General features: G+C 35.2%; 240 protein-coding genes, 1 tRNA gene, 4 pseudogenes and 3 riboswitches (1 of these 248 running past the window's edge). Of the genes and pseudogenes, 198 read left to right on the forward strand and 47 right to left on the reverse strand.

Annotation, left to right across the window (positions count from 1 at the left end):
- The first annotated feature begins 209 nt into the window (after positions 1–209).
- The 5 genes from VZL98_00495 (at position 210) to VZL98_00515 (ending at position 4,295) form a co-directional block, all read left to right on the forward strand.
- The gene (locus VZL98_00495; protein WVH63465.1) at positions 210–533 is read left to right on the forward strand and encodes a hypothetical protein; all 324 of its coding nucleotides are present in this window, start codon (positions 210–212) and stop codon (positions 531–533) included.
- A gap of 69 nt (positions 534–602) precedes the next feature.
- Positions 603–1,304: an SDR family oxidoreductase gene (locus VZL98_00500; GenBank protein WVH63466.1), complete on the forward strand. Its 702-nt coding sequence runs from the start codon at positions 603–605 to the stop codon at positions 1,302–1,304.
- A 138-nt stretch (positions 1,305–1,442) separates the two neighbouring features.
- A complete protein-coding gene (locus tag VZL98_00505) occupies positions 1,443–1,814 on the forward strand; it encodes a nuclear transport factor 2 family protein (protein ID WVH63467.1) in 372 nt (123 codons plus the stop codon).
- Between the two features lie 196 nt (positions 1,815–2,010).
- Positions 2,011–3,210: a GNAT family N-acetyltransferase gene (locus VZL98_00510; protein ID WVH63468.1), complete on the forward strand. Its 1,200-nt coding sequence runs from the start codon at positions 2,011–2,013 to the stop codon at positions 3,208–3,210.
- A 323-nt stretch (positions 3,211–3,533) separates the two neighbouring features.
- Entirely contained in the window at positions 3,534–4,295 is a 762-nt protein-coding gene (locus tag VZL98_00515; protein WVH63469.1) for an HAD family hydrolase, read from the forward strand.
- An 87-nt stretch (positions 4,296–4,382) separates the two neighbouring features.
- Here the strand turns inward: VZL98_00515 and VZL98_00520 are convergent, their stop codons facing one another.
- The 3 genes from VZL98_00520 to VZL98_00530 form a co-directional block, all read right to left on the reverse strand.
- Positions 4,383–4,910 carry an AAA family ATPase gene (locus tag VZL98_00520; GenBank protein WVH63470.1) on the reverse strand — a complete coding sequence of 176 codons (528 nt, stop codon included), beginning with the start codon at positions 4,908–4,910 and terminating at the stop codon, positions 4,383–4,385.
- Positions 4,911–5,266: 356 nt separating this feature from the next.
- Positions 5,267–5,500, reverse strand: a complete 234-nt coding sequence (locus tag VZL98_00525) for a hypothetical protein (protein WVH63471.1) — start codon at positions 5,498–5,500, stop codon at positions 5,267–5,269.
- The gene (locus VZL98_00530) at positions 5,466–5,792 is read right to left on the reverse strand and encodes a hypothetical protein (GenBank protein WVH63472.1); all 327 of its coding nucleotides are present in this window, start codon (positions 5,790–5,792) and stop codon (positions 5,466–5,468) included. Before VZL98_00530 ends, VZL98_00525 begins: the two co-directional genes overlap by 35 nt.
- A gap of 395 nt (positions 5,793–6,187) precedes the next feature.
- Between VZL98_00530 and VZL98_00535 the strand changes: the two genes are divergently transcribed.
- The 8 genes from VZL98_00535 (at position 6,188) to VZL98_00570 (ending at position 14,017) form a co-directional block, all read left to right on the forward strand.
- A complete protein-coding gene (locus VZL98_00535) occupies positions 6,188–6,427 on the forward strand; it encodes a DUF5808 domain-containing protein (GenBank protein ID WVH63473.1) in 240 nt (79 codons plus the stop codon).
- A gap of 5 nt (positions 6,428–6,432) precedes the next feature.
- Complete coding sequence (locus VZL98_00540; GenBank protein ID WVH63474.1) at positions 6,433–6,759, forward strand: hypothetical protein; 327 nt, start codon at positions 6,433–6,435, stop codon at positions 6,757–6,759.
- A gap of 183 nt (positions 6,760–6,942) precedes the next feature.
- Entirely contained in the window at positions 6,943–7,884 is a 942-nt protein-coding gene (locus VZL98_00545; protein WVH63475.1) for an AraC family transcriptional regulator, read from the forward strand.
- Positions 7,871–9,613, forward strand: a complete 1,743-nt coding sequence (locus VZL98_00550) for an ABC transporter ATP-binding protein (protein ID WVH63476.1) — start codon at positions 7,871–7,873, stop codon at positions 9,611–9,613. The genes VZL98_00545 and VZL98_00550 overlap by 14 nt, the downstream gene beginning before the upstream one ends.
- Positions 9,606–11,327 (forward strand): ABC transporter ATP-binding protein, encoded by a 1,722-nt coding sequence (locus VZL98_00555; GenBank protein WVH63477.1) that lies wholly within the window; start codon positions 9,606–9,608, stop codon positions 11,325–11,327. Before VZL98_00550 ends, VZL98_00555 begins: the two co-directional genes overlap by 8 nt.
- Before the next feature lie 24 nt (positions 11,328–11,351).
- Positions 11,352–11,939, forward strand: coding sequence for an MptD family putative ECF transporter S component (locus tag VZL98_00560; protein ID WVH63478.1), 588 nt, complete (start codon positions 11,352–11,354; stop codon positions 11,937–11,939).
- A gap of 36 nt (positions 11,940–11,975) precedes the next feature.
- Complete coding sequence (locus tag VZL98_00565) at positions 11,976–12,641, forward strand: energy-coupling factor transporter transmembrane component T (GenBank protein ID WVH63479.1); 666 nt, start codon at positions 11,976–11,978, stop codon at positions 12,639–12,641.
- On the forward strand, positions 12,638–14,017 hold the full coding sequence (locus tag VZL98_00570) for an ABC transporter ATP-binding protein (GenBank protein ID WVH63480.1): 1,380 nt from the start codon (positions 12,638–12,640) through the stop codon (positions 14,015–14,017). The genes VZL98_00565 and VZL98_00570 overlap by 4 nt, the downstream gene beginning before the upstream one ends.
- A gap of 808 nt (positions 14,018–14,825) precedes the next feature.
- Here VZL98_00570 and VZL98_00575 read toward each other — a convergent pair.
- Positions 14,826–15,410 carry a flavodoxin family protein gene (locus VZL98_00575; GenBank protein ID WVH63481.1) on the reverse strand — a complete coding sequence of 195 codons (585 nt, stop codon included), beginning with the start codon at positions 15,408–15,410 and terminating at the stop codon, positions 14,826–14,828.
- A gap of 339 nt (positions 15,411–15,749) precedes the next feature.
- Complete coding sequence (locus tag VZL98_00580) at positions 15,750–16,166, reverse strand: DNA starvation/stationary phase protection protein (GenBank protein ID WVH63482.1); 417 nt, start codon at positions 16,164–16,166, stop codon at positions 15,750–15,752.
- Positions 16,167–16,427: 261 nt separating this feature from the next.
- Here VZL98_00580 and pflA point away from each other — a divergent pair, with 261 nt between their 5' ends.
- Entirely contained in the window at positions 16,428–17,876 is a 1,449-nt protein-coding gene (pflA, locus tag VZL98_00585) for a pyruvate formate-lyase-activating protein (GenBank protein WVH63483.1), read from the forward strand.
- Positions 17,877–17,958: 82 nt separating this feature from the next.
- Positions 17,959–18,819, forward strand: a complete 861-nt coding sequence (locus VZL98_00590; protein WVH63484.1) for a type II CAAX endopeptidase family protein — start codon at positions 17,959–17,961, stop codon at positions 18,817–18,819.
- Positions 18,820–18,963: 144 nt separating this feature from the next.
- Here VZL98_00590 and VZL98_00595 read toward each other — a convergent pair whose 3' ends face one another.
- Positions 18,964–20,400, reverse strand: a complete 1,437-nt coding sequence (locus tag VZL98_00595; GenBank protein ID WVH63485.1) for an amidase family protein — start codon at positions 20,398–20,400, stop codon at positions 18,964–18,966.
- A gap of 170 nt (positions 20,401–20,570) precedes the next feature.
- Here VZL98_00595 and VZL98_00600 point away from each other — a divergent pair, with 170 nt between their 5' ends.
- Together VZL98_00600 and VZL98_00605 are read left to right on the forward strand one after the other, a co-directional pair.
- A complete protein-coding gene (locus VZL98_00600) occupies positions 20,571–20,912 on the forward strand; it encodes a hypothetical protein (GenBank protein WVH63486.1) in 342 nt (113 codons plus the stop codon).
- A 34-nt stretch (positions 20,913–20,946) separates the two neighbouring features.
- Positions 20,947–21,360, forward strand: a complete 414-nt coding sequence (locus tag VZL98_00605; GenBank protein WVH64522.1) for an EamA family transporter — start codon at positions 20,947–20,949, stop codon at positions 21,358–21,360.
- 103 nt (positions 21,361–21,463) lie between these two features.
- Here VZL98_00605 and VZL98_00610 read toward each other — a convergent pair whose 3' ends face one another.
- On the reverse strand, positions 21,464–22,183 hold the full coding sequence (locus VZL98_00610) for an MgtC/SapB family protein (GenBank protein ID WVH63487.1): 720 nt from the start codon (positions 22,181–22,183) through the stop codon (positions 21,464–21,466).
- 223 nt (positions 22,184–22,406) lie between these two features.
- On the opposite strand from VZL98_00610, the gene VZL98_00615 reads away from it, so the two are divergent.
- A complete protein-coding gene (locus VZL98_00615; protein ID WVH63488.1) occupies positions 22,407–22,769 on the forward strand; it encodes a metalloregulator ArsR/SmtB family transcription factor in 363 nt (120 codons plus the stop codon).
- A 2-nt stretch (positions 22,770–22,771) separates the two neighbouring features.
- Complete coding sequence (locus VZL98_00620) at positions 22,772–25,093, forward strand: heavy metal translocating P-type ATPase (GenBank protein WVH63489.1); 2,322 nt, start codon at positions 22,772–22,774, stop codon at positions 25,091–25,093.
- A gap of 43 nt (positions 25,094–25,136) precedes the next feature.
- Here VZL98_00620 and VZL98_00625 read toward each other — a convergent pair whose 3' ends face one another.
- The 4 genes from VZL98_00625 to tyrS all read right to left on the reverse strand — a co-directional run bounded on the left by VZL98_00625 (position 25,137) and on the right by tyrS (position 29,853).
- Positions 25,137–25,568, reverse strand: a complete 432-nt coding sequence (locus VZL98_00625; GenBank protein ID WVH63490.1) for a DUF3887 domain-containing protein — start codon at positions 25,566–25,568, stop codon at positions 25,137–25,139.
- The gene (locus VZL98_00630) at positions 25,558–26,130 is read right to left on the reverse strand and encodes a YhfC family glutamic-type intramembrane protease (protein ID WVH63491.1); all 573 of its coding nucleotides are present in this window, start codon (positions 26,128–26,130) and stop codon (positions 25,558–25,560) included. The genes VZL98_00625 and VZL98_00630 overlap by 11 nt, the downstream gene beginning before the upstream one ends.
- 227 nt (positions 26,131–26,357) lie before the next feature.
- Positions 26,358–27,755, reverse strand: a complete 1,398-nt coding sequence (locus VZL98_00635) for an MATE family efflux transporter (protein ID WVH63492.1) — start codon at positions 27,753–27,755, stop codon at positions 26,358–26,360.
- An 862-nt stretch (positions 27,756–28,617) separates the two neighbouring features.
- Entirely contained in the window at positions 28,618–29,853 is a 1,236-nt protein-coding gene (tyrS, locus tag VZL98_00640; GenBank protein ID WVH63493.1) for a tyrosine--tRNA ligase, read from the reverse strand.
- Positions 29,854–30,232: 379 nt separating this feature from the next.
- Here tyrS and VZL98_00645 point away from each other — a divergent pair, with 379 nt between their 5' ends.
- The 9 genes and pseudogenes from VZL98_00645 to VZL98_00685 all read left to right on the forward strand — a co-directional run bounded on the left by VZL98_00645 (position 30,233) and on the right by VZL98_00685 (position 39,537).
- Complete coding sequence (locus VZL98_00645; protein ID WVH63494.1) at positions 30,233–31,459, forward strand: IS256 family transposase; 1,227 nt, start codon at positions 30,233–30,235, stop codon at positions 31,457–31,459.
- Positions 31,460–31,820: 361 nt separating this feature from the next.
- The gene (locus tag VZL98_00650; protein WVH63495.1) at positions 31,821–33,143 is read left to right on the forward strand and encodes a sugar ABC transporter substrate-binding protein; all 1,323 of its coding nucleotides are present in this window, start codon (positions 31,821–31,823) and stop codon (positions 33,141–33,143) included.
- A gap of 49 nt (positions 33,144–33,192) precedes the next feature.
- Entirely contained in the window at positions 33,193–33,567 is a 375-nt protein-coding gene (locus VZL98_00655; protein ID WVH63496.1) for a phospholipid carrier-dependent glycosyltransferase, read from the forward strand.
- 38 nt (positions 33,568–33,605) lie between these two features.
- A complete protein-coding gene (locus VZL98_00660) occupies positions 33,606–35,639 on the forward strand; it encodes an ABC transporter permease subunit (GenBank protein WVH63497.1) in 2,034 nt (677 codons plus the stop codon).
- Between the two features lies 1 nt (position 35,640).
- A complete protein-coding gene (locus VZL98_00665) occupies positions 35,641–36,528 on the forward strand; it encodes an ABC transporter permease subunit (GenBank protein ID WVH63498.1) in 888 nt (295 codons plus the stop codon).
- Between the two features lie 46 nt (positions 36,529–36,574).
- A complete protein-coding gene (ugpC, locus tag VZL98_00670) occupies positions 36,575–37,660 on the forward strand; it encodes a sn-glycerol-3-phosphate ABC transporter ATP-binding protein UgpC (protein WVH63499.1) in 1,086 nt (361 codons plus the stop codon).
- Positions 37,661–37,983: 323 nt separating this feature from the next.
- Positions 37,984–38,481, forward strand: coding sequence for a hypothetical protein (locus VZL98_00675; protein WVH63500.1), 498 nt, complete (start codon positions 37,984–37,986; stop codon positions 38,479–38,481).
- A 72-nt stretch (positions 38,482–38,553) separates the two neighbouring features.
- Positions 38,554–39,036 carry a hypothetical protein gene (locus VZL98_00680; GenBank protein WVH63501.1) on the forward strand — a complete coding sequence of 161 codons (483 nt, stop codon included), beginning with the start codon at positions 38,554–38,556 and terminating at the stop codon, positions 39,034–39,036.
- A 12-nt stretch (positions 39,037–39,048) separates the two neighbouring features.
- A pseudogene (locus VZL98_00685) lies at positions 39,049–39,537 on the forward strand (ATP-binding cassette domain-containing protein).
- Between the two features lie 540 nt (positions 39,538–40,077).
- Here VZL98_00685 and VZL98_00690 read toward each other — a convergent pair.
- A complete protein-coding gene (locus VZL98_00690; protein ID WVH63502.1) occupies positions 40,078–40,518 on the reverse strand; it encodes a hypothetical protein in 441 nt (146 codons plus the stop codon).
- A 1,834-nt stretch (positions 40,519–42,352) separates the two neighbouring features.
- Here VZL98_00690 and VZL98_00695 point away from each other — a divergent pair.
- The 4 genes and pseudogenes from VZL98_00695 to VZL98_00710 all read left to right on the forward strand — a co-directional run bounded on the left by VZL98_00695 (position 42,353) and on the right by VZL98_00710 (position 46,967).
- Positions 42,353–42,643 carry a metalloregulator ArsR/SmtB family transcription factor gene (locus VZL98_00695; GenBank protein WVH63503.1) on the forward strand — a complete coding sequence of 97 codons (291 nt, stop codon included), beginning with the start codon at positions 42,353–42,355 and terminating at the stop codon, positions 42,641–42,643.
- A 506-nt stretch (positions 42,644–43,149) separates the two neighbouring features.
- Positions 43,150–44,064 carry a glutaminase A gene (gene glsA / locus VZL98_00700; protein WVH63504.1) on the forward strand — a complete coding sequence of 305 codons (915 nt, stop codon included), beginning with the start codon at positions 43,150–43,152 and terminating at the stop codon, positions 44,062–44,064.
- A 5-nt stretch (positions 44,065–44,069) separates the two neighbouring features.
- Positions 44,070–45,476, forward strand: coding sequence for an alanine/glycine:cation symporter family protein (locus VZL98_00705; protein WVH63505.1), 1,407 nt, complete (start codon positions 44,070–44,072; stop codon positions 45,474–45,476).
- A gap of 167 nt (positions 45,477–45,643) precedes the next feature.
- Positions 45,644–46,967: pseudogene (locus VZL98_00710) on the forward strand (IS1182 family transposase).
- 386 nt (positions 46,968–47,353) lie between these two features.
- Here VZL98_00710 and VZL98_00715 read toward each other — a convergent pair.
- Together VZL98_00715 and VZL98_00720 are read right to left on the reverse strand one after the other, a co-directional pair.
- Positions 47,354–50,002: a hypothetical protein gene (locus tag VZL98_00715; GenBank protein WVH63506.1), complete on the reverse strand. Its 2,649-nt coding sequence runs from the start codon at positions 50,000–50,002 to the stop codon at positions 47,354–47,356.
- A gap of 22 nt (positions 50,003–50,024) precedes the next feature.
- Positions 50,025–50,621, reverse strand: coding sequence for a hypothetical protein (locus VZL98_00720; GenBank protein WVH63507.1), 597 nt, complete (start codon positions 50,619–50,621; stop codon positions 50,025–50,027).
- Between the two features lie 280 nt (positions 50,622–50,901).
- Here VZL98_00720 and rpsD point away from each other — a divergent pair, with 280 nt between their 5' ends.
- The gene (gene rpsD, locus VZL98_00725) at positions 50,902–51,498 is read left to right on the forward strand and encodes a 30S ribosomal protein S4 (GenBank protein ID WVH63508.1); all 597 of its coding nucleotides are present in this window, start codon (positions 50,902–50,904) and stop codon (positions 51,496–51,498) included.
- Between the two features lie 153 nt (positions 51,499–51,651).
- Here the strand turns inward: rpsD and pepF are convergent, their stop codons facing one another.
- On the reverse strand, positions 51,652–53,463 hold the full coding sequence (gene pepF / locus VZL98_00730) for an oligoendopeptidase F (protein ID WVH63509.1): 1,812 nt from the start codon (positions 53,461–53,463) through the stop codon (positions 51,652–51,654).
- Positions 53,464–53,681: 218 nt separating this feature from the next.
- Between pepF and VZL98_00735 the strand changes: the two genes are divergently transcribed.
- From VZL98_00735 to VZL98_00825, 19 genes are all read left to right on the forward strand, one after another.
- Positions 53,682–54,917, forward strand: coding sequence for an aminopeptidase (locus VZL98_00735; GenBank protein WVH63510.1), 1,236 nt, complete (start codon positions 53,682–53,684; stop codon positions 54,915–54,917).
- Between the two features lie 259 nt (positions 54,918–55,176).
- Complete coding sequence (locus VZL98_00740) at positions 55,177–56,232, forward strand: cell wall-binding repeat-containing protein (GenBank protein WVH63511.1); 1,056 nt, start codon at positions 55,177–55,179, stop codon at positions 56,230–56,232.
- 337 nt (positions 56,233–56,569) lie between these two features.
- Entirely contained in the window at positions 56,570–56,791 is a 222-nt protein-coding gene (locus VZL98_00745; protein WVH63512.1) for a hypothetical protein, read from the forward strand.
- 622 nt (positions 56,792–57,413) lie between these two features.
- Positions 57,414–60,668: an ABC transporter permease gene (locus VZL98_00750; protein WVH63513.1), complete on the forward strand. Its 3,255-nt coding sequence runs from the start codon at positions 57,414–57,416 to the stop codon at positions 60,666–60,668.
- A gap of 11 nt (positions 60,669–60,679) precedes the next feature.
- Positions 60,680–61,360, forward strand: a complete 681-nt coding sequence (locus VZL98_00755) for an ABC transporter ATP-binding protein (GenBank protein WVH63514.1) — start codon at positions 60,680–60,682, stop codon at positions 61,358–61,360.
- A 529-nt stretch (positions 61,361–61,889) separates the two neighbouring features.
- On the forward strand, positions 61,890–62,201 hold the full coding sequence (locus VZL98_00760; GenBank protein ID WVH63515.1) for a hypothetical protein: 312 nt from the start codon (positions 61,890–61,892) through the stop codon (positions 62,199–62,201).
- Between the two features lie 241 nt (positions 62,202–62,442).
- Positions 62,443–63,417 (forward strand): substrate-binding domain-containing protein, encoded by a 975-nt coding sequence (locus VZL98_00765; protein ID WVH63516.1) that lies wholly within the window; start codon positions 62,443–62,445, stop codon positions 63,415–63,417.
- A gap of 3 nt (positions 63,418–63,420) precedes the next feature.
- Complete coding sequence (gene pstC, locus VZL98_00770) at positions 63,421–64,323, forward strand: phosphate ABC transporter permease subunit PstC (protein ID WVH63517.1); 903 nt, start codon at positions 63,421–63,423, stop codon at positions 64,321–64,323.
- Positions 64,320–65,147 (forward strand): phosphate ABC transporter permease PstA, encoded by an 828-nt coding sequence (gene pstA / locus VZL98_00775; GenBank protein ID WVH63518.1) that lies wholly within the window; start codon positions 64,320–64,322, stop codon positions 65,145–65,147. The genes pstC and pstA overlap by 4 nt, the downstream gene beginning before the upstream one ends.
- Positions 65,140–65,889 (forward strand): phosphate ABC transporter ATP-binding protein PstB, encoded by a 750-nt coding sequence (gene pstB, locus VZL98_00780; protein WVH63519.1) that lies wholly within the window; start codon positions 65,140–65,142, stop codon positions 65,887–65,889. The genes pstA and pstB overlap by 8 nt, the downstream gene beginning before the upstream one ends.
- 10 nt (positions 65,890–65,899) lie before the next feature.
- Entirely contained in the window at positions 65,900–66,538 is a 639-nt protein-coding gene (gene phoU / locus VZL98_00785; protein WVH63520.1) for a phosphate signaling complex protein PhoU, read from the forward strand.
- Positions 66,539–66,556: 18 nt separating this feature from the next.
- Entirely contained in the window at positions 66,557–67,231 is a 675-nt protein-coding gene (locus VZL98_00790) for a response regulator transcription factor (protein WVH63521.1), read from the forward strand.
- A 4-nt stretch (positions 67,232–67,235) separates the two neighbouring features.
- Positions 67,236–68,453 (forward strand): HAMP domain-containing sensor histidine kinase, encoded by a 1,218-nt coding sequence (locus tag VZL98_00795; protein ID WVH63522.1) that lies wholly within the window; start codon positions 67,236–67,238, stop codon positions 68,451–68,453.
- 69 nt (positions 68,454–68,522) lie between these two features.
- Positions 68,523–69,470, forward strand: coding sequence for a linear amide C-N hydrolase (locus VZL98_00800; protein WVH63523.1), 948 nt, complete (start codon positions 68,523–68,525; stop codon positions 69,468–69,470).
- Positions 69,471–69,499: 29 nt separating this feature from the next.
- Positions 69,500–70,165 (forward strand): response regulator transcription factor, encoded by a 666-nt coding sequence (locus tag VZL98_00805; protein ID WVH63524.1) that lies wholly within the window; start codon positions 69,500–69,502, stop codon positions 70,163–70,165.
- Positions 70,162–71,157 (forward strand): sensor histidine kinase, encoded by a 996-nt coding sequence (locus tag VZL98_00810; protein WVH63525.1) that lies wholly within the window; start codon positions 70,162–70,164, stop codon positions 71,155–71,157. The genes VZL98_00805 and VZL98_00810 overlap by 4 nt, the downstream gene beginning before the upstream one ends.
- 118 nt (positions 71,158–71,275) lie before the next feature.
- Positions 71,276–72,037 carry an ABC transporter ATP-binding protein gene (locus tag VZL98_00815; protein ID WVH63526.1) on the forward strand — a complete coding sequence of 254 codons (762 nt, stop codon included), beginning with the start codon at positions 71,276–71,278 and terminating at the stop codon, positions 72,035–72,037.
- Positions 72,030–73,949, forward strand: a complete 1,920-nt coding sequence (locus VZL98_00820) for an ABC transporter permease (GenBank protein ID WVH63527.1) — start codon at positions 72,030–72,032, stop codon at positions 73,947–73,949. The genes VZL98_00815 and VZL98_00820 overlap by 8 nt, the downstream gene beginning before the upstream one ends.
- Positions 73,950–74,874: 925 nt before the next feature.
- A complete protein-coding gene (locus VZL98_00825; protein WVH63528.1) occupies positions 74,875–75,354 on the forward strand; it encodes a histidine phosphatase family protein in 480 nt (159 codons plus the stop codon).
- A gap of 6 nt (positions 75,355–75,360) precedes the next feature.
- On the opposite strand, the gene VZL98_00830 is transcribed toward VZL98_00825, so the two are convergent.
- Together VZL98_00830 and VZL98_00835 are read right to left on the reverse strand one after the other, a co-directional pair.
- On the reverse strand, positions 75,361–75,684 hold the full coding sequence (locus VZL98_00830; protein ID WVH63529.1) for an AzlD domain-containing protein: 324 nt from the start codon (positions 75,682–75,684) through the stop codon (positions 75,361–75,363).
- Positions 75,685–75,687: 3 nt separating this feature from the next.
- On the reverse strand, positions 75,688–76,371 hold the full coding sequence (locus VZL98_00835; GenBank protein ID WVH63530.1) for an AzlC family ABC transporter permease: 684 nt from the start codon (positions 76,369–76,371) through the stop codon (positions 75,688–75,690).
- Positions 76,372–76,683: 312 nt separating this feature from the next.
- Here VZL98_00835 and VZL98_00840 point away from each other — a divergent pair, with 312 nt between their 5' ends.
- From VZL98_00840 to VZL98_00925, 18 genes are all read left to right on the forward strand, one after another.
- The gene (locus VZL98_00840) at positions 76,684–78,072 is read left to right on the forward strand and encodes a sirohydrochlorin cobaltochelatase (GenBank protein ID WVH63531.1); all 1,389 of its coding nucleotides are present in this window, start codon (positions 76,684–76,686) and stop codon (positions 78,070–78,072) included.
- Positions 78,073–79,356 carry a cobyrinate a,c-diamide synthase gene (locus VZL98_00845; protein WVH63532.1) on the forward strand — a complete coding sequence of 428 codons (1,284 nt, stop codon included), beginning with the start codon at positions 78,073–78,075 and terminating at the stop codon, positions 79,354–79,356.
- Positions 79,357–79,365: 9 nt separating this feature from the next.
- The gene (locus VZL98_00850) at positions 79,366–79,992 is read left to right on the forward strand and encodes a precorrin-8X methylmutase (GenBank protein ID WVH63533.1); all 627 of its coding nucleotides are present in this window, start codon (positions 79,366–79,368) and stop codon (positions 79,990–79,992) included.
- Entirely contained in the window at positions 79,989–81,056 is a 1,068-nt protein-coding gene (cbiD, locus tag VZL98_00855; protein WVH63534.1) for a cobalt-precorrin-5B (C(1))-methyltransferase CbiD, read from the forward strand. Before VZL98_00850 ends, cbiD begins: the two co-directional genes overlap by 4 nt.
- Positions 81,053–81,643, forward strand: a complete 591-nt coding sequence (cbiE, locus tag VZL98_00860) for a precorrin-6y C5,15-methyltransferase (decarboxylating) subunit CbiE (GenBank protein WVH63535.1) — start codon at positions 81,053–81,055, stop codon at positions 81,641–81,643. The genes cbiD and cbiE overlap by 4 nt, the downstream gene beginning before the upstream one ends.
- A complete protein-coding gene (gene cbiT, locus VZL98_00865) occupies positions 81,630–82,175 on the forward strand; it encodes a precorrin-6Y C5,15-methyltransferase (decarboxylating) subunit CbiT (protein WVH63536.1) in 546 nt (181 codons plus the stop codon). The genes cbiE and cbiT overlap by 14 nt, the downstream gene beginning before the upstream one ends.
- Positions 82,172–82,927, forward strand: a complete 756-nt coding sequence (gene cobM, locus VZL98_00870) for a precorrin-4 C(11)-methyltransferase (protein ID WVH63537.1) — start codon at positions 82,172–82,174, stop codon at positions 82,925–82,927. Before cbiT ends, cobM begins: the two co-directional genes overlap by 4 nt.
- The gene (locus tag VZL98_00875; GenBank protein WVH63538.1) at positions 82,924–83,910 is read left to right on the forward strand and encodes a cobalt-precorrin 5A hydrolase; all 987 of its coding nucleotides are present in this window, start codon (positions 82,924–82,926) and stop codon (positions 83,908–83,910) included. The genes cobM and VZL98_00875 overlap by 4 nt, the downstream gene beginning before the upstream one ends.
- A gap of 111 nt (positions 83,911–84,021) precedes the next feature.
- Complete coding sequence (gene cobJ, locus VZL98_00880) at positions 84,022–84,768, forward strand: precorrin-3B C(17)-methyltransferase (protein ID WVH63539.1); 747 nt, start codon at positions 84,022–84,024, stop codon at positions 84,766–84,768.
- Positions 84,765–85,502 (forward strand): precorrin-6A reductase, encoded by a 738-nt coding sequence (gene cobK / locus VZL98_00885; GenBank protein ID WVH63540.1) that lies wholly within the window; start codon positions 84,765–84,767, stop codon positions 85,500–85,502. Before cobJ ends, cobK begins: the two co-directional genes overlap by 4 nt.
- 17 nt (positions 85,503–85,519) lie before the next feature.
- Positions 85,520–86,476, forward strand: coding sequence for a CorA family divalent cation transporter (locus VZL98_00890; GenBank protein WVH63541.1), 957 nt, complete (start codon positions 85,520–85,522; stop codon positions 86,474–86,476).
- A gap of 9 nt (positions 86,477–86,485) precedes the next feature.
- Positions 86,486–87,352: an alpha/beta hydrolase gene (locus VZL98_00895; GenBank protein WVH63542.1), complete on the forward strand. Its 867-nt coding sequence runs from the start codon at positions 86,486–86,488 to the stop codon at positions 87,350–87,352.
- Between the two features lie 16 nt (positions 87,353–87,368).
- Positions 87,369–87,722 carry a DUF6054 family protein gene (locus tag VZL98_00900; protein WVH63543.1) on the forward strand — a complete coding sequence of 118 codons (354 nt, stop codon included), beginning with the start codon at positions 87,369–87,371 and terminating at the stop codon, positions 87,720–87,722.
- A 62-nt stretch (positions 87,723–87,784) separates the two neighbouring features.
- Positions 87,785–88,258, forward strand: coding sequence for a GNAT family N-acetyltransferase (locus VZL98_00905; GenBank protein WVH63544.1), 474 nt, complete (start codon positions 87,785–87,787; stop codon positions 88,256–88,258).
- Between the two features lie 14 nt (positions 88,259–88,272).
- Complete coding sequence (locus tag VZL98_00910; protein ID WVH63545.1) at positions 88,273–88,698, forward strand: arsenate reductase ArsC; 426 nt, start codon at positions 88,273–88,275, stop codon at positions 88,696–88,698.
- A 215-nt stretch (positions 88,699–88,913) separates the two neighbouring features.
- Positions 88,914–89,013, forward strand: a riboswitch (TPP riboswitch).
- A 160-nt stretch (positions 89,014–89,173) separates the two neighbouring features.
- The gene (gene thiC, locus VZL98_00915) at positions 89,174–90,469 is read left to right on the forward strand and encodes a phosphomethylpyrimidine synthase ThiC (GenBank protein ID WVH63546.1); all 1,296 of its coding nucleotides are present in this window, start codon (positions 89,174–89,176) and stop codon (positions 90,467–90,469) included.
- A gap of 897 nt (positions 90,470–91,366) precedes the next feature.
- Positions 91,367–92,134: a cell wall-binding repeat-containing protein gene (locus tag VZL98_00920; GenBank protein ID WVH63547.1), complete on the forward strand. Its 768-nt coding sequence runs from the start codon at positions 91,367–91,369 to the stop codon at positions 92,132–92,134.
- On the forward strand, positions 92,124–92,711 hold the full coding sequence (locus VZL98_00925; GenBank protein ID WVH63548.1) for a M23 family metallopeptidase: 588 nt from the start codon (positions 92,124–92,126) through the stop codon (positions 92,709–92,711). The genes VZL98_00920 and VZL98_00925 overlap by 11 nt, the downstream gene beginning before the upstream one ends.
- A 41-nt stretch (positions 92,712–92,752) precedes the next feature.
- Here the strand turns inward: VZL98_00925 and VZL98_00930 are convergent, their stop codons facing one another.
- Both VZL98_00930 and VZL98_00935 read right to left on the reverse strand, forming a co-directional pair.
- The gene (locus VZL98_00930; GenBank protein WVH63549.1) at positions 92,753–92,926 is read right to left on the reverse strand and encodes a hypothetical protein; all 174 of its coding nucleotides are present in this window, start codon (positions 92,924–92,926) and stop codon (positions 92,753–92,755) included.
- Positions 92,927–93,086: 160 nt separating this feature from the next.
- Complete coding sequence (locus VZL98_00935) at positions 93,087–93,458, reverse strand: metal-dependent transcriptional regulator (GenBank protein ID WVH63550.1); 372 nt, start codon at positions 93,456–93,458, stop codon at positions 93,087–93,089.
- A gap of 295 nt (positions 93,459–93,753) precedes the next feature.
- Between VZL98_00935 and VZL98_00940 the strand changes: the two genes are divergently transcribed.
- From VZL98_00940 to VZL98_00955, 4 genes are all read left to right on the forward strand, one after another.
- Entirely contained in the window at positions 93,754–93,966 is a 213-nt protein-coding gene (locus tag VZL98_00940) for a FeoA family protein (GenBank protein ID WVH63551.1), read from the forward strand.
- 15 nt (positions 93,967–93,981) lie between these two features.
- Complete coding sequence (locus VZL98_00945) at positions 93,982–94,203, forward strand: ferrous iron transport protein A (protein ID WVH63552.1); 222 nt, start codon at positions 93,982–93,984, stop codon at positions 94,201–94,203.
- A gap of 44 nt (positions 94,204–94,247) precedes the next feature.
- Entirely contained in the window at positions 94,248–96,656 is a 2,409-nt protein-coding gene (locus VZL98_00950; GenBank protein WVH63553.1) for a ferrous iron transporter B, read from the forward strand.
- Between the two features lie 82 nt (positions 96,657–96,738).
- On the forward strand, positions 96,739–96,921 hold the full coding sequence (locus tag VZL98_00955; protein ID WVH63554.1) for a FeoB-associated Cys-rich membrane protein: 183 nt from the start codon (positions 96,739–96,741) through the stop codon (positions 96,919–96,921).
- Between the two features lie 468 nt (positions 96,922–97,389).
- On the opposite strand, the gene VZL98_00960 is transcribed toward VZL98_00955, so the two are convergent.
- Positions 97,390–98,784, reverse strand: coding sequence for an aldehyde dehydrogenase family protein (locus tag VZL98_00960; protein ID WVH63555.1), 1,395 nt, complete (start codon positions 98,782–98,784; stop codon positions 97,390–97,392).
- 244 nt (positions 98,785–99,028) lie between these two features.
- On the opposite strand from VZL98_00960, the gene VZL98_00965 reads away from it, so the two are divergent.
- Positions 99,029–99,622 carry a superoxide dismutase gene (locus VZL98_00965; protein WVH63556.1) on the forward strand — a complete coding sequence of 198 codons (594 nt, stop codon included), beginning with the start codon at positions 99,029–99,031 and terminating at the stop codon, positions 99,620–99,622.
- A 174-nt stretch (positions 99,623–99,796) separates the two neighbouring features.
- Here the strand turns inward: VZL98_00965 and VZL98_00970 are convergent, their stop codons facing one another.
- Entirely contained in the window at positions 99,797–101,839 is a 2,043-nt protein-coding gene (locus VZL98_00970) for a cell wall-binding repeat-containing protein (GenBank protein ID WVH63557.1), read from the reverse strand.
- Positions 101,840–102,256: 417 nt separating this feature from the next.
- Between VZL98_00970 and VZL98_00975 the strand changes: the two genes are divergently transcribed.
- The 8 genes from VZL98_00975 (at position 102,257) to VZL98_01010 (ending at position 107,980) form a co-directional block, all read left to right on the forward strand.
- Positions 102,257–102,841, forward strand: a complete 585-nt coding sequence (locus VZL98_00975) for a hypothetical protein (GenBank protein WVH63558.1) — start codon at positions 102,257–102,259, stop codon at positions 102,839–102,841.
- A gap of 48 nt (positions 102,842–102,889) precedes the next feature.
- A riboswitch (TPP riboswitch) is annotated at positions 102,890–102,986 on the forward strand.
- Between the two features lie 39 nt (positions 102,987–103,025).
- Positions 103,026–103,859, forward strand: coding sequence for a bifunctional hydroxymethylpyrimidine kinase/phosphomethylpyrimidine kinase (gene thiD / locus VZL98_00980; GenBank protein ID WVH63559.1), 834 nt, complete (start codon positions 103,026–103,028; stop codon positions 103,857–103,859).
- 305 nt (positions 103,860–104,164) lie between these two features.
- Entirely contained in the window at positions 104,165–105,211 is a 1,047-nt protein-coding gene (locus tag VZL98_00985; GenBank protein ID WVH63560.1) for a hypothetical protein, read from the forward strand.
- Positions 105,212–105,505: 294 nt separating this feature from the next.
- Positions 105,506–105,787: a hypothetical protein gene (locus tag VZL98_00990; GenBank protein WVH63561.1), complete on the forward strand. Its 282-nt coding sequence runs from the start codon at positions 105,506–105,508 to the stop codon at positions 105,785–105,787.
- A 38-nt stretch (positions 105,788–105,825) separates the two neighbouring features.
- The gene (locus VZL98_00995) at positions 105,826–106,014 is read left to right on the forward strand and encodes a GNAT family N-acetyltransferase (GenBank protein ID WVH63562.1); all 189 of its coding nucleotides are present in this window, start codon (positions 105,826–105,828) and stop codon (positions 106,012–106,014) included.
- 16 nt (positions 106,015–106,030) lie between these two features.
- On the forward strand, positions 106,031–106,981 hold the full coding sequence (locus tag VZL98_01000) for a GIY-YIG nuclease family protein (protein WVH63563.1): 951 nt from the start codon (positions 106,031–106,033) through the stop codon (positions 106,979–106,981).
- Positions 106,982–106,994: 13 nt separating this feature from the next.
- Positions 106,995–107,660, forward strand: coding sequence for an NAD(P)H-dependent oxidoreductase (locus tag VZL98_01005; protein WVH63564.1), 666 nt, complete (start codon positions 106,995–106,997; stop codon positions 107,658–107,660).
- Positions 107,661–107,692: 32 nt separating this feature from the next.
- Positions 107,693–107,980, forward strand: coding sequence for a DUF6442 family protein (locus tag VZL98_01010; GenBank protein WVH63565.1), 288 nt, complete (start codon positions 107,693–107,695; stop codon positions 107,978–107,980).
- Between the two features lie 62 nt (positions 107,981–108,042).
- Here the strand turns inward: VZL98_01010 and VZL98_01015 are convergent, their stop codons facing one another.
- Entirely contained in the window at positions 108,043–108,201 is a 159-nt protein-coding gene (locus tag VZL98_01015) for a DUF1328 domain-containing protein (protein ID WVH63566.1), read from the reverse strand.
- Between the two features lie 234 nt (positions 108,202–108,435).
- On the opposite strand from VZL98_01015, the gene pepT reads away from it, so the two are divergent.
- The 6 genes from pepT (at position 108,436) to VZL98_01045 (ending at position 115,375) form a co-directional block, all read left to right on the forward strand.
- Entirely contained in the window at positions 108,436–109,638 is a 1,203-nt protein-coding gene (pepT, locus tag VZL98_01020) for a peptidase T (protein WVH63567.1), read from the forward strand.
- A gap of 39 nt (positions 109,639–109,677) precedes the next feature.
- Positions 109,678–110,568 carry an exopolyphosphatase gene (locus VZL98_01025; protein WVH63568.1) on the forward strand — a complete coding sequence of 297 codons (891 nt, stop codon included), beginning with the start codon at positions 109,678–109,680 and terminating at the stop codon, positions 110,566–110,568.
- A gap of 129 nt (positions 110,569–110,697) precedes the next feature.
- Positions 110,698–110,865: a hypothetical protein gene (locus tag VZL98_01030; GenBank protein WVH63569.1), complete on the forward strand. Its 168-nt coding sequence runs from the start codon at positions 110,698–110,700 to the stop codon at positions 110,863–110,865.
- Positions 110,866–112,031: 1,166 nt separating this feature from the next.
- Positions 112,032–112,583, forward strand: coding sequence for a LemA family protein (locus tag VZL98_01035; protein WVH63570.1), 552 nt, complete (start codon positions 112,032–112,034; stop codon positions 112,581–112,583).
- A 12-nt stretch (positions 112,584–112,595) separates the two neighbouring features.
- On the forward strand, positions 112,596–114,416 hold the full coding sequence (locus VZL98_01040; protein ID WVH63571.1) for a DUF2207 domain-containing protein: 1,821 nt from the start codon (positions 112,596–112,598) through the stop codon (positions 114,414–114,416).
- Between the two features lie 17 nt (positions 114,417–114,433).
- On the forward strand, positions 114,434–115,375 hold the full coding sequence (locus tag VZL98_01045) for a polysaccharide deacetylase family protein (GenBank protein WVH63572.1): 942 nt from the start codon (positions 114,434–114,436) through the stop codon (positions 115,373–115,375).
- Positions 115,376–115,793: 418 nt separating this feature from the next.
- Here VZL98_01045 and VZL98_01050 read toward each other — a convergent pair.
- Positions 115,794–117,018, reverse strand: a pseudogene (locus VZL98_01050) (IS256 family transposase).
- Positions 117,019–117,441: 423 nt separating this feature from the next.
- On the opposite strand from VZL98_01050, the gene VZL98_01055 reads away from it, so the two are divergent.
- From VZL98_01055 to VZL98_01075, 5 genes are all read left to right on the forward strand, one after another.
- Complete coding sequence (locus tag VZL98_01055; GenBank protein WVH63573.1) at positions 117,442–117,714, forward strand: hypothetical protein; 273 nt, start codon at positions 117,442–117,444, stop codon at positions 117,712–117,714.
- 150 nt (positions 117,715–117,864) lie between these two features.
- Entirely contained in the window at positions 117,865–118,845 is a 981-nt protein-coding gene (gene citC / locus VZL98_01060; protein ID WVH63574.1) for a [citrate (pro-3S)-lyase] ligase, read from the forward strand.
- 2 nt (positions 118,846–118,847) lie between these two features.
- Positions 118,848–120,095, forward strand: coding sequence for a citrate lyase holo-[acyl-carrier protein] synthase (gene citX, locus VZL98_01065; GenBank protein ID WVH63575.1), 1,248 nt, complete (start codon positions 118,848–118,850; stop codon positions 120,093–120,095).
- A 202-nt stretch (positions 120,096–120,297) separates the two neighbouring features.
- Positions 120,298–122,541 (forward strand): formate C-acetyltransferase, encoded by a 2,244-nt coding sequence (pflB, locus tag VZL98_01070; GenBank protein WVH63576.1) that lies wholly within the window; start codon positions 120,298–120,300, stop codon positions 122,539–122,541.
- A 326-nt stretch (positions 122,542–122,867) separates the two neighbouring features.
- Complete coding sequence (locus VZL98_01075; GenBank protein ID WVH63577.1) at positions 122,868–123,920, forward strand: acyl-CoA thioester hydrolase/BAAT C-terminal domain-containing protein; 1,053 nt, start codon at positions 122,868–122,870, stop codon at positions 123,918–123,920.
- A 636-nt stretch (positions 123,921–124,556) separates the two neighbouring features.
- Here the strand turns inward: VZL98_01075 and VZL98_01080 are convergent.
- Positions 124,557–125,408: a 2-oxoacid:ferredoxin oxidoreductase subunit beta gene (locus VZL98_01080; GenBank protein WVH63578.1), complete on the reverse strand. Its 852-nt coding sequence runs from the start codon at positions 125,406–125,408 to the stop codon at positions 124,557–124,559.
- Positions 125,409–127,076 (reverse strand): 2-oxoacid:acceptor oxidoreductase subunit alpha, encoded by a 1,668-nt coding sequence (locus tag VZL98_01085; protein WVH63579.1) that lies wholly within the window; start codon positions 127,074–127,076, stop codon positions 125,409–125,411.
- Positions 127,077–127,196: 120 nt separating this feature from the next.
- Here VZL98_01085 and VZL98_01090 point away from each other — a divergent pair, with 120 nt between their 5' ends.
- The 4 genes from VZL98_01090 to VZL98_01105 all read left to right on the forward strand — a co-directional run bounded on the left by VZL98_01090 (position 127,197) and on the right by VZL98_01105 (position 130,897).
- The gene (locus VZL98_01090) at positions 127,197–128,237 is read left to right on the forward strand and encodes an IS6 family transposase (protein WVH63580.1); all 1,041 of its coding nucleotides are present in this window, start codon (positions 127,197–127,199) and stop codon (positions 128,235–128,237) included.
- A 357-nt stretch (positions 128,238–128,594) separates the two neighbouring features.
- Positions 128,595–130,052: a bifunctional UDP-sugar hydrolase/5'-nucleotidase gene (locus tag VZL98_01095; GenBank protein ID WVH63581.1), complete on the forward strand. Its 1,458-nt coding sequence runs from the start codon at positions 128,595–128,597 to the stop codon at positions 130,050–130,052.
- Positions 130,053–130,256: 204 nt separating this feature from the next.
- Positions 130,257–130,463 (forward strand): helix-turn-helix transcriptional regulator, encoded by a 207-nt coding sequence (locus VZL98_01100; GenBank protein ID WVH63582.1) that lies wholly within the window; start codon positions 130,257–130,259, stop codon positions 130,461–130,463.
- Positions 130,463–130,897 (forward strand): hypothetical protein, encoded by a 435-nt coding sequence (locus VZL98_01105; GenBank protein ID WVH63583.1) that lies wholly within the window; start codon positions 130,463–130,465, stop codon positions 130,895–130,897. The genes VZL98_01100 and VZL98_01105 overlap by 1 nt, the downstream gene beginning before the upstream one ends.
- 533 nt (positions 130,898–131,430) lie before the next feature.
- Here VZL98_01105 and VZL98_01110 read toward each other — a convergent pair.
- A complete protein-coding gene (locus VZL98_01110; GenBank protein WVH63584.1) occupies positions 131,431–132,972 on the reverse strand; it encodes a ClC family H(+)/Cl(-) exchange transporter in 1,542 nt (513 codons plus the stop codon).
- A 469-nt stretch (positions 132,973–133,441) separates the two neighbouring features.
- On the opposite strand from VZL98_01110, the gene VZL98_01115 reads away from it, so the two are divergent.
- The 6 genes from VZL98_01115 (at position 133,442) to VZL98_01140 (ending at position 137,886) form a co-directional block, all read left to right on the forward strand.
- A complete protein-coding gene (locus VZL98_01115) occupies positions 133,442–133,906 on the forward strand; it encodes a methyltransferase domain-containing protein (GenBank protein WVH63585.1) in 465 nt (154 codons plus the stop codon).
- Positions 133,878–134,255, forward strand: a complete 378-nt coding sequence (locus tag VZL98_01120) for a hypothetical protein (GenBank protein ID WVH63586.1) — start codon at positions 133,878–133,880, stop codon at positions 134,253–134,255. The genes VZL98_01115 and VZL98_01120 overlap by 29 nt, the downstream gene beginning before the upstream one ends.
- Positions 134,256–134,567: 312 nt before the next feature.
- On the forward strand, positions 134,568–135,512 hold the full coding sequence (arsS, locus tag VZL98_01125) for an arsenosugar biosynthesis radical SAM (seleno)protein ArsS (protein ID WVH63587.1): 945 nt from the start codon (positions 134,568–134,570) through the stop codon (positions 135,510–135,512).
- A 9-nt stretch (positions 135,513–135,521) separates the two neighbouring features.
- On the forward strand, positions 135,522–136,181 hold the full coding sequence (locus VZL98_01130; GenBank protein WVH63588.1) for a DNA alkylation repair protein: 660 nt from the start codon (positions 135,522–135,524) through the stop codon (positions 136,179–136,181).
- 113 nt (positions 136,182–136,294) lie between these two features.
- Positions 136,295–137,278, forward strand: coding sequence for a DUF4846 domain-containing protein (locus tag VZL98_01135; protein WVH63589.1), 984 nt, complete (start codon positions 136,295–136,297; stop codon positions 137,276–137,278).
- Between the two features lie 98 nt (positions 137,279–137,376).
- Positions 137,377–137,886, forward strand: a complete 510-nt coding sequence (locus VZL98_01140; GenBank protein WVH63590.1) for a nitroreductase family protein — start codon at positions 137,377–137,379, stop codon at positions 137,884–137,886.
- A 200-nt stretch (positions 137,887–138,086) separates the two neighbouring features.
- On the opposite strand, the gene VZL98_01145 is transcribed toward VZL98_01140, so the two are convergent.
- Entirely contained in the window at positions 138,087–139,460 is a 1,374-nt protein-coding gene (locus tag VZL98_01145; protein WVH63591.1) for a YjiH family protein, read from the reverse strand.
- Positions 139,461–140,476: 1,016 nt separating this feature from the next.
- Positions 140,477–141,487, reverse strand: coding sequence for a YeiH family protein (locus VZL98_01150; protein ID WVH64523.1), 1,011 nt, complete (start codon positions 141,485–141,487; stop codon positions 140,477–140,479).
- Positions 141,488–141,638: 151 nt separating this feature from the next.
- Here VZL98_01150 and VZL98_01155 point away from each other — a divergent pair, with 151 nt between their 5' ends.
- The 4 genes from VZL98_01155 to VZL98_01170 all read left to right on the forward strand — a co-directional run bounded on the left by VZL98_01155 (position 141,639) and on the right by VZL98_01170 (position 144,090).
- The gene (locus VZL98_01155) at positions 141,639–141,956 is read left to right on the forward strand and encodes a PadR family transcriptional regulator (protein ID WVH63592.1); all 318 of its coding nucleotides are present in this window, start codon (positions 141,639–141,641) and stop codon (positions 141,954–141,956) included.
- Positions 141,949–142,542, forward strand: coding sequence for a DUF1700 domain-containing protein (locus VZL98_01160; protein WVH63593.1), 594 nt, complete (start codon positions 141,949–141,951; stop codon positions 142,540–142,542). Before VZL98_01155 ends, VZL98_01160 begins: the two co-directional genes overlap by 8 nt.
- Positions 142,526–143,368 carry a DUF4097 family beta strand repeat-containing protein gene (locus VZL98_01165; protein WVH63594.1) on the forward strand — a complete coding sequence of 281 codons (843 nt, stop codon included), beginning with the start codon at positions 142,526–142,528 and terminating at the stop codon, positions 143,366–143,368. Before VZL98_01160 ends, VZL98_01165 begins: the two co-directional genes overlap by 17 nt.
- A gap of 131 nt (positions 143,369–143,499) precedes the next feature.
- Positions 143,500–144,090 (forward strand): hypothetical protein, encoded by a 591-nt coding sequence (locus VZL98_01170; protein WVH63595.1) that lies wholly within the window; start codon positions 143,500–143,502, stop codon positions 144,088–144,090.
- Positions 144,091–144,479: 389 nt separating this feature from the next.
- Here the strand turns inward: VZL98_01170 and VZL98_01175 are convergent, their stop codons facing one another.
- The 4 genes from VZL98_01175 to VZL98_01190 all read right to left on the reverse strand — a co-directional run bounded on the left by VZL98_01175 (position 144,480) and on the right by VZL98_01190 (position 147,526).
- Complete coding sequence (locus VZL98_01175) at positions 144,480–144,911, reverse strand: hypothetical protein (protein ID WVH63596.1); 432 nt, start codon at positions 144,909–144,911, stop codon at positions 144,480–144,482.
- 91 nt (positions 144,912–145,002) lie between these two features.
- Positions 145,003–145,272, reverse strand: coding sequence for a hypothetical protein (locus VZL98_01180; protein ID WVH63597.1), 270 nt, complete (start codon positions 145,270–145,272; stop codon positions 145,003–145,005).
- Between the two features lie 18 nt (positions 145,273–145,290).
- On the reverse strand, positions 145,291–147,294 hold the full coding sequence (gene feoB / locus VZL98_01185; protein ID WVH63598.1) for a ferrous iron transport protein B: 2,004 nt from the start codon (positions 147,292–147,294) through the stop codon (positions 145,291–145,293).
- Position 147,295: 1 nt separating this feature from the next.
- The gene (locus VZL98_01190) at positions 147,296–147,526 is read right to left on the reverse strand and encodes a FeoA family protein (protein WVH63599.1); all 231 of its coding nucleotides are present in this window, start codon (positions 147,524–147,526) and stop codon (positions 147,296–147,298) included.
- 159 nt (positions 147,527–147,685) lie between these two features.
- Here VZL98_01190 and VZL98_01195 point away from each other — a divergent pair, with 159 nt between their 5' ends.
- The 14 genes from VZL98_01195 (at position 147,686) to VZL98_01260 (ending at position 159,881) form a co-directional block, all read left to right on the forward strand.
- A complete protein-coding gene (locus tag VZL98_01195) occupies positions 147,686–148,360 on the forward strand; it encodes an SH3 domain-containing protein (protein WVH63600.1) in 675 nt (224 codons plus the stop codon).
- Positions 148,361–148,380: 20 nt separating this feature from the next.
- Positions 148,381–149,010: a GntR family transcriptional regulator gene (locus tag VZL98_01200; protein WVH63601.1), complete on the forward strand. Its 630-nt coding sequence runs from the start codon at positions 148,381–148,383 to the stop codon at positions 149,008–149,010.
- 237 nt (positions 149,011–149,247) lie between these two features.
- Entirely contained in the window at positions 149,248–149,619 is a 372-nt protein-coding gene (locus VZL98_01205) for a GrdX family protein (protein WVH63602.1), read from the forward strand.
- Positions 149,620–149,638: 19 nt separating this feature from the next.
- The gene (locus VZL98_01210) at positions 149,639–150,928 is read left to right on the forward strand and encodes a glycine/sarcosine/betaine reductase component B subunit (protein WVH63603.1); all 1,290 of its coding nucleotides are present in this window, start codon (positions 149,639–149,641) and stop codon (positions 150,926–150,928) included.
- A gap of 14 nt (positions 150,929–150,942) precedes the next feature.
- Entirely contained in the window at positions 150,943–152,241 is a 1,299-nt protein-coding gene (locus VZL98_01215; protein WVH63604.1) for a glycine/betaine/sarcosine/D-proline family reductase selenoprotein B, read from the forward strand.
- 67 nt (positions 152,242–152,308) lie between these two features.
- Entirely contained in the window at positions 152,309–153,652 is a 1,344-nt protein-coding gene (locus VZL98_01220) for a sodium-dependent transporter (protein ID WVH63605.1), read from the forward strand.
- Positions 153,653–153,802: 150 nt separating this feature from the next.
- The gene (locus tag VZL98_01225) at positions 153,803–154,771 is read left to right on the forward strand and encodes a hypothetical protein (protein ID WVH63606.1); all 969 of its coding nucleotides are present in this window, start codon (positions 153,803–153,805) and stop codon (positions 154,769–154,771) included.
- 434 nt (positions 154,772–155,205) lie between these two features.
- Positions 155,206–155,760 carry a hypothetical protein gene (locus VZL98_01230; protein ID WVH63607.1) on the forward strand — a complete coding sequence of 185 codons (555 nt, stop codon included), beginning with the start codon at positions 155,206–155,208 and terminating at the stop codon, positions 155,758–155,760.
- A complete protein-coding gene (locus VZL98_01235; protein WVH63608.1) occupies positions 155,745–156,677 on the forward strand; it encodes a hypothetical protein in 933 nt (310 codons plus the stop codon). Before VZL98_01230 ends, VZL98_01235 begins: the two co-directional genes overlap by 16 nt.
- A gap of 150 nt (positions 156,678–156,827) precedes the next feature.
- Positions 156,828–157,154 (forward strand): PadR family transcriptional regulator, encoded by a 327-nt coding sequence (locus VZL98_01240; GenBank protein WVH63609.1) that lies wholly within the window; start codon positions 156,828–156,830, stop codon positions 157,152–157,154.
- Positions 157,141–157,794: a DUF2812 domain-containing protein gene (locus tag VZL98_01245; protein WVH63610.1), complete on the forward strand. Its 654-nt coding sequence runs from the start codon at positions 157,141–157,143 to the stop codon at positions 157,792–157,794. The genes VZL98_01240 and VZL98_01245 overlap by 14 nt, the downstream gene beginning before the upstream one ends.
- A gap of 81 nt (positions 157,795–157,875) precedes the next feature.
- Positions 157,876–158,577: a DNA alkylation repair protein gene (locus VZL98_01250; protein ID WVH63611.1), complete on the forward strand. Its 702-nt coding sequence runs from the start codon at positions 157,876–157,878 to the stop codon at positions 158,575–158,577.
- 152 nt (positions 158,578–158,729) lie between these two features.
- The gene (locus tag VZL98_01255; protein WVH63612.1) at positions 158,730–159,077 is read left to right on the forward strand and encodes a ferritin-like domain-containing protein; all 348 of its coding nucleotides are present in this window, start codon (positions 158,730–158,732) and stop codon (positions 159,075–159,077) included.
- Positions 159,078–159,089: 12 nt separating this feature from the next.
- Positions 159,090–159,881 (forward strand): family 1 encapsulin nanocompartment shell protein, encoded by a 792-nt coding sequence (locus VZL98_01260; GenBank protein WVH63613.1) that lies wholly within the window; start codon positions 159,090–159,092, stop codon positions 159,879–159,881.
- 218 nt (positions 159,882–160,099) lie between these two features.
- On the opposite strand, the gene VZL98_01265 is transcribed toward VZL98_01260, so the two are convergent.
- Positions 160,100–160,957: a MurR/RpiR family transcriptional regulator gene (locus VZL98_01265; protein WVH63614.1), complete on the reverse strand. Its 858-nt coding sequence runs from the start codon at positions 160,955–160,957 to the stop codon at positions 160,100–160,102.
- Positions 160,958–161,209: 252 nt separating this feature from the next.
- On the opposite strand from VZL98_01265, the gene VZL98_01270 reads away from it, so the two are divergent.
- Genes VZL98_01270 through VZL98_01285 form a run of 4 tightly spaced genes read left to right on the forward strand, consistent with a single transcriptional unit; the run spans position 161,210 to position 164,955 of the window.
- Positions 161,210–162,685: a gluconokinase gene (locus tag VZL98_01270; GenBank protein WVH63615.1), complete on the forward strand. Its 1,476-nt coding sequence runs from the start codon at positions 161,210–161,212 to the stop codon at positions 162,683–162,685.
- Between the two features lie 16 nt (positions 162,686–162,701).
- The gene (locus VZL98_01275) at positions 162,702–164,042 is read left to right on the forward strand and encodes a gluconate:H+ symporter (GenBank protein ID WVH63616.1); all 1,341 of its coding nucleotides are present in this window, start codon (positions 162,702–162,704) and stop codon (positions 164,040–164,042) included.
- A gap of 18 nt (positions 164,043–164,060) precedes the next feature.
- On the forward strand, positions 164,061–164,594 hold the full coding sequence (locus tag VZL98_01280; protein ID WVH63617.1) for a prephenate dehydrogenase/arogenate dehydrogenase family protein: 534 nt from the start codon (positions 164,061–164,063) through the stop codon (positions 164,592–164,594).
- Positions 164,575–164,955 carry a hypothetical protein gene (locus tag VZL98_01285; GenBank protein WVH63618.1) on the forward strand — a complete coding sequence of 127 codons (381 nt, stop codon included), beginning with the start codon at positions 164,575–164,577 and terminating at the stop codon, positions 164,953–164,955. The genes VZL98_01280 and VZL98_01285 overlap by 20 nt, the downstream gene beginning before the upstream one ends.
- Positions 164,956–165,279: 324 nt before the next feature.
- Here VZL98_01285 and VZL98_01290 read toward each other — a convergent pair whose 3' ends face one another.
- Together VZL98_01290 and VZL98_01295 are read right to left on the reverse strand one after the other, a co-directional pair.
- The gene (locus tag VZL98_01290) at positions 165,280–165,873 is read right to left on the reverse strand and encodes a DUF3841 domain-containing protein (GenBank protein WVH63619.1); all 594 of its coding nucleotides are present in this window, start codon (positions 165,871–165,873) and stop codon (positions 165,280–165,282) included.
- A 23-nt stretch (positions 165,874–165,896) separates the two neighbouring features.
- Entirely contained in the window at positions 165,897–166,223 is a 327-nt protein-coding gene (locus VZL98_01295; protein ID WVH63620.1) for a 4a-hydroxytetrahydrobiopterin dehydratase, read from the reverse strand.
- Between the two features lie 326 nt (positions 166,224–166,549).
- Positions 166,550–166,728, forward strand: a riboswitch (cobalamin riboswitch).
- Positions 166,729–166,779: 51 nt separating this feature from the next.
- Here VZL98_01295 and VZL98_01300 point away from each other — a divergent pair.
- From VZL98_01300 to VZL98_01340, 9 genes are all read left to right on the forward strand, one after another.
- A complete protein-coding gene (locus tag VZL98_01300) occupies positions 166,780–167,802 on the forward strand; it encodes an iron ABC transporter permease (protein ID WVH63621.1) in 1,023 nt (340 codons plus the stop codon).
- Positions 167,802–168,551, forward strand: a complete 750-nt coding sequence (locus VZL98_01305; GenBank protein WVH63622.1) for an ABC transporter ATP-binding protein — start codon at positions 167,802–167,804, stop codon at positions 168,549–168,551. The genes VZL98_01300 and VZL98_01305 overlap by 1 nt, the downstream gene beginning before the upstream one ends.
- Before the next feature lie 9 nt (positions 168,552–168,560).
- Entirely contained in the window at positions 168,561–169,763 is a 1,203-nt protein-coding gene (locus tag VZL98_01310; protein ID WVH63623.1) for an ABC transporter substrate-binding protein, read from the forward strand.
- A 428-nt stretch (positions 169,764–170,191) separates the two neighbouring features.
- On the forward strand, positions 170,192–170,758 hold the full coding sequence (locus VZL98_01315; protein WVH63624.1) for an ABC transporter permease: 567 nt from the start codon (positions 170,192–170,194) through the stop codon (positions 170,756–170,758).
- Positions 170,751–171,428, forward strand: a complete 678-nt coding sequence (locus VZL98_01320; GenBank protein WVH63625.1) for an ATP-binding cassette domain-containing protein — start codon at positions 170,751–170,753, stop codon at positions 171,426–171,428. The genes VZL98_01315 and VZL98_01320 overlap by 8 nt, the downstream gene beginning before the upstream one ends.
- A 67-nt stretch (positions 171,429–171,495) precedes the next feature.
- Complete coding sequence (locus tag VZL98_01325; GenBank protein ID WVH63626.1) at positions 171,496–172,224, forward strand: DUF364 domain-containing protein; 729 nt, start codon at positions 171,496–171,498, stop codon at positions 172,222–172,224.
- A 2-nt stretch (positions 172,225–172,226) separates the two neighbouring features.
- On the forward strand, positions 172,227–172,631 hold the full coding sequence (locus tag VZL98_01330) for a DUF5301 domain-containing protein (GenBank protein ID WVH63627.1): 405 nt from the start codon (positions 172,227–172,229) through the stop codon (positions 172,629–172,631).
- Positions 172,632–172,804: 173 nt separating this feature from the next.
- Complete coding sequence (locus VZL98_01335) at positions 172,805–174,235, forward strand: aminoacyl-histidine dipeptidase (protein WVH63628.1); 1,431 nt, start codon at positions 172,805–172,807, stop codon at positions 174,233–174,235.
- A 152-nt stretch (positions 174,236–174,387) separates the two neighbouring features.
- Positions 174,388–175,098 carry a LytTR family DNA-binding domain-containing protein gene (locus VZL98_01340; GenBank protein ID WVH63629.1) on the forward strand — a complete coding sequence of 237 codons (711 nt, stop codon included), beginning with the start codon at positions 174,388–174,390 and terminating at the stop codon, positions 175,096–175,098.
- A gap of 334 nt (positions 175,099–175,432) precedes the next feature.
- Here the strand turns inward: VZL98_01340 and VZL98_01345 are convergent, their stop codons facing one another.
- A complete protein-coding gene (locus VZL98_01345; protein ID WVH63630.1) occupies positions 175,433–176,650 on the reverse strand; it encodes an IS256 family transposase in 1,218 nt (405 codons plus the stop codon).
- A gap of 297 nt (positions 176,651–176,947) precedes the next feature.
- On the opposite strand from VZL98_01345, the gene VZL98_01350 reads away from it, so the two are divergent.
- From VZL98_01350 to VZL98_01360, 3 genes are all read left to right on the forward strand, one after another.
- The gene (locus tag VZL98_01350) at positions 176,948–177,949 is read left to right on the forward strand and encodes a GHKL domain-containing protein (GenBank protein ID WVH63631.1); all 1,002 of its coding nucleotides are present in this window, start codon (positions 176,948–176,950) and stop codon (positions 177,947–177,949) included.
- A 115-nt stretch (positions 177,950–178,064) separates the two neighbouring features.
- Positions 178,065–178,238: a hypothetical protein gene (locus VZL98_01355; GenBank protein WVH63632.1), complete on the forward strand. Its 174-nt coding sequence runs from the start codon at positions 178,065–178,067 to the stop codon at positions 178,236–178,238.
- A 1,177-nt stretch (positions 178,239–179,415) separates the two neighbouring features.
- The gene (locus VZL98_01360; protein ID WVH63633.1) at positions 179,416–179,763 is read left to right on the forward strand and encodes a hypothetical protein; all 348 of its coding nucleotides are present in this window, start codon (positions 179,416–179,418) and stop codon (positions 179,761–179,763) included.
- Positions 179,764–180,008: 245 nt separating this feature from the next.
- On the opposite strand, the gene VZL98_01365 is transcribed toward VZL98_01360, so the two are convergent.
- Positions 180,009–180,641, reverse strand: coding sequence for a transposase (locus tag VZL98_01365; protein ID WVH64524.1), 633 nt, complete (start codon positions 180,639–180,641; stop codon positions 180,009–180,011).
- A gap of 91 nt (positions 180,642–180,732) precedes the next feature.
- Between VZL98_01365 and VZL98_01370 the strand changes: the two genes are divergently transcribed.
- The gene (locus VZL98_01370) at positions 180,733–182,256 is read left to right on the forward strand and encodes an IS1182 family transposase (protein ID WVH63634.1); all 1,524 of its coding nucleotides are present in this window, start codon (positions 180,733–180,735) and stop codon (positions 182,254–182,256) included.
- Positions 182,257–182,373: 117 nt separating this feature from the next.
- Here VZL98_01370 and VZL98_01375 read toward each other — a convergent pair.
- Positions 182,374–182,994: pseudogene (locus VZL98_01375) on the reverse strand (transposase).
- Positions 182,995–183,172: 178 nt separating this feature from the next.
- Between VZL98_01375 and VZL98_01380 the strand changes: the two are divergent.
- The 4 genes from VZL98_01380 (at position 183,173) to VZL98_01395 (ending at position 186,278) form a co-directional block, all read left to right on the forward strand.
- The gene (locus VZL98_01380; GenBank protein WVH64525.1) at positions 183,173–184,150 is read left to right on the forward strand and encodes an ABC transporter permease; all 978 of its coding nucleotides are present in this window, start codon (positions 183,173–183,175) and stop codon (positions 184,148–184,150) included.
- Between the two features lie 3 nt (positions 184,151–184,153).
- Positions 184,154–184,558, forward strand: coding sequence for an ATP-binding cassette domain-containing protein (locus tag VZL98_01385; GenBank protein WVH63635.1), 405 nt, complete (start codon positions 184,154–184,156; stop codon positions 184,556–184,558).
- A 15-nt stretch (positions 184,559–184,573) separates the two neighbouring features.
- Positions 184,574–185,017, forward strand: a complete 444-nt coding sequence (locus tag VZL98_01390; GenBank protein WVH63636.1) for an AAA family ATPase — start codon at positions 184,574–184,576, stop codon at positions 185,015–185,017.
- Positions 185,018–185,321: 304 nt separating this feature from the next.
- Positions 185,322–186,278 (forward strand): helix-turn-helix transcriptional regulator, encoded by a 957-nt coding sequence (locus tag VZL98_01395; protein WVH63637.1) that lies wholly within the window; start codon positions 185,322–185,324, stop codon positions 186,276–186,278.
- A 121-nt stretch (positions 186,279–186,399) separates the two neighbouring features.
- Here the strand turns inward: VZL98_01395 and VZL98_01400 are convergent, their stop codons facing one another.
- On the reverse strand, positions 186,400–187,389 hold the full coding sequence (locus VZL98_01400; protein ID WVH63638.1) for a lipoate--protein ligase: 990 nt from the start codon (positions 187,387–187,389) through the stop codon (positions 186,400–186,402).
- Between the two features lie 166 nt (positions 187,390–187,555).
- On the opposite strand from VZL98_01400, the gene VZL98_01405 reads away from it, so the two are divergent.
- Together VZL98_01405 and VZL98_01410 are read left to right on the forward strand one after the other, a co-directional pair.
- Positions 187,556–188,095, forward strand: coding sequence for a biotin transporter BioY (locus VZL98_01405; GenBank protein ID WVH63639.1), 540 nt, complete (start codon positions 187,556–187,558; stop codon positions 188,093–188,095).
- A gap of 93 nt (positions 188,096–188,188) precedes the next feature.
- Positions 188,189–188,989 (forward strand): ATP-binding cassette domain-containing protein, encoded by an 801-nt coding sequence (locus VZL98_01410; GenBank protein ID WVH63640.1) that lies wholly within the window; start codon positions 188,189–188,191, stop codon positions 188,987–188,989.
- Positions 188,990–189,022: 33 nt separating this feature from the next.
- Here VZL98_01410 and VZL98_01415 read toward each other — a convergent pair whose 3' ends face one another.
- Entirely contained in the window at positions 189,023–190,396 is a 1,374-nt protein-coding gene (locus tag VZL98_01415; GenBank protein ID WVH63641.1) for a PLP-dependent aminotransferase family protein, read from the reverse strand.
- Between the two features lie 125 nt (positions 190,397–190,521).
- On the opposite strand from VZL98_01415, the gene pdxS reads away from it, so the two are divergent.
- The 5 genes from pdxS to VZL98_01440 all read left to right on the forward strand — a co-directional run bounded on the left by pdxS (position 190,522) and on the right by VZL98_01440 (position 195,252).
- On the forward strand, positions 190,522–191,370 hold the full coding sequence (pdxS, locus tag VZL98_01420) for a pyridoxal 5'-phosphate synthase lyase subunit PdxS (GenBank protein ID WVH63642.1): 849 nt from the start codon (positions 190,522–190,524) through the stop codon (positions 191,368–191,370).
- 156 nt (positions 191,371–191,526) lie between these two features.
- Positions 191,527–192,012 (forward strand): C-GCAxxG-C-C family protein, encoded by a 486-nt coding sequence (locus tag VZL98_01425; protein WVH63643.1) that lies wholly within the window; start codon positions 191,527–191,529, stop codon positions 192,010–192,012.
- Positions 192,005–192,934 (forward strand): TDT family transporter, encoded by a 930-nt coding sequence (locus VZL98_01430; GenBank protein ID WVH63644.1) that lies wholly within the window; start codon positions 192,005–192,007, stop codon positions 192,932–192,934. The genes VZL98_01425 and VZL98_01430 overlap by 8 nt, the downstream gene beginning before the upstream one ends.
- A 537-nt stretch (positions 192,935–193,471) precedes the next feature.
- On the forward strand, positions 193,472–193,915 hold the full coding sequence (locus VZL98_01435; GenBank protein ID WVH63645.1) for a hypothetical protein: 444 nt from the start codon (positions 193,472–193,474) through the stop codon (positions 193,913–193,915).
- 62 nt (positions 193,916–193,977) lie between these two features.
- Complete coding sequence (locus VZL98_01440) at positions 193,978–195,252, forward strand: peptidoglycan binding domain-containing protein (protein WVH63646.1); 1,275 nt, start codon at positions 193,978–193,980, stop codon at positions 195,250–195,252.
- Between the two features lie 199 nt (positions 195,253–195,451).
- Here the strand turns inward: VZL98_01440 and VZL98_01445 are convergent, their stop codons facing one another.
- The 3 genes from VZL98_01445 to VZL98_01455 are packed head-to-tail and all read right to left on the reverse strand — an operon-like array spanning position 195,452 to position 196,920.
- Positions 195,452–196,132 (reverse strand): LrgB family protein, encoded by a 681-nt coding sequence (locus VZL98_01445; GenBank protein ID WVH63647.1) that lies wholly within the window; start codon positions 196,130–196,132, stop codon positions 195,452–195,454.
- A complete protein-coding gene (locus tag VZL98_01450; GenBank protein WVH63648.1) occupies positions 196,122–196,475 on the reverse strand; it encodes a CidA/LrgA family protein in 354 nt (117 codons plus the stop codon). The genes VZL98_01445 and VZL98_01450 overlap by 11 nt, the downstream gene beginning before the upstream one ends.
- 1 nt (position 196,476) lies before the next feature.
- Positions 196,477–196,920 (reverse strand): GatB/YqeY domain-containing protein, encoded by a 444-nt coding sequence (locus tag VZL98_01455; GenBank protein ID WVH63649.1) that lies wholly within the window; start codon positions 196,918–196,920, stop codon positions 196,477–196,479.
- Positions 196,921–197,200: 280 nt separating this feature from the next.
- Between VZL98_01455 and VZL98_01460 the strand changes: the two genes are divergently transcribed.
- The 3 genes from VZL98_01460 to VZL98_01470 all read left to right on the forward strand — a co-directional run bounded on the left by VZL98_01460 (position 197,201) and on the right by VZL98_01470 (position 198,130).
- Positions 197,201–197,413 carry a helix-turn-helix transcriptional regulator gene (locus tag VZL98_01460; protein ID WVH63650.1) on the forward strand — a complete coding sequence of 71 codons (213 nt, stop codon included), beginning with the start codon at positions 197,201–197,203 and terminating at the stop codon, positions 197,411–197,413.
- Entirely contained in the window at positions 197,400–197,840 is a 441-nt protein-coding gene (locus VZL98_01465; GenBank protein ID WVH63651.1) for a hypothetical protein, read from the forward strand. Before VZL98_01460 ends, VZL98_01465 begins: the two co-directional genes overlap by 14 nt.
- A 214-nt stretch (positions 197,841–198,054) precedes the next feature.
- Positions 198,055–198,130, forward strand: a tRNA-Ala gene (locus VZL98_01470).
- 122 nt (positions 198,131–198,252) lie between these two features.
- Here the strand turns inward: VZL98_01470 and VZL98_01475 are convergent.
- The 4 genes from VZL98_01475 to VZL98_01490 are packed head-to-tail and all read right to left on the reverse strand — an operon-like array spanning position 198,253 to position 200,581.
- Complete coding sequence (locus tag VZL98_01475; protein ID WVH63652.1) at positions 198,253–199,407, reverse strand: site-specific integrase; 1,155 nt, start codon at positions 199,405–199,407, stop codon at positions 198,253–198,255.
- A gap of 44 nt (positions 199,408–199,451) precedes the next feature.
- Entirely contained in the window at positions 199,452–199,751 is a 300-nt protein-coding gene (locus tag VZL98_01480; GenBank protein ID WVH63653.1) for a hypothetical protein, read from the reverse strand.
- A gap of 37 nt (positions 199,752–199,788) precedes the next feature.
- Positions 199,789–200,256 carry an ImmA/IrrE family metallo-endopeptidase gene (locus tag VZL98_01485; protein ID WVH63654.1) on the reverse strand — a complete coding sequence of 156 codons (468 nt, stop codon included), beginning with the start codon at positions 200,254–200,256 and terminating at the stop codon, positions 199,789–199,791.
- Between the two features lie 4 nt (positions 200,257–200,260).
- On the reverse strand, positions 200,261–200,581 hold the full coding sequence (locus VZL98_01490) for a helix-turn-helix transcriptional regulator (protein ID WVH63655.1): 321 nt from the start codon (positions 200,579–200,581) through the stop codon (positions 200,261–200,263).
- Between the two features lie 162 nt (positions 200,582–200,743).
- Here VZL98_01490 and VZL98_01495 point away from each other — a divergent pair, with 162 nt between their 5' ends.
- From VZL98_01495 to VZL98_01715, 45 genes are all read left to right on the forward strand, one after another.
- Positions 200,744–200,956 (forward strand): DUF739 family protein, encoded by a 213-nt coding sequence (locus tag VZL98_01495; protein ID WVH63656.1) that lies wholly within the window; start codon positions 200,744–200,746, stop codon positions 200,954–200,956.
- A gap of 57 nt (positions 200,957–201,013) precedes the next feature.
- Entirely contained in the window at positions 201,014–201,193 is a 180-nt protein-coding gene (locus VZL98_01500) for a helix-turn-helix domain-containing protein (protein WVH63657.1), read from the forward strand.
- A gap of 184 nt (positions 201,194–201,377) precedes the next feature.
- Complete coding sequence (locus tag VZL98_01505; GenBank protein WVH63658.1) at positions 201,378–201,515, forward strand: hypothetical protein; 138 nt, start codon at positions 201,378–201,380, stop codon at positions 201,513–201,515.
- A 13-nt stretch (positions 201,516–201,528) separates the two neighbouring features.
- Entirely contained in the window at positions 201,529–201,756 is a 228-nt protein-coding gene (locus VZL98_01510) for a hypothetical protein (protein WVH63659.1), read from the forward strand.
- The gene (locus tag VZL98_01515) at positions 201,753–202,205 is read left to right on the forward strand and encodes a hypothetical protein (GenBank protein ID WVH63660.1); all 453 of its coding nucleotides are present in this window, start codon (positions 201,753–201,755) and stop codon (positions 202,203–202,205) included. The genes VZL98_01510 and VZL98_01515 overlap by 4 nt, the downstream gene beginning before the upstream one ends.
- Positions 202,192–202,425: a hypothetical protein gene (locus VZL98_01520; protein WVH63661.1), complete on the forward strand. Its 234-nt coding sequence runs from the start codon at positions 202,192–202,194 to the stop codon at positions 202,423–202,425. Before VZL98_01515 ends, VZL98_01520 begins: the two co-directional genes overlap by 14 nt.
- A 135-nt stretch (positions 202,426–202,560) precedes the next feature.
- Positions 202,561–203,118 carry an MBL fold metallo-hydrolase gene (locus VZL98_01525; GenBank protein ID WVH63662.1) on the forward strand — a complete coding sequence of 186 codons (558 nt, stop codon included), beginning with the start codon at positions 202,561–202,563 and terminating at the stop codon, positions 203,116–203,118.
- 58 nt (positions 203,119–203,176) lie between these two features.
- Positions 203,177–203,941 carry a DUF1351 domain-containing protein gene (locus VZL98_01530; protein ID WVH63663.1) on the forward strand — a complete coding sequence of 255 codons (765 nt, stop codon included), beginning with the start codon at positions 203,177–203,179 and terminating at the stop codon, positions 203,939–203,941.
- A 35-nt stretch (positions 203,942–203,976) separates the two neighbouring features.
- Positions 203,977–204,597: a hypothetical protein gene (locus tag VZL98_01535; GenBank protein WVH63664.1), complete on the forward strand. Its 621-nt coding sequence runs from the start codon at positions 203,977–203,979 to the stop codon at positions 204,595–204,597.
- Positions 204,598–204,651: 54 nt separating this feature from the next.
- Positions 204,652–206,361, forward strand: a complete 1,710-nt coding sequence (locus VZL98_01540) for a hypothetical protein (GenBank protein WVH63665.1) — start codon at positions 204,652–204,654, stop codon at positions 206,359–206,361.
- A gap of 36 nt (positions 206,362–206,397) precedes the next feature.
- Positions 206,398–208,203, forward strand: coding sequence for a phage/plasmid primase, P4 family (locus VZL98_01545; protein WVH63666.1), 1,806 nt, complete (start codon positions 206,398–206,400; stop codon positions 208,201–208,203).
- 318 nt (positions 208,204–208,521) lie between these two features.
- Positions 208,522–208,734: a DUF3310 domain-containing protein gene (locus VZL98_01550; GenBank protein ID WVH64526.1), complete on the forward strand. Its 213-nt coding sequence runs from the start codon at positions 208,522–208,524 to the stop codon at positions 208,732–208,734.
- Positions 208,731–208,880 carry a hypothetical protein gene (locus tag VZL98_01555; GenBank protein WVH63667.1) on the forward strand — a complete coding sequence of 50 codons (150 nt, stop codon included), beginning with the start codon at positions 208,731–208,733 and terminating at the stop codon, positions 208,878–208,880. The genes VZL98_01550 and VZL98_01555 overlap by 4 nt, the downstream gene beginning before the upstream one ends.
- A 2-nt stretch (positions 208,881–208,882) precedes the next feature.
- Entirely contained in the window at positions 208,883–209,143 is a 261-nt protein-coding gene (locus VZL98_01560) for a zinc ribbon domain-containing protein (GenBank protein ID WVH63668.1), read from the forward strand.
- 2 nt (positions 209,144–209,145) lie between these two features.
- Complete coding sequence (locus tag VZL98_01565) at positions 209,146–209,388, forward strand: hypothetical protein (GenBank protein ID WVH63669.1); 243 nt, start codon at positions 209,146–209,148, stop codon at positions 209,386–209,388.
- Positions 209,389–209,408: 20 nt separating this feature from the next.
- Positions 209,409–209,582, forward strand: coding sequence for a hypothetical protein (locus tag VZL98_01570; protein ID WVH63670.1), 174 nt, complete (start codon positions 209,409–209,411; stop codon positions 209,580–209,582).
- A gap of 5 nt (positions 209,583–209,587) precedes the next feature.
- On the forward strand, positions 209,588–209,734 hold the full coding sequence (locus tag VZL98_01575) for a hypothetical protein (protein ID WVH63671.1): 147 nt from the start codon (positions 209,588–209,590) through the stop codon (positions 209,732–209,734).
- 34 nt (positions 209,735–209,768) lie between these two features.
- Positions 209,769–210,347 (forward strand): hypothetical protein, encoded by a 579-nt coding sequence (locus tag VZL98_01580; protein WVH63672.1) that lies wholly within the window; start codon positions 209,769–209,771, stop codon positions 210,345–210,347.
- A gap of 189 nt (positions 210,348–210,536) precedes the next feature.
- On the forward strand, positions 210,537–211,022 hold the full coding sequence (locus tag VZL98_01585) for an NAD(P)-dependent oxidoreductase (protein ID WVH63673.1): 486 nt from the start codon (positions 210,537–210,539) through the stop codon (positions 211,020–211,022).
- 16 nt (positions 211,023–211,038) lie between these two features.
- Positions 211,039–211,395 carry a hypothetical protein gene (locus tag VZL98_01590; protein WVH63674.1) on the forward strand — a complete coding sequence of 119 codons (357 nt, stop codon included), beginning with the start codon at positions 211,039–211,041 and terminating at the stop codon, positions 211,393–211,395.
- A 117-nt stretch (positions 211,396–211,512) separates the two neighbouring features.
- The gene (locus VZL98_01595) at positions 211,513–211,767 is read left to right on the forward strand and encodes a hypothetical protein (GenBank protein ID WVH63675.1); all 255 of its coding nucleotides are present in this window, start codon (positions 211,513–211,515) and stop codon (positions 211,765–211,767) included.
- Positions 211,742–211,975, forward strand: a complete 234-nt coding sequence (locus tag VZL98_01600; GenBank protein WVH63676.1) for a hypothetical protein — start codon at positions 211,742–211,744, stop codon at positions 211,973–211,975. The genes VZL98_01595 and VZL98_01600 overlap by 26 nt, the downstream gene beginning before the upstream one ends.
- Positions 211,976–212,032: 57 nt before the next feature.
- Positions 212,033–212,575 (forward strand): hypothetical protein, encoded by a 543-nt coding sequence (locus VZL98_01605; GenBank protein WVH63677.1) that lies wholly within the window; start codon positions 212,033–212,035, stop codon positions 212,573–212,575.
- A 20-nt stretch (positions 212,576–212,595) separates the two neighbouring features.
- A complete protein-coding gene (locus VZL98_01610; protein ID WVH63678.1) occupies positions 212,596–212,907 on the forward strand; it encodes a MazG-like family protein in 312 nt (103 codons plus the stop codon).
- An 8-nt stretch (positions 212,908–212,915) separates the two neighbouring features.
- Positions 212,916–213,077: a hypothetical protein gene (locus VZL98_01615; GenBank protein ID WVH63679.1), complete on the forward strand. Its 162-nt coding sequence runs from the start codon at positions 212,916–212,918 to the stop codon at positions 213,075–213,077.
- A 3-nt stretch (positions 213,078–213,080) separates the two neighbouring features.
- Entirely contained in the window at positions 213,081–213,524 is a 444-nt protein-coding gene (locus VZL98_01620) for a hypothetical protein (protein WVH63680.1), read from the forward strand.
- Positions 213,525–213,908: 384 nt separating this feature from the next.
- Positions 213,909–214,136, forward strand: a complete 228-nt coding sequence (locus VZL98_01625; GenBank protein ID WVH63681.1) for a hypothetical protein — start codon at positions 213,909–213,911, stop codon at positions 214,134–214,136.
- 3 nt (positions 214,137–214,139) lie between these two features.
- The gene (locus tag VZL98_01630) at positions 214,140–214,829 is read left to right on the forward strand and encodes an HNH endonuclease (GenBank protein ID WVH63682.1); all 690 of its coding nucleotides are present in this window, start codon (positions 214,140–214,142) and stop codon (positions 214,827–214,829) included.
- Positions 214,830–214,913: 84 nt separating this feature from the next.
- A complete protein-coding gene (locus tag VZL98_01635; GenBank protein WVH63683.1) occupies positions 214,914–215,273 on the forward strand; it encodes a P27 family phage terminase small subunit in 360 nt (119 codons plus the stop codon).
- A complete protein-coding gene (locus VZL98_01640) occupies positions 215,263–216,978 on the forward strand; it encodes a terminase large subunit (GenBank protein ID WVH63684.1) in 1,716 nt (571 codons plus the stop codon). The genes VZL98_01635 and VZL98_01640 overlap by 11 nt, the downstream gene beginning before the upstream one ends.
- A gap of 41 nt (positions 216,979–217,019) precedes the next feature.
- Positions 217,020–218,219, forward strand: coding sequence for a phage portal protein (locus VZL98_01645; GenBank protein ID WVH63685.1), 1,200 nt, complete (start codon positions 217,020–217,022; stop codon positions 218,217–218,219).
- Positions 218,206–218,796 (forward strand): HK97 family phage prohead protease, encoded by a 591-nt coding sequence (locus tag VZL98_01650; protein ID WVH63686.1) that lies wholly within the window; start codon positions 218,206–218,208, stop codon positions 218,794–218,796. The genes VZL98_01645 and VZL98_01650 overlap by 14 nt, the downstream gene beginning before the upstream one ends.
- Entirely contained in the window at positions 218,774–220,075 is a 1,302-nt protein-coding gene (locus tag VZL98_01655) for a phage major capsid protein (protein WVH63687.1), read from the forward strand. Before VZL98_01650 ends, VZL98_01655 begins: the two co-directional genes overlap by 23 nt.
- A gap of 9 nt (positions 220,076–220,084) precedes the next feature.
- Entirely contained in the window at positions 220,085–220,276 is a 192-nt protein-coding gene (locus tag VZL98_01660) for a hypothetical protein (GenBank protein ID WVH63688.1), read from the forward strand.
- 4 nt (positions 220,277–220,280) lie between these two features.
- Complete coding sequence (locus VZL98_01665; protein ID WVH63689.1) at positions 220,281–220,550, forward strand: phage head-tail connector protein; 270 nt, start codon at positions 220,281–220,283, stop codon at positions 220,548–220,550.
- Complete coding sequence (locus VZL98_01670; protein WVH63690.1) at positions 220,537–220,857, forward strand: phage head closure protein; 321 nt, start codon at positions 220,537–220,539, stop codon at positions 220,855–220,857. The genes VZL98_01665 and VZL98_01670 overlap by 14 nt, the downstream gene beginning before the upstream one ends.
- Positions 220,850–221,203 carry an HK97 gp10 family phage protein gene (locus VZL98_01675; protein ID WVH63691.1) on the forward strand — a complete coding sequence of 118 codons (354 nt, stop codon included), beginning with the start codon at positions 220,850–220,852 and terminating at the stop codon, positions 221,201–221,203. Before VZL98_01670 ends, VZL98_01675 begins: the two co-directional genes overlap by 8 nt.
- Complete coding sequence (locus VZL98_01680; protein WVH63692.1) at positions 221,203–221,496, forward strand: hypothetical protein; 294 nt, start codon at positions 221,203–221,205, stop codon at positions 221,494–221,496. The genes VZL98_01675 and VZL98_01680 overlap by 1 nt, the downstream gene beginning before the upstream one ends.
- A 37-nt stretch (positions 221,497–221,533) precedes the next feature.
- Complete coding sequence (locus VZL98_01685) at positions 221,534–222,094, forward strand: major tail protein (protein WVH63693.1); 561 nt, start codon at positions 221,534–221,536, stop codon at positions 222,092–222,094.
- A gap of 20 nt (positions 222,095–222,114) precedes the next feature.
- Positions 222,115–222,555, forward strand: coding sequence for a hypothetical protein (locus VZL98_01690; protein WVH63694.1), 441 nt, complete (start codon positions 222,115–222,117; stop codon positions 222,553–222,555).
- Positions 222,556–222,563: 8 nt separating this feature from the next.
- Complete coding sequence (locus VZL98_01695; protein ID WVH63695.1) at positions 222,564–222,734, forward strand: hypothetical protein; 171 nt, start codon at positions 222,564–222,566, stop codon at positions 222,732–222,734.
- 48 nt (positions 222,735–222,782) lie between these two features.
- Positions 222,783–227,564, forward strand: coding sequence for a phage tail tape measure protein (locus VZL98_01700; protein WVH63696.1), 4,782 nt, complete (start codon positions 222,783–222,785; stop codon positions 227,562–227,564).
- Positions 227,564–228,307 carry a distal tail protein Dit gene (locus VZL98_01705; GenBank protein ID WVH63697.1) on the forward strand — a complete coding sequence of 248 codons (744 nt, stop codon included), beginning with the start codon at positions 227,564–227,566 and terminating at the stop codon, positions 228,305–228,307. Before VZL98_01700 ends, VZL98_01705 begins: the two co-directional genes overlap by 1 nt.
- On the forward strand, positions 228,304–230,319 hold the full coding sequence (locus VZL98_01710) for a phage tail spike protein (GenBank protein ID WVH63698.1): 2,016 nt from the start codon (positions 228,304–228,306) through the stop codon (positions 230,317–230,319). Before VZL98_01705 ends, VZL98_01710 begins: the two co-directional genes overlap by 4 nt.
- 144 nt (positions 230,320–230,463) lie before the next feature.
- A protein-coding gene (locus VZL98_01715; protein ID WVH63699.1) for a hypothetical protein crosses the window boundary here: on the forward strand, positions 230,464–230,686 show its 5' portion. The gene runs 161 nt beyond the window's last position; 223 of the gene's 384 nt are visible here — the first part of the coding sequence; its start codon is at positions 230,464–230,466; the stop codon falls past the right edge of the window.

The raw sequence follows: 230,686 nt of genomic DNA on the forward strand, positions 1-230,686 counted from the left end.
ATACATTTAAGAGAAAAAACTTAGAACTCGCTTTTTAAATACTTTAGGACCTGATTTCTTGAAGGGTTAATTATTCCTGACTACAAGAATATAAAGAAATCTTTAGAAAATCAATTTTGGCTATAATAAATGATATAATTGTTAAAAGATTTGAATCTACGCATAAAATAGATTTTTTGACTTTAATATATTAAGAAAAGGAAGAAAAAATGAGAGAATTTAAGAAAATAGTTCCATATCTGGTTGTAAATTTCATAGCTTTCTACTTGCTTCCAAATTTGATAAGTGATACAGGTTCAGGTATGTTTATACTTCTTGTAATCATTCCTCTGACCTGTGTATTAACGGGTATTGTTCTTGGTATGAAAAACACGTTTAAATGGTATTATCCTGTTTTAGTAGGGTTATTATTTATTCCGTCGATTTATATTTACTACAATGAGTCGGCTTTGGTTTATGCCCCTGCGTATGGGATACTGGCATTAATAGGATCTCTACTGGGAAAGATGGTCTTTAGACTAAAAGGAAGATAATTTAGAGAATAATGGCGAAATAGAAACTATTATTTTAAAAGCATGTAAGAGGACTATAGGAGAAGGATTATGTTTAAGGATAAAGTAGTTGTTATCACCGGGGGTGCGAAGGGGATTGGGAATGCGGCTGCAAGTGCATTCGCCTCTGAAGGCGCACATGTCTGTATAATAGATAAATTAGAGAATGAGTACTTTGTCGGAGATATAAAAGATAAAGTGGTTTTGGAGAAATTTGCAAAAAAAGTAATAGATGATTTTGGGCGTGTCGATTTTTTGATAAATAATGCACTACCACCCATGCATGGTATCGATGATTGTTCCTATGAACAGTTTACTGAAGCTTTACAGGTAGGTCTTACTGCACCTTTCTATCTGACAAAACTCTTTTTGCCGTATTTTACTGAAGAGGCAGTAATAATCAATATATCGTCCACCCGGGACAGTATGAGCCAACCTCAGACAGAAAGTTATTCTGCAGCTAAAGGAGGTATCTCTGCACTTACCCATGCTCTTGCCGTATCGCTTGCCGGTAGAGTAAGGGTCAATTCTATTTCGCCAGGATGGATAGACACAACGGACTCTGAATTTACAGGGGCGGATGCAGTTCAGCATCCCGCTCAAAGAGTTGGTAAACCGGACGATATTGTAAATATGATAAAATATCTATGTTCTGAAAAAGCAGGTTTTATAACCGGAGAAAATATAAGGATTGATGGCGGAATGACTCGTCAAATGATTTATCATGGCGATTACGGATGGACTAAGGAATAAACACAAATGGGGATAGTATTACGAGTAATTATAAATATCGATTGTAGATATCCGTAATAGTATCCCTTATTATTTAGATTTTTAATAAGACATTATAGGACAGAGTTACTATAAGAATTAACGAATGAGGTGATAAAAATGGATATCTATAAATACTGGGAAGATTGTGTCAATCAAGATGAGAATGCGCTAATTGGGTACTTTCATCAAGATGCATATATTAATTGGCATAACACAAATGAAAGTTTCACACTCAAGGAGTTTATAACTGCTAATTGTGAATACCCCGGCAAATGGAATGGCGAAGTAAAACGAATTGAGAGAATTGAGGACTTAGTAATTACGGTCACTAAAGTCTATTCTATGGAGACCGATGAATCACTACATGTAATATCGTTTATTAAATTAGAAGAGGGCAAAATCAAATCCATAGACGAGTATTGGGGAGAGGATGGCAATCCGCCTGAGTGGAGGCAAAAGAAGAATATTGGACATCCAATCGTCGAGTGATTTTACTAATATTAAAAGGATGATTGAATTGCCTAAACCAGTGATGAAAAATTTAATAGATGCATATTTTATTTGAAAAACTTGGTTTTAAGGACAAAAATCCGGGAATTTTGTTTGTGTTAGCTATTTTTAATAAGTGATAATGATAAAACCGGTAAGATTAAATGTGGAATCGACTGAATATAAAGGAGAAATAATGAGAATAGAGTTAGAAAATATAGTAATAAGAAAAGCAAGTATATCAGATGCACCGATTCTAAATAGTTGGTGGAATGATGGCAAGGTTATGGAACATGCAGGATTTCCATACGGTCTTGGAGAGTCTCTTCAGCAAACTATTGAGAATGTTGTGAGCGCACAAGGAAAACAGAGGAAGCTATGCATCATTGAAATAGACGGTGTCCCCGTAGGTGAAATAAGCTATACCATAAAAAATAATACTGCTTATCCGGGCTTTAAGATATGCAATGACGCATATCAAAATAGAGGCTACGGGACTAAAATTATACTCATGCTCTTCGAGTTTTTATTTAATGATAGAGAACTAAATACTCCGGAGCCTATAGAAAAAATAAAATGGGATACCATGCTTTCAAATACAAGAGCTATTCATGTATATGAATATAAGATTGGTGCTAAAAAGTCCGGTATAGAGTATAAGGCATGGAAAGATCAGCTCGGTGAATTTAGGGATGCCATATATTTTGAAATCAGTAGAGATGAATTTTTAAGACTGCATACAGATAAAACCAATAATGGCAATATTATGGACGCTAAAGGTTTTGATAAGTGGGCATCGAGCTATGACGAATCTGTTAGTAAAAGCGAAGATGAGAACAGATATCCATTTGCTGCTTATACGGAAGTAATGGAGGAAGTCAATAGACAATTGACTGAACTTTTAGGATCTGAAATCTTGGATATGGGCATAGGTACAGGTAAAAATACTTCCAAACTTTATAAAAAAGGCTACAGTATCACCGGTGTTGATTTTTCTTCAGAGATGTTGAAATTGGCGAAAGAAAAAATGCCTGACATAAAAACGATTAAGCATGACTTTAAAGATGAACTTCCAAAAGAAATAACTTCAAATAAGTATGATTCCATACTATTCACTTATTCTATTCATCATCTAAATGATGATGAGAAGTCCTGTCTATTAAATAATTTATATCCACTGCTGAAAAAAGAAGGTAAAATCATAATAGGCGATGTAATGACCCAAACAGAATCTGAAATGACAATGGCACAGGAAAGAGATAATGAGATATGGGATTTTGATGAGCATTATATAATTGTAGAGAAACTGGTTTCAAGTCATCCTGAATTTAGAATCTGTTTTTATCCAAAGTCGTATTGTTCAGGTGTTCTTGTATTAAATAAGATTATAAAATGACGAAAAATCTTAATATAGCTATAAGGGAATATAGAGATGTAGAGGATATTTCAGACGGTGGAATTCCAATTTACATGAGCAAGGGGAAATAGGACTTTTAAACTTCTTAATCCAGCTTGTATTTATAATTTTTAGTATAGTAAAACTAAGATAGCATTAAAAAAGAGATTTTATAGAGACGGCGTTAAAAGTGTTTCGTAGTCTTAGGGATGCTTATTTTCAAAAGCATTAGACTTCAGAAGATTTTAGGGAAATGAGTAAATTATTATATAAAGCTTTAACGTGTAAGTACAGTGTTCTAAATATGATAAATGGAAGTGATTATGATAGTTAAACTAATAGTTACGGATCTCGATGATACATTACTAAGGAAAGATAAATCTATTTCTGTCTATACGAAAAGTATTATCAACCAAGTAAGGGGAGCAGGAGTTAAATTTGCTTTTTCTACAGCAAGAGGAGAAAGTGTTAAAAACATTATACAGCAAGGCTTTTTTGATGCATACAGCTTACTGAATGGAGCTATTGGATTTGCAGAAGGACAGTGTATTTTTAAAAAATTGATTGAACCTGAGGTATATATTCCTTTTCTAAGAAACTTACATGATAATAGTATTCTAGTAGGTGCTGAAGTTGATGGATGCCACTACACAAATTTCAAGGCAAAGACGAAGTGGAATAATATTGGTAAGAATGTAATTACGACATTTGATGATTCAATTGACGGATCTGCGGGGAAATTATATGCAATTGCAAATCAAAAAACTGATTTAGACACTATTCGTGAACTGCTACCAAGAGGTCTTTATATTAAAGTCAGTAGAGATGGATTGGTGATGATTATGAACGAGGATGCAACGAAATCCAAAAGTTTAGAGAATTTAGCTCGGTACTATCGTATTTCGATGGATGAAATTATAGCCTTCGGGGACGATATCAATGATATAGACATGCTTAAAACCGCAGGAACGGGAGTAGCTATGGGCAATGCAGTTCCTGAGGTAAAAATGATAGCAGATGAGATCTGTGGAAGCAGTGAAGATAATGGACTTGCTAAATGGATAGCAAATAATTTACTGAGATGAGTTAGCTTAGGTGAAAGTATAAAAGTTTTTCTGTTCTCAATTGGAAGTAATTGATACTTAAATAGCATATAATATAACCCGTATCAATTAAAATAAATGTTTAAGATATTGCTCGGGATTGTTTAAAAAGCTTGTATATAGGCTATAACACTCGGTATCTTCATACTTAATCTCACTAATCCCTGATTGTGACAACTCGTAAATTGTAGAATTAAGATACGACAAAATAATTGGAGAATGAGTAGATATGATAAATTGTGAGTTATGTTCAACCAGATAGTTTATTTCGATAAGGAGTGCAAGTTGGGATTGTGGTGACAATGCACTTTCAGGTTCGTCCAAAAGATATAAACCATTCCCGCAAAATCTGTTTTTGACTAGTGAAAGAAATTTTTCGCCGTGCGACTGCTCATGCATCGGACGATGTCCATAATTGTTTCCCACACCGATTTCTTCAATATATGTTGCGGCATTAAAAAAACTTTCGGCTTTAAAATAAAAGCTGTCCTTGGGATAATTTGATTTAGAAACAATAATATGATCTGCTAGAGCTGCATTCCTTTTGCGAGTCGAAAATGTGAAATTTTTGCTTCCTCCTTCAAGATTAAGACCCATTTGTGCTGCAATGCTATCCAAGAGTGTTGACTTGCTTGAACCATTCTCTCCGACAAAAAATGTTACATCCTTGGTGAATTCGATACTACCGCCTTTAATAATCTCCTTAAGTGCAGGGATTTTTTTGAACTATGAGTATTCTTTATTTTCCATGAAGTTAATTCTTTTTATGTATATCATATTATAGGGACTCCTTTTAAAAACTTAAATTATATATTAACTTGGAAACTGTGAATAATATGGCCGCATAAAATGCGGCCATTGCAACTGATTTAGGTTTGAATATTATTTATATGATGGCAGCTTTAAAAAACTCTGCTCATCACTTGTAGTTTACAATTTTAATCCATTTAAACTTATCTATTTCTTATCTCTTCCAATTTATCATAGCTTACAACACCATCTTCAATTGTAAGCAGGATGTCGCCATTTGTCGGATCAAGTACATTTACTTTTAAGCCTGAGCCGTAATTGTCATTTATTTCCGTACCTTGCTCTGCGAGTTTATCAACCATCATGGACCAAACTCTTCTTAAAATCGGATTTTTAGCTGATTTATTTACATCTTTTAAATACTTTTCTGCTTCCACCAATCGGCTTTAAGTTTAGTGTGTTTTCGCCCTCGTCTATGGTCACCTCAGCAAAATCTTTGATTTGACTTTCAATATCACTTTTTATAGTTTCAAGTGGAAGTTCAGGCTTTTCAACCTTTTCTTCGGTCACGGTCTCTTCTTCTTTAAAATCTTCACCTTCGTCTTTCGCTTTGTCCTCTGATTCAACTGCTTTTGGTTCTTCAACTTTTGTTTCTTTTGACTTATCTTTTTTGCCGAAACAACCGGTTAGAAGAAGGCCTATAGCCATTATAATTAAGATTTTTCTCATAAATACCTCCGTTAATATATAAAATTCTAATCAAACATACTTTTTTAAAGAGCTATAATAATTATACTATGTATTCTCTTTCTATAAAAGTTTTTGGAAATTACAGTATCGTAATGTAGGATTCTAAATTTAATAAAGGTAATACTTTTCGAGTTTTTTTATAAAGACTATTCAGAATCAATCACCTTTTACTGTGTTTAAGGAGGGAGTGGTCGCCGGCGAGGGGCTTTATATACCACACTTAAAAAGCGTGTACAAGATGGATGAAGGTGTTAATTGCAATAGGTTTTTATGGTGTTTATAAAGAATTATTATATTATTAACTTTGCTATCTATGTATTATATAATATTACTTAGACCACATAAGTACCAATAATAGTGAGGAGTGGACAGCTATGAAAAGAAAATATACGAATGAAGAAGTAAGGCGCTGGATGGAAGAAAGAAATAGTAGATTTTTCTATATCAATGGCGAAGACACCAATATTTTTGTAAGGAAGTATTATGGTATCGGGTGGACACTGAACCTAGGCAATCCATGGGTTTTATTCATGATTATCGTATTAATTATTCTTTCAACAATGGGTGCTCTGACATCCTTTATTGGATCTGCTTTCTCAAAGATTAAGGGGTGATATAAATGAAATATAGCGTGCTGTTTAGAATTGAAAAAATAGAGTTATTGGAAAAGCTTCGTACAAAGATTAAAAACTTGAGAAACTATATGGAAGAGGAAAAACACGAGTTTGAAATAGAAATAGTCTTCTCGGGAAATGTAGTAGAATACTTTAAAGGTGACTATTCCGAATTTTTAGATCCAAAGCTGGATATCATACTTTGCAATAATGCACTAAAAAATGCAAATATGGAACCTATATCAGATCAGAATATCAGGACAGTCAGAGCCGGTATAGGAGAAATCATAGTTAAGAAGGCAGAAGGATGGATTGAATTTACAATAGAATAATATTATAAACTCTACAGGGATAAAATTATGATGCTTGTAGAGTTTTTTTATTGGATTGACTGTGCTTACTTAAAATGAAAATGTCCGAAAGGGCAAGAGTTGTCTTTTTGGTCATGGACAGAATCTATAAATTGATATACTATATTGATAACGATTATCAATGAAGGGGGGTGATTTAAATACATGGAAAGGATGGTTAACAAGAAGAGCATCATAAAGCTCGGGGAAAAAGGAGATTATCAGATTTTCGGTGATATAAGCCAGAGGAATATGAAAAATTACATATCTCTTTTATACCCGGGCATCTACGTGGTTCTTGCTGACTATGTAGATGTTTCAAGTTATGAAGGAGTTAATACCGAAGAGGTTGATTATTTCGGAATTTCTTATTGTCTAAATGGGCGGTATGAATGGAGGTACAAGAATAAGAGGGCTTATTATTTTAAAAACACGCTTATGATTAATACCGTTGAGAATGATAATGAGGGAGTTGTTTTTCCAATGAAGACCTTAAAGTCTATTACTTATTTTATTGAAGTAGGTGCATTGCCTCGCGAAACAGTAGGTTTTTTGAAGATGATGAATTTGGATATTGATCAAATATATAGTCAGTTTAAGGACAGGGAAATGACAATGATTAGAGATCATTCTAAAGTTAACCAGATATATGCCCGATTTGAAGAGGATTTTTATAATAAAGACCTCCATCAGATAAAGGTTTTGGAGATTTTGAGATTTTTACAGGACGATAATCCGGTGAATGAGACGAGCAATTATTTAACATCAATGCAGGTCGAAAGAATCAATGAGATTGAGTCTTATATGCGAAGAAACCTTGATAAAAAGCTGATCATTAATGATTTGTCTAAAAAATTCGAGATGTCTCCTACGGCTTTAAAGGTTTTGTTTAAAGAAGTTTATGGGCAGCCGATTCATTCGTATTTAATTGATAGAAAAATGGAAGAAGGTGAAAGATTATTAAGAGAAACAAAAATGTCTGTAGCAGAAATTGCTGCGAGAACGGGTTATACAACACCGGGGAAGTTTTCTACCATGTTCAAAAAGAGTTATGGGCACACACCGGCGGAGTATAGAAAATACAGGAGGAAAGATGAATACTTATAAAAGATTATTTAGGTATACGCCGGAAGTAATGCACTACCTTTGGATGGCTATTATTTTTTCGATTATAGCGGCGATACTTAGCATTTTACCCTATTATTATTTTTGGAACTATTTAAACGAGTTGGTAATAAAAGGCAGTGGTGCAAATACATTTAGATTTGCGATTATTATAGTGGGAATCCTTTTGGCTTATTTGCTGGTTTATTTGCTGGCACTATGGATGAGTCACTTGCTAGGTTTTCGCATGGAATCAAATATGCGAAAAGTAGGTACAAAGCATATGTTAAATGCTTCTTGGAGTTTTTTCGATACTCATTCTTCGGGATATATTAGAAAACTCATAGACGACAATGCGGGAAGAACCCATATGTTAATAGCTCACCTCATTCCGGATATTACAGTTGCCATCATAGTGCCTCTATTTATGCTGGCGATACTTGCGATTGTGGACTGGAAATTAGCTATATTATTTATTGCTGTTGTTGGGGTTGGACTAGTGCAATACAAGGGAATGATGGGCGATCAAGCCTTCATGAAACAATATACTGCCGCACTCGAAAGAATGAACTCTGAAACAGTTGAGTATGTCAGAGGAATGCAGGTTCTCAAGATTTTTAATGTAACCGTCAGATCGCTCAAATCTCTATACGATAGCATAAAGCTGTACGCTGATATGTCCTATAATTACACTAAATCGTGTAGGCGTTCATATGTCTCATTCCAAGTCGTATTCAATTTATTTATTGCTTTTACAGTACCTCTTGGAATCATTTTAATAAATAGAGGAGTAGATATACTCTTAATAGCAATTGAATGTATATTTTTTGCACTCATAGCAGGAAATATTTTTACTTCTTTTATGAAGATAATGTATACGGCAATGTACGATTACCATGCACAAGACACTGTGGACAAGTTGGAAACTCTGTTTAGCAAGATGGATGAAAAGAAACTTGAGTATGGAATAATTGAGGAAATGAGTGATTTTGATATTGAGTTTAAAAATGTGTCTTTTAGATACGATGAGGACTATGTCATAAAAAATCTGAATCTAAAACTTGAAGCAGGTAAGACCTATGCATTAGTAGGTGCGTCCGGGGGCGGAAAGAGTACTATAGCTAAGTTGTTGAGCGGTTTTTATAAGATAGAAGAGGGAGAAATCCTGATAGGAGGACATAAACTGTCTGAATATACGGAAGGATCTCTTTCTAGAAATATAGCTAATGTGTTCCAAAATGCCAAATTATTTAAAATGAGCATTTATGATAATGTAAAGTTAGTCAATACTAATGCAAAGCATGAAGAAATAATGAGAGCACTTTCAAATGCAGGCTGTGATGAGATACTCGACAAGTTTGAAAAAAGAGAACATACCATGATAGGTGCCGACGGCGTGTGTTTGTCAGGTGGCGAGACTCAGAGGATTGCTATTGCAAGGGCGATATTAAAGGATTCTCCGCTTGTCATACTTGACGAAGCTTCCGCTGCTGCTGATCCTGAAAATGAATATGAAATTCAGTGTGCCTTTACGAATCTAATGAGAGGCAAGACTGTTATTATGATAGCTCATAGGCTAACTTCCATAAGAGGAGTAGATGAAATACTTGTAGTGGATAATGGTAATATCATCGAAAGAGGAAGTCATAATGAGCTTATGAGCAGGAAAACCAAGTATAGGGAATTACAGGAACTATTTGCGAAGTCAAATGATTGGAGGATTCATGATTAAAAGAATACAAAATATATTTAGTTTAAGTGAATCCGGAGCTACCGGAGTACTCAAGGCGGCGGCTGCTTCAATTGTGAAGTATTTTGCCTATATGCTTCCAATAATTATACTGATGTACTTCCTGGATTCTGCACTTAGTGGAAATATCGGAAATCCACTAATTTATACTGCTGTGATAATAGTATGCGGAATTATTATGTACATAGTCATACATATTGACTATGATGCACTGTATACTGCTACTTACAAGGAAGCAAAAGCTCTTCGTATAGAGATTGCGGATGTTTTAAAAGAGCTGCCGCTCTCCTACTTTTCAAGACATAATCTATCAGACCTTGCTCAGACGATAATGCAAGATGTAGCAGATATAGAACATGCTATGAGTCATGCAATACCACAAGCTATTGGATTTGTATTTTATTTTATAGCGGTTTCTATTCTTATGCTGATGGGTAATGTAAAGATGGGCTTGGCGATTATCATTCCTTTCTTATTCAGCTTGGTCTTATTAGTTGTTTCGAAAAAAGGTCAGATTCGAGAGACAACTGTTTATTATCAGAAACTAAGAGATAATTCTGAAAAGTTTCAAGAAGCAATTGAGATGCAGCAGGAAATCCGTTCTTATTCAATAAAGGATGAAGTACTGAAAGACATTGAGGAGTCAATAGATGAAAGTGAAAAGATACACATAAGGGCTGAAATCTTTCAAGCGATTCCTGTAAACTTATCATCTGCACTGATTAAATTTACTTTTGGTTCTGCCATATTCTTTGGGACACTACTGTTTCTAAATGGAGAAATATCAGTGGTTTATTTGCTGGGTTACCTGTTGGCGGCCGGTAAAATCATGGCTGCAATGGATGGACTGCATATGAATCTTGCCGAGATATTGTACATTGACGCTAGGATTAAGAGAATTAAGGAAATAAGAAGTGTAGTGATTCAGGAAGGAGAACCTCATGATTTAAAGAGTTTTGATATTGAGTTTAAGGACGTGGATTTTTCATATAGGGATAATAAAAAGGTAGTAGATGGTGTAAGTTTTACCTGTAAGCAAGGGGAAGTAACAGCTCTTGTAGGTCCCTCAGGTTGTGGAAAGACTTCAATACTAAGGCTGGCTTCAAGACTCTATGACTATGACGATGGTCAGATTTTAATAGATGGAGTGGATATTAAAAAAATTGGCACCGAATCCTTATTTTCAAATGTATCGATTGTGTTTCAAGATGTAGTATTATTTAATGAATCCATACTTGAAAATATTCGGATCGGAAATCCGAGGGCTACAGATGAAGAGGTTGTGTATGCGGCAAGACTTGCAAATTGTGAAGATTTTATTGAAAAACTGCCTGATTCTTACCAAACCTTAATAGGAGAAAACGGGAACAAATTGTCCGGCGGAGAGAGACAGAGGATATCAATTGCTAGAGCATTTCTTAAAGATGCACCCATTATACTTCTGGACGAAATCTCAGCATCTCTCGATGTTGTAAATGAAATGAAAATCCAAGAGAGTTTAAATAAACTTATAGAGGACAAAACGGTAATAGTCGTATCGCATAGGCTGAAATCCATTGAAAATGCAGATAAGATAATAGTTATGAACGATGGTAGCATTGAAGCAATTGGTAAACATAATGACTTGTTGGGAGAATCGGAAACATATCGTAGAATGATCGAAAAATCGGAATTAACGGAAAATTATCAATATTAGATTTAAGAAATTCTAGGAGGATTAATGAAAAAAGATAAATTTACAGTAAGAGATTTAGTTAATGCAGGACTGTTTTCAGTACTTGTGCTGGCAGCTGTTTGGGTTTCCGGAATGATAGGTTTTTTACCTATTACGATGCCCATCGTGCCTTTTGTATGTACCTTTGTAGCAGGACCTGTGTTTATGTTATATAGTACCAGAATTAAAAGATTTGGAATGCTGTTAATCATGGGAATTATTTTTGGGGCTGCTTTTTCAGCTTCAGGACATGGTATTTACGTGTTCCCGGGGATTGTAATCGTAACCCTTATTGGAGAATATATTTTGAAAATGGGAGACTACAACAGTATCAAACATGCAAGATGGGCTTATACGGTATTTGCACTATTTGCAGGGGCAAACCTGCTTCCACTTTATATTTCTAGAGAAAGTTACTATAAAGCATTGGTTGAAAGCGGTTATGGAGTGGAGTACGCTGATAAACTCATGACCTACTTACCAACCTGGTCCTTCGTGCCTGTAGTCCTTTTTGGCTGCTTAGGAGCTTATCTAGGAGCCGGCTTAGGGATTAAAATACTGAACAAACATTTTAAAAGTGCGGGGATGGTGTAATACATGTTATTTCTGGATTTCAGAACAAAATTTTACATGACGATAATGATTAGTACGATTTCCATATCCGGGGGGATTTCCAGAAGCCACCCCGGTATTTCCGTTTTTCTATACCTGGTTCCTATTTTATTATTACTAGAAGAAAAGAAATGGAAAGCCTCATGCTACGGGCTGGTTTTCATAGGATTTGGCATTATGCTCAACTATTTTTTCTTTGACAGTACTATTGGCTTTATAAATACTCTTATTCTTATGATTACAGGTATAATACTCAGGATGTTACCTGGGTACTTGATGGCTTATTATACCTACTCTTCTACATCTATGTCGGACTTGGTCGAATCCCTAAGGAGGATTAGACTACCTGATGAACTCATCATTCCGATTTCAGTTATGTTTAGATTTTTTGGTTCTATCAGTGAGGACTATAATTCTGTATCTATTGCCATGAGAATGCATGATTTGACGCTCAAAAAGCATATTCTAAGCCCGTTAAAATACATGGAGCTAAAGCTGGTACCACTATTGATGGTAAGCATAAAAACAGCTGATGATGTAGCTGTATCGGCAATGACTAGAGGACTTGTAGTAGGAGGAGAGAGAAGCTCTCTTTCTAAAACGGAAATTAGGACCATTGATTGGATATTAATCCTCATTATGAGCTGTATATTTGTGATATTTATTAAGGGAAGTATATTATGATAAAAATAGTTGACCTATCTTTAAAATATGAAGACAAGATAATACTGGAAAATGGAAATATAGAATTTGAAAGAGGAAAGATTCATTTAATAACGGGCAATTCCGGTAGTGGCAAGAGCTCATTAATTAAACTGATTAACGGATTGATCCCTGAAGTTGTAAGTGGAACCGTCACAGGGGATATCTGCTATAATGGAAAATCCATTCTGAATTCCTCAATAACAGACAGAAGCAGGTATATCTCGACTGTATTTCAAAATCCTAAGACTCAGTTTTTTACGACCAATACCCTTGATGAATTGGCATTTGCTATGGAGAACAGGAATACACCTCCTGAAGAAATCATTAAGACCATAGATCATTATACGAATCTTTTACATACCGAGGATTTAATGGATACTGAGATTAGTAAATTATCAGGTGGTCAAAAACAAATGCTTGCTGTTACAGCCGTGGTATGTCTAAATCAGGAGATTTATCTTTTTGATGAACCTTCATCATCACTTGACATAGAGTCGATAGAGAGAATCCGTGAAGTATGTCTATTTTTAAAATCTCAAGGGAAAATCGTAATAATTGCAGAACATAGACTGTATTATTTAAAGGAAATTGCAGATCAAATAATTATACTCAATAATGGTAAGTGCAGTGTTCATAAGTCGGAGGAACTCACCGATGACTTCGTTACAAAAAATAATTTAAGGACCTTAACTAAATTAGGGAAAAAGGATCTTCAAAGCCTAAACTATAGAAGAAAAAATTTGCTGGAGCATGATATAAATGAAGGAGACTCACTAAAGTGCATCGATTACTGTTGCAGGTACAATAATTGCCAAATCTTTGGTATGAGCATAACCTTCCCAAAGGGCATCCACTTTATTATCGGTGAAAACGGCATAGGCAAAACGAGCTTTTATAAAAACTTTTGCGGCGTTCTAAAATGTAGGAATCAAAAGACGATTTATAAAGGAGACAAGATAAAAAAAGAAGGTAAATCCATAAGTCTAGTAATGCAAGATGTGAATTACCAGCTTTTCACAGAAACGGTGTGGGATGAGATATCCATAGTGTCGGATGATGATGAATTAAAAGAAAAAATACTAAGAACGGTAGGACTGCTAGATAAAAAGGACAAACACCCTCAAACATTATCTGGAGGGGAAAAACAAAGACTGTCCTTTGCTCTTTGCATCGCATCGACCAAGGACATAATCCTAATGGATGAACCAACCTCGGGGCTGTGCAAAAAGTCGATGGGTAGGATTATCTCTCTACTAAAAGAAATGGAAAGAGCCGGAAAAACAATCATAATAATAACGCATGATTACGAATTTATCATGGAGTGCGGTGGCAGCGTAATCGAGTTCTATAAATAAAACGACTAGGTAAAAATGGAACTGAGTGCAGCTGCCCCTAGCCCCATTTTCGTATCCATTTTACCTTTGTATTATAAAAGCTATTGTTCCTATAATATATGAACATACAAACACGGGGATAGTTGTGAGTTTGGAAGTAGTTTGTAGCGAGTTTTAAATACAGCAGTAGAATTCTTCGAATTCCTCTTTTTGTATCTCTCCCTCAGTCAGCAGAGCTGACAGCTCCCTCGTCAGATGGAGCCGAAAAAAGAATTCCTAAGAATAACGTATTCGCAATGAAATCGACCGCTTTAGAAATAAAGTGTGGCAATCACATAGCCTCCATCTTTTGGCAGTCGAATTCTAGCCAATCACTTCGTTCTTGGGAATTCTTTGCATGAAACCTACCAGAATTTCGAAATGCATCTCAATTGGTTAGGTTTTTAAGGGAGGTGGGTTTGCGAAGCAAACTCGGAGGAGAGAAAACCTAGCCTGCACTTACTTTAGCTTAAAGGTAGAGGAGCTGCCTCTAGCTCCATTTTTGCCCACATGACTACTATTTTATACTCGAGGCTTACCAATGTCTTGAGACAATCACTTACCTATGTCTTGACACAAGGGACTTGCCTATGTCCTGAGACCAGACACGGAGTTTAAAATACAGCAGTAGAATTCTTCGAATTCCTCTTTGTGTATCTCTCACTCAGTCAGCGTAGCTGACAGCTCCCTCGTCAGATGGAGCCGAAACAGAATTCGACTGCCAAAAGATTGTGCCGGTAAAAAAATAGCGACATATCTTCGTCGCTACTTTATAAATCTAACTTCTAAATCAAACATGTATCATATACTTCTTCCCGTCATTGACCTTTGTTCCGAGCTCTGCTATTTCTTCAAGTACATCAGGTCTTTCCATTACTGGTCTGGTATCAGTCTCTGAGACATAGTAATTAATTAGGTATTCTGCTCCTATAGATCCAAAATAGGTTCTTAGCGGTTTATAGGTTGCAAAAAAATCATCGTGTCCGTACTTACCGCCATTACAAGCTAAGAAAACTCCAATCTTTTTATTTGTACCATCGGTTTCTTTTCTCCTATGGGTTCTCTCCCAAAAAGGCTGACCCCTGTCTATGAAAGTCTTCATATCTCCCGAAACCATGTAAAAATAAAGAGGAGAAGCGAGTACTATAACTTTAGAATCGTCTATCTTTTCATATAATTCGGTCATTTCATCCTTTATTACGCATTTGCCGGTTTTATAACAGCCTTCACAGCCTGTACAATGTTTGATACTAAAACTTTTTAAGTATATTTTTTCAACTTCATAGCCTATCTTCATCAAACCTTCAGCAAAAGACTCCGCCATATGCCAAGTGTTCTTTTTTCGATAACCACCAACCACAACCAGTGCTTTCATAACATAACCCCCTTTGGCTATATATACCCATTTTTATATAAGATACTATAGACTTGACATATAACAAACATAATTAATTCGGTAAAGTCCGAGTTTAATGTTCAGTTTAGAAATAATGAGGGTAGAAAGAAAATAGAGAAAGGTGATATGTAAAAGTAAAATCTTTAAAGTTTATAATGAGTACTGGTTTACTTCTCAACTATTGATGTAAACATGCGTGATGCCGGATTGTTTAAAACTGGGTTTCCCGGTGTAATAAACATTGGATATATCAATTGAGACATGCTAAATCCAAAATAAGGTATAAAAAATTAGGAGCTGATATCAGCTCCTAATTGATTATTTTAGCATTGTTTTCAAGAACCAGATATGCTTATTGTACTCAGTTACATGATCTTCCATCATATTGGATAGTACAAAACAGTCTGTATCCTCTATTATATCAAGAGCATTGTCTCTCATATGCTCAAGGGTTTCGATAGTGATTTCAATGGTTTCTTTTCCGTTGTAGTCCTTGCTTTCAAGTTCATCTATGTCTGAAATCTCCAGGTATTCTGCCAGTCTGGCTTTTGGATAAACACCGTTCATCTTTTGATATTCGGCTACTTCATCAAATTTTTCAAATGCTGAGTCATAAAGCCCTTCTAAATATTCGTGTATGGCTTTAAAGTTAATTCCTGTGACATTCCAGTGCAAGTTGTGAAGTTTGATATTTACAACTGCTAAATTTGCTAAATATAAATCTACTTTTTTCAATTGATACCTCCATAGTTTTTTTAATTTATTACAAAGTATATATACCCACTTAGTGAAGTAAGTAACATCTAACTTGATATAATATAATATTATCACATCTTGATTTCATGGTAATTAGGTGCATTGAACTGAGAGTTTAATACAGCCATTATGTGATTTAACTCACTGTATTTATGTCAAAAAAATTGTAGAATTAATATGATAGGGAAAATAGATAAATGGATAATGAGAGTATGAATTTCTACTAGAAAAGAGGAAATTATGATAAAAGGAAGACTTCATTCAATTCAAACAATGGGATTACTGGATGGACCTGGTGTTAGGACTGTGTTTTTCTTGCAGGGATGTCCGTTAAGATGCATATACTGTCACAATCCTGATAGTCAAAGGATCGGTTGTGGTGAAGAGATAACGGTGGAGGATGTATTAAATACGGTTAAAAAGTATAGACCTTATTACGGCAATGAGGGAGGGGTGACTTTTTCGGGTGGTGAACCGCTTAATCAACCTGAATTTTTACTCGAAGCACTTAAGACCTTGAAGAGGGAAGGCTTCAATACTTGTATTGATACTTCGGGTTTTGGACCTCCGGAATACTTTGAGGAAATTTTAAAATACTCAGATACAGTTCTACTGGATATAAAGAGTTTTTCCAATACCGGATACCTTGAGATTGCAGGTGTTGGAAATGGAATATTTAATAAATTCATAAAGACGGTTAAAAATTCTTCGGTTAGTGTTATAATTAGACATGTCATGGTTCCCGGTTATACCGACAACAAGAGTTCCATGGACAAATTAATCAATTATATTTCTCCCATCATTAAACAAGTAGAAAGAGTTGAAATACTACCTTTCCACAAAATGGGAGAAGAAAAATATACTGAGCTTGGTCTTAACTATACATTGACTGATGTTCCTGAAATGGATAAAACAAGGGCATTGGGTTTCGAATACTATGTAAATAGAGTATCAGGCAAGTTCAAGAGGATGGAAAAGATGAAAAAAGAAGTCTTTGACCAAGTTTTAGTAGACAAATGGATGAGTGAGAGTCATCTGTTTAAGAATTTAACCAAAGATGAGAGAACAAATATATCCAAACTTATAGAGTTCAGAAGGATGAACAGAGGAGAGCTTATTTTTAAGAGTTTTGATAGAGCCGACAGATTGTTTATGGTGTGTAATGGTAAGATTAAAATCTATGAGAATACTCTCGACGGCAAGGAACAAATTATGTACATCTACTCTGAACGAGAGTTTATAGGGGGACTAAACCTTTTAAGGGATACTGATTATATCTACAATGGCGAGTGTATCGAGCCAGGTGTTATCGGAGTTATTAGAAAAGAAGTTTTCGATACATTTTTGAAGGATAATCCTGAGGTATTGCTTAGAATTCTGAAGATGTCCTTTGAAAGGATAAGACTTGCTGAAGATATGATTAGAAGACTTACAACTACCAGTACGGATGTAAAGGTTGCCGCTTTACTATTAAAGATGATTCCTGAATTTGGACATCCAAGCGGCAGTTCGATTATACTCCATCTGAGTATGACAAGGGAGGAACTTGGTTCTCTAGTAGGACTTACCAGAGAGACTATTACGAGAAAACTCGGTGAACTAAAAGACCAGGGAATAATTGAACTGGAATCCAATAAGACTATTATTATACACGATGCTAATAAATTAAGAGAGATTTCGGAAGCATAAAAGTGAGCTGATTAGTGATAAGTATAGACTAATCAGCTCTTTTCTTGTAGAATAAGTGGTGTTATTTTTTAGGAGGGAATATTTGGAAAAGACAAAATACAACAAACTGTTTGGTGGTTTAATACTACATCTATTGATTTTTACGCTGGTACCAATGATATTTTTGGGGAAAATAAAGAATACAAGCACCATATTGATAATAACGGCTATTGTAGCATTTATTCCAACTTATATAATAATGGGACATCGTGAATTTATGAATCAACTGACTCAAAAAAGAGAAAGAGTGAATCCGCTATTTATTATATGTCTCGCTCTTGCACCTATGGCCACCAATATAATTGGAGGTCTAGTAGAGGAGGGGATAAAAAAAGGACTGACACTTTTTGGACTATCATTCTTTAAAACAACTGCAGAAATGGCTAATGAAATTATGACGATGCCATCCCTGTCAATTATATTGTACACTTGTCTACTAGCTCCGTTATTTGAAGAATTGGTGTACAGAAATTACCTTTCAAGGTCAATTGAAAAACCTAGACCATGGCTTGGTATTTGTATATCGGGACTTCTGTTTGCTCTTATGCATACCAATTTCGATCAGAGTATAAGTTTGGTGCCTACAGGTATATACTTCGGTTATCTGGCACTAAGATATTCCACATGGGTTGCCATAGCAGCTCATGTGCTGAATAATAGTATATTTTTTGTATCGGCATTTTTGGATGGAAGACCTTATGGCGAGCAGTTCGGACAAATACTGTTTTTTATCGGTATTGCATCTTCAATACTCGTCGGTATTTCAGCTTTTAAATACTTTAAGAAAAATAGAAATATGGGAACAGGTGAAAAGGCGGAATATTTAAAAAATCCGTTCTTCTGGGCATTTATCATCATATGTATAATCATGATGTTCTTAAATGAATACGCAGCCAGAATATAAAAAATGGTGGTGTGTCAGAGTAAAAGTTCTGATACACCACCATTTTATTTTGTTTACTTTTCAATGAAAGTCTTATACTTTTCAGGGATAAGTCTTTTTTGTGTTGCTTTTTCGAATGCATAAGCTGTATTTGCCAGTTTTTCATCATTTCCTTCTATAGCGAAGAAAGTAGCTCCCATAGGCTCTTCGGTCTCTGTTTGACCTTAGTGGCACTGTCATAAGAGGATAACCTGCTATACAAGGCAGTACGACTCCTGTACTGTCAGTAAAGGCAATAATGTCCAGATTATTGTCTTTCATCAATTTGTTTAGTTTCTCTTTTGTTTCTGCTACTGTTTTCTTTACTTTTTCAGCATCTTCACCTTTATTTTCAGCTGCATCTTCGATTAAATCTTGACCGTACTTAGCATTTCTTTTTAAATCTTTTTTGTTAAATTCAACGAGCTCAGAAAGATTTTTAACAGGTAGATTGTATTTTTTTGCGAAATTTTCAAAATCCGGTTTAAAATCTTGCTGCAATATAAACTCATTATCAATCTCTTCTATCTCAAGTTCTACAGGTACTGCACCGGCTTTTTTGAGAGCTTCTATCAGTTTTTCGCTATTATCGCCTTTCATAACGCCTATTCTCATATTAGAGAGGTCTTTTAAATCAGTATTTAAATTTATTTTTTTACTCTCATCTTGAATAGAAGCATTAAATAGTGCTACGGCGTCTTTTACTGTTTTGGTCATAGGACCTACAGTGTCCATTGTTGAAGATAGAGGAACTACTCCCTCAGTACTTATTAAATCTTTACTCGGTTTAAATCCTACAATGGAATTAATACTTGCCGGAGAAATGATTGAACCGGTAGTCTCTGTACCCAATGCAACAGTACTTAAGTTTGCAGCTACTGCAACGGCGCTTCCGGAGCTTGATCCTGAAGGTGTAAGCATTAAAGGATCAAATGGATTATGAGTTTGTCCGAGTTTTGAACTATAACCGCTTGGCATTTTTGTATCTACGAAATTTGCAAGTTCAGACAAATTTGCTTTTCCCAGGATTATAGCTTTATTTTTTATCAGACTTTCAATTACCGGTGCATTTTCAGACGGCTGAAAATCTTTTAATGCGATTGTTCCTGCACTGGTTTTCATATCTTTTGTATTGATATTGTCCTTAACGAGTACAGGTATACCATACATTGGATTTATACTTTCCGTTTTTTCCGAATCCAACTTTTTAGCTTCACTGATTGCATTGGGGTTGATTTCCATAACTGAATTTAAACCTTTTTTAGCTTTATCATAGGATCTTATACGATCCATGTAAAATGCAGTTAACTCAGTATAGGTAAGTTCACCTTTCTTGATAGACTCCTGTATTTCTTCTATTGACTTTTCCATTATAAGTTTTTCTTTTTTTCTAATCTCTTCAATCGGCAAGTTCTGCAAATGAGCATCGATTGTTTTAATTACATCATTATCGTACATAATGACTTCTTCTGTTGCTGTTTGCACTTGAGATTTTAGAAAGAACTTAGCTGCAAAGAAAGCTACTGCTAATACTATGACAGCTATAATTATTTTATTTTTCATTTTATTTCTCCTTCCTTCTAATAACGATTTTCAATTGTGTATTAGAATAGAAATAGTATAACATCTAATATTTCATTTTACTAGAAAAAATAGCATTACAAATTTGTAAGATTGATAATACACAAGACTAATGATATCATCAAATTAATCAAAGTATGAGGTATAGTGAAATGAAAGAAATTTATTTAGGATATCAGTGTAATTCGCATGAAAAATGGAAAAAAATAATGGAATACGAACTCGGTATTTCAAAAAAATTTGAAATACATTCTTGGATTGACGAGGTGGATTGTATAGAAACTGCTCTAAAATATGGTGAGAAACTAAGTTATGAATGGGAAAATGGTATCGTAATCTCCGGAGATATTACAGAAGATTTTATTAGGGTGATTTTAGACGAAAGTAGTCACAATCAGAATAACGAATACCGAGGATTTACCAATTTCTTTTCCATATTTTTGGATACGGGTTTCTCATCGGAGCATTATGGAACTGAAATTAATAAGTTTTAATTAATTTAGTCATTAAAAAGTGAGGAAAGTTAATATGTGGTTAATCTTGGCTTTATTATCAGCGGTGTTTGCGGCTGCAACATCGATACTGGCAAAAATAGGAATTAAGGGTGTTAATTCTAATTTAGCGACGACAATCAGAACTTCAGTGGTTCTGATAATGGCTTGGAGCATTGTATTTATTACGAAGTCTCAGCATGGAATTGTAAACATAGATAGGAAGAGCTGGCTTTTTCTTACATTGTCCGGACTTGCGACAGGAGCATCTTGGCTATGCTATTTCAAGGCTATTCAAATAGGGGATGTATCCAAGGTGGTTCCAATCGATAAACTAAGCGTTGTCATAACACTGTTTTTTGCCTTTATTGTTTTACATGAAGAGTTTACACCTAAGTCCATAATCGGAACTATACTGATTGGAGCAGGAACGCTTTTGATGGTACTCTAGAGGATTGTAAAGTTTAGTCATCCAAATAAAATAACCTTATGAATAGATTCGATTCATAAGGTTATTTTGAACTGTAAATTATCTATTGGAAATAAAAATGATACTATCTTTTTACATTTTTATAAAGATCATCTTCTTCTGTACTGACCAGTATTTTACCTTGGTAACTTAATTCAATTACTGTCTCAACTTTTTTGATATTCTCTTTAAGTAAGTCGAGATTAGCATCATCACTCAGATTTATCTTATATAATACTTCTGTTAATGGCTTATTTGGGTCTTCGGCATTTTTATCTACCCTTACTTTTCTCACAATTGCTCCGGAGTCAATAAGGGCTTGAGAGAGGGGGATGGTTGCATCGGGACTGTTTATTAATTTGGCCGTGATGGTAATGGATTTGAAATCATTAAATAATAGTTCAATTTTTGATAATAAGAATAGTGTAACAAGAACTATTACCACGGAAAGTACACTGGCGTAGTAAAATCCTGCTCCAACAGCAAGACCAATTCCAGCGTTTGCCCAAAGCGTTGCTGCAGTAGACAAGCCTTTAATCGAAGAGCCCGTTCTGATGATTGTACCTGCACCTAAGAAACCGATACCACTGACGACTTGAGCAGCAAGTCTTGTAGGATCAGTCCCTCCGTTTTTTTCGTGGATGTCTATGCCCACTATCATAATCAGAGTTGATACAAGACTGACAAGTATATGGGTTTTAAGACCTGCCGGACGGTTATGGTATTCTCTTTCTATCCCTATAAGACCTCCCAAAACAGTTGTGAGTATAAGTCTGATTAGAATCTCATTATTGCTAATATACATAAAGCACCTCCATATACATAGCCGATAATAAAATAAACGGCAAAAATTTACTTAAATATATAGTTATGATAATAGGATAAAGTAAACGATATACTATGTCAAGGTATATCGTGCAGTTTTGAAGCATTAAAATAAAACTGCGGAAAATATTTACAAGTGGATAAAAAAATGTTACAATACATATGAACGAATGGTCATATGAACATATAAGGAGATGATATAGATGAATATAAATAAGAGTGATGTTTGCGATATTACCATACTTCATGAAGAAGTTATAGAAAAGGTTAGCAGAAATATGCCCAAAGACAGTTATTTGGCGGATTTAGCAGACTTTTATAAAGTATTTGGTGACTATACCAGAACCAGAATACTCTTTGCATTATCAAATGCTGAAATGTGTGTTTGTGATATAGCAGTGCTTTTGGATATGTCACAATCGGCAATTTCTCATCAGCTGAGGGTGTTAAAATCTTCAAGACTTGTAAAAAACAGAAGAGATGGGAAGGCTGTGTATTATTCTCTGGATGACGAACATATTAAAAGAATCCTTGAAATGGGTCTTGAACATGTTATGGAGGAGTAATTATGGGAAGTGCAAATTCATATAGACTGAGAATAGAAAATTTAGGTTGTGCTCATTGTGCGATGAAGATGGAGCAAGTGATTCGAGAGATAGACGGGGTCGAAGAGGCAAATCTTAATTTTGCAACAAAAACTCTCTTTCTTAAGATGGATGAAACTGGACACACGAATTCACTCGATTTAATCAATGAAAAGATTTCGGAGATTGAACCGGGAGCTTTTATTCAAACCAAGAATGAAACTGTAGAATACAAGCTGAAAGTAGAAAATCTTGGGTGTTCTCATTGTGCAATGAAAATGGAAAGTGCAATCAGGAAAATAGAGAGCGTTGAAGAAGCCAATATAAACTTCGCAACCAGAACGCTTTTCCTTAAGATGATTGAAAGGGATTATAAAAGAGAGATAGAATCCATAAATAAAATTGTGTCGGAAATAGAGCCGGGAGCATATCTAAACCTCAATGAGACCAAGAAGAATGAAAGTAGGGAAGAATCAAAAGATAAGTATGAACTGGCTAAGCTCTTAATACCCATAGCATTATTTTTTATTTCATTTATAGTTAAGAATGAACCTATAAATCAGGTGCTTCTATTAATTGCCTACATAGGTTCAGGATATAGAGTTGTTGGAACTGCTATCAGAAATATTTTTAGGGGAGAGTTATTTGATGAAAACTTCTTGATGACAGTAGCAAGCATTGGTGCGATTCTAATTGGTGAGTTCAGCGAAGGTGTTGCAGTTATGATTTTCTATTCGGTAGGAGAATTTATGCAAGATCTTGCCGTTGATAAATCCAGAAAATCAATCTCAGATCTTATGGACTTAAGACCTGACTTTGCAAATGTTATGGTTGATGGTCAAATGGTTGAAATGGATCCTTCAGATATAAAAATCGGTGATTATATAATTGTAAAACCGGGAGAGAAGGTGGCGATAGACACCAAGGTGCTCGAAGGACATTCCATGATTGACACCTCTGCGTTGACCGGAGAGTCTTTGCCAAGAGAAGTGGGACCTAATGATGAAGTTCTATCGGGTTCTGTTAATTTAAGTTCCACCATGAAACTCGTGGTAACCAAAGCGTATGAGGACTCGGCTGTAGCAAAAATACTCGATCTCGTTGAAAATTCAGGAGCTAAAAAGGCCGTAACAGAGAAACTTATAACACGCTTTGCAAAATACTATACACCGGTTGTAGTCATTATTGCCTTGGCACTGGCTACAATTCCACCACTGATTACAGGTGATGATTTTTCAAAATGGATTTATAGAGCACTGGTATTTCTTGTCGCATCCTGTCCATGTGCATTGGTAGTATCAATACCATTAGGCTTCTTTGCCGGAATAGGAAGAGCCGGAAAAGAGGGTATATTGATTAAAGGTGGAAACTTTCTCGAAGCTATCAGCAAGGTAAACAGATTTGTTTTTGACAAGACAGGTACATTGACATATGGTAAATTCAAGGTAAGCGCGATAAATCCTGCAAAGGGGATTGAAAGTGAAGAACTGCTAAAAATGGCATATATTGCCGAGTCAATGTCTGATCATCCGATAGCCGAATCTATAAAGAGGGAATACGGCAGAGATGAATTAGTCCTCAGCAGTATTACCGACATTCCGGGTCATGGAGTAGTCGCAAATTATGATAACATGGAAATACTTGCAGGAAATGCAAAACTTATGAAGATGTACAATATCGACTATATAGATGCAAATGGTGGCGGGACTACAGTTTATGTGGCTGTGAATTCCATGTTTTATGGAAGTATATTGATTTCGGATGAGGTTAAATCGGAAGCTAAAGACGCCATAAGAAAACTCAAGAATCTGGGAGTAGGAAATATTACCATGCTTACAGGTGATAATGCTGCTACAGCAAAAAACGTAGCTGATAATCTTGGGATAGACGATGTAAATGCCGAGCTGCTTCCACAGGATAAGGTTTCTGCATTAGAAAGCATCATAGAAGAGAAACACTCCGGAACTGTCGCCTTTGTAGGTGACGGTATCAATGATGCACCTGCACTTATGCTGGCAGATGTCGGGATATCCATGGGGAAGGTCGGATCTGATGCGGCAATTGAAGCGGCCGATATAGTTATTATGAAGGATAATCTATTGAGTTTGGCAACCCTCTTAAAGCTTTCAAAAAACACCATGCAGATTATCTATCAGAATATTATATTTGCACTAGGTTTTAAACTCATTGTTTTAATTCTGGGGGCAACAGGTAGAGCATCCATGTGGTTTGCTGTCTTTGCAGATACCGGTGTGGCTATAATAGCAATACTGAATTCGATCAGGATTTTAAAAAAGAGAATATAGTAAATGCCCTCTTCTCAACTCGAGAGAGGGCATTTTAATCTATTTAAAAAAAACCGGAGATTTTATAGTCATTATCTATTACAACCGTAAAAACCCTATCGGCTTTAGTGTATTTTGCATGGACCAATACCTGAGCATATTTATTTCCATCTTTATCTTTAATTTCAGAGAACTTATGCTTTACCAGTTCTTCGAATTCTCCGGACGGATTTAGGACTTTAGTCTCTACTTCCTTGAGAACCTCCTCGCTTAAGGCTTCTGTAAGTTTATCAGTAGATATTTTTCTAAAATCGTCGTACTCGGTTTTAATCATATGCAGTACTCCTCTTTCAGCTAGTTCAATAGACTTTTCTTCCTCAAATACAAAGTCAGAACTCTTCGTAGAATCTCCTTCGACTTTTCCGGGTTTCTTACCGGAACAAGCCGTGATAAGTAATAATACGAGCAGTAAGTACAAAATAGCTTTAGTTTTCATTTTTCATGCCTCCAAATTTTTTATATGTTCTTATTGTATACAGTATTAATAGTATTGCTTCGATGCCGAGTATGGTTTCTGCGATTAATATACTGGATATAAACGGAATGAAATCTACGATACCATGTACAATGATGGCTATTAATAAATACTTGTATTTCTTGTTTAATAAAAAGCCCTCCCACACGATTACGGAAAGTCCAATATGTATAAATGTAGCAAATAAGCGTTCAAGATATGCTATTGGGCTTATTAATCCCGTACCTAGATATGGGTAGAACAGGTATATAATTTCCATTAACGAATGACCCAGACCGAATATAATAGCATATGAAATTAAGCTTTGTTTTGATAAAAAGCACTTTCTAAATAGGAACCTACCAGTCTCTTCAAAGATGCCGGCTGTAATCGCTAAAAGACCTATCACAAGGAGTGGATAAAAGCTGATATAAACATTATAATTACTCGATTGCTGGATGAGTTTTAGAACCGGTAGTCGGATGAGGATTTGGCTTACAAGAAAACTGAGCATTCCCAAAATAAATGATTTTAGTATATTCATTACATTACCTCATTATTAATTATAGACTATTTATTTACTATTATACCCCTAATTGACCATTCAATGCATAGAAAATGCTGAGATAATTAGAATTTACCAGAGTAATCGAATCAAGTATTGGCATCCGGATACTTCAAATTTTATCTTTACATTTGCATATAAAAAAACTCCCTTCAAAAAAGAGGAAGTTTTTAAAGTTAATGCATAAATCATGTCAATGATGGATTTTAAGTTGACTCGGTACTAAGTTCATTTGTATCGAATTGCGGCTTGGTCAAGATTCCGGATTGCAGTACAAAAAATGTAGTAATTAAGGAAGAGAGACCATCCGCAACTGCCATTGACATCCAAATGCCTGTTAGTCCAAAGAACATCGGTAGGATTACAATAGCAGGAAGCAGTAATAATAGTTGTCTTGACATGGTAAGAATAAAGCCTATTTTAGGTTTACCTATGGCTTGAAAATAATTGGACGCTATTATCTGATAACCTACAATAGGGATGAAGATGTTGAAAATCCTAAGTCCGGGAATTACCATATCCTTAATCTTTGCATAGTCGTCTGGTCGACTGATGAATATCTTTACAAGCACATGCGGTAGTGTCATTGTTATAATCCAGTTTAAACTCATGTATAAGACTGCAACGATTATTCCGATTTTTAGTGCTTTTTGCACCCGAGTCATTTTTCCGGCACCGAAGTTAAAGCCGATGATGGGCTGAAGTCCTTGATTTAAACCGAAAACCGGCATAAAGGCTAGAGTTGAAATACTATAGATAACACTCATGCTCGAAGTTGCAAGGTCTCCACCGAATTTTTGTAGTTGATTATTAAATATAATATTGATACCGCTGGCGACCAATTGCATTGAAAAAGGTGTTATTCCTAGCGAAACAATCTCTTTAATCAACTGAAAATCAGGTTTCAGCGTTTCAAGCTTTAGTTTAAGCAGGGATTTTTTGCCAAGAAAATAATTTATAACCCAAACTGCCGACAAGAACTGTCCAATTATAGTTGCAAGAGCTGCTCCTTTTGCACCCATATTTAATGGGAATATAAAGATATAGTCCAGTACGATATTGGTTATTGCACCTATGAACATGGTAATCATAGCCATTCTTGGATTACCTTCACCACGTATAAAATTGTTAATTCCAAATCCGAGCATTTGGAAAGTCGTTCCATAGAGGATTATTCTTCCATAATCTTTGGCATATGGAAGTATGGTATCTGAAGCACCAAAGAAACGCAATAAGCTTTCCAAGTATATACTGAAGATTATGGTCAGTACTATCCCGGAGAAGAGCAGCATTGTAACAGCATTTCCCAGAATTTTTTCAGCTACATCTTTTCTACCCTGGCCAAATCTTATAGATGCCAGTGAGTTTCCGCCAATTCCAATTAACATTCCGAAACCCATTATTATCATCAAGATTGGAAAGTTTAAAAATACACCACCTATGGCAAGTTGGCTGACTCCTGCACCTAAGAATATCCTGTCGACTACATTATAAAGAGCATTGATCATCATACCTACAATTGCAGGTACAGAAAAGTTAATTAATAACTTGGGGATAGGTTTCTCCCCGAGCATTTGAGATCTGGATTTGTTTATATCCGTCATTTTATCACCCAATTTAATATTTATATTACCTCACTATTATTGATACCCTAATTATACTTTATATATCATATAAACACATTAAATAGAAAAATGGCATGGTTTGTAGTAGGTTTAAAACATAGCAGTAGAATTCTTCGAATTCCTCTTTTTATATCTCTCACCCGATGAGTTGAGTAGTTGTCGGTTGTGAGGGGATAGTCTTTGAGAGCCTCCCTCTGACGAGGGAGGTGGGTTTGCGAAGCAAACTCGGAGGGAGAGAAAAACCCAAGCCTACCGTTACCTCGTTTTATTTTCATATCAATCATTCTTCGTGTATCTCTCCCTCAGTCAGCGGAGCTGACAGCTCACCGGAGGAGTTGGATGGTTGTGTGGGATAGGTCGTGAGTCCAAAATATAAAAGTTGAATTTTTCAAATTCTTCTTTGTATGTCTCTCCCTCAGTCAACCAAGTTGACAGCTCCCTCGTCAGAAGGAGCCATTAAAGGAATGAAGTGATTGTCTAGAATTATACTGCCAAAAGCATCTTCAATCATAGAATGGTTAGCAAGAATCCGATTGCAAAAATGAAGTGTGGAGATCACATAGCCTCCCTCTGACGAGGGAGGTGGGTCGCCTAAGCGACTCGGAGGGAGAGAAAACCTAGGCAGCAATTACATTAGTCACATGAAAGTACGTCCGATTGAAAATGTACATTATTAAATTGGTATTGGAAATAACCTAGAATTCGACTGCCAAAAGATGGAGCCGATAAAAAAGCGACATCATTACGTCGCTACCTTACTGCAAAAATCTATTCTCGATAAAGGTTGTCTATAGAAAAACAGCTGCAAGTAAACTTGCAGCTGTCATAGTTTTGGATGATTCTATTTAGGAACGACTCTATGGTAAATCTTCTTACCTCTTTTAATAATCAGTTCATCACCTACAAAATGATCAACTTTTATTACTTCGCCGAAGTTTTCGAGTTTTTCACCATTGAGTTCTATTCCACCCTGTTGAATAAGTCTTCTGGCTTCACCATTAGACTTTGTCAAACCAAGTTGAGTTAGTAAATCGAGTATGCCTATTCCATCTTCAAATACGGAAGATTCTATCTCGGTAGTGGTCATATCTGCACTGGATACTCCTGATTCAAACAGTGCTTTTGAAGTTGCAAGTGCAGTGTCTGCATGCTCCTTACCATGGATAATCTTAGTAACTTCATATGCTAAAATCTCTTTCGCCTCATTTATTTTCTCGCCTTCTAAAGCGCCGAGTCTCTTACATTCTTCAGTTGGTAAGAAGGTAAGCATCATAAGGAATTTTTCAACATCTCTGTCATCTACATTTCTAATGTACTGGAATAATTCGTATGGAGGTGTTTTGTTTTCATCTAGCCAAACAGCACCCTTCATTGACTTACCCATTTTTTGTCCATCAGCTGTAGTAAGAAGTTTAAAGGTCATAGCATAAACTTTGTCATTTTCAAGTTTTCTAACCAAATCATATCCGCCAAGGATATTTGACCATTGGTCAGAACCGCCCATTTGAAGTTTACATCCGTATTTTCTGTATAGAATTAAGTAATCGTATGACTGCATGAGCATGTAGCTAAATTCGAAAAATGTTAGACCGTCTTTCAATCTATTCTTGTAGGATTCAAGGGTCAGCATATGATTGACATTGAAATGAGTTCCAATTTCACGCATAAAGGGTAGGAACTTGAGGTCTAATAACCAGTCAGCATTATTGACCATTATAGCTTTACCATCAGAGAAATCCAAAAATCTTTGGAACTGATTGTAGAAACACTGTGCATTGTGGTCTATGGTTTCTTTAGTCATAATAGATCTCATGTCAGTTCGGCCTGATGGGTCGCCAATTAGAGTGGTCCCTCCACCTAATAATGCTATAGGCCTATGTCCATGCTGCTGCATCCTCATCATTACCATGATTTGAATAAAGTGACCTATTGTCAAAGAGTCTGCAGTTGCATCAAATCCTATATAAAAAGTTACTTGTTCTTTATCAAAAAGTTCTCTTAGTTCATCTTCAAAAGTGGCTTGTTCAAAATATCCGCGTTCTTTCAACTCGTCTATTATATTTTTTCTTTTTTCCATAATGCCCTCCTATTTTTTAAAAATAAAAAAGCCTACATGATTGAAAGGACGACAATTGTCGTGGTACCACCTTTCTTCGCGTACGCCTCTTGCAGGTAAGTCACTGCTGACTTGAAGCTCAAGTATTGTAATTCCCCTTTCAGGTACTGTATACCGTCAATGCTTCTTTTAAATTGCTTATAGTTTACTAAAAATAAATTCTGTTGTCAAGTACTGTTTTGTAAAAGTTTAATTAATTTATGATAATATACTTCAATTTAGCACCTAGACTAGATAAAGTCTATATAATGGTGTAAATTAGTTTTACAAAAAAATATGAACCATCCCCAACCTTTTGGTATAATAGTTTCACCACAAAACTAACCAGGAGGTAAAAGAGATGGTCTGGCTATATTTTACACTAGATTCAGAAATAATTAAAGGTTTATTTTCAGCTTCAGCTAAAGAAAATGCTATTGCAAAACTCTTAGAATCAATTTTAAACCAAGTTTTAGAGGCTCAAGTTACTGAGGCAATCGGAGCTAAGCCTTATGAACGTACTGAAGAACGTACATGTTACAGGAACGGTTCTAGAGTTAGACAAATTAAAACTCGTGTAGGAACGTTAGAATTGCTAGTACCAAGAGTTAGGGGTGGTGAGTTTTCTCCTGATTTATTCAATCGATATCAACGAAATGAACAAGCTTTTGTACTGGCTATGATGGAGATGGTAATCCAGGGTGTCTCCACAAGAAAAGTAACAAAAATCACCGAAGAATTATGTGGAACATCATTTTCAAAATCAACAATATCAAACCTCTGTTCAAACTTGGATCCTTTAGTTGATGAGTTTCGAAACAGACCATTAGAGTCACAATATCCTTTTATCGTAGTTGATGCTATGTATTTAAAATCAAGAGATGCAGGAAAAGTTAGAAGCAAAGCTCTAATGATTGCAATAGGAGTTCGCTCTGACGGTATCCGTGAAATTCTTGGTTTTATGTGTGGTGATAGTGAGACTGAACTAGGATGGAGAAACTTCTTTTCATCATTAAAGGATAGAGGATTATCAAATGTTGATATAGTTGTTAGTGATTCACATAAAGGCTTAAAATCTGCAATCCTTAAAGAGTTTCAAGGCAGCTCATGGCAGAGGTGTCAAACACATTTTAGTAGAAACATACTTGATGTATGTCCTACTAGACTACAGCCTGAGATAAAAAATCGATTAAGAGAGCTTTATGATGCGCCAACTACAGAAGTTGCCAGAACAGTATTAAATGATATCCTTGATGAATACTCAAATACTGCACCAAAGGCTATGGAATTACTAGATGCTGGTTTTGACGACATAACCCAAGTATTAAATATTCCAATAAAGTATCGAAAAAGATTAAGGACATCAAATATCATTGAACGTCTAAATCAAGAGATTCGTCGTAGAGAACGAGTAATACGAATATTCCCAAACGATGAATCCATGAACCGTTTAATTGGGGCAATATTAATTGATTTAGATGAGAAATGGAGTAGCGGGAGAATATGGTTGGATATGCATGAATACCATGAATCCAAACAAGATCAAGCCGAGCTTCAACAAGTTGAACCTACAAAGGTAGTTGCATAAGTCTGAGTTTAAGCTAATGCACCGCCAGCCTTGCACCAAGAACTTAAAAAACGGTAAGTGTTAACCACCGAAGGCGATAAACTCACAACAAAATGGTGTAATTATCCTTCGTTTTTTTAGTGTACCATTTTTTAAGTACTTGCCACAAGGCCAAGCCCTTCGGGTGGCTGATGTAATACCTCAGGCTCCAAATCTACAACAAATCAAAAAAATGAAACTGCTAATCAAAAGGTAAGATAAAACAATTTACACACTAATTTGGACTTGACTCCTAGACTATATATAAGTTTAAAATGTTCATATTTGGATATATATATTTTAATAGTTTAACTATTACTATAAAATTATATAGGGGGTAACAATGAAGAGAAAATCATTTATAGCATTGTTCATGGCGCTCATAATGGTACTGGCTGCATGTACACCTGGAGCTCCAAAGGACGATTCAAAAGGAGAAGGAAAAGGTTTGGCTGAAGGCATTAAAGCCGAAATAAGCGTACAAACCGAGGCTGATTGGAAGGGTTACTATGAAAAGGTAGTTGAAAGAGTTAAGGAAAAGAACCCGGATGCTGTTATTAATCTTATCGAGGTAGGATCATTTGACCATCTTGACACAATTGATAAAACAGATGCATCAAATAAAGACGTAGCGGATGTATTTGCCCTTCCTGCCGACAGGATTTATGGTCTTGTTCAAAATGATATATTGGCAGGAATTGACTCTAAGAAAATCGCTGAAGCAATTGGCGGTTGGGATGATTTTGACAGTGGAATAGGTGGAAACTTCAAGATAAAAGATGAGTACTTTGCTTTTCCGTATAATATTGAGACACTTATTCTATTTATAAACAAGGCAAATGCCGAAGCAGCAGGCGTAGATATTTCTAAACCTATGGAAGTTAATGATCTTGGCTACGATCAAGCACTTCTTCCACTATTTGATGCATGGTTCGGAGTTGCAGCAACAAACTCTTCCAAGATTGATCTTCTAGGAAAAGATGGAGATAAATTAAACAGTGATATGACCATTGAATGGAGCGAATTACCTGCTGAAAAGCAAGAGACTATCAAAGCATTATACGATTACTGGAAAGCTAACAATGATGCAAATTCCGCTCTATTTGATAAAGATGCAGGTTGGGGTTATATCGACACTACATTTACAAGCGGCGGTAAAGGTATAGTTAGACTTGGGGGACCTTGGGAAACAGGATCAATCAACGGATTTACAAATGATGGAAAGGATCTTGAAGTACAACCTATAAATAATCTGACCTTAGCAGGAAAACCGCTTGTTCACTGGCAAAGTGGATGGGGCCTAGGAATTAACTCCAGAATAGAAGAAGATAAAGATAAACTTGCATTAGCAGAAGCAGTAATAGCGGAGATTGTCAATCCTGAACATGCTGTAGATTTATTTAAAGCAACAGGAAAGATTTTAGAGAATGTTAAAGTTGATGTTTATAAATCATCGGATTTAAATGACTCTGACAAAGCTGTAATTTCAGCAGTTATTGAATCATATGCTAAAGCACCTGCAAGACCGCTGTTTACAGAGTGGGGCAGTGTTTGGGATACATGGAAAAACGCAGTTCTTTCTTGGAACTCAGTAAAACCTGCAGATGCAGAAGCAGCATATAAAGAAATCAAAGCATCCTTCGATGCTATGATGCAAAACTTCTAAATATAAGAGGGCGGAGACGCCCTCTTTATGAACCCGGAAAGAGGTAAAAATGAAGAAATCTGAAAAGAAACTGATAGCCATTTTGGTACAAACTGCAATTCTGGTTGTTTTTGCATCTGTGGAGTCACTGATGATGGCTCGAAGACTTTTAGAACCCTTGCCGGGAGTTTCTGAACTCGATCGTGGAGTATCTTATATATTGCTTCGCTTTATGACCATTATCAGTGGAGCATTAATCGTAAGTGTATATTCATATATTACTACCAAAAAACTGAAAGTTGATAAGATGTATAAATTAGTCAGTTCTGTAATTGTTATAATCAGCCTTTTAGGGATTATCTTTAGTGGATTTATAACGACGAAGACCATTATTTACTATATTATTATATATTTGGGATTGATTTATATCATAATTAGAGACTAATTGAGACTGAGGAAATAAAGTACCCGGGAGGTGATACTTTGTCCAGAAATGAATTTTTATATGATGATATAGGTAGAGAGTACGAGAGACTCAATCAATACCTAATAGAATTGATAAAATTGGAAAAGGCGGGTGACAAAAACAAGGTAGACGAATTTATAAAAAACCGTCAAAATCACCCATATATAGTTAAATTAACCGAATATAAGAAGAGTGAATCAGAGTTTTTAGCCGGACTGAAAAATGAGGATAAAAAGACCTCTGGTTCTAAACTGGAAGCTTTAAAAATAAAAGAAAATATTGCAGCAAAAAAAAGAGATTTTTATAAACCGATTAGCGATTATGAATATGATTTCAAATACGAGTACCTTGTCAACGATAAGATGGCCGAAGGACTCAATCACATTACCGAAAGGTATGAAGAGATTGAATCGGAAATAGCGCAGACGAAGGATGCATTAACAAAAGTCTCTGAAGCTGATGAAAAGAAGGCAGAAGAGGAGATTAAGGCTTATACAATAGAGATAGAGAAAGATGTCAATGCACAATCTGAAGATATCAAGCAAAAAAAAGATCAGAAAAGAATCTCTCAAAAAGCCTATAAAAATGAATTAAAGATAATAAAAAGAAAAGCCAAAGACTTGGTAGAAAATAAGAAGTTCGAATCGGATAAATATCGTCTAAGTGAAAGGCTCAAGAGCCTTGAATATAGTCTTAAGAATGACATCAAAAACCTGGAAAAGGTTTTAAATGATAATATTTCAGCGATTAGAAGGACTGTGCCGATTGAAAAAGAGGAGACTTCGTCTCTTAAATATTTTTTAGCAATACCAATTCCCGGCTTGGGACAATTATTTAACAAACAATACTATAAGGCTATATTTTATTTTGTATTGGGAATATTATCTTTTTTCGTGACAATTCCATACGCACTTGGATATGGTAACTATCAAGGGAAAGGATTAATTGGACTTGCAACGCTGGCAGAGGGAGCAGCTAGAACACATAAATCACTCATCTACATGATAGAAGGGATAATAGCTATAGCTCTAATAATATTTTCATTACTCGTCTTCTATCTTGCATTTAGAGATGCTTATAAGGTTCATAAAAAGGAAATACTTGGAATCAGATCCAATTCTTGGTTTGAGTCTAAGAACTTCTTACAAAGAGGCGGATTCCCGATAATTGTAAATGTCCCTGCATTAATTTTAATAGTTTTCATTATAATGGTGCCGATTGCTACAGCAATACTATTATCATTTACCGGAATGGATCCGAAGCATCAGTCTAAATTTCCATGGGTTGGTTTGGAAAACTATTTGACAATCGCAACCGGAAAGGGATTAACCGGCTCCATATTCTGGAAGATACTACTATGGACTGTTATCTGGACCATAGGTGCATCATCACTGGCAATTTTTATTGGATTTGTGCTAGCTATAATTGCCAACAACGAAAGAATCAAGGGTAAGGGATTATTCAGATCAATATTTATACTACCATGGGCAGTTCCTGCATTTATCACTATAATGTTCTTCAGTATTATGGTGTCGCAAAACGGTCTGATTACAGAACTTATTAAGAGCGTGACCGGATTAAATATAGTAATTAAAAACAGTACAGTTGCAACTCGGGTATTTTTGATACTGCTTCAAGGATGGCTCGGAAGCTCATATATATTCCTTTTGACGACGGGAGTACTTCAAGCTATACCACATGATCTATATGAAGCTGCTGAGATAGATGGAGCTACCGGATTACAGCAGACGACAAAAATTACAATACCGCTCGTACTGTTCCAAATAGCTCCCTTACTTGTAACTCAATACACATTTAACTTTAATAACTTCTCAATAATCTATCTATTCAACGAAGGCGGTCCTTTTAACCCGAGTGAATACGGAAACTTGGCAGGTTCTTCCGATATACTGATATCTTATATCTACAAGCTGACTATGGAGAATCAATACCAGGCAATGGGAGCTGTTATTACGATACTGATATCACTTGGACTTATGGTTATTGCCTTCCTAGGATTTAGGAATAGTGCAGCACTAAAGGAGGACTAATATGAAAGCTAAAAAGAAAGACTTGTATCTCTCCGATAAGCCGCCTCTATCTACTGTTGGGAAGATAAACTTAGCCTTAAGTTATTTGATTTTAATAATTTGGAGCATAGTTATCATATGGCCATTATCACAGATGGTAATTGCGGCATTTAACGGTAAACAGGGAAGAAATATTGTTATGGGTTCTGATTATGAGTTCTCATTTAAACACTTCGAGTATCTATTTACGGAAACCAATTACCTCAACTGGACAAAAAATACCATTTTGATCTCACTAAGTACGGCAATATTGACGCTGATAATAGTATCATTTACAGGATATGTTTATTCCAGGTTTAGATTCAAAGGAAAAAAAGCTTCTCTAATTGCAATACTATTGATACAGACAATACCGGCATTTGCAGGGATTACAGCTTATTTTACTCTTCACTCAATCATTTCATCTGTATTTCCTTTCTTTACAAGACAGATGATATTGGTGCTGATATACTCAGCTGGAGGTATTGCTGCCAATACATTTATTCTAAAAGGATACTTGGATTCGATTTCAACCGAACTTGATGATGCGGCAAAGATAGATGGGTGTTCAAATCTACAAATATATAGACTGATACTCATGCCAATTGCACGTCCGATGCTGGCAATAATAGGTCTTTGGTCATTTATCGGTCCTTTCATGGACTTGCTTTTACCAAAAGTACTATTGACCAATGTAGAATCATATACGCTGACTGCAGGCTTATTTACGCTTATTAACGATGTCAGTAAAATGAATCAACCTGCTTATGCTGCAGGAGGTCTACTGACTGCAATACCTATAGTTATCATGTTTGTTGCACTTAGAAAACAGTTGGTATCAGGCCTTGCATCCGGATCTGTAAAGGGTTAGAAATCAAAATAGATTGGAGCATGTATATGTCGAAAAGGAGGAGTATATGAAAGTAACTCTTAATAATATAGGGAAAAAATATGAAGGTAGAGAAAACTTTACCATTAGAAATATAAATCTTGTCATAGAAGATAAAGAGTTTTGTACGATACTTGGACCTTCCGGTTGTGGTAAATCCACACTGCTAAGAATGATAGCAGGACTTAACTCTATAACTGAAGGAGAACTGTTATTTGATGATAAAGTAATGAATAATATCGAGCCTAAGGACAGAGATATTGCAATGGTATTTCAGTCCTACGCACTCTATCCTCATATGACGGTCTACGACAATATGGCTTTTTCACTAAAGATGAAAAAAGAAAGTAAGGACATAATTCATAAAAGAGTACAGGAAGCAGCCGAAATACTACAAATCACTGACTATCTCTACTCTAGACCGTCGGATATATCCGGAGGACAAAGGCAGAGGGTTGCACTTGGTAGAGCAATGGTTAGAAAACCTAAAGTATTTTTAATGGATGAACCGCTATCGAACTTAGATGCAAAACTAAGAGAACATATGAGAGTCGAACTTGTAAGACTCCATAAAAGCCTTGAAACTACATCTATTTACGTAACCCATGACCAAACAGAAGCCATGACAATGGCGGATAAGATAATACTACTTGATAAAGGGAAGATACAACAAGTTGGTACACCGGAAGAATTTTACAATCATCCGGAAAATGAATTCGTAGCTTCATTTATAGGATCACCAACCATGAACTTTATAAAGGGCAGCATCAAAGGCGGAGACTTCGTCTCAGACTCTGAGCTAATCCATATCGTACCGACCGAAGCTGATAAAAAAGAACTTCAGAAATTCGAAGGGAAACCTGTAAAAGTCGGAATAAGAGGCGAGAGGTTTTTAAGTGAAAAACATGAAGTCAACGGATTCTCTGCAGTAATAGATGTAGTTGAAATGCTCGGTAAAGAGAAACTACTATATACTAAACTGGATGATGGACAAGAAATAGTGGTCTCAATGCCTGGATACTTTGAGTATCCTATTGGAGAAGTTCACAACTTTGGATTTGACACTGAGGCATTACATTTCTTTGATGCTGAAACAGGTGAGAGAATAAATTAATAGATGATGATTCATGGATATGAGTAAAATCATTAAACGAAATAATCATAATAAGTGGTTGTATTGAGAAGATGTGAATCTTTAAATACAACCACTTATTATGGCTTAGATTTCTATATGATCTATAATGGGAAATGTACATATTTTAAATCTATGGTGGACGGCTTTTCAAAAGTGAGTACAGATTTGCTAAAGAACTTAGGCTTTTTTAGACTAAAACTTATAATATTGTTTGATTTTCGATTTTATAACAATTTCTCATTGAATAAGAATTGAAATTGAGATAGTATAGTAAATAACATGATAAAAGAGGGTGTGAAGTATTGGAAAGAAAAAGTAAATTTGGAACGGTTTTAGGGGCTACTATATTTATTACTCTTGGAGCAGCATCCACCGGATTATTTGGTTGGTTTATGGCTCAAACTTTTAATGCACTTGGAAAAAGAAATGGATCGGAATTCTATTTTAATCTACTTATGATGACCATCTTATTAATAGCTCAAGGAGTATTTCCCATTTTTGAAAAGCATTTTGTGTTCAAGCACATAGGAGAAAAAATCTCAGAGTTTAAAGACCTAGCCTTTAAAAAAGAGATACATAATAAAAGAGGGGAAGGATTTGATATATCAAATTTTTCTACTAAAATCGACCAAATCTATCAGGACAATCTATACAGTAAATGGCTTATTTTTAATAGAGTAATGCTTTTTATCTTTTCATCTATTGCCATCATAGCACTAAATCCTCTCATGTACTTGGTGGCAATTGGAGTTTCTTTCATACCTTTAAGCGTACCGAATCTCTTTACCAAGAAAGTTTAAGCTGCAGCCGGTGACTATGCAAGCGGAGGACAAAGATATTTAAACTTTGTCGGGGATATACTAAAAGGCAGAATGGAAATATTAAAGTACGGAGCATTTGAACAGTTTAAAGAAAAACACAGAGCTGAAAACGAACTTTACGAGTCTAAGAGATACAAGACCAGACTTACTACTTTCAAAGCAACTATAATAACCAATGTATCGGCTGTAACCATGATTTTAGGTGTAATCCTGGTAGGGGGATTCCAAATCATTCAAGGGAAAACAGAAGTCGGTACCGTAATTGGTGTTACGAATCTTATGAATACTATAGTAATGCCGATTGCTGAAGTTGCAGGGTATAGAAATATGGTAAATAGTACAAAACCGGTCATAGATGAGTACATTAAGTACAAAGAGATGGAGTTTGCAAGTGGAGAAGCGGTTTCGATTCCCCAATTGGGAAATACAATGGTGGTAGAGAATCTCTCCTACACTTATCCGGATTCAGAACATAAACTTTTTAACGGTTTCAGCCATGTATTTGAAAGTGGAAAGAAGTACTTGATAAGATGAGAAAGCGGATCCGGTAAAACTACACTTGCAAAGCTTCTGTCAGGAGAATTAACTCCACTGGAGGGAGATGTCCTAATTGGGGACAAATCACTTAGCAGCTTGAGTTTAGAAGCACTAGGAAGACTCGTAACCTATGTTGAGCAACAATCATATGTATTTTCAGACTCAATATGGAATAATATTGATTTTTACAGGAATACTCCCAAAGAGAAGATTCAAGATATAATTACTAAAATGAAACTGAATAAACTGGAAACCGGTAAGGTAATCGATGATGAATCAGGTGTATCGGGAGGTCAAAAAGCCAGGATTTCACTTGGAAGGGCTCTTGTGGAACTCCCTGAGATTCTAATCGTAGACGAGCCTACAGCAGGACTCGACCCTGATACTGCTGCTGAAATCATAGATTATATTAGCTCAATCAAGTCAACGGTAATTATGATTTCCCATGATGAAACAGCATTTTCAAGCGAGGCTTTTGATGAGGTTATAGCTATATAAAAAAGCAAATAAAACAAAGAAGGTAGAGTCAGAAGAACCTAAATTCTGCACACTACCTTCTTTTTTACTCAAACGCCACAAACGGGGTCAGGCTTGACTTAATTGACTTTTACGTATTAATATTCACTCAATACTACAAAACAATCACTTTTAGTGTTTTAAATATACAATATACCGAATGTTTATTATTTCAGAATTTTAATTGCTTATACTTTTTATTAAATTATTGATATCATTAACTCGTCCATTGTTCTCATTTATCTCGCCTTATAAAAATTACATGAAAGTTCCTAGAATTATTTCAACGTGTTTTTATGATGTCTACAATGATTTAGTTACTTTTAACTCAGATAAATAATTATTTCATAATTTTTAATGATGGGGATGCAAATCAAAAGTCTTGATGGCTTAAGCCATTTAGCTGACCCCAATTATTAGATACATTAACAAAAAAAGACCTATCATTTCCATAGATCTTTTAGGATTTAAGGAGCTGTTTTGCAACAGCTCCATTTATTTGCGTGCTTAAAATATCTTATTTTATATACTCAAAAAAGTAGTATTCGGGTACGGATTTATTGGTGAGTATAACCAAGTGTTTTGATCTTTCGTTATCTTTTTAATCCTAATATCTTCCGCCGGTGAGAATCTGGAATTATCCGGAATTTCTAATTTTTCGTAAACCTTAGCGATGACTTCTTGAGATTCATCGTCGATATTATCTCTAAAACCAAGTGTATCCAGTGATTTAAGTTCAGCGTCCTTGGCAACTTTATATATGGTATATCTGTAACTTTCGTCGCCTTCTTCTATTACCTGTTTTTTTACTTCTCCCATCTGGGGAAGGGTTAACTCCCAATATTCTGCTAAGTGGTTAATCTTTTCAGGTGCATCGCTCACCATTTTAAACGATCCTATTCTAAGGATAAAAATAGCGGCAGCTAATACAACAAATAGAATAAATGCTTTTAAGTATTTCATATCAGACCCCTTTCTTAAAAGTCAAATCTTTTTGTAGTCATCATGTTCTCACATCCATATTGATTAATGTGTAATTGAGTTTTTAATGATTGAATAAGTTCTTATGCTCAGTATATCATTATAAATTAAATAATCATGGATTTAATAATTAGTTTATAATTAGCGTGGTAATTGATTATTGTGATTCATAATTAAGGTGAATTAGAATATAGAAAAGGGCAAAAAAATAAGAAGTCATTTTCAATTCTTTAATTACGAAAATGACTTCTTACCACATTCTTGAAAACTTACACTGGAATTCTGTTTTTGGTTCTATCACTCTTTGAATCATCCTTCCTTTTAGCTTCACATATACTACTTCGCATCTTTTTAATTCTAAAACTTTTTAAATCTTAAAACTTTTTAAATCTTAAAACTTTTTAAATCTTAAAACTTTTTAAATCTTAAAACTTTTTAAATCTTAAAACTTTTTAAATCTTAAAACTTTTTAAATCTTAAAACTTTTTAAATCTTAAAACTCTTTAAATCTTAAAACTCTTAAATCTTAAAACTTTTTAAATCTTGAAACTTTTTAGATTCCAAAACTTTGAATCTCTTAATCTTCGATGCTTTTTTGTGAATGCTATTGTCCATTTCATTTGATATTCAGATACTGTACTACTTAGTCGACTAATGCTTTGAGATTTCAGATATACTTTTGCATTTTTGATATCTCTTGACTATCGGTCTATATCTTCATTATCATGGACTTTTGACAATTTTACTTGTCAGTTTTTCAAGTTACATCTTTTTAAAGCTTTTGCTTCTTAAAATTTACTTTGAAAATTATCTTATAATTTGTAGCGGTTCGAGACCTAAATATTATAAGATGTTGATTTTATCATCCTCTACTATCCTATATCTGTATATCGTTTCGGGAATCATAGATTAATATAAAATCCTTAGTGTAATGTTTTCAAGATGCTACAAAAGAAAATACTTCTCCTAAGAAAACTATTATCTTTTGGTAATTTATATATACCCAGCAAAAAAAGTCTTAAACATATAAAAGGAAAAAAATTAAAAAAATATAAAAAAAACTACAAAAAAATAAGAAGTCGACCATTATTTTACTAATATGTCAACTTCTTATCGCATATTTGATATACTACAATCATGTGATTTTGTTTCTATCACTCTACAATCATCCTTTCTTTTTAACCATCCAAGGTTAGAAAAGTATTCGTTGAGAAAATATTTATGGTTTTTTGTTTTAAATATTATCCGAGTTCAAATTTACAATGATTAACCAATCATTATAAATTTTGGAATTGTTTCGCTCTTCCGGTATAGAAAACTATACAAAAAGTTTTTACTTTCAAAATCCAAAACGATCTTCGTTTCGGGTCCTTACTAGTAATTAGATAAAACACATTTCTAAATAATCTTTTTAGGATATTAGAATTTTATAATACGATTAGAATCGTTTCCAATCATATTATCTTACATGATGTAGTAATATCAAATTGCTACGATTTTATATTAAAATCGGTATATATATTATACCCCGATTTAACTATTTAAAACATTAAAGTTTATTTATATTGTTTCATTTTATAAGCAAAAATATTATAAGCGATTTCTTTTAATTGATTATGGCTTGTTTGTTTGACATCTTCAGATTTTCATATTATTATATTACTAAGGCAATTTAAGCTGGAACTCGAGAATATAAAAGATAGAAGATTATTAATTATGTAGGATATTTATATAATTATCCAAAATTGAAATCAGAAATTCGATTATATTTCATTCGTTGCTTATGCAGAATTGATAATTTTTTATGGAGGTATATATGGAAGTTAATAAAGACGAACTAGAATTGTTGAAAAAACAAGCTGAGTGGCTAAAAGCGTTATCACATCCTATCAGACTTTGTATAGTAAGAGGACTAATTGGAAAAGGTTCTTGCAATGTCAACTATATTAAAGATTGCCTGGAATTGCCACAATCTACCGTGTCTCAACATCTTCAAGTGCTTAGACATTCCGGAATTGTTGAGGGGGACAAGGCGGGAACAATAGTCAATTATAAAATAGCTGATAAAAGAGTAATCAAGCTTATTGAGCTATTGGAAGAACTTTAATCATCATATTTAATGATGAAAAAGTAGTACTTATAATAATATCAACGGCAGTATTTCATATAAATGGAATACTGCCGTTAATATTTTTTAAAAGCAATTTTTTTAAAATGTTTAATCAAATGTCACAGATCTTATTACTTAGATGAAATGGAAAGTAAATATAATTTTTGAAAAGTAGCAATATCAAAAAACTTTAGCTGAGTATTAATTATGTATAAAAAGTATAATCTAGAGATAAAAATTACAATATTTGTATAAAATCACTTTAGAATTGATGCTCTTTAATTGCTTATTCTATATTTTTGAGTCATATAGCTTTATAGTTTTCAATAAAATTTTGAACTAAAAGTTATTTTGCTTCAAGTCCATTTCGCTAATATGCTAGATTGATTATCAAATGTACTATTTAGCAGGTAAAAACGTTAAAGGTTGAAATTTTAGCATTATTAATGTATCATTATATAAGATAAGGCCGACAGTGAAAACGTTTAACAAGGAGGTGAAAAATGATTAAATGGGAAATGGATGCCATTAAAGCAGCGCTAGATGAAATATATAAGCAAACCTTATCTTTAGACAACAGGGGAGATGTAGCAAATTATATTCCATTTTTAGGAGAGGTAGATCCTAAGCTTTTCTGTGCTTGTATATCGGCGGATTTGGGCAATAACTGCATTGGAGATATGGATGCCAAATTTTCAATTCAGTCTGTTTCAAAAGTCATAAGTTTGGCTATGGCACTGGAGATGTACGGAGCTGATATGGTATTTGAGCACACCGGGATGGAAAATTCACAGCATGCTTTTAACGATATTAAAAGCATTGACCAAATCCCGTCAAATCCGTTTGTAAATGCTGGAGCAATAACTATTACGGGTCTATTATACGATAGGTATGGTGAGAATACCGCAAAGGAAGTCATAAGATTTATGTCCAATTTATCAGAGCGAAATGATATCTACATCGACGAAGAGGTCTTTAATTCTGAAATGGAAACATGTTCTATGAATCGTACTCTGGTTTATTACCTCAAGCATCTTGGTCTTATCAAAGGAAATCCCGAAAAAGTGCTTGAGGAGTATATTAAATCATGTTCGATAACCACGGGATGCGAGACGGTTGCCTGTATTGCAAGGATTCTATCTAAGGGTGGTGGAGGACTAAAAAAGAGCACTGCTACAAGCGTAGTGACTCAGATGGCGATTTGCGGAATGTATAGCAAATCCGGAGAATTTCTAATGAAGGTGGGAATACCGGCCAAATCAGGTGTAAGCGGTGTTATCATGGCGGTAGTCCCCGGTGGACTTGGAGTGGCAGTTTATTCACCAAGGCTGGATGAATTTGGAAATTCGTACAGAGGTTCAAAATTTTTAGAATTGCTGTCCGAGAAATTGGAACTGAATATTTTTAAGAGGGGGTAGGGAGTGTGAAATTAATAGCTGATTTAACGTCAAAAACCAATGATATATTATATACATATATATTGGTAGCTCTATTAGTAGGAGTTGGTATTTACTATACTTATAGGATAAAATTCGGTCAAATGACCAAACTGGGACATATGATTGGCCTTTTAAGAGAGGTAAATCAAAAACCTGACGGTACTAGAGGGATATCGTCTTTTGAGGCTTTTTGTATATCTGCGGCTTCAAGGATAGGTACCGGAAATATAGCCGGTGTTGCCGCTGCTATTGCTGCAGGAGGACCTGGAGCTATATTCTGGATGTGGGTAATTGCAATCATTGGGGGAGCAACATCTTTTATCGAGAGTACTCTGGCACAGGTTTATAAAGTCAAGGATCCGGACGGTACTTTTAGAGGCGGTCCTGCCTACTATATAGAACAAGTTCTTGGAAAGAGATGGCTTGGACTTGTATTTTCTGTAATTATTTCTATAACTTTTGGGTTTATGTTCAATGCTATCCAAGCTAACACTATAAGCTCTGCCGTTAGTAATTCTATAAAGATTAATACGACAATTATAGGAGCTGGAATTGTAATTCTAACCGGAATAGTAATATTCGGTGGAGTTAGAAGAATAGCCGATATATCATCTAAAATCGTTCCAATAATGGCTACGATTTACATGGCAGTTGCTTTATTCGTAGTATTTAAGAATATTGCAGAAGTTCCTAGAATGTTTGCACTAATCATTCAAAATGCATTTGGAATGAAAGCAGTTGTTGGTGGAGGTATAGGTGCTGCAATAATGAACGGAGTAAGAAGAGGACTATTCTCTAACGAAGCAGGTATGGGTTCTGTTCCTAATGCTGCTGCAACAGCAGATACTTCTCATCCGGCAAAACAAGGTTTTGTTCAGTCATTGGGAGTTTACCTAGATACATTATTGGTTTGTTCTGCAACTGCTTTTATAGTACTTCTAGCAGGCGAGGCAGTATATACTAATCCTGAACTTAAGGGAGTTATGATTACTCAAACTGCTCTGTCTCAACATGTTGGATCTTGGGCAGTAGGATTCCTTGCAATCTGTATACTACTATTCTCATTCTCATCTATAATAGGTAATTACTACTATGGAGAGTCCAATATTGAATTCATTGGTGGCGGAAAAACTATGCTTACAGCGTATAGATGCTTGGTTTTAGTCATGGTATTTTTAGGAAGTATAGGTGATTTCAGTATTGTATGGGATACCGGTGATATTTGGATGGGTGTAATGGCCATTATCAACCTCGTTGTAATCGTCTTGATTGGTAATGTTGCTGTAGAAACCTATTTTGATTATGTTAAGCAACTTAAAGAAGGAAAAGATCCTGTATTCGATCCTAAGAAAATAAAGAGCATCAAGACTAAACTCGATTATTGGGAATAAAATGATAAGACAAAAGCAGTAGTTTTTAAACTACTGCTTTTGCCAGACTGTTGACAAAGCATAGCTAAAAAAAATTTCTAGCTGTGCTTTTTTTGTTCTAAAAATGCCATATTATGTGTAGTTTAAGCCGTTTTGGGTATATATAACACTAAGAGAGAGGTGTTAATATGCTATTTAAAAATTCTAAAAACAAAGTTGATCAAGTTCAAATGATTTCAATAGATCAAATGGTTCCCGAAGATCATATACTTAGAAAAATAGATAAATACATTAAATTTGATTTCATATATGAATTAGTTGAAGATTTGTACTGTCTTGATAACGGACGACCTAGTATAGATCCTGTTGTTTTGCTTAAGATTACCTTAATCCAATACCTTTTCAACATAAAAAGCATGAGACAAACAATTAAAGATATTGAAGTAAATCTTGCTTACAGATGGTTTTTAGGTTTTGATTTTTACGATAAAATACCTCATTTCACAACTTTTAGTCAAAACTACAGAAGAAGATTTAAAGATACAAACATATTTGAAGATATTTTTCAAAACATACTACTACAAGCCATTGAAGAAGGCTTAGTTGATACAAATATCCAATTTGTTGACTCAACACATGTTAAAGCACATGCCAATAAGTATAAGGTTGTTAAAGTAAAAGTGAAAAAAGAGGTAAAATACTATCAAAAAAAGTTAGAAAAAGAAATAAACGAAGATAGAAAAAAAACATGATAAAAAGCCATTTGATCCTAAAGATAAAGATGAAGAACTAAAAGAAGTAACAAAAAGCACAACAGATCCTGAAGCAGGACTATTCCATAAAGGTGAACATAAAGAAGTATTTGCATATAGCGTACAGACATCATGTGATAAAAATGGATGGATATTAGGTTTTAAATCATATCCTGGAAACTTACACGATGGAACAACATTTAAAGATTTCTTTGATGAAAAGTTAAAACGATTGAACCCTAAAAAACTAGTTATGGATGCAGGCTATAAATTCCCGGCAATAGCGAAAGAACTGTTAGATGGTGGCGTATTTCCAGTATTTCCATACACCAGGCAAAAAACAAAAGCAAAACTAGAAAACCCATTCTACAAAAGAGATTTTGTGTATGACGAATACTACAACTGTTACCTTTGTCCAGCAAATGAAGTATTAGAATACTCAACCACAAATAGAGAAGGATATAGGCAGTACAAGAGCAACCCAAAGATCTGTGTAAACTGTGGGTACCTAGGAAGGTGTACAAGTAGTAAAAAACACCAAAAGATAATAACTAGACATATCTGGCAAGATTATCTTGATATCTCAGAAGAATACCGGTATACATATAAAGGGAAAGCAGAATATAAAAAGAGAAAAGAAACAATAGAAAGGCAATTTGGGAGTGCAAAGGAATATCATGGATTTAGATATACCAATATGGTAGGTATAAAGAAAATGGATATGAAAGCAGCACTTACTTTTGCGACCCGTATCAAGTAAGTCTTGTAGAAAATAACCGTTTTGTTCTAGAACATAGGTTAATAGATTTCATGGAACACCAGAAAATAGAAATTACTTGCCTTAAATGCGGTGGGATAATTTCGATTCACGACAGGGAATGTAGCGATTGTCAAGAAAAACAAAGTAAGTAAATTACAGTTTGTCGCTCCTGTACAAGTTCGTTTCCTGATGTCAAACAAGTGCTATAATTAGAAAAGGCTGATATAATCAGCGTTAGCCAGTATTAAACACTTGAAATTAGCATTTTGTCTTTGACTCTTCTTTAGTATTTTGTGATGTACTGAAACTTAAAAGCCTATAAATCACGGATTTAGTGATTTATAGGCTTTTTTATTTATGCTTTGATTTGTTTTTCTGAGTTTTTACTATTCTGCCTCGGTATTTGTTATGGTTTTGCTCGCTTCTCTTTGCATTTTTGCATGAACCAGAATTTGTGAGAACCAGCTTAAAATTATTATGGCAGTAGATGTCACAAGTATATCAATAGGATGAAGGTATGGGACCAGTTTTATGTTGTCAGGAACGGTATCTTTAACGGTGTATAGGAATAATAGTACACCACCTCCAAGACCAATCAATAGTCCAATTATAACTGATATAAAATTCTGCTTAAAAATCTCAGAAGCATAGGTTTCTGTATTTTCATAATCATTTAGAGCTTTTGAAATCTCATTTATCCTATTTCTAACATCTATTTCAGTAGTGAATCTAAAGGTTACATATAAAAGTAATGCCGTAGATATAATATACACATAGGAAATATATGTTAAAGGTTTAATTATAGATTCAGTTACAGCCCTTTTTGATCGTGCACTCTGAATGGATTGAACATAGTCGTATTTAGCAGACTCATTTACAAAATTGTCTATTGCATATGCACTATTGTCTTTCAACACAACTACTTTTGAGTTCATAGTCGGGCTCTCACCGGTGATTTCCTTATAGTATTCCGGAGTCATATAGACATAGTTTCCTACATAGTTTTCAAATATTTTCGAAATCACAATCTCATGCTTAGTAGACTCATCCAGAGTTATAGACAATCTGTCTCCAACTTTTAAGTTTTCCATATCGGCAAGTTTTTTCGATATGACTGCTGCATTTGGATGCAAATGAACTATGGCATTATTGTCTGCTTCCCTTAGTCTCATTATATTCTCAAGACCTTCGGCGCTCTCAGGAATTATCAATTTGAAGTCCACACTGGGTTTACCTTCTGTTATTGTTTTGGCGTTCAATGTAGAAGAATTTTCAACGAATCTCGCATATTTAATATCTTTCAAGAAGAAATCATAATCACTCGTAGATTCGGCATCAACACCAGGTAACATTGAAACTTCAGCATCGTATTTGATTATCATATCGTACTGTCTTTTTGGAATATCTTCTATTGACCTTTTCAGACTCATTCCAAGTAGAAGTAGTGCAGTAAATGCTGCAATTCCTGTGATTATCAATATCTGTTTTAAAGGATGAGCATATATATTCTTGAGTACTGCTTTTTTAATTGTGGATTGTTTCTTCCAATAATTAACCCTATTTTCCAGCCAGATCTTCTTATCCATAAAGCCTGAATCTTCCTTGTATACTAAAGGCTTGGATCTATATACATCGTAGAAAGGAAGTCCTATCGCAAATAGATAACCGATTATTATAACCAGAATTTGTATCGGGAATATATTGAAAGTTGCTGACTTAAAAGTAAAACTCTCCCCGTACAATCTAAAGATATTTTGAGCAACTGCAAACGAACCAACTAACAAACCGGTAATGATACTTAGTATTGCAATAACCGAAAAAGTTTTAATGTATCTAACAAATACTTCTTGTTTATGAGGTTCATGGCTTAAAAACTTAAAAGCATGTTCTTTTTTGACCAGCGCATTAGTAAATATATTTACGCATACAAGTACGATAAAGAAGAAAAGTATAGGGAAAACAAAAGTTATCATATCAACCCTCTTAGTAATGTTGAAATATGATTTCATACCAGTGTTTTCTCCTGAGTTTGTAACCTCATAAGTAGGTACGATTTCTCCGCTTAACTCTTCTTTTGAACGTGCAATGATTCCTTCCTTTTGCTTGATTAAATCTTTGGTAGTCTTTGCCTTGGTGCTGTAATCATCGGCACTTTTATTGTAATTATCAGTACTGCTACTTAGTTTGCTTTCAAGATCTTTTACTTCTTTTTCCATCTTTGTCTTGTCGGTATCCATAAATTTCTTGGCATCTTCATAGTCTTTTTTAACTTTTTCGAGCTCTTTCGTTGAATCATCAAGCTCGGTCTTTAATGAATTCATGGACTCTTCATAAGAATTCAGCTTGCTATTTGCAGCATTATATTCACCATCTAATCTATTTAACTCATCTATATCCGGTTGTAATGCAGAATATTGCGATTCAATATTAGCCTGCTCGTCATTAAGCTCGCTTAGTCTTGAGTTTAAAAAAGTCTTCTGGGATTCAAGCCTTGAAATTGAACCTTCAACATCACGAATCTTATTTTGAATCTCAGCCTTTTTATAAGAAAATATAGAAAGCTGAATCTTTAAACTCGCCAATGACCTCTTATAGCTATTTATCTCACGCGTATTTTCATTTATACTCGCATATACATTGTTCTTCTCGTAGTCTACATTTGATTTCAAACCGTCTAAATACGACCTTTGTCCTTCTACATAGGTTCTTTTAGAGGACAGACTCGATAGTAAGTCTGCAGTGACGGTGCTTTGACTGTCATAGTTTTCTTTTGCTTCGTCATAAGACTTTTGAACGGCATCCATCTTTTCTTGCAGCTTTTTAATATTGGATTCACCATGTTCCAAGTCTCTTTTTGATTTTTCTAATAATTTGTCGAAATCGTCTTTTTTCTTCTCATAATTCTTCTTTTCGGAATCGAGAGCCTTTCTTAACCTATCCAACTTGGACTCAGTATCGTTAAGTTCCTTATTCAAGTTCGCAATATCCGTTTCAGAAGTCTTTATTCTTTCAGCGGCCATTTCCTTAATCTTCACAGACTTTATTTCGGGCATATCCTTAAAAGCTTCCACGAAGTAAGAAAGTATTATTATCTACAATAGCCCTGTATTCAGAAGTGAAAGGAGAAAACTTCTTGGTAGAATTCAGATGAATTCTTGCAAAATTAGGATAAAGTATATCGAAATCTTCCGGCATTATAAGAGCATAACCATCGAGTTGACTTCCTGTAAGACTGGAAACACCCTTCTCAGACTTCAGGATATACTCAGGAGAACTAATAAGACCGACAATCTTAAACTTGTCGCGTTTTAGTTTAAGAGAAGGATTATTGCCCTTCTGAACCAAAGTTATCTCATCGCCTATCTTATAGGGGAAGTTCTCAATCGAATTATCTACTGCTATCTCTCCGGAATCCTTAGGATAAGAACCGTCGACAAGCTCATACTTAACCCAACTTTCAGGTATGGATTCAACACTTATTAAATTTTTAGTTTCGTCAATATTGACATCCATTTGATAACCGACATTTATGCTGGCAAGATCTTCAATTGAATTGATTATCTTCATCTCATTTTCATCTATACCATGACTTGAAATTATTTTTATATCCTCTAAATCATATTTATTTAGATAATAATCTGCAGTCTTTCTCATCAAACTCCCGGAAGTGCTCATTCCGTAAAAAAGAGAAACACCCAAGACGAGAAAAATAAAAATAAGAAAATAATCGGTTAAATGTTTTTTTTTATTAAAAGGATTCATTATATCACCCGACTTTTCGTTCTTTTACTCATATTATACACTATATCAATGGCTTATTGAAGAAAATACCTATTGATAATTATTATCATTGCATGTATAATATAATAGCGGCTGAAGAATAATATAGGGAAGAGAACGAAAACTAATTCCCAAATAATAAAGGAGGATTAATTTGGCAAGACCAAGAGGACCAAGATTTAAACAGTCCAGAAGATTCGGAGTAAATATCTTCGGACATCCAAAAGAACTAAAAAGAGGCGCTGTTGAACATAGAAGAGTAACCGAGTACGGAAAGCAGTTATTGGAGAAACAGAAACTGAAAGCATACTATGGACTCAGCGAGAAACAAATGAGAAAGTATATGATAGAGGCAGTTAAAGAATCCAGAAAAGGTAAAGGACTAATAGGTGAATTAGCTGTTGCCAGAGCAGAAAAAAGATTGGATAATATAGTCTATAGATCAGGATTTGCCAACTCGTTAAGACAAGCTAGACAATTCGTAGTTCATGGACATATCACATTAAACGGAAACAAGGTAGATATACCCTCACATCTAGTGAGACCAAATGATACTATAGGACTTACTCCTAGAGGAGAAAAACTGGAAATCATTAAGGAGAACTTAGAAAGCACTGTTGTAAGCGTTCCATACATCGAAAGAGATAATGATAAAAAGTCAGCTACTCTAATCAGAGAACCGGAAAGAAACGAAATTCCTATAGAACTGACAGATTCACTAGTCGTTGAGTTTTACTCAAAATCAATCTAAAAACATATACAATAAAAGAAATCTAATAAAAAAACCGAGAAATATACATTTCTCGGTCAGACTGAAGACAAACCCTGATTTTTAATCAGGGTTTGTCTTCAGTCTGAGGAATTCCAAGAATTCCTTTTTTAAATCAAAGCTTTTAAATCTCAACTACTTATCACTCAAATCCATTTCCTCTGTCAGTTTTACCAGCTCATCTATGACTTCACCAATATAGGCAATGGTATCTTTGAGCGGTTTATCAGTGCTGATATCCACACCTGCCATTAGAGCGAGTTCTTTAGGTATTTTGGTGCCACCTGCTTTTAGAGTACTTATCCAGTCATTAACGGCTACTTCACCTTCTTTTAATATCCTCTTGGCGACTTGAGTACCGATTGTTAAACCTGCAGAATAAGTATAAGGGTATAGACCCATGTAATAATGAGGCTGTCTCATCCAGGTCAGCTCGCTTCCCGGAAGGATTTCTATATCTTCTCCCCAGAACTCTATAAGCTTTTCTCTGAAGATTTCAGACAATTTATCTGCATCGACACTTCCGCCGGCATCTACGAGTTTATATACTTCTCTTTGATACGCAGCTTCCATAAAGTGAGTTACAAAATTATGATAGTAAGTTCTCGCTATAATTTGAGAAAGTACCCATCTTCTATCTCTTGTGTTCTCAGCTTTTTCAAGAAGATAAGTCTCCATGATTATCTCATTGGCTGTTGATGGAGCTTCTATAAAGTAAAGTGAAGGTCTGGAATCAAGGATGTTTTGATTTCTATGAGCCATATAGAAGTGACCTGCATGTCCTAGTTCGTGAGCAAGTACCATTACTTCCGCCATTAGCGAAGTCCATGATATCAAGATATAAGAATGTGAACCATATGGACTTGAACAGAATGCGCCTGTTGATTTACCGTGGTTATTAGCAAAATCTATCCATCTTTCAGAAAAAGCTCTTGTAAGCATTTCTCTATATTCCGCACCAAGTACTGAAAGACCGTCAAGTACGTATTCCTTAGCCTTGTCAATATCGACAGCAGGTTCATAACCCGGATCCAAATTAAGTTTTAAATCGGCATAAGTCATCTTCTCAAGACCATGAACTTTTTGAAGAAGTTTAGCATACTTTCTCATATGAGGAGCAAGTTCTTTCATTATGGTATCTATTTGTCTATCATACAATTCTCTATCTACCTTTTGATCGAATAACAGATAGTCGAAAACTGATTCGTAACCTCTCAATCTGGATAGAACTTTCTCTTGTTGAACTTGAGCAGCATAACATGCAGCTGTAGTATGCTTATATTTTTCAAGAACTGAATAGAAATTCTCAAAAGCCGCTCTTCTTACATCTGTGCTTGGTTCAGATTCCATAACACCTTCAAAGATATTATAACTAAGAGGATAATCTACTCCATTGACATTGAAAGTACCGAAGTCCATATCTACCAATTTTGCTTGATTGTAAACAGAATATGGTGTACGAAAAGTGTTTTGCAAAGAACTTAGAGCTTCTTCAGTTTTAGGGTCTAAAAGATATTTCTTGTTTCTCAGTACATCATCAATATATCCTTTTAAATCAGCCCTTTGGTCTATAACACGATTTAAAATTTCTTCAGTTTGATTTGCAATCTCTGTTTCAACAAAACTAATTTTCGCATCTAAGCCTACCAGGATATTATAGGTCTTAGCCATTCTCCTCATAGAAGTCGTATTTCCCATATCAACGCTAGTGTTTAAATTAGCATAAGAACCAAGCAGTATCCTCTCTTGAAGTATTCTCATGTAAGCATCAAGACAATCAGCTATTCGCTCAGAGGTTTCTAAATTTCCCTTATAAGCAATTACAAAAGCATCGACATCGTCAGATAGTGCGACTAGCCTATTATCAAGATCTTCATCACCGCTAGCTAAATCTCTAAGATTCCATTTTAAATCTTCGGAGATTTCTTCTCTCTTTTTAATTTCCAATTTATTGCTCCTTTCAAATCTCAATCGTTCTAATTGAGTATAATCTCATTTAATTGCCCATATATAAATATACCACAAAAGTAAATCTTAAAACAGAAAATATTGGTTGATTGACTTTCCTTAGTCAAACTACCACTTTTTAAGAATATCGGATATAATAAAAAGGTAGAAAAAATTGACTAAAAAAACTAAAAATAAATTAAATGGAGGACGAAAAAATGAAGACATTTAATCAAAAATTAGAAGACTATGCAAAACTTATTGTTGAAATCGGTATCAATGTTCAAAAAGACAAACCCATTGCTTTGTCAGCACCGGTAGAAGTAGCTGACTTTGGAAGAATGCTTGTAAAAAAAGCATATGAAGCAGGCGCATCGGATGTTTCTGTTACATGGTATGACGATTTTGTAACTCGCCAGAGATTTGAAAATGCACCACTTAGAGAATTTGAAACCTTCCCGGAGTACTTGGTAGACAAGGTCAGATATGACGGTGAAAGAGGAGCAGGTAGAATTGCAGTCGTAGCAGAAGATCCGGACTTATTGAACGGAATAGATGCGAACAAACTTGAAACAAATAACAGAGTCAGATCAACAGCACTTAAAGATGTTATGAAATACAGCATGAATGATATCAACTCATGGTGCGTTGTAGCCATACCTTCAGTAGGTTGGGCTAAAAAAGTATTCCCGGAAATGGAAGATGAAGCTGCTGTAGATGCACTTTGGGATGCAATTTTTAAGGCTACCAGAATAGACCAGGAAGACCCAGTAGCTGCTTGGAAAGAACATCTTGAAGACTTGGAATTTAGAGCTAATACACTAAATGAACATGAATTTGATAAACTTATCTATAAATCATCCAATGGCACTGACCTAACCGTAGGTCTACCAAATGGACATATATGGGTTAGCGGTGCTTCTGTAAACTCTCATGGAGATAAATTCGTAGCAAATATGCCTACAGAGGAAGTATTTACTGCACCCGATGCAAGAAGAGTTGACGGAATCCTTAAATCAACGAAGCCTTTAGCATACTCCGGAAACATAATAGATAAATTTACACTTGAATTTAAAGACGGAGAGGTAGTGAACTACTCAGCTGAAGTAGGAGAGAGATATCTTGGAGATCTATTAAAAGTCGACGAAAACTCCAAGAGACTTGGAGAAGTTGCCCTGGTTCCATATGATTCACCAATCTCAAACTCAAACATTCTTTTCTACAACACATTATTCGATGAAAATGCATCGTGCCACTTTGCCTTTGGTAAAGCGTACCCTACCTGTGTTGAAGGTGGAACTGAAATGAGTCCTGAAGAACTCGATAAAGCAGGCATCAACGAATCCATAATGCACGAAGACTTTATGGTCGGCTCAAAAGACTTATCTATAATCGGCGTAAAAGCAGACGGAACAGAAGTGGAAATCTTTAGAGACGGAAACTGGGCATTTTAGAAATTGATACCAAATTGTAAATATAATGTAACAATATTGTAATCGTAATGTTACTGTTATGTAACTACAATTAACATAAAATATGATATCTTATAGTAGAAAGAGTAAGGTCAAACTATTAATCTTACTCTTTTTATATTGAAATTAAATAGTCGATAGATGGTATTTTGATAATTAATATATATAAAAAATAAACAAATACCAATTATCGCACAAAAGAAAGGGGAAAAAAATTAAAAAAAGAGTACTTAGTTTATTGTTGGCAGGAATCCTTGTTTTTTCCAATGTACAAGTCCTAGCAAGCGAAGTCGAAAAAGAAGAAACACCTGTTACAACAGCAGAAACCGAAAATGAAGTAGTAGCTGAGGAAGACGAGAAAGAAGAAGTAAAGCCTACTAAAGAAAAAGACGAGGAATCTAAACCACATAAGTATTTGATAAGCAGGATAGCCGGAAGCGATAGATACTGCACTGCTCAAAAAGCAACAGAAGCAATTATGTCTTCAGACATCGCAGTTCTTGCAAGTGGAGAAAATGAGTCAGATGCATTATTTGGAGGTCCTCTAGCAGCTCAAGTATCAGGACCTATTCTACTTACCTCAAAAGACAAGCTTCCTGAAGGAATCGATAAAACCCTGAAAAAATTAGGAACAAAGTTCATTTATATAATAGGTGGGAAAGCAGCTGTCTCTGAAGAAGTTGAAGCAGAACTTAAAGAACTTGGATATGGAATATCTAGAATAGCAGGAAAAGACAGAGTTGAAACAGCTCATTTAATCAATCTTAAAACAGCCGAACTAAGAGGAGTTAAAGTTATTGGGGATCTTCCGTCCATATTGGTTAGTGGAAATGAGTTTGCTGATGCACTTTCCTCTGCCCCATTTGCACAATTGGCAATACAAAACACGTCATACAGTAGGTTTATACCGTATTCAGGTTACACCAAATCAGATGATTTAGTAATCGGAGGTTTTTCTTCAGTACCAAGTGGAGAAGAAAAAGAAAGAATTGCAGGAGAAGACAGATACGAAACTGCATTAAAAATTGCAGAAGCACATAAAAAACTACTAAAAGAAAAGAAAAACCTAGATGTTAGAAGAGTTGTAATAGTAGATGGAACAAACTATCCTGATGCACTTGCAGCAGGTCCTGTCGAATCAAGCTTGTACGCACCCATACTTTTAACATCTCCTAATAAACTTCATGAAGGAGTTGCAAAATTCATCATAGACAATGAAATTGAAAGTGTAACAATCTTTGGTGGAAGAAATTCAGTTTCAGAAGATGTAGAATCTGAATTAAGACATTTAAGATAATATTTATAGAAAACCTGATTTCAGAAATTTTAGCTGAAATCAGGTTTTATTTTGACAATCAAAGAACGAAAGAGTAAGTGACTACTCTCTGGGGATGAAAGAACAATTACTTTTTACTATGTCCATACAATCGAGCCTCAATTTTTAGTTTTGGATGAACTTTTTATGCACTTGAATCAAGCACCACAATTAATGCCAGAAAGATTTTGTTGAACTTTTATAAAACGCTAAGAACATACTGTTATCGTCACATAATCTATCAGAAGTAGATTAAATGACATCGCATATAGTATTTATAAAAGATGGAAAACTAATTGAATAGATATCAAAGTATCAAGTGGATGTATATTATATAAGTCTAGATAATCCGCTAGATACGCTAAACAAGCTACATGACTACCATCTTTCTATAAAATCTGATGAAATAGTTGCGACAACAAAAAATATCAAACTAAGCGAAATTCCGGAAAAGATAAACGAGATAGACAAGATTAAGAATATTCGCAAAGAAGTAAAAAGAGCAGAAAAAAGATATGAGGAGATTTATTATAAGAATTAATCGATATATTAAATAAAGAAATCATATTTTCTCAAAAGTCTAAGTTATACAGAAAAATGATAGTTAATCAGAATGCCAGGCAGCAATATGCAGGGCATTCATTTAAAGAAATTATTAAATTATAAACTAATTATTAAGTCGGGCGTATAGTATTTTATTTGGGATATGATATATAAAAACCGGGAAAACGTTTTACGAATAAGATAAGTACAAATTCTAAATTTATTGATGAAGTTGATAATATAAGAGCCATCAAAATACATACAATACCGGTTTTACATTTGATTAACATATATACTTCACACACAATATATCACGACATTTTATCGTGGAAGATTAAATTTTTAGGAATAATATTTTAATCATTTGAAAAACTATTACACCAGGATTAGTAGTAACCTTACTAAGAATTGCAAAATGGAGAAGTAAGCGGAGGATTTTATTTAACTTAAACATTAAACCATTCCGATGGTCAATAGTCATTGATATTTTGTTTGGCATTTAGTAATTTAGTGTAATCTATAAAGATATCCATATTGCAGATGTATAATACGGAAGATTGAAAAGGGTTTAACTAAAAAGTTATTCGGGAATAAGGCATCGATAGCTGAAGGGAGTAAGTATGAAAAATCCAATTAGAAAGAGTATGCTTCGATCACCATTAAAGACATTACTAAAACTTGGGATTATAACTCTAACTTTATATTTTTTTATATCCAGTGCTGTTAAATTATTTGTTGCAAATAGAGAAATTGAAAGAATAGGAAATTATTATACCAGTATAGGTCAATTGGAACCTCTAGATACTTCATATGATAATGAACTGTATAATGTAATACCTGAAGTCAGAAATCTAATTAAGGAAAGTGAATATTTTGATATAGAGAATATCGAGTTGCCAATACAAGGAGTTAGTTCATCCTTATATAATCGAGATTTTTATACTATCGATACCTATCCGGAAGAATATAGAGAGCTCCTTTTTTATCCTGAAGATAATATCAATCTTGGAGATATGATTTTTATTGGAAAACTGGAAAATCTGAACAAGTTGAAAAATGCCTTTGATGGAAGTGAAGGGCTGGATATTGCTACTACAATAGAAAAAGTAATCTCCGGTTATCCGGAATATGGAGTTGAAGGTGACGAGAAATCTATACTTGCCATTTCTTCATCTCTTTACAATAATCGTCCCCTTACATATATCACTTCCGAAGTAATAGAAGAGATGAAAAAATTGGATAAAAACTCGTATTATTTACTAAGAGGATATCATAATTATTTAGGGAAAAATAAAGATAAAGAAACGAATATAAAAATCGTTTTAAAGCCATTATATGAAGGAGGACCGCTCTACTATCCAATTGATAATTTGGAAGATTTTAATCTAAACAACAAACAATGGGATAAGCTTAGAGATGATATTGAAATAATTGAACAAAACAGACATACTTTCAAAGTAAGACCTGTAAAAGACATGTCTAAATTACCAAATATGCAAGAAACAACCAGGTCATACTTTTTAACTGAAGGACGATTTATAGATATAGAAGATAATAAAAGTGAAAATAAAGTTTGCGTTATACAAATGGATTTGGCCAATCAAAGAAATCTTAAAATAGGGGACAAAATATCTGTAAAACATAGATATATGGATTCAAACAATAATTATATATTCACAGAAGAAAATGTGAACACCTGGAGAGAGAAAAAAATAAGTGATGAAATAGAATATGAAATTGTAGGAATCATCACACACTTGGATACTGACATTATGGAACATGGGAAAGATGATATATATGTACCTGAAAGTACCGCTCTGATTGATTTAAATGAACATAATATAAATCCCTATGTCAGATTATACAGTTTTGTATTGAAATCTTCAAAAGATGAGGCTAAATTCATAGACGAAAGCGCAGAAGAAATTAGAAAATTAGGGTATGAACTGAAGTTTGTGGACAGTAATGCCAGGGAGTTTTGGAATAATGCTGAAGCAATGAGAACAAGGTCTTTAAACAGTACAATGGTTTTTGGACTGCTTTTACTTATTGCTATGCTATTTACGCTATACATTCACTTCCAGGATTTTAAGCGGATATACGCAATAGAAAGAACTTTGGGAATACCGAAAAGCGTAGCAAGAAAACATATTGTAACTCCTATACTGATTTTAGTATCAGTTATTACCATAAGTTTAATAATAATTAGCAGATATGAATCAGTAAAACAGGTGGAAAAACAAATATTAGATTTAGCGACCAATCTAAGAACAGAAACCACAATACAAGTATCACCTATAATCCTAATATCAATCTTTATCGGAATCATGATTGTTTTCTTAGGGTTCTTGTTACTATTCACCAAAAGACTAGAAAGTAAATCCATAATTGAATTAATACAGTTAAGTCAAATTCAAAAAAGTGAAAAAGTGACTGTGAGAGATTCTAAAAAAGAACCAGAAGATGAAATAGATATAAAAGGTGAAATTGACTCCTTAAAAATAAATCAATTGCCAAAATTAAATGATTCTTATTATGAATCCGTTATAGGAAATAAAGTCGGAGTTCTTAATAAGTTTACCGGAAGACAAATTATTAGATCTAAATTACAAACAAGCCTATTAATACTACTGTCAATTATCTTTGTATTTAGCATACTTTGGCTTAATCAACTTATGACGATGAATAAGCTGCAAATAGAAAATGCATATAAAAGTATGGAAATTGAAGCTGATATTTACAAAGCATCTAATGTTATGATGAGCGATAATTTTACCGGAGAAATATCAGAAAAAATACTTGAAGAATTACAATCTACAAATCTAATAAAAGAAATTAAAAAATTTGGAGCAGTAAAATATCATAAAATGGATATCTACAGAGATGGTGAACAGATAATAAACGAGATAGATATGTCAGACAGAAATGAAAATTATTCAGTATTCTATTCAAGTGAATTAATAGATAGTAATGGAATTGTTAATTTAGAAAATCTTAAATTAAATGAAAATGTTAATCCGGAGATTTTCACTACAAGTTGGAATAGTATATCTCAAGAAGGAGATATTCATTTACTGGAAAATCAAAACGGAGAAACAGAGATTCCCATACTTGCTTCCAATTTAGCAATTGAAAAATACGGGCTAAAACTTGGTGATGAAATTAGTTTTAATATTGAGAAGAAATATAGAAATATAAATCGGGTCAAAGGGAGAGTAGTAGGACAATTTGAAAGGGAAAAACTCGAAGTGCGTAAAGACGGTACCGTGTCCGGAACTAATCGAGGAGAGTTTTTTATAATCCCAATTGAGGTAATGAAATATATTGAAAAGAATAGGTTGTACTATGAAAAAGCTAATATCATATTTGATAAGGAAAAAAACAGGGAGCTATACACTCTTTCAAATGAGATTAAAGAAATTGTTAAAAACCATAGAGACAATCGCACCTCACTCCAGATAAAAATCTGGGATGAAGAACTGCAAAAAGTAGTGGGACCACTGGAGAAAAACCTGTCACTATTAGAAATAGTCTACCCTATAACTCTGGCAATATCATTACTGACAGCAGGATTTATCGCCTATATCATAACACTTAGAAAAGCAAAAGAAATGGCAATACTAAGAGTGCTTGGAGTGTCAAATAGAGAAGTAAAGAGCGTTTCAATAAAAGAAAGCCTGATACTGACCGTAATAGGAGTATCTACCGGAGTAATCCTAATGCTCATATTAAGAAACAGTGAATACCCTGTGGGTGTAGTAGGCTATCTTCTTGCAGCAGGAGTGTATTTAATAGGAACGATACTTGGACTATGGTTAGCACTTATGAGTAGAGATAAAAAGAAACCGCTTGAACTGCTTCAAGTGAAAGAATAGGAGGAAAAGTCATGTCAAAACTGGAATTGCAAAATATCTACTACAGATATAAAGGAAGTAATAAAGATGTATTAAAAGATGTAACGGCAACATTTGATAAAGGGAAGCTCCATGCAATAGTCGGACCGTCTGGAAGTGGAAAGACAACGCTGCTCTCCATAATGGCAGGACTGGATGAACCCACGAGAGGATCCATCTTTATAGATGGGAAAGACCTTAAAGAAATGGATGCAGATGAATACAGGAGAGACTGTATATCGATGATATTTCAGGCATATCAACTATTTCCACTACTGACCTCTCTTGAAAATGTATGCTTCCCAATGGAGTATAAGGGAGTTGATCCTAAGACAGCAGCCGAAACAGGAAGAGAAGTACTAAACGCCCTGGGAATAAAAGGAGATAAGCAGGGTAGATACCCTGCCAACCTCTCCGGAGGAGAACAGCAAAGGGTGGCCATAGCCAGAACCCTAGCAACAGGAGCCAAAATAATACTTGCAGATGAACCGACCGGAAACCTGGACGATGACAATACGGAAAGAATCCTTGATATATTAAAACAGCTTGCTCACGAACAAAACTTCTGCATAATAGTTGTAACTCATGATACAGAGCTTGCTGAGTCATGCGATACAATATGGAAGATAACGGAAGGGGAGATGACGGAGATGGTTAGGGAGAGTGTTAAATAGGTTAAATAAAAAGATGATACTATAGATAGAGTTAAATTGTTGTAATTTTCGTCTTTTTTTAGTAATTACTCCCATCAGGAAGAGCTTTAAGTGTGAGGATTTTAATGATATTTATTTTTGTAGGTATATTAGCATTCCTTAAAAGTGGGAGCTATCAAACTCCAAATATTTGCTAAGCTTATTCACTCAGAGAAGCTTGAGTATACCATGGTTAAGAAAATGATCGATTTTTTGATGTAGCTTGGAGTATTTGAAAGACTCTAAATATCATGGTAAAACAAATTCAGCTAATAGAAAAAGGTTCTCGTTAGAAAATCCAAGATAAGATTTATTTTTGATTTTCTCCCTTAATTTATACCGTTTTGCTTACGGGAAAAGTTGTGTTTACAATATTAAGAAACCGGTCTATAGGTGATTATCTTTTTAAAACCGGTCTGTTAAACTAATTATGGCCTTCTGCATTCTGATTAATAGATTCTAAAATGAAAAGTACCTATTTTCGATATTAAGGGGTTTAAGAGATGCTTTTATGAAAGAAAGATTTAATGCATTTGGATATACAGATTCTTTAGAGGGCACTTTTTTTGGGTTATATTATTTTAAAAATACTGTTTCAGAAAAGAGACTGTTCCAATTAAGGGAAATTTTTGAACCTGAAGTTGAGTTGGTATATTCGAGAGTGGGGCAGTATGGTAATAGTGATGATCTGGTTGCCGATGTATATGTCGAATATGAATCAGGGATGTACTTTGTAGATATAATTGAAAATGAAACTTGGAAACAAGTTTGTAGAGAGAAAAAAAGTATTATTAATAAGATATATGATTCTATAGTTGATTGAGGTTTAATTAAATAAATTTTAGCTCGGGTAATTTTATCCGGGCTTTTTTATATTCCTGTGGTAGGCTTTGTGTATCAGATTATATACAACAGGAAAACGCTAAACATCCCACTTTAGCTTGATGAAATTTCTTCTAATTTCGTCGACTTTACATAGATTTAACATAGAACAACGGATTCATTTAACATTGCAAGACTAAGATGTATTTGTAAAACAAAATTATAAAAAGGTGGTAAATTTGATGAAAAAACTGTTTGGAATTATTGCACTAACACTTTGTATGTCGATGATTTTTGTTGGATGTAATACATCTGATAATAAATCTGAGGAGCCTACAAAGCAAGAAGAAAAATCAGAGGTAAAAGAAGATAAAGTAGAAGATAAGAAGACCGAAGATAAAGAAGAGGACAAGAAAGAAGACAAGAAAGATGCTGACAAGGCTGATAGTAAAGAAATCATCGTTGTTTCAAGAGAGGCCGGATCAGGTACAAGAGGAGCGTTTGTAGAGCTTACAGGTGTTGAGGAAGATAAGCAAGACAATACTTATGCTGAAGCTGTTATTCAAAACGGAACCGATGCAGTTATGACTACTGTATCAAATGATGCAAATGCTATTGGATATATTTCTCTAGGTTCATTAAATGAGACGGTAAAAGCACTAAAAGTTGATGGAGTGGAAGCATCTGTTGAAGATATTAAGAACGGTTCATATAAGATTTCAAGACCTTTCAATATCTGTTATATCGATGGTGAACTAAATGAAGCCGCTCAGAATTTTGTGGAGTTTATATTTAGTGAAGAAGGACAAAAAATCGTTGAAGAAAAAGGTTATATCACTGTAAAGGACGATGCTAAACCTTTTGAGAAGAAAGAAGGACTAAAAGCACAACTTACTATCGGTGGATCTACATCAGTTACTCCGGTAATGGAAGCTCTTGCTGAGGCTTATGCTCATCTTAATCCTGATGTTGAAATCAATATTGAGTCTACCGGATCTACTGCAGGGGTAACAGGAGCAATTGACGGTACTGTTGATATCGGAATGGCTTCAAGAGAGCTTAAGGAAGAAGAACTTGCTAAGCTTAAAGGCGAAGCAATTGCACTTGATGGTATTGCAGTAATTGTAAGTAATGATAATCCTGTAACTGACATCAGCACAGAATCTATTAAAGATGTATTTACAGGAAAAGTACTTGATTGGAAGGATGTAAAATAAAAAATGATGGAAATGAATTCAGTAGCGTCTAACAAAAATAAAAATAAGCATAAACGCTATCTGGAGACTTCCGCTGAAGTATTATTTTTCATACTGACTCTAGCTTCTATTTTAGCAGTAGCTTTAATTTGTGGTTTTATTTTTGTGAATGGAATACCGGCTATTTATAAAATAGGTGTAAAAGAGTTTTTATTCGGTACAGAATGGATGCCAACCGCGACTCCCCCGAGGTTTGGCATCTTTCCAATGATCCTGGGTAGTATCTATGTTACTGCCGGAGCTATTGTGATTGGTGTACCGATAGGAGTATTGACGGCTATATATATGGCGGGATTCTCAAGTAAGCGCTATTATAAAACATTAAAGACGGCTCTAAATCTAATGGCAGGGATACCTTCTATAGTTTACGGTTTTTTTGCGCTAATGGTTATAGTTCCGTTTTTTAAAAAATTATTCGGTGGCTCAGGTTTCAGTATGCTGACGGCTATGGTAGTTCTTGTAATTATGATACTTCCTACGATTATAGGATTGTCTGAAGCTGCAATTCGAGCAGTTCCCAAATCGTATTACGAAGGAGCACTTGCAATGGGTGTTACTCATGAGTATGCTATGGGTCTGGTAGTAGTACCGGCTGCAAAATCAGGGATTCTATCTGCGGTCATACTTGGAGTAGGTAGAGCTATAGGTGAGACGATGGCAGTGGTTATGATTGCCGGAAATCAACCTAATATTCCGACAAGTCTTTTTAAAGGTGCGAGGACAATGACCTCCAATATTATTATGGAGATGGCATATGCAGCTGGATTACACAGAGAAGCACTACTTGGTACCGGAGCAATACTATTTATCTTTATATTGATAATAAATATATTATTTAATGCTGTTAATAGGAGGGCTTTGAAATGAAAACTAAAAGTAAGATTTTTAAAACTTTCGTATATACAGCTGCTGCATTAACTTTTGCAATCCTTATTTTTATTATAGCTGATTTGTTTATTAAGGGGATTCCTTATATAAAGCCTGAAATGTTTGCACTTAAGTACAGTTCTTCAAATCTGTCTATGATGCCTGCAATTATAAATACGATGATAATGGTTGTTCTTGCAATACTAATGGCAGGACCGGTAGGGATTATTACTGCAATATATTTAAACGAATACGCAAGTAGTACTAATATCCTTATCAAACCCGTTAAGTTGACATCTCAAACACTTGCAGGGATACCTTCGATAGTTTATGGACTTTTCGGTTCGCTTTTCTTTGTAACTTTTTTAGGCTGGAAGTATTCGCTTTTAGCAGGTGCTTGTACTCTGGCAATTATGATTCTACCAATTTTCATAACCAGTACTGAGGAAGCTCTTTTGTCCGTATCAAAAGATTTACGAGAAGCGAGCTTCGGTCTTGGTGCTATGAATCTTAGAACTATTTTTAGAATTGTACTTCCTTATGCTATGCCTGGAATTCTAGCAGGGATAGTCTTATCTGTAGGTAGGATTGTCGGAGAGACGGCTGCTCTTATTTTTACAGCAGGTTCATCTCCTAGAATCCCTAGAAATCTTTTTAGTTCAGGAAGAACACTATCTACACATATGTATATATTATCAGGTGAAGGTATGCATAAGAATGAAGCTTATGCGACTGGTGTAATATTGATTTTAGTCGTACTCGTTATGAACTTTATTTCTTCAAGGATGGCTGCGAGTATTGGAAAGGGCGGTATTGATGAGTAAAATCGAAATTAAAAACTTTAATTCATATTATGGCGACTTTCATGCTATAAACAATGTGGATATGACGATAAACAAAAATGAAGTAACTGCTTTTATAGGACCGTCCGGATGTGGTAAATCTACACTTCTAAGGTCCATAAACAGGATGAATGATCTGGTTGAAAGCTTTAGAAGAGATGGGAATATACTTCTGGATGGCAAGGATATTTGGAGCGAGACGGATGTATTTGATTTAAGAAAAAGAGTAGGAATGGTGTTTCAAAAACCAAATCCGTTCCCAATGTCAATTTACGACAATATAGCTTTTGGACCTAGAACTCACGGTGTAAAGGACAAGAAGACACTGGACCAAATAGTTGAAACCAGTTTAAAGAATGCGGCAATTTGGGATGAGGTTAAAGATGAACTTAAGAAATCCGCGTTATCATTATCGGGAGGACAGCAGCAGAGAATCTGTATTGCCAGAGCTCTTGCGGTAGATCCTGAAGTTCTACTATTGGACGAACCTACTTCTGCTCTTGATCCAATTTCCACTTCAAAGATTGAAGATTTGCTTGACGAACTAAAAAAGGAGTATACAATAGTAATTGTAACGCACAATATGCAGCAAGCTGCAAGGGTATCTGACAAGACCGGATTTTTCCTCCTTGGGAATTTGGTGGAGTTTGCGCCTACCGATACTATTTTTTCAGCTCCTAAGGATGAGAGAACAGAAAACTATATAACAGGAAGATTTGGTTAAGAGGTGCGATATGAGAGTTATCTATGAAAAACAATTAAACAAGTTAAAAATTGAACTCAATGAGATGGGAAGATATATAACTCAGTCGATAGAAGATTCAATGAAAGCACTTAAAACTAGAGATATGGAGCTTGCTAAAACGGTAAAAGAAAATGAGTCTGAAATTATAGAACTTGAAAGACAAATTGAGACTAGATGTGTTAAACTAATAATGAAGCAGCAACCGGTAGCAGGTGATTTAAGGTTTATCTCACAGGCTATGAAAATGATTAACTATATGGGCAGGATAGGAAGACAATCTGCTGATATCGCTGAGATTATCATATTGATGGTAAATGGGAAAGATATACCTACTTTAACAAATTTGGACCGTATGAGCGAGATTACTGTAAAAAATGTATTGGACGCAGTATGTTCGTATACTAACTCCGATGCGGATCTTGTTAAGAGCGTTATTATAAATGAAGACAAAATAGATAAGTGTTTTGACATGGTTAAAACCGAAATAATAGAAAAGTTAAGAAGCGGAGAGGATAATTCTGCTATATTAATAGATTTATTGATGATTTCAAAATATCTGGAGAGAATAGGAGATCATGCAGAGAGGATCGCTATCGGATTAAGCTATTCGATTGCAATTGAAGAATAAATAATAGGATGTGCTGACATGGATAAAATCTTTATAGTTGAGGATGATCAAAATATAAAGCAGCTGATAATTTATGCGCTCAATTCTAGCGGGTTTGAAGCACATGGATTTGAAAATGCTGAAGACTTATATAATAGACTGGAAACAGAACTACCGGTCTTATTTGTATTGGATATAATGCTCGACGGAGACGATGGATATCAAATACTCGAGAAGTTAAGGTCTAATCCCAATACCGAGAAAATCCCGGCAATTATGTTGACAGCTAAAGCTGCAGAATACGATAAAGTTCGGGGCTTAGATATGGGGGCTGATGATTATATTACAAAACCATTCGGTGTAATGGAACTAATATCTAGAATTAAAGCGGTCCTAAGAAGAACTCAAGATGATGATATAAAAGAGATCGTCGAATATAAAGATATAGAAATTGATTTAAAGAAGAGAACTGTAGAAGTTTCCGGAGAACCGACAGAGCTTACCTATAAAGAGTTTGAGCTCTTACACTTTTTAATAATAAATGCTGAGATTGTTCTTAGCAGAGACAAGATAATGAGCGCGGTATGGGGATTCGACTATCAAGGCGAGAGCAGAACAGTAGATGTTCATATAAGGACTTTAAGGCAAAAACTTAAAGAAGCCGGAAATTATATAGTAACCGTTAGAAATGTGGGTTATAAAATAGGAGAGTAGTGTTATGGATAAGAAACTATCCAGAAGTGTTTATATTCTCATCATCTTTGCACTGTTTTTGAGTACGTCGATTACTGCATTTATCACGAAAAGTGCTTATGATATGAATATCGATGAGTTGACCAAACACATAGCAACCATGGATATAAAAGATGAAGATTTATCCATATCGGGATTTAGAATTGAAAAAATTGAAAAAGACGGCTATCTATCTAAAATAAAGGATATAAATGGCCGTAGTTTTTTTGTGTACAGAGATAATGCCAAGCTGATAAGACTGACGATTTATGGATTGATACCTATTTTGTTAATCTCTATAATGTTGCTTTTCTTGATGAGATATTATAACGAGAAGAGACTATTAAGAGCCCTTAAACCTGTAGAGAGGATGGCAGGAGTCATCACCGATATACTGTCAGGTAAAAGCAGTGAGGGTGACCCTGAAGCTGTTTTTAACGAGATTAGACCTCTTTTAAAAGTTGAGGGAGTCAATAAAAACGAACTGGAAAGATCCATAGAGAATCTAATCGAAGCAGAACAAAGGCGCAGGGAGTTTACTGCAAATGTCACGCATGAATTAAAAACTCCACTTACAAGCATAAACGGATATGCTGAAATGATTTCCAGTGGTATCGCAAATGATGAGGATATAGTAAAGTTTTCCAATATTATTTTAGAGGAAGGGAACAGGCTTTTAAGATTGATAGATGAGATATTGACCTTGTCAAAATACGACAATGACAGCAGGGATAAACTGAACTATGAACAGTTTGACTTATTTGGACTGGCTAGCGATATAGTCGGAGATATGAGTGCTTATGCACTCAGCGAAGAAATAAACCTAAATATCAAAGGTGAAAAGCTCGTAGTAAGTGCTGATGTCAATATGATGGAAGAGATGATATCAAATCTTATAAGTAATTCCATAAAATATAATTATCCCGGGGGTAATGTCTATATAGAAGTTGAAGACGCCGAAGATGAGGCTAAGATTATTGTTAGGGACGACGGTATAGGGATTTCTCCTGAAGATCAAGAGAGGATTTTTGAAAGGTTCTACATGGTTAATAAATCCGGAAGTAGAAAACTGGGTACAGGATTAGGACTGTCATTAGTTAAACATATAGTAAAAAAACATAATGGAAGTATAGATTTAAAAAGCCAGATAGGAAAAGGCTCAACATTTACAATAATGCTACCAAAGCACCCTGATGTCATTTGATAATCTCGGTGCTTTTATCTATAATAGAAGTATGATATGTCCTAAATGATTAAATTAAGGAGAATTATGATGTGTACTTCAATTATTTATAGATACGAAGAGGGTATGATACTGGGAAGAAATATGGATTATGAACATCCTGTAGATTTTAATGTGCTCTACCTGCCTGCGGGATATCACTACGCAGATGACCTATATGGAAATCCGCTAAAAAGCAAGTATAAGATGATGGGGATTTGTTTCCATAATCATAATCCGCTTAAAGACGGAGTAAATGAACATGGACTAGTAGGATGCACAAATGCTTTTGCAATTTTCAACCCCTATCACAATGAAGTTGCCCCTGATAAATTAAATGTTTCAGCTCTGGATTATATGAATTATGCTTTGGGTAATTTTAAAACGGTGAAAGAAGTAGTGGATGATTTGGAGAATATTCACATTAGCACCAAAAATTCATGTGGTGAAAATGTAATCTGTCCGGCTTTCCATTATATGTTCGTAGACAAATCGGGAGACTCAATACTCATAGAACCGGCGGATAAAGAACTGGTAGCTATTAAAAACCCGTATGATGTTATGACGAACTCACCTCATTTTCATAGACATGAAAAGAGGTTAAAAGCTCTATTAGATCCAAACAATCCTGAGGATTTCAATGCTGCAAAGAATCTACCCGGCGGATACGACCCGACGAGCAGATTTATAAAAGCTTTTTACTTGAATGCAACCCATCTTGAAGCCAATAATAGCAGAGAAGCCCTAGAAAACACTTACTCAATTCTTGAGACACTCAAGATGCCAAGGGGATTCGTAAAACTAAAAGGAGCAAAGGACCATACATACACCAGATATGTATGTGCATATGATGTCGTCAACAAATTATTAACAGCACGAAATCATACTAATACAGCTGTCTTTTCACTATCTTTTGAAGATATAAAAACTCCTGATGAAAGAGTAAGCATTGAGTTTGATAAAAGACTGAGTACCTTTAAGTTTACAGATATTTGTTAGGTGGCGGAGATATAATAAGGTGGAGGAAGATGTATAGGATTTTAATAGTTGAAGACGATCAATTGATCAGTAGAGAAATTGAAAAACAATTAATGACATGGGACTTCGAAGCTCGAAGAGTGGAAGACTTTGATTTTGTTTTTCGTGAATTTGAAGATTTTGAACCACATCTTGTGTTAATGGATATAAAGCTACCAGTATTAAATGGTTACTTGTGGTGTGAAAAAATTAGAAAGGTATCCAATGTACCGATTATCTTTATATCCAGTGCGGGCGATAATATGAACCTTATAATGGCAATAAATTCCGGCGGCGATGATTTTATTAATAAACCTTTTGAAATGGAAGTACTTATTTCTAAGATTAAAGCACTCTTAAGAAGAAGCTATGATTATGTGACTGAGAAATCCTATGAATTCGGACCGCTCGTACATTATCCTGAAAAGATGATTATAAGGGTAGGGGAAAATGAAGAAGAACTCAGTAAAAATGAAAATAATATACTACAGCTACTATTGGAAAAAAGAGGTAAGGTAGTAACTAGAGAAGAATTAATGATAAAGCTTTGGGATACTGAAAGTTTTATTGACGATAATACGCTTACTGTTAATGTAAATAGATTAAGAAATAAACTAAAAGAGAATGGTATGGAGGATATTATCAAGACTAAAAAAGGAGTGGGGTATTATATTTGAAAGAATTTATACTAAGTCAAAGACACCTGCTTTTATTCAGCATATTTAATACTACTTTGTTTGGGGTTATATCCTATCTATACAATATAGACGTTAAGGGACCATTAGTTTATAGTGCCTTTTTGTACTATACTGCATTAATGTTGTTTTTAATCTATAGATATATAGTGTACGATGCAAAAAAGAAATTACTTATGATTCATTTAAGTAATGGAACCGGTGTAGATGAAAATGAATTCAGCTATCGCAAAGATGGTATAGAAAGACTTCAAAGCAGTTTATATAAAGCTGAGGTAAAGAGAAATACAGAAATATTAGCTGAAAGTTTGGAGAAAAAAACCGAGAGGGACTATTATCTCAACCTTTGGACCCATCAAGTTAAAACTCCGCTTACAGCAATGAATCTAATTGTCCATGGAAATTTAAAGAATAGTGAGAAGGATTTAAAAAGAGAACTTAAAAAGACTGAAAACTATATAGATAATATAATCAACTACATGAAAATAGAGGAGGACTCCGTTGACTTTGTATTTAGAGAGCACTCTTTAAAGGAGATTGTAAATGGGGCAATTGTAAATAACTCTATACTATTTATTTATAAAAATTTGTCAGCTCAAGTAGATATTAAAGATATAGAAGTCTTGACTGATAAAAAGTGGTTGGTGTTCGCGCTGGAACAGATTCTAACCAATTCAGTCAAGTATACTGAAACCGGAGGTGTTAGGATTTATAATGAAAGCAATAATCCATACATCCTTCATGTAATAGATACAGGCAGAGGTATACCTGCTGAAGAACTACCTAAAATCACCGATATGGGTTATACCGGCACGATTGGAAGAAATGATCCTAATGCAACGGGAATCGGGCTTTATATAACAGACAGGATTCTAGGAAAACTAGGGTATGCATACAAGATAAAGTCCGAGGTAGGAGTCGGTACTGAGTTTATTATAAATCTTAAAAGGGAAAAACTGGTCACTGATCATTAGGAAAAGTATAAAACTCTAAACTTACACGGATGTAAGTTTAGAGTTTTATTTTGTAAGACAAAACAATGGTAGCTATATTGTTTCTTCAATATAATTAAATCAAAAGGAGATGAAAGAAATGTTAGAAGTTAAAAACTTAAGAAAAGTATATAAATCAAGATTTGGTTTAAATGTAGTTGAAGCAATAAAGAATGTAAGTTTCAAAGTAGATAAGGGAGAATATGTTGTTATTATGGGGGAGTCAGGATCCGGAAAGACCACTCTTTTAAACATACTGGCGACTATTGATACTCCCACATCCGGATCTGTCGTATTAGATGGAATTGACATGAATAAAGGAAGTGAAGCTGAAAGGGCACTTTTTAGAAGGACAAATTTAGGTTTTGTTTTCCAAGATTTCAACCTACTGGAATCCATGAATAATATGGACAATATATTTTTACCTCTCGTACTTTCAGAGTACAAAGTAAGTGAAATGAGAAAAAGACTTGGAGAGTTAACTCAAAAACTAGGAATTTCAGAAATAATAACCAAGTATCCGTACGAGGTATCCGGAGGTCAAAAACAGAGGGTAGCTGTTGCAAGAGCGGTTATTACAAATCCCAAAATATTACTTGCCGATGAACCCACAGGAGCTCTGGATTCAAGGTCTTCACAGCAACTGCTCGAACTGTTTGAAAATTTAAATGAAGAAGGTCAGACAATTATTATGGTAACCCACTCAGCTCATGCTGCCAGTAGAGCAAAGAGAATTCTCTTTATAAAAGACGGGATAATTTCCCATGAGCTTTACAAGGGAAATTTAAGCTCAGAAGAGTTTTATAAACAGATTATAAATACCCAGGGTATGCTCTTATCGGGAGGCGAGAGAATTGCTTAAAAAACTTCATTTTAAACTGGCAATCGATGGGATTACAAAAAACAAAAGGCTCTATATACCTTATATCGGCGCTTCTTCACTAATGGTTTTTGTATTTTTTACAATGGCATTACTGATGACAAATGAAACAATAGCAGCTTTTCCGGGTGGAACCATGATACCAATTATCCTTGCTTTCGGCATGATAGTTATAGGGGTCTTTTCTTTAATATTTCTAAGTTACACGAATAAGTTCATAATTAAAAACAGAATGCAGGAATATGGACTGCTTAGTATACTTGGACTGTCTAAAAGCGATTTAAACAAGATTAATATAATCTCTACATTCCTGCTTTATATAATTAATACGATTATCGGGTTGATATCAGGACTTGCACTTGGGAAACTAATGGTGCTCATAATCGGCAAGGTAATCGGAGCAGAAGGCGTACTTCCGTTTATGATAAATAAATACGCTTTTGTATTTACAGTCTTGGCTTTTGCAGCAATTTACACCTTTATTTTAATAGGGTCGATACTAAATATGCGAAATCTAAATCCTATAAACTACATGAGTGAATCTAGTGGAGGGGAAAAAGAGCCCAAGTCAAAAATAATTCTCGCAATTTTCGGCACACTTACGTTAATTGCAGGGTATATAATTGCAGGAAGTGTAAGCTCACCGCAGCGGGCGGTTGTAATGTTCTTTATAGCTGTAATTCTCGTGATTTTAGGAACATTTAGCTTGTTTACATTCTTATCTGTAGTCGTGTTAAAATCGCTGCAAAAAAACAGTAGTTTTTATTATACTAAGAAAAAATTTATTTATATATCTTCGATGATTTATAGGATTAAACAAAATGCTCTAAGTCTTGCAAGCATCTGCATAATATGCACCATGGTATTGGTTACATTATCTTATACTGTTACTCTTTTTGTAGGGAAAAACGAATTTAGAGATTTCACTAGTCCATCAGATGTAAACATAAGTATCTATGCTGGAGTAAATGCAGATAAAGAAAACATGTTTGGAAAAGTTCACGACGTAATACCTGAGGCTGAAAAACGCGGAATTAAATTAAATAAATTAGGATCTGAAGTTGTAATAGATGAAAACACAGTGAACAATGCAGGGGAGGATGTAAAACCTAATTCGAGAATTTATTACTCAACTCCAGCTTATAATCGGATTTTCAAAATCGATGAAGTATTAAAAGATGATGAAGTGTTAATAAAGTCAAATACATTCACCGGTAGTACTATTGAAATTGATGGAAGAGATTATTCTGTTAAAACTGTTGAAAAACTCGAGAGTGATTTTCTTTATAACGATAGTAGTAAGGATTTAATGGTAATTGTACTCAACAGTCTGGAGCATATAGACTTTAAAAACTACGGTAATGATAGTATTTACCAAAGAGTTTTTTTCGATTATCTAGAAAAACCGGCAGATGAAACTGAGTTTATTAATGCGCTAGAAAGAGATATACTAACTGATGCAAATGTTATAAGCAGAGAACAAGCCATAGAATCTACAGATGGCATCTTTAACGGTATCTTCGTACTGGGATTTCTACTTGGAACAGTATTTATAGTTTCTGCAACAATGATAATCTACTACAAACAGGTTTCAGAGGGAATGGAAGATGCCAAGAGGTATAATATTCTCAGAAATGTCGGAATGTCTAAAGCTGAAATAAAATCCACGATAAATGAGCAGACCAACACTGTATTTTTCTTGCCCTTGGTCGTTTCAATCATCCATCTTGTGTTCGCTACCAAGATGATTAAACTCTTATTAAGAGTATTCGCATTTTCAAACAATGTAATGTTTATAAAAACAGTGGTGTCTGTAGTGTTGGCAGTGGTATTTTTATACACGGTCATCTACAAATTGACTGCTATGAGTTATTATAGGATAGTTAGTAACTAAAGGGGCTCAAAGTTTTAAATTTCTCTTCCGTTCCAGGTTTTAAGAAAAAGCCGTTTATTATTCTTCCGGAGATTTCAATATCGCTTCGCTTAAAAGAATGAAATCTAGACCCTACAGAACAATAAACGGATTTTTCTACTAAAACCTTCCAAAGTCAGATAAATTTAAAATCTTTTCGCCTGGTTTACTGAAGGTAGCGACGAAGAGATGTCGCTTTTTTTAGTTTTAAATTTCTCTTCTGTTCCAGGTTTTAAGAAAAAGCTGTTTATTATTCTTCCGGAGATTCTAATACCTCTTCGCTTAAAAGAATAGAAGGACGAAAAGTTATTGAAATTCTCTTCCGTTTCAGGTTTTAAGAAAAAGCCGTTTATTATTCTTCCAGAGATTCTAATACCGCTTCGCTGGAAAGAATAGAATCTAAACCTTACAGAACAATAAACGGATTTTTCTACGAAAACCTTCCAAAGTCAGATAATTTCAAGAACATTTCGTTGGGGTACTGAATGTAGCGACGTGAAGATGTCGCTTTATGTTTTTTAGGCTCCATCTGACGAGGGAGCTGTCAGCTCCGCTGACTGAGGGAGAGATATATAACAAAGGAATTCGTAGAATTCTACTGCTATATTTTGAACTAACGACGGACTACTTCCAAACTTATAACTATCCCCACACTTCCACGACTGTTTCCACAACCAATTTAATTATGTACATTTTAATTGCATAATTTATTTTCCGAGTCGCTTAGCTGATCCAACTCTCCCAATCCCTCCATCTTGCATATTAGGCGGATAAGTGATACATTAGTACTCAAGAGGGTTCAGTTTTTTTGCGGTGGTTTAGTTTAGGGAGGAAGCTATTTTATAATGGCTTTCGGGTTTTATTATTATAGTTTTACCTAACCCACCAAAACGAATAGGAGGCGGATATGAGGTTAATTTTTCTTAGACATGGGAAGGCTATCGAAAGTGGTGAGATGCCGGATTCTGAAAGGTATCTTACGGATAAGGGGATTGAGTTATTAGAAGAAAATCTTCCCTATATGGGTGAATATTTAGGGGATGAGAAGGTCTTTATTTGGTCATCTCCACTGAAAAGGGCTCAGGAAACTGCGGAGATCCTTAAAAAGTTTATAAGTGATTATGAATATAGTGAACACGATTTTATTGCGACAGGTAAGATCGATTTCTTAATAGAAGAGTTGAAAAAGCTTGAGAGTAATAGTGTGGTTGTCGTTGTCGGTCATGAACCGAGTCTGTCAGTGTGGACTTTTAAGCTTACCGGGGAAAACCTCGATATGAAGAAGGGGTCGGTAGTAGAACTTGAATTTAATAAGAATAATCCGAATAATGGGAAGTTTTTACATTACAAAAAAATTAAGGATTTGAAAGAATTGATAGAGCCATAAAAGGCTCTATAAAATTCTTATCAGTACCATATAAAGCAAGGTGCCTAGTGACATGCTGAGTATGGTATTTTTCTTTTTTATAAAGCTAAGTACAGTAATTGCAACAGCTGCGGTTTCCGGGACTCCATGTGGAGGGGTGAAAAGTTTCATGTTTCTCAAACTATACACTACAAGTATTATCATTATTGCCTGAGGAAGGACGGAGCTTAAGTATTTTACGATACTTGGCATTTTTTTGTTTCCTGAAAACAAAATAAATGGAACTGCCCTTGTAAAGGCTGTTACGAGTGCGACTACCAGTATTAGCAGATATGAATATGCATTTGTCATGTTCTACACCTCTCCTTTATAGATGTATTTCTTCGCTGCAATTAGAATAAGTAGTGAGATACTCAAGGCAGGGAGGATAAAGTTGTCAGGACCGATAAATCTTAAAAACAATAGAGCCGACAATAATCCTGTGATAGTGGGAATATGATTTTTATTGCTAAGCCACTGACTGCAAACGACGCATACAAAAAAGGTCAATGCAGAGAATTCTATGCCGTTTAAATCATAGGGGATACTCGAACCGAAGAGGTACCCCATAATAGAGCTGATTATCCAAAGCATATGCATAATAAATTCTATATAAAAATCGACTTTTTCTTCATCTACTTCATCAGGGTATTTTAGACTACACATGACGGAATAAGTCTCGTCAGTAAGTGTAAGTACCATATAAGGGTATTTTAATCCCATCTTTTTGAATTTTTCGACAAATCCGATACCGTAAAACATATGTCTTGAGTTTATTACGAAGGTCATCAGTGCAATAATATATATGGAAACATTGGACATTAAAAGAGATAGCAGAACTATTTGCATTGATCCAGCATAGATAAAAGTACTGGCTGCAATAAGCCATGCCAAGGAGAGATTCTTTTCAGAAATCATAATCCCAAAAGCAATACCTACGAAAATATATGAAAATGTAATCGGTATGACCGATTTTAATGCGAATTTTAAAGATTTCAAAATCTCACTTCCCTAAATGATATTCCAATCATATTAACATATGTTGGTTTAAAGTGCAATGGTATAATTGAGAATAAAATAATTAGATGGAGTCTGTTAGCGGTGACTAGTATTTATGGTATACTTGAATAAATAAGCGTGATTTAGGATTTTGATTTGACTGTAGATGGTCTAATGAAATTAACTCAAATCTCAATCTGTTTAAAAAGCAAAACATAATCCGGATTATTATAGGATAAATCGGATAGAATTCGCAGTAATTCTCTTATGTGGTATTGATAAAAATAAAAACAATTTATAAAGGAGCGAAATGTGAAAAAAGCGATAATTGTTGCAAGTTTTGGGACAACTCATAAGGATACGAGGAAAAAATGTATCGAATCGGTAGTCAATCTGATTAGAAGGGATTTTCCGGACTTTGAAGTAGTTGAAGCCATAACTTCGAGAATAGTTAAAAAGCGTATTGAGCAAAGGGAAGGTATCAGTATCTTTAATGAAAAGGAAGCTAAAAACTATCTAATAGAAAATGACTTCAATGAAATCTATATTCAGCCTCTTCATATACTGCCCGGACTTGAATATGAAAAATTAAGAGCTTTAAATCTACCTATAGGAAATCCATTATTATTTGACAGCGCCAGTGTAAAGGAGTTGGCAGAGGTTCTTAAAGCGGAAGAAAACTTTGGGAACAGAGTCTATATCGGTCATGGAACAGAGCATGCTTCAGATGTGCTTTATTCAATGCTTGAAGATGAGCTTGGAGACGGTTATATTGTCGGTACCATAGAGGGTAAAAAGGACCTTGGAGATGTTTTAAAGGAGTTAAAGTCCAAGGGTATAAGGAAAACTACACTTGCACCATTGATGCTTGTTGCTGGAGACCATGCTGTCAATGATATTGCAGCTGATGAAGATTCATGGAAAGAAGCTATCACAAAAGCAGGCATAGAGGTCGAGATAGATTTGACTGGCTTGGGAGAGAAACCGGGTGTTAGAGAACTTTACCTTGATAGGGTTAGAAAACTGGTCAGCAAAAAATCAAATAAATTATTTGTCATTGGAACCGGTCCAGGAGCATCCGACTTGTTGACAATCAGAGCTGTAGAGGCTCTTAAGGAATCGGATGTGGTTTTTGTTCCGGTAAATAAGGGCAAGACGATGGCTTATGATACTGTCTCCGATTTTATCAGAGATAAGGAAATCGTGGAGATAGAAATTCCTATGAAGTATGTAACGCATGAAGATTATATCAATGCTGCAGCACTTATAGAAAAACATATGACCGGGAAAGTAGCTTCTTATATAACAATTGGGGATGCGATGACTTATTCTACTGCCATTTATATTTTACAGGAGCTGGCAAGGGATATTCCGGTGGAAGTAATTCCGGGAATTCCTTCATATATTTACGCTTTTGACGAGACCATTGTCCCCATGACGACTAAGGGCGAGAATTTCCTTTTAATGGATAAAATAGACGATTCCAATAAAAAGATTCTTTCCTTTGTTAATTCAGTAGCCATACTAAAAGCCGGGATGAATCCAAAGAATACAATAGAAGCTTTAGAGGAATACGGATTTAAATATAAGATGGTGCGAAGGGGTTCTTTTGAAGCACAAGAGATTACCGATGACAGGGAAAGAATAATTTCGAATACTGATTATATGTCACTTATTATAGCAAGAAAAGAAGAGGATTAAATGAAAGGTTTAATGATAACGGGAGATTCATCAGGCCAAGGGAAAACCGTATTTACAATGGTACTTTGCAGAACGCTTCGAAATATGGGTTATGAGGTTTCTCCTTTCAAAACGGGTCCTGACTATATCGACCCCAAATTTCATGCTCTAGCTGCTTCGCATACGGCAGGAAACTTGGATTATCATATGCAAGGAGACAGAGGACTTAGGATTTCCCTTGGATTAAATCAAGGTGAAATTGCGATAATCGAAGGTGCAATGGGATATTTTGACGGAATAGGAAATACCTTTGAGGGTTCAAGTTACGACATATCAAAGAGAATTGACACAAATGCCATACTCGTGACTACGCCCGGAGCTCAGATGTTCAGTATGATTCCGAAGTTGATGGGGATGACTGAATTTGCAGAAGGCCGAATGGTGGGAATTGTATTAAACAAGGTGACGGAATCCTATTATAATAAAATAGTGCCTCAAATAGAAAAGTATACAAATCTAAAATGTTTAGGTTATCTACCTGAGGATGAAAGGCTTTCAATCAAGTCTCGTTATATGGGGCTTTTAAAACCTGAAGAAGTGGAAGGTCTCGACGAATACTTGGATGCAGCAGCAGAACTTATGAAAAAGCATGTAAATATTGAGCTTTTGATGAGTTTTGCGAAGGAATTAAATCCTGAGAAAGTGGAAATCGAAAAAACTGATGCCAAGATTCTGATTGCAAAGGACGATGCATTTTGTTTTCACTATAATGAAAATGACAAAATACTAAGTGCATTGGGGGAAGTAGAGTACTTTTCTCCGATGGTGGATGAGAAAATCGGAGATGCTGATCTGGTGGTATTTGGAGGAGGATATCCTGAGCTTTATTTAAGGGAACTTTCTCAAAATACATCTATGTTAAAGAGTATCTTAGAGTATTCAAAATCAGGTGGAAAGGTGCTTGGAATGGGTGCTGGACTGATGTATTTATCTGAAGGAATAGACGATAATAAAATGGTCGGTGCATTACCGGCATCTGCGATTATGACCGATAAAACTCAGAGATTCGGATATAATAAAATAACTCTTTTGGAGGATTGTCTGCTTGGTAATGCAAGTGATGAGTTTAATGCAAAGGAGTTTCATAAATCTAAAATAGAAACAGATTTAAAGCCTCTATTTGAGGTAACAAAGACAGAGGGTAAAAGCTGGGAATGTGGGTATCAATTAAATAATACATTGGGTATGTATCAGCATTTAAACTTTGCCGGTTATATAGACCGAATAAAACAACTAATAAAATAGGAGGATACTATGTATATTAAAAATCCTAAGGAAATTGAAAAGAAGAGCATGGATATCATAGAAGAAGTCATGGATGGACTCGACTATGATGAGAGAGAAAAGAAGATAGTCAAAAGGATGATTCATACCACCGGTGATTTGGAGTACAGGAATATAGTGGAGTTTAGAAACGGATTTGTAGATGCTGCAATCGACCTTATTAAAAAGGAATCGCTCATTTATTCCGACACCAAGATGGTAAATGCCGGTATAAATAAAAAAATAGTCTATGACATGCACTGTGAGCTTGTTTATTTTATCGATAATCAGGATGTTTTAGATATGTCTATAAAAAACAAGACCACGAGATCTTCTGCATCGATAGACAAAGCAGCGACATTTGGCGTGGATATTTATGTTATAGGGAATGCACCGACTGCAGTATTTAGAATGCTGGAGCTTATTGAGGCAGGAAAGATTAAACCCAAACTTATAATTGCAGTACCGGTTGGATTTGTTGGGGCTGCAGAGTGTAAGGAAGCTCTTAGAAATCTGGACACCGATATACCCATGGTAACAACTGTTGGAAACAAGGGCGGTAGTAATGTAGCAGCCTCCATTGTAAATGCACTATTATACATGGTATCGGATAGATGAAACTAGAGGAGTATTCCATAGTCGGGGGCAAAAAGCTTAGATGTGGATATACAACGGGAAGCTGTGCCCAGGCGGCTACTAAAGCGGCTGCTCTTATGTTAATCAATGGAGAGAGAATTGAAAAAATCGAGATTGATACGCTGGCAGGCATAAAACTCACACTCGAAGTCGAAGATACTCAGATTACTGATTCATATGTGAGCTGCGCCATAAGAAAAGATGCAGGTGATGATCCTGATGTTACTGACGGAATCTTAATATACTCTAAAGTCTCGAGAAGACCGGATGGAAAATCAACTGTTGACGGAGGCGTGGGAATCGGTAGAATCCAAAGAAAGGGATTATTCGGAGAAATTGGAGAAGCTGCAATCAACCCTGTGCCTAAAAAGCAGATTTTAAAAGAACTGGAGCTTCTTGGCGGAGGGTTGCATGCTGAAATCTATGTTCCAAACGGTGAGATAATTGCAAAGAGAACCTTTAATGCCGGTATCGGTATTACCGGGGGTATTTCTATTATAGGAACAACCGGGATAGTTAAGCCTATGAGCGACGAAGCGCTCGTTAAGAGCATATATATGGAGCTTGATGCGATTGCAGATTCCGGGAATGATTTTAAACTAATGGTCGTTCCGGGAAACCATGCCATAAATACCGCTGAGCAGGCAGGGATAGAATACAGGAGTATAAAGGTATCAAATTTTATCGGAGATGCTCTTAGTTATGCATATGAAATCGGATTTAGAGATTTTCTGATTCTGGGTCATGTCGGTAAGCTGTCCAAGCTTGCCCTGGGGATTTTCAACACGCATAACCGTGTAGCAGATACCAGAATGGAATCATTCGTGTACTATATGGCAAGAGCCGGTTTGAGTTTGGAGTTAATCGACATTGTAGACAGCTGTCTGACTGCTGAAGAAGCGGCCAATTACTTATTCGAAAACGGCCATGGTGAAATAGTTCGCAGTATGGAGCTGGGTGCAGCAAACAGAGTTCGAAAATACCTGAAAGATGATGAAATAGAAGTTGAGGTTAGAATGTATACGATGGAAAGAGGTCTATTATGATAACTGTATCCGGCGTAGGGCCCGGAAATCCAAAGTATCTAACTCTTGAAGTAAAGGAGAGAATAGAAAAGGCGGAAAGGGTTATCGCTTTTAAGCGGATTGCCTCGGATATAAGGGAGATAAGAGGAGATGTAATATCCATAAAATCTGTTACAGAGCTGATTCCACTGATAGTAGGCGATACTGCAATACTGGCTTCAGGAGACAGTTTGTTTTTCGGTGTAACGGATTATCTCATTCGTTCGGGAGTGGAAGTAGAAGAGGTTCATCCGGGAATTACATCTTATCAGTATATGATGTCAAGATTAAAGATGCCATATAATAATGCAAATATCTTTTCAATGCATGGCAGAGATGCAGATTTAAGTTCGGTTCTTAAATATGAAAAGTCCATAATTCTAACCGATGCGGATAATACTCCGGATACGATATCTAAAGAACTGCATAGGATGGGATTGGTTGGAAAAATAATTGCGGGATATAATTTGTCCTATGATGACGAAATAATAATAGAAAAAGATATAGGAGAGAGTTTTAATCAGAGTTCTATTTTGGCAGTGGTGGTGATATTAAATGAGATGGTTTAAGGATAGCGATTTTATCAGAGGCGAAGTACCGATGACCAAGTATGAAATCAGGGTGCTGATTAGCTCGATGTTCGACTTGGAAAGAGGAAAAAAACTGCTTGAGATAGGTTCGGGTACGGGTTCACTTACTTGTCAGTTGGCGGAGGCGGGCTTTGAGGTAACGACTATAGAGTTTTTTAAAGAGGCTATAGAATTAACTGAAAAGAATCTCAAAAATCTAAATATAAGTGCAAATGTTATACATGGCAAAGCGCCTTTGGATTTACCAAAAGAGAATTTTGATGCTTGTTTTATCGGTGGCAGCAGAGGTGGACTGGAAGGGATTTTTGAGTATTTAGACGAATATATGGAAAGCGGAACCGTAGTAGCAAGTTTTATTAAAATAGACAATCTTAGCAAAACCAGGGAACTGATGAACAGATACGGATATGCGAATATTGAAACCAGACTTATACAGGTAAGTCATGAAGATAAGATAGGTCTGCTCAGATCAGAAAATCCTATATTTATATTAAAGGGGGATAAACAGTGATATCATTTGTAGGAGCAGGACCGGGGGATGTCGAACTTATAACGGTCAAAGGCCAGAGGAGATTGAAAGAGGCGGATGTAATTATTTTTGCCGGTTCTTTGGTTAGTGATGAACATTTAAAAGTTGCAAAAGATGGATGTGAATTCCATAATAGTGCCAAGATGCACTTGGATCAAGTGCTTGATGTGATGAGAAAGGCAAATAACGAAGGAAAAAAACTCGTAAGACTTCATACAGGTGATCCGACAATCTACGGAGCAATTCAGGAGCAAATGGATGCACTGGAAAGAGAGGGTATTGAATACGAGATAATACCGGGAGTCAGTTCTTTTACTGCAGCTGCAACTGCCATAAAGAGAGAGTTTACACTGCCCGATGTGAGCCAGACGGTTATTCTAACAAGAATAGAAGGTAAAACGCCCGTTCCCGAGGAGGAAAATTTAGTTTCACTCGCTAAACACAAGGCAAGTATGGCTATTTTCCTATCAGTTCAAGATATTGACAGGGTTATGCAAAAGCTTATAGAAGGTTATGGGAACCCGGATACCCCTGTAGCAGTCGTATACAGGGCTAGTTGGAGTGATCAGGAGATTGTAACCGGAACACTTAGTACCATCGCTGAAAAGGTAAAGGCAGCCGGGATTCGCAAGCAGGCTCAGATACTGGTCGGAGATTTTATAAACGCAGATTATTCTTTGTCCAAATTATACGATAGGACATTTTCTACAGAGTACAGAAAGGGAGAAAAATGATTTCCGTTTTGTCATTTTCAAAATCCGGTGAAGAAATAGCTCAAAAGATTATTAATGTTAATGCGGATGCCGTATTGTACAAGAGTTCAGAAGGTAAAATAAGGGATAAGATGGAAGAGATTTGGAATAATTCAGATGCGATTATTTTCATATCTGCCACCGGGATTGCAGTAAGGTATATTGCGCCTTTTATTAAACACAAGAGCGTTGATCCGGCAGTTCTGGTTATAGACGATATGGGGAGATATGTCATAAGCCTTCTTTCGGGACATCTTGGTGGAGCTAATTATATGGCGACCGAGATAGCCGGATATCTTAAGGAATCCATTGCTATAATAACCACTGCATCAGATTCCAGAGGTTTTGAGTCCTTGGATTTGTATGCTAAAAGACGAGAGTTTAAAATACTAAAATCCGAAAATTTGACTGCAGTTTCATCTGCCATGGTAGATGGTAGAGAGCTGGCAGTGTACTCTGAAATAGACCCGGATCTGGATTATGGAAATATTGTTTTGATCGGAAAAGAAGAACTTTTTAAAGATGAAAACAGAGTCAAAATTGCAATAAGCAGCGAAGTACTGGACTTGAGTAAATTATCACTACAACTTATTCCTAAAATATTATACCTTGGAATAGGATGCCGAAGGGGAGTAAAATCCAAGGTAATAATTGAATTGATAGAAGAAGTGTTTGAAAAACATGGACTTTATACCGATGCAATCGCAGGAATTTCGTCTATAGAACTAAAATCCGATGAAACAGGAATCCTAGAAGCAGCTGAGTATTTTAATGTGCAGCCCAGGTTTTACTCTGCAGAGGAAATTCAAACTGTAGAGGGAGAGTTTAAAGGTTCGGAATTTGTAAGAAAGATTACAGGTGTAGGCGCAGTGGCGGAACCTTCAGCGTTTTTAAGTGGTGGAGAGATATTGGTTGAAAGAGTGGCAAAAAACGATGTTACAATTGCAGTTGCGATAAAACGCTGACACTCAGTATACCAAGGTATTATTATATAGGAATAATTTGAAGTGTATCATCAGCTGCAACTGTGCTTAGCTTTATAGATTATAATACTAGAAATCAAACAAGGAGAATTAATGAACAGACTATATATTATCGGGATTGGTCCCGGAGGTACAGGAGCTATTACCGGGGATGCAATAAATGCTCTTAATGATTCTGAACTTATCACAGCCTATACACCGTATTTGGATTATGTGAAGGATGTAGTGGATTTGGATGAAAAAAGCATATTTACAAGCGGTATGATGAAGGAAATAGAAAGATGCACTCATGCTGTTGAGTCTGCTGCCAAAGGGATAACTACTTCCATAATAAGCACCGGAGATGCAGGTCTCTACGGGATGGCTGGTCCATGTTATGAGATTGCTGAAGAGCTTGGACTTATTGAAAAAATCGAAATAATTGTCGTTCCGGGAGTAAGTGCTGTTTTTGCTGCAGCAGCAGAACTGGGAGCACCACTGATGCATGACACTGCGATAATAAGTCTTTCAGATCTTCTAACACCTTTGGAATTGATAAAAAAGAGGCTTAAATACGCGGCTCTAGGTGATTTTGTAATAGGGATATATAATCCCAGATCAAAGAAAAGACCCGATAATTTAAAGATGGCAATTGATATTATTGCAATGCACAGAAATCCCAAGACGCCGGTAGGAATAGTTAGAAATGCCGGTAGGGCGGGGACGGAGATTATTATCACTGATTTGTGCTCGATAGATTATGAAAGTGTGGATATGCTGAGTTTGGTAATCGTGGGCAATACAAATACAAGAATTATTAATGGCAAAATAGTAACGCCAAGGGGATATGAGAATAAATGATTTGGATTATAGGTGGTACTTCAGAAGCGAGGGAGTTTTTAAGTGGTCTTAAAGATACCGATGATATTATCATAACGGTTACAACACAGTATGGTAAGAGCCTTATACAGGATGCCAAAGTTATTACAGGACGTATGAATGCTGAAGAGATGGTGGGTTTTATAGAAGGATACGGAATCGGTCTAATAATTGATATGTCGCATCCCTTTGCATTAGAAGTAAGCTCAAATGCCATTGTGGCTTCAAATCAAACGGGGACAAGGTATATTCGCTATATAAGGAATTCTGCCGAGAGTGAAGATGCTATAATCGAAAAGTCTATGGACGATTTATTGTCTAAAATAGATGAGATTACCGGAAACATACTATTTACAACGGGTTCAAAGGATATCCCAAAGTTTGAAAGGGTGAGGGGAGAAAGCAGGCATACCTATAGAATCCTTCCCTTGGTTAATAGTTTAAAGATAGCTGAAGAAGCAGGTGTTTCAGCTGATGATGTCATCTGTATGAAGGGACCCTTTACAAAGGAATTCAATATTGCAATGATTGAAAATTTTGGTATTGAGTACATGGTCATGAAGGAAAGTGGAGAGAATAGTGGTTTTTTAGATAAGATTGAAGCATGTAGAGAAATGGGTGTAAAACCCATAGTCCTAAAGAGAACGGAAGAGTTTGGAATCGATGGTTTTGATGATTTAAAGAGAGTTATCGTGGAGTATAGAAAAAAGTCATAGAGAAAAGAGGGGCCGAAATGACTGATATTTACAAATTTGATACGGAAACCGGATTTGAAAAAATCAAGTTGGGCGGATTCCAAGCCAAACTTGAAGATGAGGATTACTATGTAGGTTATATTGATTTTTATGATTTGGAAAAGTATGATGAAATACTACATATCCCTGAGAGAATCTATAAAGTATTCAGCACGGAATTAAAACTCTTACAAAACAGTTTGATAGTTCACGACAAATATACTTTCGGAACTATAAATATAATTAATGTGGATGATATCTTTGGGCAGAGGGACTTGATAGGTATTTATATTGAAAAAAATCGGTTTGTAATTATCGATATAAAGGATGAGGACGGTTCGATTAAACGTGCTTTTAATTTTGCAGTAAATAGTGGGTTTGAGTCGACCTCTCCGGGTAGATTTATCAATAATTTCCTTAAAAACTTGATATCGAGCCATGTGGCGATATACGAAACTCTTAGGGGAGATGTTGAGAGCTTGGACAACGAAGTGCTTAGTGAAAGTCTTCAAAAGGAGACCATAATAAAAATATCTGAACTCAATCATGTGCTCCTTGAGCTATATGGAAACTATGAACAATTGGTCGATTTTTGCGAGGTCCTCGTAGAAAACGACAACGAGATTCTAAACGAAAAGGATATAAAGTATTTTAAGTTTATGGAGAATAGGCTAAACAGATACAGTTCAAATATTCAGCTCCTTCGTGAATATGCTGCTCAGGTCAGGGAGTCTTATCAAGCTCAAATGGACATAAATTTAAATAGAGTTATGAAGATTTTCACAGTGGTTGCAACGGTGTTTTTACCACTGACACTACTGGTCGGTTGGTATGGTATGAACTTTAAAAACATGCCTGAGCTGTCTTGGGAACATGGTTATAAATATGTAATAGTATTTAGTATATTTATCACAGCTGCTTGCTTATACTTCTTTAAGAAGAGAGAATTAATATAGGTGATTAAAATGATAGAGAAAAAGATTATTGCCGGTGACGGCTTGGAACTAGCACTTAGGGATTATCGAATCGAAAACCCCAAGGGGGTATTTCATATTATTCATGGAGCCTCTGAACATAAAAACAGATATGATGAATTTTGTAAGTTTCTTGCATCATCAGGGTATGCTGCAGTGATATCTGATACAAGAGGACATGGAGAGTCAATCAACAATTCATATCCCATAGGGCATGTGGATAGTCTCGATCAAATCATCGGAGATATGAAGATTATAAGGAAATATATAGATGACGAATACCCAGGAGTACCGGTGATGCTATTCGGTCATTCATTCGGTTCAATGATTTCCAGGAAATTAATCCAGGATTATGATGATGCATATACAGCTCTTATATTGTCAGGGGCTCCTAATTATGTGGGGATAGTTAAGTTGGGATTGGGAATATCGAAACTCATAACTGCTTTTACCGGAGGTTCTTCATTCAACAAGATAATCACGGGACTCAATAAGGTGGGTCATGATGACTCCTGGCTTAGTTATAATGAATTAAATAAACAGGAGTATGCAAAGGATCCTCTATGCGGATTCAAGTATACCAATAATGGAAATATAACAATGTTTACTGCTGTTGACGAAATTCATAACATCGATGCCTATAAGTTTAAAAATCCTGATTTAAGAATTTTATTTATATCGGGTATAGATGATCCGATTACCGGAGGAAAGAACGGTTTAAATGATTCTATCGAATCGCTTAAAAAGGTCGGGTATAGTGAAATTGTGAATATAGTTTACCCGAATATGAAACATGAGATTTTAAACGAGGATAATAGATTAGATGTCTACAAGGATATAATAGAGTTTTTGTCTTAAGTTATGGAGGTATATAATGGGATTAAATATGAAGTTAAAAGGCAATAATAGTATAAGTATAGTAGAATTATCTGCAATTTTAGAAAATCAAATAGGAGCAGATTTGATTACAAAAACCGGAAGGGTAGCAGGTGATTTGACAGTTATTTTAATGTGCTTTGAAAAGTTTTATTTTAGAACAGGTAGTTACGCGGGACTCACTATTATGCTTTCTGAATCGCCGGAAGAACAAATAGCCGATGTTGTCGGATTTGGTGGAGGTGATGGTATATTCAACATCAGTTGGGGTGCAAATCGAAACTTCGCCGAAAGGGCAGCAGAAATAATCAGAGGAAATGGATTTGAGATAGAAATAGGAAATCAAGAGTAAATGATTGGGAAATTGCAGTTTGCTATGCAAAAATCTTATAAGTGTGGCGAATTGCACAAATAGTGAAGATAGAATCACAAAGGATTAAGTCTATGAAAATCACCGAAATAAAAGAAAATAAAAAGAGATACTTAGACCTACTTCTATTGGCAGATGAACAGGAGAGCATAATAGACAAGTACATCGATAGAGGTGAACTATACCTATTTGAAGATGGCGGAGTAAAGGCTCTATGTGTTGTTACCGATGAAGGAAAGGGCGTACTTGTGATAAAGAGTATAGCTGTGTATCCTGAATTCCATGGGCGGGGATATGGGAGAATGCTAATCGAATATATCGAGAGCGAATACGCTGGAGAATTTTCCGTACTTAGAGTAGGGACGGGTGATAGCGAGACTACAATCCCGTTTTATAAAAAATGTGGTTTTGAAGAAGTCTATAGAATAAAAGACTTTTTTACGAATAACTACGACCTGCCCATATATGAAAATGGAGTATTATTAGAGGACATGGTGTATTTGGAAAAGAAGATTTAAGGGTGAGGAGATTTATGAAAACAAGAATAGCTTTTATCTGCGTACACAATTCATGTAGGAGTCAAATTGCCGAAGCGTTGACAAAAAAACATGGTTCGGATGTATTTGATGCATACTCGGCAGGAACTGAGCTTAAGGACAATATAAATGAAGATGCCGTGAGAATTATGAAAGAACTTCATGGAATCGATATGGAAGAAACACAGACTCCAAAACTGTTAAATGAAATACCCGAAGTTGAAATAATTATCACGATGGGTTGTAATGTGGTCTGTCCGGTACTACCTTATAAGTACTATACAGAAGATTGGGGACTGGACGATCCTTCAGGAAAATCCGATGCAGTCTTTAAAGAGGTTATAGACAAGATAGAAAACAAAGTTTTAGATTTGGTTGAAAGAGTACGAAGTGGGGAATTAGATTTAGAAATTAATAGATGAGTGATTAATTTGATGACAAAAGGAGATTAGTACTTCTTATAGCTGATGATTTTATGTACATAAAAAGAAATCTCAGCTTTTTTATTGTTCGGGCGGAATTTTGGGATGAAATTATCTGACAGCTTAGTCATTGTTAAATATATTATGAATATCTAATATGCTAAATGATAACTATTAGCTACTTGTAATAATGGTTATTAAGTGATACTATAGAATAGAAAATAACCGGGAGCTTGTGAAAGGCTGAGAGGAGGCTATGCCTCGACCGTACCTGATTTGGATAATGCCAACGTAGGGAACAGATATTATATCGTGCATTGAAATTTTAACTTTTTTGCATGCTCCCCTTTTCAAAAAGGGGATTTTTTTATTTCAGTGATTAAAAGTGTAATTACTTCCTTAATTGAAATTTAAGGGACCGAAAATATAATCGTGGACTGAAATAAGATGATCCCAAAATCAAATGGAGGATTATATGTATAAGACACAAATAGAAGCGGCAAGAGCAGGTATCACGACACCTCAGATGAAAATGGTACTTGAAAAGGAGAGCATTAGTGAAGAAGAGTTACTTGAAAGAGTTAGTAAGGGGACTATAGCAATCCCTGCAAACATCAACCATAAATCGCTGAGCGCAGAGGGAGTCGGATGTAGTCTAAAGACGAAAATCAATGTAAATCTCGGTGTTTCAAAGGATGACTACAGATACGAGGAAGAGTGGAAGAAGGTAGAATTGGCTGAAAAGCTTGGAGCTCATGCCATAATGGATCTTAGTAATTACGGGAAAACTGCAAGCTTTAGAAGAGAATTAATTGAAAAAACTCCACTTATGATAGGAACAGTACCGATGTATGATGCTATTGGCTACCTTGAAAAGAAACTTCAAGATATAACAGTAGATGATTTCTTTAAGGTCATAGAACACCAAGCTAAAGAAGGTGTTGATTTTATGACCATACATGCCGGAATAAACCGCAGAACATTAAGTTATTTTAAAGAAACCAAAAGAATTACAAATATCGTATCAAGAGGCGGATCACTCATATACGCATGGATGGAAATGACGGGAAACGAGAATCCTTTCTACGAGCACTATGACAGATTAATGGAGTTGTTAAGAGAATACGACGTTACCATAAGCATTGGAGATTCACTTAGACCGGGCTGTTTACATGACAGTTCAGATGCCTCTCAGATTTCTGAACTTATCGAGCTTGGAATTCTGACAAAAAGAGCCTGGGATCATGGAGTGCAAGTCTTAATTGAAGGACCGGGACATATGGCTCTTAACGAAATAGCTGCAAATATGGAGATCGAGAAAAAATTATGCCATGGAGCACCTTTCTACGTTTTAGGACCTCTTGTAACTGATATTGCACCGGGCTATGATCATATCACTGCTGCGATAGGAGGAGCAATTGCAGCAAGCCATGGAGCTGACTTCCTTTGTTATGTAACACCTGCAGAGCATCTGAGACTACCGGATTACTCTGATGTAAGAGAAGGAATAATAGCTTCCAGAATTGCTGCTCATGCCGCAGATATAGCAAAGGGAATAAAGGGAGCGAGAGATATCGACGATGAGATGAGTAGAGCCAGAAATTCACTTGATTGGGAAAAGATGTTTGCTCTCGCAATAGACGGAGAAAAAGCTAGAAACTATTTCGAAAGCAAACTCCCCGAAGATATGCATAGCTGCTCAATGTGCGGAAAAATGTGTGCAATCAGAACGACGAATAAGATTATTGAATGTGGGGAAGTTGAGATTTAATTATAAACCGGTGAGTTTGTGAAGCAAACTCACCGGTTTTTGTCTTTGAGTATTAGGTTAAATTTTTAAAGTAGCGACGTGAAGATGTCGCTTTATTTTTTTTAGGCTCCATCTGACGAGGGAGCTGTCAACTTGGTTGACTGAGGGAGAGATACACAAAGAGGAATGCGAAGAATTCTACTGCTATATTTCAGACTTATCCCTAATCTCTCACGACTACCCAACCCATCAATAAAGCCTATGAAAGAGGTAGAGGAAGTGCCCCACTTCCACGTTTGTTTACAAGACCAATGTAGTCATATAGGTTTTCAGTTTAGGTTACTACAATGTGGCATACGTAATTGCAGCCTTGGGTTTTCTCTCCCTCCGAATTTGCTTCACAAATCCACCTCCCTCGTCATAGGGAGGCCATCAAGGACTTCTACCACCATATTCCAGTTCATTTTGTGTTCTAAGGGAAAGTACATGCTAAAAAATGATTAAATCTGCTAAAAGACTCTTATACGATAAGTCTAAAAATATCAAGCGAATCCATGGATTAGATATTGATATAAGTTGATTATGGTGGTAGGCATGCGTGTGGGATGCGATGAAATGAGGACTTGCGTCCAGTTATTTCATTATCGTAATATAATTAATGATTTATATTGAACGGACAATTTGATTTTTTGACTTATAAAAGCTCATAGAGTAGATGAGTAGTAAAAGAATGGCAAAATACTTATTTAGACTAAAGAGACAGCTGGAGCTGCTTTTGTTACTTTATTGTAACAAATTTTAAAAAGTTGGAAATTAATTATTTTAAAATTGACACCAAAAATATGCTCGGCTATAATTTATATTGTAATCATTTTGTAATCTTTTTGTAATCAAATTGTAATAAAGAGGTGTAAGCAGATGCAGCGATTAATAAAACGGGCGATTCTATTGTTATTTGTTACGACGTTACTTTTAATTCCTGTAATAGGAAGTGCAGACGGTGAAGTAATAAGGATAAGTGGCAGCAATAGATATGAAACCTCATTAAAATTAAACCAATATTTCGGTTGGGCAAACTCGGCTATAGTAATAAATGGAGAATCTTTTCCGGATTCGATAAGTGCTACTTCACTTTCGGCACAGATAGGTGCGCCAATTTATATTTCTGCTAATGTGGAAGTGTTGAGGGGCGAGTTTAATAGACTTGGAGTGTCTAATGTAATTATAGTCGGTGGTGAAAACTCTGTTTCAAAAGACATTGAGGATAATTTAAGGGATACATACAATGTAAAAAGATTGGCAGGTAGAAATAGATACGCAACCTCTGATTTTGTTGCCAATTATGCAGGTCTTAATACCGTTGCAGTAGTTTCGGGGCAAGACTACAAGGACGCATTGATATCTACTAATTTCCTTAAACCAAAAAATGTGGCTATTAAATTAAGTGATGGTGTAAGTTCAATACCGGATTTCAATATTAAATATGTAGTTGGTGAGAATGCTGTAGAGTCTCATGAAAATACTTATAGAATAAATACAGGTAATACTGAGTTTAATGCTTTAAAGATTTTTGAAACCATGCCTAGAAAGTCGAATTTAATCATTGCCGGAGACGGAAATTTCGCGGATGCTCTTTCAGCGGGCGGTGCACTTGAGGTTATGGGAAGCACAGCTTATGCTTGTTAATGGAGAGTATGCTTCTGAAAGACTTCTTGAGACGGTAAAAAAATATGACAAGATATATATAGTTGGTGGAGAAAACAGTATCTCTAGTGCGGTAGAGAATAGTATAATCGAAACTAAAAGCAATAAAAAATCTTATGTATCAGATGAAAGTGTATCACTGGGAGCTGAAAAAGTTGTTGATACTACAGGATATCAGTGGCCTGTACCTACTTGCGGATATATAACCGACTATTTTGAAGTTAGGGTACATCCTATCAGAGGTACTATGGAACAGCATCTGGGGCTGGATATAGGTGCTGGAACAGGAGAAGAGATAGTAGCTACTCAGTCCGGAACTGTAATTTTCTCAGGAGAAAACGGTGGTTATGGTAATTGTATTATTATAGATCATGGCAACGGTATTACTTCACTTTATGCTCATATGTCTGAGTATGCAGCATGGGAAGGTCAGTATGTAGAAAAAGGACAGATAATAGGTTATGTAGGTACTACCGGTCTATCAACAGGGCCACATCTACATTTTGAAATTAGAATAGATGGAGTTCATCAAGATCCACTAAATTATGTAAGTTATTAAAATAAAACGCCTTCAGTTAGTTTATAGCTGAAGGCGTTTTTCTAATTATTTAGGGTATTTATTAAAATTATCATAAGAATAGCATATAATCGCAATTCCATCTCCTTTAAATATTGAAAGATGTCCGGATTTTCATGCTTCTTAACTTTTCTTTCGCTGTATGCTTGCCATGCAAAGAATACTATGATTACAATAGTAGTAATTTTTGATGTCATTAAATACCCCCTTTTAATTATCAAAGATTATTGGGTTGCTATTAATTGTCCAAATATTAGGCGTACTGAGAACACAAGAATTGCTGACTTTTCACAACAATCAGTCACTCTTCTTCTAGTGATTTAAATCGCTACTAAACTGTTTATTCACAAGCTAATCCTATTTGTCCTCTTTTTGTATATGCCTTTTAAATGCTTCAAAACTTTCTGCGCTTACAACATGTTCAATCTTGCATGCATCTTCCGTAGCAGTCTTTTCATCTACGCCTAAACTTTGAAGCCAGTCACTTATGATGATATGTCTTTCATATATCATATTGGCGATTTTGAGTCCCCTGTCGGTCAGCTCAATAAATCCCGAATCGTCCATGGTGATACACTCTTTTTCTCTGAGATTTTTCATTGCTACACTTACGCTTGCTTTTGAAAAATCCAGTTCATTTGCAATATCAATAGAGCGCACATTTCCGTTTCTGTTTTTAAGAATCAATATTGTTTCCAAATAGTTTTCTGCAGATTCCATAAGTTTCATATACAACAATCCCCCTTATTGTTTACTAATAATGCGAATCATTATTAACCATCATCTTTACTCAATTATTATTATACCATACATTTACAATATATATGAAAATAAAGTATTGACAATTCAATTAGTACGTGCTAACCTATATGTGTATATGATAATGGTTATCAGACAGGTGTAGTACATACTCGTATTTTTAAATCTATTCTTTATTGCATAATTAAACATTATGCATATTTGTATTCTTTATTTTACTACATCGGTAAATCACCATTAAATAATATCATAAAGGAGGTTTAACATGATACCATTGGCATTTGCGGAAATGGGTAATAATTATGTCATTCAGAAAATAGGTGGCACTGCTGAAGTCAGAAAACATCTCGAAAATTTAGGGTTTATAACGGGTGATGTCGTATCTGTTATATCCTCAATCGAAGGGAACATAATCGTTCAGGTAAAAGAGTCTAGAGTTGCCATAAATAAGGACATGGCAATGAAGATTATGGTGTAGTAAAGGAGGGGTATGATGAGAACGCTTAGAGACGCAAAAATTGGTGAGACGGTAAAGGTTGCTAAACTTCATGGAGAAGGAGCCATTAAGAGAAGGATAATGGATATGGGCATAACGAAGGGGACAGAGATTAAACTCGAAAAGTTAGCTCCATTGGGAGATCCTATAGAAGTAAAAGTAAGAGATTATCAATTATCAATAAGAAAAAGTGATGCTGCATTGATTGAAGTTGTGTAATTTTACACATTGGTTAGTTATAGCTAATAAAGGGGAGAATAAATATGGGAATTAGGATAGCTTTAGTCGGAAACCCAAATAGTGGTAAAACGACATTATTCAACAAGCTTACCGGTTCAAATCAGTATGTTGGAAACTGGCCGGGAGTTACAGTTGAGAAAAAAGAAGGAAAGTTAAAAAGCAATAAAGATGTAATTATAGTGGATTTACCGGGGATATATTCATTGTCTCCATACACTCTTGAAGAGGTAATATCAAGAGATTACTTAGTTGAAGAAAGACCCGATGCAATTTTAAACATAGTTGATGGAACGAATTTAGAGAGAAATCTATATTTAACAACGCAGTTGACAGAGCTTGGTTTACCGGTGGTTGTAGCTGTTAATATGGCTGATGTCATGGCTAAAACCGGGTATTTGTTGAATGAAGAGAAACTGGAGAAAGAACTTAATTGTAAAGTAGTAAAAATCTCTGCATTGAACGGTGATGGTGTCGAAAATGCAGCTAAAATGGCTATAGAAGCTGCAAAAGAGAAAAAAGTCATACCGGTTAGAAGATTCAGCGGTACAGTAGAGCATGCAATTGCACATATAGAAGAATACGCACTTCATGATCTGCCAAGTGAGCAGCAGAGATGGTATGGAATCAAGCTTTTTGAAAGAGATTTAAAGATAAGAGAAAAGCTGAATCTAAGTGTAGATAGATTGAAACATATAGAAGAGGATATTATTAAAGCCGAGGAAGAGCTCGATGATGATGCAGAAAGTATAATCACTGCTGAAAGATACGAGTATATAGCAAGCATGATAGATAATTGCTATATTAAGCAAAACGCCGGAAAGCTTAGTACCTCTGATAAAATAGATAGAATTGTTACCAATAGAATACTTGCACTTCCGATTTTTATGGTCGTTATGTTTATAGTATACTATGTTTCGGTAACAACTGTTGGAACTTGGGCAACAGACTGGACTAATGATAACTTATTCGGAGACGGATATTTCTTGTTCGGCAGAGGATCGGCGGCATATGAAGAAGTGAATTCAGAATATGAATTGACACAAAATAAAATAGAATCATTCGAAGAGGCAGCTAAAGAAAAAGGCTTGGAAGCATCTGAAGCGAAAGATTTAGTTGCAAAAGCAGAAGTCAGAGATGACGAAGGAAATATTGAAGAAGTCTTAGATGTAGCGCATAGTGATTATTTGGAAGCCAAGGAAGTACAGGAACCAGAACACAGTGATTACGGCACATGGGTACCGGGCATTCCTACTCTTGTGGAAGGTATGCTTGACAATATGGGAGTCTCAGAAAGTCTTAAGGGACTGGTTCTGGACGGTATAGTTGCCGGAGTTGGAGCTGTGCTTGGTTTTGTACCTCAGATGCTAGTATTATTCTTATTCTTGGCATTTTTAGAAGGCTGTGGATACATGGCGAGGATCGCCTTTATAATGGACAGAATCTTCAGAAAATTCGGTCTGTCAGGTAAGTCTTTTATTCCTATGCTGATAGGTACCGGATGTAGTGTTCCGGGTATAATGGCATCCAGGACAATAGAGTCCGATAGAGACAGGAAGATGACGATCATCACAACGATATTTATACCATGTGGAGCAAAACTTCCGATTATTGCATTGATTGCAGGCGCTATGTTCGGTGGAGCATGGTGGGTTGCACCAAGTGCTTATTTTATAGGCGTCGCAGCTGTAATAGTTTCAGGTATCATGCTTAAAAAGACCTTTATGTTTGCAGGAGATCCAGCTCCATTTGTAATGGAATTACCATCATACCATATCCCGACTATTACTTATGTACTTAAGTCTGCATGGGAAAGAGGATGGTCATTTATTAAAAAAGCCGGTACCATAATCATGCTTGCAACAATATTTGTATGGGCAGCATCAAATTATGGATGGCAAGACGGAGCATTCGGAAAAGTAGATATGAATGACAGTATACTTGCAAATATCGGTAATGCCGTAGCTTGGATATTCACACCATTAGGCTTTGGTAACTGGCAAGCGGCAGTCGCAACAGTTACAGGACTGATAGCTAAAGAAAACGTAGTTGGAACATTTGGAGTACTATTTGGTGGATTTGATGAAGTAGCAGAGAACGGTTGGCAAATATGGAACAATATTAGAGCCGTATACACACCGCTTGCAGCTTATTCATTCTTAGTATTCAACTTACTATGTGCGCCATGCTTTGCTGCAATAGGAGCTACAAAAAGAGAAATGAACTCAGCTAAGTGGACATTATTTGCAGTAGCTTATCAGACTTTATTCGCTTACGCAGTATCATTAATAGTATACCAAGTAGGACTATTATTCCAAGGCGGCGGATTTACAATATATACAGCCATTGCATTCATAGTTCTTGCATTCCTGTTATACAGACTATTTAAACCTGCAAAAGCAGTCGGAAAATTAAAACCGGCTAAAACAGTATAGTATTCGGTGTAAGTTAAGATATTGAATAAATAAAACTTAGTCTTAAACACAGATTATAGATTAAAAACACAGGAGATAAAGGATGATAGATTTTATCCAGCAGAATATGGGGAATATAATAGTGGGTGGTTTACTACTTTTAGCAGTAGTACTAATACTAAGATCCAGAGCCAAAAAGAAAAAAGCCGGAGAAAACTCATGCGGCTGTGGCTGCTCAGGATGCCCATCATCAGAAATATGCCATACCCCAAAAAATGAAGAATAATAAAACTAAAACTATATGCGAAACAAAAGCAAAACAAACGCATGATGAACACAGTTTAAACAAAAGTGCACCCCGAGGTGCACTTTTTTGCACCCAAAAAAAACGGGGTCAGGCTACACTTTTTTAAAGTATTTTGGTTAAATACACATTAGGTATAATATTAAAGCCTAATAATAGCGGTATATAAACATAAATATAGAAATATAATGATATAAACACAAGTCTATATTCGCGTTCATACGAGTTATATCAAGCGAGAATATAAGTATTAAATTACAAATAAACGAATTAATGAGGGCTGGACAAAAGCTGTTAAACTTTTAAAGTGTAAGGTTTAGCATAGCTTAAGTTTAAAAAAGACTCATCGCAGGGATGAGTCGGGAGATTCTTATCGGTATATTTTATTTTATTCGATCACCAAAGAGACCATTTTACGTGAGTTATTTGGGACAAGTATATTATGAATGGTTATCTGAGTAGTTTTTTTATTATCTTAAAGGCTCTATCGGTATAGGGCTGATGTCTCATCGGGATATCAAAAATCCACCATTTTTTTAGGACGGTTCTCTCTCTACTGAAGGTGTTGAAACTCCATTTACCATGGTACGATCCCATTCCTGATGGTCCTACGCCACCGAAAGGGCTTTTCAGCGATGACATATGAAGTAGGGTATCGTTTATACAAACTCCACCGCTGTCGGCATTTCTAATAATCTCCTCCGTAAATGAGTCGTCATTTGAGAATATATACATGGATAGTGGTTTTGGTTTGGATTTTAAGTTTGCTATTAGTTCATTTTTATCATTCCAGCTTATTATAGGAAGGATGGGTCCAAATATTTCCTCTTTCATGACATCACTTTCAGGATCGGGACTATCTAAGAGTACCGGTTTGATTTTTAGTTCACTATCGTAATAAGGAGACTCGGAAAGTACGGTAATTGGTTTCTGGTCTTCCAGTAGTGACTTAAGTCTGGAGTAATGTTTCTCAGAGATTATTTTTCCAAAGGTCTCTTCAAAATATCTTTCGTTTGGGATTGCCTGAGCAAGAACCATTAAAAGTTCATCTATTAATGCAGTTTTTATTTCTTCTTTTACATAGATATAGTCAGGTGCTACACAGGTCTGACCTGCATTTATGAGCTTGCCAAAGACTATTCTCTTTGCGGTTTCTCTCAAGTTTGTGTTCGAATCCACTATACATGGCGACTTGCCGCCAAGCTCTAAAGTCAATGGTGTTAGGTGTTCTGCTGCACTTTTCATTACGACTTTTCCCATACTCGTACTGCCGGTAAAAAAGATATAATCGAATTTATTTTCGAGTAAAATTGTATTTTCTTCTCGTCCGCCTTCGACTACAAAAACCAAATCCTTGTCAAATGCCGATTCGCAGATTTTAATCAATACTTTAGAAGTTTGTGGACTATATTCTGAAGGCTTAAGTACTACTACATTTCCCGCAGCAATTGCACCTATCAATGGAACAAGGGCAAGTTGGAGAGGGTAGTTCCAGGTGGAAAAAATCAATACACTGCCATAAGGCTCTCTAAGAATCTTTAAAGAACCCGGCAACTGACTCAAAGATGGAATTATTCTCTTGGGTTTTGCCAGTTTTTTTAGATTAGAAATCATGTATTCAAGTTCTTCGTTTACTATAGACAGCTCAGTCATAAATGTTTCTTGAGCACTTTTGTTTAAATCAGTGTACAATGCCTCATATATTTCATTTTCATATGTTTTGATTGTGTTTTTTAAGGATTGAAGTTGTTCCAATCTATAATCTATATCTTTTGATAAACCTGAATCAAAGTGATTTTTTACTCTTTGAAGACCCATCTGTATGGTATTTCTATTTGATGTCATAATATCCTCCAATCTTAGTCATTATCTTTTATACCCATATTAGCAATATATCACCTATTATATAAATATGTTGATAATAATTATCGATAATGTTTAGAATCGTAAAAATGTGGTATATATAATTATGAACGATGATAATGAATATCAATTAATGTCGTCTGTAATATATTTCTAAGGGGTAAAGGGTAATAGGCATAATTGAAATTCAAATAATATAAATTAAACTTACTAAAGGAGGATTTAAATGTTCAAATTAATGGAATTACCTTATGATTACAATGCACTGGAGCCTCATATCGACGCTAAAACTGTAGAAATTCATTATTCTAAGCACCATCAAGCTTATGTTGATAATTTAAATAAAGCACTGGAAGGAAAAGACGATTGGTTAAATAAAGATTTGGAAGAAGTTGTAAAAAACTATAGAGAACTTCCTGAAAATATCCAAAAAGCTGTAAGAAACAATGGTGGTGGAGCTTACAATCATAATATATACTGGAATACTATGAGTCCTAATCCTAAAAATGCACCTGAAGGGAAATTAAAAGAAGATATTGAAGCAAAATTTGGTTCTTTAGATAATTTTAAGGAAGAATTCAAGAAAGCTGCACTAGGTCAATTTGGATCTGGTTGGGCTTGGTTGGTTGAAAAAGATGGAAAACTAGAGATTGTAGGATATCCAAACCAAGATAATCCTATATCTGATGGACTTAGACCAATTATGGGAATTGATGTTTGGGAGCATGCATACTATCTTAAATATCAAAACAAGAGAGCTGACTACATCGATGCATGGTGGAATGTACTTGATTGGGCAGCAGTAGAAGAAAGATATTAATAAAAATGGAGCTGTTGCAGGACAGCTCCTTAATTTTTAAAGAATCTATCGTAAAGATAGGTCTTTTTTATTTAATTAATTCCTCAAAAGATTGGGGTCAGCTGACCCCGTTTGGGGCTAAAAAATAAGGTAGTGTGCAGAATTTAGTTTATTCTGACACACTACCATTTTTTATTATTCTGATTGGCCGTTTAAATATCTTATAAATGCATCATTGACCCAAATTTTATTTGCTTCGATTACCATATTCAGTTCAAACTTGTTTAGAGCATCGATAAGTTTTTCTGAATCTTCGGTCTTTGTAAAGGAATGGAAGACATAGTCTCCGGCATTTGCAGAGTTGTCTATTATCTCTTGATATCCTTTAGTTATTTCGGTATTTGACCAGTAAAGTGGTTGCCACCATGAACCGGTTAATAGTCCTTTTCCGTCAGGATTAGAGGAACTCTTTTTAGCGTATTTGTTTATAAGTTCATCGAATTTTGCTTTGTCTTCAGCATTTGAAAACTCTATGTTTAAATCATACTCTCTGGCATTTGCAATATATAAATCTTCTGAAATTTTAACAACTTCATAAGAATCACTTGGCTCAGGGATTGGTCCCCATTCAAGCATATACTTAAAAGCAGAGGTCTTTGTTTCAAGATGAAGTTTTGCTTCGATGTTTTCTGATCTCAATAAACCTATCAATTGTTTTGCATGATTGATATCGCTATGACCGTATACTATGCTAAGCTCAGGATTGAATCCGATATCTTGTTTTTGTTTTACATTAAAACCGGTAGTTAAGTCGTCTGATACCATCTTTACGCCAACAGGAAATATTTCGTTTCCAATTAGTAGTTTGGTTGAATTCAGAGCATTTTCCAGTTTAGTAAATATCTGATTATCACTTGTACTGCCTGTAAATGAAACTTCTTCTGAGAAAAATTCGTTTACTGCAGTTACGATTCTATCTATGGAAGTTCTTGCATGATTCTTATCTTCACTCACTAGATTTGTGATATCTACGGGTTCTATAGAAGTTACACTAACAAGTGCAGCTGCTCTTTTAAGAGCTAAATCCGACATCGTAGCCGGTAGATTCTCTCCATTTAGTATGTCTGCTGCTTTTTCTTTTGTAAATGTATCGGCTAATTCAACCATCTTAAGCTTATTTAAGAATAGGCCTAAGATATCTTCAACTTCATTTCCGGTAAGTTCTGTTCGGGTAGATTTTCCATCATTTGTTAAAAGGCTTTTTGCTGCATAATTGTAGTTTGAATCATCTGAGTATAGGATTTTCTCAGCAACTAATTCAGATACAGAATTCGTACCTCCTACGATTATTACTTTATTTGCCTTATTTTTAATATATTTTAGTACTTCTGATTGAGTATTATTTTTTGAAGTTAACAGTATTGGTGCATTGTATTTGCCTGAAAGACCTGAAGCAGAAAGTGCATCCGGATAATCATCGCCATTTACTACAATAACCGTATCAAATTCAAAATGCTTTGCATATTCTTTCGCCACTTCAAGTGAAGTTAAGTATCGATTCGTACCTGAGATTCTGTTTGGACTTTCGCCCTCTACAGTATTTTCGCCACCGATTATATAAGCTTCAGGATAGTACTTTATATTATCTGCTAAATAAAGAGCAGTAAACACATCTTTTCCTACTAGTTTTCCAACAAGTGGAGCTGCAGAAATCGCATCCGGGTAAACATATCCGTTTACAATAAATTCCGTTAACTTGGAATCACTCTTGAAAGCATCTTTAGTGCCCTTGTTGATTATATATCTTAGTTCAACAACTTTCTCGGCAGTTTTTTCTCTATTAGGACCACTAACCCTTGTAACCTTTAGATCAGCAGCTATTTCCTTTTCAACTTTTTCACTGACTGACTCCAGTCCACCAAGTAAATAAACTTCAGAAGGATTAAGTCTCTTCAATTCAGATAATAGGTTTTCAGGTAAGCTGTCCTTTTTAGTTAGGTATAGAGGAGACTTTGTCTGCACTGCAAGTGTACCACCTACTAATGCATCCGCAAAATTCTCACCGCTTGCGATGATTGCGTAGTCTGCTGTACCAAATTCTTTTTTACCTACTTCAATAGCTGTTTGATACCTATCTGAGCCTGAAATTCTTACAAGACTTATAGAATCAGCACTGACGACTAATGAAGGGATAAATATAAATAATGCCAATAAAAAACCTAAAATTCTTTTTTTCATTTAAATCCTCCTATTCATATTTTTTTTACGATAATCTTACATATATAAAGACTCTTACAATAAATATATCACTTATAAAATGGAGTGTCAACGCATGAAAACGACTTCATTTCAGTATTTGCAGGCACTCCCGAAATGAAAACGATATCAAATAAAAGATTTTTTATATTTAAGTAAAAGGTTATCAAATTAACATATATAAAAGAGTAACAAAAGCATATCTACGAAAATATATAATAATAAATATGCAAAAAATATTTTGCTTTATTATAAATAGAATATTTATGTTTTACTTTTAATACTAAGGGTATTCAATAAATGTATGAGAAATTCAATGAAAAATTTAAAATGATTTTAGTTTTGTAAAAAAGACATATAGGAGTATTATCTTAATAAATCTAGAATTGGGAGGTAAAAATGACTAATCCAAAATGTCCGAATTGCGGGAGCTTAGACACCAGAAAGTACCTTTACGGGTATCCGCCATCTAATTACGATTCTGATCTATATGTACTTGGAGGAGATGTATTATTTGAGAGCAATCCATTGTACCACTGCAATAATTGTGGAACCGACTTTGGTCTTATGGTTGCAAAAGTGGAAGGTTCTGAAATTCTAAGTCAGCACAATCTTGAGAATTTCACTTTTACCGAATACACTCCGAGTAGGGAATTCACCAGACTCATAGTTGGTGAACAGCGCGGGGAAATACTAGTAAATGTTCATGGAACTCTGGAAGAAGGTGGGGATAGAGAGGCTGAAAAAGAGTATATAATAACTGAAGAACTCTGGGAGGATTTTAAACAGAGACTTTTCAATGAAGTATATATACTCAGTTGGCCTATCGAAGAATTAAAGCATGTGCCCGAGGAGCCTGATATGTGGGCTATACACCTGAATTTTAAAAATGGGAAAAAGTTTGAAATGGTAGGTAGGGATAATTTTCCGCCATACTATAAAGAGTTTAAAGATGTCATAGATCAGTTCTTTATTTACGATTAGACTGTTTTGACAGTACTCAGAATTAAAGATAGAATTATAAATAGAATGATGAAGATGCAGGGGAACTTAAAGTTGAGAAGGACTATGTCCAAACCCTTTGAACCTGTCCGTTAATACGGTCGTAGGGAGCATAATAACCGGCACTTCAGATTTGAAGTGCTTTTTTGTATGGGAGGAATATGTAGTGAAAAAAGTATTGACAATAGCCGGCTCAGATTGCAGTGGAGGAGCCGGAATTCAAGCAGATTTAAAGACTTTTTCAGCTCATGGAGTATTTGGAATGAGCGTAGTTACCTCAGTAGTCGCAGAAAACACATCCAGAGTAATAGATTATGAAGATGTATCGCCGGAGTTAATTGAAAAGCAAATATTATCCATATACGAGGATATTGGAACAGACAGTGTCAAGATAGGGATGCTCTCGGGAGAAGTTACCATGAGGGCTGTTGTAAAGGGATTGAAAGAATTCAAACCTTCTAATGTAGTTATCGATCCCGTCATGTATGCAAAAAACGGATGTGCTTTAATGGATCCAAAGTCGATAGATACTTTGATAAATGAAGTATTGCCATTGGCTGATTTGATAACTCCAAATATCCCTGAGGCAGAGCATATTGCAGGAATGAAAATAGAAAACTTGGAAGATATGAAAAAAGCGGCTCTTAAAATAAAAGAAATGGGACCCGGTGCAGTACTGATTAAAGGTGGTCATGCTGAAGTTGTGACAGATGTACTCTACGATGGCATGGAATTTACGCTCTATGAAGGAAAGAGGATAAACACAAAAAACACTCATGGTACAGGTTGCACTCTATCATCCTCAATTGCTGCAAATCTGGCACTTGGACATAGTATGAAGAATTCCGTAGGGAGAGCAAAAAATTATATTCAAAATGTAATTGAGAATGCTCTTGAAATAGGGAAGGGAAACGGACCTACAAATCATTTCTATGCATTATATAAGGGCGGATTAGAATATGTAGAGGAGTTACTTACCGGAAATTTAACAGACAGTTAACAGGTATTTTGACTACTAATGCATAAAAACACTTTGAATGATTAATATTTTATGAAAAGAAAATATTATTATCATTGAAATGGATTTATGTCAGGTGTAAGCATTATAAATTACACGTTATTTGATTTAAAAGATATTAATCAGGGTAAATAATAATCAAGAAAATCGAATCACAATTTAGGAGAATAATTTTAAAAATCCAAGAACATTTTCCTTTCTATTTGGTATACATATCACGAAGTATCACTGGTAAAACTGAAACTATCAATGATGAATTATTTCGAGATATTAGAAGGAGAAATACCATGATAAATAGACTAAAATTTAAAGTACTATTATCAATGCTTGTTCTTGGAATTTTATTTGTCCTAAGTGCATGCGGAAAAAGTGAAGCGATGACAGAGGAGAAGTCTGATAAAGTCTCTGATTCTGAGTTGATTAAAAACGATGATGAGTCAAAAACTAGTGATGACAAACAAACTGATACTGAAAAAAATACAGATAATGAAAAGAAAATAGAGCCTACAAAAGAAATCGATGAAAGCAAGTTCTTCTTCTCTAATTTAGAAACTCAAGTAATTTATGATGAGAATAATGTCAAGATAACTCTTGAAGTTGCTCCCGATAGAGAGGACAGAACCTATTATATAACTGCAGTAAATGGACTGGATAAGGAAATCTCTGTAAAATTAGGACCAATTTTTGTAGACGGGATTACTATACGAATGGGTTTACTGAATGTAAATGAAACAGGAGTGCAATACTTGCCAGCAGGTGCTACAGGAGTTAGTGAGATTTCTCTTGTTAATACTCAAGATTCTTTTCTATCCAATCATTACAAGGATAGTGGTCTTGGAAACATAGGTGATTTTGATTTGACAATAGTAATAAATGATGATATGTCAAATATTCTTTTTGAACCCAAAACTGTTACTGTCAAGACAGATAGAGGACCTATTAAGCCGGATATGAACTTAATAACCAAGAATATATTGATTGATCGAGAAGGAATAAAATTATACCTAATCAATGCTGTAGATTATTATGAAGAAAATTATTTTTTCGTTTATTATTATGAAAATTCACATGATAAAGATGTTGACTTAGAAAGCATAGGATATAAGGCTGATGGTGTAGAATTTGAAGAACTGAAGGGGACTATGTTTTTCACAATGCCTGCTAATAGTAAAGGATTTTACGAAGGATCTGTAAAAGGTTATAATAAAATTGGTATTACTGATCCTAAAAACTTTGAGATCAAATTTAAATTTACAGACTATGAAGATTTATCTTTTGAGACTGACTTCATCAATTTCAATTTGGATAAATTTCCTGCTGAAAAATACAGATGATTTTATATCGATGCCACTTATAGCTATGAATTGAAACTTAAATATTTAAACTATATAAATAAAATATCTCAGGCAAGCTAGCTGTCTGAGATATTTTTATTGTCTACTTCGTTTAGAAATAATGTATGAGCTATAAAAAGTGAGTTTAAATCTTGTTTAGATATTTGACTGTATTAGGAGATAATAGTATATTCTAGCTATGTATTAGCTATATTTAGCAAGTAAAGTGAAGGTATGGAGTCAAAAGATTAATCCGTTATATTATGAAATCTTATAACTTAAGGAGGATTAAAATTGAAAGAGTTAGAGTTTGTTAAAATCAATGTAAATTCAGAAGAGTACTTAATACAACAGGCTTTAAATATATATTTAAGCAATCCTGACTACTTTGAGTTATCAGGAGGAAACAGACCGAATAGAGATACCTTAATGGAGTCGCTAAGAGCACTGCCTGAAAAATTATCGTATGATGATAAAGCTTTCGAGATTATCTATCGAGACGGTGAACCCATAGGCATAGTGGATATACTCGACTCATATCCTGAAAAAATGACATCATTTATCGGTCTCTCTTAATCGATGGTAATTTACATGGACGTGGATTAGGGAAATATGTGTATAAGAAAATTGAAGATAAACTCAAAGCTAATGGGGTAAAGGTGATTAAACTTGGAGTTTTAGAGAATAATCAGCCTGCCCTTAAGTTTTGGAAGATGAACGGTTTTAAGATATTAGATAAGAAAACTTCAACAGTAGTGAATCAAAAAATCTCGAGTTTTTACTTGATGGCTAAAGACATTTAATTCTGAGGTGGAGCCCATGGATAGATATAATAAAATAATAAGAGAGATACCAAAAATCCTGAATCTTCCGGGCATATATAAATTCTACGATAAATTCGGCAATTTAATTTATATAGGTAAGAGTATCAATCTTAGAAAAAGAATCTACTCCTATTTTACGGGAAATAAAACCCGAAAAATAGAAAGGCTTGTGCTAAGTGTAGACTCATTCAGCTATGAAGTGCACGATACTCATCTTGAAGCCAGACTTAGGGAATGTGAGCTGATTAAAGATTTAAAACCTCATTTTAATTCTCAGTATAAAAATGATACTAGATACCTATATCTTGAAATTGGTGAAGATAAAGCAGACCCGGTGATTCGACACTCACCTTTTAGAAAACCGAAGAGCATTGGTCCATTTAAAAGCAGAAGGATTTTGGAAGAAACTATTGACAGCTTATCGAATCTATACCCAATAATGTACTCGGAAGGTATACTTTTTGAATATAGTATATTTCCACAAAGGATGAATTCCATAGAAAAAATAGAGACTCAGAAGTTTTTATCAAAAATATTTAAAGATAGGAGTTTATCGAATGAGTTTTTACAAATTTTACATGAAGAGATGAGAAATGAAGCAGCTCATTTAAAGTTTGAAAGAGCGGATTTTTACAAAAGTCTTCATGATAATATTAAATATTTAATAAAGAGTTTGGACATAAAGGATAAATTTGAAAACAGATCACTTATTCTAAAAATAAATACCATAAGGAACTGTAAATATTTTTTAATCACCAATGGGTTAATCGAAAATGTGTATTATATAGATAAATGGGGTAATAAAGTAATTGAGGATAAAAAATTCAGTATTTTAGAAGAATTTAAATCCCGGAAATTAAATGATGAGAAAAGTCTGGTAGATTTTAGAGCAATAGTTTACAGTGAACTAATATCGAACCCTGAAAATATTATATGGGTAGAATGAGTGGAGGATAGTTATGAAGGATATAAACAAGTTTATCGAAGAAGTATTTAACAAAAGGTATACTTGTAAGGGTTATGACTCTGAAAAACAAGTATCTGATGAAGATTTTAGAACCATCATAGAGGCAGGTAGACTTTCACCAAGTTCATTTGGTTTTGAACCATGGAAGTTTATACTGCTGAAGAACAGAGATGTTCTTGAAGAAATCAAGCCATATGCATGGGGAGCACATGCTTCCATTGAAGGAGCGAGCCATTTTGTTCTAATACTCGCAAGGACACCTAAACATATGAAGCCCGGATCAGAATATCTTAGACATATTAAAAGTGATATACAGAAGTGGCCGGATGATTTACTAAAACAAAGATCTAAAAAATACGGAGAATTTAGTGACGATGATTTTGATCTGAATAGTGACAGAGCTGTATTTGACTGGACTACTAAACAGGTATACATCCCATTGGCCAATATGCTGACTACAGCTGCTATGCTTGGAGTGGATTCAACTCCTATGGAGGGATTTCATCAAGAAAAAGTTAATGAAGTATTGGTTAAGAACGGAGTTTATGATAAAGAAGACTTTAGACTTGCTGTTATGGTAGCATTCGGTTACTCTAATAGAGAACATAGAGAAAAGACCAGGAGGGAAGTAGACGAAGTTTTTGAAGTGTTCGAATAATAGTTGAAAAAAGAATAGGAAGTACTAAAAATATGAGAGATACTACAAGTGAACCAACAAATAAGGAAGGCAAAAAGCCGAAGAAATCAGACGCTATGAGCTTTACAGCATTTATTATACTTGCCTTTATTCTGACATTTTATAAATACAAAAAAGGAATCCCTTTTGGAGACATTCCCGCTCTATTATTTATATATGTTGCAGTTGAGGAATGGATAAGGTACAAAAAGTACAAGGAAAAAGGCATATTCAGCATAGCACTTATTGCTACAGTTGTATGTATAATTAGCTTGAGTTGGTATATTTACCAGACTTTTTAAAAGAGAAAAGTATTAATAAAGCCGAGTCATGAGACAATTCATGAACTCGGCTTTTATTTTCTCTATCTTTTTCGTCCGAATATCAAAGATATTACGAATAAAACTAAGAATACGAAAAACAGTATTTTAGAAATACCCGCTGCCGTACCTGCAATCCCTCCAAAACCTAGGACGGCTGCAACGATTGCAATTATTAGGAAAATTATCGAATATTTTAACATGTTGTACCTCCTCGTTTATTTACTCTCATATTTTATATCCTCAAGATATTCATCTTTAAAACAAATAAATGTGCTTATATAACGTGCATTGATTAATATTTACGAAAACTTAATAAACAAAAGATAATAAGAAGGAATTGTAATTAAATTTACGAATTAAATTTCACAATAAATTCACAATAATTGGGTATAATATTATTCAGATAATAATTTAGAATCATAAAGGAGAACGAGATGCTTAATAGATTTTTAAACTATATAAAATACGACACAAAGAGCAATCCTGAGAATGAAGCTTGTCCTTCATCACCGGGGCAATTGGAACTAGGAAGATACTTGGTTGCAGAGCTCAAAGATTTGGGACTTGATGATGCTCATATGGACGAAAATGGATATGTCTATACAACCCTTCCTGGCAATACCAAGGATGTTCCCACTATAGGTCTGATAGCTCATATGGACACCGCACCGGATATGGACGGTAAATGTGAAAAACCTCAGATTATAGAGTATCAAGGTGGAGATATAAAATTAAACGAAGAGTATACGATGACCGTGAAGGAGTTTCCTGTTTTAAATGAACTCATTGGACAAAAACTCATAACGACTGATGGAACCACTCTACTAGGTGCAGACGACAAAGCAGGTATTGCAATAATCATCTCCGCTGTCGAGCATCTTTTGGAAAATCCCGAAATAAAAAGAGGAGATATAAAAATTGGATTTACGCCGGATGAGGAGATAGGCAGAGGAGCCGATCTTTTCGATGTAGAGAAATTTGGAGCTGACTTCGCTTATACTCTTGACGGAGGACCTATAGGAGAGTTGGAATATGAAAACTTCAATGCAGCTTCAGTAAACATCAAAATTCAAGGTAAAAATGTACATCCCGGATCAGCAAAAGATATAATGCTTAATTCCCAGCTTGTGGCAATGGAATTGGAGGGGATGCTTCCAAGAGCTCAAAAACCTGAATACACCGAGCATTATGAAGGTTTTTATCTCTTGACGGGAATAAATGGAACTGTCGACTATACAGAGATGCACTATATAATCAGAGATCACTCAATGGAGAAGTTTACGCGTAAAAAAGAGCTTATGAACCGCGTCGTTGAGTTCTTGAATGATAAATATGGAGAGATTATAGAACTTGAAATAAAAGACAGCTATTACAATATGAGAGAAAAGGTCGAACCACATATTGAAATAATACATTTGGCGAGGGAGTCTATGTTGGAGGTCGGTGTAGATCCCGTAATCAGTCCAATTAGAGGAGGTACTGACGGTGCTAGACTTTCATACATGGGGCTTCCGACACCTAACCTATTTACAGGTGGTCATAATTACCATGGCAGATTCGAGATGATATCTTATGATGCAATGGAAAAAGCTCTTGAAGTAGTGGTTAAGATTATTGAAAATAATGCCAAGAAATAGGCTTTTATAGGCAAAAAATAAAAAAATGAGGAATATAATATGAACTATGGAGTAATAGATATCGGATCAAATACCATTCGATTAAATGTATACAAGGACGATAAACTCAATAAGACTTTGTTTTCCAAGAAAAATGTTGCCGGATTAGCAAGTTATATCGATAATGGAAAATTGAATGAAAGGGGAATAAAAAAGCTCGTGAAGGTATTAAACAGTCATAAGAAGTTACTTAATTTCCTCTCGGTAGATAAAGTTTTCCTTTTTGCCACCGCATCACTTAGAAATGTCTCAAACCATAAAGAGATAATTAAAACGGTTAAGAAGGAGACCAACTTTGACATAGAGTTGATTTCAGATAAAGACGAGGCGAATCTAGGTTATCTGGGAGCTTGCCAAAATTATAATTTCAAAAGCGGCATCACCTTGGATATAGGCGGAGGCAGTACAGAGGTCGTATCTTTTGAGAATGGAAAAGTTACCGATATTTACAATTTGGATGAAGGTTCACTTTCTATCTATACAAAGTTTACAGACGGTGTACTTCCGGATGTTGGAGAGTATAGAAAGATTGGAAAATATCTGGAATCAAAAATTGATATCACAGAAAAGTCTATGAATCTAAAGGAAAAAAATGTTATAGGCATGGGTGGAAGTATCAGAGCTGTGGGAAACATCCTACAAGAGATGAATGGATGGTACCATAATTTAGACTATGATTTGGAAGATATACTGGACCTTCAGAGAAGAATCGTAGTTCAAGACCCCCAAGCATTAAAAATAATACTTCAAGTAGTACCTGAGAGAATTCACACAATAACTGCCGGAAGTATGATTCTAAGTACTATCTTAAAAAAATTGAATTGCGACACTGTACATGTATCTAATATAGGCCTTAGAGAGGGCTATCTTTTAAATAAAATAAGTAAATAGGAGTTGTATAAAATGAAGAAAAATAAAATATATATGTTTGGATCTGACTTATGACCCGGATGTGCACCTGCCAAGAAGTTTCTTGAAGATAATGGTATAAAATTTGCGTATTTTAATATAACCGAGTCATTGGGATCGCTAAAGAGGTTCTTAGTATACAGAGATACTGCCCCTGAGTATGAGGAGATTAGAGGCAAGGAAAGAGTTGGAATACCCGTACTCGTAATCAATAATGGCGAGAAGATAATATTTGATATAGAAAATTTAAGTGCTGAGGAACTTGAATCATTGAAATAAGATAATTCCTGCTAATCCTTAGTTAAAGGATTGCAGGCTATAATTGGAATAATAAGGCTTAAATAAAAGAAGTCGATAAATAAGGAGGATTAATAGACGTAGATGAACTACACAAGTAGGTTCATAGCGGTGAATTTAGTCGTCCTTATTTTTATGCCTATAATTCCAGGGAAAGAAAAAAACACTGTATGAAAATAATAGAAATTATAAGATTCGACTGTAGTCAAAGCTTAGAAGCAGATGTGAGGTTTGAGTTTAGAAGTAATGCTTTTAGTGTAGCGACGTGAAGATGTCGCTTTATGTTTTTTAGGCTCCATCTTTTGGCAGTCGAATGCTATTCCGGCACTTCCACATTATATTTCCATATCAATTTAATCAGACACATTTCCAATCAGAGATATTACAATATGGCTTAAGTAATTGCAGCCTAGGTTTTTCTCTCCCTCCGAGTCGCTTAGGCGACCCACCTCCCTCGTCAGATGGAGGCACTCAAAGAATAAAACTAAACCTTATATAATTTACAATTCATTGGTTTTAGATTAATTTATGCTTAAATCCTTTCCGGCTCCATCTGACGAGGGAGCTGTCAACTTGGTTGACTGAGGGAGAGACATATAAAAAAGGAATTCGTAGAATTCAACTGCTATATTTTAAATCTATTCCAAATCCTTACCAGTAGCCAGCTCCTCAATAAAGACTGTGAAAGAGGTAGAGGAAGTGCCCCCACTTCCACGATTGTTTCCAAAACCAATTTAATTATGTACATTATCAATCAGAGATATTACAATATGGCTTAAGTAATTGTAGCCTAGGGTTTTCTCTCCCTCCGAGTTTGCTTCGCAAACCCACCTCCCTCGTCAGATGGAGGCAAAGTGATTGGTAACTACTTTTTTCTTTTTTTGGCTCCATCTTTTGGCAGTCGAATTCTAGCCAATCACCTTATTCTTGGGAATTCTTTGCATATAACCTACCATAATTTCAAAGTGCATCTAAATTGGGAAGGGGTTGAAATCAAGGATTTTAATCTACTTTGTCAACGGTTTAAATTATAAGATATTTATTTTAAAGGATAGAAAACGGACAAATTCAACATAAAAATATATTTATTAGAAACTCTAATTATTTGGGTAAATATATACTAGAATTTAAAGAAAGAGGTGAATGATATGCCATGGGGTTGGATTATATTAGGATTGGTTTTAGCAGCAGGAGCTTATTTAATTTCAACACAGAGAGAATTCATTAAAATGGATGAAATAAATCAAAATGCAATGTCGCAAATTGGTGTTCAGCAAAATGCAAGGTGGAATGCGCTTACTAATTTGGTAAATGCAGCGAGGTCCTATGCGAATTTCGAGAAAGATGCATTATCAGAGATTATTTCAAAACGTATACAAATTACAGGAAATTCTACTACTCAAGAGGTCAATCAACAAGAGGGAGTATTAAATCAGGCATTGGGAAGACTGATTGCAGTTGCTGAAAATTACCCTCAGTTAAAGGCTTCAGAGCATTATACACTTGCTATGAATAGTATAAACAATTATGAAAGGGATGTTAAAACTTCTAAAATGGTATATAACGATACTGTAACTAAATGGAACAGATTGGTAAGAAGTTTTCCGTCCAGTATTGCGGCAATGATATTCGGATTTTCTGCTAGAGGATATCTACAGACTGCAGATGAAAAACAAGAATATCCCGATCTTGATTTTTAACGAGGAATAAGCATGAAAAAAGTTGTTAGAATAATTGGAATTTTGGTTTTAATATTCACGCTGATTTTCCAAATAGGTGCATCGGCTGATTCTGAAAGAATTAGGTCGATTGATGTGGATGTTGTACTTGATGACGATGGAACCGCAAAAGTTACACAAGTATGGGATATTTATACTTCTAAGGGTACTGAGTTTTTTATCCCCATAACTCATTTAAATCATATGGAAATAGAAAACTTCAGGGTCTTTGATGAAACCGGTAGAGAATTCGAATTTGTAGAAAACTGGGATATAAACGGCAGCCTTGATGATAAAGCATATAAGTGCGGATATAACAGGATTGACGATGGTGTTGAGCTTTGTTGGGGTAAGGGATCCTATGGAGATCATAAATACACCATCAGTTGGGATTATAAGAATGCCGTACAATCCTTTACAGACTATGACGGATTTAATATCAGATTTATAAATGACCAAATGAAACCTACGCCGGAGAGCATTAGTATAAGTATATCAAAACCAGGCACTCCTTTTACAAATGAAAATACCAGGATTTGGGCTTTTGGATATCAAGGTGAGATTCTGTTTCAAGAGGATGGAGTTGTAAGAGGAAAATCCAATAGATCTCTGTACAGTAATGAATATATGAATATCATGATGAGTTTCGAAAAGGGTATATTTAATCCTCAGGTCACTAATAACAACTCATTTGATACACTAAAAGATGTTGCAATGGAAGGGGCAAAACCATACGAAGAAGATGTGGATAGTACCGGAGAAAAGCCGGGTGGAGCCGGTATTTCAAGTCCCAGGAATTTTAGGCCGAGCAATGTATTTCCTATAATCATCGGTATTCAGATATTTCTCGTGTCTATATTCATAGCCACCATATTGAACAGAAAGGCTTTTGGTAACAGGATACCTTATATTAAAGACGGGAAAAAGATATTTTTGTATCCTAAGAATCTGCCTTCTAAACCGAAAAACAATGATATAGATTATTACAGAGAACCTCCTTTCGGAGAAGAACTTCATGTACTTTACTATGTCAGAAATCTATATGATAAGAACGAACCATGGGCTGATTTAGTAGCATCATATATTTTAAGATGGATAAGAAGTGAATGCATAGTACCGCAGGAGATGACGGCTACAAAAGGCTTAATCTTTAAGAAAGAAGTCAAAAAAGTAAATATGGTAATTATCAATACGCCCGATTTTGAAAGTAATTCTGAGTCGGAAATGTGGAGATTTATCAGATCAGCAGCAGGTAGTGATGGAATCCTTGAAGAAAAAGAATTTCAGAAATATGCAGAAAAGAACCATACTAAAATCAAAAAGTGGAGAGATAATATCGCCGTCGAAGGTGGAGCTGAGTACTTGAGAATGGGTGGATTGGAAATTGTGGAAGCATCCAAGAACAAAGCAAACACGAACCTTACTCCTAATGGAGAACAGGGCATAAGAAACTATTTCGGTTTTAAAAAGTTCTTGTCTGATTTTACGATAATTGCAGAAAGAGGAATAAAAGAGGTTCATCTTTGGGATGAATATTTGATAAATGCTACTGCCATGGGATTAGGAGAAGAAGTATCCAAGCAAATGGAATCAATCCTGCCTTCCTATGTCTTTGGTAAAGGCGAAATAAGAGACAATACTATTTCAAATTATTATACGAACTACGCCATATTCAACACTGTAAACAGTTTTGCCAAGCATGGTTCACGAGGATATGCTACTGCTACATCATCTTCAAGTGGTGGTGGAGGCTCATCCTTCTCAGGTGGCGGTGGAGGATTCTCAGGAGGAGGATCCGGCGGCGGAAGTCGTTAGTAAGTAAAATGTGAGATATGAAAAAGTTCAAAATTCTATTTTTATTATTATTAAGTTTAATACTAATATCATGTAGCAGAATCGATGCTGAACCTGAGCTCGATTCTGCTTTTGATGCAGAAAATAAAGAAGATCCAAATGACAAAATATATACTGAAATACAAGAGGAAATAGAAGTAAAAATAGAAAGTGATGCAGACGAAGAAGCAAAAAAACCGGATGAATTAATTGTCGAAAATACCATAGATACGGAAACTATAATTGAAAAATATAAAGATAGTGAATCTAAACATTGGGGAGATCAAATAGAAGGGATTTACTACAGACTTGCAACCGATGAAAAAATAGCAGCACTGACATTTGATGCATGTGGCGGAAGTGAGACTGCAAATGGTTATGATATAGAGATTATAGAATTCTTAAAACGTAAGAAGATACCGGCTACACTTTTTGTAACAAAACCATGGATAGAGGCAAATGAAGAAGCATTCAAAGACATAATCTCTGAACCGCTCTTTGAAATAGGCAATCATGGGAATGAGCATAGACCATTATCAGTAATTACAAGAACTGCCTATGGAATTGAATCTACCTCATCTGTTAGAGAGGCAATAGATGAAATAATGATAAGTTCAAAGTTTATTGAAAGTAAAACCAATAAAATACCACAATATTTCAGATCAGGCACAGCTTATACCGACGATGTTTCTCTTGAAATTTTAAAAGACTTGAAAATGAAATTTATTGGCTATGATATTGCAGCCGATGCAGGTGCAACGCTAAATGGTTCTGAAATTCTTGGAGAATTTCAAAAAATAAGACCGGGATCGATAATCCTAATGCATTTCAACCATCCTGAAAGCCAGTCATACGAAGGACTGGTCAAAGGTGTAGAGTTCTTGGAAAACCAGGGCTACAAGTTTGGAAAATTATCGGACTTCGAACTGATTGGACACTAACCTACTTTTTAGAGTTCTTAAATATATAACATTTGCAATAATACTTTTTGGGTAAATATATTATTAGTAAAACTAAAATTATAGCTATTGTGATTGATTATAATAGTTGACTTTATACCGGAGATGAAGAAACAGAATCCAAAGAAGAAGTCAAGTCCAAATTAGTGTGTAAATTGTTTTATCTTACCTTTTGATTAGCAGTTTCATTTTTTTGATTTGTTGTAGATTTGGAGCCTGAGGTATTACATCAGCCACCCGAAGGGCTTGGCCTTGTGGCAAGTACTTAAAAAATGGTACACTAAAAAAACGAAGGAAAATTACACCATTTTGTTGTGAGTTTATCGCCTTCGGTGGTTAACACTTACCGTTTTTTAAGTTCTTGGTGCAAGGCTGGCGGTGCATTAGCTTAAACTCAGACTTATGCAACTACCTTTGTAGGTTCAACTTGTTGAAGCTCGGCTTGATCTTGCTTGGATTCATGGTATTCATGCATATCCAACCATATTCTCCCGCTACTCCATTTCTCATCTAAATCAATTAATATTGCTCCAATTAAACGGTTCATGGATTCATCGTTTGGGAATATTCGTATTACTCGTTCTCTACGACGAATCTCTTGATTTAGACGTTCAATGATATTTGATGTCCTTAATCTTTTTCGATACTTTATTGGAATATTTAATACTTGGGTTATGTCGTCAAAACCAGCATCTAGTAATTCCATAGCCTTTGGTGCAGTATTTGAGTATTCATCAAGGATATCATTTAATACTGTTCTGGCAACTTCTGTAGTTGGCGCATCATAAAGCTCTCTTAATCGATTTTTTATCTCAGGCTGTAGTCTAGTAGGACATACATCAAGTATGTTTCTACTAAAATGTGTTTGACACCTCTGCCATGAGCTGCCTTGAAACTCTTTAAGGATTGCAGATTTTAAGCCTTTATGTGAATCACTAACAACTATATCAACATTTGATAATCCTCTATCCTTTAATGATGAAAAGAAGTTTCTCCATCCTAGTTCAGTCTCACTATCACCACACATAAAACCAAGAATTTCACGGATACCGTCAGAGCGAACTCTACTCAATCATTAGAGCTTTGCTTCTAACTTTTCCTGCATCTCTTGATTTTAAATACATAGCATCAACTACGATAAAAGGATATTGTGACTCTAATGGTCTGTTTCGAAACTCATCAACTAAAGGATCCAAGTTTGAACAGAGGTTTGATACTGTTGATTTTGAAAATGATGTTCCACATAATTCTTCGGTGATTTTTGTTACTTTTCTTGTGGAGACACCCTGGATTACCATCTCCATCATAGCCAGTACAAAAGCTTGTTCATTTCGTTGATATCGATTGAATAAATCAGGAGAAAACTCACCACCCCTAACTCTTGGTACTAGCAATTCTAACGTTCCTACACGAGTTTTAATTTGTCTAACTCTAGAACCGTTCCTGTAACATGTACGTTCTTCAGTACGTTCATAAGGCTTAGCTCCGATTGCCTCAGTAACTTGAGCCTCTAAAACTTGGTTTAAAATTGATTCTAAGAGTTTTGCAATAGCATTTTCTTTAGCTGAAGCTGAAAATAAACCTTTAATTATTTCTGAATCTAGTGTAAAATATAGCCAGACCATCTCTTTTACCTCCTGGTTAGTTTTGTGGTGAAACTATTATACCAAAAGGTTGGGGATGGTTCATATTTTTTTGTAAAACTAATTTACACCATTATATAGACTTTATCCAGAAGGAGCATTACTAAATTATTATTTGTTGTAATCAGTTTATTAATAATAACGGCAAATATGACTATTGCTTACCAATGTAAAAATATAATTAATAGTAAATACGATTATGAAATCAATGATGCTAGTTTATTAAGGAAAGCTTCTGAAAAGAAGAATATATAAGTATATTCCTAAATACACACAAACTCGGACATGATTCATATTAAACAACAAGATTTAAGTTTATTTATTAAATCCTAAAACCTGGTATTGTAATATGATATACTGAATACAAGTTTTAATTCAATAAATCATAATAAAGGGGTAAAAAGTATGAAGTTTATAAAACAAATTGATCTGCAGACAATCACCAGTATTGTATTATTATTTATATTGAATAGACTTGGTGTTATAAATCTTATGTTCTTCTTGATGCTAGCTCCTCAGTTGTTAATAATACGAATGATAGGAGGAGCTCTGAGTGACAATAGAAAGGATTATGACCATCAAGGTCTTATGAATGTTAAAAATGTTAAAATGTGGGTTGTATATGGAACTGCGGTAATTATAGCTGGACTATTAGGCCATTATCTACAATTTCTATAATTAGAGGAAACCAATCAGTTTGATTGGTTTTTTAGTTTGAAATTTCTACTAGTTTTTAATTTTTTAGTAAGCCTTATTATAAATTATAGCCTTTGCAATGAAGCATGTTATATATTACAATGAAAACAAGAGATAAAAACGGAGGGCATTATGTATACTTGCGTTAGATTGAATGCGGAAAATAAAAGTGTGAAGGACAGATTGATAAAATTTTTAGCTGATTTTGAGCTTAGCTATGAACCATTAGACTCCCTTTATGTCGTGCTCGATTCAAATGATAAATGGTATGCAACCGGAGGCAGGAGCGGGAATGTACTAAAGGGTTTCGCCGTTCTAGATGATTATAGAAGCGAAGGCTTTTTTGATTTGATACTGTCATCGCTTGTTACAGAGAGCTATAAATACGGATTGGATTCACTATATGTATTTACTAAAAGAGAATATTCGATGATTTTTAAAAGTTTTGGATTTGACGAATTAGCTCATACAAAGGTCAGCTCACTTTTAATGCGTAGTGATCATGGGGTTGATAAAATGCTCGATGAGCTATGTATTGAAACTGTCTCTGATGAGAGAGTGGGAGCAATAGTCATGAATGCAAATCCATTTACTAATGGACATAGGTATCTGGTTGAGGTGGCTTCGTCCAAAGTAGATAAATTGCTTGTTTTCGTCGTTCAAAATGATGCTTCTACATTTTCTTTCAAAGACAGATTCGAGATGGTCAAGAGAGGATGTACAGACTTTAAAAATGTCCAAGTAATACCAAGTACGGATTTGATAATTTCTCAAGCTACTTTCCCGTCTTATTTTATAAAAGAAAAGGAATTGATCAGTTCTGAACATGCAAAGATAGATGCAGGTGTTTTTAAGAGGTTCTTTGTGCCTAGATTTAATATTGGGGTTAGATTTCTTGGATCTGAGCCTATAGATGTAAGTACTGCTATTTACAATGAAGTACTAACAAATACCCTTCCTCCTGAGTGCGAGGTGGAAGTCGTTGAAAGACTAAAGAGTAGTGATACCGTAATAAGTGCTTCAATTGTCAGAAGACTTTTAAAAGAAGGTAGAATCGAAGAAATCACAAGTTATGTACCAAAGACTACCTATGAGTATTTGAAGGGAATTTAACAATGAATATACCGGAATTAAGGGAAAGAAGAGAGAAGTTCATAAAAAGCTGTATAGGAAAATATAGAAAACCAATGGTTTGTATTAAACCAAATTTTCCAGGAGCTGAAAAGAGGAATATCTATTCGAATTATGCATCTTATAAAATATATGAGGAATTAAGCAAAGTATTAGATATTATTGAAAAGGATCATGAGTTTGAGGCAGAAGGACTGGTCTTTTATTTGAGGGTTGATGGATCTGCTTCAGACATAAAATCAAAATCTATTGAAATTGAAACATTTCACGATTTGGGAAGGTTAATCGACATAGATGTTTATGATACAGATGCGAACCAGATATCCAGAGAGGGATTTGGGCTACCTCGCAGGAAGTGCTTTATTTGCGATAATGATTCGGTTATCTGCTCCAGAGCTATGTCACATACTAAGGAAGATATAGTTGAGTTCTACAGAAAGACCGTATTAGACTATATATTGAAGTCCGATGATGAGATACTCAGGATAGCAGAGTTTTCGCTACTTAATGAACTGATGAGAAGTGTCTCACTCGGAACTGTGATCCCAAGGACCAATGGATGTCATAGCGACATGGACATGTATACATTTTTTGAAAGCATAAAAGCGGTTTCAAAAGGACTTAATAAAATAAGTAAAGCGGATACGGAATCTTTTAAAACGCTTAGAGCTTTTGGTTTGGAACTTGAGAAAAAAATGTTTAGAGCTACGTCAGGAATAAATACTCATAAGGGTATAATATTTGCATTTCTATTAATATTTGGAGGACTTATCTGCTCAGGTTCTTTTGATGAACTTAGTGAGGAAATAGCGAAACTTGCAATTGATAGTTTAGATGATTTTAAAAACACTGACACAAATGGTTTAAGGGTTTACAATTTGCATGGAATCAAAGGAGCCAGAGGAGAGGCTGTGTCAGGATATAAAAATGCCTTTTTGAAGTATATTGCTCAGTTTAGAGCTACAGAAGATTTGGATGAGACTTTTTTAGCCATTGCTTATGAAACTGAAGATACCAATATAATTCATAGAGCAGGGCTCGACGTATACTTGAAATATAAGGATAAACTTAAAGCTACTTTGAACAATCGTAAAGCCTTGAATGAACTTGAAGATTTTTGCGTGAATTTTGGCATATCTGCCGGTGGCTCTGCGGATATGATTAGCATCACATTGTTATTATTCCTTATAGAAGATAACTATGAGACTATACTGGGACTCTTTGATTTTTAATTAAGTATGATTTAAATCACATTAAATGAACATTTAAGAAGAAAAGTTGAAATAATATAAGTTTCAGCTTTTTTTTATTAAAAAAATAATCACTATGTGATTGACCTCACGGAAATAATTCATTTTTAGTCATATAATATGTACAAGATTAAAAATAAAGGATTGTATATCTTAAATATAAATGAATTATAGGAGGAAATTTATGAAACAATGGGATGGATTTGTAAGTGGTAATTGGTGTAGTCAGATAGATGTTAGAGATTTTATCGTTAAAAACTATGTTCCATACGAGGGAGACGAGTCCTTTTTAGTCGGTAAATCGGAAAAGACTCAATCGCTTTGGAATAAGGTTGAAGAGATGATAAATGAAGAGATAAGCAGTAAGACTGTAAAAATTGAGACAGGGACTTTTTCAGGAATAAATAATTTCGGACCGGGTTATATTGATCCGGAAAATGAAGTTATCTTCGGACTTCAAACCGATGCTCCATTAAAGAGGATTATAAATCCATATGGAGGATACAGGATGGTTCAATCATCTTTGAATGCATACGGTTATGAAGTTGATGCCGATATGGAAAGGTATTTCAATGAATTTAGAAAAACTCATAATCAAGGGGTTTTCGATGCATATACTCAGGATATGCGTAAAGCCAGAACTGTCGGACTTTTGACCGGATTACCGGATGCTTACGGTAGGGGAAGGATTATCGGCGACTATAGAAGGATTGCCCTATACGGAATAGACGCTTTAAAAGCCGAAAAACAAAGGGATTTAAATGAAATCGACGGAGATGCATTAGAAGATGTCATAAGACTCAGAGAGGAAGTATCAGAGCAGATAAGAGCACTCGATGATATATGTGAAATGGCTTCATCTTATGGTTTTGATATATCAAAACCTGCAGAGAATGCGTTGGAGGCTGTTCAATTCTTATACTTCGGTTACCTTGCAGCTATAAAAGAAAATAATGGTGCAGCTATGAGTATCGGTAGAAATACGGCTTTTATAGACATCTATATCGAAAGGGATATCAAGAGAGGATTACTGGATGAAGTAGGAGCTCAGGAATTAGTAGATCAATTGATTATTAAACTTAGAATGGCTAGACACCTTAGAACTCCGGAGTACGATGAACTCTTTGGAGGGGATCCGACTTGGGTAACCGAGTCAATTGGTGGTATGGGCGTAGATGGAAGAACTATGGTCACTAAAACAGCTTATCGTTTCTTACATTCACTCACAAATCTTGGACCGGCTCCTGAGCCAAATATGACAGTTCTTTGGAGTAATTCACTTCCTGTTGCGTTTAAAAAATACTGTTCGACCATGAGTATTAAAACAGGAGCTATTCAGTATGAGAATGACGATATAATGAGACCTGTATATGGCGATGATTACGGAATTGCCTGCTGCGTGTCTGCTATGAAAATCGGAAAACAAATGCAATTCTTTGGAGCTAGAGCTAATATTGCAAAGGCACTACTCTATGCGATAAATGGTGGAGTTGATGAGGTTAAGAAAGATAAAAACGGTAATCCAATTCGTGTTCTTGAAGGTATAGAGCCTATTAAAGATGAAATTTTAGAATTTGAAAGTGTTTTAGATAATTATAAGAAGGTGCTTAGAAAACTTTCCAAACTCTATGTAAATACCATGAATACCATACATTATATGCATGATAAATACGCATATGAAAGAGGACAGATGGCATTACAGGATACTGTTGTTCATAGATTTATGGCATTTGGAGTTGCAGGAATTTCCATAGTTGCAGATTCACTTTCCGCTATAAAATACGCTAAAGTTCGCCCAATAAGAGATGAGAACGGAATTGCGATAGATTTTGAAGTAGAAGGAGATTTTCCAAAATACGGAAATGACGATAATAGAGCTGACGATATGGCGATTGCTGCTGTTTCTAAGTTCTTAGACTATCTAAAAGAGACTCCGACCTATAGAGGAGCTGAACATACTCTATCCATACTTACTATTACTTCAAATGTAGTTTATGGAAAGAAAACCGGAAACACTCCTGATGGTAGAAAAATAGGAGAACCTTTTGCGCCTGGTGCAAATCCAATGCATGGAAGAGATACTAAGGGAGCTCTTGCTTCATTAAACTCGGTAGCTAAAATTCCTTATGAATGTACCTGCCAAGACGGAATATCAAATACCTTTACAATAGTTCCGGATACTCTTGGTAAGAGAGAGGAAGATAGAATAAATAATCTTGTTGGTATTATGGACGGATATTTTAACCAAAAAGCTTTCCATTTAAATGTAAATGTGCTTGACAGAGAGCTTTTAAAAGATGCAATGCTAAATCCGGAAAAATATCCTAATCTAACAATTAGAGTATCAGGATATGCAGTTCATTTCCATAGATTAAGTAAAGAGCAGCAGTTGGAAGTTATAAGCAGAACCTTCCACGAAACAGCTTAATGATAGTGAGTTAGTAAAATGAGAAAAAATTAAATATGTTTAAAAGAACGGAATATTAACTCGGCATAAGAGTTTGCATTCCGTTCTTTATTTTTATTACGCATTTAGTCTTGTATAAATTGTCTTTAAGATATTCGAAAATTTATATCCTAGCTAGTTTACAAATTAAAGTAAATATTTATTTATAAATCAAAGTATGTTTACCTGTAAATATAGTATAATAATATTGTGAATATCTTTAAAATCACGAAGTAGCATTAAGTGAGAGTATAAAAAATTGTGAAGTTTCATAATATTTGTTAAAAACTGTAAAGGAGGAGAATAAAATGAAGGTTATTCTAAAGATACTAAAGTATTTTCTACTAATTATTTTAGGGATTGTCGTAATAGTTTTCGGAATCAGGTTTTACAACCAGAAGCAAACCGAAAAGTTAGCCAAACTTGATCCAAACTATAAGTTAGAAAGATTTTACAGCGAAGAGGATTTAAAGGATGCAAGCAAGTTAAATATCCCGGGTGTAAAAGTGTCAGATGTAAACGGAGATAGTTTAAAGGGTTACCATTTAGTACCTGATGAGATTAAGCATAGTGGTGTTGTCCTTACCTATGGAGGTAGTGAAGGGAGTACTAATTTTAACTATGCAGCAGATATAGCCCAAAAAGGCTATGAAGTATTTGCGATGTACTACTTTAATGCCGAAGGACTACCGGAAGAACTTATAAATGTACCGCTAGAAAACTTTGAGAAGGTAAGCTCGGAAATAGAAAAAACAGCTAAGAGCCCAAGACCATTAACAATCTTGGGAGGATCTAAAGGTGCTGACTATGCTCTACTCTTAAGCACAAAATACGCGGACAAAATAGACAATATAATCCTATATGCACCATCTGCATATGTGTTCCAAGGCTTGTCGTTTAAAGACAGAACAGCCCACTCCTCATGGACTTTGGGAGGCAGTGAACTCGAATTTCTGAATTTTTATAATATTGACGGAAAACTTGGAATGAAAATATTTACAGATATGTTATTGGGAAAACCGATGCATTATTACCCAACGTATAAGGCTTTAATTGACGATAAAAATCACAGTGAAGGTGCACGTATAAAAGTGGAGAATTCAAAAGCAAATGCTCTTGTCTTTGCAGGAGGACAAGACCAAATGTGGCCATCTGCCGAGATGGCAGAAACCATAGAGAAAAACTACGGAGGTCAAATAGAAGTCAAAATATTTGAAAAAGCAGGTCATATATTTTATGGTCCACCTGTAGTTCAAAACCTTATGATGGGTGGAGAATACGCAGCAAATGTTGAGGCGAAGGCTGAAAGTGATAGAATACTGTTCGAAAAATTAGCAGAATGGATGCCTGAATCGAATTAAAATGTTTTGAGGCGGGGAGTTGAGCAGTTGTGAGTTTTGATAGCCTCCATCTGACGAGGGAGGTGGATTTGCGAAGCAAATTCGGAGGGAGAGAAATACAAAAAGCGACATCTTTTTGTCGCTACTTCTAAAGTCTAACTTCAAACTTCTAACTTCTCACATCTAAAACTGTGAGGTGGGTCGCCTAAGCGACTCGGAGGGAGAGAAAACCCTAGACTGCAATTATTTAAGCCATATTGTAATATCTCTGATTGATAATGTATATAATTAAATTGGTTTTGGAAACAATCGTGGAAGTGGGGGCACTTCCTCTACCTCTTTCATAGTCTTTATTGCGAGTTGGATACTGGTAAGGATTTGGAATAGACTTAAAATATATCAGTAGAATTCTTCGAATTCCTTTGTAGTATGTCTCTCACCGGATAAGTTGAACAGTTGTCGGTTGTGAGCGATTAGTTTTGAGAGCCTCCATCTGACGAGGGAGGTGGGTCGCCTAAGCGACTCGGAGGGAGAGAAATATCAAAAGCGATATTTTTTCGTCGCTACATCCGGTATCCCAAGCGAAGTAATAGACGAAAATCCACTGCCAAAAGCTAAAAAGGTTGTATCAGATTTGTCTTCTGATACAACCTTCTTTTATCTCATTTTATCCATCAGTTTTTTTGCATCCATAGGGTTCAATTTTGCGTCTACTAGTGGAGGTTTGTCACTTTGCAGGAAAGAGAATCTTTCTGTATAGGAGATTGTAGGAACATTATACAGGATTCCTGTCGGAATGCCGTCATCCCATTCCAGTGCTTTATCAAATGCGGCTTTCCAATCTGTCGAATCATAGTCTTCCGGGAGAGGTCTTACCATGCTTTTATACCAAGCAAAGGTGTTTACCTTGTTCCAGACTATACATGGCTGAAGTATATCAACTAGGGCGTAACCATCGTAGAGGATGGCTGCTTTCATTATTTCTTTTAGCTGCTTTATATCTCCTGAAAAGCCTCTGGCAACAAAGCCTGCTCCAAGTGTCAGTGCAAGTGCCAGTGGTTTTAACTCGGTGTTTCTGACTCCTTCGGAAGAGTAGGTTTGGACTTGACCGGTTATTGTGGTCGGTGAGGCTTGACCTTTAGTTAAGCCATACACTTGATTGTCATGAACAAAATGCGCCAGATTTATATTTCTTCTTATGGCATGCATTAGATGATTTCCACCTTCGCCGTAGTTATCTCCATCTCCACTTTCTGCTATTATATGGAGTTTGTGATTAGCCATTTTGATACCGATGGCAGCCGGTAGACTTCTTCCATGAAGACCGGTGAATGAATTCAAGTCTATATATTGTGGCATCTTAGCTGCTTGTCCGATTCCTGAGACCATAACTATCTCATCAGGAGGTATTTGCAGTTCATCTAAGGCCATTTTAAGTGCACTCCTTATGGCAGGGTTCCCGCAACCTGGGCACCAAGCAGTTTCGGCGGATAGTTTATAGTCTATCATTTATAATACCTCCTTTAATTCTTCTATTAATTCTTCCAGGTAGAAAGCTCTACCATCGTATTTCGTTATTAGATGGTCGGATTTAATCAAGGCCTCTTGTCGTATAAGTCCTTCAAATTGCCCACCCATATTTTGTTCTACTACTATAAATGATTTTGCCTTCTCGTAATATTCGAGTAGTTTATCAGTTTTTAATGGAAAGACATCTGCATATGAAAGGCCTTTTATTTTATGACCGTCTTCATTTAAAGCTTCTATTGCTTCCTTCAGGATTCCATATGTTGATCCCCAACCAACGACGAGTATGTCAAAGTCGTCGGCACCAATTTCCCAGGGATCTTCTGATTCAGATATTAAGTTTTCTGCTCTTCTAAATCTCTTATCCATCATGGATTTTCTGTTTTCTGCACTTTCTTCTATTCTTCCCATTTCGTCATGTTCATCGGAGTCGACTATAACTATATTTCCATTTGCTCTTCCCGGAATTAGTCTAGGACTGAGACCATCTTCAGTTATTTCAAATCTCTTATATGTTCCGGGTTCGTAATCATTGGGGTTAGCCAGGTATCTGTTTATTTCAATAGATTGTAAATCAAAGGGTTCTATATTCACATTCGAATCCGCAAGGTATTGATCTGAAAGGATTACGACAGGAATTTGGTATTTTTCTGCAATATCAAAAGCTCTCACTGTTTGATAAAAGCCGTCTTCAGCATTCCTAATAGCAATAACTTTCTTAGGGAATTCGCCATGTCCTGAATGTATTATAAATCGAAGGTCGGCTTGTTCCGTATATGTTGGGAGACCTGTAGCAGGCGCAGGTCTTTGTACATCTACCACGACTATGGGCGCTTCTATCATGCCTGCAAGACTCATTGCCTCTTGCATTAGAGCAAATCCACCACCCGATGATCCGGTCATCGCACGAACACCGGCATAAGATGCTCCGAGTGCCATATTTAGAGCAGCTACTTCATCTTCTACTTGATCAACAGCGATTTCCATCTCTTCCGAAGCTGCTTCCATGAAACCTAAGACACCTGAGGAAGGAGTCATTGGGTATCCGCAGTAGAATTTACAGCCTGCGGCAACGGCCCCATATCCGATTGCAGAGTTTCCGTCTATGAGAATGGTATCGGACTTCAAGGCATCATACTCACTTCCTCCGTCAATCAAATCATAACCGTATCTAAGTGCTTCTATATTCATTTCGACATGTTCACTTCGTAATATCTCGCCGATTACTTCTTCGGCTGTTTCAAGCTTTAAACCGAGATGTCTCATAATCATAGCTAATCCAATTGAAGTGATTACTCTTTCGTTTCCTAAATCCTTAGCCTTCTTGATTAAATCATATTTTTTAGTTTCCGGAAAAGATTCAATTGAAGAATCACAGAAACTTATACCGTCTTTTTTTAATCGGGGGAGATGTTTTTCTAGAGTTTCTTCATTCAGAGCGAAAATAATATCGAGCTCTTTCTTTGAACAGTATATCGGATGGTCTGCAAAACGTACTTGGTAAAAATTATGTCCTCCACGAACTCGGGACAAATAATCTGCTGTAGAATAGACATAAAGCCCGTTCTTTTGAAGGACTTTTGTTAGAGCATGAGACACGCTGTCCATGCCTTGGCCGGCAGCGCCACCAATCAAAATATTATAATCCATACTTACCTCCATAATTATTTGCTCGGTCCGTAAACTTAAAAAAGAATAAGAGTCCAGCCCCCTTGTGATACAATAGTTTTATCCACAAAACCAGTACTCCCAAGAAAGGAATGAACTCTTATGAATAATAATGTATCACTTATCTGCCCAAGATGCAACAATAACTCGTCTTTTTATCGTTACGGCTTTGATTCTCGTGGATATCAAAAATATCTTTGCCGATCATGTAATAGACAGTTTGCACCTAATAATCCAAATACCATAATAGGTAAGCTACCTTCAAGAAAATATCAGCCTTGTACTGTTTGTGGTAAGGCTACTTTTCTTCATCATGACTTTACTTACTATAGCAATCTTAGGTGTTGTGATAAGTCTTGTAATCACTCTTTTAAGGTTTCTAAAGCCATGCCTATTGATTCTTGCTCCTCTTCCAACCTTACCGGTAAAGACCATTTTAAAGGACTCAGATTTCCTGTTAATATAGTTTTAAAAGCCATGCACCTTTACTTCATCGGTAAAAACTCTCTTAGAGAGTGTGCTTTTTTGATGAAAACCCTGTTTAATGTGTCAGTTAGTCACACTACTATCCATAGCTGGGTATCGGGGTTTGCTCCTGCCTTTAAAGAAATTTCAGATTATTTTAAGTCTTATCTAGATCTAAATTCTGATGAGTGGCATTTGGATGAAACCGTAGTCAAAGTTGCTGGGATTAAATCATATATTTGGTTTGTTGAAGATTCTGAAACCAGGTTTATCGTAGATTTTAACCTATCTCCTCACAGAAATTCTGATTCTGCTTTTGAGTTGATTAATTCTGCAAAAGAACATGGTTGTCCTAACTCTTTGGTCACTGATCGCTACAGTGCCTATTTAAAACCAATTGAGGTCTATTTCCCAGACCAAGAACATATTAGAGTTGAAAGTTTTCACGACGATATTTCAAATAATCTAATTGAATCTTTTCACTCTCAGTTTAAGTCTTGGTATAAAACAAAGCGTGGTTTTGAAAGCTTTGAAGATGCTAACAATATTATTTCCATGTTTGTTTTCTACTATAATTTTATTAGACCTCATAGTTCTTTAAACGATATGACTCCTGCTAAAGTAGCTGGTCTTGATATCTCTGAGGCTGAGCAACACAAATATTTGATAGCTGCTTGATTTTTTACTCAAATAAGTTAGGCTTTAGTTGAGTAAATAATCTCATCATTATTATAATTATTCGTACTTTTGTGAATATATTCTATTGTTTTTTCTATTCTTTCATTTTAAGTTTACATTACCTATTTGCTTGCAATTATATATATACCCATTATTCATGATGAATAAGTAAATTAGATTGAGTTTTGGTTTATCAAAATATTTTTAGGAGTGATATTAGGTATTATATAAAGTATAATTTAATGGTATAATGTATTAAATAGATAAAATGTTAAAGCTAGCGTAAGGAATATGAATCACTTATTGGTATCTATTCCATAAATTCAGGATTATGTATTAAATTAAGGAGGTAGTGAAATGGATTTACAAAAACTAACGATTCTACATTCCAATGATATACATGGTGACTTTTTTGTAGAGGACCAGGAACATGCTCTGGTAGGTGGAGTATCTATGCTCTCAGGTTATATAAAAAACGTTAGAAAAGAGAAAGAAAATGTTCTCTATGTAATATCAGGAGACATGCTTCAAGGTTCGATTATCGATAATGAATACAAAGGAATCTCGACCATCGATATAATAAATCTATTAAAACCTGATGTTACCTCTTTAGGAAACCACGAAATCGACTATGGACTTGCCCATTTGTTATTTTTAGAAAAATGTGCAAGATTCCCGATTATTAATGCCAATCTCTATATAAAGGTTACGGGGACGAGACTATTACAATCGCATATAATTATAGATATTGGCGGTATAAAAGTACTTCTAATAGGAATAGTTACAAATGAAGTTATAGATAATGCTGTAGACAATCTACTGGCTACATTTGTAGATATAGATGAAGCTGCACATGCTATAGAGTATATAATTAACAGCTATAAGACTATAGATATTGATTTGACTGTGCTACTTACGCATATTGGGCATGATAAAGACTGTGAACTGGCAAAAATCCTGAATCCTGATCTAGGTGTCGATTTAATAATAGGAGGACATTCGCATACTTTTTTGGAAAAACCTGATGAAGTCAATGGTATACTAATTGCTCAGGCGGGAGTCGGGAGTGATTTTATAGGTCAATTCGACCTTACTATAGACAAGGATACGAACAGTATTCACTCTTATGAATGGAATCTGGTACCTATAGATAGCACTCATTGCCCGAGAGACAGGGAACTGGATAAAGTTTTGGATTCGTATATTGAAAAAGTTGAAGGGAAATACAACAGGGTATTGAGAAGACTGGATAAGACCTACTATCATCTAGATAGATACCAGGAGACAGAACTGGGAAATATGATTTCCGATATTTTCTGGTTGTCATTAGGAGTAGATATTTTCCTCCTTGGATCCGGTTCTGTAAGAGGTGAGAAACTCGGTGAAATAGTAACACTTAAAGATTTAAGGGAAGTATATCCATATGATAATAAAGTCTATGGATTATGGATAGATGGTGCCAGATTAAAGAAAATGATAGAGACCTTTTTTAACAACTACATCGATGGAAATACCAGAGAATTCTATCAACTAAGTCGCCATGTTCATGTGGTTTATGATGTAGAAAAAAGAGAGCTAAGCGAGTTTATCTTCAATCGAAAACCTCTAAGAGATGAGAGAGTCTACAGTGTGGGGATAAACGACTTCCACTTTAATTTGCTCGAATCAATATTTGGCTTGAAACCGGAAGAATTAAACAAGTACAAACCTCCAAAAGTACTCTCCTTAAGTACAAGGGATGTGGTCGATGAATTCTTCCATTCTGAAATCCCAATTAGTGCAAAAGTTGAAGACAGAATAAAAATAATCAGATAGTATATTAAAAAAAGCATCTATTGAGCGAGACGGCATTTAAAAACGTCTCGCTCTTCGTATTTCATAAAGCATATAAAGTGAGTCATGCTTATTTTTATGTTGAAAATTTTCGAAACTTTGCAAAGTATACTTGACAATAAATGCAAAGCGTACTATACTATAAATGTAAAGCGAACTATGCATAAACGTGAAGGAGGTATGTAATTGAAGACTATAATACCTGAATTGAGAAAAGAGAGGAAAATGTCGCAGGAAGAGCTTGCGATGGAAGTGGGAGTTACGAGACAGACGATAACATCTATAGAGACTGAAAAATATACTGCTTCTTTACCTCTTGCGTATAAGATTGCGAAGTTTTTTGGAAAGACTATAGAGGAAGTTTTCGATTTTTCAGATTTGGAGGAAATATAATGGAAAAATTTAGAGAAAAAATAAGAAAAGAAATTAGATTGGCGGTAGTGTTTTTTGGTCTTCAACCACTATTGATACTCTTATCGAGAAGGATTGCACCAAGTTTTCCAAATTCAATGACGCCGGATTTTATCGCGGGTTTTTTGTCGGGTTTAGTAATAGTTGCTTTGTTTTATGTTTGTAAAAGAGTTAAGGCTTTGAAAAATGAAGCTGAATTAAAGAAGTTGTATATTGAAGAGCATGATGAAAGAAACATAGCTGTAAAGGCAAAAGCCGGGGCAACGGGAGTATTAATAATACTAATTGGTCTAACGGTTGCGATGCTAGTAGCTTCAGGAATAGACAAGATGGCTTTCTTCACTCTACTTGGCTCGACTCTCTTTGTTGCATTTGTAATGGCTATAACGAAAGTTTATTATAATAAAACCATGTAAGTATGATTGATAAAGAAAGAAGTAAACCAAGGTGGTTTGCTTCTTTGTTTATTAATTTCTATTTTACACTATCAATCAGAGATATTACAATATGGCTTAAGTAATTGCAGCCTAGGGTTTTCTCTCCCTCCGAGTCGCTTAGGCGACCCACCTCCCTCGTCAGAGGGAGGCTTTCAAGGACTATTACTTCCACACCGACAATTGTATGACTATTCGTATATAAAAGCTTTAAACTTTTCTGTTTTATGGCTCCATCTTTTGGCAGTCGAATTCTAGCCAATCACTTCGTTCTTGGGAATTCTTTGCATGAAACCTACCTTAATTTCGAAGAGCATCTCAATTGGTTAGGTTGGGAAGGGAGCCGTCAACTTGGTTGACTGAGGGAGAGACATACATATAAAAGAATTCGAAGAATTCTACTGCTATATTTCAAACTTATCCCTAATCTCTCACAATTATCTAACTCCTCTTATATTTAGCATCCATTCCCAATTCTTCACCACTAATTATCCTTAGTTCCAAACTTTTAAAAATTAATCACTCAGATTTTCATTGAAGTACTTTTTACAGTCAGACAATCTATCGACGGAAGTTGTTATATGAAGAGTGTCTCCGGCCTTTATAATGGTATCTCCACGGGGGATCAGTTCTTTTTTATGTCTTTCTATGGTAAGGATTAGAACGCCTTGGGGTATTGCTAAATCCATAATCTTTTTCCCTGCCATCCTCGAGGCAGTAGGGACTGTGATGGTGTAGAGAGTTTTACTGTCTTGGCCTTGCTTCAATATTTCAGGTTTAAACGACTGTATCATTCGATGCAGCAGAGATTCGTAAATCGGCTCTGATTTCAGTTGGTTGGAAATCAGATACGATATGATTGAAACTATTGATAAGCTAAGCAAATGGCTGAAACTTCCCGTCATTTCTGTTACCAGCAATATAGAAAGTATCGGCGATCTTATAACGGCTGTTAATACTCCCGCCATCCCCAGGATAATAAAGTTGGGAAGATGGGGATATGATAATAAACCCATAGTACTCCAAATTTTAAAGTAAATGTTTCCGATTAGTGCACCCAGAACTAAAACAGGCAAGAAGATACCTCCTTGAGTTTTACTTCCATAGGAAAATGCAGTAAATAAGGTTTTTCCTACTAATAATAGTATTAGTAAGTGAAGTGCCTTGTTGGACTCTAATAAGCTCTCGATTAAAGGATGTCCTCCACCTGTTATATCGATCATCAAAAATCCTACCAAGCCGGTAATGATAAATACAAGGATTAAAACTATTGGTCTTGGAAGTTTTATTTTTTTGTATAAATCTTGAGCTTTTAAGATTGATTTGTTAAATAGTATTCCGGTAATGGAACACAGTACTGCAAGTAGGATTAAATGATAATAAGAACCAAGCTTTAAAACTTCAGAGATTGACAAGGCAAAGGCTGGAGCCAATCCAAAGATATTTTTCGATACAAAGTCAGCGACGATTGCAGCTATTAGTGCCGGTATCAATATAAAACTCGAGTATGTTTTATGTAGTTCTTCAAGGACAAAGATTACTCCTGAAATAGGGGCATTGAAGGCTGCAGAAAGTCCTGCACTTGCTCCTGCCGACATCAGTAGATTAGTTTCCGAAACGGTCTTTTTTCTATACTTTGCCCAAACTTTTGCAGCATTAGCACCTATTTGGATCGATGGACCTTCTCTTCCCAGAGAAAGACCTGCTAAGCTTGCAAGACTACCACCTAGGAATTTTGCAAAGATTATCCTTTTAGAATCGGTATCGAAGACCCCCAGCATTTCGCCTTGTATTTGGGGAATACCGCTTCCGCTACTCATCGGTTCAAATTCAATTAAGTAGTGAACTATTAATCCTGCAATAAATAGAAAAGCAAACCAAAGGGTAATTTTAAGTGGGTTTAATTCCTGGAAGATAGATCCCCTAAAGTTAGCGATAATATGTAGTATATACCGGTATAAAACCGAACAAAAACCTGATATGATTCCTATTATGACACCATCTAAAACAAATTGTCTCGATTTGGAATGTTTATAATAATGTAGTATTGATTTCATGGGCAGCCTCCTTAATACTCATTTTATCATAATAATCCTCGTAGATGGAATTTAAAGTTCAAAAAATTATATTCTCATTATGATTAATGTATATAAAGTACATATTGTTGGGGTGTCTCAATGCTGTATGTATTTCAATTATATTAAAAAGAAAGGGAACATGTAATTTATACAATTGAAGGAACAGCACTATGTTATAAAGGGAAGAGCTGGTTAGACACAAACCACCAAATATATTATCGTCTAAGAATAGATATGGTCTATGAATTCACTTTCTAGGATTTACCGATATCGGTACTAGTCGAGACAGGATAAGAGTAATATGATTCTAATAGAGAAACTATACTGGGATAAAGACAAAGTCGAAGATAATCCTGTTGGTATTTTTCTACTATTAGTATGTTGAGAAATTATATGTTATAATTATAACTTAATTAGTAAAAATAATATGTGTTTGGGAAGGTGAAATATGGAAAAGAAACTTACTTTTGACGAAATCTCTTTAATAGATGACGATTTACTACGAAATGAAGCGCTATATGAGTATTTTGACGAGGATAATAGGCTAAAAACTAGAGCCGGTAATGTTGAGTTTATAACTACTATGAAAAAAATTGAAGAACTGTTAAAACCGGGTATGAGAATACTTGATATGGGCGCCGGAACCGGAGTTTATTCGATTCCATTGGCTTTAAAGGGTTTTGAAGTCGTTTCCTACGAACCTTCTAAACAAAATTATCAGGTACTTGAGAAAAAGGTAAGTGATTTAAGTCTTAATAATATAAGTTTAAAATGTGCAAGTTCCTTCGAAATGCATGAACTACCAAGTGATTATTTTGATCTTGTACTATTATTTGGACCCTTATACCACCTTTCAAAATATGAAGATCAAATGAAGACATTAGATGGAAGCGAAAAGAGTATGCAAGGATGACGGTTATATTTTAGTTTCTATTATAAATCACGACATGATACCGATGACCGAAACAGGCTATAATGTAGATTGGTTTGAATTTGGAGCATATGATAAGGAGACTCTGAAAGTAACCAACAGACCTTTTATATTCTTTAGCCTAGATGAGTCTAGAGAATTGCTAGAGGGTCGTGATCTCAAGATAGAGAATACTATTGCAACAGATGGATTTGCAGAACTATTAGGACCGAAGCTTGAAGAGATGAGTGAATTTTCATATAAGCAGTATCTAAGGTGGCATTTATCGAGATGCGAAAAGAAAGAGTTATTAGGAGCAAGCAATCATTTGCTATTTGTGTGTATGAAGTAGACATTTGGTTTTGCATTATAGTTTATGCCAAAGATACTCAATAAGAGCTCTATAGATAGTTTTAAATAAATAGACAGAAAGATACATGTAGAAATCAGCTTATTTTTAAAGCTGATTTTTCTGTATTGAAAATAATCCAAACACATAGAACTATAATTGTTTATTAAGGCGGATAAAGGCAGCACTTATTTTCTTTTATTAAGAAAACTAATGCAAAACATAGTATTATTAACTTTTATAATAAAGTAAATCGGGTTTTTCTGATACAATAAATATAAGATGCATTTAAATATCTAGTAGGAGGATGAGGGAATGACAATTGATTTCAAGACCAAAGTCGAAAATGAAGAATTATTGAAGACTAAGGAGAATCTATCAACTTTTCAAGTTAATATTGGTAAAATCTGTAATATAGCATGTAAACACTGCCATGTTGAAGCCGGTCCGAACAGGACTGAAATAATGGATTTGGAAACTATGGATTATTGTTTAAAAGTATTTAAAAATAACGGTTTTAAGACGATGGACATAACAGGAGGAGCTCCTGAAATGAATCCGAATTTCAGGTATTTTCTTGAAAATGCCATAAAACTTGCAGAGAAAGTTATTGTTAGAACTAATTTAGTAATCCTTACAGAAGGTGGATATGGCGATCTTCCAAAGTATTTTGCCGATAACAAGGTTGAAATAGTGGCTTCACTACCTTGCTATACCGAGGATAATACCGATGCTGTCAGAGGCGCGGGCGTTTTCGAAAAATCATTAAGAGCACTTAAAACTTTAAATTCACTGGGTTATGGGATTGAAGAAGATTTGGTACTTAATCTGGTCTACAATCCCGGAGGGGCATTTCTGCCTCCTTGTCAGGAGAGTTTAACCACTGATTACAGGAAAAGACTTTCGGAAGATTATGGAATAGTGTTTACCAATCTATTCACTATAACCAATAATCCCACAGGAAGATTTAAGAAATCACTCGAATATAACAATAATCTTGAAAACTACATGAAGCTTCTAGAGGAGAATTTTAATCCGAGTACTGTTGAAAATATGATGTGTAGAGATCAGATATCTGTTTCTTGGGACGGGTATATCTATGATTGTGACTTTAATCAGATGATCGACTTAAAAGCTGATCTGGAAAAGGTGCATATAAGTCAAGTGGATGCGATAACTATTAGAAATATAAAAACCGGAAACCACTGCTATGCATGCACTGCAGGAGCCGGATCATCATGCGGTGGAGCAACCGTGTAGATTTTAAAGATGGAAAAATATTTAGAGATAAAGAAGAGATTTGAATTAAACAAAAATCCCGACATCGCCGTGCAGATGGAAGCATATATGAGATATAAGTTTAAGTTTTATGGTATAAAAACTCCTGAGAGGAGAGCTTTATATAAAGAGTTTCTTAAAGGTGAGTTGAAGAATAAAGTCGTCGATTGGGAGTTTTTAGAAAGTTGCTATGAGGATGAGCACAGGGAGTTTCAATACTTGGTAACCGATTATTTACACAAGATGCAAAGGTATTTGGTCTATGATGATGCGCCAAAAATACTCGGATTTGCAAAAAGAAAACAGTGGTGGGATACCATTGATAATTTTAACAGAATAATTGGACGTATAGGTCTTGTTGATACGAGGATAAATCAATTGATGCTGGAACTCTCTTTGGATGAGGATTTTTGGCTTAGAAGAATTGCTATTGACCATCAATTATCGAGAAAGGATAAAACCGATACAGAATTATTGGAAGAGATTTTGATAAATAATTTGGGCTCGGATGAATTTTTTATCAATAAAGCCATCGGTTGGAGTTTAAGAGACTATTCAAAGACAAATCCTGAGTGGGTGAGAGGCTTTCTAAATAAATATCGTTCTAAAATGGACAAACTGAGTATAGCTGAAGCGAGCAAGTATATTTAAAAAGCATACCGGATTAGTTCGGTCCTTGCAAATATCGATATTACAAGATTGTAATTAATTATACCTACTTAATATAGTATAATTTGACACATAGTTAAGTAGGAGGTGACTATTTGAAAACCATAATTTTGCTTGCCATAGTTATTATAGCATTAACTTCTTGTAATAAGATAGAGAGGATAAATGTGAATGAAACTAAAAATAAAGTCGAGTCTACAGAAGAAGACGATAAAAGTGTAGAAGAGAGTTCTATTGAAAAGGAAGTTGAAAAAACTACTGAAGAGAAAGATATAGAGAGTTCTGATAAAGAAATAGGTGAGAATCTTAAAAGTGCAGTTCTTTTAAACCCTGATGGGCAGACGATTGAAGAAAGGTATAATCCACCTGAAGGCTTCAAGAGAGTCCAAGTAGAACCGGGGAGTTACCAAGAGTTTTTAAGAAAACAGAAATTAAAACCATATGGATCTAAAGCTCTATACCATGATGGAAGAGAGAAAAAGAAAGATTATGTTTACGACAGCGTTTTGGATGTCGAGACCGGACCACGTGATTTACACCAGTGTGCAGATGCCATAATGCTTCTAAGAGCAGAGTATTTATATGCCAATGAAAGGTATGATGATATAAAGTTTCACTTTGTTTCCGGTTTTCTAACTGAATACAGCAAATGGATTGAAGGCTACAGAATAGATCCTGATATCGGTTATTATCCGGCAGGAATTCCCGGAGATACTTCTTATGAAAGCTTTAGAGAGTATATGGACATGGTATTCGCCTATGCCGGGACACTGTCAATGCTTAATGAAGCCAAACCCATATCGCCTGATAATATGAAAATAGGCGATATTTTCCTGGATAAGGGACATACTGTAATTATTATGGACATTGCAGAAAATGCTGAAGGAAAGAAGATGTTTATGGTCGCCCAATCTTATATGCCTGCTCAGCAAACTCAAATACTTAAAAATCAAAATAATCCTGAGATATCGCCTTGGTATTCGCTTGACAGTGTGGTTAAAGATAAAGTGATCTTAACTCCTGAGTGGAAATTTAACCTATCGGATTTAATGGAGTATAATGGAGCTGTAGAGGATTAAGTATTTCTGATTATTAACATTAATACTATAGGTTTTATCCGGAACATTTAATAGGCAGATACTAATCGGGCTTATAAGATTTGATAGGAGTGAAATTTATGAAGGTTATAGAAGCGATACTAAATAGAAGAAGTGTTAGAAAATACTTAAACAAAGCAGTTGAAGAGGATAAAATATGTGAAATTTTAGAGTCTGCAATGGCAGCTCCAAGTGCTGTGAATAAACAGCCTTGGGAATTTTATGTGGTCAAGAATCCTGAAGTTCAAGATAAACTTAGAGAGTCTACACCTTATACGAATTTTAATTCTCCATTGATTATCATCGTGGCAGGAAATAAAGAAAGGTTTCTACCTGACGAGAAAGAGGGTTTTTGGGTTCAGGACTGTTCTGCGGCTGCTCAGAATATTCTAATTTCTGCAGCGTCATTAGAACTGGGAACCTGCTGGTGTGGTCTATACCCAAAGGCTGAAGCTGTAAGAGCTGTTAGAGATATATTGAGTCTAAGTGAAGAAATAATACCTCTAGCACTTATTCACATAGGTTATCCTGAAAGTGAGTTAGACGCCAGAACACAATATAATGAGGATTATGTCCATATAATCGAATAATAAGATGGCGTATCAGAATTAAGTGATTCTGACACGCCTTTTTTATTTGTCTCAAAATAGGTGAATACTGCTTTAGTGCGTAAGCTTTGAAATTTAATTTTTTTCTATAATAAAAAATTGTAGGTGATGAAAAAGGGTTTTTCATCACCTACAAACCAAAGTATAAGTTTTTAATTTTATGTTCTATCTGTCAATCAATATCACGCGAGTCCCAGTATAAAGCGTCCAATGAGAACTACCAAGACTAAGCTTATTAGAGTTCTTTGAATGAAGATTACAAAGAGTTCCCATAGATTAACAGGTATGTCAGAACCAAGAATTAGAGCACCGACTTCTGACATGTATAATAGCTGTGTTACTGAAACTACTGCCACTATAAAGAGTGTTAACTCACTTGTAATTTCACCTGCTGCAATAATAGCAGGAAGGAACATATCTGTGAAACCGACGAGCATTGTTTTAGACGCTGCTTCAGCTTCAGGTATTGCAAGTAGTTTAAGTAGTGGAATAAATGGTTTACCTAAAATTTCAAAGATAGGTGTATAAGTACTGAGCATTGTAGCAATTGTTCCAAAAGCCATAACTACGGGTAGAACACCTAACCACATCTGCATAGCATTCATCAAACCGCTCTCTACAAATCTTACAACACCTTCGTGTTTATCAGCACGTTCAACGGCACACTCAAGTGCATAGGAACTTAAGCTATGTCCGGCAGGAATGCTCTCGTCAAGTTTAACTCCTTCACGCACATATACATCCTTCTTTCTTGAAAGAGGTGGAATACGTGGGACGATTATAGCGATTACCACACCGATAAAACTAACTGTAAGATAGTAAGGTAGGAATAATCTTGTCAATCCTACTTCGGCAAGAACTACAAGACAGAAAGTAATTGATACAGCTGAGAAAGTCGTAGCAATAACAGCGGCTTCTCTTTGGGTATAGTAACCTTCTTCGTACTGGTTATTGGTTAACATGACCCCTAAAGTACCATCTCCCAACCAAGATGTAAAACAGTCGACAGCTGAACGGCCAGGGAGTGTAAAAACAGGACGCATGAATTTAGTAAGCAAGGTACCTACAAATTCAAGAAGTCCAAAGTCAAGTAATAAGGGCAATAAAAGACCGGCAATTACAAAAATTATTACGAGAGTGGTTAGTAAGTCGTTAAAAATAAAAGTACCTGTATCTCCGGAAATAATCTGTTCAGGACCAACACTAAAAAATACCATTACTGCAAAAACACCTGCTAAGATACGTGTGATTGCCCATACAGGGGTTGTCTTAAAGAGTTTGTTCAGATTTTTATTATTTGTTTTAACAATACCAAAAGAAAAAATAAGTGTTCCAATAGATGATATCATCAGAATAATAAAGACCAAAGTGGGTATAAAGCTTCCAATTCCATCGCTTATAAGATCTGCCAAAATTTTTACCGGAATAGTTGTCTCATTGACGTTTAATTCAGCATTAAATTTAGGCACGGGAACCATAAAGAGGATTATCCCTATGATTGACGGTATGAGAAACTTCATGATTTGCGTTGAACTATAGCGCTTCTTTCCTTCCATATTCTCCTCCAATTATTTAGTGACGTATTTTTACCATTACTCCTTTCATTTTTTTGAGCTCAAAAAACACTTTTATCAAAATAAACATGTATTTTGGCTCATTTATTAAAATTATTGTAATCAATAAAAATTAGTATGTCAAGGATTTAGCCTGCATAATTGATAATAGATTAATGTGCTAATGCAGCATGGACTTTTGAGTAATTAATCGTATTTATTTAATGAACAATTATAACGGGAATGTGGTGTTATGAAGATAAATAAAATGTGCAGGACTTTTGGTAATGTAGATTAGAAAAGTTGAATTAAAACAATTTATTAACAACCTTAGAACTCATTGAATTTATTATTTATATATTGGTGAGTTGTATGGTTGAGGGATTGGTTATGAGTCTAAAATATAAAAGTTGAATTTTTCAAATTCTTTTATTAATATCTCTCCCTCAGTCAGCCGAGCTGACAGCTCCCTCGTCAGATGGAGCCTAAAAAACATAAAGCGACATCTTCACATCGCTACAATACAAATCTAATTTCTAATTTTAAAACTCTTACATCTGCTTTTTATGTAGGTTTTATGCGAAGAACTCCTAAGAATGAAGTGATTGGCTAGAATTCAACTGCCAAAAGGTGGAGTCGGAATGAGAAAAAATGAAGTGTGGCAATCACTTAGCCTCCATCTGACGAGGGAGGTGGGTCGCCTAAGCGAATCGGAGGGAGAGAAAAGCCTAGGCTGCAATTACTTTAGCTACATTGTAGTAACCGATTTAAAAATGTATATACTTAAATAAGTTGTGGAAAAAAACGTAGAAGTGTATGGGTGGTTGTAAGTTTGGAAGTAGTTCGTCGAGAACCTATAATATAAAATTAGGACTCTTTTAATTTTCAGACTTCAGACAACCATGTTCTCAATTATGGTTTTTCTACATTCTAAAGTAAGATAAATTACGAAGTTTGCAGACCTTTTTGAAAATTATAATGGTGTATCAGAATTATCTAAATTCTGATACACCATCTTTTTACATTAAGCCTAAAATATACTGCATACCTATGGATGTCAGTGCAATTGCAATCCAACAACAAGCTCCCATCAATATCGGTTTAGCTCCTGTTTTTACTAATTTTATCAGATCTGTATTTATACCGATTCCCGCCATTGCCATGACTATAAAAAACTTACTTGCGGATTTTAGAAAAGTAACCAATTCAGGCGGGAGATTGGCAAAAGTTGTTATTACAGACGCTAGTACAAAGAAAAGAATAAAGACGGGAAATACCTTTACCAAATTCATTTTACTCTTGGATTCGGAGTTTCGAGATCTGTATAATGCAAGTCCTACAGTAATTGGTATTATTGCAAGAGTTCTGGTCATTTTAACAATTGCGGCTGTGTCAAGTGTATTACTGCCATGAATACCATCCCAGGCAGAAGCTGCAGCCGTTACGGATGAAGTATCATTTACTGCAGTTCCTGCAAATATTCCAAAACCATTATCAGAAAATCCTATCATACCGCCAAGTGAAGGGAAAATAAGTGCAGCTAATACATTGAATAAAAATATCACTGATATAGCCTGAGCAATCTCATCTTCCTCTGCATCAATGACAGGTGCAGTTGCAGCTATTGCCGATCCTCCACAGATTGATGAACCTACACCGATTAGTGTGGAAATTTTGGGAGGCATCCCCATTGTTTTATAAAGTATAAAAGAAATAATAAGTGCAATAGAAATAGTCGATACTATAATTGGAAGTGATTCTTTTCCGGTTAAGAGAACGCTATTTAAATTCATACCGAAACCCAGTAGAACTACCGCAAGCTGTAGTATGTACTTCGATGTAAATTTTATGCCAGGAGCTAAGCTGCTGAAAATATCTTTATCTCGAATGAAACCGCCAATTATCATCCCTGATAGTATTGCTAGAACAGGTCCACCTATTACAGGAAAAATCTTACCGATATAATGACAAGGGATTGCAATGATGATGCATGAGATTAATCCTTTGTACTGCTTTTTTATGTCCATAATTAAACCTCCTCATATAGTATTATTTTATCATTTATCATTAATATTTCAAAAATAAAAATGAAACAATACCATTTTACTGTACAATAATGATTGACATATGATATTATACATCGTATAATATAGGTAATTAAATAGTAATAAGGAGGCGCATATGATATTTCCAGTGCAGGCTCAGATTTTAGATTTTTGTGTACTTGCCCATCTATCTAAAGGAGATACCTATGGATATGAGTTAAATCAGGCATTAGTAGGTCCTCTTGACCTTTCAGAATCGACACTTTATCCTGTGCTTAGGAGACTCAGTAAGGAAGGTTTCCTAGATACTTATGATGAGGCTTTTGATGGAAGAAATAGAAGGTATTACACTATTACGGAAAGTGGAAAAGATATTTTAGTAGAATATTTGGGGAGTTGGAGAGAATATAAAAATAGAATAGATACCTTAATAGGAGGTGTGAGTGTTGAATAGAGAGCAATTTATAAGTACGATATTAAAATATCTCAAAAGAGTACCTTACGAAGAGCGGATAGAGGTTGAAAGATACTATAATGAAATATTTGATGAAGCAGGTATTGGCGTTAATGATCTTGTGCCTGAGTCATTTGGAAACCCTAGGGAGATTGCTCTAGATATATTGACCGGTTTAGAAATCAACAAAGATAGTTCATCTGAATATAGTAGAGGCGAAACCATAGAGAACGAGAATAAAACGAAAAATTATAATAATAAACTACTGATTATTATATTGGCAATATTCGCAGCACCTATAGGTATTCCTGTCGCATTGATGTTAGGTTTTACATTTTTAACATTGATAATAAGTTTTGGAGCAGTATTGTTTGGACTTGCAATGGCGACAGTGGGTGTGATTTCGTCATTAATAATCAGTCCAATGCCATTTTTGGAAAGACTGGTTGGAATTGGTGGAATTTTCATCCTCATAGGGATGATTATCTTGGTTGCAGAATTCTTTAAAGGAATTATTAAAAGACTATCTGACTTTGTATCCAGGAAGATAAGGGAGAGGAGGTTCTCCAATGAAAAAAAGTATTAAATTCGCATTAGTATTGATATTGGTTGGTGCTATAATGGTAGTGGGGGCTATTCTAGGTGGTGCTAATGTCAAAAAGAATTTTATAGGGAATCTGAATATGGAATCAGAGGTTAAAAACGAAGAGTTTCCAGCTATAAACAAGCTAAACCTTGATCTTAAGGTTTATAGTGTTGAAATCCTACCATCTGATGATGTGGATGTGATTCAGGTTCAATATGATGAAACTACCAGTTTTGGAAAGCTCAAATACTCACTTAGCTTTGAGGTGAAAAATGATGAATTGTATATAAGAGAAATAAGCGATCGAAAAGTTGACATTAATATAGACGTACCACCTTTCGGAAACTTATTTAAAGGTAATAAACTTATATTGATGGTACCTGAAAAAATTACAGGCAATATCAATCAAGAGCTCGGTAGTTTTAAAGTTGTTAATGTTACGCTTGAAGATTTAAATTATAAAACTGAAATGGGTTCAATCGATCTTATTCAAGTAAAAGCAGTGAACTCAAAACTGGAAACCAATATGGGAAGCTTTGATATAAAAGACAGTATATGTGAAAATCTAAATCTGGAAACCGAAATGGGAAGTATAGATTATTCCGGGACACTCCTAGGTACAAACGACTTTTCTACTAAAATGGGTTCGCTGGAATTGGAACTTGAGCAGAAGAGAAATGATATTTCTCTGAATTTAAAAACTGAAATGGGTGAGATTAAGGTAGATGGTGAAAAAGGAAGTATAAAGGAAGATAAAATTTCGAAGAAAGCTTATTTGAAAGCTGAAACAGAGATGGGATCAATAGATATTGATTTTCTAAAATAATAAATAAAGAGCATGTCGGTTCAATAGATATGCTCTTTATTTATTTAGATTAAATAGTATTTGGTAATTAATAAAGATACCTTTTATGATAAAATATAGTTAATTATGAAAAAAAGATATTTGGAGGGCTTATGTTCAAAGATGTAGAGGGAAAAATAAAGAATAAAAACAGCATACTCTTCTCAAGAGACAGCAGCTCTTTAGAGGAATTACGATTAATGATTATGAAGCAGTCTCATCTGACTTTAGTACTTTGGGTATTTGATAATATAAAGAGCATGGTGGTAGAATTGTCTAAAAAATATACAGATGAAGATGTGCTTATAATGGCTTATGAGAAATGTATCGCTTGGGCTCATGGTGAGGTTAAAATGCCGGTAGCAAAAAAATCAATACTGGATTGTCATTTATTTGCAAAAAGCATGGAAGATCCATACGATATAGCTCTTTGTCATGCTGTAGGACAAGGCTGTTCTACGATTCACGTAGAAACCCATGCATTAGGAATGGTTTTTTACGAATTGACAGCTATAGTAATAAAAAATGGATATAAAAATTATGAAGTTGAAATTACGGACAAGATTAATCAGTATATCAGTAAATTAAAATTTTGGATTGAAAATGAAAAATACTATAGAGAAAATCAGGAATGGGCAGATTTTTTAGTTAAACCCGGAAAAATAAATAAAGAAAAATTGTTATACGAGAAAGAGAGTATATAAAGCTTTTGGTTAGAAGTTATTGGCTTTCTTATTTAAAAATCTACTGGATAAATATGAGTGTGATAGGAATCTAAATTTGCAATATATGAAATAGAAAACAGAAAAGACAGATAAGAATTTTAAAAGGACATATCGTAGCTATAGGTCCTTTTTTGAGCGTTTTAAACCCAAAAAACAAAGAGGGTTAGGATACACTTTTTAAAAGTTATTTAAATAATTATGCACAATACTATATAAATATAATGTTAAATGCGATTTAATAGTTAAAAAATACGAATAAAAATACGGAAAAGTCAATTAAGTCAAGCCTGACCCCGTTTCACGACTAACAGAAAATGAAGATAGTTTATCAGAGTTTGGACTGTTCTGATGCACTATCTTTAGAGTTTTTAGTCTATATAATCATTTTTTCTTCCAATATAATATCCGATTATAATTGAAAGCAATACAAGAACTATCCAAATCCACCAGCCATCATTTCTGCTGAGCTGATAAGCTATCTCGGGGTCTATACCGGGGACGATTTGTTTCATTCTGATATTCCTTATGTATTGGCCGAAAAAGTGTCCGAAAAACAATGCAAATATATTGGTCAATGTCACTATATATGCTGATTTAAAGTATTCCCTTATTATAAAGATGATTACTATAATCCATATAAAGAAGTAATATCTACGCGCAGTCCATTCGAAGAGGTATATGAATTGAAATGTGGTTTTTGACAATAGATAAATTGCAAGAAAAATAAATGCATTAATTACTAAATGTATGGTTTTCGTCATAAAAGATTTTTTAAAATATTCTATCTCATCGCGATTCATTTTACTCACCTTGTTAAAATATCTTTAGCTGTATTCTATCAGAATTAATTAATATTTTCAATTTCAAAAGGAGCAGTTAAAACCGCTCCTTTTATGCATTGGTATTACCCAATAATCTTAAGCCTTTATCAGTTATCTTAATTTCCTTTATGACCAAGCTGCTTATATTGCAAAAGTTTTTACAAGCCTTGCAAGCATCGGGATCACAATTGCCCATTGTCGATTCAACTATATATCCAAGCTCGATAAGTTTACGATAGTATTCTTCAATCATTTGGATATCTCTATCGTGCTTTTGTGCTAGTTTTGCCGGTGAGTACATTTTGCTTTCGTAGATTTCTTTCAGTATTTCAAGTAACATATTATTCTCACATCCTTATTATCTAAAACCCAGTAATAGACCCAGCTGATATACTATGACGGCCACAATATACGCGATAATAAGAGTATAGATGGCCATGAAAAGCATCCATCCTATAGATTTTGTTTCCTTTTTTACTGTGCCAAGTACTGCTACGCATGGTGTGTAAAGTAGTACCATAACCATGTAAGCCACTGCTGATAATGGCGTAAAATGCTGTTTAAGTGAAGTTATAAGCTCAGGACCTTCCTGAACTCCCGAGTATATCATACCCAAAGTTGCAACTACACCTTCTTTTGCCGGCATGCCTGCAGCGAGTCCGACAGCTGCTTGCCAAGTATCATTTCCTATGGGAGCCAGTACCGGTTTTATAAAGTTTCCTATGCCTCCAAGTGCAGAGTTTATACTATAAGGCTCTACACCAAATGGGACATTGGCAAGAATATATAGGATAATAACTATAAGTGTAATGGTCGTAGATGCACGTTTTACAAAGGCTGACAAGTTTTCCCACATATTCTTTAATACATTCTCTGCAATTGGAGCTCTATAGGGTGGAAGTTCCATTATGAATTCCGATGCTTCGCCTTTGAATAGTGTTTTTGAGAATATTTTGGCTACTATTATCGCCACCACAAATCCTAAAAAGTATAGTGCAAATAATAAGAGCGCCGGATTACCCGGGAAAAATGCACCTGCAAACATAACGTAAACAGGGATTTTTGCACCACATGACATGAATGGATTTATGAGAAGTGAAATCATTCTGTCGTTTTTACTTTCAAGGGTTCTCGTTGCCATGACTCCCGGGACATTACAGCCAAATCCTACGATCATAGAGATAACTGCTTTTCCTGGAAGTCCTAGCTTTTTCATCCAAAAGTCCATTACATATGCAACTCTGGACATATATCCTACATCTTCAAGGAATCCAAGGAGTAGAAAGAGTATTCCTATTATCGGTATAAAGGTAAGAACCGTACCCACTCCTGCAATCAAGCCATCATTTACTAGTCCCGTGAAGAATTCTGATACATTCATGTTTTTAAACCATACTGTAACATTGTCTTTTAAAAGGTCAAGGGCTTTTTCTATATAACCTCCCAATAGATTTTGTCCTATGACGAATGTCAGTTGAAAGACGAGTAACATTATGGCTGCGAAGATTGGAACGCCTAGGAATTTATTGGTAACTATTCTGTCGACTCTGTCTGAAAAACTGACTATTCCGGTTACGGGTTTTGAAACTCTTTTAACTATAATCTCATGAATATGCTCATATCTACTATTGATTATCAATAACTCATTATGCTCTTTTGCAATATCCAATTTTTTAATAAGAGAGTGAAACTCTTCATTGTTTTTCAATTTATTGAGGTTTTTCGTTTCCGCTATAATTCTTTCATCGCCTTCGATATATTTTATGGCAAGCCAATATGGCGGATACGATGTTTTTACATCCTTAAAGTGTTCGACCAATGTTTCTATAAAACCTTGTAGGGATCCGTAGTTAATCCTGACCGGTTTTTGGTCACTATTGACAACTTCAACAACTGTTTCCAATAGTTTTTTTATTCCTTTTTTCTTGGCTGCGACTATTGGAACTACCCTTACGCCAAGATCTTCCTCTAATCCTTCAATATCAAACTTCAGTTTTTGGGCATCTGCTTCATCCATCATATTCAAAGCTATAACTACTTTTACATCCATTTCAAGGATTTGAGTAGGAAGATACAGATTTCTTTCAAGGTTAGTAGCATCGACTACATCTATTACCACATCGGGATTACCCTGAAGTATATAATTTCTAGATACTACTTCATCTTCTGAAAATGCTCCCAGGCTATAAGTTCCTGGGAGGTCCACGACTTTATAATCTTGGTTATTATAACTAAATTTACCCTCTTTTTTGTCAACTGTTACCCCTGGCCAGTTGCCAACCTTTTGATTTGAACCGGTCAATACATTGAATAATGTAGTTTTCCCGATATTGGGATTGCCGATTAAACCTATTTCAATCATATTATTCCCCTACTTTTACAAATATATTATCTGCGATTTTTCTCCCAACTGCTACATTTGAACCATGAATACCTAGAATAAGAGGTCCCATATTGTCGTTCTTTTTTACTCTGGCAAGTGCACCGGTGTGTAAGCCCATTTCAAATAGTCTTTTTGTAGCCTTTTGTCCAGCATTTATATATTGAATTGTACAAAGTTTTCCTTCTTCTACAGAAGTAAGTTTTGTATCCATAATTACCTCCCACATTTGATAAAAGTATCAAACTTATATTGAGTATACAATAATTGATACCCATAATCAATATAAATAAGAGTAAAAAGCAGTTTGAACATCACTGGAACTTTAAAATCTTTCTTATACATGATATAATTTCATAAAGGGGGTATCCTAATGAAAAAATTACTAGTGATGTGCATAATGGCTGCTGTGGTATTTACAGCTACCGGTTGCAAAATCGCAGATGATATAGAATACGATAGAAGTGAAAAATTAACTTTTGAGGTACAGGAGGTCAAGGTAGATGATTTAATTGCCGGAAGACCTGAGCTTAAAAAGCGTAGTGATGAATTAAAGGAGCTTAAAAAGGCTGAAGAAGAAAAGAACAAAGAGAATCAAAAAGTTGAAGATAATAAAAAGTGGACCGTCACTACAGGTGAGTTAAATATAAGGTCGGAAGCTTCTCTCGAATCAGAAGTAATAGGCGAAGTAGCCATGGGAGATGTTATTAACGAGATAGAAACCGTAGTTAATGAAGCAGGTGAGAGATGGATAAAGTTTAAAACCGGTGATGGACGTGACGGTTTTGTAAATGCTGCTTATCTGTCAAAAGAGACCGATGAAGCTCCAATCGCAGTTCACAGGGTTGTAATACCAACTTTAAATGTTAGATTAGAACCATCTGATGAAGCGGAAATACTTGGTGAATTGACGTATTTTAATGAATTTTCCGTTTTCGAAAAGGTGGAGGATGAGCAGGGAAGAGTATGGCTTAAGATTCAATCTTCAGGCTCACCGGATGGGTTCGGATATGTATTATCTGATCTTACCGTGGAAATAGAACAATAAAAAGTCTGGAAGGTGAGGTAGTGTTAAAACAGGATGAAATATTTGAAGAATTAAGGAACAGGATAGTTAGACTGGAATATGAACCTGGGAAGATACTTAATGAAGTTGAGATAGCCGAAGAGTTCGGGGTAAGTAGAACTCCAATACGTCATGCCTTTCAAAAACTTGAATTACACAGACTAATTCAAATAGTGCCTAGGTATGGTGCACAAGTTCCACAAATAGATTTCATAAGAATGAAAAGTCTATTTGAATTAACGACGGTTTTAGATCCGTATGCTGCCAGATTGGCAGTTGCAAATGCGACAGAAGAAATGATTCAAGAGCTTGAAGAGATAGTAGAAAGACTAAAGAAATACGATATGAGTACCGAATATAAATCAGCAATAGTGGATGACGAAAAGTTTCATGAGATTATTCTTGAGTATTCATATAATCCATGGTTACAGGAAACTCTCAAGAATCTACACTCACATTCTGAAAGACTCTGGCACTATTGCAATAAGTTTTTTGAAACACCTGAGATATTTCATGAAACACTTGAACCCATAGTAGAAGCTATCAAAAACAATGATCCTGATGAAGCGGAAAGAACTGCGAGGATACATATTCAGCAATTCGTAGATAGGATTAAAAATACCTTACTTTAATAAAATACATTTAGGAAAACCGAGCAAATGCTCGGTTTTTTTATTGCATATATCGCAAAAAAACAATGATTAAGATTTTTTAATAATTAGAATATTTTTCTTTTAATGTTGAGATTATGCAATTACTAAGACGAAATCTTCACTAAAAGAAACAAATAGCGATAATTATTAATGAGATACACTTGAAAAACAATCAGTATACATATATAATACTAAGCAAAGAAGGAGTGCATGCAGATGAAAAACATAACTGTCACAAATAATAAAACAATTAAAGAACATGATGGTCAACTGATAACGATTTCAGGAGAGTTTAGGGATGTTTTGATAAAAGTAAGGGATTTAGTACATGCAGGTCATAGACTTCTTGTATCTCCACTACCTGCAAGCATTAGAATGTTTTATTCGCCTGTACGCTCAATAGTACTTTCTGAAAAAAGTGATAGTATGGACGTCAATTCGGCAAATATGATTGAGAATGCAATTGCCATGTATGACAAGAGTATGGGTGAAAGAAATATAGATTACAAAAATCTAAAGGATTATGAAATACTGGATCGAGAGTTACTGCAATCGGCTTTTAATGAGCTTAGAGGTGCAGACTTATAAATTAGAAAGGGTGAACTGTATGAGACTAGAGCTAAGGAAGGTGAAAATCACAGACATTCAATTTGGAGACGCTACCAGAGTGGAAAACGGCGTTCTCTTTGTGAATCAAGATGAAATCATCGAAGAATTATTAAAGATTCCGAATGTCAAAAGGGTTTCGTTGGATATGGCCAGACCGGGTGAAAAGGTTAGGATAATTCCGGTGAAAGACGTTATCGAACCCAGAGTTAAAGTTGAAGGCAAGGGCAAGGGGTTCTCTGGAGTGACTTCAGACCTTGTACAACTTGGAGACGGTGTAGTTAAAGTTCTGGATGGTGCTGCAGTTGTTACCATCGGTGACATGGTAGGTTTCCAAGAGGGTGTAATCGATATGTGGGGCGAAGGTGCAAAATGGACTGCATTCTCAAAAACTTTTAATATAGTTGTTGATATCGGAGTAGATAAGGGCTTAGACCCTCATAAGCATGAGGAAGCAGTAAGAATTGCAGGTTTAAGAGCGTCAGAAATAATCGGTGAGGCAGGTAGAGATGCTGAAGCTCAAAAAACTGAAGTTTATGAGATGGGAGATCTTAAAGAAGAATCCGAAAAGTATCCTGATTTACCGAGGGTTTCATATGTAGAGATGCTTATATCTCAAGGACTTCTACATGATGGATATATATATGGAGTAAATTCACAGCAAATTCTACCTACTCTAATCCATCCAAACGAAGAATTAGACGGTGCAGTTATTAGCGGTAACTGTGTAGCTGCATGTGATAAGATAACTACTTATCAACATCAGAATAATTCTGTAATACTGGATCTCTATGCAAGACATGGTAAAGATTTGAATTTTGTGGGAGTAATTTTAACACCTGAACTTACGACTCTTGATGGTAAGTTCAGAACTAAGGATTATACTGCAAAACTTGTTAAAATGTTAGGTTCTGACGGGGTTATCATCTCTGAAGAAGGTTACGGAAACCCTGATTCAGATTTGGTTATGATTTCTGCTGAATGTGAGAAGATGGGTATCAAATCCGTGCTTATAACAGATGAATGTTCCGGATGGGACGGTATGAGCCAGCCGCTTACTGACTATGCTGAAGAAGCTATAGCTGTAATTTCAACCGGAAATGTATCCCATGTTATAGAAGTTGAAAAAGCTGACAGAGTTTTGGGAGATATTGAGGCAATTGCAAACTTGGCAGGCGGATGGGCAGGAGCATATAATCCTGAAGACGGCTCTCTAAAATGTGAACTTAATGCAGTTATCGGCGCTACATCAGAGATTGGATACCACAATCTTACTGTAGAGCTATATTAGGAAAGGGGAAAACAATGGCTGATAAAAAAGTAATTTATTATATAAATCAGTTCTTCGGTCAAATCGGGGGAGAAGAAATGGCCCATGTTGCTCCTGAGTTCAGAGAGGGAGTAGTCGGACCTTCTATGGGATTTGAAAAAGAATTGAAAGATGATGTCAAAGTACTTGGAACCATTATTTGTGGAGACAATTACTTTAATGAAAATAAGGATGAAGCTGTTAAGTTTCTAGAAGCTATTAATGAAGAGCACAAACCGGATTTAGTAGTTGCAGGACCTGCATTTAATGCTGGTAGATATGGTATGGCTTGTGCTGGAGTTGCAGAGTATTTTGATTCTGTAGGTGTTCCTGTTGTTTCAGGTATGTACGAAGAAAACCCGGGTGTTGAGGAATCCAAAAAACATGCCTATGTAGTTCCAACCGGAAATGCTGCAACAGCTATGAGGAAAGCTCTACCTGTTATGGCTGCAATTGCCAACAAAGTCCTTAATGGTGAGGAAGTTAAGCCCTCAGTTGACGGATATTTCGCACAGGGAAAGAGACTGACTGTATTTTCGGATAAAAGAGGTTCGGATAGAGCGATTGAAATGCTTTTGAAAAGACTTAATAATGAGGAGTTTGTTACAGAGCTTCCAATGCCTGAGTTTGATAAGGTAGATCCGGCAGATGCTATCAAAGACTTATCTAATGCTACAATTGCGCTTGTCACTAGTGGCGGTATTGTACCAAACGGTAACCCGGATAGGATTCAATCTGCATCTGCTCAGAAATGGGGCAAGTACGATGTTGATGCCATAGATGAATTAAAAGGTACTTACTATACTGTACATGGTGGGTATGACCCTGTCTATGCAAATGAGTTTCCGGATAGAGTTGCACCACTGGATGAACTTAAGAGACTCGAAAAAGAAGGTGTCATAGGAAAGGTTTATAAATACTTCTATACGACAACAGGTACCGGAACATCAGTAGAAAATTCTGAAAAATTCGGTAGAGAAATCGGGAAAGAACTTAAGGAAGCCGGAGTGGACGGTGTACTTTTAACTTCAACCTGAGGTACTTGTACACGTTGCGGAGCAACAATGGTTAAAGAAATAGAAAGATATGGGATTCCTATAGTACATTTGGCTACTATAACTACAATATCCGAATCAGTCGGTGCAAATAGAATTGTTCCAACTATTGCGATTCCATATCCAGTCGGAAATCCGACACTTAATACTGAAGATGAAAAAGCACTTAGAGATGAAATGGTAGAAAGAGCGGTAAACGCATTAGCTACCGAAATAACTGAGGCAACCCAATTCAAATAAAATATAGGAGAAGAGTCGATATATTCTGTTATATCGACTCTTTTTATCCTAAAATAGGAGGTATAGTATGGAAAAAAATAGAGAATCTTGGGGTAGTCGTTTTGCATTTATAATGGCAGCTGCGGGTTTCGCAATTGGTTTAGGTAATATGTGGAGGTTCCCTTATTTAGTAGGAACCCAGGGTGGTGGAGCTTTTGTACTTATATATTTGGTTATATGCTTATTGATAGGTATACCACTGTTTACGATGGAAATAACACTTGGAAGATTGGCTCAAGCAAGTCCTGTAGTGGGGATGAGGAAACTCACGAAAAAAGGAAGTCCATGGGTATCATTTGGATGGTTTGGTGTAATAGCAGCATTTTTCATACTTACCTACTATATCCAAATAATGGGTTGGTTAGCAGCATATGTTGTTAAGATGATAACGGGAGCTTTGTCCGGACTACCGGCCGGTGGTTACGAACAGGCATTTACCGACTTTACTACGAATCCTATGCAGCTTGGGATTTTTACAATTATTTGTACTCTTATCATAGGTTTTATATCAGCCAGAGGTATTAAAGAAGGTATAGAAAAAGCTTGTAATATACTTATGCCCGCATTATTTATAATGCTATTAATACTGGTTGTAAGGTCGATAACTCTTCCCGGCGCAATGGAAGGTGTTAAATGGTATATGAATTTAGATTTTTCTAAAATAACGGGACAAACTTTCCTTTTAGCACTTGGTCAGGCATTTTTCTCCATTGGAATTGCCAGTGGAGGAGGTTTTATATACGGATCTTATCTCGAAAGAGATACCAATATACCCGGGGATGCCCTATTGGTAGTTGCAGCGGATACCTCAGCTGCAATATTGGCGGGATTTGTAATGTTTCCTGCAATATTTGCACTTGGTCTTGAACCGGGACAAGGAAGTAAACTTTTGTTTGTAACCATGTCAAATCTATTTGACAAACTTCCGGGAGGAGTATTCTTCGGTACAATATTCTTCCTACTGGTATTCTTTGCAGCATTATTATCTGCAATCGGTTACTTTGAGCCAATACTTACTACCATAGTGGATATATTCGGTATTGAGCGAAAAAAAGCTACATGGGTTGGACTAGCAGCAATATTTGTAGTTGGATTCCCAACTATAATGGCTCATGGACCATGGGCGAATATAACCATACTTGGTAAAAACTTTTTCGACTTCGCCGATTTTCTATCGGGTAATATATTGATGCCGCTTGGAGCAATCGTACTGTCACTGTATACTGCTTTTATCTGGAAATTCAACAGATTTAAAGAAGATGCCAATGTTGGAGCAGGATCGTATAGAGTTATGGCATGGTGGAAACCTCTAGTAATGTTTTTAATCCCGATTGTTTTGATAATTATATTTGTTAGGGGAGTATTCTTTTAAAAAATTTAATGAATTATTTAAGCCCGGAGTGCATTTGGTAACTCCGGGTATTTTAATCCGGTTTAATAAGCGAGTTTTCTTACAAAACTGTACGTAATCAAGGGGTTTTTAAGTGATATAATGACTATAATATTAAATCGGGGAGGGTGTATGAAAAAAATAATTATACTTACTGCATTACTTATGCTAACCGCATGTCAACCTAAAAGCAATGCTTCTGAAACAGCAGAAAAAGAAAAAGTTAAGAATTCTGAGGAAATGGTAATAAAAATCGAAGAAGATGACAAAAAAGAACAGAAAGAAGAAAAGGAAGTTAAAGACCTTAAATCAGATAATCAAGAAGCATCTGAAAACACTAAGGAATCAGATATACCCAGAATAGTTGAGGAAAATTTGACTGCGATGGGAGTAGTTAAAGAAGTAGATCATAATAAAGCCTATTTGATTTTGGATACAAAAGAAGGGGATATAAGATTTGATAAATATGACCACGCTATAATTAATAGCATGCATGATAGAAAAATAGGACCTGACAAAATTAATCTAAAAGATGAATTATCAATATCCTATATGAAAATGGATGATAAAATAATAGCTACTCAAATAAAAAACCTGTCCAACTCTGAAGGATCCTCAGTATTCATTCCGGTAGAACAAAAGCAAGAATTCGAAGAAAAATATCAAAAAATGGCATACGATGCACTTTATCAAGAAAATCTTAAAACTAGGCAAAAAAATGGTGAGTTTTTGATAGTATATCCTGAAGTTGTAGACAGTTATGAAGACGAAAATGTCCTAAAACTATACACTATTAACAATTATTCTTGGTTCGTACTTTGGGACAACAATGAGCTCGAAGGAAAGAGTGCTGCAGTTGGCGAGTATCTTGTCTTAGAATACACTAAAACCGGTAGCGAACTTAAGTTTAAGACCATACACAAAATGGAAGTAGATGGAGCATTAACAGGAGAATCAGTAAAGAAACTCGTAGTAGATAAACCTGAAGTCTATGATAAATTTATAAATGAAAGACACAAGATAGATGGAGTAGCCCTAAGAGAAGAAGCCGAAAAATTATTAGACTTACATGGTTACAAGCATAAATTTATAGAAAATTAAATGAGTTCAAACCGGGTCATCATGATGATCCGGTTTTTTTGGGGCAAAAATAGTAGGGTCAAACTAAAGATATTAAAAAATAATCATATACTGAATTAATTAAATACAGTAAGATAAATACTATAAAAATTAAATAAACAAGAAATGTGATTGGTATCATTATATAAATAACTTGAATAGTACACTAAATTGTAGACTACCCTATTTGGCATTGGGTATAAGAGAGATATATATTTATAATGGAAGAATAAATTTATAAAGGCTTAGTATATTTATGGTGGATAAGAACAAAGGCGAAGGCAATTAAAGTTGAGAAGTTAGATTAAACAAATAATTTAGCCACTATTCATAAATGGTTAAATATCTATTTGTTTGTTAAAAAGCTGGTAAAGTGTTATAATATAAGTGGCATGCTAAATCTAAAAGGAGACATTATGTTTGATTCTAAATTAAATTTTTTAATGAAACTTACCAATACTACAAATAATAGTTTAGCAAGAGCTTGTTCATTGGATAATTCATATATAAGTCGGTTACGTACAGGAAAAAGAAAACTGCCCAAGAAACAGAATTATTTAACACAAATTGTAGATTATTTGACAAACAGAATTCATAAACCTTATCAAATGGAATTATTGATGCTGGCAGTAGGATTCGACGATGAGATACTTGAGATAGAAGAAATAAAAAAAGAAGTTGAGAAATGGTTGATAAGCAGTCAAAATCTCTCTAATGTCGATGATTATCTTAAAAAGATAGAATCTATCCCCGATGAATCAGATGATAAATTGAATTATGATTTTGAATACCCAACAAGTAATTTTTATTACGGGTTAAAAGGTAAACAAAAAGTTGTATCGAGATTCTTAAATAGCGTAATTGATTCGAATGATATTCATCATTTATATTTGTATAGCGATGAGGTATTTGACTGGATAGTTGATCCTTCTTATTTTAAAAGTGGTACAAACTTATGTCTGAAGCTTTAAAGAAAGGAAATACAATTACAATAATACATGATATTGATAGAAGATATGGAGATATGCAAGCATCATTAAATGTTTGGATGCAATTGTATATGTCCGGAAGAATTGAGGCATGGTACTGTCCGGGGATTAGAGATGGTATTATCAATACAACCAGGTTTATAGCACCCGGATTGGCTGCGGTAATCAGTAATAATATTCACAATTCCGTAGAAGAAAACCTAAATATATATCTGGAAAATAAAAAAGCAATTGCGGCTATTGAAGCTGAATATAAATCATTTTTATCTCTTTGCGAGCCTTTAATGAAACATTATGACATAAAAAAAGTACATGAGTTTTGGGATATGCACTTAAACCAACTTACAAGTGACAGCGATATCTATTTTATATCTGATTCGCTTTCTTTGATTTCCTTTCCTATAAAAATATTAAAAGAGGAAAATTCTACGATTTTTGAATTTGCTTATAATACAGTAAAAGAACTTAAATTAGGTTTAATGGATAATCTAAAAAATAGAGAATTTATTGAAATAATACCATATGATCTTCTTGATCCGGAAAGTAAAAAATTACCAAAATTTTATAAAGGATCTTTTCTGCATCTGGATAATATAGAATACACAAAAAAAATCTTTATAAAGCAGTTGGAGAATCAATTAATGCTTTTAAATGAGGTAGAAAATTATAAGCTATATATTACCAAACATATGGATAAGAGAATGCATCTCCAATTTGCAATAAACCATAGCGCAATATTTACTACACCTAATATTGAAGCAAAAGCAATCTCATTTACTGAGAAGACTATGATATCTTCATTAGATGAATTTGTACAGCGTTTTATAACTTCTTATTGTATAACAGATAGAGAAAAGGTAAAAGAACTAATAAAACATAAGATAGAATCTCTTATATAGAAATTATAAAAAGGGCATAATAAGACATTGGAACAGTTAAACGGATCTAATGTCTTTTTTTATTGCAAATACTATTACATTGTACTACTTGACACGTAGTACGCAGTGCGATATAATAGTATTACGTTAAACGTAATAGAGGTGAATTGTATGAAAATGGTTATAGAATCCCCTTTAACAGAAACGGTATTTCTCATACTCCTTTCAATGACGGAACCCAATCATGGATATGGAGTAATGCAGTATGTTGAAGAGGCGACTGAAGGAAGAGTTGTATTTGGTCCGGGGACACTATATGGTGCGATTAATACACTGGCTAAAAAGGGCTGGATTAAACGCGTTGATGAAGTGGATAGAAGGAAAGAATATCAGATCACCGAAAAGGGCATGGCAAATTTACAATTTGAGATCAAAAGAATGCAGGATGTATTGAGGATAGCTAAGCATAAAGGGGTGATTGTAAATGAAAAAATTTAGAATATTTTTTAATCCTATTGAATCTAGAGAGAAATGGCTAAATAGAATGGGAGATAAAGGCTACAAACTCAATTCAATTTCAGGAATGGGAACGGTGTACGAATTTGTTGAAACAGATTGTAAATACGAGTATAAAGCACAGTATATAGGGTATATGTCAAATGATGAGAGGCTAGAGTATGAATCATTTCTAAAGGATGCTAATTACGATTTTTGGAATCTACAGATAAACTTAGGACAAGTATCCATAGGTAGAGTAAAGTTTAGGCCATATGCAAGGGGAACCGGTAGATTTGCTACCTCATCAGGCATGATAAATAGAGAAATCTTAATTGTGGAAAAATTGGCTGCTGATGGAGAGTTTAAGTTATTTACCGATGTTGAAAGTAGTATATCCGATCTTAAGATGAGAAGAAGAACCTATATATATTTATTATCAATGATTATATTTTTTGCAGCATTTGGTATGTTTTTTAATAATCAAAAACCAATATTTAAGTGGACCTGGAAGTCTTATGAAGGAATATATTCTCCAATCATGATTTCAATGATTATCCTTCTAGCTGCAATTTATGCTATATATTTTATAGTAATGCTCAGTTATGAGATAAAGAACTTAAAAGAAAGTCCATATCAGTAAAATAAAAACAGATTTTTACACCTTGTTTATGCTAAAATTAAATATATCACAGATTAAATAAAAAAGAATGTGGGTGTGGAAATGAAAAATTTGGATGAGATTAGAAAGAAACTTTTTGAACTTGCTGAACCGGGTTATAGAGACTTTACAAAAAATCTGATACCCAATTTAGATGAAAGTTTAATAATTGGAGTTAGAGTTCCTCTTACCAGAAAATTGGCCATCAATATAAGCAAAGAGAATCCGGGCTTGGCAGAAGAATATTTAAATGTGCTTCCACATAAATATTATGAGGAGAATAATTTACATGGCTTTTTAATAGAACTTATCGACGATGTTGATTTAGCTATAAGAAAAACGGATGAATTTTTACCCTATGTTGATAATTGGTCAACATGCGATATATTTTCACCCAAAATATTTAAGAAACATAAAGGGATCATCTATGATAAAGCTTTGGAGTGGGTAAATTCAGGCGATACTTACGTGGTAAGATATGGTATAGGTATGCTAATGACTCATTTTTTAGATGAAGAGTTCAAACCTGAAGCCATAGAGATAGTCTCCAAAATCAGATCGGAAGAGTACTATATCAATATGATGATTGCTTGGTATTTTGCAACTGCTCTTGCAAAAAACTATGATGAAACCATTTCTTATCTTAACAGAAGAGTCTTAATGCCTTGGACGCATAATAAAGCAATTCAAAAAGCGATAGAAAGCAGACGAGTTCCCATAAGATTAAAAGGCGAGTTAAGAAAACTAAAAATAAAAAATAGATAATAAAGATAAAGTCTCCCGGTAGTGGAGGCTTTATTTTTTTAGAATCATAAAGGCTCAAGTGTATCTTTAGTTTACAAAATCGTCGATGGGGTAAAATAATAGTGTAGACTTAGAATCATAATAGATACTGCTAAGAGTGAAAGGAGAATTATATGGCATCAGACTATCATGAGGATATTAACTTACTAAGCGAAGAAGACAAAAACTTTGTTAGAGCTCTTAATTCATTGAAGGAAGAGATAGAAGCGGTCGATTGGTATCATCAAAGAGTTGCAGCTTCTAATGACGAAGAACTAAAAGAAATTATGAAGCATAATGCTATTGAAGAGATGGAACATGCTGCTATGACCTTAGAATGGCTCAGGAGAAATATGTACGGTTGGGATGAGCAACTAAAGACTTATTTATTTACCGAGGAGAATATTTTAGAAGTAGAAGAGCAGGGAGAATCAGCAGAAGAAAGTCAAAGCTCTGAGGATTTGGGAATCGGAGAGCTGTAAAGGAGGGAGTAAATGGATATATTAAAAAGAAGAATTGCCCCTATAAGTGAGCTTGCATGGCAAGAGATAGATGAAACTGCAGTTGATGTTATAAAATCGATATTGTCAGCAAGAATGGGATTAAAACTACATGGTCCTAAAGGTTGGGATTACAACGCTGTACCGGAAGGTAGATTAGATGTCCTTGAAGAAAATGAGGATGGGGTATCGACTGGTACGTATAGACTTCAAAGATTGGTGGAAGCAAGAAGGACCTTCGTATTAAATAAATGGGAGCTCGATAATATAGAAAGAGGAGCTAAGGATATAGATTTGGACGCTCTTGAAGAAGCTGCAGAGCAACTTGCTTTATTCGAAGAAAACTTGATATTTAATGGTTATGAACCTGCAGGTATGGTTGGATTAAGTGAAGCTGCCGAGCATCAAATGACATTTGGGAAGGAAGCCAATACAATTTTAAAAAATATTGGTAACGCAAGATACAAATTATTTAATTCTTATGTACTACCACCTTATGATCTTTTTGTCTCACCAGAAGCTTATGATAGATTAAATCAGATCTACCAGGGCAGCCATTTATTAAGACTAGTGGAAAAACTAATTGAAGGAAAAGTTATTCGATCTAAAGTTGTAGAAGGTGCTGTAATGATACCTCATAAAGATGATGATTTAGAATTGACTGTTGGACAAGACTTCTCGGTCGGATACGAATGGGATGATGCAGAAACCGTAACCTTATTCATCACTGAATCTTTAGCATTTAGAGTACTTGATGAAGGGAAAATAGTTAACTTTAAATTATAGTGCTTCTGATTGATATAGATATGATATGGAGAATGTTGGATTGTAAAAAATAGTTAAAAGCTAAAATATAAATAAAACGGACGACTAATTTTTCGTCCGTTTTTTGCGTATTTGATAAAATGAAGCCGAGTATTTATAGATTAAATACCAAATATATTACTTCATATGAGTGTTTAGCATGTGCCCTAATTCATTAATCAGACATACCATTTATTATTTTATTCGTTTCTTCTTCTTGAGACGGCTTCTCTTATTTTTAATAGGTTCTTTACAGTTTCATCTTCCGATTTTTCATCGATAGTTGCCAAAAGCAGATACAGAGTATCTATTATAAATAGTGTGCTGATTCTAGCTTCAAAGGCTTCACTTCTAATAGCGTATTCTCTACCAAATGATATAAGTGATACATCCGATTTTTTAGATATGATAGAATTAGGGTTTGCGGTTATTGAGACGATAAAGAGTCCCTTTTCCTTAGCTAAATCCATAGCTTCTATCAGGTCCTTGTTTTTTCCAGAACTCGAAAATACTATGACTACATCATCTTTTCTTGCCAGTGCAATATTCATGCTTATCCAGTGAATATCGGAGTTTGAAACACAGTCGATACCATTACGGATAAATTTGTGCTCTGCATCTCTTGCAAAAGAATAGGATCCTCCCATACCGAAGAGGAAAACTTTATTCGCTCTTTTCATTTTGTTAACTGCAAGCTGAAAAGATTCATCAGTATTTAGTTTTATGGTTTCCTGTAGTGAGTATGCATATCCTGAGTAAAGTTTTTGCATAATAATATAAGATTCTTCCCCGGCAGACACTTCGCTGTAGATATTGTGAAGCGGCTTGGTAATGCTGCGAGCCAAGTTAATTTTAAATTGTTGAAAACCGGTATATCCGAGCGAATTAGCAAATCTAAAAATCGTACTCTCACTAACTCCAACTGTATTAGACAATTCGGATATATTCATGTTGACAGCTTTTCCGGGTGTATCCAAAATATATTGAGCAACTAATTTTTGAGCTTTATTTAAACTTGAATATTTTTCTTTTATGATATCTAATGTATTGGTTTCCATAAAATCATCTCCGTATTTCAAATAGCGTAGCTTTAGAATATATCAACAATGATATCTCTATCATTATTATACTTAATAAAACAGATTTATTAAAGCGGAAATCATAATACTTAATCAATTTAACAATTTCTCACAATAAAATACATATTGACAACCATATCAAAGAGAAAATAATTTCCGTGATTGACACTAAAAAACTAATATAGTATAATATAAGAAAATAATATTCAAGATTAGGATGGAGGTGATAAAATGTATTATATGACTCTTGATATCGGTACTACTACTATAAAAGGTATTCTTTATGATGAAAAAGGTACAGTTCAAAGAGAAGTTGCGCTTAATCCGAAAACACTTAGTTCTCAACCCGGTTACATGGAGCAAAGCGTGAACGAAGTGATATCGTTTGCAACTGAGGCTATACTGGAGCTTGCAAAATACTCTGCTGAGAAAGGAAAACTGATTAAATTTATTTCCTTATCTTCGTATATGCATAGTCTAATTGCTGTAGACGATTACGGGAATAATTTAACAAATATTATTATATGGTCTGATAATAGGAGCGAAGAATACGCTAAGAAGTATATCCAAAATGGCGTGGGATATAAAATATATGAACTAACCGGAACGCCAATTCATCCTATGTCTCCGCTTTATAAGTTGATGTGGCTCAAAGATAAACAGCCAGAGATATTCAATTCTGCCAAAAAGTTTATATCAATAAAGGAATATCTGGTTAAAAAACTTACCGGACAATACTATGTAGACTATTCGATTGCATCGGCTACGGGTTTATTCAATATCCACAATTTAAAATGGGAAATTAAAGCTCTGGATGAGGTCGGTATTACTGACGAAAGATTGTCTAAACCGGTTCCAACTACTTTTAAAGCGGAGATACTTCCGGAAGTGAAGAAGAGTCTTGGTCTTAATGACGAAACTCTCGTAGTTATGGGGGCAAGTGATGGTTGCTTAGCCAACTTGGGCTCTAGAGGACTTGACGAAGGTAATGCGGTTGTAACTATTGGAACAAGTGCAGCAGTTCGTATCGTAACCAAAAAGCCGATTATAGATGAGAATGCAAGACTTTTTTCTTATGCAATGGACGATGATTTTTATGTATCCGGTGGCGCTCTTAACAATGGAGGTGTCGTATTTGCATGGTTCAAAGAAGTCTTTGGAAGTGATTTTGTGCTAGATGATGTTTTCAAAGAATATGACAAAGATGATAATGGACTACTCTTTCTACCATTTCTAAACGGAGAAAGAGCACCCTATTGGAATCCCAAACTTAGAGGAGCATATCTTGGAATTAACCACAGTCATACAGAGACCGATTTTCTCTATTCTACGATTCAAGGAATATGCTTTTCAATAAAAGATGTTTTCGAGCTATTAAAAGACAAACATAAGGAAATCAAAAAAATCTATGCAAATGGCGGATTTACGAAGTCTAAGTTCTGGATTGAAAGACTATCATCTGTTCTTGGTTATGAAGTAGATGTTTTAGATCAGGGAGATGCAGCCTGCTTCGGTGCCTTTTTAGTAGGTTTGAAAGCGTTTGGAGTAATAAAAAATTGGAGTGATTGTGAAAATCATTTTGAAAAGCCAAAGGTTTATAAAGGTGGGATAAATGATACTGATGAATTAATGTATGAACTCTATAAACAATCAATAGATACAAACACTGAGATTTTGGTAAAACTATCAGAAATACAAAAAAAATAATTTTAGGAGGTTCGTAATGTCTAATGCTGGAATGATGGCACTGTTACTCGTAGTGTCAGTAGGATTGTTATTGTTTTTGGTTATGAAAGTGAAGCTTCATGCTTTTGTTTCACTTCTAGTAGTAAGTATTTTCATGGGACTTATTTCAGGTATGGATGTATCCACCATAATGGGAAGTATTCAAAACGGCATGGGAGGTACATTAGGATTTATAGCAACAGTTGTCGGATTGGGAGCAATGTTTGGAAAAATGCTCGAGATTTCCGGAGGAGCTGAAAGACTTGCCAGGACTTTTATAAACGCTTTTGGAGTTGATAAATCTCCATGGGCAATGGTAATTTCAGGATTTTTAGTATCAATACCTGTATTCTTTGATGTAGGTTTTATTATCCTGGTACCACTGGTATATGCACTTGCAAAAGAGACAAAGAAATCAACTTTAATCTACGGAATTCCGCTACTAGCGGGACTAGCTGTAACTCATGCATTTGTACCGCCAACACCGGGACCGATTTTGGTTGCAAATTTAGTAGGAGCAGACTTAGGTAAAGTCATACTTATTGGTATCGTGGCTGGTATACCGGCTGCAATATTGGCAGGACCTGTTTTTGGTAATTACATTGGAACTAAGATTAAAGCTGATGTACCCGATTACATGGACATAGATAATACCGTAATTGAGGTAAAAGATAGTGATTTACCTGGATTTGGAACTATTTTTGCTTTGATAATGGTACCTATAGTTTTAATTCTTTTAAATACTGTAGCATCAGCATTTTTACCTGAAGGTGGAATGAGAACATTCCTTAACTTTGTTGGACACCCATTCTTTGCTCTAACTCTTGCATGCATCTTATCGTTCTATATTTTAGGTAAGTTTAAAGGATTATCCGCTCAACAGGTACAAGATGTAGCATCTGCCGCTCTGACTTCGACCGGTATGATTATACTTGTTACCGGAGCCGGTGGAGTATTTAAGCAGGTATTGGTAGACAGCGGAATTGGAAAGACGCTTGCAGAAGCACTGTCTCAGTACTCTATGTCTCCAATAATACTGGCGTTTTTGATAGCATTGGTAGTTAGAGTAGCTGCAGGATCAGCAACAGTTGCAATGACTACTGCAGGTGCAATAATTGCGCCTCTGCTTGTTAATTTTAATGTAGAACCTGCACTTATCGTAGTAGCAATTGCTTCAGGTTCAACAGCATTATCACATGTAAATGACAGTGGTTTTTGGCTAGTGAATAGATATTTTGGTATAAATGAAAAAGACACTCTTAAATCCTGGACTGTTATGGAAACCATCATAGGAGTTACCGGGCTTTGTATGGCATTGATACTAAATATATTCTTGTAGGAGAAGGGAGTTAATTATATGGAAATAGGTGTAATTGGACTGGGCAAGATGGGTTATGGGCTTGCTTGTAATCTAAAGGATAACGGATATACAGTTTATGGATATGACATAAACAGCTCTGAGGTAGCTAAAGCAGCTGATTATGGCATAGGAGCATATTCTGAACTAAGTGAATTTTTGAAATCTTTTGAGAACAAAAAGATAATATTCCTCATGACTCCATCGGGAATAATAGTGGATGAGACAATAGAAAAAATACTTCCTGAATTAAATAAGGAAGATATCATTATCGATGCCGGAAACTCTAACTTTAATGATAGCATTAGAAGATACAAGAGTTTGAAAGAAAAGGGAATAGACTTTTTAGACTGTGGAACCAGTGGTGGACCAAGGGGCGCAAGACATGGAGCCTGCACGATGATAGGAGGAGACTTCGAAGTATATAAAATGCTTGAAACTGTATTTGAAAAAATATCCGTGGAGGGTGGAAGTCTGTACACAGGTGGAAGCAGGAAGTGGACATTATGTAAAGATGATTCACAATGGTATTGAATACGGCATGATGCAAGCCATAGCTGAAGGCTATGAACTACTTTATAAATCAAGATATGATTTGGACCTGGAAAAAATATCCAAACTTTGGAATAATGGCTCAGTAATAAGAAGCTGGCTAGTTGAACTTGCGGGATCTGCACTGTCTAAAAATCCTGATATGGAAGGATTACAGGGAATCGTACACGCATCCGGAGAAGGAAAGTGGACTGTAGAAACTGCACTTGACCTTGAAGTGCCTGCCCCTGTTATAGCATTGTCACTGATGATGCGTAATAGAAGTCTGGAAAGCGACACCTTCGCAGGCAAATTACTCGCATCTTTAAGAAATGAGTTTGGCGGTCATGATATAGTCGAATAGTAGAAATAAAAGGGAATAAAAAGATAGATATCAATCAATTGGTTGACATCTATCTTTTTTATTTTAAAGTCGGACTACATATTTAAATTATAAGCTATACATGTAACAAATACTGAATAAATATATGCTTGGATTATTTACTTTTGATTTGCTAAATGTATTATCATTTTTGCAATGTTCTATTTAATAATTATGATTGTAATGATAGTGTTGGAAAAAAAGACTTTAAAATATATAAATTTTCATTAACAGAAACAGGCCATCCATAATTCGGAAAGCCTGTTTTTATGCTATTTAGTCATTAAGCTTTTTAATACCTAAATTTCAATCATAATCAAAGATATCATCCCCGGGTTTTAAGATATGTTTAACCCATTCGCTTCTTATTTCCCAAATATTTGCCTGGACCACAAAATCGTTCCACTCATCGATTTGAAAGACTCTATCCCATGAATCTATTATCTTTTTTTCTATATGGGGAAATTGCCCGCCGTATTTTCCACTGATAAAATTGAACTGATCTTTTACTCCAAGTTTCTTTATCTCTTCAAAATACTCACTTTCATCGGCTTTGTCTTTTGGTATATATAAGTTATTAAGCACATAATCCCATTTACCGCCATCAAAATAAAGAACATGTTCCTTTGGGACACTTAATATATATACGAGTTCTTTTTCAATGGGTTTTAGGCAATTTCTTTTACTGATGGAACACCATATTGGAAACTCTACATAATCCGGTTTTTTAACTCTCTTATCTGCCAGCTTTACAAAATGTCTGTATTTTTCCAAGAAAAAGTCTGCTATATCCATCATGTGGAGCTTGATATAGATTTCTTTATTTGTAATTCTGCCGATCCTATTCAGTTCATGAATTGAATTTTCGTGTTGTCTGGTGTATAGTTCAACATATTCCATAAATTCCTCCGGGTTTTTACATCTTAGATTTTGTCAATTTTTGAAGCGAGTATAAAATCGTTTAGGTGAAGACCTTTAATCTTGTGGGTTGAAAGCGTAATCTTTACATAACCCCAGCCAAGTGAGATATTTGGATGATGACCTTCTTCCTCCGCTATCCCACCTACAGCATTAGTGAAGTCAAGTGCAGATTTGAAATCTTTAAACTTAAAAGTCTTTTCAATTTTTTTGTCTTCCAGATTGGTCCAACCCTCAGATAGAGATTTTAAATAGTTTTCTATTTCAATATGATTTAAAGGTTCAGCACCTATACTGCAAGGTACACATTTTTGTTCATTTAAATTAGTCATATTGGCTCCTCCTATATTTTTCTAAAATTCTCAATTCTTATAGCGAATGTTTTTGACAGCAGATAAGTAAGAAATAAATAAAAAAGTAAAGTGATTTATTGTCTTATTTTTAATTATGGTTACATTGGAGTTTTTAAACAGTTAATACTTAGGTTTAAAACAAAAACTGTCTTAAAAAAGTCTGAATCAGCTATAGTATAATTCATATGCGACTATATTTATTATACCCAATATTAACACATTGCAATTATTATATGGAATTAAGAGTTTTCATTATTTAATAGCAACGAGAGACAATTTTAAAGTGTTAGTTTGGGTTGACCTGCTTTAATTATTCATATATTATTATAGAAAGTGACAATCAAATGATACTAATTGGGAAACCGGTATTCCGGTGCAGCCCCCGCTACTGTAAATGCTTTTTAGATTCATATGCCACTGAAAGGGAAGGCGAATCTAATTATATGCATAAGCCAGGATACCAAATTATTGCTGACTCGGTGGGAGATAAGCTGCTATTTTCCCATGCCCATGGGATTTTTTATTGGAGTGAAAAATGGAAATACATAATATATACAAGTCATTTATTAAGAAAAAAATACTATTAATATTAGGATTAATAGGGATACTGCTATTTTTAGTAACGGTTTCTATAAATATCGGATCTTCCGGCATGACAGTAAAACAGAGCTTACTAACACTTATAGGACAAGGCAATGAACTTAGCAATCATATAGTATTTAAAATCAGGATGCCAAGAGTAATAGGTGGAATATTTGTCGGGATGAGCATTGCTCTGTCGGGCATGCTGGTGCAAACAGTTTTAAATAATTTTCTAGCATCACCATCGACTTTAGGAATTACAAATGCTTCTGCATTTGGTGCAAATGTTGCGCTTTTATTATTAGCAAATATGGGGATTACGACATCTCCTATACTTGTCAGTTTCTGTTCGTTTATAACGGCGATGGCATGCATGTTTATGATTCTTGTAGTGGCAAATATAAGACAGTTTTCAAAATCCTCTATTATTTTGGCGGGTGTAGCTTTCGGATCATTGTTTTCAGCAGCGACGATAATGCTTCAATACTTTGCCGATGATACACAGCTTGCATCAGCGGTGTTCTGGACATTTGGGGATTTAGGAAGAATAAAATACTCACAGATTCAAGTGCTTGGATTTATTACTACAGTATCAGCATTATTGTTTTACAAACTGAGATGGGACTTAAATGCGATGGACATGGGGGAAAGCACAGCGCACTCACTTGGAATAAATGTAAAACACATGAGAAATTTATCTATATTTGTGTCTGCATTAAATACGGGGGTATCAGTTGCCTTTGTTGGAATGATTGGATTTGTAGGACTATTATCACCACAAATTTCAAAAAGGATTATTGGTGAGGATAAGAGGTATATGATTCCTGCAACCCTACTCATGGGGGCCAATATCATGTTATTAAGCGATACCATAGCCAGAACCATTTTGGCACCCGTAGTACTGCCTGTTGGAACAATAACATCTTTTCTGGGAGCTCCATTATTTATATATATTCTTTTAAAGGAGAGGATGTAATGTCGATAATAAAAGTAAAAAAATTGTCATTTGAATATGATCGCATTATATTGAATAAGATTTCTTTCGATGTGGATGAAGGTCTTTTTATTTCGCTTCTTGGGATTAATGGTGCCGGCAAATCGACATTATTAAAGAACCTTAATAGACTATTGAAACCTTCAGAAGGCAAAATACTAATTGACGGTGAGGATTTATTTAGTATCAAGAAAAAAGAGCTTGCACAGAAAATGGCTTATGTAAATCAATATAATACCGCAGGGGTAAATACAGTATTCGATAATATACTGGTTGGAAGATGTCCACATATTAGAAACGATGCTTGCTCAAATGATTATGAAATTGTAGAAGAAATAATAAAAGCCATGAAACTAGAAAAATATGCTCTTAGAAATACGGATACACTCAGTGGTGGAGAGTTTCAAAAGGTTGTAATGGCAAGAGCTTTGGCTCAGGAACCTAAAATACTGCTGCTTGATGAACCTACGAGCAACTTGGATATTAAGAATCAATTGGATGTTTTAAATCTGGTAAAGGATTATTGTACGACCAGACATATATCGGTAATTATGAGCATACATGATATAAACTTAGCACTAAAATTTTCAGACAGATATCTGCTTTTAAAAGACGGAATTATAAAGGATTATGGAGATAATTCCATTATCAATACCGAAAATATAAAATCGGTTTACGATATTGATGCAGAAATTATATCCCATAGAGGGAGAAAAATATTAATAACATAGGAGGAAGAAATGAAAAAATTAAAGTACTTACTATTAGTTGTCATTATTCTAGGTCTTCTTACAGCTTGCGGGCAAAAGCCTGAAAAAATCAAAGAAGATAGCAAAGTAGCTACAGAAGACGAAAATAAAGAAAATGACAAAAAAGAAGAGAATGAAAAAGAGAAAGATGAATCCGAAGAGGAAAAAGAGGTCAAGGATGAAGCTACTAAGTCAGATGGAACGATTGTTGACATTTTAGGTAGAGAGATTAAACTGGATAAAACTCCTGAAAAAGTAATCTGTATAGGCGCTGGTTCTCTTAGACTTTACACATATGTGATGGGACCGGATAAAGTAATCGGCGTAGACGATATGGAGAAGAATCCTTCCAATCGTCCTTACTCTATGGCAAATCCCAAATATAAGGAACTTCCAATTATAGGACCTGGTGGACCTAAAGCTGCACCTGACACTGAAAATTTAATATTTGCTAAACCTGATGTAGTATTTTCAACTATTACAAAAACAGCTGAAGAAGCAGATGAATTGCAAAGCAAAATTAATATACCCGTAGTAGTTATTGGCTCTGGAAGAGAAGCTACATTTGATCCGGTGATGTACCAGTCACTTGAAGTAATCGGTAAAACTATGGATAACGAAAAGAGAGCTGTAGACCTAATAGACTATATGAAAAATATAGAAAAAGATCTTAAAGACAGATCGGGACCTATAGAAGAAAGCCCAAGAGCATATGTGGGATGTATTAGTTTTAGAGGACATCATGACCTTCTTTGGACTAGAACAAAATTCAATCTTTTCAATGCTGTAAATGCAAAAAATGTGGTTGATGGATTATCTGAAGAGAGAAATCTAACTCTTGATAAAGAAAAACTAATGGAGTTAAATCCTGAATTAATAGTAATTGACTTATCAGGTGAAGAACTATTAAAAGATGATTATAAAGGGGATCCCGACTTTTATAACGCTTTAGATGCATTCAAAAACAACAATGTATTTGCGATAATCCCATACCATAGTTACGAAACAAATATCGATACAGCAATGGTCGATATGTACTATATAGGTTCAATAATCCATCCTGAAGGATTCAAAGACATTAATATCGCTGAAAAAGCAGCCGAAATCTACAATAAACTCTTAGGTAAAGACGTATATCAACAACTAATGGAAAAATATCCCGGCGGACATAAACAATATAAACTAGGTGAGTAGAATAATAGGTAATGTATCGGAATAAAAAATCTGATGCATTACCTTTTTTTTATTTTCTAATAATAAAACAGGGTCAATCTAACTTAATCCTAAAAAAGTACTTTTTAATCTAATGCACTATCTTACATCCACCCCTAAATCCTCACAAAAACACATAAAAACAAAAAAACAAACGCGATAAAATCAACATGTATACATTTTTCGATTTTATAAAACGCCTAAATACCAACGCTAAAACGGGGTCAGGCTTTTAATTCTACTAAAAAATGTATAAATAAAAGGTGAAAGCCGATGGTTGATAATAACAAATGTCTATGGAAGAGTGGTTATGGCGAAATATATTATACGTATATTAGTATATACATGCAAAAAATAAAATAATAAAGGCCTGACCCGCTTGTTTTTGACCCGCTTGTTTTTCCCATATAATGAATACCAATGATAAATTGAAAAACACAATCGAATATATTTTTTCTCTTCCATTAGGAGTGCCGCATCTGGTTAGCGGGATTGCATTATTAACCTTTTTTGGAAGGAATAATTTTGGGGGCTTCTTAAGTAAATTCGGAATAGATTTCGTTTATACCAGCCTGGGTGTAATACTTGCTCAGTTCTTCGTTAACCTTCCGTACTGCGTAAAAACTTATTCTACAGCATATGATTTAATAGACAAGAAACTCTTATTCTGTGCCAGAAGTTTAGGACTCAGTGAATGGAAGGTGTTTTTGCATGTTAATCTACCTATGATGCAAAGACAAATTTTCAGCATTTGGATGATATGTTGGGCAAGAGCGCTTGGAGAATTTGGAGCTGTCATGATGCTGGTAGGAGTAACGAGGATGAAGACAGAAACACTGGCTACATCGATATTCTTAAATATGAGCACCGGAGATTTTGATGTTGCTTCAGGTGTATCAGTAATTCTAATCGGAGTTTCAATGATTACAATGTATATATTTCAAAAATTGGTAGAAAATGGTGATGTTAATGCTTGAAATAAAAAAACTGCATGTTGATTTTGGAACTTTTGCATTAAAAGATATAAGTTTTACATTGCCTAATGACTCTACACTGGTAATCCTTGGAAGAAGTGGCTCCGGTAAGACGCTCTTACTTGAGACTATAGCAGGAAGATATAGGGGAACGGGCAGCATTGTTTTAAACGGTATTCATCTTGAAACCAAGCCTGCAGAACTCAGAAATATTGCGCTAGTTTATCAGAATTTCGGGTTATTTCCATTTCTAAATGTCTTTGACAATATAGTATTTCCTTTAAAGATGAAAGGTGAGAGCAAACGTGAATATACTTCAAAAGCCAAGGATTTACTACTTAGACTTGGTATTGAGCATTTAGAAAAAATCGGAATAAAGAATCTTTCAGGTGGAGAAAAACAAAGAGTATCACTTGCCAGAGCCTTAATAATGAATCCTGACATGCTGATGCTGGATGAGCCGCTGTCTGCCTTGGATGCAGATAATAAAGCTGCTGCAGCATCTCTTATAAGTGAACTGGTTGAAAATCAAGGAATACCAATGATTTATGTAACCCATGATATGGAAGAGGCAAGGCATTTTGCAGATTATATAGCATATATGGATGATGGAGAAATAGTCAAAATCGAAGAAAACCTTATGAAAAGAGATGTGCTCATTACTAAAATGTAATGCATAAAATCTAAAATTAAGCTATAATGGTATTTATAGGTCTTAGAATCTATAATGGGGTGATGATTTGAAAGATTTGTATATTAAGCTTAAAGAATATTTTGAAGAATTGATAAAAGAAAAAGGAATCGAGAGAGATGAAATATCTCTTTACATAAAGACCTTAACGCCAAGTGAAGCCATAGGTGAACCTATTAGACGAGATTATCCTCTATTGGACGGAAAAGAGGCACTGCTTGAAGCTCAATACAAGGGGAGTAAAGGGCAAGCATTCTCATCTGCCAGGACAGAGTTTACAGGTAGATTATGTGATGTTTTAGAACTCAAAATCGGAGAGAATACCTATGATAATGCAATATTTATTGCCGTATTAAATGCAGTTATGAGACATTATAATCTCACTGAAAACACAATTCACTGTAAGGACGAAGAGCCGGAAAAGTGTTCTGCTGAAATAGCGCGCAATATAAAAGCCATGGGAGATAAGAAAGTACTCCTTATCGGCTATCAGCCTTCTATGATTGAAAAACTGATGGATGAAAAGATAGATCTTAGAGTCCTTGACTTAAATCCGGATAATATTGGACAGATTAGATATGGTGTGAAAATCGAACATGGAAATATCTATGAAGAAGCTATTGAATGGTGTGATTTGATACTCTGTACAGGATCTACGATAGTAAATGGAAGCATAGTAAACTTCTTGGGAGAAAAACCTGTCTACTTCTATGGAACTACAATCGCAGGACCTGCCATTATCTTGGGTTTGAATAGATTTTGTTATGAGGCAGGATAGAAATGAAAAAAATCTTAATAATAGCACTCGTAATCATTCTAGGTCTATTAAGCTATATTTATGTATTTAAGACTGAAGAAACCGAGATAAAATTACCATCCGCAGAAAATATTGTGGAAATAAAGATAAGCAGAAAAAATGTTGATAATAATATAAAATACGACAAACCTGAAGATATAGCTAAAATAATTGAAGATTTTCAAACCATGATTAAAACAAAGCAAGATAGCATTTCAGACGCTCCAAATGTGCCGGATTGGTTTCTAATCAAATTCGTCCATAAAACCGGTGGTGAATCAAATTTATATGTATATGAGAAAGAAGATGTATACTATATAGAACAGCCTTATGAAGGCATATGGATTCTTGAAAAAAATCCTCAAACTTGGCTTGAAGGACAAGATTAAACTGTAAGTACCCTTTTATTTTTTGAGGGTACTTTTTATTTGTTTATTATTCTAAATCTATTGATTTAAGTATAATCTTGTATCATAATATAAGTAGTGAATTTGATAAACATTATCTATTCACGTTTACCGATGATTCAAACTTTAAATAGAAGTAAACATGAGGAGGCAATATGTATAACGAATTAGAACCTAAAGAGGTATTTTATTGGTTTAAAAAACTTTCTGAGATTCCAAGATGTTCCGGAGATGAAAAGAGAGTATCAGACTTTTTAGTAGAGTTTGCAAAAGATAGAAATCTTGAGGTTAAACAAGACAGCGAATCAAATGTAATAATTAAAAAAGCCGGAACAGAAGGTTTTGAAAACTCCGTACCGATAATAATCCAAGGCCATATGGACATGGTCTGTGTGAAAACAGAAGAATCAAATCACGACTTTATTTGTGATCCGATAGAACTGATAGTTGAAGGGGACATAATAAGAGCCAATAATACTACACTTGGTGCTGATAACGGTATTGCAGTTGCATTTGGTTTGGCAATATTGGATTCAAATGAAATTCCTCATCCACCACTTGAACTACTCGTGACTACAAATGAAGAAACCGGAATGGACGGTGCTGCAATAGTTAAAGGTGAAGACTTTAAAGGTAAAATGTTACTTAATATAGATTCTGAAGAAGAAGGTGTATTTTTAGTAAGTTGTGCCGGAGGGGTAAATCAAACGGTAAGCTTCACATTGGAAAAAGAAGCAAACACTCAAAAAGCTGCCCAAATAGTAGTCAGCGGACTTAAGGGTGGTCACTCAGGGATGGAAATCATAAAGCAAAGAGGAAATGCAATCAAGATTTTGACTCGTGTACTGTACAAACTAAGAGAAGAAATTGGCATTAGAATTTGCACTATAACCGGTGGCAGCAAACACAATGTTATACCAAGCAATGCTCAGAGTATAATAAGTCTTAGAGATTACGATAAAGCTGTTCAAATAGTAAGCAAATTAACTTCTGATATTCAAGAAGAGTATAGAGTAGAAGAACCGGGACTCAAAATTGAAATATCAGAAACAAATGCAAATGAAAAACTCGTAAGAAATGTAAGTAACGACATCTTGGACTTTTTAATGATTGCTCCAAATGGAGTTCAATCAATGAGTAAAGATATTGAAAACTTAGTCCAAACCAGTCTTAATATTGGCGTATTGGAAGAAATAGACGATCAATTGAAAGTCATACTTGCACTTAGATCTTCCTCAGCATCATCCCTTGAAGAACTGTCAGGAGTAGTTAGAACAGCAGCTCACAGAACATGCGCAGAAATTATTCCTTCAAACGCTTATCCTGCATGGCAATACGAAGCTGAGTCAAAGATAAGAGATCTATCACTTGAAGTTTACTCTGAAGTCTTCAATAAAGAAGCTGAAGTCAGCGCAATCCACGCAGGTCTCGAATGCGGAATCTTAAAAGAAGCAATGCCGGATGTTGAAATGATAAGCTTTGGTCCGAATATCACAGGAGCACATACAGTTGCTGAAAGTCTAAGCATAAACTCGGTTCAGAATATTTGGAAATTCACATTGGCATTATTGGGAAAATTGAAATAGATTACTTTTAGTATTACAGTTTTACTAAAGTAAATAATAAAATGAAAGGACTCGGTTTAGATGATGAGTCCTTTTTTATGTAATGTTTGCAAATTTAATCTATAAATAATATCATGATAGTAAGCTGTAGATTTTAAAAAAGGAGGTAGATTATGATACTAATTGCTGTTGTGGATGACGATGTTGAAATACTAGAAAGTATTAAAGCATTCATTATGGAAAACTATCCGAATGATTTCAAAATTGAAACTTTTACATCGTTAGAGAGTCTTGATATGGCAAGAGATAGCCTTGAGTATCATGTTTATCTACTCGATATAGAAATCGGGACACAAAATGGTGTAGAATACGGAAAAATAATTCGAAATACCAACGACGATGCATTTATTATCTTTATTACATCATATGATAAATATGCACTTGAAGGTTATGATGCAAGACCTCTGTCGTATCTCCTAAAACCGGTTGACACAAATAAACTGAAATCACTTTTAGATGAAATATTAGAAAAACATCTCTTAGAACCTAGGATGATTGAAATAGTAGAAAATAAAAAAGTGAACCTTATTCCTGTAAAAGACATAATAAGCCTTGAAATAAAGGGGAGGATAACCCTTATAAAAACGAGAAAAGATTATTTTGAAGTTTATGAGTCAATGAAAAGTATACTAAATAGAATGGATGGTGAACTTATTAAAGTAAATCAATCCGTCTATATAAGTCCCGGATATGTAGAAACAATAATCGAAGATCATGCAGGGAGAGGAGTACAGCTTTTTAACGGCGAAAGATACTTCTTTAGTAGAGATGGATATACCAAGTTTTTAAAAGAAGCAGCAAGGTGGAGTGTGAAAAATAAATGAGAGAACTTATACTATACCTATTTAATAATCTAGGGCAGTGCGAAATAATCTCTGTAAATTATTTATTTCCTATAATTAGTTAATGTTTATGAGGGTGGATTTTACTGCCCTCATTATTTATTTATATATCAAGCTTGATATATTGTCAATTTTTTCTTTGCAGAGCCTGAGGTAAATAATAAGAGGAGCCACCGAAGGGGACCATTGATAAGGGTTCTAAAAAATGGTACACTAAGCCGACGAAGGCAAAATACATACTTATCAGTCTTTGCTTCGCCTTTGGTATTTACCTTGCACCATTTTTTAGGTTCTTTGTCAATGGTGGCGGAGTGTGTTAGTTCTCTAAATCATGCATTATTCTCAATTCTCCTACTATTGATCCCCAACTTCTTAATGGAATATTCCATTTCTTTGCAATTATATTTGTAGCTAAGTATAGTGCTTTCATCAGTGACGTAGCACTTGGGAATACTGATCTATTACGGTTTAACCGTCTGTATGAGCTATTTAAACTCTCTATAGCATTCGTAGTATATATTATTTTTCTAACTTCCTTAGAATACTTAAAGATTGGCGTTATTGAATTCCACTCCCTTTCCCATCTATCCATTGATCCTGGATATTTTTTATCCCATGCTTCAGCTACTTTCAAACGATTCTTATTTGCTACTTCTTCGTCAGGTGCGTGATATATTGTTTTTAAATCATTTGCAAATTGTTTTCTATCTTTGTACGATACGTATTTTAATGTGTTTCTTACCATGTGAACTATACAGGTTTGCCACTCAGCTTTTGGATATGCCGCTGATATGGACTCTTCTATACCTATTAGTCCATCTGAACAGATAATGTAGATATCTTTTACTCCTCTGTTTTTTAGGCTATTTAGGACTCCTAACCAGTATTTACTACTTTCGTTTTGTCCTACATATATTCCTAATACTTCTTTAAGCCCATCTTCGTTTATTCCGAGTATTATATATGCTGCTTTCTTTGATATTAAACCCTCTTCTTTAACAGAAAAGTGAATAGCATCAATGAACACTACAGGATAAGTCTCTGACAGTGGTCTTTTTTGCCAGTCTTCTATTTCCGGCAGAATTTTGTCGGTTATGTCTGAAACCAGTCCATCACTAACTTCAAATCCATAGATATCATAGATTTGTTCAGATATTTGTCTAGTACTCAAACCTCTTGCATACATTCCTATTACCTTATTTTCTATCTCAGATATGTCTTTTTGTCTCTTTTTTACAATTTGAGGTTCAAAGCTTGAGTCTCTATCTTGAGGTACTGATATTTCAGATTCACCCATACTTGATCGTATTCTTTTAGTTTTGTATCCATTTCTAGAGTTTTCATTGTCACTTCTTTGGTTTGTTTCATATCCTAAATGGTGCTCCATTTCGGCTTCTAACATGCTTTCTATAGTATCTCCTAGTAAATCCTTAATAGCATCATGTATGTCCTTTGCTGACTCAATTTCATACTCATTGATTAGATAAGATATGATTTCTTTTTTTCCTTCACTTAATTTTTTTCTTCTTGCCATTTTAAAAAGCCTCCTATGTTATTTTTATTTTAACTAATCATAGGAAGCTATTCAATATTTACAGACTTTTTTTCGCAGTCTCTAATCTTAGTTGGGATCTTGGCTTTTTTATGTTTTTTTGAAATGGTTTTCGAAAGAAAGAGTAATTTGAAAAAACTGTTTATTTCTACTTTTTTTATTGTTTTTATATCATCAGCAGTAAATAATTTTTTTCCTGTTCCACAGTTAAACCTTATTGTGACACTGTTTAAAGTTTTTTCGATTACGATTACAAACTATAAAACACCGGTGAAGAGAATGATAATATTAACGCTATTTGTAATAGCACTATCGATTATTTTTGAAACGATAGTTTATTTTGGAATGGATTCTTTATTCGGATCCCCATACGAGTATTACTTCTTGCCGGGATTTTTTAGCAATGTTTTATTTCTGTTAGCTATTATTACACTAAAAAGAATTAAGTTTATTGGTAATTTCACTAAAACTTTAAAAGTATCAACAACTACGCTCTTATTTATTTTTATAACACTGATATATGCAATTTCGAGTGTCCACTTTTTATTATCAAAAGGTTTAAACCTATCAATATTATTCAATATATTAATCGTGATACTCAGTTATATAGTAATATTCAATTATATACATGTAAAAACGATTAAGGATAATTATCAGCACGAAAATGACTTATTGGAACTTAGCATTAAGAATAAAAAAGAGTATTACGAACTGATTGAATCACAAAATACTGAGGTAAGAAAGATAAAGCATGACTTAAAAAACAGACTTATATCTGTTCTGCAAAGTGATGAAACAAAGAGAGAAGAATTGATCGGTGAAATCATAGGAGAACTCGATATTACAAGTTTAATACCACATACAAAAAATATATCTATGAATTTATTACTGAATCAAAAATTAAAAAGAATCGAAGTCTATCCAAAACAGCTGGAAGTATTTTGCGATATTCCTGAAGAAGTACCAATGAAAGATGATGATTTAACAGTGATTTTAGGGAATCTACTAGACAATACAGTAGAATCTCTAATAAAGCAAGATGTTGAAGAGAGGTACCTGCAAATAGATATCAGAAAAGAAAGATACTTTCTAAAGATAAGAATAGAGAATTCATACGAAGGACTTAATGACTTAAAGACAAGTAAAGACGACAAAACCAATCATGGATTTGGAATTAAGAGTGTTCTAAGTATAGTCGAGTCATACAGTGGTTATTTGGATATACAGCAAGAAGATAGATTTAGTATTACAATTTCATTGCCGATATTTTTAGCAGCATAAGCTACTTTTTTATTCCAAATAAACATGAATAAATGCAGAATTTGCAGTAATGATAGAAAAAACAACAATTCTATGGTAAATAATATGTAGTAATGAAATTTAGGGGAGGCTATATATGGTAAATGTATTCAGTAATCTATTTATCAAATTGGGTCTACTTTTAGCGAAAACCTTTTCAAGTAGCAGTGGTTATTGGTATTTTAAAGATTCGCTCGATGACGAGTCAAAGAGTATACTTAGTGAATATTTAAGTTCGAAAGAAAGCCTAAGAGAAAATGAACAATCTTGATAAACTGGATAAAAAATTAGTTAAAATAAGTATATATGGATGGAAGAATTTGTTTTTTCAGATGCTGATAACAACCATAGTATTATTCTTAAGCTATCGAATTGGTGGAATTAATATTGCTATTGTGTATATTCCATGCCTTATAATATCAAGAATGCATGTAGAACCACCGCATGCTAATACAAGATTTAAGTGTTTTATTATGTCTATTATTGTTCATTATATCTTAATATATTCTGGTACAATATTAGTAAAATACATAAGAGCAAGTTGGATTATCGGAATTTTATTAGTGGTAATTATAATGGCATTAGAGAAAATATACATATTAGCAAAATAACTATATTTTAAATGAAAATTTGACCTATTAAGAATAAATCATAGAATAGATTAATCACGTGTTATAAAGAATACTGCTTTTTAGTTATGGATGAGTTTAAATCTATTTATTTAATAGAAAAGTCGCAAAAATTGAACCGGTTATGCATTTTTTAGAGGGAGATGACTTTGGTACATATACAGAGAGTTTAGATTGTAGATTACTGAGTGGAGCTTAGATCCTAAGCTAGATAAATGGCATTTAAATGATAGAATGGGTTATGAACTTTTGTCTAGCTTATATTGACATTTGAAATTATGTGGTTTAAGAGATAACACCAATCTCAAGTGATAGTATTAGTATGTATTCGGTAGTATTGATAAAGAAAATCTAAAGGAGGTACGAGAAAATGTTTAACACACCAAACCTAGGTTTTAATATTGGTTTTATATTTCTGAAAATACTATTATTTTTAGGGATTACAAGACAGATAAAAACAGGTCATAAAAAATGGGTAATTTTTCAAATTATACTATATTTCTTATTTGATTTTATATGTATATCATTTTTCTATTCATTAAATTTTTATAGATAAAGGGTAAAATTATATTGGATAAGTCAGGGGTTATATATCTAAGAATAGAATAAATACGATTGGGTAGATATAGTATATAGTTTTAGGAGGTCAATTATGGATTAAGTCTATATAATGGTTTAAATTACTTTTATAAAAAAATGAACAACTCAATAGGTATAATAGGTTTTTCATTAATACAAATTACTATTATATCATAAGGGGTCTGGACTCTTATTCTTTTTTAAGTTTACGGACCGCTGCCATAAATAAGGAGTAAAAAGATGAATAATAAAGAGAAACAAAAATTTGAGACTATTTTGATTTTATCTATTTTTATAGCTCTGCTTATTTCAATAGTAATATCTATATACTATAGTCTTTATGTAAGAGATCTTAGTGTATATTTTTATTCAAGAGTTGTAAAATATAACTTTGTAGTATTAATTCCAATACTGCTATTTTATAGGTTTTTCAAAGACAGAAGGAGCATTACTAAATTATTATTTGTTGTAATCAGTTTATTAATAATAACGGCAAATATGACTATTGCTTACCAATGTAAAAATATAATTAATAGTAAATACGATTATGAAATCAATGATGCTAGTCAAGTCCAAATTAGTGTGTAAATTGTTTTATCTTACCTTTTGATTAGCAGTTTCTTTTTTTGATTTGTTGTAGATTTGGAGCCTGAGGTATTACATCAGCCACCCGAAGGGCTTGGCCTTGTGGCAAGTACTTAAAAAATGGTACACTAAAAAAACGAAGGAAAATTACACCATTTTGTTGTTAGTTTATCGCCTTCGGTGGTTAACACTTACCGTTTTTTAAGTTCTTGGTGCAAGGCTGGCGGTGCATTAGCTTAAACTCAGACTTATGCAACTACCTTTGTAGGTTCAACTTGTTGAAGCTCGGCTTGATCTTGCTTGGATTCATGGTATTCATGCATATCCAACCATATTATCCCGCTACTCCATTTCTCATCTAAATCAATTAATATTGCTCCAATTAAACGGTTCATGGATTCATCGTTTGGGAATATTCGTATTACTCGTTCTCTACGACGAATCTCTTGATTTAGACGTTCAATGATATTTGATGTCCTTAATCTTTTTCGATACTTTATTGGAATATTTAATACTTGGGTTATGTCGTCAAAACCAGCATCTAGTAATTCCATAGCCTTTGGTGCAGTATTTGAGTATTCATCAAGGATATCATTTAATACTGTTCTGGCAACTTCTGTAGTTGGCGCATCATAAAGCTCTCTTAATCGATTTTTTATCTCAGGCTGTAGTCTAGTAGGACATACATCAAGTATGTTTCTACTAAAATGTGTTTGACACCTCTGCCATGAGCTGCCTTGAAACTCTTTAAGGATTGCAGATTTTAAGCCTTTATGTGAATCACTAACAACTATATCAACATTTGATAATCCTCTATCCTTTAATGATGAAAAGAAGTTTCTCCATCCTAGTGAGTCTGCTGAAAAACCCCTAGCGAAAATTCTTGATTAAAACCCATTAAAACGTTGAAAACACTTGATTAGAGCCCTATTTCATGAGATAATATATATAATATATTAAAGGGAGATTATCATGTTAAAAGACCAAGAAAATAAGCAACTAACTATAGATACTATTGAATTAGACAATCTTATAGAAGCACTAGGATGTCCAACATCTAAAATTGACTATATAAATGACTTTGATTTCTCAGAAATAGTTGAAGAAATAACTAATAGATACTGCTTAGACAATGGTCGACCTGCTTATCCTGTAGAAGTGATGTTAAAAACTATCATACTTCAGTACTTTGAAAACTTTACAGATAGAGAAGTAGTGTGGCACCTTCAATCTAATCTAGTATACAAAAGATTTGTAGGACTTGGGCTTTATGATAATGTACCTACCTATTCTACGATAGCAAAATTTAGGATTGAAAGACTAAATGAAGACATCTTAAATAATCTCTTAACATGTTTAAACATTCAATTAATCAAAAAGAAGGAGATTAAAGGTAAAATAATAAGTATAGATGCTACACACAGTGCATCAAAAGCCAAGAAATTAACACCTGGAGAATATCTTAATCAGCTTTTAAAACAGCTAAATGAAATACTTAAATTTAATACAGCAGAAGAAATAAGTATTGATATACCCAAAATACCAAGAGGTACATCAATAAAAGAAGAAGTAAAAACAGTTATCAGTAAAGTAAAAGAAACATTAGAAATGCTTGAATCCCTAGAAAATGAAGATGAAGAAAAGATAATCCCCGGTTTAAAAATAAGCGAAGAAATGGAAGACTATCAATCACTAAAAAAAGAACTACAAGAAAAAATAGAAGATGAAAGATTTTTAAAAGGATTAGAAGAACACTCATTATCAGATCCAGATGCAAGAGTAGGTCATAAAAGTAAGAACAAAGTATTTTATGGATACAAAGATGAACTAATAGCAGACATAGAGAGTAGATATATCCTAGCCACAAACACTTATCCAGGAAACTACTGTGATGGGGTGGAATTTAAAGAACTACTTGATAAAGTATTGAAACTGGGAATAAAACCAGAAAAACTATTAGGAGATAAAGCATACTTCAAAGGCGAAATACTTAAAACAGCAGATGAAAAAGAAATACAACCCTATATCCCAATAAACCTAGGGAGTTACAAAGAGAAAGAGGGTTTTGAATATTGCAAAGATGCTGACCAATTTACCTGTAAACATGGAAACGAAACAGTTTCAGTATGCAAAATAAAAGAAAAAGACTCTGAGATAACAAGACGAGTAGTATATACCTTTAATTCTAAAATGTGTAAAATATGTCCTGATCGAAAAGAATGCGTTACCGAGAAAAAATATGTTGCAAAAAGAATAGAATGCACAATAAATTACGGAGTATATAATAAGTGTGCAGCGGTAATGCAAAAAGAAGGTGCAAAAGAAATAGCTAAACAGAGATCGGTTCATGAAAGCATAAACCATGAATTAAAGAACGTATTTGAAGGCAAAACTCAGCAGAGTTATGGCTTGATTAGTGCGCGTAAAAATGGATTACTAAGAGCCTTGATGGTCAACTTTAACCGATATGCATTAAATAAGATGAAACAGGAGTGATAAAATCGCTCCTGTTTTTTTAAAATTCAAAGAAATTGAGATATTTATAAAATACACGAATATTTTACAGAAAAATGATGTGGAAAAAGGTTGCTTTTTCAGCAGACTCCCTAGTTCAGTCTCACTATCACCACACATAAAACCAAGAATTTCACGGATACCGTCAGAGCGAACTCCTATTGCAATCATTAGAGCTTTGCTTCTAACTTTTCCTGCATCTCTTGATTTTAAATACATAGCATCAACTACGATAAAAGGATATTGTGACTCTAATGGTCTGTTTCGAAACTCATCAACTAAAGGATCCAAGTTTGAACAGAGGTTTGATATTGTTGATTTTGAAAATGATGTTCCACATAATTCTTCGGTGATTTTTGTTGCTTTTCTTGTGGAGACACCCTGGATTACCATCTCCATCATAGCCAGTACAAAAGCTTGTTCATTTCGTTGATATCGATTGAATAAATCAGGAGAAAACTCACCACCCCTAACTCTTGGTACTAGCAATTCTAACGTTCCTACACGAGTTTTAATTTGTCTAACTCTAGAACCGTTCCTGTAACATGTACGTTCTTCAGTACGTTCATAAGGCTTAGCTCCGATTGCCTCAGTAACTTGAGCCTCTAAAACTTGGTTTAAAATTGATTCTAAGAGTTTTGCAATAGCATTTTCTTTAGCTGAAGCTGAAAATAAACCTTTAATTATTTCTGAATCTAGTGTAAAATATAGCCAGACCATCTCTTTTACCTCCTGGTTAGTTTTGTGGTGAAACTATTATACCAAAAGGTTGGGGATGGTTCATATTTTTTTGTAAAACTAATTTACACCATTATATAGACTTTATCAACGAAGATATGCGAGAATAATAATAGATGCTATAAAAAGTGGAGATAATACTGATATTGCTAATGTAAATCTGGCTTTATTAAAAGACAATTTAAAAAATATGGTGGGTTTCCATGGTTTTAATGTGGATACATTTAATGATAGTTCATCTAAACTTAATATAGAATTAATGAAAAAAGTTATAGAGCAAGGAAATAAATCTGAAATATTAGGATCAATTACACCTGAAAGTACATATTTTGATGAGTTTAAAGACCTTCGTTATAAAATAAGGTATGACAATATTAGTAAAAGAGGACATCCTTCAACACATATGGTTGGACAATACTTCTATAAAAGAGGAGGAGGTCTACTTTTATTATTTCTCATAAGTATGATTTTAACACAGGGTTTTTCAGGAGAAAAAGAAAAATCAGCGCTCAAAATGATCTACCTACAACCAGGAAAAAGATTGAGTATTTATCTTTCGAAATTCATAGTCATTGCGATTGTAATAGTATATGTTTCGATAAATTGGATTTCATGGATACCAATTGGAGCTGTGATGGGAGATTTAACTGACAGTAATTATCCTACCGCTTATTATTATCTGGATGAAAAAGGTTCAGGATATATTAAGTCGGAGTTAGTAAATCGTTGGGGAAAGAAAATTAATTATGACAAAAATAGTAAAAATGAGGTAAATGTTAAGTTTAAACCTGTTATAAATTCAAATCTATCGATATATATCGGCATAATTATTATAGGGACTTTTATTACGAGTTTTAGCATCTTAAACTCAATATTCGTTAAAGGTAGATGGACTAATGCAGGTTTAAACCTATCAATTTTAATAATTGGTTTTTTAATCTCTAATGTGCTAAAAACACCAATAGCAGGATTGCTACCTTTTACCTGGTTAAATCCTATTGAGCTGTCAAATGGTTATATCAATCTACATTACTATACAAACTATCATCCAAAGATGGGACTGCTTATATTATTAGCATGGAGTATGATAATATTTATTATAGGCTATAATCTTTTTAAGAGAGTAAAAGAGAGGTAAATCATGAAGATTTTAGAAGTAATAGGAGTTAGTAAAAGTTATGGGAATCACAAGGTTTTAAAAGATATTAACATAGAATTATCTACCCCGGGTATATTTGGGCTTGTTGGACCAAATGGATCCGGGAAATCTACACTAATGAATATAATAGCTAATCTAATAAAACTAGATGGTGGATTAGTGGAAATTTTTGGAATATTAAATACTAATTCTGAGATTTACGGTAAGTTTTCCTATATGATAGACAATACTGTACTTTATCCATATTTAACAGGCATGGATCATTTAAAATTTATTAGTGACATGAATGGACTTAAAAAGACATCAATAAGAGAATACTCAGAATTATTAAATATATCAAGCTTTCTAAACAAAAAAGTATCGGAATACTCTTTGGGTATGAAATAGCAGCTATTATTTACTATGACTATCATGACTAATAGAGATTTTATAATGCTGGATGAACCCTTTAATGGACTAGACCCTACTACGATTATAAAGGTAAGGTCGATACTTAATAATTTAGCAAAAAGTGGAAAGACCATACTACTATCTTCACATAATTTATCAGAGATTGATCAAATGACGAGCGATATATTGTTTTTGAAAGAGGGGGTAATCTTAAGGGAGGACATATCTAAAGTACAAAAAACAAGATATAGTATCCTGGTAGAAAACGAAATTTCCCCAAATGCACTTAATCCTGAAATATGTGATATAGAGGGATATAAAGTACATTTTAATTCAGAGTCTGTAGAGATAAACGAAGCTATAGATGAGATAAGAAAACATACTAAGATTCTGGACATACAAAGAATGACAGTAGGATCAGAAGAGAGATACAAAGAACTCTTTGGAATTGTCTAATGTAAAACTGGCATATACACAAAAATGAAATAAAATATTTAATAATCAATTGTGTTGAAATGGAAATCTCTAGCAGGTTACTAAAGTAAATGTAAATATCGAAGGATTTAAATCATAATTATAAAAACGGGGAAAAGTGGTAATAGAATCTGAGGTTCTATTTTTACTGCTATCAATAGTTTCAGTATTTCCTATGATCTATGATCAACCTGGGAAGTTCTTGTCTATTTAATGAGCTTGCAACAAAACTTTGCTTGCAGGGTGAACGATTTTAAACTATTATTAAACATAGGAGGTGTGCGTGATGCTTGGAGATAATATAAAGAAATATAGACTAGAGGCAAGAATATCTCAAGCTGACCTTGCAGACAGGCTTTATGTAACCAGGCAGGCTGTTTCAAACTGGGAGCGAGGGATAAGTGAACCGGATGTCGATATGCTGCTCAGGCTCAGCAAGGAGCTTTATATTTCTATCGAGGACTTGATAGGGGACGAAGAAATACAAAAAGAGGATTTTAGTCGAAAGACCACTCGAATGCTCTTAGCGTTTCAGGTGCTTTTGACTTTATTAACCATAATTTTGCGATTTTCAACCGGCTATATACAAAATATAGGAATTTTAATTATGCTTTCCTTTTATCCATTTATGTCAGTGACCTTGTACTTGATATTTGGATATATGTATAAATCGGGTGATTTTAGTTTATTGTCTGGATACGATTCACGCATGCACTATGATTTTAATCAACTTAAACGAGCTTTATCTGCACAGGAGACTTGGATTAATTTTATTAATGCACTGCATATGAGTTTGCTTTTATTAATTATAATAAGTGGGACGGATGAGAATAGAGCTTACATAGTATTGATGTTAACCTATTTAATATCTACGATTGCCGGAATACTAAAAATTGAAGATGCTTACAGGAATAAGGTTTATACCAAAGAAATAGATTGTTTAAAAGCAAAACATAAGATGAAGCTCAGCTATTTATCATTAGCAGCGGTTTTTCTTCCAATACTGATACTGATTGCTGTAGAGTTGATTGAGCTTGAGACTGTTGGAGCCGATAATATAGGCATACTGGGTCTCATATTACTAACTAGTTTACCGCTGCCTATGATATTTATTGAAAATGATAGAATTCATAGTTTGGTAGAGGCTAGAGAAGAATACAGATTGGGGAAATTCTCCGCTGTAATCCTGTTGGCTTGTTTAGTAGGAAATGTGATTTTTGCATGGCACTTATTTGGTTTTTAGTGAAACCAAGTAAGTGTAAAGGAGTAAATTGAGCACATTGATTATTTAAAATAGGACTTATTTCTGATGCTATCCATTAAATATAAAAGCAGCTAAATGCATATCATTTAGCTGCTTAATTTTATTCCATAATTATCGACATAAACTGATCCAAGGACAAATTATTAAAGTAATGTCTGATATCGACATCTTTTAATGCAGTTCTAAGTTCAGTTTCTTCAAGGTTTTTGCCTTTCATTATTTCTGCAAGTACAGAGGAATCTCCGTTGCCGAAGTAGTCACCATAGAATGAGATATCTTCAATCTTACCGGATTTTACATCCATGTATACTTCGAGCTTTCCAAAACCTTCAATCCTTCTCTCTTTCATTACGCTGTATTTAGGAGAAGCTCCGTAATTCCACTCCCACTTACTATAGACTTCTTCATAAAGTTTATCTACATTTTTTATATCTTCATCCGTCAATTCGTAGACTTCCATCTCATTTTCACTGAACATAAAGTCCCTAAGTGCCACTATGAAATCTTGAACGGTTAAATCATCGTTTATATGAGGTTTGATATTTGTAACTCTACTCCTGATTGATTTAATGCCTTTAGACTCAATCTTGTCCTTTGAAACCTTAAGTGCGTTTGTAAGAATGTCAAGATTTGAATCAAACATCAAGGTTCCATGGTGCATAACTCTACCTTTTTTCTTGTACATGGCGTTTCCTGAAAACTTCTTACCGTCGAGAGTCATATCGTTTCTGCCAGTAATCTCAGCATTTGCCCCAAGGCTTGCCAGAGCTTTAACTACGGGATTACAAAATCTTGCAAAGTCAAAGGTGTCGTCAGGATTATCATCTATAAAGGTGTAGTTTAGATTACCTAAATCGTGATAGACTGCTCCACCGCCTGAAAGTCTTCTAACTACCTTTATGTCATTTTCTTTTACATATTCAGCATTGATTTCTGCTGCAGTGTTTTGGTGTTTACCGACAACTATGGTATTATCGTTTTGCCAAAGCATAAAGTATCCATAATCTGTATCCAGATTATCAAAAACATATTGCTCAAGAGCCAAGTTCCAGTAACAATTGGTACTTGGACTTAAAATATATCGCATCATATAAAAACCTCCTAATATTCATCTATAAATTTAATTTTATACTAAGGAATAAAATTGTCAATAAGCTAAACAAAATGTATGGGATAAAAAAATACTTAAAATTTTTTAATTTGTTTATTTTAATCATAAGTGGTATAATAATTTATCAAATTCTTTTGGAGGTATTATGAAGATAGATAATATTACAAAAATTAGTGTATTCGTTGCAATGGTAATAGTGGGCACTATGATTTCCTTGCCTCTAGGTCCTGTTGCAGTGACGCTTCAAACGCTGATTCTAATGATTAGTTTATTGGTTTTAAAGCCAAAAGAGGCTGTGATGGTACCGATAATCTACACTATACTTGGACTTGTGGGACTACCTATATTTTCAGGCAATAATGGAGGACCTTCAGCTGTATTTATGCCGAGTTTCGGTTTTATACTTGGTTTTACCATCTCTACATTTATAACTAATACGCTGACCGCTAATATGGAAGAAGGTAATAAAAAACTGATTTATAAATTGCTATTATTCAATCTATTTTTATATGTAATTGGTTTACCTTATATGTATTTCATATTAAACAATTATCTGGGGAAAGGTGTAGATTTATATTTTGTACTTAAGTTCGGTTTTCTACTATTCTTGCCGGGCGACACCTTAAAAACCGTACTAGCTTTTATAGTTTCAAAAAGGCTAAAAAAACTAGATACATTCAGCTAATTATGAGAGACCACTGTTGCTAAAAACAGTGGTTTTTTTACATATGCGATTTAATGTGATAAAATTCACTTATAAAGCGACGGAGTGGAAGACATGAAAAATACTGTAATCAATTTTGAAGACATTCATTTTATACGCGATAGAAGAAAAATACTTAAGGGAATAGATTGGAGAATCCTTAAAGGAGAAAGATGGGCGTTAATTGGCCTAAATGGAAGTGGAAAATCAACCTTGTTGGGCATGATACCGGCGTATACATATCCAAGTAGTGGAAGAGTAGAAGTATTCGGCTATGTATTCGGGATGACAAACTGGAAACGCATCAGAAGAAGACTCGGATATGTATCGACGACTATGAAAGAGCTTCTACCTTCGATGCACTCTAAATCAGCGAGGGATATTATAAGAAGCGGTGTTGAGAATACCATTGGTTTTTACAATGAATTAAGTCCTGAGCAAATAGATAGAGCAGAGGATTTATTAAATCAATTTTCGCTCAATCATGTAGCAGAGAAAAGATATTTTGGCCTTTCTGAAGGAGAACAAAGGAGGGTTCTTTTAGCCAGAGCATTTATGAATAAACCTGACTTGATGGTTCTCGACGAGCCTTGTGCAGGACTTGACCTAACAGGAAGGGAAGAGCTTTTGAGTAATCTAAACAGATACTGCATATGTGATGAAAAACCACTTATCTATGTAACTCATAATCTGGAAGAGATAATTCCTGGCATTACCCATGTTGCAATTATGGCAGATGGTAAATTAATTGCAAAGGGAAAAAAGAGAGAGGTTTTGACTGAAGAAAATCTGAAAAAAGTCTATGGAATCGATCTGGAGTTGGAATGGAAATACGAAAGACCCTGGATACGAATCCCGATAAATGAACAGAAATGAGCTGCTCACTGCAGCTCATTTTTAAATGCTATATTAAATTCTATTTATCAAATCCTTAAGTGCTGAAAGTCCGGTTTTTATCTCGCTTTTACTAAGTCCTGCAAATCCAATTATGAATTTAGGATTTGAATTCTCTTCGATTGTACTGAACCTATTTAAAGGCGTTATTCCTATGCCGTTTTTTCTGGCGTATTCTGCAAAACTTTCTCCGTCAATATCCTTTTTTAGTTCTATTACAAATGACATTCCTGATTGAGGTGGTATTATTTTCAAACCATTTATTTTCCCAAGCAGTCCAGTCATTAATTCGTGTTTACCGGAGTAAATATTTCTCATTCGGTTGATATGTTTTTCAAAATACCCGTCCTTTATAAAAGTAGTGAGAGCTTTTTGTATAAAAACTGAACAAGGACAACCAAAGCCTGAAAAGGCATTTTCGTACAGTCTCATAAGTTTTTTTGGCATAACCATATAGCTGATTCTTAGAGATGGAGTAAGGCATTTGGAAAAACTTCCCATGTATATTACCGAATCAAATACATCCATACTCTTGAGTGCAGGTACAGGACGACCGCTGAATTTAAACTCTCCATCGTAGTCATCTTCAATGATAAATCTGTTCTCAACTGCTGCCCAGTTTAAAAGCTCTATTCTTCTGCTTATCGGCATGACTATGCCGGTTGGAAACTGATGAGCAGGAGTTACCAGGCAGATATCTACATCTTCTCTGACTAAATCTGATATTTTTATTCCGGATTCGTCTATGGGAATCGGTGCTGCTGATTTAAGGTCATAGGTAAAAAACTCATTTCCCCAAGCGTAACCGGGATCCTCAAATCCGTATTTTGAATTCTCACCAAGCAGCCTTCTAAGTAGATAAAACAAGTGCTCCGTACCTGCAGAAATAATTATATCGTCCGGGCTTGTTGAAACTCCTCTGGAGTTCTTTAAATAGTTTGCAATGGCATCTCTTAATTCATAAAGTCCCTTTGGATCGCCTTGTCTTAGCAGTGTTTCGTCTTCAGAATTTACTGTTTCCCTAAATACCCGTCTCCAAATTGAGTAAGGAAAAGAACTTGAGTCAACCCCGCTAAATGAAAAATCATAGATTGGTTTTATTTCTGAAATAGGTGTCGATTCTTCGCTATCACTATCCAATTGAACTAAATGGTCGATTTTATTTACAAAGAATCCTACTTTTTCAACAGACGAGATATAGCCCTCTATCTCAAGTTGATAGTAAGCATTGCTCACGGTGTTTTTACTTATGGAGTATTCACTGGAAAGTGATCTTATAGAGGGCAGTTTGGTTCCGTCTTTTAATTCTCTTGATATTATCATATCTCTTATCGCTGAATAGACTTGTAAATATAGATGTCCTATTTCCGGATTTAAGTTTAAATACATTTTGAAACTCCTTTGACAAATAATCTGTACCCATATAAATAAATCATTTTGATACTAACAATAGGTACAGTATATCATATATAATCGACACATAATAAAAAACATAAAATTTGGAGGTAATGAATATGGACATATTTGAAAAATTAAGCGGTGGAGTAATAATGGATGTAACTAATGTAGAGCAGGCTAAGATTGCAGAGAAAGCTGGAGCATGTGCAGTTATGGCTTTGGAAAGAGTTCCTGCAGACATTAGAGCAGCCGGAGGAGTCTCCAGAATGAGCGATCCATATATGATTGAAGAGATATTAAATGCTGTAAGCATTCCTGTAATGGCTAAAGTAAGGATAGGTCATTTTGTGGAGGCACAGATTCTTGAAAGCTTAGGTGTACATTTTATAGATGAATCAGAAGTTTTATCACCTGCTGATGAAAGCTATCATATAGATAAGAATAAATTTGAAACTCCATTTGTGTGTGGAGCTAGAAATCTTGGCGAAGCACTTAGAAGAATATCAGAAGGTGCCAAGATGATTAGAACTAAAGGTGAACCGGGAACAGGAGATATAATCCAAGCTGTTAAGCATATGAGACAGATTATGACTGAAATAGCAACAGTTAAATCGTTAAATGAAGATCAACTATACCATGCTGCCAAGGAATACGGAGTATCTGTAGAATTATTAAAATATGTACACGATCATGGGAAATTACCTGTACTTAACTTCTCAGCAGGTGGAGTTGCAACTCCTGCAGATGCAGCACTAATGATGCAATTAGGAGCCCAAGGTGTATTCGTTGGAAGCGGTATCTTTAAATCAAAAGATCCGGAAAGACGTGCAAAAGCTGTGGTTCAAGCAGTTGTAAACTACAATAATCCAAAAGCATTATTAGAAGTTTCCAAGAACATAGGCGAAGCAATGGTTGGAATCAATGAAGATGAGATTAAACTAATAATGAGTGAAAGAGGCATTTAACAAACCAATGATTTAACTCGATAGAGGGATTGATAATTATAAGAACATCTTATTAAATACAAATAATCATTAAGATAATTGATTTGCAAACTACTCCTCCAAGACATATAATATTATTGTATTACGTTATATTAAATTATGTTTTGGAGGAGTATAATGGAGAATAAACACAAAGAGTATTTGGATGAGATCCAGGAAGTTGCTGAAGGATATTTTAGAAGAGGAGAATTCTTCTGTTCCGAAGCAGTAGTACAGACTATTAACGATGCACTTGGTAAGCCCATGCCTGAAGAGATTGTAAAACTAGCGTCGGCATTTCCTATAGGACTTGGAAAGGCTCAATGTCTATGTGGAGCAATCTCTGGTGGAGAGATTGCACTTGGAATTGTTTATGGTCGTGTTCACGGTGAACCTATGCATCCGAAGATGTTCGAGCTTGCAAAAGATCTACATGATTGGACCATTGATAATTACAAATCCACATGTTGTAGAAGCATAACCAGAAAGTGGAAAGGTGACGACTTTGCATCACCTGAGAGAAAAGAGCACTGCATTAGAATTACCGGAGAAGTGGCTAGATGGGTTGCAGAAAGACTCATAGAAGACGAAAAGTTACATCCTGGAGTAAGTGCAGATGCTTAAACTTTTAAAAGCGATTCCACTACCAATGGCAGGTGTTGGTCTTGCATTGGCAGCACTGGGTAATTTAGTTAGAAATTATGGAGAAATGTATCGAAATATACTGGGCATAGTTTCGGGGATAATTATTTTATTAATATATCTTAAAGTGTTGACGGATGCTGATTTTTTTGTAGAAGAGATGAAAAATCCTATAACCGCTTCGGTATTTGCGACCTTCCCAATGGCAAATATGTTACTCGCAACATATCTAAAACCCTTTGCACCTGCACTTGGTCAAGCAGTTTGGTTTATATCGATATTCATGCATGTAGTTTTAATAGCATACTTTACACTTAAATTCGTGTTTAATTTTGACATAAAAAAAGTATTTCCTAGCTGGTTTATTGTATTCGTAGGAATAGTCGTTGCATCAGTATCTTCACCTGCATTTGAGATGACTTCTTTAGGAAGGATCATTTTTTGGTTTGGGCTTATAGCAAACGCAGTTTTATTAGCGATAGTTATTTATAGAACTGTTGTGGTTAAGGGGATACCTGAACCTGCATTTCCGATACTTGCAATTTACTCAGCCCCGGTAGCACTAAATCTGGCGGGCTATATGAGTGCTTTTGAAGCTAAGTCAAATACCTTGATATTCATATTATTGATTCTTTCTCAAGTGCTATACCTATATGCCCTTACAGTATTTGCTAGAACAATTATGAAAGGTAAATTTTTCCCTTCGTATGCAGGATTTACCTTCCCATTTGTCATAACGGCGATTTCATTAAAATTGACTAATGGATACTTTGGAAAGACCGGAACCTCAATACCGGGTTTGTCCATTTTAGTAAAAGTTGAGGAGTTAATTGCAGTAGTAGTTGTGCTTTATGTATTATTTAAATTTATAGTACATATTTCTAAGTCACTAAGCGCTGAATAATAGCCAAAGTGCAATTGTAAAATAACTGCTTTGATACAATAGGACCTATCGCAATGATGGGTCCTTTTATGCATATTAAATTCAAAAATTAATGAGGTCAGGTCTGCTTAGGTTGTATTTTTACATAATTTCAATAAGTCCACTGCTTTTTTATTCATTAATATAGTGGAAATATAATCAATTGCAAGTTGAACGATAATACAGTGAGCAAGTCACGTCTTTAAAATATTGGAATGATTCATAATTTAATGTATGGGAAAACCCCCGAGAATTGTGAAGAGATTTTTGGGAAAATGTTATGGAAACTAAAAGAAAAAAAGGTATAGTGTAAGCATATAGCTTATTTTATATAATGTCTTTTGTACTCAAATATAAAGAATTATAAAATTAAGTTTGAAAGAGCAATATTATGATAAAGTATATGTGGTTATTTATAGAGTGAATTATTTAAATTGTTATTAATTTGTAACACATATGTGGGAAACATGTGATATAATGGTATTCCGTTGAAAACTATCTTATATGCAGGGGTGTATAATGAAAAAAGATATGAGCAATGAAAAGAATAATGAAATGGAATCTGATGCAGAAGAGACTGCTAAAACTGAAAAGGAACAAAATGGTATAACTGAAAAGATTGAATCGACAAGTGACGATAATCTTGAGGTCAATCAAATCGATGATGAGAATATGTCAGATGATTCGGTTATATCCGCTGAAGGAGAAATTGATGAAACCGTTAGGATAGAGGATGTAAGTGAATTGGCTGAAACGGAAACTACCGAAGAAACTCTTTCTCAAGAGCTAACCGATATAGACGAAACGGGAAGCGATGAAACCGAGCTTATAGATAATTCTGAAATTTACGATTCAAATGCCGATGGTGAGTCAGAATCTATAGATCAAGTTGCAATGACTAACGACTGGATCAATGAACCCAGTGAAGAGCATAAAAAGAAAAGAGATTTCTTAAATTCTTAATTATTCCTGTGATTCTTGGGGCTGCTTATTTAGGTGGTGCTTTTTATTTTTCCAGTCATGCAATGCCAAGAACTTCAGTAAATGGCAGGGACGTAACCATGCAACAAATTTCAACCATTGATCCGCTTGATGGAGTAGAAATAAAACCTATTACCATTACAAAAAAAGACGGAGAACAAGTTGTTTTAAACACAGAAGAGATAGATTTAAAATTAAAAACAGGTAGCGAGCTTGAGATAAAACAAGATTCGTTTAGATGGCCACTGAGTCTATTTGAAGACGATAAATATGAAGTTGAAATACTTACAGAATACGACGAAGCAAAATTAAAAACATTTATTGAAGACAATTTCATTAAAGGTGCTGTCAAACCGGAAGACGCAAAAATGGAAAGAGTTAATGGTGTCTATGAAATAATTCCTGAAGTGGAAGGAAACTATATAGCTAGAGAAACCCTAACCGAAAAGCTAATGGACGTCATAAAAAGCAATGGCGGCGAGTTGGATTTGACCGAATTATATGAACAACCCAAGCTTAGAAAAGATGATCCAAGATTTGCAAAAGCAAAAGAAGAAATAGATAAATATACCAATAAAGAGCTTGAGATTGACTTTATATTTAAGAAAGAAAAAATGGATAGAGCAGTTTTAAGTGATTTTATCAGTGTCGATAAAGACTTAAAGGTAACATATGATTCTGAAAAGCTGCATGAATATGTAGTTAATCTTGCAAAACAATACGATACCTACGGTACCTATAGAACATTTGAATCGACAAATAGAGGAACTATTGAAGTACCTCCGGGAATCTACGGATGGCAAATGGATGTTGATGAAACTGAAAAGCTAATAAGTAAATCTCTTGACGAAGGAACAAAAGAAATCACTCCAATCTACACAATAGAAGGTACTATAAGAACTGAAACCGGTGGCGATATCGGCTCGACATATATAGAAGTGGACCTTTCCAATCAGCATATGTGGTACTATGAAAATGGTGAGTTAGTTATTAGTGCACCTGTTGTTACCGGCGACCCGACCAGAGGAGTAGCAACACCTCCGGGAGTAAATGTGGTATGGCATAAGGAAAGAAATAAACCGCTTGAAGGAATTGATCCGAATGGTGCCCCATATGTAGCTCCGGTTGATTACTGGATGGCTGTAGACTGGTCACATACGGGGATTCACAATGCGAGATGGAGAGAAAACGCCGGAGGATTTGGTGGAAATATATTTAGAGGAAACGGAAGTTTCGGATGTATAAATACACCATACTACGAAGTCTCCGTTCTATACGATAGAGTATTAGTAGGAACACCTGTAATTATGTACGAATAAAATTATAAGTGATATATTAATAAATAAAAAAGCCATGGAACGAATTTAGGATTCGAATTCCATGGCTTTATATATTTTGATATGAATACAAATCATTTACCAGCAGTCAAAAATTTTGGCCGGATTTATTGGAGTACACAGCATTTTGTTTGCCTTGTACTAACATCTACCTAAATATTCAACTTAAACCTCATACGAACTATACAAATCTAATAAAAATCGGGAATAATAATACCGTTATAAAACCTGCAATTACAATACATAGACCACTTATAGCTCCTGCTATCTCAGAAATGGTTAGTGCTTTGGATGTGCCAATAGCATGAGATGCAGTTCCCAGTGCGGCTCCCTTTGCAATATCAATGTTAATTTTCAGCCTCTTTAATAAAAAGTCACAAACTATAACACCTAAAAGCCCGGTAATAGAAATAGCAAAGGAAGTTATGGACGGGATACCGCCAAACTCCTCTGTAAGGGGGAGTGCTATGGCGGTAGTAATCGATTTGGGAAGTATAGATATAAGAACATTTCTATCTAAGCCAAAGTACTTACCCATTATCAAAATACTTGTAAGAGCCGTAATGCTTCCGACTGCTGAACCTATGAGGATAGGCCATTTATACTTTAAGAAGACGTCGAAATTGCGGTAAAAAGGTACGGCCAAGGCAACGGTTGTCGGCATAATCATAAACTGAATAAATGCGCCTCCGACCATAAAGTCATCATAACTGATGTTAAAAACTTTTAAAATAATAATAATGATGATGATAGCAACCAGGAGCGGATTCAGAAGACTGCTTTTGAATCTCTTATTTACCAGTGTCCCAAAATAAAAACAAATTACGCATAGAAAAATACCAAAAACCGGACTATTCAACATCTTTTCTCACCACCAAGTACTTTACAGTAAGTCCTGTTGCTATAAAAGTTAAAATAGTTGAAACGACTGAAATAATTATAAATGGTATTATCTTATCTGCGATTAGTGGATAACTGTTAACTAATCCCACAGCAGGAGGAATGAAGTACATTGCCATAGTTCCAAGTAAAACACCGGCAAACTTTTCAATAGCATCGTACTTAACAACTCTTGTGTAAAGTAGTAGAAATAGAATTACCATAGCATAAACTGTTTCGGGAACTGGAAGTCCCAACAAATTTTTGATTACAGATCCGACAAATAGTGAAGTCATCAAAACTGTAATGGAATATAGATGTTTCATTTTATTTTAACAGCTTGTCCACTACCATATTTACAGATTTACCATCGGTTTTACTTCCGATTTTAGCCATTACCGACTTCATAATGATTCCCTTGGCTTTTGGAGAAAGTTCGATTCCTTCTTCTTCTATTATCTTATTAACTTCAACTTCCAGTTCCTCAGCTGTAAGTTGTTTTGGAAGATATGATTCGATAATCGCTATTCTCGTATTTGTTTCGTCAATGACATCGGATCTATCTGCAGGTAGCATTTCAAGTGTATCTCTAGCTTGTTTTAGTTCACGTTGTACAAATTTTATTGCCTCATCATCAGTCAGAGTTTTCTTCTCTTCTTTCTCTGCAAGGGCAATAACTGACATCATATTGCTTATTACAGCAGCTTTTAACTTATCTTTTTCCTTCATTGCCATCATTTTATCTTTACGTAAATTGTCTAAAAAACTCATAGTGAACCTCCTTAATTTTATAATTTAAGTATATCACTTAAACTTTTGTAAATCTACAATGGTACAGTACTTTAAATAAAAAGTTGGGGAATATAGAATAGAATCTATAGGATATAAGAATAAAGTTCAGACCTGCACAAGGCTGTTACAAAGATAGTTAAAGAAATTAACTTGGTACAATAAAAAATATTAGCTCTAACTATTGTAAAGGAAACTTGACAAGCGAGGAAACAAGTGTTATTCTAATGTAAAGGAAACTTTACGGAGGAGGACTGAGTATTTGAAAAACAAATTAGATGAATTGAGAAAAGCTAATGGCTTGACTCAAGAAGAATTTGCAAAAGAGTTAAGAGTGTCAAGACAAACTATTAGTGCTATAGAAAATGGTAAATACAATCCTTCTTTAGACTTGGCATTTAAGATTGCGATATATTTTTCTAAAACAATTGAAGAAGTATTTACTTATGAGGAGGAGAATCATGAAAAAAAATAATCTAATTTATGGCTTAGTATGTATTTTGTTAGCTGGGATAACTCTATACGCAGCCATTTCGTTTGGTGAAAATAAAATGGTAGGCGGATTATATGGCTTAACCGGAGTTTTAGGTGGAAATGGCATATATATAATAGTTCGATATTTTTATTGGCTGACTAACAAAGAAAAATTCCAAGAGAAATTACAAGTAAAACAAATAGAGCAACAGGATGAATTAAAGCAAAAGATTAGAGAAAAGTCAGGTACCTGTACTAATTTGATAGGAAACTTGATTATACTTGTTTCTATTATGGTGTACTTAATCCTTAATGTATTAGATATTATGGATACAACACATATAATAATATTCTTGGTAATCTATCTAATTAGTCAAGTTGTTATTGAAATTATCGTATTTAATCATTTACTAAAAAAATATGAATGATAAATAGTGATAAGAAAGTATATTTTGCTCACCTAATAAGTAGATGTGATGTCTAACTCTTTAAGAATGGTTACATTAAATATTATGCTGAATATAAGCAAGTGGCATTAAAGATCTAAACATTATAAACTACAACAATTGACTTAATGACCGTGTAAGAATTAAGCATAATAATTGACAAAAAACGGATACTGTCCTAGAATAGTATCTAATTGGGGGCATAGCTCAGTTGGGAGAGCGCATGACTGGCAGTCATGAGGTCAGGAGTTCGAGCCTCCTTGTCTCCACCATACATATTTTATAAATATTGACAACTAGTGATTTAGTGTAGATTTCAATGTTTGAAGGCTATTTCAATTATCGGTCTAAGTCGACCTAAACCGATTGACTAGATAAATCTCACGTCAAAAATCTAGTCAAAAATGCCCATGAATTTGAAATATTTCTCTGTTGATTTCTCTTTTCTGAAATTGGTGAAATGGTTGTATATTTTAAGTGTTGTGAGCTCATCTTCATGACCTAGCCTAGATTGAACGGCTTTTAGGTCAGCACCGGCATCGAATAAATGACAACAGTGAGAATGCCTTAACACGTGCGGAGTGATTCGTACGTTCTTTATGTGCTCTGATAGTTTATGTTTCTTGTAGATTTGGTCAAGTTTTTGTCCGGCTTTAGGCAGTGCAATATAAGAGCCTTTATTATTCGTGAATACGATGTTTTCGAGGCTTTGTATTGTTTGCTCTTTTTTCCATGTTTTTAGTTTTTGCATCGTGACTGGATCTAAATCAATTATTCGATTAGATTTAGAGGTCTTGGCAGTACTGGACACCATTAGCCGGTTATTTTCGCCGAGTGTTAGTGTTTTTGTTATCTTGATAGCATTCTTTCTAAAATCAACATCATCCCATTTAAGGGCCAGAATTTCACCTCTACGCATGCCGGAGTAGGCGAGCAAATGAAAGAACGTATGCCACATTATGTCGCCATCTTGCTTGAATGCATCGAGTAATATCAGTAGTTCCTCTCGTTCCAAGAATCCTTTATCATTCAAATCCGGAGTTTTTTGTTTTACCGGTGTTTTATAAATGTCAGTAAAAGGATTGTAAGAGACTAATCTCAAAGGCTGTATCGCATAATTAAAGCATTTATTCGCATAATTATAGAATGTGCGACCTTTATCGAACCGTGCGACCATATCATTATAAAACCTTTGGCACTGCAAAGATGTTATTTTATCGATGTCTTTATTTTCAAAGACTGGTAGTATGTGGTCACGAAATACTTGGTCGGTTTTGTTTAAAGTAGATTCCTTTACAGTTGTCATATAGACTTCTCGCCATAACTCGTATACATCGCCGTAGGTCTTTCCGGATGACGTTTTAAGTAGTCCTTGGTCGAATTCGTAGACTAACTTATTTAAAGCCTTCTGGGCCTCTTTCATGGTCTTAAATCCTCTTCGGGTTGGGTTTATTTGTTTTCCGGTTAGGGGATCTATTCCCAAGTAGACTTTGAACATGTAGAATGTCTTTCCGTTTTTCTTTTTGTAGGATGTTATTTTGTTTTTCATGTGTTGCTCCTCTTATGTGTACAAAAAAGGGTGCTTGCAACACCCTATTGCCTGTCTACCAACTTCTCAATGTTTTCATTAAGTCTCCCTAACTGCCTAATAATCATCCAATTTTGCTCGACCAGTGCAGAAAGATATGTCACTTTTGCTTGCTCCTCGGCTTTAGCAAAAGATAATGCCATTCCTACCTTAAAGAAATTGTTACCGACTAGGTCGTTTGCTATCCTTTGTAGGACAATTAGGTCCTTTTCATCAAGGCTTTCAAGTTGATACCTTTCCATAAATTCTTGTAATTTTCTTTCTTCTTTCTCTTCTTTTGTTTCCTTTTTTCCGAATAGTGCCATTTTGTGGTCCCTCCTGTGTGGTTTTTATTTTATGAAATTAATCATCAAGTTTTTCAAGTACTCCGAGCGGTTCGAAGTATATGTGATATTTTCCTATTCTCGTACAGATGCCATAAACACTTTTATAATACTTCACGGCATCTTGTAAGAATTCTTCTGTTACATCTAAGTATTCGGCAAGTTCGTGCCTGCCTCTTATTCGTGTATTATGAGCATCGATTAATTTTTCAAGCGGAACAAGTTGCCCATAGCTCCATGCTCTCGCATGCCTTTCTTGCTGGGCGTTTGCTACCGCTTTGGTGTTCAAAATGTCGCCTACTGAGGTTTTAAGATGTCCGACCTCCTCGGCTATGATGCATCGTTTCTCCCGTCTTGTGAGGTGATTTAGTGAGTTTATATAGATAATATTGTCTATACATAAGCCTTTCAGTTTCTTATTTTTGAAAGGTGCTTCAATGATTTCAATTTCACCACTTTCTACTAGTTTATGTATTGCATTTTCCATATTTCTATTTCCTTCTAGATTTAATATATTCGGCAAATTTTCTTATTTCTTCAAGTTCTTCGGGCGTAAAGTCGCCGTCTAGATGGGCGGCGAGGGTTTGCAGTTCTTTTCTGTGCTTTGGAACATCATATCCCATTAACCATGACGGACTTACATTACACGCTCTAGCAATAGCATCAATTTTATCTTGCTTTGGCATGTATCTTTCATTCAGATAGTCACTTATACTCGATGGAGTAATGTTTGCCAGTTTTCCAAGTTCTGTCTGATTGAGGTCCAATTCTTTCATTATTTGTGCTAGCCGTTTGGACAATTTTTCTTTCATTTTCCTAACTCCTTACATTGTATGGTGTTATATATTATACCACAAAATAATACATTTTAAACGGAAATATGTAAAAAAAATAAAGAAAACTGTTGACAAATAAAAAAATAGGGGTTATACTTAAATAGAAAACGGAAATCCGTTAGAAATGGAGGTGAAAGAATGAAATATGATTACAGTAAGTTAAGGGGAAAAATCACTGAAAAATTTGGAACAATAGGTAGGTTTGCCGAGAGCATGAACATGTCGTACACTAGTGCTAGCAACAAGTTGAACAACATAGTGCCATGGGACCAGTTGGAAATTGAAAGAGCGGTAGAAGTATTGGACTTAAATTGGGAATTAATTGAAGAATATTTTTTTACTCGCAAATAACGGAAAACCGTAAACAAAAGAACAATGAATAATATTTATTCACAGAAAGGAGAAACAATGAAACAAGTAATGACCCAAGAAGAGGTATGTCAGTATCTGGATATTTCAAAAGACACGCTTCTAGAGTGGCGAAAGCACGGTCTTGCGTATTCCAAGGTGGGCAATCGAATATTTTATAAGGCCGAATGGATAAGCGATTTTCTAGACGAAAATGAACAGTGTGATTACAGGAGATGAACAGAATAGAAAGACATCAACGCCTCATCCACAACGAACTCCAAAACTGCAGATCCCTGTACGAACTTTGGAGAATATGTAAGGGACTAGAATTTCAATACCCGGCATGGATGGTGGAGCAAGAGAGATGTAGGAGATATTTTGAGTTAACAGTAGAAAGAATATTTAAAAATAGGAGGTAGAGATGAACAAAAGATATGTTTGGAATCCTAAGACATGGTATCAGTGGACGCTTTACTATGCGGCTTATGGATTAGGTCTATTAGGGGCTGTAATGCTCATATGGCTTATGTACGTGCTTGCATGGGCGAGTTCTATTTAAAGGAGGTGAGGAAATGAATTATGACAGGTTGCTAGACGAGTTAATTCACGAAACAAAGCAACTGGCACAAAAAGCGACGCATTATTCTACTACAAAAGAAAACGAAAAGGAGCGTGAGAAGTGGGCGCATAGGAGTATGATTTATAGTTTTGCATTACTGAACTTGAAAGACAGGGAGAATGCGAAACTGATTTTGAAAATGGTAAATGAACTTACAGAAACGGAAAGGATAATGAAATGAAAACATTACAGTTACAAAAAGATTTTATGACAAAGATTGAGAAGCATCAAAAAGCAATTTGCGACATTAGTGAAGTGGAAGTATCGAAACACGTTGCAATTGGTGATGGATTTAGGATTTATTTGATAAACGTGGAAGATTTCTATCTTGACAGTGCGAAAATGTCTAATCATAAATTTTGCGAAATAATACGCGACACTGAAAAAGAAGAGGGTTACGAAAACGCATGGTTGACGAATGAAATGAGAGTGTTTCAAAAAGAAAAGCTTAACAAGATTGAGAATGCGGAAACTCACGCGTACGTGAATGAAAAGTTTTTAAAGTATTTTGAAGATGCGACTTTTAAAATTAAGCATCCACATAGACCGGTGCTAGTTTACGAAAATGGAGTTATACGAGGTTTGGTTTTACCAATGAAATTCGAGGAGGAAGGAAATGTTAACAAATGAGCAAATTAAAGCACTACAAGGAAGATTACATTGGTATCAAAAATGGAACACGAATACGGACTATGATGCTTTGGAAAGAGTGAAGGTGAAAGAATTATTACTAATCAACACCGTTGTAGAGGATCTAGAATATTCGCCAGAGTTAAACGAGTTGTTAGAAATCATATATGGAATCGACTTCTACAATGGTAAAATATATCACAATGCAAAAAGGGAATAGCACCACCACGCACACATTCCCTTTAAGGTCTTTGAGTACCTTTGTTTTATTATATCACGAAACGAGGAAAATAGATAAATGAATTATAGGATTATAGCATCGGGAAGCTCGGGTAATGCGGTTGTTGTTGAAGATATGTTGTTTGACTGCGGGGTGCCGTATGCGAAGGTAAGGAATCATCTATATGATGTGAGATACCTTTTCATCACGCACCAGCACTCGGACCATCTAAATACAGTCACATTCAATGCGATTAAAAAAGAATTCCCGAGAATCAAAGTAATAGCAAATTGGGAAATTGCGTATCGTATACCAGTCGACCACATTGTGGGAGACGACACAGAGATAAAACTCAAAAATAGAACAATACTATCTTTCCCTTGTCCGCATGATGTTGTGTGCCATGGGTTTGTGGTCCAGAAAAAAGACGTAAACATGATTTATGCGACGGATACAACTACACTGGAGCATGCTCCCAAGCTGAAATATGATTATCTGTTCATTGAATCGAACCATGACGAGAACAAGATTAGGGCAATACAAAATACGAGTCGTAAGCTATACGGATACGACGCTTGGCAAGGAGCGATGAGACATCTGAGTACACAGCAGAGTAAGGCTTTTTATTACATGAATAGGAGAGATGAGGACTCAGAATGGATTGAGCTTCACAAGAGTATGAGGTTTTATTGAGAAAGAGGTACAAATTTCATTCGTTGAAAGAGGAGAAGTGCATAAAAAAGGAGGAAACATGAACGAATTAATGAAAAACACTGTCGTTGAGATTGTGCCGGTTATCAATTTCAAAGACTATGAACGCTTGAAGAGCGAGGCTTTACTTTTGGCAGAGCACATCAACACAGTTGAGGTCACAGAAGAAAACATCAAGGTTACAAAGAAGATGCTCGCAAGTGTGAATAAGAGCATTAAGGAGCTGAACGACAGACGGATTGCGATTAAGAAAGAAATACTTGCACCATACGAAACATTCGCAGAACAGATAAAAGAAATAGAAACAATCGTCAAAGATGCTGACACGATTGTAAGAAATCAAGTCAGAGAGATTGAGGAAAATGAGAGACAGGAAAAGAAAGATGAACTTTTGAGAATCTGGAATGCGAGGATTAAGCATTACGGTTTTGCAAAGCTTATAACTTTTGATAATTGGCTAGAGCCGAGACATTTAAACAAAAGCGAGACGATAAAGAAATCAGAGTCGGACATGGTCGCCTTCTTAGAAAAGTGCGAAAGAGATTTAGACGTTTTGCACAAAATGGATGAGTCTGAGGATCTCATTTACGAATATGTAAGTTCGGAGCTATTCGACGTTGCTGATGCAATACAGAGATGGAACGCAAAGAAACTAGCACTGAAAGCACAAAAGGACCTGCTTAAAGATGTACAAGAAGATGAGGTTAAGAAGTATGTTTTTGTGGTGACTGGAGAGAAGGATAAGAAATTGACAGAGATGTTGTTGAGAGAGAATGGTATTGAGTTTGAAATACGTGAAATCTAAAAGCATTTAATTATATTAAAAAAAGGAGAATTAATATGGATTTAAGAAAAGATTGTGAATTAGTAGAAGTTGTTTATCAAAATGATAATAAAAAGGCTGTAATGACATTTTTAGATGTGGAAAATGGACAGGTGTTGGAGGTTAACTTTAATAAACAAATATACGATGACGGAAAATTTATAGACAGTAAAGAAAAAGCAGACAAAGTTAAAGAATGGTGTAAGGAATACTTTGACACAACGTTTGAGAAATTAAGTAGTACGATTGGTACAAAAAAGGATGTCTACGTTTACGAAAAATTTAACTCTCTTTGGAAAACTAAAGAAACAGTCAAGTTTACAAAGGAACATGTGGGTAAGTTTTTTGAAACAAAGATATCAAGGATTGTGAACGATGGTAGAGGTATACGAATATTCTTTGAGTTTGAGGACAAAGAATATGAAAGTAAGATGATGTATTCGGATTATATCCAAGATTTAGGAAAATGGTTCGAGAATCCACAAAAGAAAAATGCACAGTATGCGAAGTTTAAGGATAAGTTCGGAGTTGAAGTGGATAAGGCCGAGGATGTGGTCGGAAAAGATATTATGGTCGAGGTTAAAATCGCATTTAATAAGTTTCCATATGCGGATATTAAGAAGCCTAATTGGGCGTAATGGAACGCACCAATGATTTACTTTTTTGACGTAGAGGTGTTCAAACACAACAGTATGGTCGTATTCAAGGATGACACAGGAAAGACTGTTAAAGTCTTTTCCTCGTCCCTTGATGGACTGGGAGAGTTGTATGCAGAAGGTATTATCACAGAGGCTGGATTTGAGAAACTGGAAGAGTTTATAAACGGTAAGACGTTGGTTGGGTTTAATAATTACTGGTATGACGACTACATTTTATACGCAATGAGCAAGAATTTTGATCAATGGATTATTAAAGAGTGGAACGACAGCATAATCAAACAAGGCTCGATGCTAAACATGAAAAAGATAGAATGTTGCAAGACACTTGATTGTTTTCAACAAATAGACGTATCAAGACCGAGTTTGAAGAAGATTGAGGGCAACATGGGACTTTCCATTGTAGAGTCAAGTGTTAGTTTTGATATTGATAGGCCGCTGACACCGAGTGAAAACTATGAGACGTTTAAGTATTGTGAATACGATGTTTTGAATACTTGGAAGATTTTTAGGATGAGAAAAGATTACTTTGAAAGCAAAAACAAAATAATTGACATGATGGAGTCGGACCATTTAAAGAAAATTGCTTACAAATGGAATACGACCAGCATTGTCGGTGAAATCCTTAAACCAAAAAGAAAAGCACCATCAAGGAGACTTGTTGGAGATCATTTGATGGAGTATGCACCCAAAGAAGTTAGGGACATGTGGGAACAGCTTGATACAACTATCGACTTTAAGTTCAAAAAGAAAAAAGTTGTAATTGAGGAGTTTGGGAATGTAATCGAGTTTGGATGGGGAGGACTTCATGGAGCACCTAAGAGATTTATAACGGATGCAGATGTGAAACTTGCCGATGTGTCCTCGATGTATCCCAACATATTGATACTTCTGGACGGACTGAAAGACAAGACAAAATATTATAAAGACATTCTCGATTACAGACTCAAACTAAAACACGAAGGTAAAAAAGAAGAGCAAGCACCGTTGAAGTTGGTCCTTAATTCAACCTATGGAATTTTGAATAATAAGTTTTCACAGCTGAACAATCCACACTTGGCATATAGCATCTGTATTTATGGTCAAATATCACTTTATGTTTTATCCCAAAGATTGGCGCAAATGGGAGCAAGGATTATCAATATAAATACAGATGGAGTCGCATATTCGTACACAGGCGATGAAGATATTAAAATCTTCAAAAACTGGGAGGAAGAGTTTGGATTAAATTTGGAAATAGACAGGTTTTCAAACTGGATTCAATCGAATGTGAACAACTATATTGCAGTTACAAAATCGGGATATATGGTTACAAAAGGTTCGGATGTAAACAAGTACAATGAGCATAAATATTTTGCGAATAATGATATTAGAATTACGCATATTGCTTTGGTCGATTATCTTATACATGGGAAACCGGTACAAGATACGCTATTTGAAAATTTAAATGATCCGGTATTGTATCAGTACATCTTAAAAGCTGGTAACACATACAAAGGTGTGGTGAGAAGTGATGAGCCAGAGAAACTACTCGACACAACCACAAACCGAATATTTGCCGCAAAAGGCGAAGGCGTCGAAATCCTAAAGAAAAGACAGGACGATGGGCTTGTTAAGTTTGCGGATGCACCGAATAAGATGTTTTTGTGGAATGAGGACCTAAAAGACTTGAAAGACTTTGAAAAAATAATAGACCTACAATGGTATTACGATTTAGTGATGAAAAACTTAGAGAGATGGCGATAATCTCACTAATCATAAGAAAAGTGAGGAGGTGAAACTTTGTATGTAGAATTTAAACCGGGTGAGAAATTTAGTAACAATTTATCTGACATCAGCGACGACCATTCAGCTTTTGCTGATGCTGGAAGGCTGCTTGACGATAATGATTATGTGATTGACATTGACAACCTACCAAAAGAGATCATAAAGAAACTGATTATAACCTTTGACATTAAGACGCAAACAGTGTGGACAGAAAGAGGTTGTCACCTCTACTTCAAGAAACCAGAAGGCTTTAGACGTGGTGCGAATAGAGTGTCGCCACTTGGATTTGAGTATGAGATAAAACACAAAGGGAACACAAAAGCAGTAACGATAAAACGTAATGGGAAACTTAGAGAGATAGAAAATGAAGGCATTAGAGAAAGTGCACCTTTTATATTTACATCGAATAAAAAGTTTGAGGTCTTATTCGGAATGGATGAAGGTGATGGTCGAAACAATGCTTTATTTAGATTAAGAAATCAGTTAGCCGGACAAAAGGACTGGAGAAAGGTTTTAACGTTTGTAAATGACAATATCTTTAGTGCACCTTTAAGTGAAGAAGAGCTAACAATACTCACTCGAGAAATGGTGGTTACTGCAGAGAAGGATAACGAATATGAAGTGGCCAACTGGTTAATGAAAGAAATGGACTTCTTGCAATACGGTGAAAGGTATTATTTCAAAGTGGATGGAGAGTATTCACATGAGGAGTCGCTGTTAAGGCAGTTAGTTTATAAGAGTGTAGGCAGTCAAAAGACTAGATATGTCGATGAAGTTATTAAACAGATGGAGTATCGGTGTAGGAAGATACCACAGGATACAGTTTTCAATATTAAGTTTAATAATGGTTATTTGAGAGATGGAGAGTTCAAGGACATCATTGTTGACGACTTCACTCCGTATAATATTGACATTGACTATGATAATGAAGCAAAGCCTGTTGAGATTGTGGACGAGTATATCAACAAGTTGACAAACAGTGATGAAGATTACAGGAATTTACTACTCGAGATACTGGGACACACTCTGGTGGTAGATCCAGAGTTCAAAAGGATGTTAGCCAAGTTTTTTATCTTTATCGGCGATGGTGGGAACGGAAAAGGGACTTTGCTTCAAATAATAAAGACGATTTTAGGTTCAAAGAATGTGACTGGACTTGGAATTAAAGAGTTAAGCGATGAAAGATATCTGACATCATTTAAAGGGATGTTGGCCAATCTTGGAGATGACATTCAAGACCAAGCGATAAACGATAAAGACATGAAGATGCTCAAAAACATATCAACATGCGACTTTATCAGCACAAGAGAATTGTACAAGAGTGCGGAGTCAATGTACTTCACAGGGAGTCTGATTTTTACATCAAATCATATCTTAAAATCATGGGAAAAAGGAAAAAGCTACAAAAGACGTGTTTTATGGTTGCCGATGTATACAAAAGTAGAAAAGAAAGACCCACTTTTCATAACTAAACTGACCACACCGGAAGCACTTGAGTATTGGATGAGGTTGATTGTAGAAGGATACAAGAGGTTGTATGAAAATGGTGATTTTACTGAGTCGGAGATAGTGAACATATTTAATGAAAGTTATCACAGGGAGAATAATCCGGCACTTGATTATATTGAAGGTAGAACGATGGAAGATTTTGAGGACAAGCCTCTTGCAGATATTTACAGAGACTATCAAGACTGGTGCGAGGACAATGCGGTCGATTATAACGCTAATATGATTTCAAACATAATGACTAATCATTTTGGCTTACAAAAGAAAGTTAAGTGGCTTAATGGTAAAAGCATAAGATGTTTTACGAATGACTAATTTTCAACGTTTACAGGATTGCATCACCATTATCAAAACAAATCCTTACAAAAAATTGTAAGGATGTAAGGAAATTGTAAGGATTTTGTAAGGCAGCAAACTATTGAAAACAACACCTTTATACTATAATCCTTACATTCTTACAATTAAAAAGATATATATTTATATATTTATACTCACTCGTTCATACGAACAAGTACAAAATATAAAAATAATTTTGCAATTTGTATGTAAGGTTGTAAGGATTTCTTGTATACGTTGGTAACACTAGCTTACAAGGAATTTGAAATTGTAAGGATTAATGTAAGGTTGTAAGGAATTAGGAGGAGAGAAAACAAACCGAAGCATTACAGACTAGACGGACTGAACATAGAAACAAAAGATGTCATCAAGTCTGTGTTAGGTAAAGATGGATATAAAAACTTCTGTCATGGAAATATCTTAAAATACGTAATGCGAGCAAACAAGAAGAATGGTAGACAGGACTTTGAAAAAGCTAGAGAGTATATAAATTGGGTGTTGGAAGAATGACTGTACTAGCAGCCTTGATTGGTGTTTTAGGTTTGATTTTAAGCACACTAATATTTGGAATAGTGATGGTGATAATAGCCGGAATAGCTTGGAGTTTATACGACTTTGGAAAGATGATTTATGAATATATTTTTAAGGAGGATTAGACATGAATATAGAAACTCTTAAAGAAATTACAAAAAAGATAGGAAACAACCTATTAGATGCCGATGAATTAGAACCGCCATTAATAGTTAACTGGCATGCTGATATTCAAAGGCTGTTAGATAAAAACATACCGATTCCAACAAGAGATGTGAAATTAGATATTGATGATTGGGAATCACAGTGTCCGGTTTGTGATGAGATAGTGGATGTTGAAGCAAAATACTGTGCATACTGCGGACAAGCAGTAGAAATGGATTGGTAGGAATGAAAAGAATAATTATAGACAATGGACAATGCTTAGTGATGAACCCAGATTCAATATATGTTTTTTATAGTGGTCACAAATCACATATACGAGCAATAGTTGGAAAGGAAGAGTACGTATTAACCAATGATATGGCTCCAAAAGCTGCAGAAATATTAATGGTTTTGATATTAGAAAAGATTAAGGACGATAACAACGATTTTAATGGAAACATAATAATTGATATTGAAGCATTAAGGTGAACTAAAGAGGAGGATTAAAAATGAGAGAAGTAATAGAAGTTGTTGGATTGAAAGATGTGTTATGTACAGTAAAAGCAGTTCTTGAAGAGCATCTGGAAAGAGAACAAATCAAGACTATATACAACGAGATTAGAAAAAACTTAAATAGCTGGTCTTTTGAGGCTTACATTGAGGTTTATGACTGGGAGGAGTAGAGCAAATGAGTTATGAAATGTATCCTGGAAATTATATTTTGATAAGCCGTGAAGATAATGAATGTCTTGAAATATGTAATTCGAGAAGGAAAGAAAAACGAACCAGAGGATCTAAGAAAAGCAAAAGTATATTTAGACTGGATGCTAGATGAGATTTAATGGTGATAAATAAAAGGAGATAAGATTATGAATTTAGAGGGACACCTAACACACTTTAAAGACCATAAAGCAACACTAACTGATTTAGGAGAGGTCAAAATATTAGATTGGAAAAACCCAAATTCAAACCATTATCGAATACGATATATTTTTGATGAAAACTATTACAAGCTATTTATAAGTGGAGATTTAGGGGAGTTAGTTGCATGGAATCCTACTAACATGACATTTGATAAATTTGAAAAACATTATTGCAACAATCCGAGCTATTTTATAGAAAAAATACAGTGCGCGGAACGTCAAATTTATTGGTATAGAGAAGAACAAGCTAGAAAAGAATTGAAAGAGCGTTTAGAGGATATCTATTATGATGAAGATGAATATATAGAAGAAGTTGTAGAAGATTGTATGGAATACTTTTCTGATGAATATGGGTTTGATTATTATGGGATATTTGACATGTTAAACAATACAGATTTGAGTGACCTTGATCCAGATTATTGGGAGTGGCTAACAGATTGCGGAAAACAAATTAGTGTAATCACCTATTTGTATTTATTAGGATTTTCATTAGCGATGGAAAACTTAAGGAGCATTAGCCAATAAAAAATTGAATTAGAGAATATCTGTTTCAGAATAAAGGGGTGAAATGATGAATGATTTATTTAGCAGAGAGAGAGAGAGCAGAAAGACTGGACAGGCAATAAAAACAGTGTATTCACAACACTTGCAGCATCCAGTCATGCTATTGGTGAAAGACAGAAACATGATTATTATGCAACTGAACCAAAGGCAATGGAATTATTACTTCAAGAAGAAACTTTTTCAAATGTTATTTGGGAATGTGCTTGTGGTGAAGGTCATTTGGCAAGGGTGCTTGAAGAGCATGGATTTGAAGTTATTAGCACTGATTTAATATATAGGGGCTATGGTGATCCTAAACCAATGGACTTTTTAAAAGAAAGCTTTGATGACTTTGAAGGTGATATTATAACCAATCCACCATATAAATATGCACTTGAATTTGTTCAAAAAGCATTGGACAGTATTCATCCAGGAAGAAAAGTTGCAATGTTTTTAAAACTTCAATTCCTTGAAAGTAAAGCAAGAAAGAAGTTCTTTAAAGAAAATCCACCAAAAGTTGTTTATGTTTCAAGTTCAAGATTGAATTGTGCTAAAAATGGAAATTTTGACAAATACAAATCAAGTGCAGTGGCTTATGCCTGGTTTGTTTGGGAAAAAGGGTTCAAAGGTGACCCAATTGTTAAATGGATAAATTAAAAGGAAGGTGGAAAAAATGATAAACATAAATAATGTTACAGGATTTATAATGCACGGCGATTATGTGTATGATGCAGATGAAGTAAAGCGTGAGTGGAATGATTATACGGACAAAGAAAAAGAAGGTTGGTATACAACTAAGTCATATCGAGAGAAATTTTGTGCAAGGAATGTGTTAGAGGATTTATTTGAACATGCAGGAGAGGAGATGTATGAAGATGCAGATGAAAAAATGTTTGAATCTGTAACAAATGAACAGTTTAAGAGGCTGCAAGAAATTCTTGACGACATAACCAAAGACGACAGTTTTTTAACTTATTACGAAGATGAGTTAATAGATAAAGATTCAAAAATGTATAAGGAAATAAGATAAGTTAGAGAAATAAATAACATGGATTAGGGGGGGAGAAGATGATAGAGGAAGAGGATTCGAAAAGGCCATTTTAGAAATAGTATTAAATGATATTTATAACAGAAAGGATGATGAATAATGAAATATAGAAAGAAACCAGTTGTGATTGAAGCAATTCAATATTTAAGAGAAGAAAACATTTCATCATGTATGGATTTTTGTCCTGATATGGTTTTCAATGCAAAGGATAATGAATATGATATAAAAACATTGGAAGGAAATATGAGAGTTTCAAAAGGCGAATATATTATTAAAGGGGTTCAAGGTGAATTTTATCCATGTAAACCTAACATATTTGAAGCAACTTATGAAAGGGTTGATGATGAAATATAAACCCAAAAAAGGATTTTACGATTTAAGCAATAAGCCGGAAACCCTAAGCAAAAAAGAACATCAGCAAATACAAGAAACACAAATGATGTTAATGAGAGTTGAAAAAAGAAAAGAGGAATACATGAAAGACAAAGCAGCTTGGCAAATGGCACAAGAAATGAGTGCAAAATTACAACAAATAATATTAAAACATTATCAGGTGGACTAGAAATATGAAAAACATAATAATGAATGTTATTGAAACATATCAAGGAGAGGACTAAAAATGACAACAATACAAGAAATGAGAAAAGTAATAAACCAAGCAGAAGAAACACTTGAAGAGCTTTACGAAAACGTCGAAGAGATGAAAAACAGGCTTGAAGAGATGGAGCTTGAGGATAAGCGGGAACAAGAGCAAAAAACAATTTATAACTTGGAAATAGGAGATAAGTTTTATCATTTAAACACATACGGAGATATACGTGAGGACGTTTGGGGAAATTACGAATTGGACCGATGTTTGATGAATGTGGGTAACATATATTTAACGTACGAAGATGCCGAAGACGAATTGAGAGCGAGAAGATTAATAGCAAAAGCTAAGAAATCTCAAAAGGGATTTAAACCTGGTTGGGATAGCTCCATGAAAGAGAAACATTATATAAGATACAATTCCCACTACAATGCGATAGAAACCTGTTTCGTACAAGCATTTAAAAGCTTGCCCAGATTAGAGTATTGGCCGAACAAGGAAGATACGCTTGAGTTTGCGAATAAAAACGAAAAAGACCTAATTTGGTTCTTTACAGAATATAAAGGATATTGAAGTAGTGGAGGACTAAACTAATGACAAACTTAAATTATCTAATTGAAAAAATAAAAGACTGGGCAATTGATAGAAATTTACACACTGGAGATCCAGCCGGACAAATCAATAAACTTTTTGAAGAAGGCGGAGAAATAGCTAAAGCTTTTAATAAACAAAACACTGAAGATTTAAAAGACGGAATAGGTGATGTAATCGTCGTACTGACCGTTTTATCTTTACAGCTTAACTTGGATATAACCGAGTGCGTAAAGCTTGCCTATGAAGAAATTAAAGACCGCAGAGGCAAACTTATTAACGGAGTCTTTGTCAAGGAGAGTGATTTGGAGTGATTGAGAATATGTTGGCTCTTACTTTTATCGGTCTGTTTGGTCTAGCAAGTTATTCTTATGGATACAGCAAAGGCCGACTGCATCAAACAATTATTCACATCAAAGAACTTGACAACATAATCGATAAGTTATCGGAAGAAAGGACAGATGATACAGGAAAGGACTGGTAAAGATTGGAGAGAGAACAGCTAAGACAATATCAAGACCTACTTAAAGAAATCAAAATGTTAAGAAAACGAATCGAACGTGAGAACAATAGAGCAAGCAATCAAACTGTTATAGACTCTGTCAAAGGTTCATCGCCCGAGTTTCCGTATCAACCTGTCACGTTTAGGATTGAAGGACTGGAGGATAGCACTGAGTCACGAACACGCAAAGACAGAAGATATAAGCTTTTGATGAACCGGATTAAGAAAGCGGAGACACTCAGAGAGAATATCGAAATCTTCATAGCATCAATACCGGACTCAAAGGTAAGAATGATATTTGAGATGAGATACATCGACCAATACAGCTGGTGCAAAATAAGCATGAAACTTCATAGCAAACATGAAAGCTATGCGAGAAACATACATGATAGATATTTAGAAAGTTTAAGGGACAAGTTGAGCGATTAGAGCGATTTACATGTGATAATATGGTATTGGTGGATAATAAAATTCTTAGTGGGAATCAAGGTAAGCGCGAGCGTGACGAACTCGTAAAAAGATGAATCCATTCTGTTGTCCTTTTATGCCAGACAACCCATGACTAGAGTGATGATTGGAAAGAGCATAACCAGAGTATATACATGTTCTACACACTAAGAATTTATACGAATCTCCTTTTTAAATATTTTATTAGCAAGGCACGTTGGGTCGCACACCTGACGTGTTTTGCTTTATCGAGAACGGAATGTGTTGAGTGACCAGTCGCTTGACACGTGGGAACTATACGCTATACGACGCAGGGGTGGGAGCAAAGTGTATGAAATAAAACTGTCAATCAAGTATCTTGAAGGATTGGAGAGACCTTGGTTACTCAAACGAGAACATGGAGAGTACGAACAGCACGCACACTTCTATACAAGAAAAGATGCTGAGAAAGTAAGAAGACTCATTGACTGCGACAGATATCCTTACTGTAAGGAATACCGAATCGCAATGCAGAGAATCTTAACCGAGGAAGAATTCAAGAAACTAAACAAGAAACAGAGATACTTCAATGTTAATAAAGGAGTGTGTTGGTAAGGTGTGAATTATAATAAAAAGTCATGGACAAGAAAGTCAGACTACATAAAACAAAGAGACGGATATTTATGTCAGGAATGTCTGAGACGTGGAGAGAGAACTGGAGCAGACCATGTGCACCACATAAACCCAGTAGAGACACACAGCGACCTCAGATGGGAGAATGACAACCTAATAAGCCTATGCCTATCATGCCATAACAAAATGCACCACAGGGCGGATAGAAGGCTCACAAGGCTTGGTAGATGGTATCAGAGAATATATCAGACTGTAAAAGGAAATAAAAAAATGACAGAGATTAGATTCGTAATAGGACCACCTTGTTCGGGTAAGAGCACATATGTTAAAGAGCACAAAGGAAGAAACGATATTGTGTATGACCTTGATGAAATTGTAAAAGCAATTACATTAAACGAACTGCACGACAAGAACCCAAAGGCTATTGAATATGCTCTTGACATCAGACATCTAATCTTAACCAAACTTGAAACAGAGACAGAGTTTGACACAGCTTGGATTATTAGTACAGAGATGAAAGATAGGTTTTATGATTATTATCTTTACAAACCACAGATAATTAAAATGCCAGCATCACAGACAGAGTGTTTATATAGATTACACAAAAATCCAGATGGAAGAAATGTAGAGGAGACGGAAAAAGTAATCAGAGATTATTTCGCATCCCCCCTCTAAAAATACACATTTGGCATCGGGGGAAAACGACGGGAGGGGGAGGGTTTTCCGACCGTGATTGAAAACAAGGGAAGGGGTGAAATTATGGCAAGAAAAACTACAAAGAATCAAATAGTAAAAGAAGTACAAAAAGCGATGTCAGAGCTTGGGACATACAAAAAAGAGTACAACAGAATGGTAGACATTTATGCCGGACTTTTGCACCAGTACCAAGTTTTTGAAGATGAATTTGAAAAATCCGGTTATAAAATTGAAGAGGAGTATACAAACAAAGCGGGAGCGACCAACATGAGGAAAGTCCCTCTGTACGGAGCAATGGAGAGCATAAGAAAAGATATTGCAACCTATTCCGACAGACTTGGACTTAATCCAAAATCAATGGAGTCAATCACTGCTGAAAAAACAAGCTCTTCAAGTTTAGGGAAGATATTAAGTGAAATATAAAAACTATGATTTAGTTTTAGAATATGTTGACGACATAATAACCGGTAAGAGACTAGCCAACATAGAACAAATACAAGGGTGCGAAAGATTTCTAAAGGACCTCAAAAATCCTGACTATGATTTCAGGCCAAGAGAAGCCGAAAAAGTAATCGCAATAATAGAAAAAACATTTAAGAACATGCAAGGAGAAACTCAAGACGGAACACCGCTTAGAGGAACTCCTTTTTTGTTAGAGCCTTTTCAGAAATTTCAAGTTTATAACATTATGGGGTTTTGGCACAGGGACACCGAGATATTAAGATTCAAAGAAGTTTTTATCTTCATACCTCGTAAAAATATTAAGACCTCTTTTGCTGCAGCACTCGCATGGGCACTGTCTTTATATTTTAGACAGTCGGGATCTAAATGCTACATCGTAGGTTCAGCACTCAAACAAGCATTAGAGAGTTTTAACTTTATAAACTACAACATAAAACAAATGGGAGAAGAAGATTATTTCAGAATCCTTGACAACAACTCCGAACATTCAATATCAAGAGAATTTGACGACGGATTTATGCGAATTGAAGCACTTGCAGCAAATCCGGATAGACAAGACTCGTTCAACTGCAACATTGCAATTGCTGACGAGATGCACGCATATAAAACACCTAAGCAATATAACGTAATCAAAGAAGCAATGAAAGCATATTCGAACAAACTCATGATTGGAATAACCACAGCGGGTGACAACATGAACAGTTTTTGTTATAGAAGACTTGAATACTGCAAAAAGATTTTAAATGGAACAGTCATAGACGAACAATACTATGTTTTCATCGCAAAAGCGGACCAAAGAAAAGATGGGACAGTAGATTTCACAAATCCGATAGAGCATCAGAAAGCAAATCCGGCCTATGGAATTTCAATTAGACCAGAGGACCTTGAAAGCGATGCAAGGCAAGCACAAAACGACCCACAGCAAAGAAAAGACTTCTTGGCAAAGTCGTTAAACGTTTACACATCAAGTACAAAGTCATACTTCAATCTTGACACATTCAAGAAATCAGATTCGGAGTATGACTGGACCATAGAAGAACTGGCCAAACTCCCAATCGAATGGTTTGGCGGCGCTGACCTTGCAAAGATGCATGACTTAACGGCCGCTGCGCTGAAAGGAACGTACAACGATGTCGACATTTCAATCACTCATGCATTTTTCCCAAGAACAAGGGCAAATCAAAAAGCAGATGAGGATAACATTCCATTGTTTGACTGGCTCGACAATGGATGGCTGACAATGACCGACGGAGATGTGACAAACCATGCCGATATTGTGAAATGGTTTATAAAAATGAGAAGTCTTGGATTTAAAATAAAACAACTAGGATTCGACAGGAAATTCGGAGAAGAATTTTTCCTCGAGATGAAGAAACAGAGATTCAACATTGTAGATGAACCGCAGCTCTATATAAACAAGTCGAAAGGTTTTCGCCGAATAGAACAAAAGGTTCTTGCCGGTAAATTTTATTACTTGCACAACAGAGCGTACGAATACTGTGTTGAAAATGTTCACGGAATAGAAAAAACAGATGATATGATTCAATATGAAAAAGTAATGAGGAATATGAGAATTGACCTATTCGATGCGGATGTATTTGCAACGTGTAGGTTGATTGGGAATTTAGAGAACAGTAACAGAGCTAGTAAATGGCTCAACGGATAGGGGTAGAGTACAGGCCCAATGGATAAAGAGTAGGTGATTAAATGAGCAAAAAACGAAACAAGAAAAAATCAAGAGCAGAGCCGAGATTAAGAGAAACTTTAAAAGAATGGCTTGCATTTACGGACGGTGGTTCGGATTTACTTTGTGTGAAAGGATATACAAGACTGTCTGATAATCCCGAGGTACGAATGGGTATTGAAAGAATTGCGGACCTCATTTCAGCAATGACAATTCACTTAATGAGAAACCAAGACAACGGAGACGTGAGAGTTAAAAACGAACTTTCAAGGAAGATTGATATAAATCCTTACAGTTACATGACTAGACAACTTTGGATATCTTGGATAGTCAAATCAATGCTGATAAACGGAAACGCTATCGTATTTCCATATACCGAAAAAGGCATGCTTGACGAGTTAAAACCAATATCTTTTGATGATGTGACATTTTTCAGCGAGGATATTGGATACAAAGTCCACATCAAAGGTAAACCATTTAAACCGAATGAAATACTTCATTTCCGAATCAACCCAAAAGACACGCAACCTTGGATGGGAGAGTCATATAAAGTTGTATTAAAAGACGTAATCCAGAACCTAAAACAAGCCGGATATACAACCAATGAATTCATGGCAAACAAGGTTATCCCGAACTTGATTGTAAAGGTCGACGCACTGACCGATGAACTAGCAAGCAATGAAGGAAGAGAAAGGGTATACGACAAATACCTTTCCGCATCTAAAGCCGGCGAACCTTGGATAATACCATCCGGACTAATAGAGGTCGAACAAATTAAACCCCTGACCTTAAACGACATAGCAATAAAAGACACAATTGAATTAAGTAAGAAAACAGTATCAGGTATTTTAGGAATACCCGCTTTTTTATTGGGAATTGGGAATTTCAACAAAGAAGAGTACAACAACTTTATAAGAACTCGAATTGCAGTAATCGCAAAAGCAATCGAGCAAGAACTGACGATGAAACTTCTGTATAGTCCAGACCTGTATTTCAAATTCAATGTGAGGTCCTTGTACGCATACGGTTTACAAGAAATATCAAACGTATATTCAAACCTATTTGTACGTGGAATTGTAACAGGCAATGAAGTCAGAGACGCACTTGGAATGAGTCCAAAAGAAGGACTGGACAATTTGACCATACTAGAAAACTACATCCCGCTAGACAAAATTGGAGACCAAGAAAAATTAGGAGGTGGTGAGATAGATGATAAGAACTAATGAAAAACATACACGCTCTATGCGAACCGAACTAAGAGCAAAACCCGACACAGATAAAAAAGTAATCGAAGGTTATTTTGCAGTCTTTGACAGTCCTACCGAACTTTGGGCCGGTGCATTTGAAAAGATTTCAAGGAATGCTTTTGATAACACGATAAGTGGAGACATAAGAGCATTAACAAATCATGACACATCGCTCGTTTTAGGTAGAACAAAAGCCGGTACGCTGAAACTGTCTGTCGACAGTCACGGATTGTATGGAGAAATAACAGTAAACGAAAACGACACAGATGCCATGAACCTTTATGAACGCGTTAAACGTGGTGACGTAGACCAATGCAGCTTTGGATTCTACATCTTAAAAGAATCTACAGACTGGAGAGATGATGGGTCGGTTATCTGGACCCTTGAAGAAGTGGAGTTATTTGAAGTTTCTTGCTGTACATTCCCAGCTTACAAAGACACTGGAATCCAAGCGAGAGAACAACAAGTCGAACAATACAAAAATAAACAGTTGCAATATTGGCAACAATCGATGAAAGAGAGGATACAAAATGTTAAGAGCACTGATGCTTAGAAAAAAACAAGAAGAATTAAGAAAGAAACTGGAAGAGTTAAAACTCCTCGAAGATGAATTAAAAATCCGCGAAGACGAACTTGCACAAGCAATCGAAGAAGTTGAAACAGAAGAAGAGCAAGAAACAGTCGAAGAAGCAGTCGAGAAATTCGAAGAAGAAAAAGCAGAATTACTTAAAGACAAAGGAAACCTTGAAAGCGAATTAAAAAAGGTAGACGACGAACTTGAAGAAATTGAAGAAAGAGCAGAAGAAACAAAAGAAGCTGAGACAAGAGAAGTTAAACCGGAACAAGAACCGAGAATATCAAAAGATGAAGGAGGCTACAGAGATAGCATGAAAGTAAACAAATACGAAACTAGAGAACAAATGTTAAGAAGATTAGAACAGCCGGAAGTAAGGGAATTCTATGAAAATATCAGAAACATATTCTTAGAAAGAGCAGAGATAACAGGTGGAGAGCTACTAATCCCAGAGCAAGTAATGACATCCATCCAACACAGAGTGGGCGACTATGGAGTCCTTATAAACGAAGTAGACGTGCAAACAATAAAAGGAAAAGGAAGAATAATCTTAAACGCTGGAGCACCGATCCTAGCATGGACCGAAATGTGTGCAGACTTACAAGAATCTACAATCGGTTCATTTAAAGCAGTTGAATTTGACGGATACAAACTTGGTGGATATATCTTCTTATGTAACGCACAAATCGAAGATGCAATAATCGACCTTGCTAATTTTGTAGAAGCTGAATTCGCAAAAGCAATTGCAAAGTACAAAGATGAAGCAATTATGAACGGTGAAGGTGCAGCATCTAAACAACCAGAAGGAATCCTGACAAAAGTGACAGCAGTAACCGATGTTGAAGGGATTCCAGAAATGTTAGGCTTAATCGGCGAACTTGACCATGAGGACCAAGATTATCATGTTGAAAACGTAATCGTTGTAATGAATAGAGCAACTTACTACAAGAAAATCCTTGCTGAAACATTCGGTAAAAACGCTGATGCCAAAATGGTGTATGACGGAATAAACAGAGTCCTACCAGATGGAACTAGAGTCGTTCTTTCTAAAACAGTGCCAGCCGACGAATTTGTAATCGGAGACTTCAAGAATGGTTACAAGTGGGTAGACAGAAAAGGAACTACTTTTGATGTGAATGATAGACTTAAGTGGATAGAAGAACAAACAGGATTCAAAGTATCCGGAAGACACGACGGAAAAGTTGTACACGAAGCATTTTTCAAGAGAGGTAAATTTGTCGCAGCTCCGGGAGCATAGGAGGACAAAATGAAAGTTAAAGCTTTAATTGAATTTAATGACTATAAAGAGAACGTAACAAGAAAAATCGGCGAAGAATTTGTCGTATCAAAAGAACGACTCGCCGAGATAACTCTTGCAAGTAAAAATTATGGTAATGGAAAACCATGGGTAGAATTAATAGAAGAACCTAAGCCAAAGCAAACAAAGACAAAGAGGTGATGTAATGAACATCACAGAAGCAGTCAAAGCAAGATTAGGAATTACAATTAACAGTCGAGATGATTATATTAATCTCATAATCGACGGACTGAAAAAAGAACTAAACGATGTGCAAGGATTGACTCTTGATGAGAGCAATCCTTCACACTTCATGTTTATCGTGGACTATGCGACTTACAGATATTCAAATCATGGAGAGACTTCTGGAATGCCGAGACATTTACAGTGGAGACTTCATAATCTCATGGTAGGTGGTAAAGATGGTAACATTTAACGATGAAGTCACTTTAATTGGAATTGTATCGGGAGATTATGAATACGATGACGACGGAAATCCAATACTTGAAAGCACTGAGGTCACAGTCTTATGCAATGAACTCGGAGTGTTCGGCTCTGACTTCTACAGTGCGGGAACAGTAGGGCTCAAACCATCGTACAGGTTATCTCTACACGAATTCGAATATTCGAATCAAGAAAAAGTCAGATACAAAAACGTTACTTATGACGTTTTGAGGACTTATAAAACTGACGGATTAATCGAACTCACAATTGGTCAGAAAGCGGGCGATAATAATGACTAAAGAAATAAGTCAAGAACTCGCAACAATCTTACTTGACTACAGTCAAGAAACACGTCAAGGTGTAGAAAAAATCGCACAAGAAGTTGCTCAAAAGGGAGCAAGAACATTGCAACAAACAAGTCCAAGGGTAAAAGGGATTTACGCATCCGGATGGACAATGCAAAAACAAGGAGATAGTTTTGTAATTGCAAACATAACAAGTCCATTCTTGACACACTTGCTCGAAAAAGGACACACGACAAGAAATGGGAAAAGTCGAACAAAAGCAAAGCCACACATCGGTAAAGTTGAAGCAGAAGTAAACAAAGAATTCGAGGAAAAAGTAAGAAGGGAGTTGGGCAAATAATGTTCAGATTATTACAAACATTGGGACTACCGGTCGCATACATGAAACACGTAACCGCACAAAAACTCCCTTACTTAGTCTATCTCGGTTCGGGATCCAGTAACTTTGTGGCAGACAACAGAGTCTACAATTCAGAAAACAATTACACAGTCGAATATTATTTCGACAGAAAAAGTACAACAACAGAAAAGAAAATCGAGAAACTATTTAATGACAATGAGATAGTTTGGCAGAAGTCAGAAGATATTTATATCAGAGATGAAGAAATGTATTTAATCAGATACTATGTTTAAAACAAAACACAAAAAAAACTCATAAAGGAGACAGAAAATGACTAACAAAATCAAATACGGATTAAAAAATGTAACAGTATGGCCAATTGAAACTGAAATCGACGGAGTAACAACATATGCGACTACGCCAATTAAAGTACCGGGAGCGGTTAACCTATCAATATCCGCAGAAGGTTCAAATGACCCTTTTTATGCAGATGACATAATCTATTTCTCAGCATTTGCGAACAATGGGTACAGCGGAGACCTTGAAATCGCACTTGTACCAGAAGAATTTGAAACGGGAATTCTTGGATACACCAAAGACAAAAACGGAGCAATCATCGAGAAAATAGATGCTAAAGCAAAGAACTTCGCAATGGCATTCGAATTCAAAGGAGATGTTAATGCGACTAGACACTTACTGTACAAAGTTGCAGTTTCAAGACCGGACCTGGCATCTCATACTAAAGAAGATAAAATCGCACCTGTTACTGACAAATTACAAATCACAGCAACAGCGAACGCAGAAGGAAATATCAAAACTAAATTGACCAAAGGTCAAGAAGGTTATGACACATTCTTGTCTACTGTATATAAAGAAGTTACGGAAGAATAAAATATACTTAAGGAGGAAGCATGGAGAAAACACTAAAGATAGATGGTAAAGATGTAAAATTCAAAGTATCAGCGAGTTTTGCTTATAGGTATAAAGCTCAATTCGGCAGTGACATAATGCAAAAACTTATGCCACTTTTAAAAGGAATTGTGCCACTTTTGGCGGTCGATTTTGACAAACTCGACATAAAAGACCGAAAACAAATGCAAGTTATTTTGGATTTAATCACCACATCCGACTTGGCGAACGACTTTGAACTTGTAGAGATTTACAATCTCATTTGGGTAATGGCCAAAACAGCCGACACAGAAATCCCAGAACCAATGGAATGGCTTGACGGATTTGACGAATTTCCACTTGCTGAAATTGTGCCGCCACTTATTGAGCTCTTGGTACCATCACTATTTTCCACTAAAGAGATTAAAAAAAAGACAACAACCCGAAAGACGACAAGCAAGTAAACACAGAAATGATAATCAGTGCACTGACAATGAGAGGATTGACAATGTCCGATATGGACGAGCTCACAATCGGTCAGTGCATTGATTATGTAATCGAATACAACAACATGAATTCAGAAAACGAAGAATCAGAGACAGGCGACAGACAAGCAACACAGGCCGACTTTGATTCTTTTTGATATAAGAAACGTAACTAACATTCGCAACACAGAAAGAGAGGTGAGCAGATGAGCGGACCAATAAAAGGAATAACAATTGAACTGGCTGGAGATACGTCAAAACTGGAAAAGGCCATTCGGAGTGTTGGGAAAGATGCTAATAAGCTGGATGGTGAACTTAGAAAAGTTAATAACTCATTAAAATTTAATCCGGGTAACGCCGATCTCGTAGCACAAAAACAAAGAATTCTTAAGGACGCCATTCAAGAGACCTCAAAGAAATTAGAGACCTTAAAGACCGCACAACAGGAAGCGAAAGCAGCTTTTGAACGCGGTGAAATAGGTCGAGAGCAATACGACTTGCTCACTCGAGAAGTTGTAAAAACAGAGAACCAACTTAGTAAGCTAAAAAGCACACTTGAAGAAATTTCAAGTAAATGGAAAGCATCCGGAGAAAAGATTCAAGAAGTCGGCAAGAAGATGGAAAGCACTGGGACCAAGATGTCAAAAGGCATTACTGCTCCAATCATGGGAATTGCCGCAGCATCGATGGTCGCATTCAATGAAGTTGATGCCGGAATGGACACAATTATATCCAAGACAGGAGCGACAGGAGATGCGGCCGCAGAGCTTGAACAGTCTTACAAGAATTTAGCCGGCAACATACCAGCAAGTTTTGATGAGGTTGGAAACGCAATCGGAGAAGTTAATACGCAATTTGGCTTCATGGGCGAAGAACTTGAGCGAGCATCTGAAAAAGTAATCAAATTCGCACAGATAAATGAAGCCGATGTCACAAACTCAACCATCAAAGCAAAACAAGCGATTGAGAAGTACGGACTCGAAGCTAAAGACCTTGATATGGTGCTAGATTCTGTCACTAAGACCGCACAAAATACCGGAGTTTCAACAGACAGACTCTTCGACATTGCGATTAAAGGTTCACCTCAGATTGCAGAGTTAGGACTTAACTTCTCACAAGCAACAGAGATGCTCGGCCGAATGGAACAAAAAGGTATCGACGGAACAAAGGCTTTATCTTACTTAACACGTGCACAAACACAATGGGCAAAAGAAGGTAAATCCATGACCGATGGACTCGCCGAACTTGAAGAAAGACTTGCTGGAGCAACCACGCAAGAAGAAAAACTCGCAATTGCAGCAGAAGTGTTTGGAACAAAAGGTGGAGCTTTCATGCTTGAAGCTTTTGAGCAAGGTGCACTATCCGCACAGGAATTCGCAAACGCACAAGAAGAAGCGGCCGGAGCGGTCGAGAGCACATGGCAAGGAATGTTAGACCCAGTCGACCTTACCAAACAAGCAATGAACAACTTAAAAATAACCGGAGCAGATTTGGCGACATCATTACAAGGTGTACTTTTGCCAATGATTGAGAGTGTTATCGGTGGACTTAAGAAATTTGCGGATTGGTTTGGGAAATTGTCACCAAAGACAAAAGAAACCATTGTTAAAGTTGGTCTTTTTGCTGCTGCACTTGGACCGGTGATAATCATGATTGGTAAAGTGGTCGGAGCAATCGGCACAATTGTAAGTGGAATTGGAGTACTCTCGGGAGCAATCGCAGCAGCGGGAGGAATAGGAGCTGCTGCAAGTGCCGCATTTGGAGCAGCAATGACGTTTATCACCGGACCAATCGGAATTGCAATTGCAGCGGTCACAGCATTAATCGGAGTCGGAGTCTTACTGTACAAAAACTGGGACAAAATAAAAGAAGTTGCAAATAATGTTTGGAATGGACTTAAGGAATTCTTTTCTAATCTGTGGTCCGGAATATCCGAATCATGGTCGGCAGCATGGGAAGGAATTACAGCTTTCATATCTGAGACATGGAACGCATTCGGTGAATTTGCTGTCGGTGTGTGGAATGGGATTATTGAAAGCATTACAACAGTTTGGCAAACCATAACGGATTTCTTTTCCGGACTCTGGGAAGGTGTTCAAACAATATTTACAACAATATGGGATGCGATTGTATCTTTTGTTGTTGGTAAATTCACTGAAACATACAATCAAGCACAAACAACATTTGAACTAATAAAAACAGTAATTGAAACTGTTTGGAATACGATTAAAACAGTAACAGAAACAATCTGGAATGGAATTAAGTCTTTTGTAGAGACTATCTGGACTGGAATTAAGTCCTTTGTCGACACAACCATCAACGCGGTCAAATCGACAATCGATACTGTTCTAAACGGAATCAAAAGCATATTCGACACAATATGGAATGCGATTAAGTCGGTGGTCGAAAGTGTGCTAAATGGAATCAAAGGTACAATTGACAGTGTCATGAACGGTGCAAAAAATATTGTTGACAGTACGCTCAACACTATCAAAGGTATATTCGACTCTGTTTGGAATGCGATTAAATCTCTTATCGATAATATTCTTGGAAATATCAAGAACACTGTTGAAAGTGGGATGAATTCGGCAAAGAGCACAATTGAATCAATTTCAAATGCCATAAAAGGTGTATTCGAATCCGTTTGGAGCACGTTTAAAAATGCGGTCACAGATGCTTTCAACAATGTTAAAAGTGCGGTCAGTAACGGAATGCAAGCCGCATTTGACACAGTGACTGGATGGATTTCGAGCTTTTATAATGCGGGCTCTAACATAATCGGCTCAATCGCAGACGGAATTAGAAATGCTGTAGGCAAAGTAACCGGAGCAATAAGCTCTGTTGTTGCCGCAGTCAGAAGATTCTTACCATTCTCGCCGGCGAAAGAAGGACCACTTAAGGACATTCACAGGCTGAACTTTGGTGGACCTATATCCGACTCAATTAAGAACTCGGAACGCGAAGTGACAGACGCCATGGGCGACCTTGCTGGAGCAACACTTGATACGCTTAAAAAAGGAATCGAGGACAAGGGTAATCTCGCCGAACGTGCGATGGAAGATGTTATCAAGAATATAACAAGTAATGAAGATAAATACAGGGCACTGTTGGAGAAATTCGACCTCATTGATGACGGAGCATTCGACAAATTCAAAGCGGGCGGAATAGAAGCATTTGAAGAACTCGCCAGTCTTGCACAAACATTTGTTGAGAGTGAAGGAGCGAGTGTGGTCGACCTCGCAGAAGTGTTCGGAGAATCTTGGACAGAAGAGCTGTACAACGTGATGTACACATATTCTGAGTGGGATATGGTCGCGCAGAAAACCAACATCGACCTTGAAAGAATGAACCAAGAATACGCAAAAAGCTATAGAAAAGTGTCGGGCGAAATAGTCGAACAAAATAGAAAAGTAGCTTACAGTGTAACAACGAGCATGGAGACGATGAGAGAAGAATCCAAGAAGAATGTTCACAGTATGCGAACAGAATTGAAAGACCTTGGATTCGACCATGACTCTATGATAAATAAATTTGAGTCGGGCGGACATGTGGCTAATCTTGCAATCGCTCAAATAACAAGAGAATTAGTCAACATGGATGACCAAGTCAAAGCGAACGAAATTGGAATCGGTTTATTTGGCGACACTTGGACAGCAGAACTTGGAAAAATGATAAACAACTTCGGCGAGTTTTACGGAGAACAAGAACAGTTTTGGACATTCAACGAAAACAAAGCAATCGAGCACATGAACAGAGTTGCGACTGCTGCAATGAGCGTTGAAGATGTTGTAAGAGACTCGACTCTTGATAGCACTGAAAAGGTGCAAGTCGTAATGGCTCAAAGAGAAGAACATGTTAAAACATCGCTTGAAAATATGAAGGCTTATGTCGAATCGCATAAAGAGGAGTTCATAAATGCGATGGTCGCAATGGGCGGACACGGTGAGGATGAGTGGAACAATATCGTTCACGGCGGCGAAGGTGCATACGGAGTTATTGCAAAAGTAATTGAACAGCTATCCAACATTACAGACCAAACAACTCGAGCAGAGATAAAGACAAAAGCATTCGGAGATAGTTGGAACCATGAAGCAATTGTGATGATTAAAACTCTTGGACAATGGCAAGAAGAATACAATGTCGGTTCATGGTCGCTTGACCAATCCAAGCTAATGGGAGCATCTCTCGCAGAAGTGACAGCCGCTGCAGAGAAAATGAAAGAAAGTCTTAAGATGGAAGATGCTGCCAAATCGACCAAAGATGAGGCGATGAAGCAGATGAAAGAGAGTGTCAACAAGGAATTAGAGGAAATACAAAGTCTAACCAAAAAGATACTTGGAACAGTGTATGCGGAGTTTGAGACTGTATTTAAGAAGATAAACGACACTGTTATCAAGTCTTTTAATGATAATATCATCCCGAGTCTTGCAGAACAATTAAAACTCGGATTCAAAGAGACAGACAAATTCTTACGAGATGTGTTCGATGGATTCAAACATGTTTTCCATGAGTTGACAGATATTGTTAGTAATGCTTTTAGAAATGGAATTATTCCAAAATTAGCACAACAAATCGGTATCGCACTACAGGCACTCGACAGTGCGAACCAATCAATGTACAACATTGGACTCTCTTGGATGAGGTCTCTGGCTAACGGTATACAGGCAGGTCTCGGTGGAGTTGTGGGACAACTTAACACAATACCGAATGTCCAACTTCAAGGAGCAACCGGAAATATAAACTGGTACGACAGAGGCGGAATTTTCAGAAGTCCGACAATCATCGGAGTAGGAGAGAGAAGACCCGAATTTGTCGGAGCACTTGATGACTTAAAGAAAATTGTTGCAGATGTGATGGTCGAGAATAAGAGTAACTCTGAAAGCAAGATAATTATTCAAAATATGACAGTTAGAAACGATTCAGATATAAGACGTATTGCAGAAGAATTAGATAAATTACGTAGACGTGGAGAAAGGAGCAGAGGTTAATGACAGTATTTACACCTTTTGATTTTGTTTTTAATGGATTTAATTTTTCGAGGTATATGTATGTTGAAAACATTCGACGCTCCTTTTTACCATCCATTGAGAACACTCTTACGAGAGTGGGCAATCATGGATTAAAGCACAGGAAACTTAGGACCGGACCAAGAAGAATCGAAGTCGATGTTCGAATGATTCATACAACTAGATGGAATGTGGGAGAGTTGAGGAGTTTTGTTGCGGGCAAAATGCTTACAACAGAGCCTAAGATGTTAAAACTCAGAGATACCGATATGTTTGACATTGCCATCCTCGATGGTGAAATCGACTTTGAAAGATGGCTGTACACAGGGTTTGCGACTTTGACATTTTTGAATCCATCCGGTTTGACATACAGAAAATACAACATTATCGAAACCAACGACCTTGTATTCAATTCGGGATCTCATTCGATACAGCCGATTATCAAAATTAGTCCTACCACACAAACAAACAAAATCATAATCAGAAATCTAACCACAAAACAATACTTAGAACTTAACAGAAACATGGAAGCAAACAGTCTGATACAATTTGGCGAATTAAACGAACAACTTGAGTATAGAGAAATAGTAAAATATAACGACTTAAACGCAATGAAATCTCTTGCAGTAGATTCTGACTTTTTCTATCTCGAGCCGGATATGAACGAAATAGAAATCGTCGGAGCAGATAAAGCAACTTTTGAGTTTTGGGAGTGTTATGTATGATTCTTAAAATATTTAATCGTGATGAAGAATACATCAAGAATATTGAAGTATTCAATTATGAATATAAATGGCAGATGAATGCGGAACACTCTCTTAAATTCGACACGTTTGATGAAGGACTAGAAGAGTTTTACAGGATTTTGTATAAGGACAGAGTTGGAACATGGCGAGAATTTATTATAACAGAGCCGGTGCAAGAGCACACCGAAGATGGTAACATAATCTACTCTGTATACGCAGAAGACTCTTTCTATGAAACAATAGGCGACTTCTTAGAGGACAAACGACCACAAAACACCTCGGCGAGTGTGGCACTAATGCAAGCACTTGAGCCGAGTCGGTGGGAGGTTGGAATTGTTGAGAACCTTGGAACAGCGAGCACGAATTATTATAGAGAGTCGGTCAAGTCGGCTGTACAACAAAAACTGATACCAAAGTGGAAAGCAGAATTCGATACAAGGATTAAAATATTTGGAAACAAAGTAACAAACAGATATGTGGACCTCTACAAAGAAATGGGAACATTTCATGGAAAAAGATTCGTATACGACAAAGACATGATTCAAATTAAGAGAACGGTCGATATGTCTAACTTCTGTACAGCCTTATACGGATACGGAAAAGGCGAACAGCTCGAAAGTGGTGGGTTTGGTAGAAGAATAGATTTTGCGGATGTGAACAATGAGAAAGCCTATCTTGAAAACGAACAAGCAAGGCTTAAATATGGTAGAAACTCGAGCACGGGCAAAAAACACATATTCGACAAAATTGAGTTTGACGACTGCGAAGACAAAATAGAATTAAAGGAACTTACGCAAAAGGTGCTTGATGAAAGGTCAGTACCGAGAGTGACATACGAATGTAAAGTAATTGACCTCGGAGAAGATTTTGAAAACGTGGACAGAGGCGATACAGTAATCGTCAAAGACAACGACTTGGGAATAGCAATTAAAGCACGCATCATCGAATATACAGAAATAGAAAACGAGGAAACGCATATCGTTCTTGGTAATTATAAGAATTTAATCACAGATGAAATTAACAGAAATAAAGACTTTATCAGCAATTTCAGAGATAAATCCGGAATCTGGGACAGAGCGGAAATCATACAAGAAGGTGGTATCGATGCATCATTCTTGAAGAACCTTGTCGAGCAGTTGAACCTTGAAATGAATGAGCGAGGCGGATATGTGTATGTATCGAATGATGGGAAAGGTCTGACCACTTATGACAGACCAATAAATCAAAATCCCACAATGGCGATACAGATTTTAGGAGGTTCTTTCCGTATAGCAAACAGTAAATATGCTAATGGCGAATGGAGATGGAAGACGTTTGGAGATGGCGATGGTTTTGTCGCAGATTTCATAACGACTGGGACCTTGACAGCCAATCTAATCAAAGCTGGAATCCTAAGTGGCGGCAATGGCAAAGTATCAATCAACATGGAAACCGGAGCACTCAACATCGACAACGACATCGTATACGACCCGACCACAAGGAAAGTACAAATAAAAGGATGGACAGAAATAGACGCCGCTACGATTAAGAGCGGGACTATCAACAGTGCGAGAATTCCGGACCTGTCGGCGGACAAAATCACGTCGGGAACGATTAACGCTAATACAATTAATGTTGAAAATCTAAACGCAAGCAACCTGACGAGAGGAACAGTGGGAACGAGTATTAGCAATACCAGCGGGCATATGGCAAGTGGCTATCGCAGTGCAAGCATTGCGGGCTCGGCCACTGGAGTAAACGCAAACAGTTCTGTTATCAGGTTTGATTATGCAAATAATAGGCTTGAGGTTGACGGTAGGATTGACGCATACCCAGAGGGCCGACATCATACATTTGAATTGAACGGGATGAGCTTAAGAACGCCATATGGCTATTGCGAAATAAAGCCGTGGAGTGGAAATGTTATTCAATGCAACGGTGGAGCTTATTGGAAATTTTCCGAAATTCGAGTTGATAGGCTCTACGTAAATGATAAACAAATAACTGAATAAAAGGGAGGACATATGAGATTTGAAATTGTAGGAAAAAACCTGGAATTCTACGAAGGAAAGCCAGGAGAAATACAGAGGTGTAAAAGTCTACTATTGCAAACGCAGACAATAAAGCCGCCTCACAATGTAATAAGGGGCGAATTTATGATAGACGGTGCTGAATTAGACGAGTTTATTGAAAGCGGACAGACTTATGAAGAGCTGGCAGAGCGCAAGCTAAGAGCCATGCTAGAGGTCGACATTACACCAATCGACGCTCACATGGTTGAGAATATAGAGAGAAACTCCACCGGAGCAATAGCTAAAGTCAGAGACGCGATGGAAGAAATAGACGTCGCAAAAGCAGAAATTAAGAAAGACACAAAAG

The organism is Peptoniphilaceae bacterium AMB_02 (assembly GCA_036321625.1).
Lineage (GTDB): Bacteria > Bacillota > Clostridia > Tissierellales > Peptoniphilaceae > Microaceticoccus > Microaceticoccus formicicus.

Bases quoted from the DNA above. Each gene is read 5' to 3' on its own strand.
- feoB (WVH63598.1), bottom strand. From the start codon at position 147,294: ATGATTGAAATAGGTTTAATCGGCAATCCCAATATCGGGAAAACTACA.
- VZL98_01580 (WVH63672.1), top strand. From the start codon at position 209,769: ATGAATTTAGAGGGACACCTAACACACTTTAAAGACCATAAAGCAACA.
- VZL98_00505 (WVH63467.1), top strand. From the start codon at position 1,443: ATGGATATCTATAAATACTGGGAAGATTGTGTCAATCAAGATGAGAAT.
- VZL98_00925 (WVH63548.1), top strand. From the start codon at position 92,124: ATGCTTGTTAATGGAGAGTATGCTTCTGAAAGACTTCTTGAGACGGTA.
- VZL98_01410 (WVH63640.1), top strand. From the start codon at position 188,189: ATGAAAAATACTGTAATCAATTTTGAAGACATTCATTTTATACGCGAT.
- VZL98_01230 (WVH63607.1), top strand. From the start codon at position 155,206: ATGTTTGATTCTAAATTAAATTTTTTAATGAAACTTACCAATACTACA.
- VZL98_01355 (WVH63632.1), top strand. From the start codon at position 178,065: ATGGTAAATGTATTCAGTAATCTATTTATCAAATTGGGTCTACTTTTA.
- VZL98_01665 (WVH63689.1), top strand. From the start codon at position 220,281: ATGAACATCACAGAAGCAGTCAAAGCAAGATTAGGAATTACAATTAAC.
- ugpC (WVH63499.1), top strand. From the start codon at position 36,575: ATGAAAGTAACTCTTAATAATATAGGGAAAAAATATGAAGGTAGAGAA.
- VZL98_00960 (WVH63555.1), bottom strand. From the start codon at position 98,784: ATGACATCAAATAGAAATACCATACAGATGGGTCTTCAAAGAGTAAAA.
- VZL98_00600 (WVH63486.1), top strand. From the start codon at position 20,571: ATGAAAGAAATTTATTTAGGATATCAGTGTAATTCGCATGAAAAATGG.
- VZL98_01575 (WVH63671.1), top strand. From the start codon at position 209,588: ATGAGTTATGAAATGTATCCTGGAAATTATATTTTGATAAGCCGTGAA.
- VZL98_01300 (WVH63621.1), top strand. From the start codon at position 166,780: ATGGAAATACATAATATATACAAGTCATTTATTAAGAAAAAAATACTA.
- VZL98_01000 (WVH63563.1), top strand. From the start codon at position 106,031: ATGGATAGATATAATAAAATAATAAGAGAGATACCAAAAATCCTGAAT.
- VZL98_01015 (WVH63566.1), bottom strand. From the start codon at position 108,201: ATGTTAAAATATTCGATAATTTTCCTAATAATTGCAATCGTTGCAGCC.
- VZL98_01570 (WVH63670.1), top strand. From the start codon at position 209,409: ATGAGAGAAGTAATAGAAGTTGTTGGATTGAAAGATGTGTTATGTACA.
- VZL98_01305 (WVH63622.1), top strand. From the start codon at position 167,802: ATGTCGATAATAAAAGTAAAAAAATTGTCATTTGAATATGATCGCATT.
- VZL98_01585 (WVH63673.1), top strand. From the start codon at position 210,537: ATGGAATTATTACTTCAAGAAGAAACTTTTTCAAATGTTATTTGGGAA.
- pflA (WVH63483.1), top strand. From the start codon at position 16,428: ATGATAAAAGGAAGACTTCATTCAATTCAAACAATGGGATTACTGGAT.
- VZL98_01560 (WVH63668.1), top strand. From the start codon at position 208,883: ATGAATATAGAAACTCTTAAAGAAATTACAAAAAAGATAGGAAACAAC.
- VZL98_01610 (WVH63678.1), top strand. From the start codon at position 212,596: ATGACAAACTTAAATTATCTAATTGAAAAAATAAAAGACTGGGCAATT.
- VZL98_01405 (WVH63639.1), top strand. From the start codon at position 187,556: ATGAAGATAGATAATATTACAAAAATTAGTGTATTCGTTGCAATGGTA.
- VZL98_00720 (WVH63507.1), bottom strand. From the start codon at position 50,621: ATGAGAAAGACTGCAGATTATTATCTAAATAAATATGATTTAGAGGAT.
- VZL98_00910 (WVH63545.1), top strand. From the start codon at position 88,273: ATGAAAACAAGAATAGCTTTTATCTGCGTACACAATTCATGTAGGAGT.
- VZL98_01035 (WVH63570.1), top strand. From the start codon at position 112,032: ATGCCATGGGGTTGGATTATATTAGGATTGGTTTTAGCAGCAGGAGCT.
- VZL98_00890 (WVH63541.1), top strand. From the start codon at position 85,520: ATGACTGATATTTACAAATTTGATACGGAAACCGGATTTGAAAAAATC.
- pepT (WVH63567.1), top strand. From the start codon at position 108,436: ATGCTTAATAGATTTTTAAACTATATAAAATACGACACAAAGAGCAAT.
- VZL98_00800 (WVH63523.1), top strand. From the start codon at position 68,523: ATGTGTACTTCAATTATTTATAGATACGAAGAGGGTATGATACTGGGA.
- VZL98_01485 (WVH63654.1), bottom strand. From the start codon at position 200,256: ATGGAAAATGCAATACATAAACTAGTAGAAAGTGGTGAAATTGAAATC.
- VZL98_01195 (WVH63600.1), top strand. From the start codon at position 147,686: ATGAAAAAATTACTAGTGATGTGCATAATGGCTGCTGTGGTATTTACA.
- VZL98_00540 (WVH63474.1), top strand. From the start codon at position 6,433: ATGAAATATAGCGTGCTGTTTAGAATTGAAAAAATAGAGTTATTGGAA.
- citC (WVH63574.1), top strand. From the start codon at position 117,865: ATGTATACTTGCGTTAGATTGAATGCGGAAAATAAAAGTGTGAAGGAC.
- VZL98_01415 (WVH63641.1), bottom strand. From the start codon at position 190,396: ATGTATTTAAACTTAAATCCGGAAATAGGACATCTATATTTACAAGTC.
- VZL98_01335 (WVH63628.1), top strand. From the start codon at position 172,805: ATGTATAACGAATTAGAACCTAAAGAGGTATTTTATTGGTTTAAAAAA.
- VZL98_01480 (WVH63653.1), bottom strand. From the start codon at position 199,751: ATGGCACTATTCGGAAAAAAGGAAACAAAAGAAGAGAAAGAAGAAAGA.
- VZL98_01110 (WVH63584.1), bottom strand. From the start codon at position 132,972: ATGAAATCAATACTACATTATTATAAACATTCCAAATCGAGACAATTT.
- VZL98_01400 (WVH63638.1), bottom strand. From the start codon at position 187,389: ATGATGCGATATATTTTAAGTCCAAGTACCAATTGTTACTGGAACTTG.
- cbiD (WVH63534.1), top strand. From the start codon at position 79,989: ATGAAACTAGAGGAGTATTCCATAGTCGGGGGCAAAAAGCTTAGATGT.
- VZL98_01495 (WVH63656.1), top strand. From the start codon at position 200,744: ATGAAATATGATTACAGTAAGTTAAGGGGAAAAATCACTGAAAAATTT.
- VZL98_01600 (WVH63676.1), top strand. From the start codon at position 211,742: ATGAAAGGGTTGATGATGAAATATAAACCCAAAAAAGGATTTTACGAT.
- VZL98_00565 (WVH63479.1), top strand. From the start codon at position 11,976: ATGACGATAATGATTAGTACGATTTCCATATCCGGGGGGATTTCCAGA.
- VZL98_00665 (WVH63498.1), top strand. From the start codon at position 35,641: ATGAAAGCTAAAAAGAAAGACTTGTATCTCTCCGATAAGCCGCCTCTA.
- VZL98_01475 (WVH63652.1), bottom strand. From the start codon at position 199,407: ATGAAAAACAAAATAACATCCTACAAAAAGAAAAACGGAAAGACATTC.
- VZL98_01555 (WVH63667.1), top strand. From the start codon at position 208,731: ATGACTGTACTAGCAGCCTTGATTGGTGTTTTAGGTTTGATTTTAAGC.
- VZL98_01275 (WVH63616.1), top strand. From the start codon at position 162,702: ATGTCTAATGCTGGAATGATGGCACTGTTACTCGTAGTGTCAGTAGGA.
- VZL98_01615 (WVH63679.1), top strand. From the start codon at position 212,916: ATGTTGGCTCTTACTTTTATCGGTCTGTTTGGTCTAGCAAGTTATTCT.
- VZL98_01040 (WVH63571.1), top strand. From the start codon at position 112,596: ATGAAAAAAGTTGTTAGAATAATTGGAATTTTGGTTTTAATATTCACG.
- VZL98_00560 (WVH63478.1), top strand. From the start codon at position 11,352: ATGAAAAAAGATAAATTTACAGTAAGAGATTTAGTTAATGCAGGACTG.
- VZL98_01685 (WVH63693.1), top strand. From the start codon at position 221,534: ATGACTAACAAAATCAAATACGGATTAAAAAATGTAACAGTATGGCCA.
- VZL98_01315 (WVH63624.1), top strand. From the start codon at position 170,192: ATGAATACCAATGATAAATTGAAAAACACAATCGAATATATTTTTTCT.
- VZL98_00755 (WVH63514.1), top strand. From the start codon at position 60,680: ATGTCAAAACTGGAATTGCAAAATATCTACTACAGATATAAAGGAAGT.
- VZL98_01245 (WVH63610.1), top strand. From the start codon at position 157,141: ATGAAAAAATTTAGAATATTTTTTAATCCTATTGAATCTAGAGAGAAA.
- phoU (WVH63520.1), top strand. From the start codon at position 65,900: ATGAGAGTTATCTATGAAAAACAATTAAACAAGTTAAAAATTGAACTC.
- VZL98_01445 (WVH63647.1), bottom strand. From the start codon at position 196,132: ATGTTGAATAGTCCGGTTTTTGGTATTTTTCTATGCGTAATTTGTTTT.
- VZL98_01265 (WVH63614.1), bottom strand. From the start codon at position 160,957: ATGGAAACCAATACATTAGATATCATAAAAGAAAAATATTCAAGTTTA.
- pstC (WVH63517.1), top strand. From the start codon at position 63,421: ATGATGGAAATGAATTCAGTAGCGTCTAACAAAAATAAAAATAAGCAT.
- VZL98_00515 (WVH63469.1), top strand. From the start codon at position 3,534: ATGATAGTTAAACTAATAGTTACGGATCTCGATGATACATTACTAAGG.
- VZL98_00510 (WVH63468.1), top strand. From the start codon at position 2,011: ATGAGAATAGAGTTAGAAAATATAGTAATAAGAAAAGCAAGTATATCA.
- VZL98_00530 (WVH63472.1), bottom strand. From the start codon at position 5,792: ATGAGAAAAATCTTAATTATAATGGCTATAGGCCTTCTTCTAACCGGT.
- VZL98_01170 (WVH63595.1), top strand. From the start codon at position 143,500: ATGTTCAAAGATGTAGAGGGAAAAATAAAGAATAAAAACAGCATACTC.
- VZL98_00535 (WVH63473.1), top strand. From the start codon at position 6,188: ATGAAAAGAAAATATACGAATGAAGAAGTAAGGCGCTGGATGGAAGAA.
- VZL98_00830 (WVH63529.1), bottom strand. From the start codon at position 75,684: ATGACAAATGCATATTCATATCTGCTAATACTGGTAGTCGCACTCGTA.
- VZL98_01450 (WVH63648.1), bottom strand. From the start codon at position 196,475: ATGAAACATCTATATTCCATTACAGTTTTGATGACTTCACTATTTGTC.
- VZL98_01075 (WVH63577.1), top strand. From the start codon at position 122,868: ATGAAGGTTATTCTAAAGATACTAAAGTATTTTCTACTAATTATTTTA.
- VZL98_01340 (WVH63629.1), top strand. From the start codon at position 174,388: ATGATACTAATTGCTGTTGTGGATGACGATGTTGAAATACTAGAAAGT.
- pstA (WVH63518.1), top strand. From the start codon at position 64,320: ATGAAAACTAAAAGTAAGATTTTTAAAACTTTCGTATATACAGCTGCT.
- VZL98_00935 (WVH63550.1), bottom strand. From the start codon at position 93,458: ATGAAACTTATGGAATCTGCAGAAAACTATTTGGAAACAATATTGATT.
- VZL98_00695 (WVH63503.1), top strand. From the start codon at position 42,353: ATGGAAGTTAATAAAGACGAACTAGAATTGTTGAAAAAACAAGCTGAG.
- pflB (WVH63576.1), top strand. From the start codon at position 120,298: ATGAAACAATGGGATGGATTTGTAAGTGGTAATTGGTGTAGTCAGATA.
- VZL98_01680 (WVH63692.1), top strand. From the start codon at position 221,203: ATGTTCAGATTATTACAAACATTGGGACTACCGGTCGCATACATGAAA.
- VZL98_00605 (WVH64522.1), top strand. From the start codon at position 20,947: ATGTGGTTAATCTTGGCTTTATTATCAGCGGTGTTTGCGGCTGCAACA.
- thiC (WVH63546.1), top strand. From the start codon at position 89,174: ATGTATAAGACACAAATAGAAGCGGCAAGAGCAGGTATCACGACACCT.
- VZL98_01320 (WVH63625.1), top strand. From the start codon at position 170,751: ATGCTTGAAATAAAAAAACTGCATGTTGATTTTGGAACTTTTGCATTA.
- VZL98_00690 (WVH63502.1), bottom strand. From the start codon at position 40,518: ATGAAATACTTAAAAGCATTTATTCTATTTGTTGTATTAGCTGCCGCT.
- VZL98_00895 (WVH63542.1), top strand. From the start codon at position 86,486: ATGATAGAGAAAAAGATTATTGCCGGTGACGGCTTGGAACTAGCACTT.
- VZL98_01510 (WVH63659.1), top strand. From the start codon at position 201,529: ATGAATTATGACAGGTTGCTAGACGAGTTAATTCACGAAACAAAGCAA.
- VZL98_00765 (WVH63516.1), top strand. From the start codon at position 62,443: ATGAAAAAACTGTTTGGAATTATTGCACTAACACTTTGTATGTCGATG.
- VZL98_00570 (WVH63480.1), top strand. From the start codon at position 12,638: ATGATAAAAATAGTTGACCTATCTTTAAAATATGAAGACAAGATAATA.
- VZL98_00965 (WVH63556.1), top strand. From the start codon at position 99,029: ATGTTCAAATTAATGGAATTACCTTATGATTACAATGCACTGGAGCCT.
- VZL98_00975 (WVH63558.1), top strand. From the start codon at position 102,257: ATGACTAATCCAAAATGTCCGAATTGCGGGAGCTTAGACACCAGAAAG.
- VZL98_00950 (WVH63553.1), top strand. From the start codon at position 94,248: ATGGGAATTAGGATAGCTTTAGTCGGAAACCCAAATAGTGGTAAAACG.
- VZL98_01205 (WVH63602.1), top strand. From the start codon at position 149,248: ATGAAAAACATAACTGTCACAAATAATAAAACAATTAAAGAACATGAT.
- VZL98_01045 (WVH63572.1), top strand. From the start codon at position 114,434: ATGAAAAAGTTCAAAATTCTATTTTTATTATTATTAAGTTTAATACTA.
- VZL98_00750 (WVH63513.1), top strand. From the start codon at position 57,414: ATGAAAAATCCAATTAGAAAGAGTATGCTTCGATCACCATTAAAGACA.
- VZL98_00680 (WVH63501.1), top strand. From the start codon at position 38,554: ATGGAAATATTAAAGTACGGAGCATTTGAACAGTTTAAAGAAAAACAC.
- VZL98_01235 (WVH63608.1), top strand. From the start codon at position 155,745: ATGTCTGAAGCTTTAAAGAAAGGAAATACAATTACAATAATACATGAT.
- VZL98_00945 (WVH63552.1), top strand. From the start codon at position 93,982: ATGAGAACGCTTAGAGACGCAAAAATTGGTGAGACGGTAAAGGTTGCT.
- VZL98_00985 (WVH63560.1), top strand. From the start codon at position 104,165: ATGATAAATAGACTAAAATTTAAAGTACTATTATCAATGCTTGTTCTT.
- VZL98_01425 (WVH63643.1), top strand. From the start codon at position 191,527: ATGGAGAATAAACACAAAGAGTATTTGGATGAGATCCAGGAAGTTGCT.
- VZL98_01390 (WVH63636.1), top strand. From the start codon at position 184,574: ATGACTATCATGACTAATAGAGATTTTATAATGCTGGATGAACCCTTT.
- VZL98_00575 (WVH63481.1), bottom strand. From the start codon at position 15,410: ATGAAAGCACTGGTTGTGGTTGGTGGTTATCGAAAAAAGAACACTTGG.
- VZL98_01645 (WVH63685.1), top strand. From the start codon at position 217,020: ATGAGCAAAAAACGAAACAAGAAAAAATCAAGAGCAGAGCCGAGATTA.
- VZL98_00760 (WVH63515.1), top strand. From the start codon at position 61,890: ATGAAAGAAAGATTTAATGCATTTGGATATACAGATTCTTTAGAGGGC.
- VZL98_00620 (WVH63489.1), top strand. From the start codon at position 22,772: ATGGGAAGTGCAAATTCATATAGACTGAGAATAGAAAATTTAGGTTGT.
- VZL98_01440 (WVH63646.1), top strand. From the start codon at position 193,978: ATGCCAAGAACTTCAGTAAATGGCAGGGACGTAACCATGCAACAAATT.
- VZL98_00845 (WVH63532.1), top strand. From the start codon at position 78,073: ATGAAAGGTTTAATGATAACGGGAGATTCATCAGGCCAAGGGAAAACC.
- VZL98_01260 (WVH63613.1), top strand. From the start codon at position 159,090: ATGGATATATTAAAAAGAAGAATTGCCCCTATAAGTGAGCTTGCATGG.
- VZL98_01155 (WVH63592.1), top strand. From the start codon at position 141,639: ATGATATTTCCAGTGCAGGCTCAGATTTTAGATTTTTGTGTACTTGCC.
- VZL98_00790 (WVH63521.1), top strand. From the start codon at position 66,557: ATGGATAAAATCTTTATAGTTGAGGATGATCAAAATATAAAGCAGCTG.
- VZL98_01635 (WVH63683.1), top strand. From the start codon at position 214,914: ATGGCAAGAAAAACTACAAAGAATCAAATAGTAAAAGAAGTACAAAAA.
- VZL98_01520 (WVH63661.1), top strand. From the start codon at position 202,192: ATGTTAACAAATGAGCAAATTAAAGCACTACAAGGAAGATTACATTGG.
- VZL98_01670 (WVH63690.1), top strand. From the start codon at position 220,537: ATGGTAACATTTAACGATGAAGTCACTTTAATTGGAATTGTATCGGGA.
- glsA (WVH63504.1), top strand. From the start codon at position 43,150: ATGATTAAATGGGAAATGGATGCCATTAAAGCAGCGCTAGATGAAATA.
- VZL98_01285 (WVH63618.1), top strand. From the start codon at position 164,575: ATGATTCACAATGGTATTGAATACGGCATGATGCAAGCCATAGCTGAA.
- VZL98_01190 (WVH63599.1), bottom strand. From the start codon at position 147,526: ATGGATACAAAACTTACTTCTGTAGAAGAAGGAAAACTTTGTACAATT.
- VZL98_01090 (WVH63580.1), top strand. From the start codon at position 127,197: ATGAATAATAATGTATCACTTATCTGCCCAAGATGCAACAATAACTCG.
- VZL98_00635 (WVH63492.1), bottom strand. From the start codon at position 27,755: ATGACGGATATAAACAAATCCAGATCTCAAATGCTCGGGGAGAAACCT.
- VZL98_01010 (WVH63565.1), top strand. From the start codon at position 107,693: ATGAGAGATACTACAAGTGAACCAACAAATAAGGAAGGCAAAAAGCCG.
- VZL98_01590 (WVH63674.1), top strand. From the start codon at position 211,039: ATGATAAACATAAATAATGTTACAGGATTTATAATGCACGGCGATTAT.
- VZL98_01540 (WVH63665.1), top strand. From the start codon at position 204,652: ATGGTCGTATTCAAGGATGACACAGGAAAGACTGTTAAAGTCTTTTCC.
- pdxS (WVH63642.1), top strand. From the start codon at position 190,522: ATGGACATATTTGAAAAATTAAGCGGTGGAGTAATAATGGATGTAACT.
- VZL98_01145 (WVH63591.1), bottom strand. From the start codon at position 139,460: ATGGAAGGAAAGAAGCGCTATAGTTCAACGCAAATCATGAAGTTTCTC.
- pstB (WVH63519.1), top strand. From the start codon at position 65,140: ATGAGTAAAATCGAAATTAAAAACTTTAATTCATATTATGGCGACTTT.
- VZL98_01655 (WVH63687.1), top strand. From the start codon at position 218,774: ATGTTAAGAGCACTGATGCTTAGAAAAAAACAAGAAGAATTAAGAAAG.
- VZL98_01165 (WVH63594.1), top strand. From the start codon at position 142,526: ATGAAAAAAAGTATTAAATTCGCATTAGTATTGATATTGGTTGGTGCT.
- VZL98_01120 (WVH63586.1), top strand. From the start codon at position 133,878: ATGGAAGCGAAAAGAGTATGCAAGGATGACGGTTATATTTTAGTTTCT.
- VZL98_00825 (WVH63528.1), top strand. From the start codon at position 74,875: ATGAGGTTAATTTTTCTTAGACATGGGAAGGCTATCGAAAGTGGTGAG.
- VZL98_01455 (WVH63649.1), bottom strand. From the start codon at position 196,920: ATGAGTTTTTTAGACAATTTACGTAAAGATAAAATGATGGCAATGAAG.
- VZL98_01650 (WVH63686.1), top strand. From the start codon at position 218,206: ATGATAAGAACTAATGAAAAACATACACGCTCTATGCGAACCGAACTA.
- VZL98_01105 (WVH63583.1), top strand. From the start codon at position 130,463: ATGGAAAAATTTAGAGAAAAAATAAGAAAAGAAATTAGATTGGCGGTA.
- VZL98_01115 (WVH63585.1), top strand. From the start codon at position 133,442: ATGGAAAAGAAACTTACTTTTGACGAAATCTCTTTAATAGATGACGAT.
- VZL98_00805 (WVH63524.1), top strand. From the start codon at position 69,500: ATGTATAGGATTTTAATAGTTGAAGACGATCAATTGATCAGTAGAGAA.
- VZL98_01180 (WVH63597.1), bottom strand. From the start codon at position 145,272: ATGTTACTTGAAATACTGAAAGAAATCTACGAAAGCAAAATGTACTCA.
- VZL98_01025 (WVH63568.1), top strand. From the start codon at position 109,678: ATGAACTATGGAGTAATAGATATCGGATCAAATACCATTCGATTAAAT.
- VZL98_01710 (WVH63698.1), top strand. From the start codon at position 228,304: ATGATTCTTAAAATATTTAATCGTGATGAAGAATACATCAAGAATATT.
- VZL98_01240 (WVH63609.1), top strand. From the start codon at position 156,828: ATGAAAATGGTTATAGAATCCCCTTTAACAGAAACGGTATTTCTCATA.
- VZL98_00650 (WVH63495.1), top strand. From the start codon at position 31,821: ATGAAGAGAAAATCATTTATAGCATTGTTCATGGCGCTCATAATGGTA.
- VZL98_01675 (WVH63691.1), top strand. From the start codon at position 220,850: ATGACTAAAGAAATAAGTCAAGAACTCGCAACAATCTTACTTGACTAC.
- VZL98_00550 (WVH63476.1), top strand. From the start codon at position 7,871: ATGAATACTTATAAAAGATTATTTAGGTATACGCCGGAAGTAATGCAC.
- VZL98_00610 (WVH63487.1), bottom strand. From the start codon at position 22,183: ATGTATATTAGCAATAATGAGATTCTAATCAGACTTATACTCACAACT.
- VZL98_01330 (WVH63627.1), top strand. From the start codon at position 172,227: ATGAAAAAAATCTTAATAATAGCACTCGTAATCATTCTAGGTCTATTA.
- VZL98_00555 (WVH63477.1), top strand. From the start codon at position 9,606: ATGATTAAAAGAATACAAAATATATTTAGTTTAAGTGAATCCGGAGCT.
- VZL98_00900 (WVH63543.1), top strand. From the start codon at position 87,369: ATGGGATTAAATATGAAGTTAAAAGGCAATAATAGTATAAGTATAGTA.
- VZL98_01350 (WVH63631.1), top strand. From the start codon at position 176,948: ATGATAATATTAACGCTATTTGTAATAGCACTATCGATTATTTTTGAA.
- VZL98_00970 (WVH63557.1), bottom strand. From the start codon at position 101,839: ATGAAAAAAAGAATTTTAGGTTTTTTATTGGCATTATTTATATTTATC.
- VZL98_01290 (WVH63619.1), bottom strand. From the start codon at position 165,873: ATGGAATATGTTGAACTATACACCAGACAACACGAAAATTCAATTCAT.
- VZL98_01395 (WVH63637.1), top strand. From the start codon at position 185,322: ATGCTTGGAGATAATATAAAGAAATATAGACTAGAGGCAAGAATATCT.
- VZL98_01295 (WVH63620.1), bottom strand. From the start codon at position 166,223: ATGACTAATTTAAATGAACAAAAATGTGTACCTTGCAGTATAGGTGCT.
- VZL98_00495 (WVH63465.1), top strand. From the start codon at position 210: ATGAGAGAATTTAAGAAAATAGTTCCATATCTGGTTGTAAATTTCATA.
- cbiE (WVH63535.1), top strand. From the start codon at position 81,053: ATGATAACTGTATCCGGCGTAGGGCCCGGAAATCCAAAGTATCTAACT.
- VZL98_01280 (WVH63617.1), top strand. From the start codon at position 164,061: ATGGAAATAGGTGTAATTGGACTGGGCAAGATGGGTTATGGGCTTGCT.
- VZL98_01175 (WVH63596.1), bottom strand. From the start codon at position 144,911: ATGAATCGCGATGAGATAGAATATTTTAAAAAATCTTTTATGACGAAA.
- VZL98_00930 (WVH63549.1), bottom strand. From the start codon at position 92,926: ATGACATCAAAAATTACTACTATTGTAATCATAGTATTCTTTGCATGG.
- VZL98_00655 (WVH63496.1), top strand. From the start codon at position 33,193: ATGAAGAAATCTGAAAAGAAACTGATAGCCATTTTGGTACAAACTGCA.
- VZL98_01435 (WVH63645.1), top strand. From the start codon at position 193,472: ATGAAAAAAGATATGAGCAATGAAAAGAATAATGAAATGGAATCTGAT.
- VZL98_00955 (WVH63554.1), top strand. From the start codon at position 96,739: ATGATAGATTTTATCCAGCAGAATATGGGGAATATAATAGTGGGTGGT.
- VZL98_00920 (WVH63547.1), top strand. From the start codon at position 91,367: ATGCAGCGATTAATAAAACGGGCGATTCTATTGTTATTTGTTACGACG.
- VZL98_01080 (WVH63578.1), bottom strand. From the start codon at position 125,408: ATGATAGACTATAAACTATCCGCCGAAACTGCTTGGTGCCCAGGTTGC.
- VZL98_00815 (WVH63526.1), top strand. From the start codon at position 71,276: ATGTTAGAAGTTAAAAACTTAAGAAAAGTATATAAATCAAGATTTGGT.
- VZL98_01255 (WVH63612.1), top strand. From the start codon at position 158,730: ATGGCATCAGACTATCATGAGGATATTAACTTACTAAGCGAAGAAGAC.
- VZL98_01705 (WVH63697.1), top strand. From the start codon at position 227,564: ATGACAGTATTTACACCTTTTGATTTTGTTTTTAATGGATTTAATTTT.
- VZL98_01005 (WVH63564.1), top strand. From the start codon at position 106,995: ATGAAGGATATAAACAAGTTTATCGAAGAAGTATTTAACAAAAGGTAT.
- VZL98_01210 (WVH63603.1), top strand. From the start codon at position 149,639: ATGAGACTAGAGCTAAGGAAGGTGAAAATCACAGACATTCAATTTGGA.
- VZL98_01055 (WVH63573.1), top strand. From the start codon at position 117,442: ATGAAGTTTATAAAACAAATTGATCTGCAGACAATCACCAGTATTGTA.
- VZL98_01220 (WVH63605.1), top strand. From the start codon at position 152,309: ATGGAAAAAAATAGAGAATCTTGGGGTAGTCGTTTTGCATTTATAATG.
- VZL98_01140 (WVH63590.1), top strand. From the start codon at position 137,377: ATGAAGGTTATAGAAGCGATACTAAATAGAAGAAGTGTTAGAAAATAC.
- VZL98_00735 (WVH63510.1), top strand. From the start codon at position 53,682: ATGAAGACATTTAATCAAAAATTAGAAGACTATGCAAAACTTATTGTT.
- VZL98_01595 (WVH63675.1), top strand. From the start codon at position 211,513: ATGAAATATAGAAAGAAACCAGTTGTGATTGAAGCAATTCAATATTTA.
- VZL98_01695 (WVH63695.1), top strand. From the start codon at position 222,564: ATGATAATCAGTGCACTGACAATGAGAGGATTGACAATGTCCGATATG.
- arsS (WVH63587.1), top strand. From the start codon at position 134,568: ATGACAATTGATTTCAAGACCAAAGTCGAAAATGAAGAATTATTGAAG.
- VZL98_01225 (WVH63606.1), top strand. From the start codon at position 153,803: ATGAAAAAAATAATTATACTTACTGCATTACTTATGCTAACCGCATGT.
- VZL98_01535 (WVH63664.1), top strand. From the start codon at position 203,977: ATGGATTTAAGAAAAGATTGTGAATTAGTAGAAGTTGTTTATCAAAAT.
- VZL98_00630 (WVH63491.1), bottom strand. From the start codon at position 26,130: ATGAATATACTAAAATCATTTATTTTGGGAATGCTCAGTTTTCTTGTA.
- VZL98_00520 (WVH63470.1), bottom strand. From the start codon at position 4,910: ATGGGTCTTAATCTTGAAGGAGGAAGCAAAAATTTCACATTTTCGACT.
- VZL98_00645 (WVH63494.1), top strand. From the start codon at position 30,233: ATGGTCTGGCTATATTTTACACTAGATTCAGAAATAATTAAAGGTTTA.
- VZL98_01500 (WVH63657.1), top strand. From the start codon at position 201,014: ATGAAACAAGTAATGACCCAAGAAGAGGTATGTCAGTATCTGGATATT.
- VZL98_01660 (WVH63688.1), top strand. From the start codon at position 220,085: ATGAAAGTTAAAGCTTTAATTGAATTTAATGACTATAAAGAGAACGTA.
- VZL98_01565 (WVH63669.1), top strand. From the start codon at position 209,146: ATGAAAAGAATAATTATAGACAATGGACAATGCTTAGTGATGAACCCA.
- citX (WVH63575.1), top strand. From the start codon at position 118,848: ATGAATATACCGGAATTAAGGGAAAGAAGAGAGAAGTTCATAAAAAGC.
- VZL98_01085 (WVH63579.1), bottom strand. From the start codon at position 127,076: ATGGATTATAATATTTTGATTGGTGGCGCTGCCGGCCAAGGCATGGAC.
- VZL98_01310 (WVH63623.1), top strand. From the start codon at position 168,561: ATGAAAAAATTAAAGTACTTACTATTAGTTGTCATTATTCTAGGTCTT.
- VZL98_00875 (WVH63538.1), top strand. From the start codon at position 82,924: ATGATTTCCGTTTTGTCATTTTCAAAATCCGGTGAAGAAATAGCTCAA.
- VZL98_01360 (WVH63633.1), top strand. From the start codon at position 179,416: ATGAATAATAAAGAGAAACAAAAATTTGAGACTATTTTGATTTTATCT.
- VZL98_00850 (WVH63533.1), top strand. From the start codon at position 79,366: ATGTATATTAAAAATCCTAAGGAAATTGAAAAGAAGAGCATGGATATC.
- VZL98_01530 (WVH63663.1), top strand. From the start codon at position 203,177: ATGAACGAATTAATGAAAAACACTGTCGTTGAGATTGTGCCGGTTATC.
- VZL98_01385 (WVH63635.1), top strand. From the start codon at position 184,154: ATGAAGATTTTAGAAGTAATAGGAGTTAGTAAAAGTTATGGGAATCAC.
- VZL98_01130 (WVH63588.1), top strand. From the start codon at position 135,522: ATGGAAAAATATTTAGAGATAAAGAAGAGATTTGAATTAAACAAAAAT.
- VZL98_01250 (WVH63611.1), top strand. From the start codon at position 157,876: ATGAAAAATTTGGATGAGATTAGAAAGAAACTTTTTGAACTTGCTGAA.
- VZL98_00500 (WVH63466.1), top strand. From the start codon at position 603: ATGTTTAAGGATAAAGTAGTTGTTATCACCGGGGGTGCGAAGGGGATT.
- VZL98_01465 (WVH63651.1), top strand. From the start codon at position 197,400: ATGAAAAAAAATAATCTAATTTATGGCTTAGTATGTATTTTGTTAGCT.
- VZL98_01605 (WVH63677.1), top strand. From the start codon at position 212,033: ATGACAACAATACAAGAAATGAGAAAAGTAATAAACCAAGCAGAAGAA.
- VZL98_01690 (WVH63694.1), top strand. From the start codon at position 222,115: ATGGAGAAAACACTAAAGATAGATGGTAAAGATGTAAAATTCAAAGTA.
- VZL98_01515 (WVH63660.1), top strand. From the start codon at position 201,753: ATGAAAACATTACAGTTACAAAAAGATTTTATGACAAAGATTGAGAAG.
- VZL98_01270 (WVH63615.1), top strand. From the start codon at position 161,210: ATGTATTATATGACTCTTGATATCGGTACTACTACTATAAAAGGTATT.
- VZL98_01370 (WVH63634.1), top strand. From the start codon at position 180,733: ATGTTAAAAGACCAAGAAAATAAGCAACTAACTATAGATACTATTGAA.
- VZL98_00615 (WVH63488.1), top strand. From the start codon at position 22,407: ATGAATATAAATAAGAGTGATGTTTGCGATATTACCATACTTCATGAA.
- VZL98_01700 (WVH63696.1), top strand. From the start codon at position 222,783: ATGAGCGGACCAATAAAAGGAATAACAATTGAACTGGCTGGAGATACG.
- cobK (WVH63540.1), top strand. From the start codon at position 84,765: ATGATTTGGATTATAGGTGGTACTTCAGAAGCGAGGGAGTTTTTAAGT.
- VZL98_00625 (WVH63490.1), bottom strand. From the start codon at position 25,568: ATGAAAACTAAAGCTATTTTGTACTTACTGCTCGTATTATTACTTATC.
- VZL98_00795 (WVH63522.1), top strand. From the start codon at position 67,236: ATGGATAAGAAACTATCCAGAAGTGTTTATATTCTCATCATCTTTGCA.
- VZL98_01095 (WVH63581.1), top strand. From the start codon at position 128,595: ATGGATTTACAAAAACTAACGATTCTACATTCCAATGATATACATGGT.
- VZL98_01345 (WVH63630.1), bottom strand. From the start codon at position 176,650: ATGGCAAGAAGAAAAAAATTAAGTGAAGGAAAAAAAGAAATCATATCT.
- cbiT (WVH63536.1), top strand. From the start codon at position 81,630: ATGAGATGGTTTAAGGATAGCGATTTTATCAGAGGCGAAGTACCGATG.
- VZL98_01525 (WVH63662.1), top strand. From the start codon at position 202,561: ATGTTGTTTGACTGCGGGGTGCCGTATGCGAAGGTAAGGAATCATCTA.
- VZL98_01490 (WVH63655.1), bottom strand. From the start codon at position 200,581: ATGAAAGAAAAATTGTCCAAACGGCTAGCACAAATAATGAAAGAATTG.
- VZL98_01430 (WVH63644.1), top strand. From the start codon at position 192,005: ATGCTTAAACTTTTAAAAGCGATTCCACTACCAATGGCAGGTGTTGGT.
- VZL98_00940 (WVH63551.1), top strand. From the start codon at position 93,754: ATGATACCATTGGCATTTGCGGAAATGGGTAATAATTATGTCATTCAG.
- VZL98_00595 (WVH63485.1), bottom strand. From the start codon at position 20,400: ATGAAAAATAAAATAATTATAGCTGTCATAGTATTAGCAGTAGCTTTC.
- VZL98_00545 (WVH63475.1), top strand. From the start codon at position 6,943: ATGGAAAGGATGGTTAACAAGAAGAGCATCATAAAGCTCGGGGAAAAA.
- VZL98_01505 (WVH63658.1), top strand. From the start codon at position 201,378: ATGAACAAAAGATATGTTTGGAATCCTAAGACATGGTATCAGTGGACG.
- tyrS (WVH63493.1), bottom strand. From the start codon at position 29,853: ATGGAAAAAAGAAAAAATATAATAGACGAGTTGAAAGAACGCGGATAT.
- cobJ (WVH63539.1), top strand. From the start codon at position 84,022: ATGAACAGACTATATATTATCGGGATTGGTCCCGGAGGTACAGGAGCT.